Annotated in this window: 203 protein-coding genes and 12 pseudogenes (1 of these 215 only partly in view); 102 read left to right on the top strand and 113 right to left on the bottom strand. The window is 67.1% G+C overall.

Translation table 11 applies throughout. The features are described 5' to 3' along the window. Nucleotides 1–337, top strand: a 337-nt coding sequence (locus HWX36_RS36835; RefSeq protein WP_208457802.1) for a hypothetical protein, incomplete at its 5' end; no start/stop codon positions are given. 100 nt (nt 338–437) lie between these two features. On the opposite strand, the gene HWX36_RS12995 is transcribed toward HWX36_RS36835, so the two are convergent. The 7 genes from HWX36_RS12995 to phnS are packed head-to-tail and all read right to left on the bottom strand — an operon-like array spanning nt 438 to nt 7723. Next, entirely contained in the window at nt 438–989 is a 552-nt protein-coding gene (locus tag HWX36_RS12995; RefSeq protein ID WP_175952500.1) for a phosphonate degradation HD-domain oxygenase, read from the bottom strand. 4 nt (nt 990–993) lie between these two features. After that, nucleotides 994–2448 (bottom strand): phosphonoacetaldehyde dehydrogenase, encoded by a 1455-nt coding sequence (gene phnY / locus HWX36_RS13000; RefSeq protein WP_175952501.1) that lies wholly within the window; start codon nt 2446–2448, stop codon nt 994–996. Next, on the bottom strand, nt 2445–3752 hold the full coding sequence (gene phnA, locus HWX36_RS13005) for a phosphonoacetate hydrolase (protein ID WP_175952502.1): 1308 nt from the start codon (nt 3750–3752) through the stop codon (nt 2445–2447). The genes phnY and phnA overlap by 4 nt, the downstream gene beginning before the upstream one ends. Next, nucleotides 3749–4609: a 2-aminoethylphosphonate ABC transport system, membrane component PhnV gene (gene phnV / locus HWX36_RS13010; protein ID WP_175952503.1), complete on the bottom strand. Its 861-nt coding sequence runs from the start codon at nt 4607–4609 to the stop codon at nt 3749–3751. The genes phnA and phnV overlap by 4 nt, the downstream gene beginning before the upstream one ends. Further along, entirely contained in the window at nt 4599–5519 is a 921-nt protein-coding gene (gene phnU, locus HWX36_RS13015) for a 2-aminoethylphosphonate ABC transporter permease subunit (RefSeq protein WP_175952504.1), read from the bottom strand. Before phnU ends, phnV begins: the two co-directional genes overlap by 11 nt. Next, entirely contained in the window at nt 5497–6600 is a 1104-nt protein-coding gene (phnT, locus tag HWX36_RS13020) for a 2-aminoethylphosphonate ABC transport system ATP-binding subunit PhnT (RefSeq protein WP_175952505.1), read from the bottom strand. Before phnT ends, phnU begins: the two co-directional genes overlap by 23 nt. Nucleotides 6601–6634: 34 nt before the next feature. Further along, nucleotides 6635–7723, bottom strand: coding sequence for a 2-aminoethylphosphonate ABC transporter substrate-binding protein (phnS, locus tag HWX36_RS13025; protein ID WP_175952506.1), 1089 nt, complete (start codon nt 7721–7723; stop codon nt 6635–6637). 259 nt (nt 7724–7982) lie between these two features. Here phnS and HWX36_RS13030 point away from each other — a divergent pair, with 259 nt between their 5' ends. Further along, nucleotides 7983–9092, top strand: coding sequence for a 2-aminoethylphosphonate--pyruvate transaminase (locus tag HWX36_RS13030; RefSeq protein ID WP_175952507.1), 1110 nt, complete (start codon nt 7983–7985; stop codon nt 9090–9092). A gap of 106 nt (nt 9093–9198) precedes the next feature. Here HWX36_RS13030 and HWX36_RS13035 read toward each other — a convergent pair whose 3' ends face one another. The 3 genes from HWX36_RS13035 to aroQ are packed head-to-tail and all read right to left on the bottom strand — an operon-like array spanning nt 9199 to nt 11880. After that, entirely contained in the window at nt 9199–10542 is a 1344-nt protein-coding gene (locus tag HWX36_RS13035) for an MFS transporter (protein WP_175952508.1), read from the bottom strand. Between the two features lie 31 nt (nt 10543–10573). Then, nucleotides 10574–11428: a shikimate dehydrogenase gene (locus tag HWX36_RS13040; RefSeq protein ID WP_175952509.1), complete on the bottom strand. Its 855-nt coding sequence runs from the start codon at nt 11426–11428 to the stop codon at nt 10574–10576. After that, nucleotides 11425–11880 (bottom strand): type II 3-dehydroquinate dehydratase, encoded by a 456-nt coding sequence (gene aroQ, locus HWX36_RS13045; protein WP_175952510.1) that lies wholly within the window; start codon nt 11878–11880, stop codon nt 11425–11427. The genes HWX36_RS13040 and aroQ overlap by 4 nt, the downstream gene beginning before the upstream one ends. A 259-nt stretch (nt 11881–12139) precedes the next feature. Between aroQ and HWX36_RS13050 the strand changes: the two genes are divergently transcribed. Together HWX36_RS13050 and HWX36_RS13055 are read left to right on the top strand one after the other, a co-directional pair. Further along, complete coding sequence (locus HWX36_RS13050) at nt 12140–14032, top strand: sugar phosphate isomerase/epimerase and 4-hydroxyphenylpyruvate domain-containing protein (protein WP_175952511.1); 1893 nt, start codon at nt 12140–12142, stop codon at nt 14030–14032. Between the two features lie 264 nt (nt 14033–14296). Then, complete coding sequence (locus HWX36_RS13055; RefSeq protein ID WP_174933418.1) at nt 14297–14560, top strand: hypothetical protein; 264 nt, start codon at nt 14297–14299, stop codon at nt 14558–14560. 77 nt (nt 14561–14637) lie between these two features. On the opposite strand, the gene HWX36_RS13060 is transcribed toward HWX36_RS13055, so the two are convergent. Further along, nucleotides 14638–15432 (bottom strand): AraC family transcriptional regulator, encoded by a 795-nt coding sequence (locus HWX36_RS13060; protein WP_175952512.1) that lies wholly within the window; start codon nt 15430–15432, stop codon nt 14638–14640. Between the two features lie 665 nt (nt 15433–16097). Between HWX36_RS13060 and HWX36_RS13065 the strand changes: the two genes are divergently transcribed. Then, nucleotides 16098–17234 carry a branched-chain amino acid ABC transporter substrate-binding protein gene (locus tag HWX36_RS13065; protein ID WP_175952513.1) on the top strand — a complete coding sequence of 379 codons (1137 nt, stop codon included), beginning with the start codon at nt 16098–16100 and terminating at the stop codon, nt 17232–17234. Between the two features lie 342 nt (nt 17235–17576). Further along, nucleotides 17577–18887 carry an MFS transporter gene (locus tag HWX36_RS13070; RefSeq protein WP_175952514.1) on the top strand — a complete coding sequence of 437 codons (1311 nt, stop codon included), beginning with the start codon at nt 17577–17579 and terminating at the stop codon, nt 18885–18887. A gap of 105 nt (nt 18888–18992) precedes the next feature. Here the strand turns inward: HWX36_RS13070 and HWX36_RS13075 are convergent, their stop codons facing one another. From HWX36_RS13075 to garD, 4 genes are all read right to left on the bottom strand, one after another. Further along, nucleotides 18993–19430 (bottom strand): DoxX family protein, encoded by a 438-nt coding sequence (locus HWX36_RS13075; RefSeq protein ID WP_006491342.1) that lies wholly within the window; start codon nt 19428–19430, stop codon nt 18993–18995. A 192-nt stretch (nt 19431–19622) separates the two neighbouring features. Next, complete coding sequence (locus HWX36_RS13080) at nt 19623–20078, bottom strand: RbsD/FucU family protein (protein ID WP_175952515.1); 456 nt, start codon at nt 20076–20078, stop codon at nt 19623–19625. Nucleotides 20079–20156: 78 nt separating this feature from the next. Next, nucleotides 20157–20549, bottom strand: a complete 393-nt coding sequence (locus HWX36_RS13085) for a nuclear transport factor 2 family protein (protein WP_175952516.1) — start codon at nt 20547–20549, stop codon at nt 20157–20159. A 227-nt stretch (nt 20550–20776) separates the two neighbouring features. Then, nucleotides 20777–22330: a galactarate dehydratase gene (gene garD / locus HWX36_RS13090; RefSeq protein ID WP_175952517.1), complete on the bottom strand. Its 1554-nt coding sequence runs from the start codon at nt 22328–22330 to the stop codon at nt 20777–20779. Nucleotides 22331–22559: 229 nt separating this feature from the next. On the opposite strand from garD, the gene kdgD reads away from it, so the two are divergent. After that, on the top strand, nt 22560–23474 hold the full coding sequence (kdgD, locus tag HWX36_RS13095; protein WP_175952518.1) for a 5-dehydro-4-deoxyglucarate dehydratase: 915 nt from the start codon (nt 22560–22562) through the stop codon (nt 23472–23474). Between the two features lie 181 nt (nt 23475–23655). Here the strand turns inward: kdgD and HWX36_RS13100 are convergent, their stop codons facing one another. Together HWX36_RS13100 and HWX36_RS13105 are read right to left on the bottom strand one after the other, a co-directional pair. Next, a complete protein-coding gene (locus HWX36_RS13100; protein WP_175952519.1) occupies nt 23656–24207 on the bottom strand; it encodes a hypothetical protein in 552 nt (183 codons plus the stop codon). Nucleotides 24208–24505: 298 nt separating this feature from the next. Continuing rightward, entirely contained in the window at nt 24506–26083 is a 1578-nt protein-coding gene (locus tag HWX36_RS13105; protein ID WP_175952520.1) for an aldehyde dehydrogenase (NADP(+)), read from the bottom strand. A 248-nt stretch (nt 26084–26331) separates the two neighbouring features. Between HWX36_RS13105 and HWX36_RS13110 the strand changes: the two genes are divergently transcribed. Next, complete coding sequence (locus tag HWX36_RS13110; protein ID WP_175952521.1) at nt 26332–27711, top strand: MFS transporter; 1380 nt, start codon at nt 26332–26334, stop codon at nt 27709–27711. A 78-nt stretch (nt 27712–27789) separates the two neighbouring features. On the opposite strand, the gene HWX36_RS13115 is transcribed toward HWX36_RS13110, so the two are convergent. Together HWX36_RS13115 and HWX36_RS13120 are read right to left on the bottom strand one after the other, a co-directional pair. Beyond that, a complete protein-coding gene (locus HWX36_RS13115; RefSeq protein WP_175952522.1) occupies nt 27790–28515 on the bottom strand; it encodes a site-2 protease family protein in 726 nt (241 codons plus the stop codon). Next, complete coding sequence (locus tag HWX36_RS13120) at nt 28512–29465, bottom strand: DUF2167 domain-containing protein (RefSeq protein WP_175952523.1); 954 nt, start codon at nt 29463–29465, stop codon at nt 28512–28514. The genes HWX36_RS13115 and HWX36_RS13120 overlap by 4 nt, the downstream gene beginning before the upstream one ends. Before the next feature lie 196 nt (nt 29466–29661). Here HWX36_RS13120 and HWX36_RS13125 point away from each other — a divergent pair, with 196 nt between their 5' ends. Beyond that, nucleotides 29662–30507 (top strand): helix-turn-helix transcriptional regulator, encoded by an 846-nt coding sequence (locus tag HWX36_RS13125; RefSeq protein WP_175952524.1) that lies wholly within the window; start codon nt 29662–29664, stop codon nt 30505–30507. Nucleotides 30508–30514: 7 nt separating this feature from the next. On the opposite strand, the gene HWX36_RS13130 is transcribed toward HWX36_RS13125, so the two are convergent. Genes HWX36_RS13130 through zigA form a run of 5 tightly spaced genes read right to left on the bottom strand, consistent with a single transcriptional unit; the run spans nt 30515 to nt 35214 of the window. After that, nucleotides 30515–31891: a dihydroorotase gene (locus tag HWX36_RS13130; protein WP_175952525.1), complete on the bottom strand. Its 1377-nt coding sequence runs from the start codon at nt 31889–31891 to the stop codon at nt 30515–30517. Between the two features lie 3 nt (nt 31892–31894). Continuing rightward, nucleotides 31895–32455 carry a carbonate dehydratase gene (locus tag HWX36_RS13135; protein ID WP_175952526.1) on the bottom strand — a complete coding sequence of 187 codons (561 nt, stop codon included), beginning with the start codon at nt 32453–32455 and terminating at the stop codon, nt 31895–31897. Beyond that, entirely contained in the window at nt 32452–33033 is a 582-nt protein-coding gene (locus HWX36_RS13140) for a 6-carboxytetrahydropterin synthase (protein WP_175952527.1), read from the bottom strand. The genes HWX36_RS13135 and HWX36_RS13140 overlap by 4 nt, the downstream gene beginning before the upstream one ends. After that, the gene (gene folE2 / locus HWX36_RS13145) at nt 33027–33947 is read right to left on the bottom strand and encodes a GTP cyclohydrolase FolE2 (protein ID WP_175952528.1); all 921 of its coding nucleotides are present in this window, start codon (nt 33945–33947) and stop codon (nt 33027–33029) included. The genes HWX36_RS13140 and folE2 overlap by 7 nt, the downstream gene beginning before the upstream one ends. Nucleotides 33948–34005: 58 nt before the next feature. Continuing rightward, nucleotides 34006–35214, bottom strand: a complete 1209-nt coding sequence (gene zigA / locus HWX36_RS13150; RefSeq protein WP_175952529.1) for a zinc metallochaperone GTPase ZigA — start codon at nt 35212–35214, stop codon at nt 34006–34008. A 115-nt stretch (nt 35215–35329) separates the two neighbouring features. On the opposite strand from zigA, the pseudogene HWX36_RS13155 reads away from it, so the two are divergent. After that, a pseudogene (locus HWX36_RS13155) lies at nt 35330–35651 on the top strand (hypothetical protein); the annotation flags it as partial. A 16-nt stretch (nt 35652–35667) separates the two neighbouring features. On the opposite strand, the gene HWX36_RS13160 reads toward HWX36_RS13155, so the two are convergent. Genes HWX36_RS13160 through HWX36_RS13185 form a run of 6 tightly spaced genes read right to left on the bottom strand, consistent with a single transcriptional unit; the run spans nt 35668 to nt 41921 of the window. After that, the gene (locus HWX36_RS13160; protein ID WP_175952530.1) at nt 35668–36879 is read right to left on the bottom strand and encodes an acyl-CoA dehydrogenase family protein; all 1212 of its coding nucleotides are present in this window, start codon (nt 36877–36879) and stop codon (nt 35668–35670) included. Next, nucleotides 36876–37718, bottom strand: a complete 843-nt coding sequence (locus HWX36_RS13165) for a hypothetical protein (protein WP_175952531.1) — start codon at nt 37716–37718, stop codon at nt 36876–36878. The genes HWX36_RS13160 and HWX36_RS13165 overlap by 4 nt, the downstream gene beginning before the upstream one ends. 54 nt (nt 37719–37772) lie before the next feature. Next, nucleotides 37773–38429 (bottom strand): methionine ABC transporter permease, encoded by a 657-nt coding sequence (locus HWX36_RS13170; protein ID WP_175952532.1) that lies wholly within the window; start codon nt 38427–38429, stop codon nt 37773–37775. After that, nucleotides 38422–39636: an ATP-binding cassette domain-containing protein gene (locus HWX36_RS13175; protein WP_175952533.1), complete on the bottom strand. Its 1215-nt coding sequence runs from the start codon at nt 39634–39636 to the stop codon at nt 38422–38424. The genes HWX36_RS13170 and HWX36_RS13175 overlap by 8 nt, the downstream gene beginning before the upstream one ends. Before the next feature lie 18 nt (nt 39637–39654). Further along, nucleotides 39655–41079: an LLM class flavin-dependent oxidoreductase gene (locus HWX36_RS13180; protein WP_175952534.1), complete on the bottom strand. Its 1425-nt coding sequence runs from the start codon at nt 41077–41079 to the stop codon at nt 39655–39657. Nucleotides 41080–41090: 11 nt separating this feature from the next. Next, nucleotides 41091–41921, bottom strand: a complete 831-nt coding sequence (locus tag HWX36_RS13185) for a MetQ/NlpA family ABC transporter substrate-binding protein (protein ID WP_175952535.1) — start codon at nt 41919–41921, stop codon at nt 41091–41093. A 410-nt stretch (nt 41922–42331) separates the two neighbouring features. Here HWX36_RS13185 and HWX36_RS13190 point away from each other — a divergent pair, with 410 nt between their 5' ends. The 5 genes from HWX36_RS13190 (at nt 42332) to HWX36_RS13210 (ending at nt 48533) form a co-directional block, all read left to right on the top strand. Continuing rightward, nucleotides 42332–43696 (top strand): 2-hydroxycarboxylate transporter family protein, encoded by a 1365-nt coding sequence (locus HWX36_RS13190; protein ID WP_175952536.1) that lies wholly within the window; start codon nt 42332–42334, stop codon nt 43694–43696. Nucleotides 43697–43823: 127 nt separating this feature from the next. Continuing rightward, entirely contained in the window at nt 43824–45707 is a 1884-nt protein-coding gene (locus HWX36_RS13195) for an ATP-binding protein (protein ID WP_175952537.1), read from the top strand. Beyond that, a complete protein-coding gene (locus HWX36_RS13200; protein ID WP_175952538.1) occupies nt 45697–47058 on the top strand; it encodes a sigma-54 dependent transcriptional regulator in 1362 nt (453 codons plus the stop codon). The genes HWX36_RS13195 and HWX36_RS13200 overlap by 11 nt, the downstream gene beginning before the upstream one ends. A 22-nt stretch (nt 47059–47080) precedes the next feature. Continuing rightward, nucleotides 47081–47410 (top strand): DUF3579 domain-containing protein, encoded by a 330-nt coding sequence (locus HWX36_RS13205; protein WP_175952539.1) that lies wholly within the window; start codon nt 47081–47083, stop codon nt 47408–47410. A 271-nt stretch (nt 47411–47681) separates the two neighbouring features. Then, nucleotides 47682–48533, top strand: a complete 852-nt coding sequence (locus HWX36_RS13210) for an alpha/beta hydrolase (protein ID WP_175952540.1) — start codon at nt 47682–47684, stop codon at nt 48531–48533. Between the two features lie 149 nt (nt 48534–48682). Here the strand turns inward: HWX36_RS13210 and HWX36_RS13215 are convergent, their stop codons facing one another. Next, nucleotides 48683–49096: a PACE efflux transporter gene (locus HWX36_RS13215; RefSeq protein ID WP_175952541.1), complete on the bottom strand. Its 414-nt coding sequence runs from the start codon at nt 49094–49096 to the stop codon at nt 48683–48685. A gap of 99 nt (nt 49097–49195) precedes the next feature. Between HWX36_RS13215 and HWX36_RS13220 the strand changes: the two genes are divergently transcribed. Next, a complete protein-coding gene (locus HWX36_RS13220; RefSeq protein WP_175952542.1) occupies nt 49196–50086 on the top strand; it encodes a LysR family transcriptional regulator in 891 nt (296 codons plus the stop codon). 72 nt (nt 50087–50158) lie between these two features. Here HWX36_RS13220 and HWX36_RS13225 read toward each other — a convergent pair whose 3' ends face one another. Next, complete coding sequence (locus tag HWX36_RS13225; RefSeq protein ID WP_175952543.1) at nt 50159–50590, bottom strand: Tautomerase enzyme; 432 nt, start codon at nt 50588–50590, stop codon at nt 50159–50161. Nucleotides 50591–50715: 125 nt separating this feature from the next. Between HWX36_RS13225 and HWX36_RS13230 the strand changes: the two genes are divergently transcribed. Next, nucleotides 50716–51312, top strand: coding sequence for a TetR/AcrR family transcriptional regulator (locus tag HWX36_RS13230; RefSeq protein WP_175952544.1), 597 nt, complete (start codon nt 50716–50718; stop codon nt 51310–51312). A 93-nt stretch (nt 51313–51405) separates the two neighbouring features. Here HWX36_RS13230 and opcM read toward each other — a convergent pair whose 3' ends face one another. From opcM to HWX36_RS13250, 4 genes are read right to left on the bottom strand one after another with little or no spacing between them, the layout of a single operon-like run. Beyond that, nucleotides 51406–52941 (bottom strand): multidrug efflux transporter outer membrane subunit OpcM, encoded by a 1536-nt coding sequence (gene opcM, locus HWX36_RS13235; protein ID WP_175952545.1) that lies wholly within the window; start codon nt 52939–52941, stop codon nt 51406–51408. Nucleotides 52942–52951: 10 nt separating this feature from the next. Further along, a complete protein-coding gene (gene ceoB, locus HWX36_RS13240; protein WP_175952546.1) occupies nt 52952–56152 on the bottom strand; it encodes a multidrug efflux RND transporter permease subunit CeoB in 3201 nt (1066 codons plus the stop codon). Between the two features lie 45 nt (nt 56153–56197). Further along, complete coding sequence (gene ceoA / locus HWX36_RS13245) at nt 56198–57415, bottom strand: multidrug efflux RND transporter periplasmic adaptor subunit CeoA (protein ID WP_175952547.1); 1218 nt, start codon at nt 57413–57415, stop codon at nt 56198–56200. A gap of 34 nt (nt 57416–57449) precedes the next feature. Continuing rightward, nucleotides 57450–58310: an alpha/beta hydrolase gene (locus HWX36_RS13250; protein WP_175952548.1), complete on the bottom strand. Its 861-nt coding sequence runs from the start codon at nt 58308–58310 to the stop codon at nt 57450–57452. A gap of 174 nt (nt 58311–58484) precedes the next feature. Between HWX36_RS13250 and ceoR the strand changes: the two genes are divergently transcribed. Together ceoR and HWX36_RS13260 are read left to right on the top strand one after the other, a co-directional pair. Then, nucleotides 58485–59489 carry a putative multidrug efflux transcriptional regulator CeoR gene (gene ceoR, locus HWX36_RS13255; protein ID WP_175952549.1) on the top strand — a complete coding sequence of 335 codons (1005 nt, stop codon included), beginning with the start codon at nt 58485–58487 and terminating at the stop codon, nt 59487–59489. 480 nt (nt 59490–59969) lie between these two features. Next, nucleotides 59970–60263 carry a DUF4148 domain-containing protein gene (locus HWX36_RS13260; protein ID WP_027790465.1) on the top strand — a complete coding sequence of 98 codons (294 nt, stop codon included), beginning with the start codon at nt 59970–59972 and terminating at the stop codon, nt 60261–60263. Nucleotides 60264–60483: 220 nt separating this feature from the next. On the opposite strand, the gene HWX36_RS37120 is transcribed toward HWX36_RS13260, so the two are convergent. Further along, nucleotides 60484–60705 carry a purine nucleoside permease gene (locus tag HWX36_RS37120; protein WP_244136413.1) on the bottom strand — a complete coding sequence of 74 codons (222 nt, stop codon included), beginning with the start codon at nt 60703–60705 and terminating at the stop codon, nt 60484–60486. Between the two features lie 292 nt (nt 60706–60997). Between HWX36_RS37120 and HWX36_RS13270 the strand changes: the two genes are divergently transcribed. From HWX36_RS13270 to HWX36_RS13280, 3 genes are all read left to right on the top strand, one after another. After that, nucleotides 60998–61558 (top strand): PAAR domain-containing protein, encoded by a 561-nt coding sequence (locus HWX36_RS13270; protein ID WP_175952550.1) that lies wholly within the window; start codon nt 60998–61000, stop codon nt 61556–61558. 63 nt (nt 61559–61621) lie between these two features. Next, nucleotides 61622–62308 carry a M35 family metallo-endopeptidase gene (locus HWX36_RS13275; RefSeq protein WP_175952551.1) on the top strand — a complete coding sequence of 229 codons (687 nt, stop codon included), beginning with the start codon at nt 61622–61624 and terminating at the stop codon, nt 62306–62308. 13 nt (nt 62309–62321) lie between these two features. Next, on the top strand, nt 62322–63077 hold the full coding sequence (locus HWX36_RS13280; RefSeq protein WP_175952552.1) for a hypothetical protein: 756 nt from the start codon (nt 62322–62324) through the stop codon (nt 63075–63077). Nucleotides 63078–63171: 94 nt separating this feature from the next. Here the strand turns inward: HWX36_RS13280 and HWX36_RS13285 are convergent, their stop codons facing one another. From HWX36_RS13285 to selD, 3 genes are all read right to left on the bottom strand, one after another. Next, a complete protein-coding gene (locus HWX36_RS13285; protein ID WP_175952553.1) occupies nt 63172–64251 on the bottom strand; it encodes a purine nucleoside permease in 1080 nt (359 codons plus the stop codon). A gap of 235 nt (nt 64252–64486) precedes the next feature. Further along, entirely contained in the window at nt 64487–65077 is a 591-nt protein-coding gene (locus HWX36_RS13290) for a LysE family transporter (protein WP_175952554.1), read from the bottom strand. Between the two features lie 72 nt (nt 65078–65149). Continuing rightward, nucleotides 65150–66214 carry a selenide, water dikinase SelD gene (gene selD / locus HWX36_RS13295; RefSeq protein WP_175952555.1) on the bottom strand — a complete coding sequence of 355 codons (1065 nt, stop codon included), beginning with the start codon at nt 66212–66214 and terminating at the stop codon, nt 65150–65152. Nucleotides 66215–66328: 114 nt separating this feature from the next. Here selD and HWX36_RS13300 point away from each other — a divergent pair, with 114 nt between their 5' ends. Then, nucleotides 66329–67165 (top strand): DMT family transporter, encoded by an 837-nt coding sequence (locus HWX36_RS13300; protein WP_175952556.1) that lies wholly within the window; start codon nt 66329–66331, stop codon nt 67163–67165. 34 nt (nt 67166–67199) lie between these two features. On the opposite strand, the gene HWX36_RS13305 is transcribed toward HWX36_RS13300, so the two are convergent. Then, entirely contained in the window at nt 67200–68303 is a 1104-nt protein-coding gene (locus tag HWX36_RS13305; RefSeq protein ID WP_175952557.1) for a porin, read from the bottom strand. A gap of 349 nt (nt 68304–68652) precedes the next feature. Here HWX36_RS13305 and HWX36_RS13310 point away from each other — a divergent pair, with 349 nt between their 5' ends. The 3 genes from HWX36_RS13310 to HWX36_RS13320 are packed head-to-tail and all read left to right on the top strand — an operon-like array spanning nt 68653 to nt 71857. Then, complete coding sequence (locus HWX36_RS13310) at nt 68653–69552, top strand: N-formylglutamate amidohydrolase (RefSeq protein ID WP_175952558.1); 900 nt, start codon at nt 68653–68655, stop codon at nt 69550–69552. Continuing rightward, nucleotides 69549–70322, top strand: a complete 774-nt coding sequence (locus tag HWX36_RS13315; protein ID WP_175952559.1) for an IclR family transcriptional regulator — start codon at nt 69549–69551, stop codon at nt 70320–70322. Before HWX36_RS13310 ends, HWX36_RS13315 begins: the two co-directional genes overlap by 4 nt. Before the next feature lie 29 nt (nt 70323–70351). Next, on the top strand, nt 70352–71857 hold the full coding sequence (locus tag HWX36_RS13320; protein ID WP_175952560.1) for a YfcC family protein: 1506 nt from the start codon (nt 70352–70354) through the stop codon (nt 71855–71857). A 120-nt stretch (nt 71858–71977) separates the two neighbouring features. Here the strand turns inward: HWX36_RS13320 and HWX36_RS13325 are convergent, their stop codons facing one another. Beyond that, a complete protein-coding gene (locus tag HWX36_RS13325; RefSeq protein WP_175952561.1) occupies nt 71978–73489 on the bottom strand; it encodes a PLP-dependent aminotransferase family protein in 1512 nt (503 codons plus the stop codon). A 120-nt stretch (nt 73490–73609) separates the two neighbouring features. Between HWX36_RS13325 and HWX36_RS13330 the strand changes: the two genes are divergently transcribed. The 12 genes from HWX36_RS13330 to HWX36_RS13385 all read left to right on the top strand — a co-directional run bounded on the left by HWX36_RS13330 (nt 73610) and on the right by HWX36_RS13385 (nt 85626). Further along, entirely contained in the window at nt 73610–74899 is a 1290-nt protein-coding gene (locus HWX36_RS13330; RefSeq protein ID WP_175952562.1) for a 4-aminobutyrate--2-oxoglutarate transaminase, read from the top strand. 89 nt (nt 74900–74988) lie between these two features. Beyond that, a complete protein-coding gene (gene gabD, locus HWX36_RS13335; RefSeq protein WP_175952563.1) occupies nt 74989–76458 on the top strand; it encodes an NADP-dependent succinate-semialdehyde dehydrogenase in 1470 nt (489 codons plus the stop codon). Nucleotides 76459–76898: 440 nt separating this feature from the next. Beyond that, nucleotides 76899–78026 (top strand): phosphoribosyltransferase domain-containing protein, encoded by a 1128-nt coding sequence (locus HWX36_RS13340; protein WP_175952564.1) that lies wholly within the window; start codon nt 76899–76901, stop codon nt 78024–78026. After that, a complete protein-coding gene (locus HWX36_RS13345) occupies nt 78016–78774 on the top strand; it encodes a trehalose phosphatase (RefSeq protein ID WP_175952565.1) in 759 nt (252 codons plus the stop codon). The genes HWX36_RS13340 and HWX36_RS13345 overlap by 11 nt, the downstream gene beginning before the upstream one ends. Next, nucleotides 78767–79861 carry a cysteine protease StiP domain-containing protein gene (locus HWX36_RS13350; RefSeq protein WP_175952566.1) on the top strand — a complete coding sequence of 365 codons (1095 nt, stop codon included), beginning with the start codon at nt 78767–78769 and terminating at the stop codon, nt 79859–79861. Before HWX36_RS13345 ends, HWX36_RS13350 begins: the two co-directional genes overlap by 8 nt. Beyond that, the gene (locus tag HWX36_RS13355) at nt 79858–80808 is read left to right on the top strand and encodes an HpcH/HpaI aldolase/citrate lyase family protein (RefSeq protein ID WP_244136414.1); all 951 of its coding nucleotides are present in this window, start codon (nt 79858–79860) and stop codon (nt 80806–80808) included. The genes HWX36_RS13350 and HWX36_RS13355 overlap by 4 nt, the downstream gene beginning before the upstream one ends. A 257-nt stretch (nt 80809–81065) precedes the next feature. Beyond that, complete coding sequence (locus tag HWX36_RS13360; protein WP_175952567.1) at nt 81066–81659, top strand: TerD family protein; 594 nt, start codon at nt 81066–81068, stop codon at nt 81657–81659. Continuing rightward, entirely contained in the window at nt 81656–82870 is a 1215-nt protein-coding gene (locus HWX36_RS13365; RefSeq protein ID WP_175952568.1) for a TerD family protein, read from the top strand. Before HWX36_RS13360 ends, HWX36_RS13365 begins: the two co-directional genes overlap by 4 nt. 48 nt (nt 82871–82918) lie before the next feature. Continuing rightward, nucleotides 82919–83368: a tellurite resistance TerB family protein gene (locus HWX36_RS13370; protein WP_011353886.1), complete on the top strand. Its 450-nt coding sequence runs from the start codon at nt 82919–82921 to the stop codon at nt 83366–83368. An 11-nt stretch (nt 83369–83379) separates the two neighbouring features. Further along, entirely contained in the window at nt 83380–84411 is a 1032-nt protein-coding gene (locus tag HWX36_RS13375) for a TerC/Alx family metal homeostasis membrane protein (RefSeq protein WP_175952569.1), read from the top strand. Between the two features lie 28 nt (nt 84412–84439). Continuing rightward, a complete protein-coding gene (locus HWX36_RS13380) occupies nt 84440–85015 on the top strand; it encodes a TerD family protein (RefSeq protein ID WP_175952570.1) in 576 nt (191 codons plus the stop codon). A gap of 32 nt (nt 85016–85047) precedes the next feature. Beyond that, nucleotides 85048–85626, top strand: coding sequence for a TerD family protein (locus HWX36_RS13385; RefSeq protein ID WP_175952571.1), 579 nt, complete (start codon nt 85048–85050; stop codon nt 85624–85626). Nucleotides 85627–85744: 118 nt separating this feature from the next. On the opposite strand, the gene HWX36_RS13390 is transcribed toward HWX36_RS13385, so the two are convergent. Together HWX36_RS13390 and HWX36_RS13395 are read right to left on the bottom strand one after the other, a co-directional pair. Next, nucleotides 85745–87289 carry a PAS domain-containing methyl-accepting chemotaxis protein gene (locus HWX36_RS13390; protein WP_175952572.1) on the bottom strand — a complete coding sequence of 515 codons (1545 nt, stop codon included), beginning with the start codon at nt 87287–87289 and terminating at the stop codon, nt 85745–85747. A gap of 415 nt (nt 87290–87704) precedes the next feature. After that, the gene (locus HWX36_RS13395) at nt 87705–89249 is read right to left on the bottom strand and encodes a PAS domain-containing methyl-accepting chemotaxis protein (RefSeq protein ID WP_175952573.1); all 1545 of its coding nucleotides are present in this window, start codon (nt 89247–89249) and stop codon (nt 87705–87707) included. Between the two features lie 324 nt (nt 89250–89573). On the opposite strand from HWX36_RS13395, the gene HWX36_RS13400 reads away from it, so the two are divergent. Both HWX36_RS13400 and HWX36_RS13405 read left to right on the top strand, forming a co-directional pair. Beyond that, nucleotides 89574–90431, top strand: a complete 858-nt coding sequence (locus HWX36_RS13400; protein ID WP_175952574.1) for a class I SAM-dependent methyltransferase — start codon at nt 89574–89576, stop codon at nt 90429–90431. Continuing rightward, on the top strand, nt 90428–90988 hold the full coding sequence (locus tag HWX36_RS13405) for an N-acetyltransferase (protein ID WP_175952575.1): 561 nt from the start codon (nt 90428–90430) through the stop codon (nt 90986–90988). Before HWX36_RS13400 ends, HWX36_RS13405 begins: the two co-directional genes overlap by 4 nt. A gap of 197 nt (nt 90989–91185) precedes the next feature. Here the strand turns inward: HWX36_RS13405 and pcaF are convergent, their stop codons facing one another. Next, the gene (pcaF, locus tag HWX36_RS13410; RefSeq protein WP_175952576.1) at nt 91186–92388 is read right to left on the bottom strand and encodes a 3-oxoadipyl-CoA thiolase; all 1203 of its coding nucleotides are present in this window, start codon (nt 92386–92388) and stop codon (nt 91186–91188) included. Between the two features lie 226 nt (nt 92389–92614). Between pcaF and HWX36_RS13415 the strand changes: the two genes are divergently transcribed. Further along, entirely contained in the window at nt 92615–93403 is a 789-nt protein-coding gene (locus tag HWX36_RS13415) for an IclR family transcriptional regulator (protein WP_175952577.1), read from the top strand. Between the two features lie 279 nt (nt 93404–93682). Here HWX36_RS13415 and HWX36_RS13420 read toward each other — a convergent pair whose 3' ends face one another. Further along, entirely contained in the window at nt 93683–94798 is a 1116-nt protein-coding gene (locus HWX36_RS13420; RefSeq protein ID WP_175952578.1) for a succinylglutamate desuccinylase/aspartoacylase family protein, read from the bottom strand. A gap of 60 nt (nt 94799–94858) precedes the next feature. After that, nucleotides 94859–95632, bottom strand: a complete 774-nt coding sequence (locus HWX36_RS13425) for a transporter substrate-binding domain-containing protein (RefSeq protein WP_175952579.1) — start codon at nt 95630–95632, stop codon at nt 94859–94861. A 136-nt stretch (nt 95633–95768) separates the two neighbouring features. Here HWX36_RS13425 and HWX36_RS13430 point away from each other — a divergent pair, with 136 nt between their 5' ends. Further along, a complete protein-coding gene (locus HWX36_RS13430) occupies nt 95769–96689 on the top strand; it encodes a LysR substrate-binding domain-containing protein (protein WP_175952580.1) in 921 nt (306 codons plus the stop codon). 46 nt (nt 96690–96735) lie between these two features. On the opposite strand, the gene HWX36_RS13435 is transcribed toward HWX36_RS13430, so the two are convergent. Then, entirely contained in the window at nt 96736–98067 is a 1332-nt protein-coding gene (locus tag HWX36_RS13435) for an MFS transporter (RefSeq protein WP_175952581.1), read from the bottom strand. Between the two features lie 58 nt (nt 98068–98125). After that, entirely contained in the window at nt 98126–99316 is a 1191-nt protein-coding gene (locus tag HWX36_RS13440) for a M20 aminoacylase family protein (RefSeq protein WP_175952582.1), read from the bottom strand. Between the two features lie 228 nt (nt 99317–99544). Between HWX36_RS13440 and HWX36_RS13445 the strand changes: the two genes are divergently transcribed. From HWX36_RS13445 to HWX36_RS13455, 3 genes are all read left to right on the top strand, one after another. Continuing rightward, nucleotides 99545–100183, top strand: a complete 639-nt coding sequence (locus HWX36_RS13445) for a TetR/AcrR family transcriptional regulator (RefSeq protein WP_175952583.1) — start codon at nt 99545–99547, stop codon at nt 100181–100183. A gap of 45 nt (nt 100184–100228) precedes the next feature. Continuing rightward, a complete protein-coding gene (locus HWX36_RS13450; protein ID WP_175952584.1) occupies nt 100229–101212 on the top strand; it encodes an MDR family oxidoreductase in 984 nt (327 codons plus the stop codon). Nucleotides 101213–101297: 85 nt separating this feature from the next. Then, on the top strand, nt 101298–101876 hold the full coding sequence (locus HWX36_RS13455; protein ID WP_175952585.1) for a peroxidase-related enzyme: 579 nt from the start codon (nt 101298–101300) through the stop codon (nt 101874–101876). 194 nt (nt 101877–102070) lie between these two features. On the opposite strand, the gene HWX36_RS13460 is transcribed toward HWX36_RS13455, so the two are convergent. Continuing rightward, a complete protein-coding gene (locus HWX36_RS13460; RefSeq protein ID WP_175952586.1) occupies nt 102071–102946 on the bottom strand; it encodes an SDR family NAD(P)-dependent oxidoreductase in 876 nt (291 codons plus the stop codon). A gap of 174 nt (nt 102947–103120) precedes the next feature. Further along, nucleotides 103121–103699, bottom strand: coding sequence for a TetR/AcrR family transcriptional regulator (locus HWX36_RS13465; RefSeq protein WP_175952587.1), 579 nt, complete (start codon nt 103697–103699; stop codon nt 103121–103123). 202 nt (nt 103700–103901) lie between these two features. On the opposite strand from HWX36_RS13465, the gene zwf reads away from it, so the two are divergent. Then, nucleotides 103902–105377 carry a glucose-6-phosphate dehydrogenase gene (zwf, locus tag HWX36_RS13470; RefSeq protein ID WP_175952588.1) on the top strand — a complete coding sequence of 492 codons (1476 nt, stop codon included), beginning with the start codon at nt 103902–103904 and terminating at the stop codon, nt 105375–105377. 87 nt (nt 105378–105464) lie between these two features. On the opposite strand, the gene HWX36_RS13475 is transcribed toward zwf, so the two are convergent. Continuing rightward, nucleotides 105465–106406, bottom strand: coding sequence for a LysR family transcriptional regulator (locus HWX36_RS13475; protein WP_175952589.1), 942 nt, complete (start codon nt 106404–106406; stop codon nt 105465–105467). Nucleotides 106407–106517: 111 nt separating this feature from the next. Between HWX36_RS13475 and HWX36_RS13480 the strand changes: the two genes are divergently transcribed. The 7 genes and pseudogenes from HWX36_RS13480 to HWX36_RS13500 all read left to right on the top strand — a co-directional run bounded on the left by HWX36_RS13480 (nt 106518) and on the right by HWX36_RS13500 (nt 111084). After that, nucleotides 106518–107720 (top strand): MFS transporter, encoded by a 1203-nt coding sequence (locus HWX36_RS13480; protein ID WP_175952590.1) that lies wholly within the window; start codon nt 106518–106520, stop codon nt 107718–107720. 29 nt (nt 107721–107749) lie between these two features. Next, a pseudogene (locus HWX36_RS37125) lies at nt 107750–107911 on the top strand (adenylate cyclase); the annotation flags it as partial. Further along, nucleotides 107902–108027: pseudogene (locus tag HWX36_RS37130) on the top strand (LLM class flavin-dependent oxidoreductase); the annotation flags it as partial. The pseudogenes HWX36_RS37125 and HWX36_RS37130, both read left to right, overlap by 10 nt. Nucleotides 108028–108167: 140 nt before the next feature. Continuing rightward, on the top strand, nt 108168–108974 hold the full coding sequence (dkgB, locus tag HWX36_RS13485; RefSeq protein WP_175952591.1) for a 2,5-didehydrogluconate reductase DkgB: 807 nt from the start codon (nt 108168–108170) through the stop codon (nt 108972–108974). A 62-nt stretch (nt 108975–109036) separates the two neighbouring features. Then, nucleotides 109037–110152, top strand: a complete 1116-nt coding sequence (locus HWX36_RS13490; protein WP_175952592.1) for an alkene reductase — start codon at nt 109037–109039, stop codon at nt 110150–110152. 22 nt (nt 110153–110174) lie between these two features. Then, nucleotides 110175–110333 (top strand): annotated as a pseudogene (locus HWX36_RS13495) (aldo/keto reductase); the annotation flags it as partial. A gap of 229 nt (nt 110334–110562) precedes the next feature. After that, entirely contained in the window at nt 110563–111084 is a 522-nt protein-coding gene (locus HWX36_RS13500; RefSeq protein WP_175952593.1) for a DUF3455 domain-containing protein, read from the top strand. A 117-nt stretch (nt 111085–111201) separates the two neighbouring features. Here HWX36_RS13500 and HWX36_RS13505 read toward each other — a convergent pair whose 3' ends face one another. Then, nucleotides 111202–111867, bottom strand: coding sequence for an O-methyltransferase (locus HWX36_RS13505; protein WP_175952594.1), 666 nt, complete (start codon nt 111865–111867; stop codon nt 111202–111204). A 48-nt stretch (nt 111868–111915) separates the two neighbouring features. Here HWX36_RS13505 and HWX36_RS13510 point away from each other — a divergent pair, with 48 nt between their 5' ends. From HWX36_RS13510 to HWX36_RS13520, 3 genes are all read left to right on the top strand, one after another. Then, nucleotides 111916–112593, top strand: coding sequence for a TetR family transcriptional regulator (locus HWX36_RS13510; RefSeq protein ID WP_175952595.1), 678 nt, complete (start codon nt 111916–111918; stop codon nt 112591–112593). 529 nt (nt 112594–113122) lie between these two features. After that, the gene (locus HWX36_RS13515) at nt 113123–114511 is read left to right on the top strand and encodes an NCS2 family permease (RefSeq protein ID WP_175952596.1); all 1389 of its coding nucleotides are present in this window, start codon (nt 113123–113125) and stop codon (nt 114509–114511) included. A 216-nt stretch (nt 114512–114727) separates the two neighbouring features. Continuing rightward, on the top strand, nt 114728–115321 hold the full coding sequence (locus HWX36_RS13520) for a hypothetical protein (RefSeq protein WP_175952597.1): 594 nt from the start codon (nt 114728–114730) through the stop codon (nt 115319–115321). Between the two features lie 41 nt (nt 115322–115362). On the opposite strand, the pseudogene HWX36_RS13525 reads toward HWX36_RS13520, so the two are convergent. Further along, a pseudogene (locus tag HWX36_RS13525) lies at nt 115363–115560 on the bottom strand (hypothetical protein); the annotation flags it as partial. 120 nt (nt 115561–115680) lie between these two features. Here HWX36_RS13525 and HWX36_RS13530 point away from each other — a divergent pair. From HWX36_RS13530 to HWX36_RS13540, 3 genes are all read left to right on the top strand, one after another. After that, nucleotides 115681–116601 (top strand): LysR substrate-binding domain-containing protein, encoded by a 921-nt coding sequence (locus tag HWX36_RS13530; protein ID WP_175952598.1) that lies wholly within the window; start codon nt 115681–115683, stop codon nt 116599–116601. 226 nt (nt 116602–116827) lie between these two features. Further along, on the top strand, nt 116828–117610 hold the full coding sequence (locus tag HWX36_RS13535) for an ABC transporter substrate-binding protein (RefSeq protein ID WP_175952599.1): 783 nt from the start codon (nt 116828–116830) through the stop codon (nt 117608–117610). A gap of 224 nt (nt 117611–117834) precedes the next feature. Further along, nucleotides 117835–118950 (top strand): succinylglutamate desuccinylase/aspartoacylase family protein, encoded by a 1116-nt coding sequence (locus HWX36_RS13540; RefSeq protein WP_175952600.1) that lies wholly within the window; start codon nt 117835–117837, stop codon nt 118948–118950. A gap of 139 nt (nt 118951–119089) precedes the next feature. Here HWX36_RS13540 and HWX36_RS13545 read toward each other — a convergent pair whose 3' ends face one another. After that, complete coding sequence (locus HWX36_RS13545) at nt 119090–119896, bottom strand: MetQ/NlpA family lipoprotein (protein ID WP_175952601.1); 807 nt, start codon at nt 119894–119896, stop codon at nt 119090–119092. A 308-nt stretch (nt 119897–120204) separates the two neighbouring features. On the opposite strand from HWX36_RS13545, the gene HWX36_RS13550 reads away from it, so the two are divergent. From HWX36_RS13550 to HWX36_RS13595, 10 genes are all read left to right on the top strand, one after another. Continuing rightward, nucleotides 120205–121362 (top strand): porin, encoded by a 1158-nt coding sequence (locus HWX36_RS13550; RefSeq protein WP_175952602.1) that lies wholly within the window; start codon nt 120205–120207, stop codon nt 121360–121362. Nucleotides 121363–121569: 207 nt separating this feature from the next. Beyond that, entirely contained in the window at nt 121570–121830 is a 261-nt protein-coding gene (locus HWX36_RS13555; RefSeq protein ID WP_011548992.1) for a DUF2866 domain-containing protein, read from the top strand. Nucleotides 121831–121954: 124 nt separating this feature from the next. Then, a complete protein-coding gene (locus HWX36_RS13560; RefSeq protein ID WP_175952603.1) occupies nt 121955–122338 on the top strand; it encodes a DUF6232 family protein in 384 nt (127 codons plus the stop codon). A 201-nt stretch (nt 122339–122539) separates the two neighbouring features. Continuing rightward, the gene (locus tag HWX36_RS13565) at nt 122540–122767 is read left to right on the top strand and encodes a hypothetical protein (RefSeq protein ID WP_175952604.1); all 228 of its coding nucleotides are present in this window, start codon (nt 122540–122542) and stop codon (nt 122765–122767) included. Between the two features lie 239 nt (nt 122768–123006). Then, on the top strand, nt 123007–125274 hold the full coding sequence (locus HWX36_RS13570; RefSeq protein ID WP_175952605.1) for a TonB-dependent hemoglobin/transferrin/lactoferrin family receptor: 2268 nt from the start codon (nt 123007–123009) through the stop codon (nt 125272–125274). 49 nt (nt 125275–125323) lie between these two features. Further along, on the top strand, nt 125324–126415 hold the full coding sequence (locus HWX36_RS13575; protein WP_175952606.1) for a ChuX/HutX family heme-like substrate-binding protein: 1092 nt from the start codon (nt 125324–125326) through the stop codon (nt 126413–126415). Then, nucleotides 126412–127329: a helical backbone metal receptor gene (locus HWX36_RS13580; protein ID WP_175952607.1), complete on the top strand. Its 918-nt coding sequence runs from the start codon at nt 126412–126414 to the stop codon at nt 127327–127329. Before HWX36_RS13575 ends, HWX36_RS13580 begins: the two co-directional genes overlap by 4 nt. Before the next feature lie 15 nt (nt 127330–127344). Continuing rightward, nucleotides 127345–128433, top strand: a complete 1089-nt coding sequence (locus HWX36_RS13585) for an iron ABC transporter permease (RefSeq protein ID WP_175952608.1) — start codon at nt 127345–127347, stop codon at nt 128431–128433. 19 nt (nt 128434–128452) lie between these two features. Beyond that, a complete protein-coding gene (locus HWX36_RS13590) occupies nt 128453–129274 on the top strand; it encodes a heme ABC transporter ATP-binding protein (RefSeq protein WP_175952609.1) in 822 nt (273 codons plus the stop codon). A 118-nt stretch (nt 129275–129392) separates the two neighbouring features. Further along, complete coding sequence (locus HWX36_RS13595) at nt 129393–129779, top strand: VOC family protein (RefSeq protein WP_175952610.1); 387 nt, start codon at nt 129393–129395, stop codon at nt 129777–129779. Nucleotides 129780–129865: 86 nt separating this feature from the next. On the opposite strand, the gene HWX36_RS13600 is transcribed toward HWX36_RS13595, so the two are convergent. Both HWX36_RS13600 and HWX36_RS13605 read right to left on the bottom strand, forming a co-directional pair. Next, nucleotides 129866–130477 (bottom strand): trimeric intracellular cation channel family protein, encoded by a 612-nt coding sequence (locus HWX36_RS13600; protein WP_175952611.1) that lies wholly within the window; start codon nt 130475–130477, stop codon nt 129866–129868. A gap of 8 nt (nt 130478–130485) precedes the next feature. Then, nucleotides 130486–132603 (bottom strand): PBP1A family penicillin-binding protein, encoded by a 2118-nt coding sequence (locus HWX36_RS13605; protein WP_175952612.1) that lies wholly within the window; start codon nt 132601–132603, stop codon nt 130486–130488. A 238-nt stretch (nt 132604–132841) separates the two neighbouring features. Between HWX36_RS13605 and HWX36_RS13610 the strand changes: the two genes are divergently transcribed. Then, nucleotides 132842–133636, top strand: a complete 795-nt coding sequence (locus tag HWX36_RS13610; RefSeq protein ID WP_175952613.1) for an aminoglycoside phosphotransferase family protein — start codon at nt 132842–132844, stop codon at nt 133634–133636. Nucleotides 133637–133951: 315 nt separating this feature from the next. On the opposite strand, the gene HWX36_RS13615 is transcribed toward HWX36_RS13610, so the two are convergent. After that, the gene (locus HWX36_RS13615; protein ID WP_175952614.1) at nt 133952–134848 is read right to left on the bottom strand and encodes an AraC family transcriptional regulator; all 897 of its coding nucleotides are present in this window, start codon (nt 134846–134848) and stop codon (nt 133952–133954) included. 73 nt (nt 134849–134921) lie between these two features. Here HWX36_RS13615 and HWX36_RS13620 point away from each other — a divergent pair, with 73 nt between their 5' ends. Continuing rightward, on the top strand, nt 134922–135419 hold the full coding sequence (locus HWX36_RS13620; RefSeq protein ID WP_175952615.1) for a hypothetical protein: 498 nt from the start codon (nt 134922–134924) through the stop codon (nt 135417–135419). Nucleotides 135420–135966: 547 nt separating this feature from the next. Here the strand turns inward: HWX36_RS13620 and HWX36_RS13625 are convergent. From HWX36_RS13625 to HWX36_RS13645, 5 genes are all read right to left on the bottom strand, one after another. Then, the gene (locus HWX36_RS13625; protein WP_039349877.1) at nt 135967–136803 is read right to left on the bottom strand and encodes a bifunctional allantoicase/(S)-ureidoglycine aminohydrolase; all 837 of its coding nucleotides are present in this window, start codon (nt 136801–136803) and stop codon (nt 135967–135969) included. An 866-nt stretch (nt 136804–137669) separates the two neighbouring features. After that, on the bottom strand, nt 137670–138107 hold the full coding sequence (locus HWX36_RS13630) for a hypothetical protein (RefSeq protein WP_175952616.1): 438 nt from the start codon (nt 138105–138107) through the stop codon (nt 137670–137672). 374 nt (nt 138108–138481) lie between these two features. Beyond that, nucleotides 138482–139141, bottom strand: coding sequence for an isoprenylcysteine carboxylmethyltransferase family protein (locus tag HWX36_RS13635; protein ID WP_175952617.1), 660 nt, complete (start codon nt 139139–139141; stop codon nt 138482–138484). Between the two features lie 162 nt (nt 139142–139303). Further along, nucleotides 139304–139468 carry a hypothetical protein gene (locus HWX36_RS13640; protein ID WP_011353821.1) on the bottom strand — a complete coding sequence of 55 codons (165 nt, stop codon included), beginning with the start codon at nt 139466–139468 and terminating at the stop codon, nt 139304–139306. 255 nt (nt 139469–139723) lie between these two features. Then, nucleotides 139724–140143 (bottom strand): HIT domain-containing protein, encoded by a 420-nt coding sequence (locus tag HWX36_RS13645; protein ID WP_043181059.1) that lies wholly within the window; start codon nt 140141–140143, stop codon nt 139724–139726. A 262-nt stretch (nt 140144–140405) separates the two neighbouring features. Here HWX36_RS13645 and HWX36_RS13650 point away from each other — a divergent pair, with 262 nt between their 5' ends. Further along, entirely contained in the window at nt 140406–141806 is a 1401-nt protein-coding gene (locus HWX36_RS13650; RefSeq protein WP_175952618.1) for a serine hydrolase, read from the top strand. 89 nt (nt 141807–141895) lie between these two features. Here HWX36_RS13650 and HWX36_RS13655 read toward each other — a convergent pair whose 3' ends face one another. The 6 genes from HWX36_RS13655 to HWX36_RS13680 all read right to left on the bottom strand — a co-directional run bounded on the left by HWX36_RS13655 (nt 141896) and on the right by HWX36_RS13680 (nt 147457). Beyond that, entirely contained in the window at nt 141896–142519 is a 624-nt protein-coding gene (locus tag HWX36_RS13655; protein ID WP_175952619.1) for a glutathione S-transferase, read from the bottom strand. 72 nt (nt 142520–142591) lie between these two features. After that, nucleotides 142592–144091 (bottom strand): TIGR01777 family oxidoreductase, encoded by a 1500-nt coding sequence (locus HWX36_RS13660; RefSeq protein ID WP_175952620.1) that lies wholly within the window; start codon nt 144089–144091, stop codon nt 142592–142594. Next, the gene (locus HWX36_RS13665; protein WP_175952621.1) at nt 144088–144960 is read right to left on the bottom strand and encodes a DUF393 domain-containing protein; all 873 of its coding nucleotides are present in this window, start codon (nt 144958–144960) and stop codon (nt 144088–144090) included. The genes HWX36_RS13660 and HWX36_RS13665 overlap by 4 nt, the downstream gene beginning before the upstream one ends. Before the next feature lie 100 nt (nt 144961–145060). Beyond that, entirely contained in the window at nt 145061–145531 is a 471-nt protein-coding gene (locus HWX36_RS13670; protein WP_174942012.1) for a DUF2269 domain-containing protein, read from the bottom strand. Continuing rightward, a complete protein-coding gene (locus HWX36_RS13675) occupies nt 145528–146835 on the bottom strand; it encodes an SDR family oxidoreductase (protein WP_175952622.1) in 1308 nt (435 codons plus the stop codon). The genes HWX36_RS13670 and HWX36_RS13675 overlap by 4 nt, the downstream gene beginning before the upstream one ends. A gap of 88 nt (nt 146836–146923) precedes the next feature. Next, complete coding sequence (locus HWX36_RS13680) at nt 146924–147457, bottom strand: MarR family transcriptional regulator (protein ID WP_011353812.1); 534 nt, start codon at nt 147455–147457, stop codon at nt 146924–146926. A gap of 164 nt (nt 147458–147621) precedes the next feature. Between HWX36_RS13680 and fabV the strand changes: the two genes are divergently transcribed. Both fabV and HWX36_RS13690 read left to right on the top strand, forming a co-directional pair. Then, nucleotides 147622–148824, top strand: a complete 1203-nt coding sequence (fabV, locus tag HWX36_RS13685) for an enoyl-ACP reductase FabV (protein WP_175952623.1) — start codon at nt 147622–147624, stop codon at nt 148822–148824. Nucleotides 148825–148877: 53 nt separating this feature from the next. Then, nucleotides 148878–149132 (top strand): annotated as a pseudogene (locus HWX36_RS13690) (TetR/AcrR family transcriptional regulator); the annotation flags it as partial. Between the two features lie 55 nt (nt 149133–149187). Here the strand turns inward: HWX36_RS13690 and HWX36_RS13695 are convergent. Next, complete coding sequence (locus HWX36_RS13695; protein ID WP_175952624.1) at nt 149188–149766, bottom strand: hypothetical protein; 579 nt, start codon at nt 149764–149766, stop codon at nt 149188–149190. Between the two features lie 290 nt (nt 149767–150056). Between HWX36_RS13695 and HWX36_RS13700 the strand changes: the two genes are divergently transcribed. After that, the gene (locus HWX36_RS13700; protein ID WP_175952625.1) at nt 150057–150986 is read left to right on the top strand and encodes a DMT family transporter; all 930 of its coding nucleotides are present in this window, start codon (nt 150057–150059) and stop codon (nt 150984–150986) included. Between the two features lie 3 nt (nt 150987–150989). Here the strand turns inward: HWX36_RS13700 and HWX36_RS13705 are convergent, their stop codons facing one another. Both HWX36_RS13705 and HWX36_RS13710 read right to left on the bottom strand, forming a co-directional pair. Beyond that, on the bottom strand, nt 150990–151775 hold the full coding sequence (locus HWX36_RS13705; protein WP_175952626.1) for a YhfC family glutamic-type intramembrane protease: 786 nt from the start codon (nt 151773–151775) through the stop codon (nt 150990–150992). 11 nt (nt 151776–151786) lie between these two features. Next, nucleotides 151787–152317 carry a GNAT family N-acetyltransferase gene (locus tag HWX36_RS13710; protein ID WP_175952627.1) on the bottom strand — a complete coding sequence of 177 codons (531 nt, stop codon included), beginning with the start codon at nt 152315–152317 and terminating at the stop codon, nt 151787–151789. Between the two features lie 173 nt (nt 152318–152490). Here HWX36_RS13710 and HWX36_RS37765 point away from each other — a divergent pair. The 3 genes and pseudogenes from HWX36_RS37765 to HWX36_RS13725 all read left to right on the top strand — a co-directional run. Further along, nucleotides 152491–152604: pseudogene (locus tag HWX36_RS37765) on the top strand (polyketide cyclase); the annotation flags it as partial. A 166-nt stretch (nt 152605–152770) separates the two neighbouring features. After that, entirely contained in the window at nt 152771–153247 is a 477-nt protein-coding gene (locus HWX36_RS13720) for an SRPBCC family protein (RefSeq protein WP_175952629.1), read from the top strand. Between the two features lie 109 nt (nt 153248–153356). Next, nucleotides 153357–153995 (top strand): 2-hydroxychromene-2-carboxylate isomerase, encoded by a 639-nt coding sequence (locus HWX36_RS13725; RefSeq protein WP_175952630.1) that lies wholly within the window; start codon nt 153357–153359, stop codon nt 153993–153995. A 30-nt stretch (nt 153996–154025) separates the two neighbouring features. On the opposite strand, the pseudogene HWX36_RS37135 reads toward HWX36_RS13725, so the two are convergent. Next, nucleotides 154026–154169: pseudogene (locus HWX36_RS37135) on the bottom strand (LysR family transcriptional regulator); the annotation flags it as partial. Here HWX36_RS37135 and HWX36_RS13730 point away from each other — a divergent pair. After that, nucleotides 154159–154599, top strand: a pseudogene (locus HWX36_RS13730) (MFS transporter); the annotation flags it as partial. The pseudogenes HWX36_RS37135 and HWX36_RS13730 overlap by 11 nt on opposite strands. A 497-nt stretch (nt 154600–155096) precedes the next feature. Then, a pseudogene (locus tag HWX36_RS13735) lies at nt 155097–155249 on the top strand (phosphoesterase); the annotation flags it as partial. Nucleotides 155250–155352: 103 nt separating this feature from the next. Here the strand turns inward: HWX36_RS13735 and HWX36_RS13740 are convergent. From HWX36_RS13740 to HWX36_RS13750, 3 genes are all read right to left on the bottom strand, one after another. Then, the gene (locus tag HWX36_RS13740) at nt 155353–156012 is read right to left on the bottom strand and encodes a glutathione S-transferase family protein (RefSeq protein ID WP_175952631.1); all 660 of its coding nucleotides are present in this window, start codon (nt 156010–156012) and stop codon (nt 155353–155355) included. Nucleotides 156013–156138: 126 nt separating this feature from the next. After that, nucleotides 156139–157209, bottom strand: coding sequence for an MBL fold metallo-hydrolase (locus HWX36_RS13745; RefSeq protein ID WP_175952632.1), 1071 nt, complete (start codon nt 157207–157209; stop codon nt 156139–156141). Nucleotides 157210–157371: 162 nt separating this feature from the next. Next, nucleotides 157372–158025, bottom strand: coding sequence for a peroxiredoxin (locus HWX36_RS13750; RefSeq protein ID WP_175952633.1), 654 nt, complete (start codon nt 158023–158025; stop codon nt 157372–157374). Between the two features lie 1334 nt (nt 158026–159359). On the opposite strand from HWX36_RS13750, the gene HWX36_RS13755 reads away from it, so the two are divergent. Next, on the top strand, nt 159360–159827 hold the full coding sequence (locus HWX36_RS13755) for an avidin/streptavidin family protein (protein ID WP_175952634.1): 468 nt from the start codon (nt 159360–159362) through the stop codon (nt 159825–159827). A 344-nt stretch (nt 159828–160171) separates the two neighbouring features. On the opposite strand, the pseudogene HWX36_RS37140 reads toward HWX36_RS13755, so the two are convergent. Beyond that, a pseudogene (locus HWX36_RS37140) lies at nt 160172–160652 on the bottom strand (hypothetical protein); the annotation flags it as partial. A 286-nt stretch (nt 160653–160938) separates the two neighbouring features. On the opposite strand from HWX36_RS37140, the gene HWX36_RS37145 reads away from it, so the two are divergent. The 3 genes from HWX36_RS37145 to HWX36_RS13770 all read left to right on the top strand — a co-directional run bounded on the left by HWX36_RS37145 (nt 160939) and on the right by HWX36_RS13770 (nt 163112). Then, nucleotides 160939–161634, top strand: a complete 696-nt coding sequence (locus HWX36_RS37145; RefSeq protein WP_244136416.1) for a tyrosine-type recombinase/integrase — start codon at nt 160939–160941, stop codon at nt 161632–161634. A 221-nt stretch (nt 161635–161855) separates the two neighbouring features. Continuing rightward, a complete protein-coding gene (locus tag HWX36_RS13765) occupies nt 161856–162761 on the top strand; it encodes an HTH-type transcriptional regulator ArgP (RefSeq protein ID WP_175952635.1) in 906 nt (301 codons plus the stop codon). 138 nt (nt 162762–162899) lie between these two features. Then, a complete protein-coding gene (locus tag HWX36_RS13770; RefSeq protein WP_175952636.1) occupies nt 162900–163112 on the top strand; it encodes a DUF1059 domain-containing protein in 213 nt (70 codons plus the stop codon). A gap of 114 nt (nt 163113–163226) precedes the next feature. Here HWX36_RS13770 and ltaE read toward each other — a convergent pair whose 3' ends face one another. The 3 genes from ltaE to HWX36_RS13785 all read right to left on the bottom strand — a co-directional run bounded on the left by ltaE (nt 163227) and on the right by HWX36_RS13785 (nt 165302). Continuing rightward, nucleotides 163227–164240 carry a low-specificity L-threonine aldolase gene (gene ltaE / locus HWX36_RS13775; protein ID WP_175952637.1) on the bottom strand — a complete coding sequence of 338 codons (1014 nt, stop codon included), beginning with the start codon at nt 164238–164240 and terminating at the stop codon, nt 163227–163229. Nucleotides 164241–164407: 167 nt separating this feature from the next. Continuing rightward, the gene (locus HWX36_RS13780; protein WP_175952638.1) at nt 164408–164962 is read right to left on the bottom strand and encodes a YMGG-like glycine zipper-containing protein; all 555 of its coding nucleotides are present in this window, start codon (nt 164960–164962) and stop codon (nt 164408–164410) included. 13 nt (nt 164963–164975) lie between these two features. Next, nucleotides 164976–165302 (bottom strand): hypothetical protein, encoded by a 327-nt coding sequence (locus tag HWX36_RS13785; RefSeq protein WP_175952639.1) that lies wholly within the window; start codon nt 165300–165302, stop codon nt 164976–164978. 502 nt (nt 165303–165804) lie between these two features. Between HWX36_RS13785 and HWX36_RS13790 the strand changes: the two genes are divergently transcribed. The 3 genes from HWX36_RS13790 to HWX36_RS13800 are packed head-to-tail and all read left to right on the top strand — an operon-like array spanning nt 165805 to nt 168406. Further along, nucleotides 165805–167217 carry a cytochrome ubiquinol oxidase subunit I gene (locus tag HWX36_RS13790; RefSeq protein WP_175952640.1) on the top strand — a complete coding sequence of 471 codons (1413 nt, stop codon included), beginning with the start codon at nt 165805–165807 and terminating at the stop codon, nt 167215–167217. Between the two features lie 30 nt (nt 167218–167247). Then, on the top strand, nt 167248–168255 hold the full coding sequence (gene cydB, locus HWX36_RS13795; RefSeq protein WP_175952641.1) for a cytochrome d ubiquinol oxidase subunit II: 1008 nt from the start codon (nt 167248–167250) through the stop codon (nt 168253–168255). Further along, nucleotides 168227–168406 (top strand): hypothetical protein, encoded by a 180-nt coding sequence (locus HWX36_RS13800; protein ID WP_175952642.1) that lies wholly within the window; start codon nt 168227–168229, stop codon nt 168404–168406. Before cydB ends, HWX36_RS13800 begins: the two co-directional genes overlap by 29 nt. Nucleotides 168407–168502: 96 nt before the next feature. Here the strand turns inward: HWX36_RS13800 and HWX36_RS13805 are convergent, their stop codons facing one another. Beyond that, on the bottom strand, nt 168503–169117 hold the full coding sequence (locus HWX36_RS13805; RefSeq protein ID WP_244136417.1) for a hypothetical protein: 615 nt from the start codon (nt 169115–169117) through the stop codon (nt 168503–168505). A gap of 181 nt (nt 169118–169298) precedes the next feature. Between HWX36_RS13805 and HWX36_RS13810 the strand changes: the two genes are divergently transcribed. After that, nucleotides 169299–170204 carry a LysR substrate-binding domain-containing protein gene (locus HWX36_RS13810; RefSeq protein ID WP_244136418.1) on the top strand — a complete coding sequence of 302 codons (906 nt, stop codon included), beginning with the start codon at nt 169299–169301 and terminating at the stop codon, nt 170202–170204. A 292-nt stretch (nt 170205–170496) separates the two neighbouring features. Here HWX36_RS13810 and HWX36_RS13815 read toward each other — a convergent pair whose 3' ends face one another. Further along, on the bottom strand, nt 170497–170688 hold the full coding sequence (locus tag HWX36_RS13815) for a YqaE/Pmp3 family membrane protein (RefSeq protein WP_175952644.1): 192 nt from the start codon (nt 170686–170688) through the stop codon (nt 170497–170499). A gap of 151 nt (nt 170689–170839) precedes the next feature. Between HWX36_RS13815 and HWX36_RS13820 the strand changes: the two genes are divergently transcribed. After that, nucleotides 170840–171979: a hypothetical protein gene (locus tag HWX36_RS13820; RefSeq protein WP_175952645.1), complete on the top strand. Its 1140-nt coding sequence runs from the start codon at nt 170840–170842 to the stop codon at nt 171977–171979. Nucleotides 171980–172067: 88 nt separating this feature from the next. On the opposite strand, the gene HWX36_RS13825 is transcribed toward HWX36_RS13820, so the two are convergent. Then, on the bottom strand, nt 172068–173747 hold the full coding sequence (locus HWX36_RS13825; protein WP_175952646.1) for an alkaline phosphatase family protein: 1680 nt from the start codon (nt 173745–173747) through the stop codon (nt 172068–172070). Between the two features lie 310 nt (nt 173748–174057). Between HWX36_RS13825 and HWX36_RS13830 the strand changes: the two genes are divergently transcribed. Further along, the gene (locus tag HWX36_RS13830; protein ID WP_027790361.1) at nt 174058–174282 is read left to right on the top strand and encodes a hypothetical protein; all 225 of its coding nucleotides are present in this window, start codon (nt 174058–174060) and stop codon (nt 174280–174282) included. Nucleotides 174283–174341: 59 nt separating this feature from the next. Here HWX36_RS13830 and HWX36_RS13835 read toward each other — a convergent pair whose 3' ends face one another. Then, nucleotides 174342–178133, bottom strand: a complete 3792-nt coding sequence (locus HWX36_RS13835; protein WP_175952647.1) for a DUF748 domain-containing protein — start codon at nt 178131–178133, stop codon at nt 174342–174344. 148 nt (nt 178134–178281) lie between these two features. Continuing rightward, a complete protein-coding gene (locus tag HWX36_RS13840) occupies nt 178282–179718 on the bottom strand; it encodes a DUF1254 domain-containing protein (RefSeq protein ID WP_175952648.1) in 1437 nt (478 codons plus the stop codon). A 716-nt stretch (nt 179719–180434) separates the two neighbouring features. Here HWX36_RS13840 and HWX36_RS13845 point away from each other — a divergent pair. Then, on the top strand, nt 180435–183335 hold the full coding sequence (locus HWX36_RS13845) for a heavy metal translocating P-type ATPase (protein WP_175952649.1): 2901 nt from the start codon (nt 180435–180437) through the stop codon (nt 183333–183335). Between the two features lie 259 nt (nt 183336–183594). Here HWX36_RS13845 and HWX36_RS13850 read toward each other — a convergent pair whose 3' ends face one another. The 4 genes from HWX36_RS13850 to HWX36_RS13865 form a co-directional block, all read right to left on the bottom strand. Further along, nucleotides 183595–184074 (bottom strand): GNAT family N-acetyltransferase, encoded by a 480-nt coding sequence (locus HWX36_RS13850; RefSeq protein ID WP_175952650.1) that lies wholly within the window; start codon nt 184072–184074, stop codon nt 183595–183597. A 205-nt stretch (nt 184075–184279) separates the two neighbouring features. Next, on the bottom strand, nt 184280–184435 hold the full coding sequence (locus HWX36_RS13855) for a hypothetical protein (protein ID WP_006481665.1): 156 nt from the start codon (nt 184433–184435) through the stop codon (nt 184280–184282). 176 nt (nt 184436–184611) lie between these two features. Then, nucleotides 184612–186039: a flagellar hook-length control protein FliK gene (locus tag HWX36_RS13860; RefSeq protein ID WP_175952651.1), complete on the bottom strand. Its 1428-nt coding sequence runs from the start codon at nt 186037–186039 to the stop codon at nt 184612–184614. A 92-nt stretch (nt 186040–186131) separates the two neighbouring features. Further along, on the bottom strand, nt 186132–186830 hold the full coding sequence (locus HWX36_RS13865; protein ID WP_175952652.1) for an MgtC/SapB family protein: 699 nt from the start codon (nt 186828–186830) through the stop codon (nt 186132–186134). Between the two features lie 114 nt (nt 186831–186944). Between HWX36_RS13865 and HWX36_RS13870 the strand changes: the two genes are divergently transcribed. Next, nucleotides 186945–188054: an AGE family epimerase/isomerase gene (locus tag HWX36_RS13870; RefSeq protein WP_175952653.1), complete on the top strand. Its 1110-nt coding sequence runs from the start codon at nt 186945–186947 to the stop codon at nt 188052–188054. Here the strand turns inward: HWX36_RS13870 and HWX36_RS13875 are convergent. Then, on the bottom strand, nt 188027–189646 hold the full coding sequence (locus HWX36_RS13875) for a methyl-accepting chemotaxis protein (RefSeq protein ID WP_175952654.1): 1620 nt from the start codon (nt 189644–189646) through the stop codon (nt 188027–188029). The two genes, HWX36_RS13870 and HWX36_RS13875, sit on opposite strands and share 28 nt — an antisense overlap. A 270-nt stretch (nt 189647–189916) precedes the next feature. Here HWX36_RS13875 and HWX36_RS13880 point away from each other — a divergent pair, with 270 nt between their 5' ends. Beyond that, complete coding sequence (locus HWX36_RS13880) at nt 189917–190360, top strand: PaaI family thioesterase (RefSeq protein ID WP_175952655.1); 444 nt, start codon at nt 189917–189919, stop codon at nt 190358–190360. 117 nt (nt 190361–190477) lie between these two features. Here the strand turns inward: HWX36_RS13880 and HWX36_RS13885 are convergent, their stop codons facing one another. From HWX36_RS13885 to prpB, 7 genes are all read right to left on the bottom strand, one after another. Then, nucleotides 190478–190759, bottom strand: coding sequence for a type II toxin-antitoxin system RelE/ParE family toxin (locus HWX36_RS13885; RefSeq protein WP_175952656.1), 282 nt, complete (start codon nt 190757–190759; stop codon nt 190478–190480). Further along, nucleotides 190749–190997, bottom strand: coding sequence for a type II toxin-antitoxin system Phd/YefM family antitoxin (locus HWX36_RS13890; RefSeq protein ID WP_039349647.1), 249 nt, complete (start codon nt 190995–190997; stop codon nt 190749–190751). The genes HWX36_RS13885 and HWX36_RS13890 overlap by 11 nt, the downstream gene beginning before the upstream one ends. 141 nt (nt 190998–191138) lie before the next feature. Further along, nucleotides 191139–192191, bottom strand: coding sequence for a CaiB/BaiF CoA-transferase family protein (locus HWX36_RS13895; RefSeq protein WP_175952657.1), 1053 nt, complete (start codon nt 192189–192191; stop codon nt 191139–191141). A gap of 274 nt (nt 192192–192465) precedes the next feature. After that, nucleotides 192466–193656 carry a 2-methylaconitate cis-trans isomerase PrpF gene (gene prpF, locus HWX36_RS13900; RefSeq protein WP_175952658.1) on the bottom strand — a complete coding sequence of 397 codons (1191 nt, stop codon included), beginning with the start codon at nt 193654–193656 and terminating at the stop codon, nt 192466–192468. Nucleotides 193657–193680: 24 nt separating this feature from the next. Further along, entirely contained in the window at nt 193681–196275 is a 2595-nt protein-coding gene (gene acnD / locus HWX36_RS13905; protein ID WP_175952659.1) for a Fe/S-dependent 2-methylisocitrate dehydratase AcnD, read from the bottom strand. Between the two features lie 77 nt (nt 196276–196352). After that, complete coding sequence (gene prpC, locus HWX36_RS13910; RefSeq protein WP_175952660.1) at nt 196353–197525, bottom strand: 2-methylcitrate synthase; 1173 nt, start codon at nt 197523–197525, stop codon at nt 196353–196355. 261 nt (nt 197526–197786) lie between these two features. Next, a complete protein-coding gene (prpB, locus tag HWX36_RS13915; RefSeq protein ID WP_175952661.1) occupies nt 197787–198680 on the bottom strand; it encodes a methylisocitrate lyase in 894 nt (297 codons plus the stop codon). A 170-nt stretch (nt 198681–198850) separates the two neighbouring features. Between prpB and prpR the strand changes: the two genes are divergently transcribed. Next, a complete protein-coding gene (gene prpR, locus HWX36_RS13920; protein WP_175952662.1) occupies nt 198851–200833 on the top strand; it encodes a propionate catabolism operon regulatory protein PrpR in 1983 nt (660 codons plus the stop codon). 48 nt (nt 200834–200881) lie between these two features. Here the strand turns inward: prpR and HWX36_RS13925 are convergent, their stop codons facing one another. Continuing rightward, nucleotides 200882–201526 carry an ABATE domain-containing protein gene (locus HWX36_RS13925; RefSeq protein WP_175952825.1) on the bottom strand — a complete coding sequence of 215 codons (645 nt, stop codon included), beginning with the start codon at nt 201524–201526 and terminating at the stop codon, nt 200882–200884. A gap of 254 nt (nt 201527–201780) precedes the next feature. Here HWX36_RS13925 and HWX36_RS13930 point away from each other — a divergent pair, with 254 nt between their 5' ends. Beyond that, entirely contained in the window at nt 201781–202164 is a 384-nt protein-coding gene (locus tag HWX36_RS13930) for a VOC family protein (RefSeq protein WP_175952663.1), read from the top strand. 147 nt (nt 202165–202311) lie between these two features. On the opposite strand, the gene HWX36_RS13935 is transcribed toward HWX36_RS13930, so the two are convergent. Continuing rightward, entirely contained in the window at nt 202312–203160 is an 849-nt protein-coding gene (locus tag HWX36_RS13935) for an ureidoglycolate lyase (protein ID WP_175952664.1), read from the bottom strand. Between the two features lie 663 nt (nt 203161–203823). On the opposite strand from HWX36_RS13935, the gene HWX36_RS13940 reads away from it, so the two are divergent. Then, entirely contained in the window at nt 203824–204645 is an 822-nt protein-coding gene (locus HWX36_RS13940) for an IclR family transcriptional regulator (protein WP_175952665.1), read from the top strand. 173 nt (nt 204646–204818) lie between these two features. Continuing rightward, nucleotides 204819–205370 (top strand): hypothetical protein, encoded by a 552-nt coding sequence (locus tag HWX36_RS13945; protein WP_175952666.1) that lies wholly within the window; start codon nt 204819–204821, stop codon nt 205368–205370. Nucleotides 205371–206034: 664 nt separating this feature from the next. Here the strand turns inward: HWX36_RS13945 and HWX36_RS13950 are convergent. The 5 genes from HWX36_RS13950 to HWX36_RS13970 all read right to left on the bottom strand — a co-directional run bounded on the left by HWX36_RS13950 (nt 206035) and on the right by HWX36_RS13970 (nt 211780). Next, nucleotides 206035–208380 (bottom strand): GNAT family N-acetyltransferase, encoded by a 2346-nt coding sequence (locus HWX36_RS13950; protein ID WP_175952667.1) that lies wholly within the window; start codon nt 208378–208380, stop codon nt 206035–206037. A gap of 603 nt (nt 208381–208983) precedes the next feature. Then, nucleotides 208984–209283 carry an H-NS histone family protein gene (locus HWX36_RS13955; RefSeq protein ID WP_175952668.1) on the bottom strand — a complete coding sequence of 100 codons (300 nt, stop codon included), beginning with the start codon at nt 209281–209283 and terminating at the stop codon, nt 208984–208986. A 103-nt stretch (nt 209284–209386) separates the two neighbouring features. Further along, nucleotides 209387–209659 carry a hypothetical protein gene (locus HWX36_RS13960; RefSeq protein ID WP_175952669.1) on the bottom strand — a complete coding sequence of 91 codons (273 nt, stop codon included), beginning with the start codon at nt 209657–209659 and terminating at the stop codon, nt 209387–209389. Between the two features lie 60 nt (nt 209660–209719). After that, nucleotides 209720–210247 carry a BON domain-containing protein gene (locus HWX36_RS13965; protein ID WP_175952670.1) on the bottom strand — a complete coding sequence of 176 codons (528 nt, stop codon included), beginning with the start codon at nt 210245–210247 and terminating at the stop codon, nt 209720–209722. A gap of 54 nt (nt 210248–210301) precedes the next feature. Next, the gene (locus HWX36_RS13970) at nt 210302–211780 is read right to left on the bottom strand and encodes a sigma 54-interacting transcriptional regulator (protein WP_175952671.1); all 1479 of its coding nucleotides are present in this window, start codon (nt 211778–211780) and stop codon (nt 210302–210304) included. Between the two features lie 317 nt (nt 211781–212097). Between HWX36_RS13970 and HWX36_RS13975 the strand changes: the two genes are divergently transcribed. Together HWX36_RS13975 and HWX36_RS13980 are read left to right on the top strand one after the other, a co-directional pair. Next, nucleotides 212098–213501, top strand: coding sequence for a GntP family permease (locus HWX36_RS13975; RefSeq protein ID WP_175952672.1), 1404 nt, complete (start codon nt 212098–212100; stop codon nt 213499–213501). Between the two features lie 246 nt (nt 213502–213747). Further along, nucleotides 213748–214011 (top strand): DUF4148 domain-containing protein, encoded by a 264-nt coding sequence (locus HWX36_RS13980; RefSeq protein WP_175952673.1) that lies wholly within the window; start codon nt 213748–213750, stop codon nt 214009–214011. A gap of 77 nt (nt 214012–214088) precedes the next feature. On the opposite strand, the gene HWX36_RS13985 is transcribed toward HWX36_RS13980, so the two are convergent. The 3 genes from HWX36_RS13985 to HWX36_RS13995 all read right to left on the bottom strand — a co-directional run bounded on the left by HWX36_RS13985 (nt 214089) and on the right by HWX36_RS13995 (nt 216897). Beyond that, nucleotides 214089–214454 carry a 5-carboxymethyl-2-hydroxymuconate Delta-isomerase gene (locus tag HWX36_RS13985; protein ID WP_175952674.1) on the bottom strand — a complete coding sequence of 122 codons (366 nt, stop codon included), beginning with the start codon at nt 214452–214454 and terminating at the stop codon, nt 214089–214091. Between the two features lie 74 nt (nt 214455–214528). Beyond that, a complete protein-coding gene (locus HWX36_RS13990; protein WP_175952675.1) occupies nt 214529–216124 on the bottom strand; it encodes a thioredoxin family protein in 1596 nt (531 codons plus the stop codon). 272 nt (nt 216125–216396) lie between these two features. Beyond that, on the bottom strand, nt 216397–216897 hold the full coding sequence (locus HWX36_RS13995; protein WP_175952676.1) for a GNAT family N-acetyltransferase: 501 nt from the start codon (nt 216895–216897) through the stop codon (nt 216397–216399). A 327-nt stretch (nt 216898–217224) separates the two neighbouring features. Here HWX36_RS13995 and HWX36_RS14000 point away from each other — a divergent pair. The 3 genes and pseudogenes from HWX36_RS14000 to HWX36_RS14010 all read left to right on the top strand — a co-directional run. Beyond that, nucleotides 217225–217831: pseudogene (locus HWX36_RS14000) on the top strand (phospholipase domain-containing protein); the annotation flags it as partial. Between the two features lie 269 nt (nt 217832–218100). After that, nucleotides 218101–218370, top strand: coding sequence for a hypothetical protein (locus HWX36_RS14005; protein WP_175952677.1), 270 nt, complete (start codon nt 218101–218103; stop codon nt 218368–218370). Nucleotides 218371–218528: 158 nt separating this feature from the next. Continuing rightward, nucleotides 218529–219524: a DedA family protein/thiosulfate sulfurtransferase GlpE gene (locus HWX36_RS14010; protein ID WP_175952678.1), complete on the top strand. Its 996-nt coding sequence runs from the start codon at nt 218529–218531 to the stop codon at nt 219522–219524. 54 nt (nt 219525–219578) lie between these two features. Here HWX36_RS14010 and HWX36_RS14015 read toward each other — a convergent pair whose 3' ends face one another. The 6 genes from HWX36_RS14015 to HWX36_RS14040 all read right to left on the bottom strand — a co-directional run. Next, nucleotides 219579–221039 carry an OprD family porin gene (locus HWX36_RS14015; RefSeq protein WP_175952679.1) on the bottom strand — a complete coding sequence of 487 codons (1461 nt, stop codon included), beginning with the start codon at nt 221037–221039 and terminating at the stop codon, nt 219579–219581. A gap of 165 nt (nt 221040–221204) precedes the next feature. Further along, complete coding sequence (locus HWX36_RS14020) at nt 221205–222224, bottom strand: oligopeptide/dipeptide ABC transporter ATP-binding protein (protein ID WP_175952680.1); 1020 nt, start codon at nt 222222–222224, stop codon at nt 221205–221207. Continuing rightward, complete coding sequence (locus HWX36_RS14025; RefSeq protein WP_175952681.1) at nt 222221–223213, bottom strand: ABC transporter ATP-binding protein; 993 nt, start codon at nt 223211–223213, stop codon at nt 222221–222223. Before HWX36_RS14025 ends, HWX36_RS14020 begins: the two co-directional genes overlap by 4 nt. 1 nt (nt 223214) lies before the next feature. Beyond that, nucleotides 223215–224117 (bottom strand): ABC transporter permease subunit, encoded by a 903-nt coding sequence (locus HWX36_RS14030; RefSeq protein ID WP_175952682.1) that lies wholly within the window; start codon nt 224115–224117, stop codon nt 223215–223217. A gap of 13 nt (nt 224118–224130) precedes the next feature. Then, nucleotides 224131–225069 carry an ABC transporter permease subunit gene (locus HWX36_RS14035; RefSeq protein ID WP_175952683.1) on the bottom strand — a complete coding sequence of 313 codons (939 nt, stop codon included), beginning with the start codon at nt 225067–225069 and terminating at the stop codon, nt 224131–224133. 11 nt (nt 225070–225080) lie between these two features. Next, nucleotides 225081–226170 carry the 3' portion of a peptide ABC transporter substrate-binding protein gene (locus tag HWX36_RS14040; RefSeq protein WP_175952684.1) on the bottom strand. Its footprint extends 521 nt past the window's final position, so only the last 1090 of its 1611 coding nucleotides appear in the window; its start codon lies beyond the right edge, outside the window — the gene reads right to left on this strand; the stop codon is at nt 225081–225083.

Below are 226170 nucleotides of genomic sequence, written 5' to 3' on the forward strand. Positions count from 1 at the left end.
CTTCATAAACCTGACTTACTTTAGTGTGAGACTCTTGATACTTTTGCTATCTGATCCGAGGATCAGCTCGCTTCCATCAAGCGCCCACACTTATCGGCTGTTAATTTTTAAAGAGCATTCTGCGAGGAACTTCGTGGCTCCCGGCAGCACTGCGTTTTCAGCAGCAGAGAAGCGAGATTATGAACCGTGTTTCGCAGCTCGTCAACAACTTTTTAACATCAGCGTTGCGACTGCGGGGCTCAACTTCCAGGCCAGTTGTACGCGCCAGACTGCCGCACACCACCAACCCTGCTTCCCTCTTCCGCGCCGTGTTTCCGTTAGCGCGAAAGAGGCGTGATTGTAGGCACCCTCTTCGATCCGCGCAAGGGATTTCTCAAAAAATATAAGGCTCCGCACGCGGCAGCGTTCGGAGCCTTATATAGAAGCAACGGAATCCGTCAGTCCGCGCGCACCTGGCGCGCCACGATCTCCATATAGTGATCGAGATCCGGCGTGACCTTGCCCTCTTCCTTCGCCGTATCGTCCCAGCGGCGCAGGCGTAGCGCGTCCTCCGCGAACGGGCGCTGCAGAAACGCCGCCGCCTCCTCGTCACTGAAAATGCCGCCTTGCAGCGCGAGGCTGCGCACCGAGTCCGGCGACAGGCTCTCGAAGTAGCCGGCGTCCGTGCGGCACAGGCAGCGCTTCGCGTCGACGTGCAGCCGGATCGGCTCCAACACCGCATCGGAAAACAGCGGCCGCAGGAACGGCAGCACGTAATACTGATGCAGATCGTCGATCCCGCGCGCGCTTGGCGTCTCACCCTGGCGATTCAGCAAATGCCCGAGGTCATGCAGGAACGCAGCCGCGACCAGCGCTTCGTCTGCCCCCGCCTCTTCCGCCAGCCATCCGCTCTGCAATGCATGCTCGAGCTGCGTGACCGGCTCCCCGCTATAGGCCACATGGCCATGTTCGCGATACAGCCCGTGGATATCTTCCACCGTCAATGCCATTGATTCACTCCCAAGGCAGCGAAAACGTCTTCAGGTTCGTGAAGCTCTTCATCGCCTCCTGAACGCCTTCCTTGTAACCGAGCCCCGAATCCTTGATCCCGCCGAACGGCGACAGCTCGATCCGGTATCCGGGCACTTCCCATACGTTTACCGTGCCGACGTTCAGCTCGTTCACGAACCGCACGACCGCGGCCGTGCTGTCCGTACACACGCCCGACGATAGCCCGAACGCCGTCCCGTTGCTGATCCGGATCGCGTCGTCGATCGTGTCGAACGTGATCACCGGCGATACCGGGCCGAAGGTCTCCTCGCGCACGATCGTCATCGACGGATCGACGTTGTCGAGCACGGTCGGCGCGTACAGCGCGCCGCGCCGCACGTTGCCGGTCAGCAGGCGCGCGCCCTGCGCGACCGCCTCCTCCACGCGCGCCTCGAACAGCCGCGCCGCTTCCTCGTCGATCACCGTGCCCATTTCGTTCGCGGGATCGAACGGATCGCCGTACTTCCATGCACGCGTCTTGTCGACGAGCAACTCGGTGAACGCGGGTGCGATCGGGCGATGCACCAGTATCCGCTTGACGGCCGTGCAGCGCTGGCCCGAATTCCGGTACGAACCGAGCACGGCCAGCGACGTCGCGCGTTCGAGATCGGCATCGTCGAGGACGATCAGCGGATCGTTACCGCCCAGTTCCAGCACGATGCGGCGGTAGCCGGCCCGTGCGGCAATCGCCTTGCCGATCGCCACGCCGCCCGTAAAGGTGATCAGCGCCGCATGCGGGTGCGTGACGAGTTCGTCCGCGATCTCGCGCGGATCGCCAGTCAGCACCTGCAGCATCGGCTCCGGCAGTCCGGCCTCGTACAACAGGTCGGCCAGGTAGAACGCCGACAGCGGCACCTTCTCCGACGGCTTCACGATCACGCGGTTGTTGGTCGCGATCGCCGGCGCGATCTTGTGCGCCACCTGGTTCATCGGATGATTGAACGGCGTGATCGCGACGATCACACCGTCGAGCGGCTGCCGCTGCGAGAACACGCGGCGCGCCTTGCCGTGGGGCGTCAGGTCGCACGAGAAACTCTGCGCGTCGTCACGCAGCGCCTCGACCGCCGCAAACTTCAACACGTCGGCAACGCGGCCGATCTCGTAGCGGGAGTCCTGTTTCGACAGCCCCGATTCGAGCGTAATCAGGTCGGACGCTTCCTCGGTGCGCTCACGCAGCAGCGCGGCCGCACGCTCGAGGATCTGCGAACGCTCGTACCGCGTGAGCTTCGGCCGATACGCCATCGCGTAATCGAATGCCGCGCGCACATCGTCGACGCTCGCCAGCGGCGCCGTCCCGACGCGCGTGCCCGTGTAGGGGTCCATCACGTCGAGCGTGCGTTCGCGCGTCGCACGCGTGCCGCACCAGCGCAGCACCTCTGCGCGAAACGCGGGGTGATCGTGTCGGGGATGAGCCATCATGTCGCGACCCGGTTCAGCACGAAATCGAACACGTCGAAGTTGCGCGGGCGACGCGCAGGATCGGCAGGCACGATACGCCGATTGAACAGTAGCGGCACTTCCTGCTCCGACACGCCGCCATGCGAACGCAGCGGCACCGTGAGGCCCGACAGGTCGTGTTCGCGCTCGCGCGTGCCGAGCGTCATGTCGCGGCGGCCAATCACGACGAGATCGCCGATCCGGTCGGCCGGCAGCTCGAAACGGGCGGCGGCTTCCGCGTTGTCGAGCACGAGCTCGACGCCGTCGAGGCCGCCGACGCGCCACATCGCCTCGGCCCGGTCGATGCCCGGCGCCAGGTAGACGGTTGCAAACGAGCCGAGCGCGCCGTGATGCACGACGTACGGATCCGTGATCGGCAGGATCACGCGCGCAGCCTGCGCACCGTACCAGGCGTCGAATGCGTCCTGCAGATAGATGACGTTCGGCCGGCCCGTCGCGGGATCGTGCTTCGCGTTCATCCCGTGATCGGCCGTCAGCCCGATCGCCCAGCCGAGCGCGTCGAGCTGCGCGAGGTAGCCGTCCATCATCGCGTAGAACGCATTCGCACCGGCACTGCCCGGCTCGCACTTGTGCTGCACGTAATCGGTGGTCGACAGGTACATCAGGTCGACCTGGCGCGTCTGCGCGAGCCGAACGCCGGCCGCGAACACGAATTCGGACAACGCCGCGCTGTAGACGTCCGGCGACGGCAGGCCGACCCAGTCGAGCACGTCGACGATCCCGTTTTCCACGAGATTCGCCTGCGCGGCCTTCTCGGCCGAAAAGCAGATGCCGTTCAGCCGCCAGCCGAGCAACCGGCGCAGCTTGTCCTTCGCCGTCACGACCGCGACCCGCGCACCGGCGTCGGACGCCGCGGCGAGCAGCGTGCCGGCCCGCAAGTAGGCCGGGTCGTTCATCATGACTTCGGCGCCGCGCCCGCCGTCGGCGGCCGGATCCCAGAAGTAGTTGCCGCAGATCCCGTGGACCGACGGCGGCACGCCGCAGACGATCGACAGGTTGTTCGGGTTGGTGAAGGTCGGCACGACACAATCGGCGCGCCACGCCGTGCCTTCGGCGATCATCCGGCCGATGAACGGCGCGACGCCCGCTTCCACGGCCCGTTCGAGATAGTCGTACTCGCAGCCGTCGACGCAGACGACGACGGTCGGCTCGACCGGCAGCCGGTAGCGCCGGCCGTTGACGTCGACGGCGCGCCCTGCGAGACCCGTCGATGCGCCGGTTGCCGACGCTTCACCGGGTTGGCGCAATGCGAACGCGGCGTTCATGCTGCCACCCGCTTGCCGCGCGGCACGCGCGCAGCGATCAGCAGCAACGCCGCGAGCGACGCGCCGAGCATCAGCAGCGACAGCGCCGATGCGGGAAGGTAATATCCACGCTCCACCTGGCCGATCACGACGATCGGCACGGTGGCGAAACCGGGCGGATACACCGTCAGCGTCGCGCCGAGCTCGCCGAGCGACAGCGCGAAGCCAAGTGCGAGGCTCGCGCGCAGCGCCGGCACGAGCTGCGGCAGCAGCACGCGGCGCAGCACCATCGCGGGCGGCGCACCGAGGCTCGCCGCCGCTTCGCGCAGCACGGTCAGCTCCGGACGCAGCGCGGCCGCCGCGCAGCGATAGCAGAACGGCAAAATCAGCGCGAGCTGCACCAGCACGACGATCGCCGCCGAACTCGACAGGTCGACCGGCTTCTGGTGATAAGCAATCAGCACCGCGAGCCCGAGCACGACGCTCGGCACACCGTTCGGCACCATCACGAGCGCGTCGACCACCGCGCCTAGGCCGCGCCGGTCGCGCCCTTCGAGCGCCAGCGCGAGCCACAACCCGAGGATCGTGCCGGCCGCAGACACGCCGAAGCCGATTTCCAGGCTCGTCAGCAGCGCGTCGTATTCCGGCGACCCGAGCCGCTCGAACCAGCGCAGGCTGTAGCCGGCCGGCAGCATCGTGCCCGACCACTGCGTCGACACGCTCGACAGCGCGACGACGATGACGGGCAACACGAACAGCCAGAAGCACGCGAACGCGGCCAGCGCGAGCGCCGCGCGCGACGCATGCTTGAGCACCGTGTCACCCCAGCCGATCCGGTGGCGCGGCACGGCTTGCCCGATACGAAATTCAGCGGACATCGTTCCCTCCCGTCGCACGCCGGTTCACCCGGCGATAAACCGCATACAGCGCCAGCGACAGCGCGAGCATCACGACCGCGCCGGCCGACGCGGTCGGCAGGTCGATGTCGACGGTCGCGCTGCTGTAGATCGCAACCGGCAGCGTCACGAGCCGCGCGCTGCCGAGCACGAGCAGAATCCCGAATTCGTTCAGCGTCAGCAGGAAGCACAGCACGGTGCCCGCGGCGATGCCCGGCCACGCGATCGGCAGCACGACGCGACGTGCAAGCATCCAGCCGGACGCACCGAGGCTGCGCGCGGCCTCGACCAGCCGCAGGTCGAGCGTCGCGAACGACGCGAGCGTCGGCCGCACGACGAACGGCGTATAGAACACGGTCTGCGCGAGGATCACGCCGCCGATGCCGAACAGGAAATCGAGCGGCGGATTCTCGAGAAGGAACAGGTGCTGCAGCGCGATGCTGATCGAGCCTTGCGAGCCGTACAGGAAGATCAACGTGAACGCGACGAGGAACGATGGGAACGCGACGTACAGTTCCAGGAAACGCGTGACGAGCGACGCGCCCGGAAACGGCTTGAAGAACAGCAGCGCAGCCAGCAGCACGCCGAGCACCGACGCGGTGCCGGCGCTCGCGAACAGCACGCCGAGCGTCGTCAGCAGCACGCCGCGCGTGTCAGGGTTGCCGAAAAACGTGCGGTACGCGGCGAAACTCATCCCGTGGTCGCCCGACACGCTCAGCAGCACGAGCCGCACCAGCGGATAGACGACGAGCGGGCCCAGCAGGACGATCGCGAGCGCGGCCAGGTGCAGGTCGCCCATGCGCTTGCGGCGCCGCGCGGCGGCGGCGTGCGCGGCGGCCGACGCGAGCACGTGCGGCGGCAGGCCGGCTTCAGGGCTCGATAAGGACGACATCGTCTGCCTCGCAATGCAGGGACACGCGCGCACCGCGCTCGGGAGCCGCACCGCGGCCGCGTTGCATCGTGACGCGCACGGGCTCGTCGGGGGCCGCATCGATCGTGACCGCGATCGACAGGTCCGCGCCCTGCCATTCGACGGACGATACCGTGCCGTGCAGGCCGCCCGCGGCGGGCGGCATCAGGGTCAGGCGCTCGGGGCGCACGCAGGCAACCTTGCCGCGCACCTCGTGGCGCGGATCGCCGAGGGGGAAGATCACGTGCGGCGGCAGCAGGTTTGCCGGGCCGAGATAGCGTGCGACGTAGCCGTCCTGCGGCGCGTCGTACAACTGCTGCGGCGTGCCGAGCTGCGCGATGTGGCCATCGCGCATCAGCAGCGCGCGATCGGACAGCACGAGCGCGTCGTCGCGGTCGTGCGTCACGCAGACAACGGTCAGGTTCGGCAGGCGCTCGTGCAGCGCCTTCAGTTCGCTGCGCACCGACGCGCGCAGGTTGGCGTCGAGCGCCGACAGCGGCTCGTCGAGCAGCAGCACGTCCGGTTCGATCACGAGCGCGCGGGCGAGCGCGACGCGCTGCTGCATCCCGCCCGACAATTGTGCGGGCAGGTGATGACCCGCATCGCCGAGTTGCACGAGCTTCAGCGCATCGGCGACGCGGCGCGTCACTTCCGGCGACGCCATGCCGCGTGCGCGCAGCCCGAATGCCACGTTCTCGAACACCGTCAGGTGCGGGAACAGCGCGTAATTCTGGAACAGCAGACCGAGATTGCGCTTGTGCGGCGGCGCATAGGTCAGGTCGCGTCCGGCAACGGTCAGCGTGCCGGTCAGGCCGTCGGCCTTCACGAACCCGGCGATGAAGCGCAGCAGCGTGGTCTTGCCGCAGCCGCTCTTGCCAAGCACGGTCAGAAATTCACCGGCACCGATCGACAGCGACAGATCTTCCAGCACCGTGCGCGCGCCGTAGCGCACGCTCAGGTGTTCGATCTGCACGCCGCCCGGCGCGCCGGACCGCAGCGTCGCTCGCGGTTCGGCGGCGCCGAATGCGCCGGGATGGGTCAGGGCGGTTTCCACCGGGTTCATCCTCTTGCTCACAAATACAGGCAGCGCGCGCCGATCACTTCGGCTTGACGACGTCGAGCTGCTTGCCCGAGCTGCCGATCACGTCCTTCTTCCAGCGCTCGATCCACACCGGCTTCTTCGCCATCACCTGGGTCCAGTCGACCGGGATCAGCTTCACGCCCGAGATCGCCTTCTTGACCGCTTCGCCGTTCTTGCCGGCCAGCGGCACGTCCGTGCGGCCCGGGATGCCGTACATGTCCGGCACCTTCGACTGCACCTCCGTCGACATCAGGTAGTCGATCAGCTTCTTGCCGGCGTCCTGGTTCGGGCCGCTCTTGATCAGGCCTATGCCGTACGGGAGCTGGAACGTGGTCGGCTGGTCGCCTTCCTTCGCGGCCAGGAAGATCGGCTTGACGGACAGCGCGCCGTGTTCGGCATCGTCGAGGTCCATCTGCAGGTCGCCGTTGGCGACGCTGATTTCGTTACGCGACAGCAGCACGTTCAGGTAGCCCGTGCCCTTCGTGTGGAACTTCACGCTCTGCGACAGCTTCCCGAGGTAGTCGAACGCCTTGTCTTCGCCCATCAGCGACGTCGTCAGGATCAGCACGGCCATTCCGTCGCCGGCCGTGGCCGGGTTCGAGTACGCGACCTTGCCGGCGTAGGCCGGCGACAACAGGTCGGCGAACGTCTTCGGCTGGTTCTTCACGACATCCGGGTTGATCGCGAACGAGAAGTAGTTGTTCACGAACGTCGCCCACGTACCGTCTTCAGCCTTCGCGATGGCCGGCACGTTCTTGTAGTTCACGCTCTGGTACGGCTGCAGCAGGCCCATCTGGCCAGCTTGCTGAATGAACGGCGGCAGCGTGACGATCACGTCGGCCTTCGGGGAATTCTTCTCGATGTTCGCGCGGTTGACGACTTCGCCGCTGCCCGCCGTCACGATGTTGACCTTGACGCCTTCCTTCTTCTCGAAGGCCGGCAGCACATCACGATAGAGGTTCTCGAGACCGTCTGCCGTATACAGCACGACCGCGCTCGCCGCGTGCGCGGGCAGCGCGGCGCCCATCAGACCGGCGACGCTGGCGGCCAGCGCCAGCTTGCGGAACGCGCCGGCAGCGGCGCGCGAGGGTTTCTGCAGTGTCATCTGACTTCTCCGTAGGCGGAACACCAAATGGCCGGGGCACGATCCGGCTCTCCTGTTATCTCCGGGCAGGGCCGATCGACGGCCTGCCTCGCCGCCGCGCTGAGGTTGGTTTCGCACGGCAAGCGAAGGATCACAGCGTTCGATGACAAAGTCGTGACGAATGCCACAATTTCCAAAAAATGACACATTTTGCCAATATCATGCAAGTCCATGAAGAAATGCCGCCCAGCGTTTCTTCCGACCTTTGCAAGGGAAAACCATGTCCGATCCGATTCTTCTCACGCCCGGCCCGCTCACCACGTCCGCCACAACCCGCCACGCAATGCAACACGACTGGGGCTCGTGGGATGCCGCTTTCAATCAACTGACGGCCAGCGTCTGTGCGGACCTCGTCGCGATCGCGCACGGCGGCGCCGAGTACGTGTGCGTCCCGATGCAGGGCAGCGGCACGTTCTCGGTCGAAGCCGCGCTCGGCACGCTGGTGCCGCGCGACGGCGTCGTGCTGGTGCCCGACAACGGCGCGTACTGCGCGCGCATCCTGAAGATCCTCGGCCGGCTCGGGATCGAAGCGATCGCGTTGCCGTTCGGCGAGGACGCCGCCGTCGATCCGGCCGCGATCGAAGCCGCGTTCGCGCGCGAGCCGCGCATCACGCACGTCGCGCAGGTGCACCTGGAGACGAGCGCCGGCATCCTGAACCCGCTCGACGACATCGCCGCCGTGTGCCGGCGCCACGGCAAGCGGCTGATCGTCGACGCGATGAGCTCGTTCGGCGCGCTGCCGATCAGGCTGGCGGGCAGCGGCATCGATGCGTTGATCTCGGCGAGCGGCAAATGCCTCGAAGGCGTGCCGGGGATGGGGTTCGCGATCGTGCGGCGCGACGCGCTCGACACGAGCGAAGGCAATTCGCCGTCGCTCGCGCTCGATCTCCACGATCAGTACGCGTACCTGAGCAAGACGGGCCAGTGGCGCTTCACACCGCCGACGCACGTGATCGCCGCGCTGCGCGCCGCGCTCGACCAGTATCTCGCCGAAGGCGGCCAGCCGGCACGCGGCGCGCGCTATGCGGACAACTGCCGGACGCTGGTCGAATCGATGCACGCGCTCGGCTTCGCGCCATTCCTCGACGCGAGCGTGCAGGCGCCGGTGATCGTCACGTTCCACGCGCCCGACCACCCGGCCTACGATTTCCGCCGCTTCTACGACGCGGTGCGCGACGCGGGCTTCATCCTGTATCCGGGCAAGCTCACCCAGCTCGAGACGTTCCGCGTCGGCTGCATCGGCGCAATCGACTCGAACGATATCCGCCGTGCGGTCGCCGCGATCGCGCGGGCGGTCGAATCGCTCGGCATCGCGGTGCAGCGCGCATAAGCGCTGTACTCCGCCAGCCGGCCCACCCGCCGGCGCGCGCAAGCAAAAAAGCCCGGCGGCCTTGCGGCTGCCGGGCTAACGCACCGGATGTGCGTGGAGTCGGTGCTTACAGTTCGATCCGCTTGATGTCGCCGACGACGAAGATGTAAGACGCCGCACCGATCAGCGCGATCACGCCGATGAACACGAGCGCGCCGACGAACGAACCGGTCGACGCGACGATGAAGCCGACCACGAGCGGCGTGATGATCCCGGCAAGGTTCGCCGCGAAGTTGAAGATGCCGCCGGTGACGCCGAGCAGGCCGTCCGGCGCGATGTCGGACACGAGCGTCCAGCCGAGTGCGGCCATCCCCTGCGCGAAGAACGCGACCGACATGATCGCGATCACGGCCTCGTTGCTCTGCACGTAGTTCGCGAGAATGATCGTCGATGCAAGCAACAGGCCCGCGATGATCGGCAGCTTGCGCGCGAGGTTCGCGGACTTGCCGCGACGCAGCAGCCAGTCGGAGAAGATCCCGCCGAACATCACGCCGACCGATGCGGCGATGAACGGCATCACCGCGAAGAAACCGATCTTCAGCCAGCCCATGTGGCGCTCGGTGGCGAGGTAGGTCGGGAACCAGGTCAGGAAGAACACGAGTGTGGAGTTGCCGGCAAACTGGCCGAGGCAGATGCCCGCGAGCTGGCGCTTCTTCAGCAGCTTTCCGGCCATCGACCAGCTGAATGCCTTGCGCTCGCCCTTGCCGCCTTTGTCGCCGTCCTTGCGCACGCCGTGCACCAGGCCACCGCCCGCCTCGATATAGGTCAGCTCCGCCGAATTCGCGCCCGGATGGTTGCGCGGCTCGTGATAGAACTTCCACCAGACGAGGCCGAACACAATACCGACCGCACCGACGACCCAGAACAGCGAGCGCCAGCCGAACGCCCCCATCAGCGCGAACAGCACCGGGCTGAAGAACGCGAGGCCGATGTACTCGCCGACGGTGTAGGTACCCGTCGCCATCGCGCGCTCGCTCTGCGGGAACCACGTCGCGACGACGCGGCTGTTGGTCGGGAAGCACGGCGCCTCCGTGACGCCGAGGCCGAGACGGCAGGCGAGCAGCGTCGCGACGCCGGGCACGAAACCTTGCAGGAACGTGCACAGCGACCACAACGTCATCGACCAGTAGTAGGTGATCTTGCTGCCGAAGCGGTCGAGGAACAGGCCGCCGGGCACCTGCATCGCGACGTACGTCCACGAGAACGCGGAAAACATGATGCCCATCACGGCCGCGTTGATGCCGAGCTCCTTGGTGAGCTGCGGCGCAGCCACCCCCAGCACGGTACGGTCGAGATAGTTGATCATCGTGCCGATCGCGAGCAGCGCGAGAATCTTGTAGCGCGCCGAGGTGCGCCGGACGGTGCCGGCCGCCTGCGCCGGCGCGGCGCTCGTATGGGTGGTGTGCTGCATGGTCGTCTCCTGGTCTCTCTTTCTTGGGGGGTCAGCGCGCGACGAGCGACTGAAAGTGATCGAACATCCGCTCGGCGTCAGGCGTGCGTCCGGTGAAGATCTCGAACGCGTCGACCGCCTGGTAGACGGCCATCCCGCCGCCCGGCAGCGTGGCGCAGCCGGCCGCGCGCGCGGCGTGGATCAGTTCGGTTTCGAGCGGGAAATACACGATGTCGGCCACCCACATGCCCGCGTGCAGCAGCTCGGCCGGCAGCGGCAGGCCCGGATGCTTGGCCATGCCGGTCGGCGTCGCGTGGATCAGGCCCGTCGCGGCGCGCATCGCGCCCGCGAGATCGCCGCCGGGCGCGACCCGTGCCGCGGGGAAGCGCTGCTGCAGTTCGGCCGCGAGCGCGACGGCGCGCGCGCCGTCGACGTCGAAAATCGTCAGTTCCGCCGCGCCCATCTGCAACGCCGCATGCGCCACGGCCGCGCCCGCGCCGCCCGCGCCGAGCTGGACGACGCGTTCGAGCGACGCGCCGGGCAGCCCGCGGCGAAACGATTTCGCGAAGCCCGACCAGTCGGTGTTGTGACCGATCCGCTTGCCCTCCTTGAACAGCACGGTGTTCACCGCGCCAAGCGCACGCGCATCGTCCGACAGCGCGTCGAGGTGCTCGATCACGCGCTGCTTGCACGGGTGCGTGATGTTCAGGCCGTTGTAGCCCATCCGCTGCGCGGCATCGAGCAATTGCGGCAGTGCGTCGACGGTCACGCCGAGCGCGTCGAGATCGATGCGCCGGTAGACATAGCCGAACCCCTGGCGAAATCCTTCTTCCTCGTGCATCGCGGGCGACAGCGAGCCGCCGATGCCCTGGCCGATCAGGCCGATCAGAAACGACGGGCGGCTCATCGCGCGGCCCCCTGCGCGAACAGCGTCGCAAAACGCTGTAGCGCGAATACGTAGCCTTCGGTGCCGCAGCCGCAGATCACGGCTTCGGCAATCGCCGACACGTAGGAATGGTGCCGGAACGCCTCGCGGCGATGCACGTTCGAGATGTGCACTTCGATCACCGGCCTCGCGATCGCGGAAAGCGCATCGGCCAGCGCCACCGACGTATGCGTATAGGCAGCCGGGTTGATCACGATGCCGTGCGTGTCGTGACGCGCGGCATGCAGCCAGTCGATCAGCTGGTGCTCGGCGTTCGACTGGCGGAAGTCGATTTCCAGCCCGAGCGCCTCTCCCGCCGTGCGGCAGCGCTGCTCGAGGTCGGCGAGCGTTTCCGCGCCGTAGATATGGGGCTCGCGCGTGCCCAGCAGATTCAGGTTCGGGCCGTTCAGCACCAGCACCTTGTGCTTGCTCATGGTGATTCTGCTCCTTAAACAGGGGCAGACCGCGACCGGCACCGCCCCGAAAACTATCGGAAATTGGCGCTAGTGTGCGCCCGCGAATCCGGGCTGTCTTTTCGGGTTTTCGCTAATTTGTACCAACTAGTTAGTTTGTACAATACGCATCACTAGCCCAGTAAATTCGGGATATGGCGTTCGCCGGGAATTCAACGATTGGTTCATTCAGGGCCGGTTCGACCGACGCCACGCCCCGCTCACCCGCAGGATTCGCCCCATGCAGCGCTCGATTGCCACCGTGTCACTGTCCGGCACGCTCGCCGAGAAACTCGCCGCCGTCCAGGCCGCGGGCTTCGACGGCGTCGAAATCTTCGAAAACGACCTCGTCTACTTCGACGGATCGCCGGCCGACGTCCGGCGCATGGCCGCCGATCTCGGCCTCGACATCGTGCTGTTCCAGCCGTTTCGCGACTTCGAGGGCGTGAGCGCGGCCCAGCTCGCCCGCAACCTCGACCGGATCAAGCGCAAGTTCGACGTGATGCATGCGCTCGGCACCGACCGCATCCTGGTCTGCAGCAACGTGTCGGCCGACACGATCGCGGACGACGGGCTGCTCGTCGACCAGCTCGGCGCGCTCGCCGAAGCCGCGCGACAGGCCGGCGTGGTCGCCGCGTACGAAGCGCTCGCGTGGGGCCGCGTGGTGAAACGGTACGGCCATGCGTGGAAACTCGTGAATGCCGTGAACAACCCGCACCTCGGCCTTGCGCTCGACAGCTTCCATACACTGTCGCTCGACGATTCGCCGGACGCGATCGCCGACATCCCCGGCGACCGGATCGCGTTCGTGCAGATCGCCGATGCGCCGAAGCTCGCGATGGACGTGCTCGAATGGAGCCGCCATTACCGCTCGTTCCCGGGCCAGGGCGACTTCGACCTCGCGCGCTTCACCGCGCGCGTGATCGAGTCGGGCTATACGGGGCCGCTGTCGCTCGAGATCTTCAACGACGGCTTCCGCGCGGCGCCGACCGCGATCACGGCCGCCGACGGCCATCGTTCGCTGCTCTATCTGGAAGAGCAGACGCGCGAACGGCTCGCTCGGGACGGCCGCGCGCCGGCTGCCAGCCAGCCGCTGTTCGCGCCGCCGGCGCCGCCCGCGCACGTCGGGTTCCAGTTCATCGAATTCGCGGTCGACGCGCAGGCGGCGGCGACCGTCGGCGAATGGCTCGGCCGGATGCGCTTCCGGCTCGCGGGCCGCCATCGCTCGAAGGACGTGACGCTGTTCCAGCACGGCGCCGCGTCGATCGTGCTGAACGCCGAGCGCGACTCGTTCGCCGATGCGTTCTTCCAGCAGCACGGGTTGTCGCTGTGCGCATCGGCATTCCGCGTCGACGACGCGAAAGTGGCGTTCGAACGCGCGGCCGGCTTCGGCTATGCGCCGTTCTCCGGCCGTGTCGGGCCGAACGAGCGCGTGCTGCCGAGCGTGCAAGCGCCGGACGGCAGCCTCGAGTACTTCGTCGACGAAGCGCCGAACGCGCCGACGCTGTACGAATCGGACTTCGTGCTGACCGACATCGACGGCCCGAGCGAAGTCGGCCCGCTGACCGGTATCGACCACGTGTGCCTCGCGTTGCCGGCCGACGCGCTCGATACGTGGATCCTGTTCTTCAAAACGGCATTCGGCTTCGAGGCCGAACGCAGCTGGCTCGTGCCCGATCCGTACGGGCTGGTGCGCAGCCGCGCGGTGCGCAGCGCCGACGGTTCGGTGCGGATCGCGCTGAACGCGTCGGTCGACCGGCACACGGCGGTTGCCGAATCGCTCGACCGCTACCACGGCACGGGGCTGAACCACGTCGCGTTCCGCACGGACGACATCGTGAAGACGATCGCCGCGTTCGCGGCCGACGGCGTGCCGTTCCTGCGCATTCCGCCGAACTACTACGACGATCTCGCCGCGCGCTACGCGCTGCCGGACGACCTGATCGACACGCTGAGCGCGCACCACCTGCTGTACGACCGCGACGAGCATGGCGGCGAATTCCTGCACGCGTATACGGAACTGGTCGACAACCGCTTCTCGCTCGAGATCGTCGAGCGGCGCGGCGGATACGACGGCTACGGCGCGGCGAACGCGGCCGTGCGGCTCGCCGCCCAGGCACAGCGCAGGAAATAAGGGAAGGAAGCTGACAAGGATTTTGAGGCTGCTTCAAAGGGTCGCATCCCGTGCGCACCATCGTGGCGAATCGAAGGATCGCGCACCCGCCCGCGCGGCTGGCAGTGATCCTGCCGGAAACTGCCTTCCCTGGGGCGTTACATCCGGTAACCCGTACCGCAGCGCAGCATCCCGTCGCCCGCCATCGTTTTAAGAATCGCTTAAGTCTTCGACGGCACCATCCGCAACCAGTACCCGATGGTCATCTCGAAAAGGAGGAAAGCGATGAGCGCCGTAGAAGCACCCGCGGGCCGCCAGGCCGCGCCCCCTGCAAAGAAGACGATGCTGCGCCGCCTGCTCAGCCATCATGAAATCGCGACGCTGCTCGTGCTGCTGCACGCACCGATCGGCGCGAACGCCAAACCCGAACTGCCTGCGCTGCAGGAAGCCGGTCTCGTCGAGATGGTCAAGCTCGACGCCGATACGGCACCCAGCTTCCGGCTGACCGAAGACGGCACCGCCGTCCTGAAAGGGCTCGGCTACCGCTGAGCCGCCGTTCTCCCCCTTTCCCGTTTTCCCGCATCACCCCGATCCCAGCGACTCGCCGGCCCTTTCGGCGTGTCGCGTCACCCTGCCCGCTCCTGCAGCATCAACCGGTATTCCGTCGGCGTCACGCCGACCGTCGCCTTGAACTGGCGCGTGAAGGCGCTGTGATCCGTGTAGCCGCATAGCGCGGCGACGTCGGTCACCTTGTCGTGCGTGACGAGCAGCGCGGTGGCCGCGTCAAGCCGCGCCTTCAGCAGCACCTGACGCGGCGTCAGGTGGAACACCTTGTGGAAGTAGCGCTCGAGCTGCGCGACCGACATCCCGGCCATCTGCGCGAGGTGCTTCAGGTTCAGCGGTTGCACGTAGTGATCCTGGATGTGCTGGACCACGTCGGCGAGCCGGCTGTACGCCGGGTGCGATCCCTCGTGGGCCTTCAGGTCGCGCGAGATGCCCGCGAGGCCGACCACCCTGCCCGCGGCGTCGCGCAGCGGCTCCTTGCAGGTCAGGCACCAGCCCGGCTGGCGCCCCGGATACAGGTGCAGCTCGAGCTGATCCATCAGTTGCTGGCCGGCGTTGATCGTCGCCATGTCCTGCTCGAAATAGCTGCGGCCGAAGCGGCGCGGAAACACTTCGTCGGCCGTCTTGCCGAGCAGGTCGCGCTTGTCCTTGTAGCCGCAGCGCATCGCCAGCGTGCGATTCACGATCGCATAGCGGCCGCTCGCATCCTTCACGAAGAACGCGACGTCCGGCAGCGCATCGAACACCGGTTCGAGCAGGCGAAAGTGCACGAGCATCGCGCCGAAATCGGCGTTGTCGGGCTGGTAGCGCAACGTTTCGGACAGGCTCATGGGCGGTACGGCAAGCAAGGTCGTCATCCCGGCAACCGCGAAGCGAGTGGCAGATGGCGTCGATTATAGGAGCGCCCCTTCGATCGTGTCGCGCCGATCGCAAAGGCGGGCAAGTTGGCGGCAGCCGTCACATCGCGCCGCCGACCGGCCGGCATCGTCACGCGACATGCGATGTTCGTTGCATGCGCAACCACTGTGCCGAGTGTGCGGCGGCCGGCCGAGAATCCGCTTGCGTCAACGTGGCAACCATGCGTGCGCCGGTGCCGACATGCCGCGCGCGTACCGGCGCACGCGCACACCGGCACCGCACGCCCGAACTCGGCAGCATAAAAATGTGGACGTGCAGCGTCTTGGCGCGTTTGCGCATTCGGCATGACGATTTCGGCATATATCAGGGTTATCGACGATATGCCGATATCGTCGCCGGCTGCGCATCGAACGCGCAAGACGCACGCATTTTCGCTATCTAGACTTCGCTTCACGGTCACGAGACGACCTCGCGCCGCAGCAGCAATCGGCATGCATGGCCTGCGGCATCGGCCGTCATGTGCCGATTCCGGCACAGCCCGGGCAGCACGCGGCAAGCACGCACGGCCCTCGCATCGGCCTGCCGACCGAACCGTCTCGCCCGGTTTACCGGCGCCGGCCGCCAGCCGGCGGCGACCCAACCACGCCATCAAGGGGAAGTGAAAGTGAAGCTGAAGGTATCGCACGTCGCGCTGGCCGCTGCCTGCGCACTGTCGGGCGCGCACGCCATTGCCGCCGACGTCGTCAAGATCGGTTTCGCCGCACCGCTGACCGGCCCGCAGTCGAACTACGGCACGGACATGCAGAAGGGCGTGCAGCTCGCGATCGCCGATTTCAACGCGACGCATCCGACGATCGGCGGCAAGCCCGTCACGTTCCAGCTCGATTCGCAGGACGACCAGGCCGACCCGCGCACGGGCACGACCGTCGCGCAGCGGCTGATCGACGACAACGTCCGCGGGATCATCGGCCATTTCAATTCGGGTACGAGCATTCCCGCGTCCGATCTGTACGATCGCGCGGGGCTGCCGCAGATCTCGATGGCCACGTCGCCGCAATACACGGCGCGCGGCTACAAGACGACCTTCCGGCTATTGACGAGCGACGCGCAGGCGGGCCGCATCGTCGGCACGTATGCGGTGAAGACGCTGCACTTCAAGCGCATCGCGATCATCGACGACCGCACGGCCTACGGCCAGGGCATCGCCGACGAATTCGCGAAGGCGGTGCAGGCCTCGGGCGGCACGATCATCAAGCGCGATTTCACGAACGACAAGGCGCTCGATTTCTCCGCAATCCTGACCAACCTCAAGGGGATGAACCCGGACGCGATCTTCTACGGCGGCGGCGACGCACAATCGTCGCCGATGATCCGCAAGATGCGCCAGCTCGGGATGAAGTCGGCGTTCGTGACGGGCGAGATGTCGCGTTCGCCGACGTTCCTGAAGGTCGGCGGCGACGCGGCCGAAGGTGCGATCGTCTACATGGGCGGGCTGCCGAAGGAAAAGATGCCCGGCTTTGCCGGCTACGCGGCACGCTACAAGGCGCGCTTCAACGAAGACGTGATCACCTACTCGCCGTACTCGTATGACGGCACGATCGCGCTGCTCACCGCGATGAAGGACGCGAACTCGACCGATCCGAAGGTGTACACGCCGTATCTCGGCAAGGTGTCGGTCAAGGGCGTGTCGGCCCCCAGCATCGCGTACGACGCGAAGGGCGACCTGAAGGATGCGCCGGTGACGATCTACAAGGTCGAGCACGGTGCGTTCAAGCCGGTCGATACGATCGCCGGCAACTGATACGCGAAACCCTGCCCCGCGCGGCGCGTCAGCGGCTTCACCGGTCGCCCGCGCCGCGCGCGCTTCGGCTTCGGCTTCGGCTTCGGCTTCGGCTTCGCGGTCCGAAGCGTTCCTCGGCGCGCACCCGCGCGCGTGCATTTCGCGCTCCTGTAGAATCCCCCCACCCGCTTTGACGCTTCGTCTGCGCCGCGCCCCATCCCGGTGCGGCGGTGCGTGTTTCGTGCCTCACCCCGGCATGCGGCACGCTTCGACGATGCCAGCCGCGCCTTGTCAGTCCATGCCGATAGCGGGCCCTGGAGACGCTGCACCGACAACAACATTCGAAAACCGATCGTCCTGACCATGCAAGCTTCCGAATTGAGCGGCGTGCCTCGCGCCGCCGAACGCGCGCTCACGCGCAGCGACTACAAGACCCTTGGCCTTGCCGCACTCGGCGGCGCCCTCGAGTTCTACGACTTCATCATCTTCGTGTTCTTCGCGCCGGCGATTGGGCAACTGTTCTTCCCGCACGACATTCCCGACTGGCTGCGCCAGTTGCAGACGTTCGGCATCTTCGCGGCCGGCTATCTCGCGCGCCCGCTCGGCGGCGTGATCATGGCGCACTTCGGCGACCTGTTCGGCCGCAAGCGGATGTTCACGCTGAGCGTGCTGATGATGTCCGTGCCGACCCTGCTGATGGGCCTGCTGCCGACTTACGACACGATCGGCATCCTCGCGCCGGTGTTGCTGCTGCTGTTCCGCGTGCTGCAGGGCGCGGCAGTGGGCGGCGAAGTGCCGGGCGCGTGGGTGTTCGTGTCCGAGCACGTGCCGTCGCGTCACATCGGCTACGCATGCGGCACGCTGACCGCGGGGCTGACCGCCGGCATCCTGCTCGGCTCGCTCGTCGCCGCCGGCATCAACAGCCGTTACTCGACCGCCGAAGTCGGCGCGTTCGCGTGGCGCATCCCGTTCCTGCTCGGCGGCGTGTTCGGCCTGTTCTCCGTGTACCTGCGCCGCTGGCTGCATGAGACGCCGGTGTTCGCCGAGATGAAGGCGAAGAAGGCGCTCGCGGCCGAGATTCCGCTGAAAGCCGTGCTGCGCGATCATGGCCGCGCGGTGATCGTGTCGATGCTGCTCACGTGGATGCTGTCGGCCGCGATCGTCGTCGTGATCCTGATGACGCCCGCGCTGCTGCAGAAGCAGTTCCACCTGACGCCCGCGACGACGCTGTTCGCGAACAGCGTCGCGACGCTGTGCCTGACGGCCGGCTGCATCACCGCGGGTTCGCTCGCGGGCTGGATCGGCGCGAAGCGCGTGCTCGGCATCGGCGGCATCGGGCTGGCCGCGTGCTACTACCTGCTGTTCATGCAGGTCGCGGCCGACGCGTCGACGCTGCCGCTCTACTACGGGATCGCAGGCTTCATGGTCGGTACGATCGGCGCGGTGCCGTTCGTGATGGTCAAGAGCTTCCCGGCCGTCGTGCGCTTCTCGGGCATCTCGTTCTCGTACAACGTCGCGTATGCGATCTTCGGCGGCCTCACGCCGGTGATCGTGTCGCTGATGATGAAGTCGAATCCGCTCGCACCGGTCGTGTATGTCGCGGCGATCTGCGTGCTCGGCGCGATCGCCGTGCAGTTCTCGAAGGATGCGAAGGACGTGAAGGACGCACGCTGAACGTCGGCGCGCACGCGCCGGCCGGATGAACGAAGGGCCGAACCCGCCGCGTGCGGGTTCGGCCCTTTTGCCTGCTTTCAGCGCAACCGCGCGGATCGGCTCAATTCAACGCAGCACGCCGTACGACGAACTCGGCCGGCGCAGCGCGTCGATGCTCGCGCCGCCGGCGCCGGTGACGAACAGCAGCAGGAAACCGCCGGCGATCGCAACGTTTTTCCAGAAATGAATCACCATGTCGTGCTGGACGGCGGCGTTCGTCGCGTCCCAGAAATTGTGCCCGACCATCGCGGTCGCGATCGTGTAGACCGCCATCAGCAACGCGAGCGGCCGTACCTTGTAGCCGACGATCAGCAGCAGGCCGCCCAGCCCTTCGATCGCGACGACGATCGGCGCGACGACCTGTTGATAGGGCACGTTCATCCCGTGCAGATACGCGACGAAGTCGCTGTAGCCGAGCAGCTTCATGATGCCGCCCCACAGGAACAACGCCGCCAGCGCCAGGCGCGCGAAAAAAATGACGCCGGAATCGACGGTACGCGTCATGCCTCTCTCCTCGTATGCAATTCGGCCGGCCGCACGGATCGCGCCCGTGAAGCTCAGGGGCGCGCGGCCCTGCTGGGCCTGCGGCAAATGGGCCAGCATAGAGGGTCTTTCCGCGGTGTCCAAGAAAAAGGTTGTAGCAAATCTTTACACTGCCGCGGCGGCACCGGCAGCCCGGCGCGCTGAAAAACGCGTTTAGCCCGCGTCGCTCAACAACACGCCCTTCTTGAAGATGAAGCAGCCGTAGCCGCGCAGCTCGCCGGTGACGATCACCGCGTAGGCCTGCTGCGCGCGCTCGTAGAACGCGAACCGGTCGACACTCGTAAGCGGCACCGCGCGCCCTTCCGCGCGGTCGATCTCGGCCTGCACCTCGCGCTGCACGGGCGGCACGGCCGCCGCATCGCCGACGACTTCCATCCGCCACGCGGGCGTGTCGACGAACGTGTCGAGCGGCAGCACGGACAGCACCGCGCGCACGACGCGCGCCGAATCGGCGCCGTCGATCCGCAACGCGCGGCCGACCACCGTGTGCTCCGCGACGGATTCCGCCGGGAAATTCGCGTCGCAGATCGCGATTTCGTCACCGTGGCCCATCGCGCGCAGCGTGTGCAGGATGTCGGCGTGCAGCAGCGGGTCGAGATTCTTCAGCATGTCGGCCAGTCTCCGGGATCAGGAACGAATGCGTAACGTTACCCGATCCCGGCGACCGCCGCGCATGCGTCGCTCGCGTCACGACGCCGCGGCCGGCATTTCGTCGATGAAACCGGTGACCGACGCGAGGCGACCCGACGCGTCGACGGTGCCGAAGTCCGAGCCCTTCACGATCGCCGCGCCGTCGGGCGACACGAGCGCCCACGAGAACCGCAGGTGCTGGCCGAACCCGTCGACGTCGGTCGTGCGGCGGAAGCGGAACGCGGGGAAGCGCGCCTGTACGGCCGCGATCATCGCGTCGATGCCGGCGTGGCCGTCACCGGCCATCAGCGGATCGCGATAGGCTGCATCGCTCGCGTAGGTCGCATCGATCAGCGCGCGGCGGCGCGCGACGTCGGGTTCGTTCCAGGCGTCGATGTAGCGGTCGATCAGGTCGGCGTGAACGGACGAAGCGGATTGGGCGGTGTTCATGGCGAAGCTCCTTGTGTCGATGAGAGGACGATGTCGCGAACGTGGCGTGTTCCGTGTTCGCGTGCAGTCATCGTCGCCGGCCTCGCGCAGGCGGTCGATTACGTACGAGGTAAGGAATTCGACACATGAGGCGCGGCGCGTTGCGCTCGATCGCCGTTGCGGCCGCATCGAATTGAAAACTGGCGCCCGAGGGCGCCCGCTCCATCCGGCGGCAACGGCCGCGCGCGTCAGGTCACCGGCGCCGGATTGAACAGCGTCAGCGCATTCGCGAGCTTCCATTGCTCGGCCCACGTGCGGCGCTTGCCGCTCGCGACGTCGAGCATCAGCCGGAACAGTTCCCAGCCGGTCTCCTCGATCGTGGCCGCGCCGGTCGCGATCTGCCCCGCGTCGAGGTCCATCAGGTCGTGCCAGCGGCGCGCGAGGTCGCTGCGCGTCGCGACCTTGATCACCGGCACCTGCGCGAGGCCGTACGGCGTGCCGCGGCCAGTCGTGAAAATGTGCAGGTTCATCCCGGCCGCGAGCTGCAGCGTGCCGCAGATGAAGTCGCTCGCGGGCGTCGCCGCGTACAGCAGCCCCTTCTGCTTCGCGCGATCGCCGGGACGCACGACGCCGGAGATCGGCGCGCTGCCCGACTTCACGATCGAGCCCATCGCCTTCTCGACGATGTTCGACAGGCCGCCCTTCTTGTTGCCGGGCGTCGTGTTCGCGCTGCGGTCGACGCGACCGCGCTGCAGGTAGCGGTCGTACCAGTCCATCTCGCGGATGATCTCGCGCGCAACGTCCTCGTTCGCCGCGCGCGACGTGAGCTGCGCGACGCCGTCGCGCACTTCCGTCACCTCGGAGAACATGATGGTTGCGCCCGCGCGCACCAGCAGGTCGGCCGCGAAGCCGACGGCCGGGTTCGCGGTGAGCCCCGAGAACGCATCGCTGCCGCCGCACTGCACGCCCACGACGAGATCCGACGCAGGGCACGTCTCGCGGCGGCGGCGGTTCAGCCGCTCGAGATGCGATTCGGCCATCTTCATGATCGAGTCGATCATCGAGTTGAAGCCGACGTGCGCGGCGTCCTGCAGGCAAACCACGCCGCCGTTGTCCGCCGCGCCGTCGGCCGCGACCGGAATCGTGCCGGGCGGCAGCAGCCGCTCGGGCTGCAGCTTCTCGCAGCCGAGGCTCACGGTCATCACCTCGCCGCCGAAATTCGGATTCAGGCTGATGTTGCGCAGCGTGCGGATCGGGATGTCGGCGTCGGGCGCGTCGATCGCCACGCCGCAGCCGTACGTGTGCTCGAGCCCGACCACGTCGTCGACGTTCGGGTAGCGCGGCAGCAGCTCGGCCTTGATCCGCTTCACCGCGTGCTCGACCACGCCCGACACGCACTGCACGGTCGTCGTGATCGCGAGGATGTTGCGCGTGCCGACCGAGCCGTCGGCATTGCGAAAGCCCTCGAACGTATAGCCTTCGAGCGGCGGCAGCGGCGGTGCGGCGCGTGTCGCGAGCGGCAGGTCGTCGAGGCCCGGCGGCTCGGGCATGCGCATCGTGCGTTCGTTGACCCAGCTGCCGCGTCGCAGCTCGACCAGCGCGTAGCCGATCACCACGTTGTAGCGGACGATCGGGTCGCCGGCCGCGAGATCGACCAGCGCAACCTTGTGCCCCTGCGGCACGCCCTCGCGCAGCGTCAGCCCGTCGGCGAACGTCGCGCCCTCGGGCAGGCCGCCGTCGTTGACGACGATCGCGACGTTGTCGTCCGGATGCACGCGGATGTAGAGCGGGGAAGCAGTCATCGGAATTCCTGGAGGCTATCGGCCATATTGTTAGTCATCATACGACATTCAACGCTGATCGGCGATGCTGCGTAAACCCTTATCCGGAAAGACCCTACTACTTACCTGCCAGCAAACCGCTTGCGTCACTTCTTTGCGCGTTGTACGATGACATACAACGACATCGCCAATGTGGCCCGTATGCCGTTCCCGACGAACCCAGCACTCGCGCTAGACGGACGACCCAACCATGACCTCACCGCAAGAACTCAAACAGATCATCTCCCACGGCCTGCTGTCGTTTCCGCTGACGGATTTCGACGTCGACGGCAGCTTCCGCCCGTCCACCTATGCCGAGCGCCTGGAATGGCTCGCGCCGTACGGTGCGAGCGCACTGTTCGCGGCCGGCGGCACCGGTGAATTCTTCTCGCTCACGCAGCGCGAGTATTCGGACGTGATCCGCGTCGCGACGGAAACCTGCAAGGGCAAGGTGCCGATCCTCGCCGGCGCGGGCGGCGCGACGCGCGTCGCGATCGAATATGCGCAGGAGGCCGAGCGCCTCGGCGCAAGCGGCGTGCTGCTGATGCCGCATTACCTGACCGAAGCCAGCCAGGAAGGGATCGCCGACCACGTCGAGCAAGTGTGCCGCGCGCTGAAGATCGGCGTCGTGGTGTACAACCGCGCGAATTCGAAGCTGAACGCCGACATGCTCGAGCGCCTCGCCGACCGTTGCCCGAACCTGATCGGCTTCAAGGACGGCGTGGGCGAAATCGAAAGCATGGTGACGATCCGCCGCCGCCTCGGCGACCGCTTCGCGTACCTGGGCGGCCTGCCGACGGCCGAAGTCTATGCCGCCGCATACAAGGCGCTCGGCGTGCCGGTGTATTCGTCGGCCGTGTTCAACTTCATCCCGAAGACGGCGATGGCATTCTACGAAGCGATCGCAAAGGACGACCACGCAACGGTCGGCCGCCTGATCGACGAGTTCTTCCTGCCGTACCTGAAGATCCGCAATCGCCGCGCGGGCTATGCAGTCAGCATCGTGAAGGCGGGCGCGAAGCTCGTCGGCCACGACGCGGGCCCCGTGCGTGCGCCGCTCGTCGACCTCACCGACGAAGAAGTCGCGCAGCTCGACGTGCTGATCAAGAAGATGGGCCCGCAGTAAGCGAGCGTGGCCGGCGCGGCGCCTTCATCGGCGCCGTGGCCGGCTGCTTGTGCGGCGCGCGCCAGGTTGACCCTGTCGCACCGCTTGTATCGGCAACTGCGCACACATCCACTCCGAAGCGTGCCGCCTCCGTCGGGACGCTCCGCCCGACGCCGCCCGCTTCGCGGGCCGGCCCTCCCCGTCACATCTGCGCGATGATCCCGACGATCCGGTAGCGCACGTTCCCCAGCTTGACCCGCGTCGCCTCGATCTGGTCCTGCGCGCCCGTACGCGCACGCGCCTTCGATTCGCCGTCGAGAATCTGCCCGAGCACGTCGCGGTCGACGACCGCATCGAAGAACCGGCCGACCGTGATCGTCGCCGACTGCTTCGCGGTCGCGAGCTGGCTGTTCGCCTGCGTCAGCGCTTCGGCGCGCAGGCCCTGGTCGCGTTCGTCGATGCTGCGCCGGTATTGGAGCGCGAACACCAGCGCTTCCATATCTTGCCGGAAACGTCGGACGGCCTGCCCGAACACGAGCGAATGCGCGTCGGCGCCCGTGACGAGCCGCCCCTGGTTGATCGTCACGTCGAATTCGCTGCCGCCCAGGTCGCGCTGCAATTCGAGCAGCGCGTTGGCCAGCACGCGGCCTTCGCTATATTCCCCGACCTGCGTGCGCACCGATTTCGCGACATCGCCGATCGCTTTCCACAATCCGGCCGCGAACAGGTGGTCGCCACGTTTGCTGATGTTCATGATGCCGTTCCCTCTTGGTCTTGTTCTGGATCTCTCAGGTTTCGCCTGCGAGTCGGTCGACCCGGGCTCCGGTACTGTAGGAGAAATTCGGTCGGCGCGGAAGACGGCGAGATCGCCAGACCGTGTTGGATGCGCTGTGCGACCTGCCCGTCGTTATGTCGGCAGCTGACGACGAAGTCAGCGCATGCAAAAAAGGCGGAAGCGGCTCACCGGCCACTTCCGCCTTTTCGTTTGTCGCGACCGGCAAGCACCCAGGCTCACCGGTCGCAGTGGATCGCCCCTCAGTCGAGGCGCGCCATCACTCCGCCTTCCCGTCCCGCAGCCGCGGAATCGCGAGCGGATTGCGCTCCTGCAACCCTTCCGGCAGCAGATCGTCCGGGAAATCCTGGTAGCACACGGGCCGCAGGAACCGCTCGATCGCCGTCGCGCCCACCGACGTAACGGCCGGGTTCGACGTGGCCGGGAACGGCCCGCCGTGCACCATCGCGTCGCATACCTCGACACCCGTCGGGTAGCCGTTGACCAGCAGGCGGCCCGCCTTGCGTTCGAGGATCGGCAGCAGCCGGCGCGCGAGCGGCTTGTCGTCGGCGTCCATCTGCAGCGTGGCCGTCAGCTGGCCTTCGAGCGCTTCGAGCACGCGCGCGACTTCGTCGAGATCGCGGCAGCGCACGATCAGCGACGCCGGACCGAACACCTCGTGGCTGAACGCCGGCTCTGCCAGGAACGCCGGTGCGCCGACTTCGTACAGCGCGCCGCCGGCCTGGCAGTCGGTCTGCGCCGCCTCGCCCGCGCCGATCTCGCGCACGCCCGGCAGTTCGGCCAGCTTGCCGCGGCCGTTGCGATACGCATCGGCGATGCCGGGCGTGAGCATCACGCCGGCCGGCTTCTTCGCGAGCGCCTGCGCGGCGACCGTTTCGAAGCGGTCGAGATCGGGGCCGTCGATCGCGAGCACGAGGCCCGGGTTGGTACAGAACTGGCCGACGCCGAGCGTCAGCGAATCGACGAAGCCCGTCGCGATCGCGTCGCCGCGCGCGGCGAGCGCCGCCGGGAACAGCACGACGGGGTTGATGCTGCTCATTTCCGCGTAGACGGGAATCGGCTGCGGGCGCGCGTTCGCAAGTTGCACGAGCGCCATGCCGCCCTGCCGCGACCCCGTGAAACCGACCGCCTGGACCGCCGGATGGCTGACGAGCGCCGCGCCGGTCACGCGGCCGGGGCCGACCAGCAGCGAGAACACGCCCGCCGGCATCCCGGTTTTCGCGACGGCTGCGCGAATCGCGCGGCCAACCAGCTCGGACGTGCCGAGGTGCGCCTCGTGCGCCTTCACGATCACCGGGCAGCCGGCCGCGAGCGCCGACGCCGTATCGCCGCCGGCCACCGAGAACGCGAGCGGAAAATTGCTCGCACCGAACACGGCGACGGGCCCGAGCCCGACTTTCTGCAGCCGCAGGTCCGAACGCGGCAGCGGCGTGCGCGCCGGCTGCGCGGGATCGATCGACGCGGCGAGGAAACGCCCGTCGCGCACGACGCGCGCGAACAGCCGGAGCTGGCCGACGGTGCGGCCGCGCTCGCCCTGCAACCGTGCGACGGGCAGGCCAGTTTCGGCGTGCGCGCGCTCGATCAGCGCATCGCCGAGCGCGACGATTTCATCGGCGATCGCCTCGAGAAACGCCGCGCGGGCCGCGAGCGGCTGCGCGCGGTACGTGTCGAACGCATCGCGTGCGAGTTCGCATGCGCGCTCGACGTCGGCCTGCGTCGCGACGCCGAACGTCGGTGCGTCGATCGGCGCGCCCTTCGTCGGGTCGAATGCGTGCAAGGTACCGGCCGAGCCGGCCACCGCGTCGGCGCCGATCAGCATCTCTCCAGTCAGTTGCATGGGGTGTGCTCCGTGGTTCGGGAATAGATGGCTCATTGTAGCTCAACAGATACGATGTCTGCGGACAGCATCGCATCATTCTCGCCGCCTGCGAAGGCGTCAACGATACATTCGACCACCCTTCCCGGCCAGAAAATCACGACACTCCCACACTGTGACGCGATCCGCAAAAGGGAAAACCCGAAGTTTCTCAATCCGCGCATTAACAATAAACTTTCGGCTATGTCATACGACGACGTACGTTTAAAGTGACCAATCAGACCTCCCCTCGCGACCTTCCGCTCGACCTCGCGCGCACCGCTCGCCGGACCGCCGTGCGCTACTGGATCCTGGCGATGCTGTTCGTCGTCACGACGCTCAACTATGCGGACCGCGCGACGCTGTCGATCACCGGCACGCCGATCCGCAAGGCGTTCGGCATCGATCCGGTGACGATGGGCTACATCTTCTCGGCGTTCAGCTGGGCGTACGTGCTCGCGCAACTGCCGAGCGGCTGGCTGCTCGACCGCTTCGGCGCGCGGCGCGTGTATGCGGCCAGCATCTTCCTGTGGTCGGCGTTCACGCTGCTGCAGAGCACGATCGGCCTCGGCGGCAGCGCCGCGTTCGCGGTCGCCGCGCTGTTCGCGATGCGCTTCGCGGTCGGCATCGCCGAAGCGCCCGCGTTTCCGGCGAACGCGAAGGTCGTCGCGAGCTGGTTCCCTACCGCCGAGCGCGGCACGGCGTCGGCGGTGTTCAACTCGGCGCAGTATTTCGCGGCCGTGGTGTTCTCGCCGCTGATGGCGTGGCTCACGCATGCGTACGGCTGGCACCAGGTGTATCTGTGGCTCGGCCTCGCGGGCATCGCGCTCGCGTTCCTGTGGCTGCGGGTCGTGAAGGATCCTGTCGACCACCCGGGCGTGAACCGCGCGGAACTCGAGCACATCGAGCAAGGCGGCGGCCTGGTGCGCACCGCCGCGCGCAGCAGCAGCGGCGCGCGCGCCGAAGGCAGCCGCGTCGCCGGCTGGTACTACGTGCGCCAGCTGCTGTCGAACCGGATGCTGATCGGCGTGTACCTCGGCCAGTACTGCGTGAACGTGCTGACGTACTTCTTCCTCACGTGGTTTCCGATCTACCTCGTGCAGGCGCGCGGGATGTCGCTGCTGAAGGCCGGCTTCATGACGTCGCTGCCCGCGATCTGCGGATTCCTCGGCGGCGTGCTCGGCGGGATGTTGTCGGACGGGCTGATCCGCCGCGGCGTGTCGCTCACGCTCGCGCGCAAGATCCCGATCGTCGGCGGGATGGCGCTGTCGATGGTCATCATCGGCTGCAACTACGTCGACAGCGAAGTGCTGGTGATCGTGCTGATGGCCGTGTCGTTCTTCGGCAAGGGCATCGGCTCGCTCGGCTGGGCCGTCGTCGCGGATACCGCGCCGAAGGAAGCGATCGGCCTGTCGGGCAGCCTGTTCAACATGTTCGGCAACACGGCCGGCATCGTCGCGCCGATCGCGATCGGCTACCTCGTCGGCGCGAGCGGCTCGTTCAACGGCGCGCTCGTGTTCGTCGGGCTGAACGCGCTCGTCACCGTGTTCAGCTATCTCGTGATCGTGAAGGACATCAGGCGCGTCGAACTGCATCATCGCGACGCCTGAAGTTCTGCTTCGATACAAAACAGCGGCGGCCGCGCGAAAACGGCCGCCGTTGTTGCATTCGATCTCAGGTATCCGCTGTCATATCGACGAATGCGCAACGCGCAGCATGTCGTGCACGCCGGATGTCATCAGCGCGAGGAACGCGAGCAGGCCGACGTAGCAGAGCGCATAGGTCACCTTCGTCTCGATCGACGTCGCGTAGTACACGCGGTTCTCCGGCGCGTCGGGATCGTAGCGCCACGCACGCTTCAGCTGCGGCAACGCGAGAATCGCCATCACGATCAGCAACGGGCTCGGACGATAGACGAACAGCGCGATCAGCACGGGCACGCCCGCGAGCCAGATGCGCGGCGACAGCACCGCGGTGATCCGCCCGCCGTCGAACGGCGACAGCGGAATCATGTTGAACAGGTTCAGGAAGAAGCCCGTGTACGACAGCGCGAGCAGCAGGTTGCTGTCGTAGTGGCGCGCGGCCGCGTAGCAGGCCAGCGCACCGAGCGTGCCGACGAGCGGCCCGGCGAGCCCGACATACGCCTCGGTTTCCGCGTCGTGCGGCATCTCCTTCAACTGGATCCACGCGCCGACAAACGGGATGAAGGTCGGCAACCCGACGTCGAGCCCGCGCCGCTGCGCGGCGATGAAGTGGCCCGCCTCGTGCACCAGCAGCAGCGCGACGAAACCGGCCGCGAACCGCCAGCCGTAGAACAGCGCGTAGACCGCGATCGACGCCAGCATGGTGCCCGCCGACACGAGCACCTTGCCGAGCTTGAGGCCGCCGAAGATCAGCAGCAACAGCTTCGTCATTCCTTGCGCTCCGTGCCGGATGCATCGGATGCGTCGGCGACGGCCGGCACCGCGACCGGCTTCGGCTTGCGCCCGAAGAAGCGCTTCACCGCCGCGCCGCCGGCCAGCAGCGCGACCGCGCCGATCTTGAAGAACTTCACCGCGAACGCGCCGATCAGCGCGAGCAGGCCGAGCTTCTTCGCGCCGACGCCGACGATCAGCGCCGCGAGGCCGTACTCGGCGACGTGGTCGGTCGACTTGTTGAAATCGGCGTAGCGCTTGCCGTCGTTGAAGCTGATGTTCGACAGCAGTTCGTTGGCCGACGCCTTGTATTTCGGCAGATCGGCGAGCGTCGACGCCATCGTCAACGACAGGTAGCCGTCACGGCCGAGCACCAGCGTCCGGTAGTTCACGCCGTCGTTCCCGGCGTTCGGGGCCGCGCCTTTGTCGCGGATGATCGCGGACCACACGAGCCGGTGCGTGGCCGCATCGTAGGCGGGCGCCTTCGCCCAGCCGACCACCTCGGTTTCCGGCAGGCCGCGCTCCTTGCGCCCCGGGTTGTCTTCCTCGGTGCCGGCCTGCAGGCTCTTCAGCAGCTCGTCGGGCTTCCAGTCCTTCGCATCGTCGTCGCGGATATAGCCGCTCGGCTCGAACGACACGACCGAGATCCAGTCGGCGTCGGGGTCGTCGGGCAGCACGAGGCCGACCAGCCTGGATTCGTCGATCGAGTTGCCCATCGAGCGCAGGTAGCGGCCGGCTTCGGCGGCCGGCACGAACGATTCGCCGGCTTTCAGCTTCAGCACGGCTTCGTGTTTCACATCGATGTCGGTCGGGCCCTTCACGACCGCGTCGTTGGCGGCCGCGGCGGCGGCCCGCATTTCCACCTGCGCGGCTTCGGTCTGCGCGTGGCTGGCGGTCGCGGCGAATGCAAGCGTCGCCACGCAGGCGAGCCGGACGGCGAGTTTTTTCATTATTGGATTCCCCTGGAATGCCTTGTCGTCAATATGCACGGCGTCGGCCCAGGCGTTTTCAATCGCGGGTCCGGCGTCGTCTCTCAGTTGGCACGGGGGCTATGGTAACGCAGCGCGGCGACACGCCCGGGGAACGGCGCGTTGCTTACGTCCCAGGTAATGCCCAAGGTGCGCGGGATTGCCTATCATCTGCTGCATGAACCCGACCGCCGCCCTCCATTCGCCCTCCCCGTCCGCCGGCCGCGCGCCCGGCATCGGCCCGCTGCTGCGCACCTGGCGGCAGCGCCGGCGCCTGAGCCAGATGGCGCTTGCGCTCGACGCGGAAGTCTCCGCGCGCCACCTGAGTTTCGTCGAATCGGGCCGCGCGCAGCCGAGCCGCGAGATGGTGCTGCATCTCGCGGAGCGTCTCGACGTGCCGCTGCGCGAACGCAATGCGCTGCTCGTCGCGGCCGGCTTCGCGCCGCTGTTTCGCGAACGGCCGTTTTCGGATCCGCAACTGGATGCCGCGCGCCATGCGGTCGAAGCCGTGCTGCGCGGCCACGAACCCTACCCGGCGCTCGCCGTCGACCGCCGCTGGACGCTGCTCGCCGCGAACCGGATGCTCGGCGCGCTGGTCGCGCAGGCCGACCCGGCGCTGCTGCAGCCGCCCGTCAACGTGCTGCGCCTGAGCCTGCATCCGGACGGGCTCGCGTCGCAGATCGTCAACTGGCACGAATGGCGCGCGCACATCCTGCATCGCCTGCAGCGGCAGATCGATGCGAGCGGCGACCGCACGCTGCACACGCTGCGCGACGAACTCGCCGCCTATCCGGCGCCGGCCGGCCAGCCCGACGACACGCATGCGCGCACCGACTTCGCGGATATCGCCGTGCCGCTGCGGCTGCGCACGGCGGCCGGCGAACTGACGTTCTTCAGCACGACGACGGTGTTCGGCACGCCGGTCGACGTGACGCTGTCGGAACTCGCGATCGAGGCGTTCTTTCCGGCGAATCCGGAGACGGTGGACGCGATGCGCGCGCTGGCGGACGCGTTGCCGGCGTAGTGCGCGGCTAACGCGTCGCGTCCAGGAACGCGACGGCCTGCCCCGCCGGCTCCCCGCTCAACCCGCCGTCGCGCACGACGACCTGCCCGCGCACGACCGTGTGCACGGGCCAGCCCGTGACCGCGCACCCGTCGTAAGGCGTCCAGCCGCTCACGCTGGCGATCCATTCGTCGCGGATGATGCGGCGCGCGCGCAAATCGACGATGCTGAAATCGGCGTCGTAGCCCACCGCAATCCGCCCTTTCCCCTCGATGCCGAAAATGCGCGCCGGCCCGGCGCTGGTCAGGTCGACCAGCCGTTCGAGGCTCAGGCGGCCCGCATGCACGTGATCGAGCATCAGCGGCAGCAGCGTCTGCACGCCGGTCATGCCGCTCGGCGACTGCGGATAGGGCCGGCGCTTTTCGTCGCGCGTATGCGGCGCGTGATCGCTGCCGATCACGTCGACCACGCCGTCGCGGACGGCCTGCCACAGTGCATCCTGATGATGCCGCTCGCGCACCGGCGGATTCATCTGCGCGAACGTGCCGAGCCGCTCGTAGCAATCGGGCGCGTGCAAGCTCAGGTGATGCGGCGTGACCTCGACCGTCACGCGATGCCGGTGCCGCGCGAGGAACGCCATTTCCTGTGCGGTGGACACGTGCAGCACATGCAGCCGCCTGCCCGTCTCGGCAGCCAGCCCGACGATGCGCCGCGTCGCGGCCAGCGCGCTCTCCTCGTCGCGCCAGCGAGGATGATCACGCACATCGCCGCTCGCTTCCACGAGCGCCCGGCGCTCGCGCAGCCGCGCTTCGTCCTCCGCATGCACGGCCATGCGCCGCCGCCCGTTGCGCACGATCCGGCGCAGCACGGCTTCGTCGTCGGCCAGCAGATCGCCGAACGAACTGCCCATGAAAACCTTCACGCCCGCGCAGCCCGGCAGGTTCTCGAGCGCCGGCAACCGCTCGGCGTTCGCGGCCGAGCCGCCGATGTAGAACGCGTAATCGCACCATGCACGGCCGCGCGCGAGATCCAGCTTCGCCTGCAGATCCTGCTCGCCCAGCGTCAGCGGATGCGTGTTGGGCATCTCGAAGATTGTCGTGACGCCGCCGAGCACCGCGCCGCGCGTGCCGGCCTCGATGGTTTCCTTGTGCGTGAGGCCCGGCTCGCGGAAATGCACCTGGCTGTCGACGACGCCCGGCAGCACATGCAGGCCGCCCGCATCGAGCAGCAAGTCGGCGCTCCAGGCGCCGTGCAACGCGCCCAGCGCGACGACACGGCCGCCGACGCACGCGACGTCGATCCGCTCGGCGCCGTTGGGCGTCATCACCGTGCCGCCGTGCACGAGCAAGTCGGCGTGGCGACGCTTCGGCCCGTCGCTCCCTTCAGGTCGAGTGTGTTCGCCCATGACTCAGAACTCGTTCTGGATGTGCTTGTAGCCCAGCACCAGCGCATTGTTCGTGCGTGCCACGTCCTCGGAGAAGTCGCTCGCGTCGGCCGTCACCTGCGGCAACGCGGCAAGATCGGTTTCCGGCCCGATGCGCTCGGTCGAACGCACGTAGAAACCCGGCGGCAGGCGGCAGCCGTCGACGACCGCGTTGTAGCGCACCACGCAGCCGTCGTCGATGGTGCAGTTGAACAGCACGCTGTTGAAACCGACGAACACGCCGTTGCCGACCTTGCACGGCCCGTGGACGATCGCACGGTGCGCGATCGACGTGTGCCGGCCGATGGTGACGCTCGCGCCAGACTTCGAATGGATCACCACGCCGTCCTGGATGTTCGAATGCGCGCCGATCACGATCGGCGCGATCCGGCCGTCCGGGTCCGTTTCGTCGGCGCGGATCACCGCGTACGGGCCGATGAACACGTTCTCCTCGACAATCACGAGCCCGCACAGGATGGCGGTCGGATCGACGAACGCGCTCGGGTGGATCTGCGGCAGGTCGCCGCGCGGGTTCTTTCTAATCATGAGGATTCCTGCTGAGAAAGGAGATGGCCGCGCTTGAGCCGCTCGAACAGGCCCGGATCGCGCCATTGCGCGGAGATGGCCGGCGCGAACACGATGTCATCCAGGTCGATACGGCCCATGCGCGGGTTGAACGCATCGTCGCGAAAGCACTGCGCGTAGCCGGTCTCGGTCTCGTGAACGATGACCGAATGCAGCCGCACGTCGGCTTCGCCGTTCACCATGCGGGTGCACGACAGCGCCGCATCGACGAGGCGAAAGAACACGCGCGAGAACTGCTCGGCGCTCGGCGATACGGGCAGCATCACCCAGCGCTCGGAATGCCGGCGCATGCTCTCGAGATAGTCCGGCTCGTCATCCGACCACAGCGTCACCGCATGGTCGAACGCGTCGATCAGGTCGCGCACGTCGCCCTTGAGCAGCCCGAAGTCGTAGATCATCTGCCCGTGATCCAGCGCGTGCGCTTCGAGCAGCAACTCGACGCGATACGAATGGCCGTGGATCGAATGCGAGCAGCGCCGCGTGCTGCAGCCGCGCACGACGTGCGCGTTCTCGAACCGGAACAGCTTGCGGATCAGCATGCGTCGGCGCCTTCGCGAACCGGCGCGGTCCAGGCCACCGCATCGTGCGGATGCAGGCTTTCCAGATGGCGCACGTGCACCCGCGGGTTCCGGTGGTGGCGATCCAGCGCGGCCTGGACCCGGCGCGCGGCATCCTCGACGAACATCAGGTTCTCGCCGTTCAGCACCGCGAACGCCTGCTCGTCCGCGCGCTTGACGGCCGTCTGCACCGGCGTGCCGAGCGCATGCTCGACGCGATCGATCAGGTCGATCAGCCCCAGCGTCGCGCCATCGGCGGGTAACGCCACGCTGACGACAGCTTCGCTGCGCTGACTGTGCGGCGTGGCCGCCGTCGCGTGCCGTTTCAGCCATGCGGCGACTGCCGCCGGTTCCACGCGATCGTCGCGGCCGAACGCCGCCAGGAATGCCTGCTCGACCCAGTGCCGCGACAGCGCGGCCGAGCACGGGCACGTCGACGAATAGACGGCCGTCACCTGCGCGCGCAGTTCGAACCTGAGCCCCGTCAACGTCGCGTCGATCCGGACCGGATAGGCCTTCCACCCGGCCAGCCCGTCGGTCACCAGCGCCGCACGACGCGCCAGCAAGTCGAAGCGCAGCCGCAGCCGCGCACTGCGCGTGTCGCAGTCGCGATGGCTGTCGACCATCGCGTGCAGCACATGCCGAAGGCCGGCCGGCGACAGTGCCGTGCCGTCGCCGAACCCGTCGAGCAGCCGGTACAGCCGCGACATGTGGATGCCCTTCACCTGCGGTGCGGGCAGATCGACCTGCACGTCGGCGCGCGCATGCACGTCGCGCCGGCAGCCGGGCTCGGCCACCGCAACGGGCAGGTCGATGCCCTGCATGCCGACCCATTCGAGCGGGCGGCCGCCCGGCGCGGCATCGGTCAGGGAAATATCGGGAAGGGGTGCATTCATGCTCGGAATCCGGTGGAGCGCCTTCTCCATCCGGATCGATGCAGGAAGCGCGTTCGGGTCAGGGCCAGTCGTGAAACGGGCTGTCCCACGTGGTCCAGTGTTCGGGGCCGGTAGCCATCTCGGCGTCGGTCAGCAGACACGCGTCGAAGCGCGCGCGCAGCGCGGGCTCGTCCATGTCCATGCCGATCAGCACGAGTTCCTGCCGCGCATCGCCGACGTGCTCGTCCCAGCGCGCACGGATCTGCGCGACGGCTTCCGCGTCCTGCGGCCAGCGCTCGGGCGGCACGGCCGCCCACCAGTGACCGGCCGGCCCGTGCCGTGCGACCGCGCCGGCCTGCGACCACGAACCGGCGACGGTCGGATGGGTGGCGAGCCAGAAGAACCCCTTCGAGCGGACGACGCCCGGCCATTCGCTTTCGACGAGATCGAAGAAACGCTGCGGATGGAACGGCCGGCGCGCGCGATAGACGAAACTGCGGATGCCATACTCGTCGGTCTCGGGCGTGTGCGTGCCGCGCATCTCCTGCAGCCAGCCCGGCGCGCGCGACGCGGCTTCGAAATCGAACAGGCCCGTGTCGAGCACGCGCTCGAGCGGCACCTTGCCGAATTCGGCGATCTCGATCCGGGCGCGCGGGTTCAGGCCGCGCAGCAGCGCGACCAGCCGCTCGCGCGCGCTTGCGTCGATCAGGTCGATCTTGTTGATCACGATCACGTCGCAGAACTCGATCTGGTCGATCAGCAGATCGACGACCGTGCGCGCATCCTCGTCGCCCATCGATTCGCCGCGCGACTGCAGGCTGTCGCGCGACGCGTAGTCGCGCAGGAAATTGAACGCATCGACCACCGTCACCATCGTGTCGAGCCGCGCGACTTCGCCGAGGCTGCGGCCGTCCTCGCCTTCGAACGTGAACGTCTCGGCCACCGGCAGCGGCTCCGAGATGCCGGTCGATTCGATCACGAGCTGGTCGAACCGCCCTTCGCGCGCGAGCCGGTCGACCTCGATCAGCAGATCCTCGCGCAGCGTGCAGCAGATGCAGCCGTTGCTCATCTCGACCAGTTTCTCGTCGGTGCGCGACAGCCCCGCGCCGCCGTCGCGCACGAGCGCGGCGTCGATGTTGACCTCGGACATGTCGTTGACGATGACCGCGACGCGCCGGCCCTCGCGATTGTTGAGGATGTGGTTGAGCAGCGTGGTCTTGCCGGCGCCGAGGAAGCCGGACAGGACGGTCACGGGAAGCCGCGTGGACGGATGGAGTGCGGTACTCATCGGGCGATTCCGGAAGAGGACGTTGAGGAGAGAATGATATATTGTATCGCAACGATATAACATATCATTTCGGGCGTCCAGCAGGCCGGTCGCACGGCGGCGATTCGCGCTCCCGCCGGAGCAATCAATCATGTCCGGCGTATCGCGCAACGCGAGCGCGTTCGACGATCGTGATGCAGAGCCGCGACAACGGCACGGCGGACCAGACCGGCAAGACCTACAAGGCGTTCTGGACCGTGCCGGCAGTGGGCCGCTGGGTCAAGTCGGTCGAGGAGTACTACGACGCGAACGGGATGCGCAACGCGCGCTATTCGAACGAACTGCTTTCGTTCAAGCGCGCCGGCGTGGAAAGCGGCGCACCGCTGGCCAGCCAGCCTGCGCTCGCACCCGCCCCCGTGGCCGTGCCGACGGAGGCCCCGCCGCCCGTCGACCAGTAACGGTGCGCGCGCTCACTTACGTATAGAGCGACGCCGGGGGCAATGCCCCGGCCAGTGCGAACCGGCCCACGTCGCGCAGCCGGTAGTCGAGCGGATCGTGCAGCGTATGCGTGCGCGCGTTCCGCCAGAAGCGGTCGAGGCCGAGCGACGCGGCCGTCGCGCGCGCGCCGCATGCGTCGAACAGCGCCTCGCCATTCTCGAGCGCCGCGCGCTGCGCGACGATCTTCGCCTCCGATACCGCGAGCGCCACCTCGGCGCGCTCGTCCGCCGTCAGCGCATCCTGCCGCGCCCACGCGCGCTGCAACGCGGCGGCCGCGCGATCGGCCAGCGCCGCCGCGGCGATCGCACGCACGCGCATGTCGCCGAAGCGCTGCAGCGTGTACGGATCGTCGCTCGCCTGCGCGACATCCGACTGAATCCACGGGCGGCCATGCTTCAGCACGTAGTTGCGCGCTTCCGCCAGCGCACCTTCCGCGAGCCCGACGAACAGGTTCGTCAGCACGAGCTGCGACACGAGCGTGCGCAGCGTCGCGCGCGGTGTCGGCGGTGCCTCGGAACGGTGCAGCACCTCGTCCGCCGCGAGCGTCACGGCGTCGAAGCGCACGCTGCCGCTATCGGTCTGGCGCTGGCCGATCGGATCCCAGTCTTCATTGACCGTGATCCCCGGACGATCGGTCGGCACCACGCCGAACACCGTGCGGCCGGTGTCCGGATCGTGCGCGGACACCGTCAGGCGCTGCGAGCCGCGCGTGCCCGAGCAGAAGCCCTTCACGCCATCGAGCCGGTAGCCGCCGTCGGGCGTCGTCGTGGCCACGAGTCGCGTGTCGAGCGGATTGACCGCATTGCCCCACCACCATCGCTGCTCGACCGTGCCGCGCAGATAGCGCTCGCGCTGCGCGGCGTTGCCCCACACGTCGACGCTCACCACCTGCAGGCACTGGAATCCGACGAGATGCGCGAGCGCGCTGTCGACGCGCGCGATCTGCCGGATCGCGTCGTAGATCCCGGGCCATGCGGCTTCCTGCCCGCCAAACGCACGCGGCACCGCGAGCGTCAGCAGCCCCGCATCGGCGAGCCACTGCTTCTCTTGCGCCGCATGACCGCCCGCGCGGTCGCGCGCGGCGGCAGTGGCGCGCAACGCGTCGATCGCCCGGGCCAACCCGGCGCGGTCGAAGGCGGGTCCATCGGTATCGGGCGCGAAGGTCGCCGGGCCACGGGGATCGTTCATGCGACGGCTTCCTGCGCAACCGCCTCCCCCGACAGCGGCACGAGCGCGTCGAGCTTGCGGCCGGTCAGCCGCGACAGGATCTCGCGCCGCCAGTCGTCGTAGATCGCGCGGTATTCGGCGATATCCGCGCCGAACACGTGCGCGGTGTGCGCGTATTCGTCGTGCAGATAACCGTCGAGCCGCGCCTGCGTTTCCTCGTCGGCCGCGATCACGCGATCGATCAGCGCGTCGCGCTCGGCGGCCGGCAGCGCCTTCAACGTATCGAACCACCACTGCACGATCTGCACGCGATGCCACTCCTCGTCCGGCCGGATCCGGTTCTCGCCATGCTCGCGCATCGCGGAATCGCCGATGCGGCCGGTCTTGCGCTGAATCCACAGCTTCGCGAGGATGTGCAGCTCGTAATGCCATTCGAATGCGAGAAAGCCCGCGACGTCGCGCACCGCGATGTCGCCGATGCGCGCCCAGTGCGCGGCGACGAGCCGGTCGACTTCCGGCAGCGGATCGCGCCCCGTCAGTTCGGTCACGCGCTCGCGGCCGATCACCGCGTGCGCACCGTCATCGCCGAGCTGGCGCGACAGGATCAGCTGGAAATGCGGGTCGTCGCGGAACAGCGTGTCGATCGCCTTCGCGACGACCTGCACGATGAACAGGTCGTGCGACGCCATCTTCGTGTAGTAGTCGGCGACGGCGGCCAGCTCGTCGTCGTTGCGCGGCTCGCGCGGCGGTGTGGCGAGCTTGGCCGGGAAGTCTGGACGATGGCGTCGCGCCACGTCGAGAAACAGCGCCTCCTCGAATTGTCCGTTCCATTCGCGCGGCGCGCCGATGGGCAAGGTCATAGGGTTCTTTCTCTCAGGATCATGAATGAAGCGAGCGGACGCTTGTGGCGCCGCTCAGGTACGCCGGGTCACACGTCGGACCAGGCGGTCGCCGGTGATTTGCACGGCCGAGACGAGCGCGATCAGGATCACGATCACGGTCGCCATGACGGTGGTGTCGAAACGCTGGTAGCCGTAGCGGATCGCGAGATCGCCGAGGCCGCCCGCGCCGACGGCGCCCGCCATCGCGGTCGAGCCGATCAGCGCGACGACGGTGATGGTGAAGCCGCCGAGCATGCCGGGCAGCGCTTCGGGCAGCAGCACGTGCCAGACGATGTGGCGGCGCTTCGCGCCCATCGCGAGCGCGGCCTCGATCAGTCCGCGGTCGACTTCGCGCAGGCTCACCTCGGCGATCCGCGCGAAGAACGGGATCGCGGCGATCGACAGCGGCACGACGGCCGCCCAGACGCCGATCGTCGTGCCGATCAGCACGCGCGTGAACGGCAGCAGCGCGACCAGCAGGATGATGAACGGCGTCGAGCGGAACACGTTGACGAGCGCGCCGAGCACCGCATTCACGCCGCGCCGTTCGTAGATGCCGCCGGGCGCGGTCGTCACGAGGATCACCGCGAGCGGGATGCCGATCAGCGCGGCAATCGCGGCCGACGCGGCGACCATCGACAGCGTGTCGCGGATCGCGTCGAGCAGTTCGGGCCACCAGAGCTCAAACATAGCCGAGCACCTCCGCGTGGTTCGCGTGGCGGCGCGCGCGTTCGAGCAGCGCGGCAACCGCTCCGCCGCGGGCCGGCGATTGGCCGGCGTCATCCGCGCGCGGCGCTGCCGCGATCACGAGCCGCCCCTGTGCATGCCCCTGGATGCGCTCGATCCCGCCGTGCAGGAAACGCACCGAGCCGCCGAGCGCCGCCGCGAGCGCACCGACATCCGGCTCGCCGCCACTCTCGCCCGTATAGCGGACGTCGAGCACGACCTGCGCACCGTCGGGCAGCGCGGCCTGCTCGGGCAGCGGCTGCACGCGCGCGGCCAGTTCGGCCGGCAGGTCGTGCACGAGCGTGCTGAGCAGCGCGCGCGTCGCGCCGTGGCGCGGGTCGCCGAACACGCGCCACACGGGGCCCGTTTCGACGACTTCGCCCTGTTCGATCACCGCAACCGTGTCGCACACCGCGCGGATCACTTCCATCTCGTGCGTGATCAGCACGATCGTCAGCCCGAGGCGGCGGTTGATGTCGGCGAGCAGCGCGAGGATCGACTGCGTCGTCTCCGGATCGAGCGCCGACGTCGCCTCGTCGCACAGCAGCACCTCCGGATCGTGCACGAGCGCGCGGGCAATGCCGACGCGCTGCTTCTGGCCGCCCGACAAGCTGGCCGGATACGCGTCGCGCTTCGCGGCGAGGCCGACGAGCTCAAGCAACGCCTCGACCCTGCGCACGCGCTCGGCTTTCGGCACGCCGGCGATCTTCAGCGGCAGCGCGACGTTCTCGAACACCGTCTTCGCGGACAGCAGGTTGAAATGCTGGAACACCATGCCGGTACGGCGCCGCAGCGCGACGAGCCCGTCCTCGTCGAGCGCGCCGACGTCGACGCCCTGCACGCGCACGCGGCCCGAACTCGGCCGCTCGAGCCCGTTCACGAGCCGCAGCAGCGTCGACTTCCCGGCGCCGCTGCGGCCGATGATCCCGAATACCTCGCCGCGCCGCACGTCGAGCGTCACGTCGCGCAACGCGGCGGCCTGGCCGCGCGGCGTCGCGAACACCTTGCCGACCTGCTCCAGCGACACGGCCGCTGCGCCGGCCAAGTCGGCCAAGTCGGCCAAGTCGGCCAAGTCGGCCAACGCGGCCGCTTCATCATGCGTCGCGGCAGCGGCGCCGGCGCGCGCGGCCGACGTGTCGATGAAACCCAGCGTATCGAACAATTGCGTCATCACTTCGCCCCGTCAGGTTCAGGCATGCGCGGGATGCGCACCGGGATGGGCGGCGTCGCGCGCGCGGGCCGGCCGGTGCTGCGCGCCGGTGTGCCACGCGGGCAGGCGCGGGCCGGCGCCGAACAGCTTCTCGCGCAGCGTCGGCGCGGGATCGTAGTCCTCCTTGTAGACACCGCGGTTCTGCAACTCGGGCACGACCCAGTCGACGAAATCCTCGAACGACTCGGGCATCACGGTGCGCGTCAGGTTGAAGCCGTCGATGCCGGTCTCGTCGATCCACGACTGCAGCTCGTCCGCGACCTGCGACGGCGAGCCGACGATCGGCGCATAGCGGCCGCCGAGCGACATCTGCTCGAGCATCCGTCGCACGGTCCACGTGCCGGTCGTGCTCTTGCGCGAGATCGCGTCGACGGCCGACTGGATCGAATCGGTCTTCACGTAAGAAATCGGCTCGTCGAGGCCGTACTTCGCGAAGTCGATGCCGGTCGAGCTCGCGAAATGCGCGAGCCCGGCTTCGGGGCTCGCGTAGCGCCGGTATTCGTCGAACTTCTCGCGCGCGAGCCGCTCGGTTTCGGCCGTCACGACGCTCACGCCCGCGAAGATCCGGATCGACGCCGGGTCACGCCCCTGCCGTGCAGCGGCCGCGCGAATGTCGAGCGCCGCCGCGCGCGCGGCGGCCTTGCTTTGCCCGTTCACGAACACGCATTCCGCGTGACGGCCGGCGAACTCGACGCCGCGCGCGGACGAACCGGCCTGGTACAGCACCGGCGTGCGCTGCAGCGACGGCTCGCTCAGGTGAATCGCGTCGAGCGAATAGAACGGCCCGTCGTGCTTCACGCGCCGCACCTTGCCCGGCTGCGCGAACACGCGCGCCTGCGCGTCGCGGATCACCGCGTCGTCGTCCCAGCTCTGTTCCCACAGCTTGTAGACAACATCCATGTAGTCGTCCGCGCGCTCGTAACGGTCGTCGTGGCCGATCTGCTGCGCGAGGCCCATCCCGCGCGCGGCGCTGTCGAGATAGCCGGTGACGATGTTCCAGCCCACCCGCCCTTTCGTCAGGTGATCGAGCGTCGACATGCGGCGCGCGAACAGGTACGGCGGCTCGTAGGTCAGGTTCGCGGTCACGCCGAAGCCGAGATGGCGCGTGACCTGCGCCATCGCGGGCACCAGCAGCAGCGGATCGTTGACGGGCACCTGCACCGATTCGCGCAGCGCGGCATCGGGCCCGCCGCCAAACACGTCGTACACGCCGACGATGTCCGCGAGGAAGATCCCGTCGAACTTGCCGCGTTCGAGCGTCTTCGCGAGGTCGGCCCAGTAGTCGAGATCGGTGTAGTGCGCGGAGCGGTCGCGCGGATGCGTCCACAGCCCGTGGTTGATGTGCCCGACGCAGTTCATGTTGAACGCGTTGAGCAGGATCTTCTTGCGGTTCGCCGTCGTCATGCCCGCCTCCGTCACCACGCGATCGCGTACAGCGAGCCGAACGCGTTGTCGAGCGCACGGCGCACGGCCGGCGACTGCTGGTAGATCGCGATGAACTTGCGGATGCGCGGATCGTTCACGCTGTCCGGCCGCACGACCCACTGGATCGCGAAGATCTTGTTCTCGGTGCCGTCGAACAGCAGCGCGCTGTTCGGGTCGGTCGTGCCGGCGAGCTTGATGAAGCTCGGGTAGCCCTGCGCGAGATCGACGTCGTCGAGCGAGCGCGCGAGCTGCGACGCTTCGAGCGGAATGATCTTCAGGTGCTTCGGGTTCGCGACGATGTCGTGCGTCGTCGCGCGGTAGTCGGCGCCCGGCTTCAGCGTGATGAGCCCGGCGCGCTGCAGCAGCAACAGCCCGCGCCCGCCGTTCACCGGATCGTTCGCGATCGCGACCTTCGCGCCGTCCTTCAACTCGCTGAAGCTTTTCACCTTCTTCGAATAGAGGCCGATCTTCATGATCGTGCCGGGCGCGATCGACACGAAGTTGTAGCCGCCCTGCCGGTTCGCGTTCTCGAGGAACGGGATGTGCTGGAAGTAGTTGACGTCGATGTCCTTGTTCGCGAGCGCCGCGTTCGGCGTATTCCAGTCGGTGAATTCGACGATCTTCACGTCGAGCCCCTGCGCCTTCGCCTCCTTCGCGGCGACCTTCAGCGCTTCGATCTGCGGGCTGGTCGAGATGCCGACCTTCAGTGGCGCGGTGTCGGCGTGCGCGCCATCGAGCAGCGCGACGCCCAGCAGGGCGGCGGCCAGCAGACGCGCGACGCGGCCGGCGGAAAAGCGGGCGGAAAAAACGGCATGCAGCATGGAAACCACTCTCCTGTCCAAAGACGGTATCGACGGATGAGCGACGCCGCGGCGAACGCATGGGCGTTCTCCGGACCGGGGTCAAACGCGTCGGAAAAGGATCAGCCGATGATAGAGAGCGGCGCGGGGACGGTCTACGAAGCGATTGTGCGAAGAAAATCGCGCGCGGCGATATGGCGGGCGGCCGCACCGGATCGGGCGCCAGGCCGAAATCTCGGCCTGGGCGCCGGGCGAATTCCGAAATCTCGGCCAGCCGGTCGAGCACCTCATTCCGCAGATGAAATAAACCCCTTGCAAATCAATGCATTAAAAATATTCCGGCCGGCCGGATTTCTGGCACGGAGGTTGCGTAATAGACGGCACACAATGCCGCGAAGCGATGCAGGCATTCCAACATCAGGAGACACGTCTTGCAGACCTCTATCCATACCCCGCCCCATCCGGAGCCGGTTTCCGGCGCCGTCGCCCCCCCGCGCGAGCGCTTCTGGCCGGAAGGCTGGTGGAAACTGATGGAAATCCGCATCGGCATCATTCCGCTGCCCGTCTACTTCATCCTGCTCGCGCTGATCGTCGGCTTCTCGGTGACCGGCAAGGTGCCCGGCGAGATCTCGATGGCGATCGCGGTGCTTGCGTTCTTCGGCTTCACCTGCGCGGAACTGGGCAAGCGCCTGCCGCTGTTGCGCAACATCGGCGCGGCCGCGATCTTCGCGACCTTCGTGCCGTCGGCGCTCACGTACTACCACGTGCTGCCGAAGCCGGTGCTGAACCTCACCGTCGAATTCACGAAGTCGACCAACTTCCTGTACCTGTTCATCGCGTCGATCATCGTCGGCAGCATCCTGAGCATGGATCGCCGCGTGCTGATCCAGGGTTTCCTGAAGATCTTCATCCCGCTCGCGGCCGGCTCGGTCGCGGCGGCGATCGTCGGCACGGCGGTCGGCACCGCGCTCGGCCTCGGCGCGCGCCACACGCTGCTGTACATCGTCGTGCCGATCATGGCGGGCGGCGTCGGCGAAGGCGCGATTCCGCTGTCGATCGGCTATTCGGAACTGATGCACCTGCCGCAAGGCGAGATGTTCGCGATGGTGCTGCCGCCGGTGATGCTCGGCAGCCTGACCGCGATCATCCTGTCGGGCGCGCTCGACATGCTCGGCAAGCGCTTGCCGCACCTGACCGGCAACGGCCGCCTGCAGGTTGGCGAAAGCGGCGACATGACGCCGGAAAACGAAGAGATTCGCGGCCACGTCGACGTGACGCACATCGCGGGCGCCGGCATCACGGCCATCACGCTGTACCTGGTCGGCCTGATGGCGCACAAGCTGTTCGGCCTGCCCGCACCGGTCGCGATGCTGTTCCTCGCGGTGCTCGTGAAGCTCGCGCGCGCGGTGTCGCCGCCGCTGCAGGAAGGCGCGTTCGTCGTCTACAAGTTCTTCTCGACCGCCGTCACGTATCCGCTGCTGTTCGCGATCGGCGTCGCGATGACGCCGTGGGACAAGCTGACCGCCGCGTTCACGATCGTCAACGTCGTCACGATCGTGTCGACCGTCGCGACGCTGATGGGCACCGGTTTCGTGGTCGGCCGCCTGTTGAAGATGTACCCTATCGACACCGCAATCGTGAACGCCTGCCACAGCGGGCAAGGCGGCACCGGCGACGTCGCGATCCTGACCGCCGCGAACCGGATGCAGCTGATGCCGTTCGCGCAGATCGCGACGCGTATCGGCGGCGCGATCGTCGTCACGGTCACGCTGATCCTGGTCGCACACTTCGGATGACGCGCCGCCGCGCGCACCGTCGCGCAGGCCGCTTCGCACGCGCCGCCGCCGGCCCAGCCGGCGCGCGGCGCGCGTCGTTCAGGGCGTCGTGTCGGGCGTCCCGCCGTGCGGACGGTTGCGGGCTTCGATGAGGGCGAACGTGCAGAAGAGCTTCAAGGGAATCCCGTGGTGGGGCTGGGCATCGGCCGGCGTGCTGTACATGTGCGTCGCAGCCGCGGCCGTCGATTTCGCGTGGGAACGCGCGATCGACGCGCTCGAGGAAGCCGGCGCGCACCGGCTTGACCTGTATGCGTCGAGCCTGAAAAGCGAACTCGGCCGCTTCGAGATCCTGCCCGGCCTGGTCGCGCGTCAGGACGGCGTGCGCACGATGCTGAAAACCGCGCCGAACGACGCCCCCGAGCTCGTGCACACGGTCGACACCTACCTCGAAGCCGTGAACCGCGACGCGGGCAGCGGCGCGGTCGACGTGATCGACCTGCAGGGCGACGTGATCGCCGCCAGCAACTGGAACGAGACGCTCAGCTTCGTCGGCACCAACGTGTCGTACCGGCCGTATTTCAAGGACGCGCTCGCGCGCGGCAGCGGCCGCTTCTTCGGCATCGGCACCAACACCGGCGTGCCGGGTGTCTACTTCGCCAGCGCGGTGCGCGACGACGGCGTGCCGATCGGCGTGGCCGCCGTCAAGATCAGCGTCGATCCGCTCGAATCGGCGTGGCGTGCGCCGGGCGTCGCCGCGATGGTCGTCGACAGCAACGGCGTGGTCGTGATCTCGACCGAACCCGCGTGGAAATTCACCGCGCTGCGCCCGATCACCGCGCAGCAGCAGCATGACATCCAGGCGTCACGGCAATACGCGGGCCGCACGGTCGACGCGCTGCCGTACCGCCGCATCGGCGACCGCAGCGCGGCCGCGTGGTTCGGCACCTTTCCCGATACGCGTCACAGCGGCCGCACCACGCGCTATCTCGTGATGTCGCGCCCGGCGCCGCAGGCCGGCGATTCGCTGATGGTGCTGCTCGACATCGCGGGCGCGCGGCGCCAGCAGCAGACGGCCTTCGTGTTCGTCACCGGCGCGTTCCTGATCGCCGCGCTGCTCGCCGGCTACGCGATCCAGCGCCGCCGGGCGATCGTCGCGCGGCTGAACGCGCAGGACGCGCTGCGGCGCGCGAACGACCAGCTCGAGCTGACCGTCGCGCAGCGCACGGCCGCACTGACGGCCGCGAACGAACGGATGCAGCGCGAGATCGTCGAGCGCGAGCGCACCGAGCAGCGGCTGCGCGCGTCGCAGCAGGAAGTCGTGCACGCGGGCAAGCTCGCGGTGCTCGGGCAGATGGCCGCCGGCCTCACGCACGAACTGAACCAGCCGCTCGTCGCGATCCGCACGCTGTGCGACAACGCGCGCACGTTCTTCGAGCGCGGCCAGCCGGCGCCGGCGCTCGCCAATCTCGAGCGAATCGGCAAGCTCGTCGACAGCATGGCCGTGCTCACCGGCGAGCTGAAGACCTTCGCGCGCAAGCCCGACGTCGAACGCGTCGCGGTCTCGCTGAACGAGGCCGTCGCGCATGCACGGCTCATCTACGACGCGCGGATCCGCGACGAAGGCGTGCAGCTCGACGTGAACATCGCGCCCGGTACCGCCGTGTCGGCCGAATCGAGCCAGCTGCAGCAGGTGATCGTCAACCTGCTCGGCAACGCGCTCGACGCGGTACACGACGCGCCCGTGCGCCGCATCGTCATCGAGGCCGCCGGGCCGGACGAAGCCGGCCGCGTGCGCTTCACCGTCGCCGACAGCGGCGCGGGCATCGCGCCCGAGGTGCTGCCGCACCTGTTCGAACCGTTCGTCACGACCAAGCCGCGCGGCCAGGGCCTCGGGCTCGGCCTCGCGATCACGTCGCGCATCGTCGAGGCGTTCGGCGCGAAGATCGCCGCGACGAACCGCGACGAAGGCGGCGCGCAGTTCAGTATCGAATTCGCGGCGGCAACGCTGCAAAGGACAGAGCATGGAAGATGAGATTCGGGTGCTGGTCGTCGAGGACGATGAAAACGTCCGGATCGGCGTCGAGCAGGCGGTCGCGCTTGCCGGCTTCGCGGTCGATGCGTTCGCGTCGGCCGCCGACGCGCTGCATCACGTCGCGCCCGGTGCGCCGGTCGTGATCGTGTCGGACGTGCGGATGCCGGGCATCGACGGGCTGCAGCTGCTCGATCGCGTGATGGCCATCGACGCGCAGATCCCGGTCGTGCTGATCAGCGGCCATGCCGATATCTCGACGGCCGTCGGCGCGATGCAGGTCGGCGCGTACGACTTCATCGAGAAGCCGTTTTCGTCGGACGTGATCGCGGGGCGCGTCGCGCGCGCGGTCGAGAAGCGCCGCCTGACGCTCGAGGTGCAGGGCCTGCGCGCGGCGCTGAACAACTGGCAGGGCATCGAGGCGTTCGTGCTCGGCAAGTCGCCCGCGATGGCCGACGTGCGCAAGAAGATCCTGCGCCTCGCCGATACGTCGGTGTCGGTGCTGATCACCGGCGAAACGGGCACCGGCAAGGAACTGATCGCGCGCAGCCTGCACGACTTCGGCAGCCGGCGCGACGCGCATTTCGTCGCGCTGAACTGCGGCGGCCTGCCCGAGCAGGTGTTCGAGAGCGAACTGTTTGGTCACGAAGCCGGCGCGTTCACCGGCGCGATCAAGAAGCGCATCGGCAAGATCGAATGGGCGGACGGCGGCACGCTGTTCCTCGACGAGATCGAGACGATGCCGATTCCGCTGCAGATCAAGATGCTGCGCGTGCTGCAGGAGCGCGTGGTCGAGCGGCTCGGCGCGAACGAGCTGATTCCGGTCGACTGCCGCGTGGTCACCGCATCGAAGGCCGATCTCGCCGAACTCGCGGCCGACGGCCGCTTTCGCGCGGACTTGCTGTATCGCCTCAACGTCGCGCAGATCGAGCTGCCGCCGCTGCGCGAGCGGCGCGAGGACGTGCCGCTGCTGTTCGAGCATTTCGTGCTCGCGGCCGCGCGGCGCTTCGGGCAGCCGGCGCCGGTCGTCACGGCTGCGCAGGTATCCGAACTGATGACGCACGCGTGGCCCGGCAACGTGCGCGAGCTGCAGAACGTGGCCGACCGCTTCGTGCTCGGGCTGACCGGCGACAGCCTGCTGTCGTCCGGCGGCACGCCGGCCGCGGGCGGCACGCTCGCGGAACAGCTCGCGTATTTCGAGCGGATGCTGATCGAGGACATGCTGCAGCGTCATAACGGCAACGTTGCGGACGCAAGCGTCGCGCTCGGGATGCCGAGGAAAACGCTCTATCACAAGCTGCGCAACCTGCGGATTCCCGCGCGCGGCGACGCGGCAGCCGATGGCGGCGAGTGACGCGAACGAGGACACGCACAGCATGGATCGCATCGAAGTCACCGAACAAGGCCGCATCACCGGCCACCTGATCCGCGGCGTCACGCGCGCGCAGAAAACCTTCCGCCCGAGCGACTGGCCCGAGCGCCTCGCGGGTGTCATCACGCTGTTCGTCGGCGAACGGCGGCCCGGCTATCCGTGCGCGCTGTCGCGGCTCGCGATGCCCGTCGTCGACGGCGGCGTCAAATGCCTGTTCGTGTCGGACGAATTGCGCACCGTGTGCGCGGACGCATTCGACTTCGCGATGCAGTTCGCGGCCGACAACGACCTCCCCGTCGAGCTTCAGAGCGCGCCCGCATTGACAGTGCGCTGACGCGCGGGCCGCTTTCGCGGCTCGCGTGCTTCCCGTTTTCCAAAGGTGCGATGCGCAGGTGCGCAGGCCGCCGCACGCCTTTTTTCGGCCATTCCGGCGCTGCGACCCACCGTTAGACGATTGAAAGCATCGATACCCGTCCCCTTCCGACAAGGGTTTCCGGCCGAGCCATCAATAAAATTGATCGTCACGATGAAAATTATGCGTTTTCCTTGCAGGTCGCCGTGATGCATAGTTGCGTCGTGTTGACGCACCTTTGAGTCTTTCAGTCATGAACATGCGAATCGAGCCGTCCGTGCTCGCGAACCCCGACCTGCAATTTGCGACGCTTTCGTCAGGCATCAGCCTGCCGTATGTCGAGCGGGGCAACGGAGCGCCGATGGTGTTCGTGCACGGCTCGCTGTGCGATTACCGCTACTGGGATCCGCAGCTCGCATCGCTGTCGGCCCACTACCGCTGCATCGCGCCGAGCCTCAGCCATTACTGGCCGGCCGTCGAAGCAGGCATCCAGGACGAGTTCAGCTGGCAGAACCACGTCGACGAGCTCGCCGAATTCATCGATGCGCTCGATCTCGGCCCCGTGCACCTGGTCGGCCACTCGCGCGGCGGCAGCGTCGCGTTCAACGTGGCGCGCCAGCATCCGCACCTCGTCGAGTCGCTGACGCTCGCCGATCCGGGCGGCCCGCTGCAACAGCCGGGCGTGCGCGAAGCCGCGCTGCCGGCCGCCGCGATCGCGCTGCGCACGAAGGCCGTGAACCTGATCGGGCAAGGCGACGTCGAATCGGGCCTCGAGATGTTCGTCGATTCCGTGAGCCTGCCGGGCGCATGGAAGAAGAGCACGTCGCGTTTCCGCACGATGGCGATCGACAACGCGAGCACGCTGCCGAAGCAGTTGCGCGACCCGCTGCCCGCGTATTCGCAGCACACGGCCGGCGACATCGCGTGCCGCACGCTGCTGATCGACGGCCAGCGCAGCCCGAAGATGTTCCGCAACAACGTCGACACGCTGTCGCAGTGGATCGGCAACGCGCAACGGCAGACCGTCGCCGGTGCGTCGCACGGGATGAACGCCGCGAGCCCGGCCGTGTTCAACCGCTTCGTGCACGAGTTCGTCGCCGCGTAAGTTCTCCCGGGCGGCTTCTGCGCCGCCCGTTCTCCTCGCCGTTCAGCGACGATGCGGATACGCGCCGCATCGCCGCTTCATCGACCGCCGTGCGTCACCGGCGCGTCCGTCCCATCGATCTGCCTGCGCCCGCGCCACACTGTCGCTGATCAGACCGCCGGCTCCGCCTTGCGCGTGACCGCATCGGGCAACCCGAACACGCTGTCGAACGCCCAGTTGTACGTGAACGTGAAGATCGGGAAAAACACGATCAACACGGCGTCGTACAGGAACGCCTGCAGCAGCGACACGTCGAGCCACCACGCGATCAGCGGGATCAGGAACGTCACGAGCGCGACCTGGAAGCCGATCGCATGCAGCACGCGGCGACCGACCGTGCGCGTCGTCGCCGCACGCTTGCGCTCCCACGCCTCGAACGCGAGGTTGTACAGGAAATTGACGGTGACGCCCGTCGTCGAGATCATCACCCCCATCACGCCGCTCGTCGCCACGCTCGCGCCGCTCAGCATGCCGAGCACCTCGAACATCACGACGTAGACTATGCGTCTCTTCCACCCTTGCATGACCATCCACCTTCCATCGAACAAGGTGGCGAGACTATCAGCGGGTAGCACGTCCGCAAAAGTCAGGTCCTTTCAATTTTTCTGACAGGAAGCCCTCGCATGCTGACCAGCGACCACATCGACATGCTGCTGACCGTCATCGACAAAGGCTCGTTTTCCGCTGCGGCACGTGCGCTCGGCCGCACGCCGTCGGCAGTCAGCATGGCGATCGCGAACCTCGAGGCCGAACTCGGGCTCGTGCTGTTCGATCGCGGCACGCGCGAACCGACGCCGACCGCCGCGATGGCCGCGCTGCTGCCCGACGCGCGGTCGATCGCCGAGCAGTTGCAGGTGCTGCGCGCGCACGCGCAGCACCTGTCGGAAGGCGTCGAAGACACGCTGCGGCTCGGCATCGCGGCCGAAATCGACCCGGCGCCCGTCGCCCGCGCGCTGACGGCGGTCGCCGCGAAGTATCCGGCGCTCGCGATCAGCGTCGTCACGGCGCCGCAGGACGCGATCGTCGACGCGCTGCATCGCACCGCCATCGATCTGTGCGTGGCGTACTGCGGGCTCGACCTTCATCCGCAGGAGCAGATTCATGCGCTGTGGACCGAGACGCTCATTGCAGTCGCCGCGCCGAGCCATCCGCTGATCGCCGAAGCCGCGCATCCCGAAGCGATCGAGCGGCTGTCGGGCTTTCGGCAGATCGTGATCGCCGATCCGGAGCGGCCGCTGACCGACATTCGGCCGGTGATCGGCAACCGCACATGGAAGGTGACCGACATGGCGACCGCGATCGCGCTGGTGAAGGCCGGTCATGGCTGGGCGAACCTGCCGGCCTCCGTGATCGGCCGATATGTCACCGACGGCGAACTCGCGCCGCTCGTGTTCGCGAACATCCGCAACGGGCTGCCGCTGCCGGTTTACCTGCGCCGGCCGAAACACACGGGGCTCGGCAAGGCGGCCAGCGAACTGGTCCGCGCGCTGCGCGCTGCAGGCGAAGAAAAATGACCGGCGTGGCGGCGAACGCCGCCACGCCGTCGGTCAACGCATGACGGCTTGACCGTTAGTTGCGAGTTGCGATTAATGCGCTGTCACCGCCGCACTCTGGATCGAATCGACGAGCGCCGCGTTGTCGTAGCGTCGTCCGGCAATGCCCCATCCACCGTCGACCGCATGGACGACGTTCACCCAGACTTGCGCAGGCGTCAGCCGCCCGCCCGCACGGCGCAGCACGATCGCGGTCGCCCGTTCGACGAATTGCCGTTGCCGGTCGGGCGCCGCCAGCGCCACCGCGGGCAGCTTCAGTTCGACGAACGCGGCAGGCTCCGCGCGCCCGTGCACGAAGGTCCGGTGCCGCGGCAGCACGTTGAGCGTGCCCACCACGTTCGGCTCCAGGAACGCATTCCCGGTCAACCCCTCGACTTCCAGCAGCGCATCGGTCAACTCGGCAAACACCGGCCCTTCGTCGTCCGGCGTGAAAACCCCTTCGGATACTGTCAGCGTAATCGGCATCGCACTTTCTCCTGGTCAGGTCATCGGTTGGGTGACGTGATATAAATATCAGTCACTCTCTATACAATAGACACTGATCACTCTCTTTGCAAGATAAAGAGCGATCGCTCTGAAGCGAGCCAGTCATGCGTTATACCGTCGAGCACAAGCACGAAACCCGCACGCGCATCCTCGATGCCGCGAGCCGCCTGTTCCGCCAGGAGGGGTATGGCGGTTCCGGCATCGGTCCGCTGACGAAGGCGGCGGGTGTCACCAACGGCGCGTTCTACGGCCATTTCAAAACGAAGGGCGAAGCGTTCCGGCAGGTCGTCCTCGATGGCCTCGACCAGCTCCGGCAGGGCGTCGCGACGCTCAAGGCCGAGCACGGCGCGCGCTGGCGGCGCACGTTCGTATCGTTCTACCTCGGCCCGCGGCGCACGTGCGAACTCGGCGAAAGCTGCGCGCTGCCCAGCCTGTCCCCGGAAGTGATGCGCGCCGACGACGAAACGCGCGACGCATACGCGCACGCATTGCGACAGATCGTCGACGAAGTGTCGTCCGGGATGGACAACCCACCCGACGACGACCGCGCGATCGCGCTCCTTGCGCTGCTGTCGGGCGGGGTCACGCTCGCGCGCGCGGTGCGCGACCCCGAGCTGGCGCAGCGCATCGCCGATGCGGTCGGGCGGTACGCGGTGGTGATCGCCGAACGCACTGACGTGCAGCCGGAGCAACAGGTGTAACCGGCCGCCAACAAAAAACCCCGATCCGCGTCGTCACGGATCGGGGTGCTTCGATCGACCACTTGTTGCAACGGCCCGCCTTGGGCCGGCGCGTCAACGCGCGGCCACCTCCGCCTTGACGGACGCCGCATCGCCGACCGCCGTCGGCGCCGCCCCCCACCCGCCGCCCAACGCGCGGATCAGGTTCACGGTCGACACGGCCTGCGCACCGGTCAACTGGTTCGCCTGCAGTTGCGACTGGAGCACCGAGCGCTCGCTGTCGATCACGTCGAGATAGGCAACCTCGCCTTCCTGATACTGCGTGCGCGACAACGTCGCCGCGCGGCGCGACGCATTGACCGCCGCATCCTGCGCGCGGATCTGGTCGTCGAGCAGGCGCAGGTCGGCGAGATTGTCCTCGACCTCGCGGAACGCAACGAGCACCTGCTGCCGGTAGTTCGCGACCTGCTCGTCGTACTGCGCGCGCGCCTGCTGCACGCCGGCCGCACGGCGTCCGCCGTCGAACAGCGGCAGCGTCAGCGCGGTGCCGGCGAACGGCCCGAGCAGGAACGTGCGGCTCGACCACAGGAACAGGTTGCCGAGCGTCGACGCTTCATACCCGAACGCGCCCGTGATATCGAACTTCGGGAAATACGCGGACTTCGCGAGGCCGATCCGCGCGTTCGCGGCCGCCATCGCACGCTCGGCCGCCGACACGTCCGGGCGGCGTTCGAGCAGCGCGGACGGCAGGCCCGGCGGAATCTTCACCGCGACCGGCACGATCGGCGTCTCCTTGAACCCGAAATCCGCCGGCGCCTTGCCGAGCAGGATCGCGAGCGCATGCTCGGACGCCGCGCGCCGGCGCGCGACGCCGACTGCATCGGCCTGTGCGCTGGCCAGCTCGTTCTTCGCGCGCGACACGTCGAGTTCGCTGATATCGCCTTCGTTGAAGCGGCGCTGCACGAGCTTCAGCGCCTGCTCGCGCAGATCCACGGTGCGGCGGTACAGGTCCTGGTCCGAATCGAGCTGACGCAGTTCGAAGTAGTTCTGCGCGACGTCCGCCTGCAGCGCGAGCTGCACCGAGCGGAACAGCGCTTCGCTCTGCGCCTGGTCGGCTCGCGACGCCTCGACGTTGCGGCCGACTCGGCCGAACAGGTCGGCCTCGTACGACACCGTGCCCTGTGCGCGCCACAGCGTCGCATTGGTCGGGCCCGTGCCCTGCGGCTGGAACTGCGACGCCGACGACAGCCCTTCGCGCGTCGGCCCGAAGCCGGCGCCGACTTGCGGGAACCACTGCGAGCGCGCCGAACGCGTCGCCGCGCGCGCTTCCTCGACACGCGCGGCCGCGGCCTTCAGGTTCTGGTTCGCGGCAAGCGCCTGCGTCTCGAGCGCATCGAGCACCGGGTCGCCGAACACCTTCCACCATTCGCCGCGATGTTCGGCGTCCGACGGCTCGGCCGTCTTCCACGTGCCGGCCTGTTCGCCCGCGGCGAGCGTCGGCGCTTCCTTGAACGCGGCGGGCGTCGGCGCATCCGGGCGCTTGTAGTCGGGGCCCACCGCGCACGCGGCAAGCAGCGTCGCGAGCAGGGTGCTCGCGGCCGCCACCTTCGCGAAGCGCATCAGGCCATTCGTGTTGTGCATGTTGTCCATCGTCTTATCCTCAAGCATCCGAAGCCGGCACGCCCGGGGCCGTCACGCCGTAACCGGCCGAGTCCTTGCCCGCGACGTGAATCTTGCCGCCCGCGAGCGTGCGCAGCACGACGTAGAACACCGGCGTCAGCATCAGCCCGAACAGCGTCACGCCGAGCATCCCGAAGAACACCGCGACACCCATCGCATGGCGCATTTCCGAGCCGGCACCCGTCGACGTGACGAGCGGCACCACGCCCATGATGAAGGCGATCGACGTCATCAGGATCGGGCGCAGCCGCAGCCGGCTGGCCTCGATCGCAGCCTCGAGCGGCGTCCTGCCGTCGTGTTCGAGCTCACGCGCGAATTCGACGATCAGGATCGCGTTCTTCGCCGACAGCCCCACCAGTACCATCAGGCCGATCTGCGTGAAGATGTTGTTGTCGCCCTGCGTGAGCCACACGCCCGTCAGCGCCGACAGAATGCTCATCGGCACGATCAGGATCACCGCGAGCGGCAGCGTCAGGCTTTCATACAACGCGGCGAGCACGAGGAACACGAGCAGCACGCTGATCGGGAACACGTACATCGCCGAATCGCCGGCAAGAATCTGCTGGTACGTGAGGTCGGTCCATTCGAACCGCACGCCGCGCGGCAGCGTCTCGTGCGCGATGCGCTCGATCGCGGCCTGCGCCTGGCCCGACGAGAAGCCCGGTGCCGGGCCGCCGTTGATGTCGGCCGCCGTGTAGCCGTTGTAGCGCACGACCATTTCCGGGCCGAACGTCGGCGTCACCGTGACGAGCGACGACAGCGGCACCATCTCGCCCTTGTCGTTGCGCGTCTTCAGCTGCAGGATGTCGTCCGCGCGCTGGCGGAACGGCGCATCGGCCTGCACGCGCACCTGGTACACGCGCCCGAAGCGGTTGAAGTCGTTCACGTACAGCGAGCCGAGATACACCTGCATCGTGTTGAACACGTCGGTCACGGGCACGCCGAGCTGCTTCGCCTTCACGCGATCGAGATCGACGTTGAGCTGCGGCACGTTGATCTGGTAGCTCGTGAACAGGGGCCCGAGCTCAGGCGCCTGCTGCGCGCGCTTGATGAAGTCGTTGGATGCATCCGCAAGCCGCGCATAACCGACCGCGCCGCGATCCTCGATCTGCATCTTGAAACCGCCGAGCGTACCGAGGCCGAGCACCGGCGGCGGCGGGAACACCGCGACGAACGAGTCCTTGATCGCGCCGTACTGCTGGTTCAGCGCGCCGGCGATCGCACTGGCCGACAGCGCCTTGCCGTGCCGTTCGGAGAACGGCTTCAGCGTGACGAACACGATGCCCGCGCTCGAGCTGTTCGTGAAGCCGTTCACCGACAGCCCCGGGAACGCCACCGCGCTCTCGACACCCGGCTGCTTCAGCGCGATCGAACCCATGTCGCGGATCACCTTCTCGGTGCGGTCGAGCGATGCGCCGTTCGGCAGCTGCGCGAACGCGATCAGGTACTCCTTGTCCTGCGCGGGCACGAAGCCGCCCGGCACGACCTTCGACACCAGCACGGTCGCGCCTACCAGCACGAGGTACACGCCGAGCATCAGCGTCTTGCGCGACAGCACGCCACGCACACCGCGGCCATAGTTCTCCGCACCGCGATGGAACACCTTGTTGAAGCCGCGGAAGAAGCCGCCGAGCACGCGGTTCATCACGCGCGTGAGCCAGTCTTCCTTGTCGCCGTGGCCCTTCAGCAGGATCGCGGACAACGCCGGCGACAGCGTCAGCGAGTTGAACGCCGAGATCACCGTCGAGATCGCGATGGTCATCGCGAACTGCTTGTAGAACTGGCCGGTCAGGCCCGACATGAACGCGAGCGGCACGAACACGGCGACGAGCGTCAGCGCGATCGCGATGATCGGCCCGCTCACTTCCTGCATCGCCTTGTAGGTCGCCTGCCGCGCGTTCATCCCGCTCTCGATGTTGCGCTCGACGTTCTCGACCACCACGATCGCATCGTCGACCACGATCCCGATCGCGAGCACCATCCCGAACAACGACAACGCATTGATCGAATACCCGAACGCGAGCAGCAGCGAGAACGTGCCGATGATCGACACCGGCACCGCGATCAGCGGAATCAGCGACGCGCGCCAGGTCTGCAGGAACACGATCACGACGATCACGACCAGCGCGATCGCTTCCAGCAGCGTGTGCACGACGGCCTTGATCGACGAACGCACGAACTGCGTCGGGTCATAGACGATCTTGTAGTCGATGCCCGCCGGCATGTCCTGCTTCAGCTCGGCCATCGTCTTGCGCACTTCGTCCGAGATCTGCAGCGAGTTCGCGCCCGGCGACTGGTTGATCGCCATCGCGACGGCCGGCTTGTTGTCGAGCAGCGAGCGCAGCCCGTATTCGGACGCGTCGAGCTGGATCCGCGCGATGTCGCGCAGGTGCGTGACGCCGCCGTCCGGCGTCGTCTTCACGACGATGTCGCCGAACTCGTCTTCCGTCTGCAACCGGCCGCGCGCGTTCACCGACAACTGCAGCGGCGTGCCCGGCAGCGACGGCGATGCGCCGATCACGCCGGCCGCGACCTGCACGTTCTGCTCGCGGATCGCCTGCACGACGTCCTCGGCCGAGAGCCCGCGCTGCGCGACCTTCTGCGGATCGAGCCACACGCGCATCGCATAGTCGCCCGAACCCCACAGCTGCACCTGGCCGACGCCCTGGATCCGCGACAGGCGATCCTTCACGTTGATCAGCGCGTAGTTGCGCAGGTAGGTCATGTCGTAGCGGTTGTCCGGCGAGATCAGGTGGACCACCATCGTCAGCGTCGGCGAGCTCTTCACCGTCGTGATGCCGAGCCGCTGCACGTCTTCCGGCAGGCGCGGCAGCGCCTGGTTCACGCGGTTCTGCACGAGCTGCGTGGCCTTGTCCGGATCGGTGCCGAGCTTGAACGTGACGGTGATCGTCATGTTGCCGTCGCTGTTCGCCTGCGACTGCATGTAGAGCATGTCCTCGACGCCGTTGATCTGCTCTTCAAGCGGCGACGCGACCGTCTCGGCGATCACTTTCGGGTTCGCGCCCGGGTACTGCGCCTTCACGATCACCGAAGGCGGCACGACTTCCGGATACTCCGAAATCGGCAGCAGGAACATCGCGATCACCCCGCCGAGCAGGATGATCACCGATAGGACTCCTGCGAAAATCGGTCGGTCGATAAAGAATTTTGAAATGTTCATGTGTGGCTCTGTCTGGTTGAACGCGGATACGAAGCGGCGGGCCGCTTACGAATCCGCCTTCGCCGGTGCGGCCGGCTTCGCGGTGCTCGCGAGCGGCGCGGACGGTGCGTCACCGCCCGTCATCGGGACCATGTGCGGCTTCACCTGTTCACCGGGGCGCACGCGCTGCGTACCGTTCACGACCACGCGATCGCCGGCGGAGAGCCCGCTCACGATCACGCGCTGGTTGCCGTGCTGCATCCCCTGCTGCACTTCGCGGTACGACACGCGGCCCTGCTGGTCGACGACGAACACGAACTTCTTGTCCTGGTCGGTGTTGATCGCCGCGTCGTCGACGAGCAGTGCCTCGTGCGGCGCGCTGCCGCCCACCTTCACACGCGCGTAGAGGCCCGGGACGAGCGCGCCGTCGGCGTTGTCGAAGCGCGCGCGCACGCGGATCGTGCCGGACGACGTATCGAGCCGGTTGTCGACCGAGTCGATCTCGCCGCTGCGCGAGTAGCCCGTTTCGTTCGCGAGACCGAGCTCGACCGGCACCTTGCGGCCACTGCGCGCACCGCTGATGTATTGCAGATAGGTCTGCTCGTCCGCGTCGAACGATGCGTAGATCGGCGACACCGATACCAGCGTCGTCAGCGGCGCGGCCGATGCACCGGCCGACACGACGTTGCCGAGCGTGATTTCCGCACGCGACACGCGGCCCGACACCGGCGCGGTGATCCGCGTATAGCCGAGGTTGATGCGCGCCGTTTCCAGCGCCGCTTCGGCGGCCTTCAGGTTCGCCGCCGCCTCGCGCGCCGCATTCTGCTTCTCGTCGTAGTCGCGTTTCGCGATCGCGTTGTCGCCGATCAGCCGCTGCGCGCGCTGCCAGTCGGTCTGCGCATAGCCGTTGCGCGCCTGCGCGGCCGCGAGCTGCGCAGCCGCACGATCGGTTTCGGCCTGGTACGGGCGCGGGTCGATCACGAACAGCACGTCGCCCTTCTTCACGAGCGCGCCGTCCTTGAAGTTCACCGCGACGATCGTGCCCGACACTTGCGGGCGCACGTCGACTTTCTCGACCGCTTCGAGGCGGCCCGAATAACTCTGCCAGTCGGTCACGGTCTGCGGCACGACGGTCGCGACGTCGACTTCGGGCAGCGGTGCTGCCGCTTTCTCCGGTGCGTTTGCGTTCACGCGCATCGCGCCGAACGTTCCGAGGCCGACGACGGCGAGCGTCACGATCGCCGCTGTCGCGATTCGGGAACGGGAGGTGCGTAGGATGGCCATGTGGATCTCCAGTAAACGTGGATTGGTTTTTTGGTTATTCGGAACGGTTCGGCTGGCGCGCCTGGAAGCGGCACAGGAAGAAGCGCACGGCTTCCTCGAATGCGGCTTCGTGCGTCGCGAGCGCGGCGTGCGTGATGTCCGGATAGCGGATCACCTGCGTGAGCACGCCCGACGAGATCAGGCAGCCCGCATATTTCTCCGCTTCGACGTGCAGCACGTCGTTCTGCGCGGTGACGACGAGCGTCGGCGGCAGCCCCGCGAGGCGCACCGATTCGAGCGGCGCCGCGTACGGGTGCATGCGTTGCGCGGCCTGCGGCAGGTACGCGCGATAACATGCCGCGCATTCACGCGCGGTGATGTCGGATGCGAGGCGCTCGGCGTCGCCGATGCGCGTCATGCTCGGGTCGAGCATCGGCCCGAACAGCGCCTGCGCGGCGATCGACACTTCGCCGCGGTCGCGTGCGATGAATGCGAGGCAGTTCGCGAGCTGGCCGCCCGCGTCGTGACCCGCGACACCGATCTTCTTCGGGTTGCCGCCGAACGCGCGGGCGCGCGTCGCGGCCCACACGGCGGCGCGATACGCATCCTCCGGCGCGGCCGGAAACGGAAAGGCCGGCGCGAGCGAATAATCGACCGACACGACGAGCGCTGGTAAGCGTTCTGCTAAAAAACGCGCGGCGAAATCGGCGTCTTCGAGCGAACCGCGGACGAAGCCGCCGCCGTGGAAATAAAGCACTACCGGCAACCCGGTCTTGTCCGGGCGGCGGTAGAGGCGCAGCACGATGTCCTGCGCGTAGCCGGGAATTTCCACTTCGGCGACCGTCAGCGCCGCGCCCGCCGTGGCTTGCGCGGGCAAAGCGGCTTTCAGGAATTTGCTGAATTCAGAAGCGTCCATGACGATGCAGCATCCATTTCGAGATGGAACGAATTCTGGGTCCGGCAGACATTGGGATAAATGCCTATAATCCGGCAACACAATTCAACGCCCCCGAACAATCCGAGGCTGCGTTTACCCACGAGGTAGCGCAGCCTTGTCGTTCCGGAGGCTCATTAGATTGCGGAGGTTGTGATGGACCGGCTTCAGGCCATGCAGGTGTTTACTCGCGTCGTCGATACAAGCAGCTTCACCAAGGCAGCAGAAACGCTCAGCTTGCCGCGAGCGTCCGTCACGACGATCATCCAGAATCTCGAAGCATTCCTCGGTGTGCGGCTGATGCACCGGACCACCCGCCGGCTGTCGCTCACGCCGGACGGCGCCGCGTACTACGAACGATGCGTGCGGATCCTCGCGGACGTCGAGGAAACCGAGGCGAGCTTCCAGGCGAACAACCGGAAGCCGCACGGAAAGTTGCGTATCGACATGCCGGGTTCGATCGGACGGCTGCTCGTGATTCCGTCGCTGTGCGAATTTCATACGCGCTATCCGGACATCGACCTGCAGCTCGGCCTGTCCGACCGGCCGGTCGACCTGCTGCAGGAAGGGGTCGATTGCGTGATCCGCGTCGGCGCACTGCAGGACTCGTCGCTGGTCGCGCGCCGGGTCGGCCTGTTCGAATGCGTGACGGTCGCGTCGCCCGACTATCTCGAGCGCCACGGCGAGCCGCAAACGATCGACGACCTGAACCAGCACAAGGCCGTCAACTACTTCTCGAGCCGCACCGGCCGCACGATCGACTGGACGTTCCTGATCGAAGGCAAGGAAGTCGAGATGAAGATGGAGGGCATCGTATCGGTGAACGACGCGGATGCATACGTGACCTGCGGGCTCGAAGGCTTCGGGCTGATCCAGCCGCCGCTCTTCATGGTGCTGCCGCATCTGCGCGAAGGCCGGCTCAAGGAAGTGCTGCCCGGCGTCAAGCCGCTGCCGATGCCGATCTCGGTCGTGTATCCGCACAGCCGCCATCTGTCACCGAAAGTGCGCGTGTTTGTCGACTGGGTCGCCGAAGTGTTCGACCGCTGCCCGCTGCTGAGCGGCAAGGGCAGCCTCGACGCAACGTGCAGCAAGCGCACGTTCGAGGAAGCCGAGCGCGCACCGGCGCTCGAAACGCCGGTCATCAACGAGTGGGTCGCGTAACGCCTGAACCGCGCGACTGAATCGCGCATCCGAACTGCACGCGCGGGCGGCGAGGCCCGCGCGTTGCCCCGCCACCGCGCCCCGCCTCCGTGCCCCGTTTCCCGCCCGGCGCACCCGATCCTTCCCGAATCCGCAGCAAACCTTTGTGCCGCGCGACGCAATCGTCCGCGTGCGTCGTCGCGCACCGTCGTCGCTCCCGTGCGAGGCCCGCTGCAAGCGGGTTCGAGCGGTTTCCGCATAACCCTGCAAAGTGTACGGATGTCGATTGTTCCGCTGACGCGACAATTCAATTCGCATCCGCCGCATTTATCGCGACGGAACGGATACCTAGAGTAAACCCTGTCGCGCACCTCGTTGCGCATCGAACGGATCCCGCTTGATGGGACCGGAGTCAGCGTTCTGGCGCCAGCTCCGAAATGCCTTGCATGGGATCCGAGTCAGCGCTGAAGCGCTCACTCACATCGACACAGGAGTTTCGCCATGAACCGCCGCCATCTTCTCTCCGCCCTCGCCCTCACGCTCGCCGTGTCCGCACCGGCATTCGCCGATTCGGGTACGCCGCATGCCGGCGACTACGGCAATACGTCGTGGTACTCGCAGCACTACGGCCCGCGCACGCGCGCCGAAGTCAGCGCGGAAGTCGAGCAAGCACGCAAGGACGGCACGCTCGCGTATCTGCGCAAGGCCAATTCGTATCCGCAAGGGCTCGAACTGGCGCAAGGCCCGTATCGCTCGATGCCGGAAAGCAACCAGCTCGCCGGCGGAGGCCGGTAAACGCGCAACGCCGCGCAACGGGTTGCCCCGTGCGCGGCGTCGCGATTCCCTTGTCGACGACTCGCCGAGTCAGTCAGTTGGATAGTGAGTTGCAGGAGCACATGATGAACGATCAACTTCCTTCGCCGCTCGATCACTGGGACGACACCACGCCGGTGTGGACACCGTTCCGTTCGGCCCCGCGCGCGCACTGATCGCCGGCTGGGTTGTCACCCGGCCTTTACCGGCGCGGCACCCCGTCGCGCCATTCGCCCCAGTGCGTCACGATGTCCTGAACGAGCGGATTGCCCGCGCGATACAGGTTTTCGGTCGCCGGGGCGAAGCCGCCTCCGAGCAGTGCCTGGGGCCCGCGAACGCTTGAGACACACAGCCGCAGCCGCGATCGCTGCGACACAATTTGTGACGTTAAACAAGCGAATTCCAGCGACCTGACCTTGGCCATGCGAGGCGCCTCGATTGACACAGGAAAAGTCGCCTGTTTGATCGCGTTTTACGTATTCGTCGGAGCCCGATCAACCGTTCCGGGCAATACAAAGCCGTTTCGCTCTCGACTTCCGCCAGACTGCATGTTTCGCAAGTAAACGCCTATTGGCTAGAGAAAGCGTGTGTCTTGTCGCGCCTTTATTCACACTTCTCAAGCTTCATCTCTCTCCCCGATTCTTTTCGGCAAGTCCATTGTTCGCCCCGGGTACTTAGCATGAGCACTCCCAATGATGTTCCTATGGAGAGCTTGTATGACTGCGTCATCCCAAAGCGGCGAACGGAACGTCCGAACATACCGGCCGGCCGTTCGAGACGGTGATCGGACGACGACTCGTGGCCGCGTCGTTGCCCACTCTTCCACGATATTCGACCACGGCAAGCATGTCGCGCTCAACGGAGATCGCGCGACATGCGGCAACTGCGAGGGAAACTTCAGCATTTTCGGGACTGGCAAAGGATTGTTCGGGAACGGACGGGATGCCGTCGTCGACGGCGACCTGGTGATGTGCCCATGCGGAAGCAACCGTGTCATGGCCGGGCAGGATTCAAGCATTTTTCTTGCACACGGCCTCGGCTCCAGTCATCTGTCCACTGCCTCCCAGGCAGTTTCCTCCACCGGCGAGGTCTACGACGAACAGTTTCAATTGATCGACCAGATCACCGGGCGCCCGTTAGCAAACGTCCGCTATCGCATTACTTCGGACACCAACCCTCACTCAACCATCCAGGGCACGACCGACGACGCCGGGCTGACGCGACGCGTCATCACCTTTGGCTACGGAAAGCTGCATCTGGACATCCAGACAGGTTGAATCTCTTGCGCCCGGGCATGCCCCGCAACACGCCACACCACCCCGCCTACATCAGGAAAACCGATGCCGCCTAGAAATTCCGATCCCGCGAACGACGAGGAATGGATCCGAGTCGCAACCGTACCGACCAATACGAAAACCGATTCCCGCGCCCCCATCTCGCTATCACTCGACGGACCGCCAATTTGTCCGAACATGACGGATTCAGCGTTCCGGAAGCGGATGCTTGAATTGCGAGACGATGCGGTTGTGATCACCCGGCAGCGCCATTTGGAAATGACGCGATGGTGGCCGTCCACGGAAGCACGCGTGATCGAATGGTTCGGCTCATCACATGTCGATGTTCGACGCAGGCTGGCGTCGGGACTCGACGCGCTTGCCAGCGTGATGGCCGGCCTCGGCCCGGAAAACTTCGTTCGCACCGGCTCCGATGCCGACCGCGCGACAGGATGCCTTCCGAACATGAAGCATCTTGACGCCGAGGTTGCGCATGTTTGCCGTCCGGACACCGCAACTCATACCATTGCCATCAATCTCCCGTTCTGCTCGCTACCCGAGCGATCGGCCGGCAATCTCTCCTCGCAGCAACTGACCATCGTTCACGAATGCGCCCATTTTGCAGACACGTTCGGCGCGGGCGACCATCCAGGGGCATACGGCCGCACTGCCTGTGCCCAGTTCGCGAGACATTATCCGGACAGGGCGATCAGCAACGCAGACAACATCGCCTGGTTCATTCTGGCGCGTTAGATCGGAGCGACTCATGCGACATGCCATTGCCACACTGACTGCCGTCCTGTCACTCCCGATACAAGCCGATGCATGCAAGATCATGTTGACCGACAGCATGCAGTTACCGGTGAATTCGGTGGAAATCGGCAACAGCGACAGACTCTCCGTCGTCAGACACTACCTGACCGCCAAGGAGTGGACGCGCGAGGGCACCTCAGTATCGATTGAGGCGACAGCCTACGATTGGGAAAAACAACCGGTTCACCTCGCACGACAACGCGGCGCACAGATGAAATCATTCCTCGTGCAACTCGGCATGGTGCCCGACGACATCCATGTCGGCGAGCGAATCGTGTCGCGCCGGAACGGCAAGCTCGATCCCGACGACGCAAAGCAGCTTTGGGTCCAGTTCGTTCCCAAGTGCCCGCCCGCAGGGTGCCAGAGCCTCTGCAATTCGCCTGGCACACAGGGCGTCGCCAGTTATGCAGTGACACCCGAGACACCCGGCCCCCCGCCCGGCTCGAACCGCTTTACATGCGATGACGACAGGGAACCCGCGCAGGCACGTTTCGTGACGTCCGAGCGCTGGACCGCTCGAACACGGAACCAAACGTTGTTTTTACTGGATGGCGACAAGAAGCCGCTGGCACGCATCTGCTATCGGATCAGCACCAGTGCAACGCAATACATCGGAATGACGGATGAGCGCGGTCAAACTGCAACCATGCAGCTATTGGGGCCTGAATATACGCGAATCGAACTCAAGCTCGCCCGGCCCACACGGTGATTTCCTGCGTCCGGTCGCTCCGGGCGACACAGCGTCACCCGGAGTTCTGCCACGCACGGACGATCGAGTTGTTTCCACGCGTCGCTCGGTCAACTTACCGGCGCGGCACCCCGTCGCGCCATTCGCCCCAGTGCGTCACGATGTCCTGAACGAGCGGATTGCCCGCGCGATACAGGTTTTCGGTCGCCGGGGCGAAGCCGCCCTGGTCCGCGTAGTTGAGCAGGTTGTCGGCACTCGTCTGCCCCGCATACGGCCGGTCGAAATCCGACCCGGTACGCAGCACCGCGACGCGCGACAGGTCGACCCGCTTCACGCTCGCCGCGCGCTTGAGCGCTTCATACGTCGCGTTGTCTTCCTGCGCGGTCATGCAGTAGGTCCCCTTGCCGTCGGTCAGGATCTTCGTCCACTGGCGCGCACGTTCGCCGATCAGTGTGCCCGAGAACCACGTGTTGCCCGATGACGTGTCGCACTGAATCACCGTCGGCGGCCGGTTCGCCGGCGCGTAGTTGAACTTCGCGCGTGCGGCCTGCGCCTGAGCGCTGTCGGCGAGCACGACGTTGCGCGACAGCGCGACCGCGGCGTCGGTCAGCTGCGGATTCAACTGGAACACTTCGGTGCGATAGTCGAGCGGCGGCTTGTCGTTCGGGCTCTTCGTGTTGATGCCCAGGAAGCCGGTATTCCAGCCGGCCGGAATCTCGCGTGCATCGAGTTCCCACTGCAGGCTGAAATCGACGAGGTACTTCGACCACGCGGCCGAACCGACCGTGCCTTGCGCGGGGTCGACGCCCGCGATGCCTGAGATCAGGAAGTACGTGCGGCGCAGATCGAAGCGCTGCGAGAACGTGAGCGCCATGATCGTCGCCGACGCGTTCGCATAGCCCATGCCGGTCGTGACCACGCACACGTCCTGCTTGTTGCAATGCACGTTCGGGTAGTCGGGCGACAGACCGGGCACGGCAATGTCGCGCCACGGGCCGAGCCGGTCGAGCCAGGCCTGGCCCTCCGGACCGAACATCGTGATGATCATGACCTTGACCGGGCGGCCCTGTGCACCGGTCTCGGACAATGCGTTGTTGCCTGCGTTGTTGCCCTGGTTGTCCTGCGCGACCGACGGCGCGGTTGCGCAGGCTGCGAGCGAGAATGCCGCGGCGGAAAGAATGGAGCGAGTCAGCATCGGCGTTCCTTGTTTCGAGGATGTTGGGTGAGAACGGCTCTCGTAGACTGCGCGACGGAGTATAGAACGCGCGTGCCCGATGCGGAACCCGACTACGAAACGGCGCCGGTGCGTCGGTGCGGGCGTGCTGTGCTCGGACATGCTCTCCGCACCGCGACATACCGTCAGGAATACTATCCGGTTGATCGACACCGGCACGCCAATCGCACCTGCATGCGCATCGCCCGGCGGACCGCTACAACCGCGCCAGCCCCGCCACCCCGTAGCCCAGCACGACCAGCGCCGCGACCACATGGCTCGCCGCGAGGAGCCCCGGCGACTTCACGATCCGGCCGATCACGCTGCCGCCGAATGCGAACACGAGTTGCCCCGCGAGACTGCCCGCAAACACGCACGCGGCACCGAGCAGCCAGTGCCGATGCGCACCGGCGGCAGCCGTTGCATAGCCATAGAACAACAGGATCGTGAGCGGGTTCGCCAGCGTGACGAAGAACATCGATGCGAACGGGCGGCTGCCCGGCGGTCGCGCGTCACCATCGAGCGTGCGGCGACGATCCCGCAGCGCCTGCCACAGCATCCGCGCCCCCATCGCGAGCAGCACGAGCGCACCGGCCAGACGACACAGCGACAGATGCGCGGCGAGCGTGCTCGCGAGCATCGCGCCGAGCGTGAACGCGACGACCGCATAGCAGCCGTCGGCCGTCGCGACACCCACCGCCGCGCGCACGCCGCTCGCGGTGCCGGCGCGCATCCCGTAGTTCGCGATCATCAGCGCAACGGGCCCGACCGACAGCGCGATCATCAGCCCGAACAGGAAGTCGTTCATCGGTCGTCGATGTTTTCTATGAAAGGCATCGATTCCAGCGACCGAAAAATGATCCCGTGCGGCGCTTCGGCGTTACGCGACATCGACGCGCGCAGGCCCGTCCACCATCTCGCCGATCACGCCCGCGCGCTCGAAGCCGTCGGCACGGAAGCACGCGAGCACGTCGTCGACGGCCTCGGGCGCGCACGCGACCAGCAAGCCGCCCGACGTCTGCGGATCGGTCAGCAGCGCCTGCGCGACGGGCGGCAGCGTGGCGGCCAGCTGTACGTCCGCGCCGTACGCGGCCCAGTTGCGACCCGACGCGCCGGTAAACACGCCGTCCGCGACGAACGCCTCGACGCCCGCGAGCCACGGCAGCGACGCATAGTGCACGCGCGCGGTGAGATGCGCGCCGCGCGCCAGTTCGAGCGTATGGCCGAGCAGCCCGAAGCCCGTGACGTCGGTCAGCGCATGCACGCCCGGCAGCGCGGCGAGCTCGGCACCCGGCCGGTTCAGCTTGGTGGTCGTCGCGACCATCTGCGCATAACCCGCGGCATCGAGCTGGTTCTTTTTCAGCGCGGCCGACAGCACGCCGACGCCGAGCGGCTTGCCGAGTACCAGCACGTCGCCCGCGCGCGCCGCCGCATTGCGCTTCACGCGCGACGGATGCACGACGCCGATCGCCGCGAGCCCGTAGATCGGCTCGACCGAATCGATCGAATGGCCGCCGGCGACCGGAATGCCGGCGTCCGCGCACACCGATTCGCCGCCGCGCAGCACGGCCGCGATCGTCTCGTGCGGCAGCACGTTGATCGGCATGCCGACCAATGCGAGCGCGAGGATCGGCTTGCCGCCCATCGCATAGACGTCGGACAGCGCGTTGGTCGCGGCGATGCGGCCGAAGTCGAACGGATCGTCGACGATCGGCATGAAGAAGTCGGTGGTCGCGACGATCGCCTGCTCGTCGTTGAGGCGGTAGACGGCCGCGTCGTCGGACGTCTCGGTGCCGACCAGCAGATCCGGGAACAGCGCGGGCGGCGTCGTGCGCTTCAGCAGCTCGGACAGCACGCCCGGTGCAATCTTGCAGCCGCAGCCGCCGCCATGCGACAGGCTCGTGAGGCGCGGAACGGCAGGCTGGGCTTGAGTGGCTTCGGTCATTATCGGCATCCGGTGAATAACAGCACTCCATTATCGACAATTCCATGCGAGCGCGCCCGATACCCACATAATGACGGCGCGCGTCCGCTCCCGCCCCTGTCCGCACCTTCGTTCATGGACCACCTCTTCATCGGCCTCGTGCTGTGCTCCGCGTTGCTGCACGCCATCTGGAACGCCTTCCTCCACGTCAGCGAAGACCGGCTCGTCCAGCTCGGCACGATGTCCCTGCCGTATTTCGTGTTCGGCGTCGCCGGCGCGGCCCTGCTGCCCGCACCGGCGCCCGCCGCATGGCCGTATATCGCCGGGTCGGCCGCGCTCGAGGTCGCGTACTGCTTCACGCTGGCGCGCGCCTACCGCAGCGGCGAGTTCGGGCAGATCTACCCGATTGCGCGCGGAATCTCGCCGCTGCTCGTGTCGATGCTCGCGCTCGTATTCCTCCACGAACAGCCAACGCCGTTCGGCTTCGCAGGTATCGCGCTCGTGTCGTTCGGCATCATGTCGCTCGCGCTGCGGCGCGGCTTGCGGTTCTCCGGCGAAGGCGTGCCGTTTGCGCTGCTCACGGGCGTGTTCATCGCCGCGTATTCGATCTGCGACGGCATCGGCTCGCGCGTATCCGGCAGCGCGCTCGGCTACATCGCGTGGGTGTACGTGCTGTGGAGCGTGCCGCAGTTCGTGCTGGTCTGCGCCGTGCGAGGCGGCCCGCGCGCGGTGCTCGGCTCGCGCACGGCGCTCTGGCAAGGCGCGGTCGCCGGCACGATCTCGCTCGCGGCGTACGGGATCGTGATCGTCGCGTACCGGTACTTGCCGGTCGGGACGGTGTCGGCGCTGCGCGAAACGAGTTCGATCTTTGCCGTCGCGATCGGCTGGCTCGTGATGCGCGAGCGTCCCGGCGCGCAGCGGCTCGCCGCGTGCGCGCTGGTGGTCGCCGGCGCGGCGCTGATCCGGTTGTAAGCGGAAAGCGCCCCGCCCGCGGCCTGCCGCCGCGTCAGAACTTGTGGCGGATCCCCGTCACCGCGACGATCTGCGTGCGCGTGCTCGACTGATTCGAGATCCCTTCGATCGCGGCCACCGTGTTCGACGACGCACGCTGGTAGAACGCGTTCACGTAGATATCGGTGCGCTTCGACAGGAAATATTGCACACCGGCGCTCGTCTGCAGGTAGTGCGAGCTCGGCTTCGGCCCCTGAGACGCAAGCACCTGCGTATAGGTTTCGCCGAGCGCGAACTGCAGCGCGGGCGTCATCAGGTAGCGCACGCTGCCCTCGTAGTTGTTGAAGCGCATCGCGCCGCCCGTCTGCAGGTTGAACAGCGAGCTCGTGTACAGCAGCCCGAACGTCGCGGCTCCCCATGCGTACGCGCCACCCGCGCCCCAGATCTGCTGGCGCGTCACGCCCTTGACGAACGTGTAGTAGTTGTCGGATGCCGCCGCGCCGGTGGTGTCGAGCGCCGGATGATCGACGCGCACGTAGGCCGCGCCGAGCTGCAGCGGCCCGTTCTCGTAGCTCGTGCCGATACTCCACACGCGGTTTTGCGCGAACGACGTCGAATTCGAGAAGCCGTACAGGCCGACCGCGCGCAGCCCGTACCAGGTGGGCGTCTGGTACTGCACCGAGTTGTTGGTGCGGAACGTGTTGTTCAGGTCGTCGGTGTCGAACGGATGCAGCGCGTACTGCGTGAGCGCAGTGGTCGCGCCGATCTGCAGCGGCTCCAGCACTTCCTGCGCCGCGTTGTACTGGCGGCCCATCGTCAGCGTGCCCCAGCGGTCGTTCTCCAGCCCGACGTATGCCCGGCGACCGAACAGCCGGCCGCCCTGGCTCGCGGCGCCGCTCTCGATGTTGAAGCCGTTCTCGAGCCGGAACACCGCGCGCGTGCCGCCGCCGAGGTCCTCCTTGCCGAGCAGCCCGAAGCGCGTGCCCTGCTCGTTGCCGCCGGTCGCCTGCCACGCGGCATGGCCGTTCTGGTTGTTCGTGTACGTGATCCCCGAATCGACCACGCCGTACAGCGTCACGCTCGACTGTGCGTGCGCGTGCATCGCCCCGGCCGCCGTTGCGATACCCGCCAGCGCAACCACCATCCCTTTTCGCTTCATCTCCGACCCCTTTTATCGGTTGAATATGGAGAGCGATTTATTTCGCTCGAAACGTGTTTTATTGAATAAAACATCGTCTTATTTATTGTTGGATTTTGCGATTTGAAGCGTCAAGTGACGTCAAAAATCGTACGCGGGGGTCGAATTCACCTGAATCGCAAGGCGTTTCAAAGAATGAAACAAGCCCAATAATCACGGGCGTGACAGGCCGATCAAGGCGCGCAATCCCGGTATCGCAAAAAGCCCTTGACCGCGATTTTCAGTCGTTGTGAAATATTGATACGCTGTTTTAATGATTAAAACATTCGAACGAGACGCCTCGATAAACTAGGTAAAGAACCTGATCCCCATGCTGACGTTTAATTGCAACAACGCGACTACCGGCGCATCGCCTGCCTATTTCGTCGCGACGCCGACGGTGCCGGCGCTGCCGATCGTCGTCGACTCGCCGCACAGCGGCATCGCGTATCCGCCGGACTTCGCCACCGTCGCACCCGACGACGCGATCCGCACGACGTGGGACGCGTACATCGACGAACTGTGGGCCGGCGCCCCTGCGCGCGGCGGCACGCTGCTCGGCGCGACGTTTCCGCGCGCGTACATCGATCCGAACCGTGCGGAAACCGATATCGACGCGACGCTGCTCGCCGAGCCGTGGCCCGAGCCGCTGTCGCCGCAGCCGTACACGCAGCGCGGGATGGGGCTGATCCGGCGCGACGCGCTGCCCGGCGTGCCGCTGTACGACCGCAAGCTGTCGCTCGCGGAGGTACGCCATCGGATCGACGCGTACTACCTGCCGTACCGCCGCGCGCTCGCCGGCATCGCCGAGCCGCTGCATGCGGCGCACGGCGCGCTGTGGCACATCGACTGCCATTCGATGAAGTCGCGCGGCAACGCGATGAACGTCGACGCGGGTGCGTTGCGACCGGACGTCGTCGTCAGCGACCGGCGCGGCACGACCGCCGATCCGGCGTTCACCGAGTGGACCGCGCAGTGGTTCGCCGGCGCCGGCTATCGCGTGCAGGTCAACGACCCGTATCAGGGCGGCGACCTGCTGACCGCACTCGCCGATCCCGCACGGCAGCGCCACGGCATCCAGATCGAATTCAACCGCGCGCTGTACATGGACGAGGCCGCATTCGCGAAACATGCAGGCTTCGCCACGCTGAAGCGCTCGGTCGACGCGTACCTCGACGCACTCGCCGATTACGTCCGCGCGCGCATCGCACCGCAGGGAGGCCCCGCATGACGACCTACATCGTCGACGCCGTCGACAGCGCGCTGAAGCTGCTGACCTACGTGGCCGAGCATCCGAACCTCGGCGTGACCGAGCTGGCGTCGCAACTCGGCATCAACAAGTCGCGCACGTACCGGATGCTGTGCACGCTTGAACTGCATCGCTTCGTCGTGCAGGACCCGCGCACGTCCACCTATGCGCTCGGCCCGCAGGCGTTCGTGATCGGCGTGGCCGCGTCGCAGCAGAACGCGCTCGTGCGCGCCGCGCACCGGCACATGCTCGCGCTCAACCAGGCGATCAACGAGACCATCGTGCTGCGCGTGCGCGAAGGGCTCGAATCGGTGTGCGTCGCGCGCTGCGAAACGACGCACGCGGTGCGCACCGTCGGCGCGGTCGGCAATCGCCGGCCGATCCATTTCGGCGCATCGGGCAAGGTGCTGCTCGCATTCGCGCCCGACGCGGTGCGCGACGAATATCTCGCGCAACTGCGCCGGAACGGGCAGGCCGACGACCCGGCGACGCTCGCCGGCGAACTCGACGCGGTCGCGCGCAAGGGCTACGCGGTGAGCAGCGGCGAAGTGACGCCCGGCGCGGTCGGGATCGCCGTGCCGGTGCGCGACCTGACAGGCGCGACGGTCGCCTCCGTCAGCGTGACGGGGCCCGAGGTGCGCGTGAGCCACGCCGACATTCCCGACTATCTCGAACGCCTGCAGGCGTGCAGCCTCGCCATTTCCGCCGAACTCGGCTACGTCCCGGCGCGCGCCGCGCTGCAACCGGCCTGACGGCCCGCTTCTTCTTCGACGAGGATCCGATGTCCGCCCCTTCTCCGAACCCGGCCGGCGCGCACGGCGCCGACACCCCCGCACTCGCGGCTGACGATCCGGCGGCCGGCGCTCCGGCCGCGCCCGCCGGTCACACGCCGCATCCGCACGGCAAGATGCTGCATCCCGTCGTGATGATGCTGTGGGTGCTCGCCGCGGCGATTGCGCTCACGTGGGTCGTCGACTCGGGCCAGTTCGCGCGCGACGGCCGGCTCGTCGTGCCGGGCACCTATCACGTGGTGCCGAAGGCCACCGCCCCCGCGACGCTCGTCGCCCCGGCCGTCAGTCACAGCACCTCCGCTCAAGCGCTGCCGGCAAGCCTCGTCTCGGCGTTCGTCGCGGTGCCGCAAGGGCTGCTGAAGAACGCGCCGCTGATCGTGATGGTGATGTTCGTCGGCGGGATGTTCGGGGTGATGCGCCGCACCGGCGTGGTCGACGCGGGCATCGACCGGCTGCTGCAGCTCACCGGCAACAACGCGTACCTGCTGACACCGATGCTGATGATCCTGATCGGGCTCGGCAGTACGCTGCTCGGCTTCATCTCCGAGTACCTCGTGATCATTCCGATGGTGGTCGTGATCGCGCGGCGCCTGGGTCTCCCGGACCTGTTCGCGGTCGCACTCGTCGCGCTCGCCGCGAAGATCGGCTATATCGCGTCGGTCACGAACCCGCTCGCGCTGGCCGTCGCGCAGCCGCTCGTCGGCGTGCCGCTGTTCAGCGGCGTCGCGCTGCGCGCCGCCGTATTCGTCGTATTCCTGACGATCGGCATCCTGTACCTGCTGCGCTACGTGCGCAACACCGGCTACCGGGCCGGGCAGACCGCCGCGGGCCATGCCGCGCACGCGGCCGCGAAGCTGTCGCTGCGCCACAAGGCGACGCTGGTCGTGTTCGCCGCCGCCGTCGCGATGCTGATCTACGGCACGCGCGAGCTGAAGTGGGGCAACGTCGAGCTGGCGGCGTTCTACACGGCCGTGAGCATCGCGACGGCCATCATCGGCGGGCTCGATTCGCGCAGCGCGGCCGACGCGTTCGTCGACGGAATGAAGAACATGATGCTCGCCGCGCTGCTGATGGGGCTCGCCGCTTCCGTCGAACTGCTGCTGCAGAACAGCCTCGTGCTCGACACGCTGATCAACTTCTTCACGCGGCTCGCGGACGGGCAGTCGCCGGTGTGGGTCGCGAACGGGCTGATGGGCGTGCAGATGGTGCTCGACGTGTTCATTCCGTCGGTGTCGGGCAAGGCCGCGGTCAGCATGCCGATCATCGGGCCGATCGCGCAGCTCTCGGGCGTGAGCGGCCAGACGTCGGTGCTCGCGTTCGTGCTCGGCGGCGGACTGACGAACCTCGTCACGCCGACGTCGGGGATGCTGCTCGCGTATCTGGCCACGGCGCGCGTCGATTTCGGCGCGTGGATCCGCTTCGTGCTGCCGCTGTTCCTGACGCTGCTCGCGCTGTCGTGCGTCGTGCTGACGTTCGCGGTGTGGATCGGGTATTGAGATTCGCGGCAGGTAGTGCAGGACGCGCATGCTCTCCCAGCCGTCGAGCGAGCATGACGCCGCCCGGCCTCGATGGCGGCGGCGAACATCGCAACGCGATGCCGCAACCGCAGGCGCCGTTCAGGCCACCTCGACCGCCTTGCCAAACGCCCGCTCGTCGATCGCCTCGGCGAGCGTCGCGAACGCAGTCGCGATCTCGTCCTCCGGCACGCACGCATAGCCGAGCAGCAACCCCGGTGCCGCGCGATCCCGATCCGCGTAATACCCCGACAACGGCCGCACGACGATATTGCGTTCGAGCGCGGCTTGCGCGACCGCGCGATCGTCGACGCCTTCCGGCAACTGCGTGACCAGATGCAGCCCCGCATCGCTGCCGAGCGCGTGCAGCGTGTCGCCGTAGCGTTGCGCGACCGCGTCGAGCAGCACCTCGCGGCGCTGCCCGTACAGCGTGCGCATCTTGCGGATATGCGACACGAAGTGCCCTTCCGCGATGAATTCGGCCAGCACCGCCTGCTGCAGCAGCTGCCCTTCGCGATACAGTTCGGCGCTCGCGGTCGCGAAACTTTCCGCGAGCGGCTCGGGCGCGACCAGGTAACCGACCCGCAGCCCCGGGAACAGCGTCTTGCCGAAACTGCCCACATAGATCACCTGCCCGGCGGTATCGAGCCCCTGCAGCGACGCGAGCGGCCGGCTGCCGTAGCGGAATTCGCTGTCGTAGTCGTCCTCGATGATCCAGCAGCCGTGCTGGCGCGCGTATTCGAGCAGCATCCGCCGCCGCGCGAGACTCATCACCATCCCGAGCGGATACTGGTGCGACGGCGTGACGAGCATCAGCTTCGGCGGTTCGGCGAGATCGGCGGCGCTCGGCGCGATCCCTTCGTCGTCGACCGGAATCGGCCGCGTCGTCAGCCCCGACACGTTCAGTACGCTGCGCACGCCCCAGTAGCACGGATCCTCGGTCCAGATCGCGTCGCCCGGATCGGTCAGCAGCCGCACCGCCAGGTCGATCGACTGGTGGATGCCGGTCGTGATCACGATCTGCTCGGGCGTGCAGCGCACCGAGCGCGACGTGCGCAGGTAGTCGGCCAGCGCCTCGCGCAGCAGTGCGAGGCCGCCGCCCGGCGCGTAGGTCAGCAGGTCGGGGCGCAGCCGCCGCCAGTATTTGTTGTGCAGCCGCGTCCACACACGCGCCGGAAATCGCGACACATCGGGCACGCCCGGCATGAACGCGCCGCCCTGCCGTTTCGACACGCCGGCCCCTTCGACGAGCCGCGTGCCGCGCGCGGACAGCCGCCGCACGGACGGCTGCACGAACGCCGGGCGCGCGGCGGCCGCGTCGGGCGGCGCGCCGACGATCTCGTCCGGCGCGCTGTCGGCGACGAACGTGCCGCGGCCGGTCGCCGAGTTCACATAGCCTTCGAGCGCAAGCTGTTCGTAAACCTGCGTGACCGTGTTGCGCGCGATCCCGAGCTCGGCGGCCAGCAGCCGCGACGACGGCACGCGCGTGCCGGCCGGCAGTTCGCGCGACAGGATCGCCTGTTGCAGCAGCCGGTGAAGCTGTCGGTAGATCGGCTGCTCGCCGCCGCGCACGAGGCGCTGCGCGAGCCAGTCCGACAACACGCTCGCACGCATGATTGGCTCCTGAATATTTATTGAAATGGCTCTGATTGCCAGAGCCAAATGTGATTATAGTCGCCTCCATGGGCTGTCGAAGCGCCCGATTTTCTACTCACCGGAAAGAACATCAAGGAGATGACCGTGAAGAATGCCGACCTGCAGGCCCGCAAGAACGCCGCCACCCCGCGCGGCGTCGGCGTGATGTGCGATTTCTACGCAGCCCGCGCCGAGAACGCGGAGCTGTGGGACGTCGAAGGCCGCCGCTTCATCGATTTCGCCGCCGGCATCGCGGTGCTGAACACCGGCCACCGCCACCCGAAGATCGTCAAGGCGATCGCGGATCAGCTGAACCACTTCACGCACACCGCTTACCAGATCGTCCCGTACGCGTCGTACGTCGAACTCGCCGAAAAGATCAACGACCGCGCGCCGGGCGATTTCCCGAAGAAGACCGCGTTCTTCACGACCGGCGCCGAAGCCGTCGAGAACGCGATCAAGATCGCGCGCGCCGCCACCGGCCGCCCGGGCGTCATCGCCTTCTCGGGCGGCTTCCACGGCCGCACGATGATGGGCATGGCGCTGACCGGCAAGGTCGCCCCGTACAAGCTGAACTTCGGCCCGTTCCCGGGCGACGTGTTCCACGCGCCGTACCCGAACGCCGTGCACGGCGTGACGACCGCCGATTCGATCAAGGCGATCGAGATGCTGTTCAAGGCCGACATCGATCCGAAGCGCGTCGCCGCGATCATCTTCGAACCGGTCCAGGGCGAAGGCGGCTTCAACCCGGCGCCGGCCGAATTCGTGCGCGCGCTGCGCAAGATCTGTAACGAACACGGCATCCTGCTGATCGCCGACGAAGTGCAGACGGGCTTCGCGCGTACCGGCAAGCTGTTCGCGATGCAGCACTACGACGTGCTGGCCGACCTGATCACGATGGCGAAGAGCCTCGCGGGCGGCATGCCGCTGTCGGGCGTCGTCGGCCGTGCGGACGTGATGGACGCGGCAGCGCCCGGCGGCCTCGGCGGCACGTACGCGGGCAACCCGCTGGCCGTCGCGTCGGCACACGCGGTGCTCGAGATCATCGACGAAGAGAAGCTGTGCGAGCGCGCGACGCAACTCGGCGACGTGCTGAAGGCGAAGCTGAACGCGCTGCAGGCCGACGTGCCGCAGATCGCCGACGTGCGCGGCCCGGGCGCGATGATCGCGGTCGAGTTCCTGAAGCCGGGCTCGGGCGAGCCGGATGCGGAATTCACGAAGCGCGTGCAGGCGCGCGCGCTCGAGCGCGGCCTGCTGCTGCTCGTGTGCGGCGTGTACTCGAACGTCGTGCGCTTCCTGTTCCCGCTGACGATCCCGCAAGCCGTGTTCGACGAAGCGCTCGTGATCCTCGAGGAAGTGCTGAAGGAAACGGTCGGCGTGCCGGCCTGAGTTTCCGTCGACTTCAATTGAATGCGCCGCCGCCGTCTTTACGACGGCGGCGGCCGTTTCATCCGTCCTTTTCGAAGCAGGTGATTCACATGAGCACGGTTCAGGAAACCCTGGCACTTAAAGACCCGTCGCTGTTCCGCCAGCAGGCGTACGTCAACGGCGAATGGCAACGCGCGACGAACGGCGAGACGTTCGAAGTCCGCAACCCGGCGACGGGCGGCCTGCTCGGCACCGTGCCGGCGATGGGCGCGGCCGAGACGCGTCACGCGATCGAAGCCGCGAACGCCGCATGGCCGGCGTGGCGCAAGAAGACCGCGAAGGAACGCGCTGCGATCCTGCGCAAGTGGCACGACCTGATGATGGAAAACGCCGACGACCTCGCGCTGATCCTCACCACCGAGCAGGGCAAGTCGCTGGCCGAGGCGAAAGGCGAGATCGGCTATGCCGCATCGTTCCTCGAGTGGTTCGCGGAAGAAGGCAAGCGCGTGTACGGCGACACGATCCCGACGCCGGCGAGCGACAAGCGCATCGTCGTGACGAAGGAGGCGATCGGCGTGTGCGCGGCGATCACGCCGTGGAACTTCCCGGCGGCGATGATCACGCGCAAGGTCGGCCCGGCGCTCGCCGCAGGCTGCCCGATCGTCGCGAAGCCGGCCGAGGCGACGCCGTTCTCCGCGCTCGCGATGGCTGTGCTGGCCGAGCGCGCGGGCGTGCCGGCCGGCGTGTTCAGCGTCGTCACGGGCGACCCGAAGGCGATCGGCGGCGAACTGACGTCGAACCCGATCGTGCGCAAGCTGTCGTTCACCGGCTCGACGCCGGTTGGCCGCCTGCTGATGTCGCAATGCGCGGCGACGGTCAAGAAGGTGTCGCTGGAGCTCGGCGGCAATGCCCCGTTCATCGTGTTCGACGATGCCGACCTCGACGCGGCCGTGCAGGGTGCGATCGCATCGAAGTACCGCAACAGCGGCCAGACCTGCGTGTGCACGAACCGCTTCTACGTGCATGAAGCCGTGTACGACCAGTTCGCGCAGAAGCTCGCGGCGGCCGTCGGCCAGCTGAAGGTGGGCCGCGGTACGGAGCCGGGCGTCACGCAAGGTCCGCTGATCAACGAAGCGGCCGTGCTGAAGGTCGAGGCGCACATCGAGGACGCGCTCGCGAAGGGTGCGACCGTCGTGACGGGCGGCAAGCGCCACGCGCTCGGCCACGGCTTCTTCGAGCCGACCGTGCTGACGGGTGTCACGCCGGCGATGAAGGTCGCGAAGGAGGAGACGTTCGGGCCGCTCGCGCCGCTGTTCAAGTTCGGCAGCGACGATGAAGTGATCCGCCTCGCGAACGACACCGAGTTCGGCCTCGCCGCATACTTCTACAGCCGCGACGTCGGCCGCGTGTGGAAGGTTGCGGAAGCGCTCGAATACGGGATGGTCGGCGTGAACACCGGCCTGATCTCGAACGAAGTCGCGCCGTTCGGCGGCGTGAAGCAATCGGGCCTCGGCCGCGAAGGCTCGCACTACGGCATCGACGACTACGTCGTGATCAAGTACCTCTGCCTCGCCGTCTGACGTAACGGTTCAGGGCCTGCCGCTTCGGCGACGGGCCCTGACCGCCCGGCCGGAACCGGGCGGTCCGACGCGGGCCGGCGTCCCTCTCCGTCGTGCCCGCGTCATCTCCCCCTCCTCACCTCCCCCTCCTCACCGCTTTCACGGGACTGCGATCACAGCATCGGCTTCGGTCGAACGGCTGACCGTCGTCACCAGGCCACACCAGGCCCGCAAAGCCCATCCTCTCGAACAAAACCGAAAAACAAAAGCCCTCGCGATATCGGTACATGCGGGCACCCAACAATCTTTCAAATTTGATACGATTCAATTTCATTTTGAAAGGTTTCGGGATGCCGGACCGAGGGTGCCGGCGCCCGGCGCGAACCCAGTTCGAACAACTGGGCACCAGGCGTAGGCGGTCGTCGTGGATCTTCGAGCCACGCTAAACGAGGATGCTGTACATGGAAAGCCACGTAGGACCAACGTGCCTGCGCGCCCAACTCAAGCGGGGGCTGCTCGAGATCAAAGTCGACGCTGCCGCCCTGCCCCCTGCGAACCTGTTCGGTTTCGCAGAGCGCCGGAATCCCAAGCGAGCATTCCTCTTCGTTTCCAAGGTCCTTGGCCGTCACATCCCGGCGCGTCCGTCGATCATGGCGGCCAGCTTCGAGCGTCTGGCTGCCGGAATTCCGGCGGGCCTGCCCGGACCGGTGCTGGTGATCGGCATGGCCGAAACCGCAGTGGGTCTCGGTGCCGGCGTGCACCGCGCCTATCGTGCCGGCCGCCCTGACAGCGTGTACCTCACCAGTACTCGTCATCCGCTCGGTACCGACGTCTTCGCTCGATTCGAGGAAGAACACAGCCATGCGAGCGCTCATCTGATCCACTTGCCGGTCGATCCCGAGGTTCGTGACCTGATGCTGAAGGCTCGATCGCTGGTCCTGGTGGATGACGAAGCCTCCACCGGCAAGACCTTCCTGAACCTGCACCGCGCGCTGGTCGAAGCAGGTCTGAGCAACGTCCAGCGAGTGGTCACTTGCGTCCTGACGGACTGGACTGCCGGTACCGTTCGTCAATCCATCGGGGAACCGGTCACCGCAGTATCGCTGCTGACCGGCTCCTACCAGTTCCACGAGGATCGGTCCGCGCCCCTCCCCGAGATGCCGAACGTCGGCGCCGTTTCCATGGGCGAATGGCCTCTCTCTCCCTGCAATGATTGGGGACGTCTGGGCGTTCGGGATGTGAGCGACACGCTCGCGCCGGAAATTCAGGTCCAGCCCGGCGAGAAAGTCATTGTCGTCGGTACCGGCGAGTTCGTCTGGCGTCCTTTTCTGCTGGCGGAACGCCTGGAGCGATCTGGCGCGGATGTCCACTTCAGTTCGACCACCCGGTCCCCCATCGCCTTGGGCCACGCCATCGAGCACGCGCTGTCGTTCCCCGACAACTACGGCCTCTGTATTCCGAACTTCCTCTACAACGTGAAGCCCGGCCAGTTCGACCGGGTCCTGATCTGCACGGAAACCCCCTCTCAGGCACTCCCTGCAGAACTCGTCGAGGCACTGAAAGCCGAGGTGATTGTCGATGAGCGGTAATCGCCCCCTGGCATTCGTCGACCTCGACGACACCCTGTTCCAGACCGCCCGCAAGATGGCGGAAGGCGTCCCGCGAACGACGGCCACGCTGGATGTGCACGGTCAGCCAAACGGCTTCATGGACCCGGTCCAGCACGCGTTCATCACGTGGCTGCTGGCCACCGCCGACGTCGTTCCGGTCACCGCGCGCAGCGTGGAGGCATACGGCCGCGTCATGCTGCCCTTCGCGGAAGGCGCAATCTGCTCGAATGGGGGCGTCATGCTCCGTCCCGACGGATCACCCGATCGAAGCTGGCACGGGCAAATGGTCGAGGTCCTCCGGAGCGTTCAGGACCGACTGCCGGCACTGTGCGAGGCCACTCTGGGGATCGGCAGGGAACTCGGCCACGCTCTCCGCGGCTGGGTGGTGGAAGAAGACGGCTTGCGCCACTACGTGGTGGTCAAGCACAACGAGTCCGACGACTCGGTGCTCGCCGAGGTGCTGGCCGAAGTTCGGTCCCGGCGCATGTTGGACGGCATGCACGTTCACGCGAACGGCAACAACCTCGCCTTCCTGCCAACAGGGCTGGCCAAGCGCCTGGCCGTTCAGGCGTGGTTGCACCGCGATCGTGAGATCCACGGTGAGCGACCGGTTCTGGGCTTCGGCGACAGCATCACCGATCTGGGGTACATGGACCTCTGCCACATGTGGGCGACACCGGCGCGCAGCCAGCTTGCGAATTGGGTGACGGGGACGATCAATGGGTAATCGCCTCGCGAGCCTGAACACCATCGGCAGCGGCAGCTATGCCCCCGAAGACGTGCACTTCGTTCTGCGACACGTGCGGATGAACGTCACCGACGTCGAGGAGAAGGAGCGTCTGATTCAGACGAATCAAAAACACTACTCGGAAATGATCGGCCTCGAGCAGGCTCCCACCGACGTGCACAAGAGTCTTTACGCCCGCGCGCTGGTGCAGAACGGCGCCCGCATGGCTTCGGATGTGCAGTCCCTGGCGATGGCACTGAGCACCGCTTACACCAGGCCGGACATCGCTCTGGTCTCATTTGTTCGCGCCGGCCTGCCGCTTGGCGTGCTGCTGCGCCGGGCACTCGTGGAGATGGGGCGCGATGCCCGCCACTACGGGATCAGCATCATTCGCGATCGCGGGATCGACACGGTTGCTCTGGAAGCCATCGTCCGGTTGCATGGCGCCGAAAACATCGTCTTCGTAGATGGCTGGACCGGCAAAGGTGCTATTTCCGGCGAACTCGCACGGACCCTGGCGGACGACTCGCGCTTCCCTGAAGGTCCGCGCCTCGTGGTGCTGGCAGATCCGTGCGGCCGCGCATGGCTGGCTGCCTCCGCGAAGGACTGGACAATTCCGTCCGGCATTCTCGGCGCAACCGTTTCCGGGCTGGTGTCCCGCACCATCTGGCCGGCTCAAGGCGGCCTGCATGGTTGCGTGGTCTACGAACACCTGCGCGAACACGATGTAACGCGCGAGTTCATCGACAGGATCGACTCCGAACGTCGGGCGCTGGCAGACACTCGTCCTGCCGTTCCGTGGACCAACGACCAGCGATTGACACTCCAGGCGTCCGCGGAAGACGTGGTGTCCGCGTTGGCAACCCGCTTCGACATCGGCAACCTGAATCGCGTGAAACCGGGTATCGCCGAGGCAACCCGAGCGGTCTTGCGCCGTGTGCCGGACCGCGTACTGGTACGTGAGCGCAATGACAGCGACGTTCAGTTGCTGTTGCACCTCACCGAACGCGCGGGTGTGACAGTAGAGGAAGCGGGCGCCGATCTGGGTCCTTACCGCGCGGCAACAATCATTCGGAATGCGAATTGATTAAAACCATTTCTCCGTTCGCCCTCGGGGCGACTCTGTACATGCCGGCCACCCGCAGCGACATTCTGGATGTGGTTTCCGGCACCAGGATCCCGGAGCTGCGCTCGCTGGTGGTCTGCCTGGAAGACGCAGTGGCGGCAATCGACGTCGAAAGCGCGCTGGAGAACCTGCAGGCGCTCCTCATGAATATCGATGCCCGGGGAGGGCGCGTCGAATCCGGCCCCTTGTTGTTCGTTCGGCCTCGTGATGCCTCGATGGCGGCGGTGCTGAACGACTGGCCGCTGATGAAGCACGTCGATGGGTTCGTCGTACCCAAGTTGACCCTGCAATCCCTTTCGTCGTGGGAGAACGCGGTCAGTCATCCTGACCTGTACCTCATGCCTACACTGGAGACGGCCGACGTCTATGACCCGGGCGCAATGGTAGAGCTTGGCTCGGCCCTGAAGGCCAACCTGAACCGACGCATCATCGCGCTGCGAATCGGCGGCAACGACCTGATGGGGTGTCTTGGTCTGCGGCGCAATCCGGCCACCACGATCTACAGCACGCCCATCAGCTACGTCATCCCCATGCTTGCCGGAATCATGGGTGCTCAGGGCTTTGCCCTGACCGCACCCGTATTCGAGCAACTCGCCACGCCCCATCTCCTGAACGAGGAGTTGGAACTGGACATCGCTCATGGCCTGGTAGGGAAGACGGCCATTCACCCGAGCCAGATCCGCATTATTCAGGAGGCGCTGCGCGTGAGCCTCGAGGACTTCAACTGCGCCAGGCTGATCGTCAACGACGCGGCCCCTGCCGTTTTCAAGCACAACGACGCGATGTGTGAGCCGGCAACCCACTACAAGTGGGCGGTCAACATCCTCGAACGCGCCAAGTGGCACGGAGTGAGGCCCACCGCCCCGAGTAGTAGCGAGCACGGCGTCCGACTGGCGGAGGCCGGCTGATGAGCGTGGAAATGCATGAGGCTGCCCCCAAAGGAGCACGGCCTACTGCTCGCCGACTCGATGTCGGCCGAGCGGCAGCGGCGACTTGCGTCCGGACCAAGAGTCGGCAGCTGCCGCGCAAGACGAATCATGGCGACTCTTTTCCCGTGTGGCGGCAATCCCGCTCGCGGTTTAGCAAGGCTGGGGAATGTGACTCCGTCCGATCCCTCACACGAACACTGAACACTGAACACTGAAGATCAACAAGGAGCGTAAAGATGGCACTCACCCTGAGCAAGAATCAGAGCATCTCGCTGGAAAAAACCGCCGGTCGTGGCTTGACCTCGATTAGTCTGGGCCTGGGTTGGGACCCGGTGAAATCCGGTGGCTTCTTCTCCAAGATGCTGGGTGGCGGCAGCAACGATATCGACCTCGATGCTTCCTGCATCCTGCTGGACAGCGACATGAAATCCGTCGATCTGGTCTGGTTCCGACAACTGGAATCCAAGGACGGCGCCATCGAGCACTCCGGCGACAACCTGACGGGCGAAGGTGATGGCGACGATGAAACCATCCACGTCGACCTGCAGCGCCTGCCGGGCACCATCCAGTACCTGGTGTTCACCGTGAACAGCTTCCGTGGTCAGACTTTCGACCAAGTCGAAAACGCCTACTGCCGCATCCTCGACGACTCGAAAAACCAGGAGCTGGCGCGCTTCAACCTGGCGGAGAAAGGTCGCCACACCGGTGTCGTAATGGCTAGCCTCAGCCGTGGCAGCGGCGGCTGGGAATTCAAGGCAATCGGCCAGTCCACCCACGGCCGCACCGCGGACGATCTCGTCAATCTGGCGATTCAGGCGGTGCGAGCATGACGACACTGGTACCTGGCGGAAATGCGCCGGTTGCCACCGGTCAATTGCGTGTGGACATCAGCTACGCTCCGATTCCTGGCGCGGAGATCGATATCTCTGCATTCGCGCTCACCTCGGCCGCGAAAGTCCGAGGCGATGGCGACATGTGCTTCTACGGCCAAACCAGTGTCCTGGGTGGCGCGGTACGGTTGACCAACACGGCGGCCGGCCGGGCAGAGTTCACCGTGGATCTCGGTCGGATAGACCCTGCCGTCGAGAAAGTCGCGCTCACCGCGACCATCCATGAGAACAAGGCGACCTTCGACCGCGTTTCGATGCTGGCAGTGGCCGTTACGGGAGGAATTGAGGCGCGGATCCCGACTGCCGGGATGAACGAGACTGCGCTGATCCTCGGGGAGTTTTACCGCCGTCAGGACGCGTGGAAGTTCCGCTGTGTCGCACAAGGCTTTGCCGGCGGCCTGGAGCCGCTGGCAAAGCACTTCGGCATCGACATTGCCACGCCTTCTGGTAGCCCGGCGCAGAGCCCTCCCGTGCCAACCCCGGCACCCGTACCGGCGCCGGCGCCGACGCTCGCACCGGTACCGCCTGGCGCGCCGACGCCCACGATCCGACTCGGCAAAATCACGCTCGACAAATCGCGCCCCAGCATCAGTCTGGAGAAGACCGCTGCCGGCTTCGGTGAAATCAAGGTGAACCTGAACTGGAACCAGGGAACGAGTGGCCTGCTCGGCGGCTTCTTGGGAAAGCGCGGCGCCATCGACCTGGACCTGGGTTGCCTGTTTGAAATGCAGGACGGACTCAAAGGGGCCGTGCAGGCGCTCGGCAAGCGCTTCGGCAATCTGCGGGAGGAACCCTACATCCAGCTTATGGGGGATGACCGTACGGGCTCGGTTGCCGATGGCGAGTGGCTTCGCATCAACGGGCAACAGTGGAACAAGATCGAACGCATCCTGATTTTCGCGTTCATCTACGACGGCGCTCCGAACTGGAAGGCAACTGACGGCGTTGTAACCATTTTCGTGCCTGGCCAGTCCGAAATCGAAGTTCGCATGAACGAGGAGGGAGGCCGCCACGGCATGTGCGCGATCGCCCTTCTTGAAAACGTGAACGGGGCCGTCAAGGTCTCTCGTCGAGTCGACTTCCACCCCGGACACGAGGAAATGGATCGTGCATACGGCTGGGGGATGCGCTGGAAAGCAGGCTCCAAGTAACCATTGAACCGGCGGGGCCGTCCGGCCCCGCTCACTGAGAGGAAACCCATGCTCGATTGGCTGAAAACCAACGCGGCCAAAGCCCGCGAAACCTTGACCATCGAAGTCGCCAAATTCAAGAACCGAACGTTCATGGAGGCAACCGCCAACGCTTGCGCGCTGATCTCCGCCGCAGATGGCGAGATCAAATCCGAAGAGAAGCTGAAGATGGTCGGTTTCATCAACAACTCTCCTGAATTGAAAGTCTTCAACCTGAACGACGTGATCAAGGTGTTCAGCGACGCCTGCGGCAAGTTCGAATTCGATTTCCAGATCGGCCAGGCCGAGGCGCTCAAGGCCATCGGCAAGATCAAGGGCAAGGACGGCGAAGCACGCTTGCTGGTGCGCGTGGCCTGTGCCATTGGTGCATCCGACGGCCATTTCGACGACAAGGAAAAAGCAGCTTGCCGCCTGATTTGCCTGGAGCTCGGCTTGAACCCGGTTGACTTCGAACTGTAGGAAACCGAAACGTGGAAACGACACACATTGGCTTCCCGCCGTTGACCATGGCGGTATTCATCGGTCTGGCGCTGGCCGCCCTGCTGCTGGACATGGTTACCCACCGCGACGACAAGCCGATCACCCTCGCCCGAGCGTCCATCTGGTCGGTATTCTGGGTGGCCATCTCCCTTGCATTCGCCGGCTTCCTGTATGTGCAGCATGGCGCAGAAGTGGCCAGCCTGTTCCTTACCGGTTATGCACTCGAGAAGGTCCTCTCTGTCGACAACCTGTTCGTGTTCATGGCGATCTTCGCCTGGTTCAAGGTCCCGGACGGCTTGCGTCACCGCATCCTGCACTGGGGGATCATCGGGGCCATCGTGTTCCGTGGGGTCTTTGTCGTCATCGGTACCGGCCTGCTTGCATTCGGACCCTGGGTCGAGATCGTCTTCGCGCTGATCGTCGCGTGGACCGCCGTCATGATGCTCAAGGGTGGTGACGACGATGACGAGGCGAAGGATTACTCGCAGCATCTTGCTTGCCGCTTCGCGAAAAAGCTCTTCCCGGTATGGCCCAGGCTGCACGGCCACAACTTTTTCGTGAGCCGCAAGAAGCTCGAGGCGGAAGTACGGACGGCCGGGAACGACAAGAGCTTGGCGGCGAAAGGCAACCTCTTCGCCACCCCGCTATTCCTCTGCCTGGTGGTGATCGAAGTGTCCGACGTCCTGTTCGCATTCGACTCGGTCCCGGCAGTCATTGCGGTCAGCCGCGAACCCTTGATCGTCTACTCGGCGATGTTGTTCGCAATCCTTGGCCTTCGCACCCTGTATTTCGTCCTGGAAGCGCTGAAGCGCTACGTGGTGCATCTGGAAAAGGCAGTAGTCGTATTGCTGTTCTTCATCGCAGCGAAGCTGGGCTTGAACGCGACCGACCATCTGTTCCACCACGGCATCAGCATCTCCCCGAACACCAGCCTGCTCATCGTACTGATAGTCCTGGCTATCGGAATCCTGGCCAGCGTGATCTTCCCGAAAAAGGAAGACGCGCATGCCGAAAATCAGTAACCCGTCACAACCCAAAGGAGCTGTTTTCATGGCACTGACTCTTCAAAAAGGCGGCAACCTCTCGCTATCCAAAACCGATCCGAGCCTGACCAGGATCCTGGTTGGCCTGGGCTGGGACCCGCGTGCGACCGACGGCACCGAGTTCGATCTGGACGCCAGCGCGTTCTTGCTGGGGGCCAACGGCAAAGTCCGCGGTGAAGCCGACTTCATCTTCTACAACCAATTGCGCAGCCAGGACGGTTCTGTCGAACATACCGGCGACAACCGTACCGGCGCTGGCGACGGCGATGACGAAGTCCTCAAGGTCGACCTGAGTCGCGTTCCGGCCGATATCGACAAGATCGCCTTCACGGTCACCATCCACGACGCCGAAGCGCGCAAGCAGAACTTCGGCCAGGTCAGCAATTCGTTCATCCGCGTCGTGAACGAGACCTCCGGTGCCGAGGTGGTCCGCTACGACCTGGCGGAAGACGCCTCCACCGAAACCGCAATGATCTTCGCGGAGTTGTACCGCAGCAGCGGCGAGTGGAAATTCCGCGCCGTTGGCCAAGGCTACGCCGGCGGCCTGCGTGCCCTGGCCAATGGCTACGGCATGAACTTCTGAACGGTCTCCTCACCTGAACAAGGAATCACACCATGGCTGTAAGTCTGTCCAAAGGCGGTAACGTCTCCCTGTCGAAAGAGGCTCCGGGCCTGAGCGAAATCGTCGTCGGCCTGGGCTGGGACCCGCGAGTCACCGACGGCACCGAGTTCGACCTCGACGCCTCGATCTTCGTCACCGGTGAAAGCGGCAAAGTCCTGAGCGACGCCAGCTTCATCTTCTACAACAACAAGAAGTCCGCCGACGGTTCCGTCGAGCACCTGGGCGACAACCGTTCCGGCCAGGGCGATGGCGACGACGAGCAGGTCAACGTGAAGCTCACTGGCCTGGCGGCAGACGTGAAGAAGCTGGTCTTCGCCGTCACGATTCACGATGCCGAGGCCCGCAAGCAGTCATTCGGTCAAGTCAGCAACGCCTATATCCGCGTCGTCAACAAGGCCGACAGCAAGGAAATCGCCCGCTACGACTTATCCGAAGACGCTTCCAACGAAACCGCCATGATCTTCGGCGAGCTGTATCGCCACAACGACGAATTCAAGTTCAAGGCGATCGGACAAGGTTTCGCCGGCGGCCTGAAGCCTCTGGCGGAAGCCCACGGTGTGAGCATCGGTTAATCCGACCGGCCGGAAAATCTCCAGCCTGGCCGGTCGCGCCGTTCGGTTTGCGACTGAACGGCGCACTCCACGCATGAGGGCGGTCGAAATGCGTGAAGGCCAACGGGGCAAGCCGCGCTCACCGAAACACGTTCACCGCCTCCACCAGCCGCGTCGCCTGCTGCTTCAGGCTCTCCGACGCCGCCGTGCTCTGCTCGACCAGCGCCGCGTTCTGCTGCGTGATGTTGTCCAGATGCACCACCGCCTGGTCGACCTGCGCAACCCCCGTGCTCTGTTCAGCCGTCGACGAACTGATCTCCGCGATCAGGTCCGACACGCGCTTCACCTGCGTGACGATGTCCTCCATCGTCTTGCCCGCGCCGTCGACGATCCGCGCGCCCGATTCGACGCGCTCGACGCTCGCACCGATCAGCGTCTTGATCTCCTTTGCCGCATTCGCGCTGCGCTGCGCGAGCGCCCGCACCTCACCGGCAACCACCGCGAAGCCGCGCCCCTGATCGCCGGCCCGCGCGGCTTCGACCGCCGCGTTCAGCGCAAGGATGTTGGTCTGGAACGCGATGCCGTCGATCACGCCGATGATGTCCGAGATCTTCCGCGAACTGGCGGTGATCTCGTTCATCGTCGCGACCACCTCGCTCACCGCCTCCCCGCCGCGCCCCGCCGCTTCGCTCGCGGACACCGACAACTGGTTCGCCTGCAGCGCCGTCTCCGCATTGCTCGACACGGTCGCCGTCATCTCGGCCATCGACGCCGCCGTCTGCTGCACGCTCGTCGATGCCTGCTCGGTGCGCGCACTCAGGTCGTTGTTGCCCTGCGCGATCTCGTTGCTCGCGCGTTGCACGTTCAGCACCTGTTCACTGACGTCGTCGACGAGCCAGCGGAACATCAGCCCGAGCTGGTTGATCGTGCGCAGCGTCATGCCGATCTCGTCGACCCGATTCATCCGCACGCCGCTACGGCTCTCGCCGGTCGCCACGCGCAACGCCTCGTCGCGCAACTGCATGAGCGGGCGCGCAATCTGCGCATCGAGCCACAGCCCCGCAGCAGCCGCAGCGCCGGCCGTCACCGCCGCGAACGCCCCGAGCCCGCCGCCGGCCAGCCCGCACGCCCACCCGCCGGCCACCACGACCGGCGCGAGCACGCACAGCGACAGATGAAGCCGCGCGCGCACCGACATCGTCTGGAACAGCGACGTGAAACCGGCCACGCCCTTGCGGACGATCAGCCCCTTGTGAAAATGCCGGTTGCCGGCGCGCCCTTCGCGGAATTCCTTGTAGAGCGCCTCCGCAGCCGCGATCTCGTCGCGCGTCGCCTTCGTGCGCACCGACATGTAGCCCTTCGGCTCGCCGTTGCGCATCACCGGAATCGCATTCGCGCGCACCCAGTAGTGATCGCCGTTCTTGCGGCGGTTCTTCACGAGCGCGGTCCACGGCTCGCCGCCCTTGAGCGTCGCCCACATGTCGGCGAACGCCTCCTTCGGCATGTCCGGGTGGCGCACCAAGTTGTGCGGCTGACCTTCGATCTCTTCGGGGGAAAATCCGCTGACCTGGATGAATGCCGCGTTCGCGTAGGTAATGTAGCTGTTCGCGTCGGTGGTCGACATCAGCGTCGCGTCATCGGGAAAATCGAATTCGCGTTGCGTGACGGGCTGGTTGTTGCGCATGGTGTGGAGCTCCGGGTAACGGATCTTGCGTCCGCTTGTCGATTGATTCGCGACCCCGCGCATTTCGGTCTATCCGCATGCGCGTTGGTCTGACACCTGCGCTTTCGGCACATTCCACGAAAACATGATGGTGTATTCGGGAAAATATGCATTAAAAATGCATAATCTTTCTTTTACCAAACAATTCGTTTATGGATGAAACTAAACACCAGGCCAGGAAACGGTTCGACGGCCATTCGTCTGATCATTCAGCGCAATTTACCCAATATCAGGTCGATGCATAAACGCAAAATATTCAATACGAATATTTTGCGTTTAGTGCATTTTTTATTGAATGGTAAAACCTGAACGCATATTGCGCGCGTCAATCACGATGCATGGATCGGGCGCGCACATTGCATGCGCGCCCTGACGATCACCGGAACACGTTCACCGCATCCACGAGACGCGTCGCCTGCTGCTTCAGGCTCTCCGACGCCGCCGTGCTCTGCTCGACCAGTGCCGCGTTCTGCTGCGTGATGTTGTCCAGATGCACCACCGCCTGGTCGACCTGCGACACGCCGGTGCTCTGCTCGGCCGTCGACGAGCTGATCTCCGCGATCAGATCCGACACACGCTTCACTTGCGCGACGATGTCCTCCATCGTCTTGCCCGCCTCGTCCACCCGCCGCGCGCCCGATTCGACGCGCTCGACGCTCGCGCCGATCAGCGTCTTGATCTCCTTCGCCGCATTCGCGCTGCGCTGCGCGAGCGCCCGCACCTCGCCGGCAACCACCGCGAAGCCGCGCCCCTGTTCGCCCGCGCGTGCCGCTTCCACGGCCGCGTTCAGCGCAAGGATGTTGGTCTGGAACGCGATGCCGTCGATCACGCCGATGATGTCGGCGATCTTGCGCGAACTGGCGGTGATGTCGCTCATCGTCGCGACCACCTCGCCCACCGCCTGCCCGCCGCGCCCGGCCGCCTCGCTGGCCGACATCGCGAGCCGGTTCGCCTGCAGCGCGGTCTCCGCGTTGCTGTCGACCGTCGCCGTCATCTCGGCCATCGACGCGGCCGTCTCCTGCACGCTCGACGCCGCCTGCTCGGTGCGCGCACTCAGGTCGTTGTTGCCCTGCGCGATCTCGTTGCTCGCGCGCTGCACGTTCAGCACCTGCTCGCTGACGTCGTCGACGAGCCAGCGGAACATCAGCCCGAGCTGGTTGATCGTGCGCAGCGTCATGCCGATCTCGTCGACGCGGTTCATCCGCACGCCGCGCCGGCTTTCACCGGTCGCGACGTTCAGCGCCTGCTCGTGCAGCCGCTTCAGCGGACGCACGATCTGCGCATCGAGCCACAGGCCGGCCGCCGCCGCCACGCCGACCGTCACGCCGGCAAACGCCGCGAGGCCGCCACCGGCCAGCCCGCACGCCCAGCCCGCGCCGACGACCGCCGGCGCGAGCACGCACAGCGCCGAATGCACGCGCGCGCGCACCGACATCGTCTGCGACAGCGACGCGATACGCAGCAGCCCCGTGCGGATCACCAGCCCCTTGTGGAACCGGCGCTGGCCGGCCTTGCCTTCGCGGAACGCGCGATACAGCGCGTCAGCGGCCTCGGACTCATCGTGCGGCGCCTTCGTGCGTACCGACATGTAGCCCTGCGGCTCGCCGTTGCGCATCACCGGAATCGCGTTAGCTCGAACCCAGTAGTGATCGCCGTTTTTGCGGCGGTTCTTCACGAGCGCGGTCCACGGCTCGCCGCGCCTGAGTGTCGCCCACATGTCGGCAAACGCTTCGCGCGGCATGTCCGGGTGGCGCACCACGTTGTGCGGCTGGCCGACGAGTTCCTCGTTCGTGAAGCCGCTCACCTGCGCGAACGTCGTGTTGGCGTAGGTGATGATGCTGTCTGCGTCGGTCGTCGACATCAACGTGACGTCGTCGGAAAAATCGAATTCCTGTTGGGTAACGGGCTGGTTATTGCGCATGCAAGGCTCCGAAAAGCGGATCTGACGTCCGCGCCGCGCTGACTTCACGCTCAGTAGCCGAAAAACGGTTTATCGCTTTACGACAGTCTTCATCGTACTGTCGGCATATTGGGGAAAAACCTTACCCTTTCTTCGCATAAAATATTCAATTCTGCCGCCGCCATGATTTCGATCAAATAATCCGGCAATAATCGCAGAACGTGCACGTCCGCATGTCACGCCACGCTGCCCGGCCAAACCGCACGACATGCCATTGCCGTCAGCCGTTGCACACGGCGAAACGATTCCGTTTATCCTGCTCCATTCAATCGGCATTCGAATTCGATGAAAAAGGCATTGCACGAACTGAATCGGCTGTCCTGGAATACGGCGACAGTCGCACATAACAGTCACAAGGGCGATCAGGCCGCGTTCTTCCGCGACGGCGGCTCGACGCTCTTTCCGGAGGAACGCGAACTGCTCGGCGACATCGGGGGGCTGCGGCTCCTGCACCTGCAGTGCAACGCGGGGCAGGACACGCTGAGCCTCGTGCGCGAAGGGGCGGATGCGACGGGTGTCGACATCTCCGACGAAGCCATCGCGTTCGCACGGCAACTGTCGGCCGACGCGGGCCTGCCCGCGCGTTTCGAGCGCGCCGACCTGCTCGACTGGATGCCCGAGGCCGCCGCACGCGGCGAGCGCTTCGATCGCGTGTTCACGTCGTACGGCGCGCTCTGCTGGCTGTCCGACCTGAACGCGTGGGCACGCGGGATCGCCGCGCCGCTCGCGCCGGACGGCCGTTTCGCGATGGTCGAGTTCCATCCGTTTGCGCTGGTTTTCGACGAACACTGGAAGCCGCACTACGACTATTTCAACGGCGACGCGACCGAAGAGCCGACAGGTGTCGGCGATTACGTCGCCGCATCCGGCACGGGGCTCGGCGCGCTGCACGACCATCCGGGCGTCGTCGATTTCGCGAACCCGCATCCGAGCTACGAGTTCATGTGGGGTATCGGCGAAGTCGTGAACGCGCTCGTATCGGCCGGGCTCGCGATCGACCGCCTGACCGAATATCCGTATGCGAACGGCTGGAAGGGCTTCGACGGCATGCGCGAGCTGGACGGCCGCCGGATGGCGCCGCCCGACGGCATGCCGCGCCTGCCGCTGATGTATGCGATCGCCGCGCATCGGGAGGCCGCATGACGCGCCGCACCGCCGCCGAACGCGACGCGCTTTCCGCCCGCCTGCTCACGCGCGACGAGGTGCCGCTCGTGTGGACCATCGACCGGCGCGAGATCATCGAACACCTATATGTGCTGCGCGACGGCGCGCTCCATCTCGTTCCCGACTTTTACGACGTCGCGGGCTGGCCCGACGGCGAAGCCGACCACTACACGCCGATCCTGCTCGACTGCCACGATCGCGGCGGCTGGTGCCTCGGCATGTTCGACGGCGCACGGCTCGTCGCGGCGGTCGTCGTCGACAGCGAGCCGCTCGGCCCGCACCGCGACATGCTGCAGTTGAAGTTCCTGCACGTGAGCCGCGACTGGCGCGGCTGCGGGCTCGGCGAGCAGCTCTACCGCGCGGCCCGCGAGCAGGCGCGCGCGATGGGCGCTGCACGCCTGTATGTGTCCGCCACGCCGTCGCAGAACACGATCGACTTCTACCTGCGGCTCGGCTTCACGGTCAGCGCATCGCCCGACCCGGCGCTGTACGCGCTCGAGCCGGAAGACATTCATCTGGAAGGGCCGACCGCCTGACGCACCGGCACGCGGGTGAAGAAGCGTTCGCGGACACCGGGATCGACGCGCGCGATGCGCGCCTCAAGCTGTTGTCGCAGGCCGGTTAACGACGATGCGCGGCACGAGGATTCTCGTGCCGCGCATCGATTCGGAAACTGTGACGCAGCAAAGCAGCGAAGCAGCCCGTATCCGGCCGCTTCGCCACGAGACGCCGGTCAGACGCGTTCGATCGCGATCGCGATGCCCTGGCCGACGCCGATGCACATCGTGCACAGCGCAAAGCGGCCGTTCGTGCGATGCAGCTGATACATCGCGGTCGTCACGAGACGCGCGCCCGACGCGCCGAGCGGATGACCCAGTGCGATCGCGCCGCCGTTCGGGTTCACGCGCGGATCGTCATCGGCCACGCCGAGCATGCGCAGCACCGCGAGACCTTGCGATGCGAACGCCTCGTTCAGTTCGATCACGTCGAACTGGTCGATCGTCATCCCGAGCCGGGCGAGCAGCTTCTGCGTGGCCGGCGCGGGGCCGATGCCCATCACGCGCGGCGCGACGCCGGCCGTCGCGATCCCGAGCACGCGTGCGCGCGGCGTCAGGCCGAAGCGCTTCGCGGTGGCTTCGTTCGCGAGCAGCAACGCGGCGGCGCCGTCGTTGACGCCCGATGCGTTGCCGGCCGTCACCGAGCCGTCCGGGCGCACGACGCCCTTCAGCTTCGCCAGCGTTTCGAGCGACGTCTCGCGCGGATGCTCGTCGCGCGACACCACCACCGGATCGCCCTTCTTCTGCGGAATCGTGACCGCAACGATTTCCTCGGCGAGCGTGCCGTCCTGCTGCGCACGCGCGGCCTTCTGCTGGCTGCGCAGCGCGAACAGATCCTGATCGGCGCGGCTGATGTTGTAGTCGACCGCGACGTTCTCGGCCGTCTCCGGCATCGAATCGACGCCATGCAGCTGTTTCATCAGCGGATTGACGAAGCGCCAGCCGATCGTCGTATCGTAGATGTCGGCCTGGCGCGCGAATGCACTCGCGGCCTTGCCCATCACGAACGGCGCACGCGTCATGCTCTCGACGCCGCCCGCGACCATCAGCGCGGCCTCGCCGGACTTGATCGCACGCGCGGCCACGCCGACCGCATCCATCCCGGAACCGCACAAGCGGTTGATCGTGGAACCCGGCACGCCTTGCGGCAGCCCCGCGAGCAGCGCCGACATGCGCGCGACGTTGCGGTTGTCCTCGCCGGCCTGGTTCGCGCAGCCGTAGATCACGTCGTCGATCGCCGTCCAGTCGACGTCGCGGTTGCGCTCGACGAGCGCCTTGAGCGGCACCGCGCCCAGGTCGTCGGCGCGCACGCCGGACAGTGCACCGCCGTAACGCCCGATCGGCGTACGGATCGCATCACACAGAAAAGCTTCGGTCATCAGTGTCTCCGGTCCCAGGGCAGGCTGGGGAATGAACAGGGCGCGCCCCTTGCATTGCCCGACGGGATGCGCTTAAATGTTCTATATACGAACATAAGATCGTGTATCGAACGTCAACGCATCATAGGGAGTGCGGGGACGACCTGTCAAGCGCCCGCTCCGCCGTGCGGTTGGCGTGTCGGGCCCCATGCGCTATCTTCTCGGCTGCACGATATTCCACCCGCTCATGACAACCGAAGACACCCAGACGAAACCCGGCGATTCCTATGTGCAGTCGTTCGCGCGCGGCCTCGCGGTGATCCGCGCGTTCGACGCGGCACGCCCGGAGCAGACGCTCACCGAGGTCGCATCGGCCACCGGCCTGACGCGTGCGGGCGCGCGCCGGATCCTGCTCACGCTGCAGACGCTCGGCTACGTCGAGGCCGACGGCCGGCTGTTCCGGCTCACGCCGAAGATCCTCGAGCTCGGCTTCGCGTACCTCACGTCGATGCCGTTCTGGAATCTCGCCGATCCCGTGATGGAGCAGTTGTCCGCGCAGATCCACGAGAGTTGCTCGGCGGCCGTGCTCGACCGCACCGAGATCGTCTACGTGCTGCGGGTGCCGACCCGTAAGATCATGACGATCAACCTGTCGATCGGCAGCCGGCTGCCCGCGTACTGCACGTCGATGGGCCGCGTGCTGCTGTCCGCGCTCGACGACGCCACGCTCGACGAAACGCTCGCACAAAGCGGCATCCGCGCGCATACGCCGCGCACGATCACCGACCTCGGCGAACTGAAGGCGGCGATCGCACAGGTGCGCCAGCAGGGCTGGGCCGTGGTCGACCAGGAACTCGAAGTGGGCCTGATGTCGCTGTCCGCGCCGATCCGCAACCGGCGCGGGCAGATCATCGCCGCGATGAACATCAGCGGCAATGCGCAGCGGCATACCGCGAAGCAGATGGTGAAGGAGTTTCTCGGGCCGCTGCAGCAGGCCGCGCAGACGGTATCGGAGCTGGTCGCGCGGCGCGGGTGAGCGAAGGGGCGCGCGCCACGCGAGGTTGGCCGCGCCTGCACGGCGCTTCCCCCGCGAACCCGGCCAACATCCGGCTCGATTGCCGGATCGGCGACACCGCGATTCCCGAAAAAAAGACGGGCGGCACCCGGCCGCCCGCTCAATACTCTGACTCTGTTGCAACGTTCTTCTCACGGAACACGGAGCAAACTCCGCGCGACACAATTTAGTGATGCGCGCAAACCCGGTCAATTTGACAAGAACGAAATTACGTCGCACACCGGTAGGACACCGCGCCCCTCATGCACCGAGCAACATCCCCTTGCGCACCGGCACCGTGCCCGTCACGCGGCCAAGCGGCGCACCCGCCGTCACGAAACGGATCGCGCGGCGCATGTAGAACACGCCGTCGGTGCCGCTCGAGATCGTCGTGATCGCATCCGTCAGCGGATCGACGATGTCGAACAGCGGATCGCCGGCGCGGATCGTCGCGCCGATCGCGGCGCGGTGCACGAGTATCCCGCTCATCGGCGCGTAGAACTGCTCGCTGCCCGCGAGCGGCGTGGCCGGCGCGGCGAGCGGCGGCAGCGGCGCGCGCTCGCCATGCACCGCGCCGCGCCACACGAGATAGTCGACGAGCGCATCGGCATCGCGTTCCGCATGTTCGTACGTCACGTCGCGCTGGCCGCGGCACTCGACCGTCACGGCCACGGCGCCCGCCGCCATCGGCGTGCCTGCCGGCAAGTGCTGCCGCAATTGCGACCACAGCAGGTGATGCGCATCGTCGAACGCGTGCCCGCCCGAATCTTCGGCGAGCAGCGACACCTCCGCGCCGAGATAACGCGCGAGCGGCTCGACTTCCGGCCATGCGGTGCCGCTCGTGTACACGTGCATCACCGCTTCCAGCGAACAATGCAGGTCGATCACCACATCGGCGTCGAGCGACAGTTTCAGCAGCGCCAGCTGCAGCGCATCGAATTCGGTGCGCGGCGCGATCTCGTCGAGCGCCGCGCCCACGCATTCGCGCACGATCGCGCGATTGCGTTCACCGTCGTCGCCGAGGCGGTCGCGCGCACGCGCGGCGATCTCCGCGAGCGGCAGGAAGCCGCGATTGAAGTTGCGGCCGCTCGCGAGATCGAAACGGCCGATGAACTGCCCGAGCAGATGATGATTGAGACCGACCGGGTTCGCGACCGGCACGAGCACGATCTCGGCCGCGAGCCGGCCTTCGGCATCGAGCTGCGCGAGCCGCTGCTTCAGCACGAACGCCGCGAGCATCGCGGGCGTCTCGTCCGCGTGCAGCGCGGCCTGCAGGTAGATCTTGCGGCCGGTGCCGGCCGGCCCGAAATGAAAGCTCGTCAGCGTGCGCTGCGTGCCGAGCGACGGCGACAGGAGCGGCGTGGTGCGAATCTGCATCGATGGTCTCGAACGGATGAAAACGGGGAAGCGGGTGAAGACGGCAGCAGGCTGCGGCGCTCAGTCGCCGTACGGGTTGAAGTCGAAATACTTCTTCGCGATCCGCTCGTACGTGCCGTCCTTCAGCATCGACGCAATCGCGCCGTCGATCGACGCCTTGAGCGCCGTATCCGACTGCCGCATGCCGATGCCGACACCGCGATCGCCCATGTCGAGCGGCGCGCCGACGAACGCGAAGCCCTTGCCCTTCGGCGTGCGCAGGAAACCGTAGTCGGCTTCCACGGTGCCGAGCAACGCCGCGTCGAGGCGGCCGTTGGCGAGATCGGCGAACACGTCGTCCTGGCTCTTGTACGGCACCACGTTGACGCCGGCCGGCGCCCAGTGCGCGAGCGCCCACGATTCGAACTGCGTGCCCGACTGCACGCCGACGTGCTTGCCCGCGAGCGACGCGGTGGTGCTGTCGACGCCGCTGCCGGGCCGTGCGACGAGCCGCGACTTGAAGCGGAACAGCTTCGACGAGAACAGGATCTGCTTCTCGCGCTTCTCGGTGATCGCCATCGACGACAGGATCGCGTCGATCTTGCGCGCCTGCAGCGCGGGAATCATCCCGGAGAATTCGAGCTCGACCCACTGGCAGCGCAACTGCGCGCGGCGGCAGATCTCGTTGCCCAGATCGACGTCGAAGCCCTTCAGGCTGCCGTCGGGCGCCTTCGAATCCATCGGCGGATAGGTCGGATCGATGCCGAGGCGCACCGGGCGCGCATCGAGCGCGTGCGCGGCGCTGGCCGCAAGCGCAAGGCACAGGGAAACGAGCGGAATGAGGGTGCGTTTCATGGTCGACGAAGGGCGGGACGAGGGACAAACGGCGCGAGCCGGACTGTCTGTGATCGTAGTGCGCCCGCGCCCCCGCCGGAATCGCCCGCTGCCTTATCATGATCACATTTCCCGATCACCGGCCTCGCGCTTGCCCATGGCGTTCACGCTCTCCCAGCTCCGCATCTTCCAGGCCGTCGTCGAGCACGGCAGCCTGCGCGCCGCCGCGCGCGCGCTCGATCTCGCGCAAAGCGGCGTCACGCAGCAGCTGCAGAGCCTCGAGGCGACGCTCGGCGCGACGCTGTTCACGCGCACCAATCGCGGGATCGTGCCGACGGCCGTCGGCCAGCGGCTGCTCGCGCGCTCCGGTTCGATCCTCGGCGAATGCGAGCAGGTCGAGCGGGAGATCCGGCAACTGAGCGGCGCGTACGAAGGCACCGTCACGCTCGGCCTCGTGGCCGAGCCGCTGATCGACGCGTTCGCGCCCGTGCTGAGCGCGTTCCGCGCGCGCTTCGACAAGGTCGACGTGCACCTGCGCACCGGCACGTCGCGGATGATGATCGGCTGGCTGCGGGAAAGCGCGGTCGATTTCGCGATCGCGCTCGTCGCGAAGCAGACCGACACGACCGATCTCGCGGTCACGCCGCTGCGGACATCGGCGCCGGTGGTCGTGTGCCGCAACGGGCATCCGGCGATGCATGCGCAGTCCCTCGCCGAACTGGCCGACTACGCGTGGGTGTCGACGCGCTCGCCGAACCTGAGCGCCGACCCCGTCGTCAACCGCCTGCTCGCGTACTTCGACCTGCACGGCCTGCCGCCGCCTAGGATCCTCGCCACCGTCGAAGGGATGTTCGAGACGCTGCAGCTCGTCACGCAGACCGATTGCCTGTCGCTCGAAACCGAAGCCGTGACGCGGCACGGGCCGTTTGCCGGCGCGCTCGCGAAGGTGCCGGTGCGCGAACAGGCCGAATCGCAGGACATCTGTCTGCTGCAGCGCGCGGCCGTGCCGCTCACGCCGGCCGCGCAGGAACTCGCGACGATGCTCGCGTCGTACCTGAGGGTGGTGCGCGGGCGGTAAGCGCGTATCGCCGCTTGCCGCCCGTCGTGCTGCGCGATGCTTTGCGTCAGTCGAGCGAATCCCGCGCCGTCTCGCGCAGCATCGCCACCGCGATCAGCGACAGCACCACGCACGCGGCCACGTAGCCGGCCGGCGCGAGCTTGCTGCCGGTCGTCTTGACGAGCCACGTCGCGATCAGTTGCGCGCTGCCGCCGAAGAGCGTCACCGCGAGCGCATACGCGATCGAGATGCCGGTCGCGCGCACGTGGCGCGGCAGCGACTCGCACATCAGCGCCATTTCCGATGCCGAGCCGAGCGAATAGAACAGCAGCATCAGCGCGGTCAGCGGCAGGATCACCGACAACGTCGGATGATGGTTCATCAGCCAGAACGCCGGGAACAGCAGCGCGACCAGCACGCCGCGGCCGACGAAGATCGGCAGGCGCCGGCTGCCCAGCCGGTCCGACAGCCAGCCGAACAGCGGGCACGTGACCAGCATCACGCAGCCCGACGCGACACCGACGAACATCGACAGCTTCATCGGCAGGCCGAGCGTGTGGATCGCGTAGGTCGGCATGTAGAACGTCAGGATGTAGGTCGACACCGTGCCGCCCATCACCGTGAGCATCAGCAGCAGCACCGTGCGCGTGTGCTTCGAGAACAGCTCGTGCAGCACGCCGCGTTCGATGCCGTGATGGCTGTCGCCGGGCGCATCGTCGGCGAGCCGTCGACGCAGGACCATCCCGACCGGCGCGATCAGCACGCCGACGAGAAACGGCAGCCGCCAGCCCCAGCTTTCGAGCGCATCCTTCGTCATCGTGTTCGACAGCAGCGCCGCGAAGCCCGAGCCCATCAGCGCGGCGCCGCCCTGCGTCGCGAGTTGCCAGCTCGCGCGGAATGCGCGGCGCGACGTGCCGCCCTGTTCGAGCAGCGTCGACGTCGCCGCGCCGAATTCGCCGCCCTGCGAGAAGCCCTGCATCAGCCGCGCGAACACCACCAGCAGCGGCGCGGCCACGCCGACCTGCGCATACGTCGGCGCGATCGCGATCAGGCCCGTGCCGAGCGCCATCAGCATGATCGTCAGGTTCAGCGCGGCCTTGCGCCCCTTGCGGTCCGCGTAGACGCCCAGCACGACGCTACCGAGCGGCCGCGTGAAGAAGCCGGCCGCGAACGTCGCGACCGACAGCAGCAGCGACGTGGTCGGGTCGCTCGACGGGAAGAACAGCTTGCCGATCAGCACCGCGAAGAAGCCGTACACGGTGAAATCGAAAAATTCCAGCCAGTTGCCGATCACGGCCGCGGCGATCGCGCCGCGCCGCGTGACGGCCGGCGCGCCCGGCGTGCTGGTTTCGGCAACCCCCGTCGAAGCGGGGTGCAGCGCGAGATAGTCTTTCTGCATCGTTATCGTCTCCTCTCAATGCGGCCGGCCGCGCCGGCCGCTCGCCTCGCCGCCGGCCTCACCGCCCCAGGTAACGCTCCACGAGACGCGTCCAGAACGCCGCGCCGATCGGCAGGTTGCGGTCGTTGAAGTCGTATTTCGGGTTGTGCACCATGCACCCGTCCTCGCCTTCGCCGTTGCCGAGCCGCACGAACGAACCCGGCCGCTGCTGCAGCATGAACGCGAAATCCTCGCTGCCCATCAGCAGATCGGTCTGCTCGACCACGTGCGCGTCGCCCACCAGCTCGCGCGCCACCTGCGCGGCGAAATCCGTTTCGGCATCCGTATTGACGACGACCGGATAGCCCTCGATGTATTCGACGTTCGCGCTCGCGCCATAGCTCGCGGCCTGCGTTTCGGCCAGCTCGACGATGCGGCGCTTGAGCAGCGCGCGCACGTCGGGGCTGAACGAGCGCACGCTGAGTTCGAGGCGCGCGCCGTTCGGGATCACGTTGTTCGCGGTGCCCGCATGCATCGAGCCGACCGTGACGACCGCCGGCTGCGCGGGGTCGACGTTGCGCGCGACGATCGTCTGCAGCGCCATCACGATGCTCGCCGCGACGACCACCGGATCGACCGTCAGGTGCGGCCGCGCCGCGTGGCCGCCGACGCCTTCGATCGTGATGATCGCCTTGTCGCCGGCCGACATGAACGGGCCGCGCCGCGTGAGGAACACGCCGGGCGCCGCGCCCGGATGGTTGTGCATGCCGAACACGGCGTCGCACGGGAAGCGTTCGAACAGGCCGTCGTCGATCATCTTCTTCGCGCCGCTGTCGACGCCGTGTTCTTCCGCCGGCTGGAAGTACAGGTGCACGGTGCCAGAGAAGTTGCGGGTCTTCGCGAGATGCTGCGCGGCGCCGAGCAGCATCGTCGTGTGGCCGTCGTGGCCGCAGGCGTGCATCTTGCCGTGCGTGCCGCTCGCATAGGGCAGCCCCGTCGCCTCGACGATCGGCAACGCGTCCATGTCGGCGCGGATGCCGATGCTGCGCGTGCCGTCGCCCACGCGCAGCGTGCCGACCACGCCCGTCCTGCCGACCCCGCGCGTCACCTGCCAGCCCCACTGTTCGAGCTTCTCGGCGACGAGCGCGGCCGTGTCGTGCTCTTCGTACGCGAGTTCGGGATGGTGATGGATGTGGTGACGGATCTCGCGCAACCCGCCGGCGGCGGGCATCAGATCCTCGACTTCGGTGAATCGGGTATCGGTGGTCATCAAGGGGCTCCTGCTGTGTGTCTGCGTGTCGGCCGCACGCGGACGGTGCGTGCGGGAAAGCGAGCCACTATAGCGAGCCGATATCGCTTCAATAAGATGCTGAATTTTTCACCGCGATAAGATCTTTTAATCAGGGTTAATACGAGTACGACTTACCGGATCGACGATGCCCGGCACGCTCAATACACGACCCGTTGATTTTTGAGACGAACGGTCTATTATTCGCGAATGGACGTTCAAACCGATCCGCCTCGCCGTCGCGGCAGGCCACCGAAACAGCACGAGGACCTCGTCGCCACGCGGGACATGCTGCTGCGCACCGGGCTGGAAGTGCTCACCGAGAAGGGCTTTTCGGCCAGCGGGCTCGACGAGATCCTCGGTCGCGCCGGCGTGCCCAAGGGCTCCTTCTATCACTACTTCGACAGCAAGGAAGCGTTCGGTCTCGAACTGATCGACCGCTATGCCGACTTCTTCGCGCGCAAGCTGGACCGTCATTTCAGCGACCCGGCACGTTCGCCGCTGCAGCGCGTGCACGCGTTCGTCGACGATGCCCGGGACGCCATGGCCCACTACGCCTACAGCCGCGGCTGCCTGATCGGCAACCTCGGGCAGGAAATGTGCGCGCTGCCCGAAAGTTTCCGCGCACGCCTGCGCACTACGTTCGAGGACTGGCAACGCCGCCTCGCCGAATGCCTGGCCGCCGCGCAGCAAGCCGGCGAACTGGCCGGTTCGGCCGATCCCGCCGAGTTGGCCGCATTCTTCTGGATCGGCTGGGAAGGCGCCGTGCTGCGCGCGAAGCTGGAGCGCAGCGACGGGCCGCTGACGCTGTTCGCGCAGTTTTTCTTCGATGGACTGCCCCGCCGCTGAATTTTTTTGCCATTAACTAGACGATCGGTCTAGAAAGGAGGACACATGTTTCAAGGCATCGTGATCGACAGGCATGAAACCGGCCAGCAAGCCCGGCTCCAGACACTGGACGACGCGCAGTTGCCCGCGGGCAACGTCACGGTACGCGTGGGCTATTCGACGCTGAACTACAAGGACGGGCTGGCGATCACCGGCAAGAGCCCGGTGGTCCGCACGTTCCCGATGGTGCCCGGCATCGATCTCGTTGGCGAAGTCGAAGCGAGCACGCACCCGGACTATCGCCCCGGCGACCGGGTCGTGCTCAACGGCTGGGGCGTCGGCGAAACGCACTGGGGCGGCCTCGCGCAGAAAGCCCGCGTCGATGGCGACTGGCTGGTGCCGCTGCCGTCCGCCTTTTCGCCGCAACAGGCGATGGCCATCGGCACGGCAGGCTACACCGCGATGCTGTGCGTGATGGCGCTGGAGCGGCATGGCGTGCGCCCGGGCGACGGCGAGATCGTGGTGACCGGCGCGGCAGGCGGCGTGGGCAGCGTCGCCACGGCCATTCTCGCCAAGCTCGGATACCGCGTCGTCGCCGTGACGGGCCGCCCCGCCGACGCCGACTACCTGCGGCAGCTCGGCGCGGCGGAGATCCTGGAGCGGTCGCTATTCAGCGAACCCGGCAGGCCGCTGGGCAAGGAACGATGGGCCGGCGCGGTCGACGTAGCAGGTAGCCACGTGCTCGCCAACGTGTGCGCGACCACGCGGTACCGCGGCGTCGTGACGGCTTGCGGCCTGGCCGCCGGCATGGATTTCCCCGCGACCGTCATGCCGTTCATCCTGCGCGGCGTCACGCTCGTCGGCATCGACAGCGTCATGTGCCCGCGCGCCGACCGCCTGGAAGCGTGGCGACGGCTCGCGTCCGACCTCGACGTCGAGAAGCTGGGCGCGATCGGTCACCAGGTCGGCCTGGGCGACGTCATCCCGCTTGCAGGGGAATTGATCGCCGGCAAGGTTCGCGGCCGCATCGTCGTCGACGTCAACGCATGACGCCGCTGACGGCCACCGGCGTTTCTTTTGCAGGCCGGCCGCTCGCGCATCGAGCGCGCCCGCGCCACTTTATCCAGGAGACCTCATGACCGCCCCGAACACCGCACCCATCAGCCGCTTCCCCGTACCCGCGCTCGACGACTTGCCCGAGGACGTTCGCGAACGCATCGCGGCCGTTCAGGAAAAGTCGGGCTTCATCCCGAACGTGTTCCTGACACTCGCGCATCGCCCCGACGAGTTTCGCGCATTCATGGCTTACCACGACGCGCTGATGGACAAACCGGGCAACCTGAGCAAGGCCGAACGCGAGATGATCGTCGTGGCCACCAGCAGCGTGAACCAGTGCCAGTACTGCGTGATCGCGCACGGTGCGATCCTGCGCATTCGCGCGAAGGATCCGCTGATCGCCGACCAGGTCGCCACCAACTACCGCAAGGCCGACATCACCGCCCGGCAAAAGGCGATGCTCGACTTCGCGATGAAGGTGTCGCAGGCCGCGCATCAGGTTGGAGAAGCAGACTTCGACGTGCTCAACGCGCATGGTTTCGTCGAAGAAGACGTGTGGGACATCATGGCGATCTCGGCGTTCTTCGCCATGTCCAACCGCATCGCGAACGTGACGAACATGCGGCCGAATGCGGAGTTCTACGCGCTGGGGCGCTGAGCGCCCTCGCCGTTCGGCCGTTCGGCCGTTCAGCCGCGCGGACGGGACGCGGCGGCTCGTCGCGCCCGCCGATTGACGTCACGGCAGCGCCCGTCGATCGCATCAGCGCGGCCGGGCGATGCCGGCGCGCCGGTGCACGCGCCGGCATCGGCCAGTTGCTCACGCGCACCCGACAGCAGCGCCAATGTCAGCGCTCACTCCAGCCCCTTCAGCACCTCAAGCCCGTCCGGCAGCTTCGCATCCGGAAACTGCGTCGACAGCGACGTGTCGCGCCACCGCGCGGCCTCTTCCGCGCGCTGCTTCTCCGCCTGCTCGCACACGAACAGCGCGTCGCCGCCGAGCAGCAAACGCATCGGCACATCCTCGCGGCGCGACAGCTCGACGATCAGCGCCGCGATCCGCGCCGGATCGCCGACTTCGTGGCCGCCATACGCGCCGAGCAGTTCGAGAATCTTCCCGACCGACGGCCGGTAGTCGGGCAGCAGGCCGTCGATGCCGCGCTTCGCCTGCGCAGCCCAGTCAGTGCGCATCCCGCCCGGCTCGAGCGTGCAGACGCGCACGCCGAACGGCGCGACTTCCTTCGACAGCACGTCGCTGAACCCGCCGACCGCCCACTTCGCGGCCTGATACGCGGACAAGCCGGCCGTCGACGAGCGCCCGCCGACCGACGACACCTGGAAGATGTGTCCCGCGCGCTGCGCGCGCATCGACGGCAGCACCGCACGCGTCAGGTTGATCACGCCGAACAGGTTCGTTTCGATCTGGTCGCGGAAATCGTCGGCGCCCATCTGCTCGAACGGCACCGTGTGGCCGTAGCCCGCGTTGTTCACCAGCACGTCGATGCGGCCGAACGCGTCGCGCGCCGCCGCGACGGCCCGCGCGGCCGCCGCTTCGTCGGTGACGTCGAGCGCGACCGGCAGCAATCGATCGCCATGACGCTCGGCCAGATCGGCCAGCCGCGCGGGATCGCGCGCGCCGGCCACCAGCCGGTCGCCCGCTGCCAGCACGGCTTCCGAAATTGCTCGCCCCAGGCCGCGCGCGGCCCCTGTTACCAGCCAGACTTTCGACATTTTCCACTCCTTGATCGTGGTGAAACCACAAAAATGAATGATTACTCACTCATTAATAACGACGATGCAGCGGTCGTTCATGGCCGCCATCGCCCTGCCTGAAACCCGCCACTCGTCATCGCCGCGGCACGTGAGCGTGAAACCGCACACGCCGCCTCGACGGCAACCGTTGCCTTATACCGCGTGCAACACGGCCCACAACGCGCGAAACCCGGCCTCCCGGTACGCGTCGGCCCGCGCCGGATCGCGCGCGATCGACTCCATCGCCGTTTCCGCGATCGACGTAAACAACGCTGCGCAGAACGCATACGCTTCGTCGGGTTTCAGCGCGCCCGAAGCGGCGACCTGCTCGCGCAGCAGCGCATTGATCCCGCCGAAGCCTTCGGCGCCGGCCGCGCGATGCGCATCGTCGATGCGCCCGCTCACGTTGAGTTGCTGCAGCGCGCGCCGCCCGTCCGGATCCGCGACGCCCCACGACACATAGCCGTTCCACGCATGCCGCACGGCCTGCTCGACCGGCGCGTGTTCCGGAAAACCGGCCATCATCGCTTCGCGCATCCCGGCCTTCAGGCTCAGATACAACGCGTTCAGCAGCGCGTCCTTGGTCTCGAAGTACGTGAACACCGTGCCTTCCGCGACGCCGGCGAGCCGCGCGATGCGCGCGGTCGTCGCGGTGGCGCCGTCCTCGGCGAGCGCGCGTGCGGCCGCGGCGAGAATGGCTTCATGCTTGTCGGGACTGCGCGGACGGGCCACGTTCGATACCTTTAATGAGTGAGCACTCAATCATAATGGCGAGATCCTATGGAGTGCAAGCGCTGTTACATCCGGGAGAACCCATACGCAATCCATCAAAACCGTGCACTATTAGCGTTTTCACGCACGGGTGCGCTCTCGTATCGGCGCCCGGTGCCTCGACGTTCGTTTCATGTTCACCGTTTCAAACCGCGAACCTCCCATGACGAATCAGCCTACCCAGACCGGAGCCGACCGGCCCGTCGACATGATCATCTTCGGCGGCGGCGGCGACCTGGCCGCCCGCAAGCTGTTGCCCGCGCTGTACATGGCGCACCTGCACTGCAACCTTCCGCCCGAGACGCGCATCATCGCGGTCGGCCGCCGCGACTGGGGCATCGACGGCTATCGCAAGTTCATGGACGAGCAGTCGCGCCCGTTCATCGACGAAAAGGCGTTCGACCCACAGGCGTGGAGCCGTTTCCTCGACCTGTTCAAGTACGTGCTAATCGACGTGAACGCGCCGGACGACTACCTGCGGCTCGCGGAAGCGGCGCGCGGCGATGCGATCCGCGTGTTCTACCTGTCGACGTCGCCGGAGTTGTTCACCACCATCTGCGACAACCTGTCGGCCGCGCATCTCGTCGACAAGCATTCGCGCGTCGTCCTCGAAAAGCCGCTCGGCCACGATCTCGCGTCCGCGAAGGCGATCAACGATGCGGTCGGCAAGCACTTCGAGGAATCGCAGATCTATCGGATCGACCACTATCTCGGCAAGGAAACCGTGCAGAACCTGATGGTGCTGCGCTTCGGCAACCCGATCTTCGGGCCGCTGTGGCAGGCGCCGAGCATCCGCAGCGTGCAGATCACGGTGGCGGAGACGGTGGGCGTCGGCAGCCGCGCGGGCTTCTACGACCATACCGGCGCGCTGCGCGACATGGTGCAGAACCACCTGCTGCAGCTGCTGTGCATCGTCGCGATGGAACCGCCGGTGTCGCTCGACCCGGACGCGGTGCGCGACGAGAAGCTGAAAGTGCTGCGCTCGCTGCGGCCGATGGCGGTGGCCGACGTCGCGCGCGACACGGTGCGCGGCCAGTACACGGCCGGCGCGGTCGACGGACAGCCGGTGAAGGGCTATCTCGAGGAAGACAACGTGCCGGCGGACAGCCGCGCGGAAACCTTCGTCGCGCTGCGCGCGCACATCAACAACTGGCGCTGGGCGAACGTGCCGTTCTTCCTGCGCACCGGCAAGCGGCTGCAGCGCCGCCAGTCGGAAATCGTGATCGAGTTCGCCGACATGCCGTTCTCGATCATCCCGACCGGCCCGCGCCACTACAGCAACCGCCTCGTGATCCAGCTCCAGCCGGAAGAGTCGATCCAGCTGCAGATGCTCGCGAAGGAACCGGGCAGCGGCATGAACATGGTGCCCGTGAGCCTGAACCTCGACCTGCAGCAGGCGATTCCGGAACGGCGCGCGGAAGCGTACGAACGGCTGCTGATCGACGTGATCCGCGGCCGCCTCACGCACTTCATGCGCCGCGACGAGCTCGAAGCCGCATGGTCGTGGGTCGAGCCGATCCTCGACGGCTGGAAGCAGCTCGGCGACCGGCCGCGCCTGTACACGGCCGGCACGTTCGGGCCCGCGGCTTCGTCGGCGCTGCTCGCGCGCGACGGGATGTCCTGGTCCGAAGAGGCGTAACCGCCACGCGACGGCGTGCCGGCGTACGGCACGCCGGATCGCGCGTCAGATCGCGCGGGGCATGACCCGCCCCGTCGTTCCCGCCACCTACCGCGGCTCCATCCACGATGCAGCCTTGCGCCGCCCCGGCGCATCGTTGCCGCTGCCGCCCAGCGCCTCGATCAGGTAGTCGACGAACGACGCGATCCGCGACGAGATCGCGGTATTGCGGTAGTACACCGCGTGGATCGGCTGCTCGACCTCGAGCGTCTGGCGCGCGAGCACCTGCACGAGCCGGCCCGCCTCGCGATCCTGCGCCGTCATGAAATCCGACAGGCAGACGACGCCCGCGCCATCGAGCGCGAGCTGCCGCAGCGTCTCGCCGCTCGACGACCGGATGTCCGGCTCGATGCGGCGCGGCTCGCCGTCGGCGCCGAGGATCGGCCACACGTTCAGCGATTCGGGCTGCGTGAAGCCGAGCAGCGTGTGCTTGTCGAGATCCTCCACCTTGCGCGGCTGGCCGTGAGCGGCAACATATCCGGGACTTGCAAGGATGCGTATCCGGCTGGTGCCGACGCGCCGGCTGTGCAGCGTCGAATCCTTCAGCCGGCCGATCCGGAACGCGACGTCGGTGCGCCGCTCCAGCAGGTCGATGATGCCCTCGTTGCTGTTCAGCTCCAGCTCGACTTTCGGGAAGCGTTCGCGGTAGCCGCGCACGAGCGGCACGATCACGTGCAGCATGAACGGCGTCGCCGCATCCACGCGCAGCCGCCCCGACGGCATCTCGCGCCGCGCGAGCATCTGCTCTTCCGCCGTCTCGACCGATTCGATGATCGCGCGCGCGTCCTGCAGGAACGCGCGACCTTCCTCGGTCAGCTCCAACCGGCGCGTGGTCCGGCGCAACAGCGTGGTCTTCAGCTTCTCCTCGAGCCGCCCGAGCGTGCGGCTCGTCGCCGACACCGTGAGGTCGAGCTGCTGCGCGGCCGCCGTGATCGAACCGGAATCGACCACGGCGGCAAAGGCCTGGAGTTCGTCGAGCGTGATCTTCATCGCGTGATTCTTGATTTCAAATCAAAACAATTTGGTTTATAGACGCGTTTTTCAGCAAAAGTAAAGGCGGCACACTGCGCTCCATCCTCACCGGACCCTGGAGCACCCATCATGCCACTCGCCCTGCTTGCGCTGACCATCAGCGCATTCGCCATCGGTACCACCGAATTCGTGATCGTCGGGCTGATCCCGACGATCGGCGCCGATCTCGGCGTCAGCCTGCCGTCCGCCGGCCTGCTCGTCAGTCTTTACGCGCTGAGCGTCGCGATCGGCGCACCGCTCCTCACCGCGCTCACCGGCCGCGTGCCGCGCAAGACACTCCTCGCCGCGCTGATGGCGCTGTTCACCGTCGGCAACCTCGTCGCGTGGCAGGCGCCCGGCTACGAATCGCTGATCGTCGCACGCATCCTCACCGGCCTCGCGCACGGCGTGTTCTTCTCGGTCGGCTCGATCATCGCGACCACGCTCGTGCCGAAGGAAAAGGCCGCCAGCGCGATCGCGACGATGTTCAGCGGGATGACCGTCGCATTCGTCGCCGGCATTCCGCTCGGCACCTTCATCGGCCAGCACTTCGGCTGGCGCGCAACGTTTCTGGTCGTCGCACTGTTCGGCCTCGTCGCGTTCGTCGGCGCGGTCGCGTTCGTGCCGCGCGGGTTGCCGCAAACGGCGCCCGCGCCGCTCGCCCGCCAGTTCCGCGTGCTCGCGCAGCCGCGCCTGCTGCTGGTCTATGCGATGACGGCCGTCGGCTACGGCGGCTCGCTGATCGCGTTCACGTACATGGCGCCGCTGCTCGAGCAGATCGCCGGCTTCACGCCGTCGCAGGTCAGCCTCGTACTCGTCGGCTACGGCGTGTCGGTCGCGTTCGGCAACGTATGGGGCGGCAAGCTCGCGGATAGCGCCGGCCCCGTGAAGGCGCTCAAGCGGATCTTCCTGCTGCTCGCGGTCGTGCTGCTCGCGCTCGCCTTCACGATCCACGTCAAATGGCTCGCCGTGCTGACGATGCTTGCGTGGGGCGCGGTGGCGTTCGGCAACGTGCCGGGCCTGCAGGTGTACGTCGTCAAGCAGGCGCGGCACTTCGCGCCCGACGCCATCGACGTCGCGTCCGGTTTCAACATCGCCGCGTTCAACCTCGGCGTCGCGGGCGGCTCGGCACTCGGTGGCGTGGTCGTCGCGCATGTCGGCCTCGGCCATACGCCGTGGATCGCGGCAGCCGTCACGCTCGGCGCATTCGCGCTCACCGCGCTGAGCGGCCGGCTCGACCGCAGCGCGGGCCTGCCGGCGCGCACGGCCGAACCGGTTCAGCTCGCGCACTGAACGCCACCTGTTTGCAGGCGTTTGCACACATGACCGCATCGCCCTCGCGCCCGCCGTTCGCCGGCAAGACGTTCGACGTGCGCTGCGACGGCCTCACCGCGCTCAACGCGTACGACGATGACGGCCGCCCCATGGGCTACGAGATCACGGAAGGCCCCTGCTCGGATGCGAAGGGCGAAGTCGCCTGCACGACGGCCGCCGCTCCGGCGTACCCGGCCTCGCACACCACGCGACGCTCGCGCAGCGCGCCGACATGCTGGGCTTCCGTGCGCTCCGGGTGCGCGACGTGCCGGTGTACGACCCCGCAGCGTAGAGCCCCAGGTAAACCACTCCGGATACTTGATTTCAGATCAAATATTTTTGACTTTAAACGGCGTTTATCTCACCAATCCAAAACGCCAGAATGACTTCCATATCGAACCCGTTCCACTCTCCCAGGAGCAGATGATGAGCAAGATTCCCGCATTCGGCCTCGGTACGTTCCGCCTGCAAGGCCAGGTTGTCATCGACTCGGTCCGCAACGGCCTCGAAGTCGGCTACCGCGCGATCGACACCGCGCAGATCTATGGCAACGAAGCCGAAGTCGGCGAAGCGATCGCCGCCTCGGGCGTGGCCCGCGAAGACCTGTTCCTCACGACCAAGATCTGGGTCGACAACTACGCGCCGGGCAAGCTCGCGCCGAGCCTCGAGGAAAGCCTGCGCAAGCTGCGCACCGACCACGTCGACCTGACGCTGATCCACTGGCCGGCCCCCGACAACGGCGTCGCGCTCGACACGTTCATGACCGCGCTCGCCGACGCGAAGGCGCAGGGCCTCACGCGCCGCATCGGCATCTCGAACTTCAACATCGCACTGACGAAGCAGGCGATCGCGGCCGTCGGCAAGGATGCGATCGCGACGAACCAGATCGAGCTGAGCCCGTACCTGCAGAACCGCAAGCTCGTCGAGTTCCTGAACGCCGAAGGCATCCACGTGACGTCGTACATGACGCTCGCATACGGCAAGGTGCTCGGCGATCCGGTGATCGGTGCAATCGCGCAGCGTCACGACGCGACGCCCGCGCAGGTCGCGCTCGCGTGGGCCTTGCAGCTCGGCTACTCGGTGATCCCGTCGTCGACGAAGCGCGAAAACCTCGCGAGCAACCTGCTCGCGCAGACGCTGCGCCTGACCGACGAAGACATGGCGCAGATCGCCGCGCTCGAACGCAACGGTCGCGAAGTCGATCCGGCCGGCCTCGCACCGGCGTGGGACTGAATGCGCCACGCCTCCTTTGATCCGCCAAGGCCCACAGGCCGCGGCACCGACAGGACATCCCCATGACCCAGGACCCGCTTTTTCAACCGCTGCGACTCGGCGCGCTGACGCTGCCGAACCGCATCGTGATGCCGCCGATGACGCGCTCGCGCGCCAGCCAGCCCGGCGACGAAGCCAACGAACTGATGGCCGCGTATTACGCGCAGCGCGCGAGCGCCGGCCTGATCGTCAGCGAAGGCACCTATATCGCACCGCTCGGCAAGGGCTACGCATGGACGCCCGGCATTCACACGCCGTCGCAGGTGGCCGGCTGGCGCAAGGTGACGGACGCCGTGCATGCCGCACACGGCCGCATCTTCGCGCAGCTGTGGCACGTCGGCCGGCTGAGCCACACGAGCCTGCTCGGCGGCCAGCAGCCGGTGTCGTCGGCGCCGCTGCAGGCGAAAGGCGTGAACGTGTTCGTGGCCGGCGAAGACGGCAGCACGCCGGGCTTCGTGCAGGCGTCCGAGCCGCGCGCGCTGACGATCGACGAGATCCGCGCGATCGTCGATCAATATCGCGCCGCCGCGCGCCACGCGATCGAGGCCGGCTTCGACGGCGTCGAGCTGCACGGCGCGAACGGCTATCTCGTGAACCAGTTCATCGACTCGAATGCGAACACGCGCACCGACGCGTACGGCGGCTCGCTCGAAAACCGGCTGCGCTTCCTGCGCGAAGTCACGCAGGCGCTGATCGAAGGCACGGGCGACGCGTCGCGCGTCGGCATCCGCCTCGCGCCGCTGACGACGCTGAACGGCTGCGTCGACGACGATCCGGAAACGACCTACCTCGCGGCTGCGACGCTGCTCGGCGAACTCGGCGTCGGCTACCTGCACATCGCGGAAGCCGACTGGGACGACGCGCCGCCGATGCCGGTCGAATTCAAGCAGCAACTGCGCGCCGCGTACCCGGGCGTGCTGATCTACGCCGGCGCGTACACCGCCGAGCGCGCGCGCGACGCGATCGCCGCCGGCTGGGCCGACCTCGTCGCGTTTGGCCGCCCGTTCGTCGCGAACCCCGACCTGCCCGAGCGGCTGCGCACCGGCGCGGCACTCGCGCCGCACGACCGCACCACGCTGTTCGGCGGCGGCGAGCGCGGCCTGACCGACTATCCGACGCTGGCCCAGGCCGCGGCCTGAGCCGGCCTACCCGAGACGGGTCGTGAGAATCACGCTCCCTTCCCGCCCGGGTTTCGGCACCGCGCCGCTGGTCAACATGGACCGGGACATCCCGCACGAAGAGGCGCTGGCCACGGTCGATGCGGCGTGGGAAAGCGGTATCCGCTACTTCGACGCCGCGCCGCTGTACGGCGCCGGCCTCGAACCGTGGGATGTGCTGAAGGCCGGGCACCTGATTGCCGCGCATGCACCGACGCCGGCAGGCGCGTAATGGCGCGCGGTTGCGTCGCAGCATGCGCCCGCGCAACCGCGCGCATTCGCGGCGGCTATCGCCGCGAATGCCATTTCCCGATTGCGGCCTGGACGATCGGCGTCTAGCCTTTACGGAATCGACTCCGCCCCCGTACCCCTGACCTGAAAGGACGCCTGCCATGCCAAGCCGCTCCCCGACACGCGACATGCTGCTGGCCATCGCAGCCGGCGTTTCATTGGCGGCCTGCACGGCGCCAGCGTATGCCGACGCCGGTCTCACGCCGCCCGAACCCGCGACGGCAGTGCTGTCGACCACCGCGACCGGCGTGCAGATCTACGCGTGCGAATACGATCACGACCATCGGCTCGCGTGGACATTCCAGCGCCCGGAGGCGATGCTGTTCGACGCGAGCGGCACGCTCGTCGTCCGGCACGGCGCGGGGCCGTCATGGGAAGCGCTCGACGGCAGCCGCATCACCGGCAAGAAACTCGCGGAAGCGCCGAGCGCGCGCGCCGGCAGCATTGCGCAACTCCTGCTCGCCGCGACGCCGGCCGCAACGGGCGCGACCGGCACGCTCGCCGGCGTGCGCTTCGTACAGCGGCTCGATACCGTGGGCGGCACGCCGCCGGATGCGGGGTGCTCGACCGAGCATGCAGTCGGCCGCTTCCCGTATTTCGCGCGCTACGTGTTCCTGAAATAACGCACGACGGCGCTCGACGCGCCGGGCACCGTCGCGGTAGTGTCCGACATGTGACGGATTGATCAGTCATCCTATCCTTGATGAACGGATGCACCCGGCATTCAGGTCGCGCAGCGCTCAGCCGATCCGCATCGACAGCTCGACATCGCCGCCGAACGGAACCGACAGATAGCCGTTCTCCAGCGAGCGCACGTACGCGAGATAGCCGGGGCTGTATTCGGCATTGTCGGCAACGACGAACGCGCCGGGCCGCAACCGCTGCTCGACGAGTGCAAGAACCTCGGGATACAGCGCCTTCGCGCCGTCGAGCAGCAACAGGTCGACCGAATCCGGTAAATCGGCGGCCAGCGTACGCAGCGCATCGCCCTCGCGAATCTCCACGAGATCGGCAAGCCCTGCCGCACTCAGGTTCGCCCGCGCCCGCACGACCTTCGACGGCTCGAATTCGCTCGTGATCAGCCGGCCCCCGCCGTTGTCGCGCAGCGCGGCCGCGAGATGCAGCGTCGAAATGCCGAACGACGTGCCGAATTCGACGATCGACCGCGCGCCGCCGCTGCGCGCGAGCATGTACAGCAGCACGCCCGTCTCGCGGGACACGGCAAGCGGATAGTCCTTCAGGCGCGCATACAGATCGGTGTAGCCGGTCTTGCTGCGCATCAGCCGCGCTTGCTCGTCGCGCGACAGGCTGGCGAAGTCCGGGCTCGTCGCGGGCGACGAGGCGTCGGCTTCGTCGAACAGGCGTGCCAGCAGCGAAGCCAGCGGGTCGAGCGTCAGGGTGGTCATGCGAATCTCCGGGTTCGGTTTGAGTGTGTCGTTGCACCCGATTAGAATATGACGAAGTATTCAGGTTTTACTATTCGCATTGGCACATCGCTCACGACCGACCGCCCGAACGCCCGGATTGCCACGCGCAAACAGCCTCGGCAGGCTCGCTCCACCCGGCTCGTCGAGGACGTTCTGCAGGCCGCTGTTCAGGTTTTGGCGAGCGAAGGCGCGCAGCGCTTCACGATGGCGCGGGTCGCCGAACGCGCCGGTGTGAGCGTCGGCTCGCTGTACCAGTACTTCCCGAACAAGGCAGCCGTGCTGTTCCGGCTGCAGCACGACGAGTGGCGGCAGACAGCCGAGATGCTGCGCGGGATGCTGGAGGATGTGAACCGGACGCCGCCCGAGCGGCTGCGCACCGCCGTTCACGCGTTCATCCGCTCGGAATGCGACGAGGCGCGCATGCGCATCGCACTCGACGACGCCGCGCCGCTCTATCGCGACGCGCCCGAGGCGCAGGAAGCCAAGGCGGCCGGCAACCGCATCTTCCAGGCGTTCATGCGGGAGGCGCTGCCCGATGCGCCGGCGGCCACCCGCGCGCTCGCATGCGACCTGATCACCACCACGCTCACCACGGCCGGCAAGGCGTTTTCGGAAAGCGAGCGCTCGCCCGACGAAATCGACGCGTATTCGAACGCGATGGCCGACATGTTCTGCGCCTATCTCGACCATCTCGCGCACCATTGAGGCCGGGGCGACGACGAGAACCGCCCGCGCGCGATGGCGATGTCGTCCGAATGCAGGTTGCGCGCGGCGTCGAACGCCGTCGCCAGCCTCCGTTTCCACCAGCCTGCCCGGCCACAACGCAAGACATTTGTAATTTTCGATGCCTCCCCCGCTTCCCCCCAGCCCGTCGATCCCGCGTTCAAATAATCGCCTTAACGGATTCGAACTAGGCGTATACACGCGTGTCGTCACGACGGAGCCCCGTTGCACGCCGATATAAGCGCTGAGACATGCACTGCATGCTCTTCCCCCAATGGGACGCGATGGGCGGTTCGCCTAACCTTCGCTACGGCAAAGCACACGTGACGGGGTCGACACCATAACGCGTCGCACGACGCGACACCCTCGCGATCGTTTCGATTCGCACGTAACGACACGGATCACGCGTCATTCGTCCCCACGACGTTGCCGACAATCCCAACTAGATACGAGACACCCTGACGACGGTTCGCTACGGGCCGTTTCAGCATGCTGATAAAGGAGCAAGCTCATGAGTGATACCCCGGTGCAGCCGACGGTCGGCGTCGGCACGGAAGAAACTGCCTTTGGCACCAAGGGAGTCATCGACCGGTACTTCGGCATTTCGTCGCGCGGCAGCACGCAGCGCCGCGAGATCATTGCCGGCGTCACGACCTTCCTCGCGATGGTCTATTCCGTGTTCGTCGTGCCCGGCATGTTCGGCAAGGCCGGCTTCGACACGAGTGCCGTGTTCGTCGCGGTCTGCCTCACCACCGCGTTCGGTTCGCTGCTGATGGGCCTGTGGGCGAAGCTGCCGATCGCGATCGGCTGCGCGATCTCGCTGACCGCGTTCACCGCGTTCGGCCTCGTGCTCGGCAAGGGGCTGTCGCCGACGGTCGCGCTCGGCGCCGTGTTCCTGATGGGTCTCGTGTTCACCGGCATTTCCGTCACCGGCGTGCGTTCGTGGATCCTGCGCAACCTGCCCGCGGGCGTCGCGCACGGCACCGGGATCGGCATCGGCCTGTTCCTGCTGCTGATCGCATCGAACGACGTCGGCCTCGTGATCAAGAACCCGGGCGCCGGCCTGCCGGTCTCGCTCGGCCAGATCACCGCGTTCCCGGTGATCATGTCGGTCATCGGCCTCGCCGCGATCTTCGGCCTCGAAAGGCGTCGCGTGCCGGGCGGCATCCTGCTCGTCGTGATCGCGATCTCGGTGTTCGGCCTGATCTTCGATCCGAGCGTGAAGTACCACGGCATCTTCGCGCTGCCGTCGCTGAGCGCACCGGGTCATGCGTCGCTGATCGGCGCGATGGACATCAAGGGCGCGCTGTCGATGGCCGTGCTGCCGAGCGTGCTGGCGCTGGTGATGACCGCCGTGTTCGACGCGACCGGCACGATCCGCGCGGTCGCGGGCCAGGCCGGCCAGCTCGACGAGAACGGTCGCATCATCAACGGCGGCCGCGCGCTGACCGCCGATTCGCTCAGCTCGATCTTCTCCGGCTTCCTCGGCGGCGCGCCGGCGGCGGCCTACATCGAGTCGAGCGTCGGCGTGGCCGCCGGCGCGAAGACGGGCCTCGCGGCGGCCGTGGTCGGCCTGCTGTTCCTCGTCGTGATGTTCTTCTCGCCGCTCGCGGGCCTCGTGCCGTCGTACGCCACGGCACCGGCGCTGATGTACGTCGGCCTGCTGATGCTCGGCAGCGTGAGCAAGCTGCACATGGACGACAGGGTCGATGCGATGTCGGGCCTCGTGTGCGCGGTGTTCATCGTGCTGACCGCGAACATCGTGACGGGCATCATGCTCGGCTTCTCGACGCTCGTGATCGGCCGCATCGCCAGCGGCGAATTCCGCAAGCTCAACGTCGGCACCGTGCTCATCGCGGCCGTGCTCGTCACGTTCTACCTCGGCGGCTGGGCGATCTGACCGCGAATCGTGCGCGACGTCGCCGGCAGAAGGACGACGCGCATCGGGACGACATCGGCTCCTCCCCCCTCATCGTTGATGGTCTCCAGGCCTGGGAACGCAAGTTTCCGGGCTTTTTTTGTCGATGCGCCGCCGTGCGCGGGCATCGCGGAAACGGCGCGGCGCGAATCCGCACCCGGTGGTGCTACGATCGCACTTTGCCTTCAGGAGCCCCCAATGAACGCGCTCGGCATCGTCTCCGAATCGGGCACCCGGACTTCGGCGCACAAGCCGCCGTTCATCCCGTCGTTCGGCTTCCACGAAGTGCACGAATCGAAGCCGATCGATGCCGCGCCGGCGCGCATCATCGACACGATCACCACGCTCGACATGCGCACGGATCCGGTGGTCGATGCGCTGCTCAACGTCCGCGAATTCCCGGCAACCGTTGCCGCGTCGCTGCGCCACGGCACCCCGCGAGTCGAACGCGAACGCTTCGGCCTCCACGCATTCACGCTGCTGCATCGCGACGAAACGTCGCTGTCGCTCGGCCTGATCGGCCGCTTCTGGCGCCCCGACCTCGGCGTGCTGAAGATCGCCGACGCGGCGGCGTTCGTGCAGCACGACGACCCGCGCGATGCAAAGCTGGTGCTGTGCTTCGAAGTCGTCGGGCTCGCGTCGGGCGCGCACCTGCTGCGCACCGAAACCTTCGTGCATTGCCCGACCGCCCGCACGCGGCTGCTGTTCATGCCGTACTGGCTCGCGATCCGGATGGCGAGCGGCTGGATTCGGCGCCGCACGCTGACGGCGGTCGAGATGGCGCTGGCGTAGCAACTGCCTCTGCCGATGGCCGATTCGCACCGGCCTGCGCATCAAAGCGACTTGATCACGACCAACCCGACGACGATCGCCGTCGCGACCACGACCGCACCTGCCGCCTGCCCGAGCCAGAGCGCCGGCACGACGACGAGATCGTCGCGTTCCATGCACCGCAGCGTGCCGGCCAGGATCCCGTGCCGCGCCGTCAGCGCGGCGGCCACCGCGAGCTTCACCGACAGCCACACTGCGCCCCGGCTCGCGATACGTCCGCCCGGCGGCGCAAAACCATGCGCACACAACCGTCAGGATCGCTGGAGAATGACACCGTACCCCGCCGCCCGCCACAAAATCGCGCCAACCGGACCCGATCGATGACCCGCATCCGCAACCCCCTGAACATCGCGCAGCTCCAGGCGTTCGTCTCCGCCGCGCATCTCAAGAGCCTGCGCGCCGCCGCGCGCGAACTCGGCGTCACGCAGCCCGCGATCACGCATACGATCCGCGAGCTCGAAACCGCGCTCAACGCGGAACTGCTCGCGCGCAGCGTCCGCGGCGTCGAGCTGACCGCGTGCGGCCATGCGCTGCTGCCGCGCGCCGAGCAATTGCTCGGCGATATCCGCCGCACGGTCGAGGCCGTCGAGCAGGTGAAAGGCGAGATGTCGGGGCGCGTCGCGGTCGGCACGATGCCGTCGATCGCGCTGACGGCGCTGCCGCGCGCGGTGACGGCATTCCGCCAGTCGATGCCGAACGTGAGCCTGCATCTCGTGGAAGTGACGGTGCCCGACGCGCTCGCGCAGTTGCGCAACGGCACGCTCGACATCGCCGCGATGCACCATGTGCCCGCGCTCGACCGCGATTTCACGCAATCGCCGCTGCTGTCGACCGAATTCTCCGTCGTGATGCGCGAAGGCCACCCGCTTGCGCATGCGCGCCGGTTAGAGGAATTGCTCGATGCCGAGTGGATCGTCACCGTCGGCGCCGAGCAGTTTCCGCACAGCGTGATGGTCGGGATGTTCGAGGCGCGCGGGCTGCCGCTGCCGAAGCGCCTGCTGCGATCGCCGATGTCGTTCGCGGTGACGCTCGGGCTGGTCGCGCGCTCGGACGTGATCGGCTGCTTCACGCGCCCGCTCGCCGCGATGGTCGCGCCGCTCGGCATCCGCACGGCCGAACTCGAGGAAAGCATGCCGCGCTTCGACCTGTCGATCATCGCGCGGCGCGACCTGCTGCCCACGCCAGCCGTCACGCAATTCGTCACGTGCCTGCAGCGCGCGGTCAACGAAACGCTCGGCTGAATCGTTCCTGTGTCTGAAACGGCGGCCCACCCGCCCCGCCGCCGCCGGGCCCGGTATCGGGGCTTGTCCTAGGCGCCCTGCCGGTATTTTGTCTTGATAATCTTGCGCACGTCGCACGCCCGCATCGGGCGGGCGAAACGGACCGTCCGACGCGAAGCCGCGCCGGGCCGAAGGCTTACGGCGCGGCACAACCGCGCACCTATCGAACAAAACGAGGAGTCACCGAGTGAAAAAAATTCTTGCGGCTGTGACCGTTGCCCTGCTCGCCGTATCGGCAGGCAGCGCATACGCGAAGGACTGGACGACCGTGCGGTTCGGCGTCGACGCAAGCTACCCGCCTTTCGAATCGAAAGGCGCCGACGGCAAGGTGGTCGGCTTCGACGTCGATCTCGGCAACGAAATCTGCCGCCGCATCCACGCGAAGTGCGTGTGGATCGAAAACGACTTCGACGGGATGATCCCGGCGCTGAAGGCCCGCAAGTTCGACGGCGTGCTGTCGTCGATGTCGATGACGCCGGCACGCGAGGAACAGATCGCGTTCTCCGACAAGCTGTTCAACACGCCGACGCGCCTCGTCACGAAGAAGGGCGCCGGCCTGCTGCCGACGGCCGAATCGCTGAAGGGCAAGTCGATCGGCGTCGAGCAGGGCACGATCCAGGAGACCTACGCGAAGACCTACTGGGCCCCGAAGGGCGTGAACGTCGTGCCTTACCAGAACCAGGACCAGGTCTACGCCGACCTGATCTCGGGCCGCCTGGACGGCGCGCTGCAGGACGCGGTGCAGGCTGAAATCGGCTTCCTGAAGACGCCGCGCGGCGCGAACTTCGATTTCGCCGGCAAGGACATCGACGATCCGAAGACGCTCGGCAACGGCGCCGGCATCGGCCTGCGCAAGGAAGACACCGACCTGAAGGCGAAGATCGACGGCGCGATCGCCGGCATGCGCAAGGACGGCACGTACGACAAGATCGCGAAGAAGTACTTCGATTTCGACGTCTACGGCAAGTAATCCGCCACGCAGGCGCACGCCGCGCCTCATCGCAAACGGGCTCCGCAACGGAGCCCGTTTTTTTCGCGCACGGCACCGGCTGCGTTATTTTTTTCGCACCAACCTGATGATTCTCAAAGAAAATCGACGTGCTCTGGCGCCGGTTTGATGGCGGCGAGGGGGCAACGTACAATCGATCCTCCACGCACACCGGATCATTCGCGGCTGCGCCGCACTCCCCCATCATGCAAACGCAGACCCATCCGCTGATTTCCCCCGCCGTCGGTACCGAACGCCAGATCACGAGCTTTCACTACGGCCCGCGCGGCGGCAAGAAGGTCTATATCCAGTCGTCGCTGCATGCGGACGAACTGCCCGGCATGCTGGTCGCCACGCTGCTGCGCCGCAAGATCGCCGCGCTCGAGACGGCCGGCAAGCTGCGCGGCGAAGTCGTCATCGTGCCCGTGCCGAACCCGATCGGCCTGTCGCAACACGTGTTCGGCGATCACCTCGGCCGCTTCGAGCTCGGCTCGATGCAGAACTTCAACCGCAATTTCTACGATCTCGCGGCGCTCGTGCTGCCGCGCGTCGAAAGCCGCCTCACGCACGACGCGCAGCACAACCTCGTCGCCGTGCGCGCCGCGATGCGCGAAGCGCTCGACGAGCAGAAGCCGCGCACCGAACTCGACTCGCAGCGCCTCGCGCTGCAGAAACTGTCGTTCGACGCCGATATCGTGCTCGACCTGCACTGCGACAGCGACGCGGTGATGCACCTCTACACGAATCCCGATCTGTGGCCGGACGTCGAGCCGCTGTCGCGCTACCTCGACGCGCAGGCGTCGCTGCTCGCGCTGAATTCGGTCGGCAACCCGTTCGACGAGATCCACAGCTTCTGCTGGTCGGACCTGCGCAGCCGCTTCGGCGACCGCTTCCCGATCCCGAACGGCGCGATTTCCGTCACGGTCGAGCTGCGCAGCGAGCGCGACGTGTCGTACGAGTTCGCCGAAAAGGACGCGCAGGCGATCGTCGAATACCTGACCGAGCGCGGTGTCGTCGACGGCACGCCGGCGCCGCTGCCGCCGCTCGCGCATCCGGCCACGCCGCTCGCGGGCACCGATCCGCTCGTCGCGCCCGTGTCGGGCGTGATCGTGTTCCGTACGCCGGTCGGCGTGATGATCGAGGCCGGCCAGGCCGTGGCCGACATCGTCGATCCGCTGACCGATCGCGTCGTCACGCTGAAGAGCAGCGTGTCGGGCGTGCTGTACGCGCGCCAGATCGTGCGCTTCGCGACGGCCGGCATGGAAGTCGCACGGATTGCCGGCGCGACCGCGATCCGCACGGGTTCGCTGCTGTCGGCCTGAGCGGCCGGCCCGCGCGCCGGAGAACGGCACGCATCGCGCTCAGCCGCGCGCACCAACGAAATCGCCCGCTTGCGCGGGCGATTGGCCTTCCGGAATACCCAGGCGATCCAGCCGGCCGGGCGGCGGCACACCTGAGCGCTCAGAACGCCGGCACGATCGCGCCACCGAACTTCCGGTCGATAAACTTGCGCACATCGTCCGACTCATAGGCCGCGACGAGTTTCTTCACCCACGGCTTGTCCTTGTCCTGCGCACGCACCGCGATCAGGTTCGCGTACGGCCCGCGCAGGTCCTCGATCGCGATCGCATCCTTCACCGGCGTGAGCCCGGCCTTCACCGCGTAGTCGGTGTTGATCGACGCGGCATCGAGATCGGGCAGCGCGCGCGGCAGCTGCGCGGCGTCGAGTTCGACGATCTTGATCTTCTTCGGGTTCTCGGCGACGTCGAGCGGCGTCGCGTTCACGCCGTTGGTGCCCGCGCCCGCCTTCAGCTTGATCACGCCGTACTTCTGCAACAGCAGCAGCGCGCGGTTGCCGTTCGACGGATCGTTCTGGATCCCGACCTTCGCGCCCGCCGGCAAGTCCTTCAGCGACTTGAGCTTCTTCGAGTAGAAGCCCATCGGCGCCGTGTACGTGAGCCCGACGTTGACGATCTTGTAGCCGCGCTGCTTGATCTGGCTGTCGAGGAACGGCTGGTGCTGGAAACCGTTCGCGTCCAGATCGCCGGAATCGAGCGCCGCGTTCGGCTGCACGTAGTCGTTGAACTCGATGACCTTGATCGCGAGGCCTTCACGCGCGGCGACCTTCGTCACCTCGGTCCAGATTTGCGCGTCGGGGCCGCTCATCGTGCCGATCTTCAGCGTTTGCGGGTCGGCGTGCACGCCGGGCGCCGCGAATGCCAGCGCCGCGGCGAGTGCGCCGAGGCCGGTCAGGAATGAACGTCGCATGGTGTCCTCTCGTCCCGTGTCGTTTGTTGGAACACGGATCGTGGCATGGGGCCGGAACGCCGCCAACCAAGCTTATTTCATGTGCATATTCCCGCCCCTGATCGATTCTCAGCCGAATTCGGTATAACCCCCGATAGCGCAACCGGGCAGAATTCAGTGTCGCATCGACGCCACACATTCTTCATATGACAGTCGCTGTCATATTCATTACGTGGCCCCTCGATAAAGTTGCCGCCGGTCCGTGAAAGCGCCCAGTGAGAGCGCCGGAACCGCAACTGGACACGCCATTTATTCGCTCGGAGAATCCTTTGAACAAGAAACTGTTGACCATCGCCGCCCTGGCAGCAACGGCCGGCACGGCGCACGCACAAAGCAGCGTGACCCTGTACGGCGTCATCGATGCCGGTATCAGCTACGTGAACCACAGCAAGACCGCCAACGGCGGCACGGGCAAGCTGTTCAAGTACGACGACGGCGTTGCCCAAGGCAGCCGTTGGGGCCTGCGCGGCACCGAAGACCTCGGTGGCGGCCTGAAGGCGATCTTCGTGCTCGAAAACGGCTTCAACAGCGGCAACGGCACGATCGGCCAAGGCGGCGCGATCTTCGGTCGCCAGGCTTATGTCGGCCTGAGCCAGTCGCAATACGGCACGGTCACGTTCGGCCGCCAGTACTCGTTCTCGACCGACGTCCTCGGCTCGAACTACTCGACGGGCGGCAACACGGTCGCGGGTAACTACGCGTACCACGTGAACGACATCGACCAGCTCACGTCGAGCCGCATCAACAACGCCGTGAAGTTCCAGAGCGCGAACTACTCGGGCTTCACGTTCGGCGCGTTGTATGGTTTCTCGAACTCGACCAACTTCGCGGGCGCACCGGCCACGACGTCGGGCACGACGACGACGGCTGGCTCGTCGCGCGCATACAGCTTCGGCCTGAACTACGCGAACGGCCCGCTGTCGGTCGGCGCAGCCTACACGGACATCCGTTTCCCGAGCCAGTCGACGCCGGCCTTCTCGACGACGATCGCGAACCTGAGCACGGGCAACGTCCGCGACCTGCGCACGTATGGCGTCGGCGGCCGCTACGTCTGGGGCCCGGCAACGGCATGGCTGCTGTGGACGCGTACGCAGTTCTCGACCGTTTCGGGCGCGGGCGGCACGTTCTACAACGCGTATGAAGCAGGCGCGAAGTACGCATTCACGCCGGCTCTGTCGGGCGGCCTCGGCTACACGTACACGAACGCGACGCAGAACGGCAACTCGTGGCACTGGAACCAGGTCAACGGTATCGCCGACTACGCACTCAGCAAGCGTACGGACGTGTACGGCCTGGTCGTGTACCAGCAGGCATCGGGCAAGGGCGTGCAGGCGCAGATCGGCTCGAGCACGAGCTACTTCAATACGTCGGGCACGGGTTCGAAGAACCAGATCGCCGCACGTATCGGTATCCGTCACAAGTTCTAAAGCATCCGCTTAACTCGCGGATCACGACGGCAAGAAGCGCCCCGCTCCACGCGGGGCGCTTTTTTATGTGCTTTTAAGTTTCGCTTAATTCTGGGCTGAGAGGATGCTCTCACCCCCCCTGTTGGCCGCCTGAGCATCGGCGGCTTTTTTTTTGAACCGCCGACGGCGCCGCCATCGATTGCCCACAAGACAGGATCGGAGGCCATGATGATCGAAGATACCGTTTTCAGCCATCTGCACGCGATTCTGACGTGCCAACACTCGCTGCCGGTCCAGAGCTGCCGCGTGTCGGTCGAAATGCAGCGCCCGTGGGGCCGGCCGTACCGGCTCGTCGAATGGACGATGCATCTCGACGCGCCCGCGCGGCGCCAGATCGTGCCGGCCGAATCGACCGATGAAGAGATCGCCGAAGTCGTCGCCTCGCACGTGCCGGGCCGGCTTTACGGCGACGGCCGCCTGCAGTTCTGAACGCCTTCGCGTTCCCCCCGCTTCCCGCATGTCGGCCACGCCGCACGAATCGTGCGGCAGTCGGTCTCGTTTGATGCTGCAACGAAACCTGCTACGCTGCGCGTTTTCGTCCACGCAACACACGATGGAAAACGCATTCAACGAACGTGGCGTGATGATCACGCGCAACGGCCTGTCGGCCGCCGGCCAGGTATTCGCACTGCGTGACATTCGCCAGGTCGATGTCGTCAAGATTCCGAAGAACCGCCTCGTGCCGTCGCTGATCTCGCTGATCGGCGTGGCCGCCGCCGTCGCAGGCGGCATCGCCGGATCGAGCGCCGCGCTCGTCGTCGGCGTGATGCTCGCCGTCGTCGGCTATCTGGCGTGGACCACGCAGGACGTCACGTACCGCCTGATGGTGGAGATGCCCGACGGCAAGCGCGAAGCGTTGTCGAGCGTCGACGTCGAGTTCGTTGAACGCGTCGCGCAGGTCGTGCGCGATGCGCAGGCCGCAACGACGGCCGGCTGATTCCGTTCGCCCTCCCCTGCACGCTTCGATGCGCGGTGCCCGGCCGTGCACGGCGCGTTTCGCGTCCCGCAACGGCGCCGTCGATTGCCCGTCGAATCGCGTCCTGCCCACCGCCTCGCCAACACCGCGCCTGCGCTGCGTACGCCGACCGCCTAGTATGGAAAGAGCGGCTCGCCGCCGCATCGTCCGATGGAGGCCAGCATGAACGTCCAGACGCTGTCCGGCACGCTTCGCGCGCAGGAACTGCTGATCGTGTCGATGATCCGCGCGCTTCCCCCTGACACACGCCGTGCGCTCGTCGAGCTCTACACCGAACAGATCGCGTTCGCCGAGCAGGCCGGCCTCGAAGGCCACGGCGATCGCGCGACGCATGACGCGTTCATCACGCATGCGCGCAACCTGCTGATCCGCATCGAAGCGCTGGCCTGACACGCCGGCGCTTTTTTCCGAACTTCCCGTCGCCGAGCGCCCCGATCGCGCAGGTGAGCGCTCACCCACGCGCGCCGCCTTTTCGTCCTTGTATTGATAATAATTCTCATTTACACTCGTAAAGTTATCAGTTTCCTTTCAATTCGCCGCTCGCCGCCTTCCGTGCGCGGGCGGGCCAGCCAGGTGAACGCGTCACCCAGCCAGCCTCCGGGCTTGTCATCGTCAATGGGAGACCACCTGTGCATTGCTATACGCTGGCGCGGCGGCCGATCTGTGCCGCGCTGTTCGGCGCGTTCGGCCTGTCCGCCGCCTCGGCTCACGCCGATTCGACGCCGCAAGGCGCCACCCCGCCTTCCGCCATTCTCGTCGCCGCATCCACGCGCGGCGATGCGGCGCTGCTCGACCCCGTGACCGTCACGGCCAACCGTACCGCCACGGCCGCGAGCCGCACGGCGGCGTCCGTCTCGGTGATCACCGACGAGAACCTGGAAGAACAGCAAGCCACCAACATCAAGGACGCATTGCGCTACGAGCCGGGCATCACCGTGCGCCGCACCGCGTACCGGCCCGGCAGCGCCGCGCTCGGCGGCGGCCGCGACGGCGATTCGAGCATCAACATCCGCGGCCTCGAAGGCAATCGCGTGCTGCTGATGGAAGACGGCATCCGCCTGCCGAACGCGTTTTCGTTCGGGCCGCTCGAAGCCGGGCGCGGCGACTACGCCGATCTCGACACGCTCAAGCGCATCGAGATCCTGCGCGGGCCGGCCTCGGCGCTCTACGGCAGCGACGGCCTGACCGGCGCGGTGAACTTCATCACGAAGGATCCGCGCGACCTGCTGTCGATCTACAACAAGCCCTATTACTTCTCGTTCCGGCCGAGCTACGACTCGGCCGATCGCAGCGTCGGCGCGACCGTATCGGCCGCGGGCGGCAACGATCGCGTGCAGGGGATGATCATCGCCGACGGCCGGCGTGGCCACGAAGTCGACACGCGCGGCAGCAACAATTCGGCGAGCACGTTGCGCACCACGTCGAACCCGCAGGACGTCTATTCGGAATCGCTGCTCGGCAAGCTCGTGCTGACGCCCACCGCGCGCGACACGATCAAGTTCACCGCCGAAACGGTGCAGCGCCGCGTGAGCACCGACGTGCTGTCGGCGATCAGCCCGCCGACCACGCTCGGCCTCACGACCTACGACCGGCTCGAGCGCAACCGCTTCAGCGTCGACTACGACTTCCACGACGATGCGTTCCGCTGGTTCCAGACCGCGCACGTGCAGTTCTACTATCAGGACGCGAAGCAGGACCAGTACGCGTTCGAGACGCGCGGCAGGGCAGCATCGCGTTCGCGCGACAACCAGTACAAGGAGCGCACGTTCGGCGGCTCCGCGTTCGCCGAAAGCGGCTTCGCGACCGGCCCGTTCGCGCACAAGCTGCTGTATGGCGTCGACGGCAGCGTGTCGCGCGTGACGAACCTGCGCGACGGCACGGTGCCGGGCGTCGGCGAAGCGTTCCCGAACAAGGCGTTCCCCGACACCGACTACACGCTGTTCGGCGCGTTCGTCCAGGACCAGATCGGCTACGGCCGCCTGCTCGTCACGCCGGGCCTGCGCTTCGACACGTACCGGCTGAGCCCGACCGGGAACGATCCGCTGTTCACCGGCAAGGCCGTGTCGACGAGCGCGAACGAACTGTCGCCGCGCGTCGCCGTGCTCTACGAGATCACGCCCGCGGTCATTCCGTACGTGCAGTACGCGCACGGCTTCCGCGCACCGACGCCCGACCAGGTGAACAGCAGCTTCTCGAACCCGGTGCACGGCTACACGTCGATCGGCAATCCGAACCTGAAACCCGAGACGAGCGATACGTTCGAAGCCGGCCTGCGCGGCAAGGCCGGCACCGGCTACGGCGTCGTGCGCTACAGCGCCGCCGCGTTCACCGGCCGCTACCGCAACTTCATCTCGCGCACGACGATCGCCGGCAGCGGCCGGCCAACCGATCCGTCCGTGTTCCAGTACGTGAACTTCGCCGACGCGCGCATTCACGGCCTCGAAGGCCGCGCCGAATGGGTGATGCCGAACGGCGTCACGCTGAAGACGGCGATGGCGTTCACGAAGGGCTCGACGCAGAACGACGGCGCGGCCAGCCAGCCGCTCAACACCGTCAACCCGTTCTCGGCCGTGTTCGGCGTGCGCTACGAGCCGACCGAGCGCTGGTACGTGCAGACCGACCTGCTGTTCCAGGCCGCGAAACGCGACAAGGACATCGACAAGTCCGACTGCTCGAACAAGGCGTGCTTCGCGCCGCCGTCGTCGTTCGTCGTCGACCTGCGCGGCGGCTACCGCTTCAACAAGCACGTGAGCGCGACGATCGGCATCCGCAACCTGTTCGACCGCAAATACTGGAACTGGTCGGACGTGCGCGGCATCGCGGCCGATTCGCAGGTGCTCGATGCGTATACGTCGTCCGGACGCACGGTCGCCGTCAGCATGAAAGTGGATTTCTGATGCGCGCCGCCCGCGCTGCCACCCCAACCGTTACTTGAAGGAGTCCGACATGATGCAATCCGCCCTTCCCGGTCAACCGGCCACGCCGGCCCGCGCGGCCGCCGCGCTGCGCGACGCGTTCGTCAAGCTCAAGACCGAGCGCCAGCTGCGCAACCGCGACGTCGCGCAGGCGCTCGGCGTCAGCGAAGGCGAGGCGCTCGCCGCGTTCGTCGGCGAGCACGTCGTGCGGCTCGACGCGCGTTTTCCGGCGATGTTCGAGGAAATGCCGCGCCTCGGCCGCGTGATGGCGCTCACGCGCAACGACACGGCCGTCCACGAAAAGGATGGCGAATATGCGCAGATGAGCCATGACGGCCCCGTCGGCCTCGCGCTCGGCGATATCGACCTGCGCATCTTCTATCGCCACTGGGTGTCGGCGTTCGCCGTGCGCGACGAAACCGCGCACGGCCCGCTGAAGAGCCTGCAGTTCTTCGACGCGCAGGGCCATGCGATCCACAAGGTCTACCTGCGCGCGCACAGCGACCACGCCGCGTACGACGCGTTCGTCGAGCGCTGGCGTGCGCCGTCGCAGGAGCCGGGCCTCGAGGTCGCACCCGCTGCGCCGAAAACACCCGAGCGCGCCGACACCGAGATCGACGTCGCGGGCTTTCGCGCCGCGTGGGACGCGATGACCGACACGCACCAGTTCTTCGGCGTCACGCAGCGCTTCGGCGTGAGCCGCATGCAGGCGCTGCGCCTCGCCGATCCGCAATACGCGTATCCGGTCGAAACCGCGCATGCGCTGCGTCACGTGCTCCGGCACGCGGCGCAGAGCGGCCAGCCGATCATGGTATTCGTCGGCAACGCGGGAATGATCCAGATCCATACCGGCCCCGTCGCGAACGTGCGCGAGGTCGGCGCATGGATCAACGTGCTCGACCCGGGCTTCAACCTGCACGTGCGCGAGGACCTGATCGCCGCCGCGTGGGTCGTGAAGAAGCCGACGAGCGACGGCATCGTCACGTCGCTCGAGCTGTTCGACCGGCAGGGCGACCACGTCGCGCTGCTGTTCGGCGAACGCAAACCCGGCAAGGTGGAACGCGACGACTGGCGCGCGCTCGTCGCGACGCTGCCGGCCGCGGCACGCGGAGGCGCGCGGTGAGCGCGCGACCGTTCGATCCGCGCCGCCGCGCGGTGCTGGCGAGCGCGGCGGCCGGCGCGCTCGCGGGCGCGCTGTCCGGCAGCGTGCTCGCCCAGGGTGCGCAGGCCGCGCCGAAACGCGTGGTCGTGATCGGCGGCGCACTCGCGGAAACCGCGTTCGCGCTCGGCGGCGCCGAGACGCCGCGCTACCGGCTCGTCGGCGCCGACACGACCTGCACGTACCCCGACGCCGCAAAGCGGCTGCCGAAGGTCGGCTACCAGCGCGCGCTGTCGGCCGAGGGGCTGCTGTCGCTGCGGCCCGATCTCGTGCTCGCGTCGGCGGAAGCCGGCCCGCCCACCGCGATCGCGCAGGTGAAAAGCGCCGGCGTCGCGGTGACCACGTTCGACGAACGCCACGACGTCGACTCGGTGCGCGCGAAGATCACGGGCGTCGCGCATGCGCTCGACGTGCGTGGCGCGGGTGCCGCGCTGCTGCAGCGTTTCGACCGCGACTGGCAGGCCGCGCGCGATGCGGTCGCTGCCCGTGCGCCCGGCGGCGCGCAGCCGCCGCGTGTGCTGTTCGTGCTGAACCACACCGGCAACCAGGCGCTCGCCGCCGGCCAGCGTACGGCCGCCGACGCGATGATCCGCTACGCGGGCGCACGCAATGCGATGCAGGGCTTCGAGCACTACAAGCCGCTGACGACCGAGGCGCTGGCAGCCGCCGCGCCCGACGTCGTGCTGATCTCCGACGAAGGGCTCGCGGCCGTCGGCGGCCGCGCCGCGCTGCTCGCGACGCCCGGCTTCGGCGCGACGCCGGCCGGCCGCGCGCAACGCGTGGTATCGCTCGACGCGCTGTTCCTGCTCGGCTTCGGCCCCCGCCTGCCGCTCGCCGTCACGACCCTGCACCGACGCCTGTCGGATGCGCTCGCCTGATTCCGGACTGCCCCGATGCCCGCTCACGCTTCGCCTTTCCCCGCCTCGTCGCCCGTGTCGCGCTCCGGCGCCGCGCACCTCGGCACGTCGCGCCGCTGCGCGCCGTTCGCGCTGGTTGCGCTCGCCTGCCTCGTGTGCGCGATGTCCGTCGTCGCCCTGTGCGTCGGCGCGTATCGCATTCCGCTCGCGCAAGCCTGGGCCGCGCTGACCGGCGATGCGGCCGCGCAGCAGGCGCGCGCGGTGCTGTTCGACATCCGCGCGCCGCGCGTCGCGCTCGCGTTGCTGGTCGGCGGCGGCTTCGGCGCGACCGGCGCCGCGATGCAGGCGCTGTTCCGCAATCCGCTCGCCGATCCGGGGCTCGTCGGCGTGTCGAGCGGCGCCGCGCTCGGCGCAACGACGATGATCGTGCTCGGCCCTGCACTCCTTGCCGCTCACGTGAACGCGGCCGCGTTGCCCGTTGCCGCGTTCGCGGGCGCGCTCGCGGTCGCGGCGCTCGTCTACCGGCTCGCCGCATCGCGCGGCCGGCTCGCGCTGCCGCTGCTGCTGCTCGCCGGCATCGCGATCAACGCGCTGGCCGGCGCGGCGATCGGACTCCTCACGTTCGTCGCCGATGACGCGCAATTGCGCTCGCTGACCTTCTGGAGCCTCGGCAGCCTCGGCGGCGCGCAATGGCCCGCGCTGGCGGCCGTCGCGCCGTGCGTCGCGATCGGCTGCCTGCTGCTCGCGCGCGAACGCGACGCGCTGAACGCATTGCAACTCGGCGAAACCGAGGCGCTGCACCTCGGCGTGCCCGTGCAGCGGCTGAAGCGGCGCGTGCTCGTCGCGGTCGCGCTGGCGGTCGGCGCGCTGGTGTCGTGCGCGGGCATCATCGGCTTCATCGGGCTCGTCGCGCCGCATTGCGTGCGGCTCGCGTGCGGCCCCGACCAACGCATCGTGCTGCCCGGCGCCGCGCTGCTCGGCGCGCTGCTGACGCTCGCCGCCGATCTCGCCGCGCGCACGGTTGCCGCGCCTGCGGAAATTCCGCTTTGCGTGCTGACCGCACTGCTCGGCGCACCGTTCTTTCTGGCGCTGCTGTGGAAGAGCCGCGGCGCGCTCGGCGGCTAACCCTTTTCTCACGACGACCATGCTGAGCGCCCATCACCTCGACGTCGCCCGTCGGCACAACGCGATCCTGCGCGACCTGTCGCTGTCGATCGAACCCGGCCGCGTAACCGCGCTGCTCGGCCGCAACGGCGCGGGCAAGAGTACGCTGCTGAAGACCTTTGCCGGCGAACTCACCGGCGGCGCCGCGCCGAACGGCGTGCGCGTGACCGGTGACATCACGCTGAACGGCGAGTCGCTCGCGCGCATCGACGCGCCGCGACTTGCGTGCCTGCGCGCGGTGCTGCCGCAGGCCGCGCAGCCCGCGTTTCCGTTCAGCGTCGACGAAATCGTGCTGCTCGGCCGTTATCCGCATGCACGGCGCAGCGGTGCAACGTCACGTCGCGATCGCGACATCGCGTGGTACGCGCTCGAACGCGCAGGCGCCGATGCCCTCGTCGGCCGCGATGTCACGACGTTGTCGGGCGGCGAACTCGCGCGCGTGCAGTTCGCCCGTGTGCTCGCGCAGCTGTGGCCGGACGACGAAGCGACGGAAAGCGGCCCGCGCTACCTGCTGCTCGACGAACCGACCGCCGCGCTCGATCTCTCGCATCAGCACCGCCTGCTCGAAACCGTACGCGCCGTTGCACGCGAATGGCAGCTCGGCGTGCTCGCGATCGTGCACGATCCGAACCTCGCCGCGCGGCACGCGGATACGATCGCGATGCTCGCCGACGGCACGATCGTCGCGCACGGCACGCCGCGCGACGTGATGACGCCGGCGCATATCGCGCGGTGCTACGGATTCGCGGTGAAGATGGTGGAGAACGGCGACGGTGCGCCGCCGGTAATGGTGCCCGCGTAGCGCGGGCACGTGTCGCGTGTCGCGTGAGTGTTGCGCCGCGCGATGTCATGCATGATCGACAGCAACGACTTTCACAACACATCATTCGCGCTTCGCGCATCCCTTCAAGGAGACTCACGTGCCGCTTCCGATGACCCGCATCATCCTGTACGTCCAGGACGTCGCGTCGCTCAAGACGTTTTACCAACGATATTTCGATCTGCCCGTCGTCGAGGAAATCGAAAACGAGTGGGTCGTGCTCGACGCAGGGGCCATCGAGCTCGCGCTGCATCTCGCTGGCCCGGCGTTCCGCCACGCGGCACCTGCCGATGCGGAAGCGCGTGCGCAAGCCAGTCACGTGAAGCTGGTGTTCTCGATCGGCCAGGACATCGGCGCGCATCGCGAGCGGCTGGCCGGCAACGGCGTGACGGTGCGCGATCTCAAGCGCTATGACGGATTCGCGTACACGATGTACGACGGCATCGATCCGGAAGGCAACGTCTTCCAGGTAATGCAGGCAGACTGACGTTCGCTCCGGCCTGGGCGTTCACCGCAGCGCCATGGCCGGCTCGATCCATGCCCGCGCGCGGAGCGGGCGGCACGCGCTCCCGCTCAATGCCCGACGTCCGCCGCGCCGAACGTCCGCATCTTCCAGCCGAGCCGCACGGCGAGCATCCGCATCGTGAAGCCCGCCACGAGCGCGACCACCGTCGCGACCCCGGCATCGATGCCAAGGTGCTGCATCCCGACATACAGCGCACCCGTCACGAACGCGACGCTCGCGTACAGCTCCTCGCGCAGGATCAGCGGCATCTCGTTGCACAGCAGATCGCGCAGCATCCCGCCGCACGCGCCGGTGATCGCGCCGGCCAGCACGACGATGATCGGCGCGGTGCCCGTCGACGCGCCGATGTCGCAGCCGATGATCGTGAACGCCGCGAGGCCGATCGCGTCGACGGTGACGAACAGCGTCTTCATTCGCGCGACATGCCGTGCGACCCACGACGCGACGGTCGCCGCGACGAGCGTGATCACCAGGTACTCGGGATGCGCGATCCAGCCGAGCGGATAGTGGCCGAGCAGCACGTCGCGCACGGTGCCGCCGCCGAGCGCCGTCACCGCGCCGACGAGCGCGAGCCCGAAGCGATCCATCCCGCGGCGCATGCCCATCAGCGCCCCCGACATCGCTTCCGCGACGATTGCAATCAGATAAAGCGTATGCATGGTGCGCGTCAGTCATCGGTCCGGAACAGGTCGAGCACACGTTCGCGCTCGGCCGCATCGACCGCGGCAGGCATCGGCTCGGCAGGCTTGCCGTTGTTGCCCGGCGCGTCGGACGTATCGGCCGCCGCCGCCCCGCCGCACGCGAAGCGGCTGCGGATGTACGACGGCACGTCGGCCGTGCACGTGCCGCGCGTGTATTCGGCGTAGACGAAGTCGCCATCGACGAGCGCGACGTCCTGCGGTGGGGTTGCCTCGACCGGCGTACGCCCGTCGACGGCCGTCTTCATGTAGTCGAGCCAGACCGGCAGCGCGAGCGATGCGCCGGTCGCACGCCCCATCGGGCGCGGCGTGTCGTAGCCGAGCCACGCGACCGCGACGATGCCCGACGAGTAGCCGGCGAACCAGACGTCCTTCGAGCCGTTCGACGTGCCCGTCTTGCCTGCCGCGTCGTCGCGGCGCAGCGCCAGCGCGCCGCGCGCGGTGCCCGCCTTCACGACGTCGCGCAGCATGCTGTCCATCACGAACGCGTTGCGCGCCGATACGACGCGCTCGCCTGCCGGCGCCGTCGCCTCGTACATCGCGCCGCCATGACGCTGCTTCACCGACAGGATCAGGCGCGGCTCCATCCGCGTGCCGCCGTTCGCGAACACGCTGTACGCGCTCGCCAGTTCGAGCGGCGTCACGGCGCCCGCGCCAAGCGCGAGCGGCAGCGACGCCGGATTGCGCTGCGCGTCGAAACCGAAGCGCACCGCGTGTTGCTGCACGTAGCGCGCATCGGTGGCCTGCATCAGGCTGACCGCAACGAGGTTCTTCGAGCGCATGAGCCCGCGCCGCACCGGAATGAAGCCCTCGTAGTGGTTGGCGAAATTGCGCGGGCGCCACGGCCGCGCGCCGGTTTCCTCATGCGTGAGCGTGCGCTGCGTATCGTCGACGAGCACGCCCGGGAAGTAGCCCTTTTCCAGCGCCGCCGAATAGACGAACGGCTTGAAGCTCGAGCCCGGCTGGCGATACGCCTGCAGCGCATGGTCGAACACGTTGCGGTTGAAATCCGCGCCGCCGACGAGCGCGAGCATGTCGCCCGTGGCCGCGTCGAGCGACACGAGTGCCCCTTCGAGCCCGTTGCGCGCATCGCGCTTCGGGCGCGGCTGGCGGCTCAGCGTACGCTCGAGCGACGCTTCGGCCGCGCGCTGGTCGCGCATCGAGATCGTCGTCGTCACGTCGAGGCCGAGCGTGTAGGCGTCGTCGTGAAAACGCTCGACCATCATCCGGCGCGCGCGCTCGGCGACGTACGGCGCGGCGATGATCCCCGGCGGCGGCGTGGTCGCCAGCGCGATCGGCGCGTCGACGGCCGCGCGATACGTCGCGTCGTCGAGCTGGCCGAGCGCATGCATGCGGCCGAGCACGTAGTTGCGTCGCGCGGTCGCGCGCGCCGGATTGACGACCGGGTTGAACGCGGACGGCGCCTTCGGCAGCCCCGCGAGCACCGCCGCCTCGCCCGCGCTCAGCGCGTCGAGCGGCTTGCCGAAATACACGTTCGCCGCGGCCGCGAAACCGTACGCACGCTCGCCCAGGTAGATCTCGTTCATGTACAGCTCGAGCAGCTTGTCCTTGCTGTATTCGCGTTCGAGCTTGGCCGCCATCAGGATCTCGGCGAGCTTGCGGCTCAGCACCTTGTCGCGCGTCAGGTAGAAGTTGCGCGCGACCTGCATCGTGATCGTGCTGCCGCCCTGCCCCGGCTGCCCCGTCACGACGTTCGCGAACGTCGCGCGCGCGAGGCCACCGAAATCGACCGCGCCGTGCTGGTAGAACTTCGCGTCCTCGGCCGCGAGCAGCGCCTGCCGCATCAGCGGCGGGATGCGTTCGAGCGGCACGAACTCGCGCCGCTCGACGCCGTATTCGGCCAGCAGGTCGCCGTCGCGCGAAAAGATCCGCAGCGGCAGCGCGGGACGATAGACGGCGAGGTGCTCGACGGACGGCAACTGCGTCCAGATGCGCTGGATCGTCCAGGCGCCGATGCCCGCGCATCCGAGCGTCAGGCCGAGCAGCGCGCCCGCGAGCGTGCGCCACACGCGGCGACGGTGTGGCGGCGGCGCGGGCGGCGGCGGGGATGCGGTGTGGTCGGTCATGCCGGGCTCCTTCTTCGATGCTGTGACGGCCGGTGCGCGAGAGGCAACGACTGGTCACGAAAGGCGCGCATTGTCGAAGGGATGGCGCGAAACCGGAACATTCTTTAGCCAAAGTTTGGCTGGCTAAATTTTATTTAGGAAAGTGCAGCAGGACCGTTCACGTCGCATCTGCGACCGTGTGACACATCGTCAGGCGAACCGCGCTGCGCGCGATCCGGTTCGGCTGTAGCATCGCGTGATGTTCGATCGATACCTTGCCCTGTGGGGCCTCGTTCCCGACGGCGGCCCGATCCTGACCGCGAGCGGCGGCCTGCTGCCTGTCGTCTGGCAGGGCCGGCCCGCGATGCTGAAGGTCGCTACGTGTGATGAAGAACGTCGTGGCAATGCGCTGATGACCTGGTGGAACGGGCAAGGCGCCGCGCAGGTGTGGCGGCACGACGGCGATGCTGTCCTGCTCGAACGGGCGCAGCCGGCGCCCACGCTGGCCGGTTATTCGGCATCGGGGCACGACGATGATGCGATGCGCATTGCGTGTGATGTCGTCGCGCGGCTGCATGCGCATCGTGCATCCGAGCCGCCTTCGGTCATGCCGCTGCACGACGGGTTCCATGCGCTGTTGTCGGACGCTTCAGGCAACGACGTGCTTCGTCGCTCTGCAACGGCCGCACGCCAGTTGCTGGCCGGGCCGCCCATCGACGAAGTTGTCCTGCACGGCGACATCCATCACGGCAACATCCTCCATTTCGGCGAACGCGGCTGGCTCGCGATCGATCCGAAAGGGCTGCGCGGCGAGCGCGTGTTCGACTATGCGAACCTGTTCTGCAATCCCTCGCACGATATTGCGGTCGATCCCGTGCGCTTCGAGCGGCGTATTACGCTCGTGGCCGATGCGGCGGCGTTAGACCGCCGCCGGCTACTGCAGTGGATTCTCGCGTGGTCGGGTTTGTCGGCGGTGTGGTTGATCGAGGACGGGCTGCTACCCGATACGCGGTTGCAGGTCGCTGCGCTCGCGGCGACTGCGCTCGGCCTGTAGCAGGACGCGCCGCCCGTGAAAACAAGTTCGTCGCGAATTTCCGTGGAACGCGGGGGAAGAGCGACGGCGCTCGGCCGGTTTGCGACACTCGACAACGAATCCTGGATGGGTGGCAATCCGCGTATCGGGGATCGGCACTTTCAAGGGGATCAGGACGGAGGATCGAGTAGCGCTACAGCTGGCTGATGAGCCCGTCGTTCCGATCGCCGAGAGTCTCGCAATGACCGTAGCGGCATGAAAATGAGGCGATAGCGAAATCTTTTTGCTGACAGCTCGACGAAGCGAAGCGACCGCATGGCGTCGCGGGCAGCGCCGTCATTCAGCGGGCGCGATGGATGGCTTCGCTTCTCGAGGTGCGTGGCCGAAGTAGGCCTTGTAGGCACGACTGAAAGCGGCCTTCGACTCGTAACCAACCGACCTTCCAACCTCGCCCACGCGTGCGTCACCTTTCGCCAGCATGTCCCGCGCGACGCTCAAGCGCCATTCATTGCGGTAACGCAACGGAGACTTGCCAACAAGCGCATTGAAACGTTCGCAAAAGTTGGAGCGGGACATGCCCGCGACGGCAGCGAGACCATCGATCGTCAAACCACGTGGCGACTGCTCATGGATGGCCTTCAACGCGCGGGCAATACGCTTATCCGCCAATCCGCCTAACCAGTTCGATGCATGACCATGATGAACCCAGGCACGCAACGCACGCACCACCACGAGATCGATCATGCGGGAGACCATCAAGGCGGATCCCGCCTCGTCATTGTCCGCCTCATGCAGAAGAAACTGCATGATGTTCGGCAGCCAGTCGCATGTCTCCGCCTGGCGAAGGTGGATCATGACGGGTAACGTCAGAAGCAGATCCGGCTGGCTCGCCGGATCAAACCAGAAGTGGCAGACGACCACATTCGCCGGTTGGTCCAGGGCGGAAATGCGCAGGCCGTCAGGTCCGCGCGGCAACAAGAGCAGTTCGCCGGACCGAATCTCGGAAGTGTCTGCCTGATTGCCGGAAATTTGCACCACGCCTTCCATGACTGCATACGCGTGCGCCGCCCGCGCCGACATGTCCAATTGCGCGAATGGCTGCAGCATCGACGAAAAGACGCGGTCGCCTGTCATGCGCATACGCGCAAGAACCTGAGACAGGAGATCACCGTTAGCCAGACCAGCAAGCGCCCGATCCGGAAAAATGGTCAAGTTTTTCCCAGGTTCAGTCATGTCAATTCGGGTTTCGTGAGCCTAAAGTAAGCGTCGACCACCAACGAAATCACGCAAGACAAGGATTGAAACCATGTTTGGAATTTCGCCGCTCGGCTGGATACACACTCTCGGCAGTCTACCCGCGATACCCATGGCCGTGTACATGTTCGCGCGCTACGGCAGGATCGTTCCACGGTCAGTTGCCGGGCGGGTGTACTTCGTTACCATGTTGATTGGTTCTCTGACCGTGTTCGCCATAGCGCATCAAGGTGTCAGCTACATCATCGGAGTCGGAGCCGTCGTGCTGTTACTGGCTGGATATGGCGTTGCGTATCTGCCTCTGCCCGGTCGAGCCGGTATCTACGTGGAAACCTTCTGCCTGACGTTGACAACATTCGTGCTGATGGTTCCCACGGTGACCGAAACGCTGAAGCGTGTGCCCGACGGACATCCGCTGATCAGCGATCCGAAGTCACCACTGCTTCTCGGTGCCCAAGCCGCGCTCCTCGTCGCGCTCGTTCTGGGGCTGATCGCTCAAACGCTTTATCTTCGCAGGAAACCGCAGGCTACCCGTTCGGTGAAAATCTAGAGAAGGGGTAAGAAGCGACGCTTCCGTTGCCGTGTGAATACATTAATAGATATGTACTGCGAATTATAGTGGCTTGATATTGATTCGACATCGATGGGCTGATCAAAGCTGACACATCGCGTCGAAAGAAGGTCACACCACCAATTCGGACCCTATGCGCTTCATGGCAAGCCGCATGCACGCGAAGACAGTCGAGGTCACGGCAAGTCACCTCGTGCTCATTTCGCATCCGGTAGAGGCCGTGAACCGGATCCTCGATGCGACCGCCGGCCAGCGCAACGCACGCGCTGGCAGCAAGCTTGCGACGCGTCAAGCCCAGTGTTCGGTCCCGTCAACCGCTCGGTGCCAACGGAGTTTGGATCGGCGTACTTCGCCACGTCGACAGTGGTATTTGTCAGGCGAGCGCACGCTAACCGACCGCTTTGGAGATCGACGCGTGGCCGCTTCGGGCCCGCAAGCAACATCCCCATCCACCCACGAATATTCCAAAAAAAATCCCGCCGGCATCCCCCCGGCGGGCTTTCACATCCAGCTGCCTGCTCGACGCTTAACGCGCCGGGTTCAGCAACAGGTTCATGTGACGGTTTACGTCCTTGTACAGCAGGTAACGGAAGCGCCCAGGCCCACCCGAATAGCACGCCTGCGGGCAGAACGCGCGCAGCCACATGAAGTCACCCGCTTCGACTTCGACCCAGTCCTGGTTCAGTCGATACACGGCCTTGCCTTCGAGCACATACAACCCGTGCTCCATCACATGCGTTTCGGCGAACGGAATCACGCCGCCCGGCTCGAACGTCACGATGTTCACGTGCATGTCGTGGCGCATGTCGCTCATGTCGACGAAGCGCGTCGTCACCCATGCACCGTTGGTGCCCGGCATCGGGATCGGCTCGACGTCCTGCTCGTTGGTCACGAAGGCTTCCGGCAGCGGGATACCGTCGACCGCCTGGTAGTGCTTGCGCACCCAGTGGAAACGCACCGCGGCATCGCTGACGTTGTGCAGCGTCCAGTCCGCACCCGGCGGAATGAACGCGTAGCCGCCCGGCTTCAGCACGTGCTTCGTGCCCTGCAGCGTCAGTTCGGCTTCACCTTCGACGACGAACAGCACGGCTTCGGCGTTCTTGTCCTGCTCGGGCTTGTCGCTGCCGCCGCCCGGGTTCACTTCGACGATGTACTGCGAGAAGGTTTCGGCGAACCCCGACAGCGGGCGGGCGATCACCCACAGGCGCGTGTTCGTCCAGAACGGCAGCCAGCTCGTGACGATGTCGCGCATCACACCCTTCGGGATCACCGCGTACGCCTCGGTGAACATCGCGCGATCGGTCAGCAGATCGGTCTGCGGCGGGTGGCCGCCATGCGGCGCGTAATACGTTGTCTTAGACATAGTGCATCCAGGCAATGGGTTGGTCCGGCCCCGGGCACCAACGACATCGGGCGGCAGGCGCGCGGGGGCACGCATGCGGCGGCGGGACGTCGTTGCCGGGCTGGCTTGAAGGCGCATGCGCCCTCGTTCGGTCGGCCAGGCTTCGCGACGGGTTCGTCCGGTTCTTCGGACGCGGCGGCCCGTGCTTGTGGGGCCGGCGACCGGGCCGTGGCGCTCGCGATCATACGGCGAGGCGCGGCCAGCGGCACGGTGCGATGCCATACGCGAGCATCGCCGACGATAGCGAAGTCGTTCGCGATCGACCAATTAAATGTTGCGATGGATTCCATTCGATTTCCCACTACCCGCCGGCACCCGTGATACGCGGTGAAGAAGCGTGGCGCGACGGCCTGGGTATCGGGGAAATCCTGACGGGCGGGGCAACGCGCACGTTCGCCGGGATGCAAGAGGCGCAGGCGAATGACCGCAGCCATTCCGGTTGCGCACGCGGGTCGCGATACATCTGGTTACGCAGATTGGCGTGCGACGACGTGCGCACGGCAGCACGCTGCACCGCGCCAATCATGTCCCGTCGTCAGGCCGGAGCGGGCCAACGGGCATCGAACGAAACGCGAATGGTATCGACACTGCCCGGACGCATTCAGTCGCGAGAGTCGATGTAGTCGGGAAACGGGGAGACGCAGCGAGGAGGGAAATTTGCCAGCCCGTCGACCGGGTATCAGGCTGCGGCCAAAGCGGCCGGAATGTATTCGCCGGTCTGGCCGGCGATGGCGGCCCGGCAGGCCGCCGGGCCGAATCTCGCGTCGGGTGCCGACGCCGTCGGCGCGCCGGTGCGCCATGCGCGCACCGAGCCGCGCCAGCGGCAATCAGTCCCAGTCGCGGTGGTGACGGTGCTTGCGGTGGCGATAGCCGCGATCGCCGTGGTCGCGTTCGTACGAGCTGCGCGACATGTGGCCGCCGAGCGCCGCGCCGGCGCCGCCGCCGACGGCCGCACCCAGCAGGCCGCCCGTGCGGCCGCCCATCGCGTTGCCCGCCGCGGTACCTGCGCCGCCGCCGAGGGCGCCGCCGATGATCGCGCCGGTGCGCTCGCGACGGTTCGACGTCACCGCGCCACCCGCGCCGCCGCCGATGGCGCCGCCGATCACCGAGCCCGTGCTGCCGCCGAGCGCACCGCCGACCGCTGCGCCGGCTACCCCGCCGAGCGCGCCGCCAAGCGCGTTGTTCATGTCACCTGCCATGGCCGGCAGTGCAGTCGCGCCGGTCAACGCGGCGACGACGAGAGCGGGGGCGATTTTCTTCCACATTCCCGTATTCTTCCTTGTTCGCAATCTGGTTATTGAAGGTCTGCTCGGTACGACGATCTGAATCGATCGACGTCGGGTCAGGCATTGTGCCGAACCGCGGACCAATTCATTTCAATGAGCTTGCGGCGAAGAATAGCACCGGTCCCACATCCTTGCCGCGGACATTCTGGTAACAAGTTGTTTACGAATAGACGACGTTGAACGCACGCACCGGAATGCCCGCAAACCCGCGCCGGCATTGGCTCCGCGGAGGATCCGGCGCGGCTGGACGACAGGCCGTCCATGTGCGGCGTCGCACGTTTGCGACACACGTGGCAACACATCGGGAACGAATCGTGAAGCCCGAAACGACGGCGGGGAAGAAAGGAAGGGAGTCAGTACACGCCGGGCAGCAAACGCCAGGTCCGCGCGCAATACGCGTCGTATTCGGCGCCGAATTGCGCACGCAGCAGCGCCTCCTCGGACCGGATGCGCGCGACGAGCGGCGCCATTGTCAGCACGACGAGCAGCACGCCGACGCCCGAGCGAAACGCCAGCGCCCAGCCGACCGAATTGACGAGCAGGCCGAGATAGCTCGGATTGCGGATGCGGCGGTAGATGCCGTCGGTCACGAGCGTATGGCCCGGCTGGATCGCGACGAGCCCGCTGAAGCGCTTGCCGAGCACGAATACGGGCCAGATGCGCAGCACGCCGCCCGCGACGTACAGCGCGACACCGATCCAGCGCACCGCATCGCCGCCGAAGGTCCAGAAGTCGAGCCGGTCGGTCAGGGCAGGCAGGTACGCCAGCAGTAATCCGCTGATCCCGAACGCCGCGAGCACCCAGCGGTTGTCGCGGTTCTCGCGCTCGCCGCTGCTCAGGTTGCCTTCGGTGAACAGCGCGACGACGGCCATCGCGAGCGTCGCAACGACGACGACGGCCAGCGGCGGATGCGAGAAGAAGGCCGCGAACCCGCCGCTGCCGAGCACCGCGAGCCCGAGATAGACGAGCGTGGAGATGCCCGACAGGGCGGCGACCTTGCGGCTGACTGTCATGGCTGCCTCACCGGAATGCGGAATGCACTTTCCTGTGAAGTATAGGAACCGCGCGCACGCCGTGCAGCGCATCGCCGTCATGCGATACGCGAATCCGCGCGAATCTCCGGCGCCACACGTTGGCGCTGACCGATGCGGCGCGCGCCGACGCCCGGTGCCGGATCAGCGGATGCGGAAGTTGCCGCCGATCCCGACGCTGACGGGCGGCGCGTAATACGCCGGCGCATAGCCGTAGTAGGCGGGCGCGGGCGCGTAGCCGTACGGCGGCGCGACGTAGCAGCCGGACAGGCCGCCGATCAGGGCAAGCGTGATGAGAAGTCTGGTCATGGCTCGATTCCCGGCGCGAAAGACGAATGGCACCTCGCGAAAGCCTGGCCGCCGCGAGGGGCGGCTGCCGGCACGAAGAGGCGATCCGCCCTTCCTGTCGCTCGATGATGCAATGCGCCGAGTCTAGCGCCGGGTTGGCCGGGCCGAGTTTCGCCGGCGGTTACACGTGTTACCTCGCATGACCGCTGAAACAGGCGATGGCGCGGCGGCTGGCCGGTGCGCCAGGCCGCGCCGTCGCCACGTGCAATCGACGCGTTACACGAAGCGCGCGCGAATGCGCTGCGCAAGCGCTTCGAGCGTCGCCGCATCGGCGATCTCGCGCGCATGCATCCGCAGCTCGGCGCCTTCCCAGCGCGGGATCACGTGGAAGTGCACGTGCGGCACCGTCTGGCCGGCTGCCGCGCCGTTGAACTGGCCGATGAACACGCCGTCCGGCTCGAGCGCCGCGCGCACCGCCGCCGCGACGCGCTGCGTCATGCGAATGCCGGCCGCGGCTGCGTCGCCGGACAACTCGAAGATCTGCGCGGCCGGCTCCTTCGGGATCACGAGCACGTGGCCGTCGGCCTGCGGCATCAGATCCATGATCGCGAGGGTCGCGTCGTCTTCCGCGACTTTCACGCACGGCAGTTCGCCGCGCAGGATTTTGGCGAACGGGTTGTTGTTGTCGTAGGACATGGCGTTTTCCGATAACGGTTGGATTGGGAGAGTGGGCAAGCGATGCCGCACGATTATCGGCCGACGGCGGGACCGATGCCAACTCGTTCGCCGTGCGACGGCGGCCGAATCGTTGCGCGGGACGCGGAATGCATGACGCGTCACGCACCGGCCGCCGCACGGTCGCCATCGCGCGTCACGCCGCCGCGATTGCCACGCATCGCCCGAACCTGCGACACTGCCGGATCGCTGCCTGCCGGCATACCACCGAGGACGCTTGCGCATGACGATCTCCTTCAAGAAGCTGATCCTGTGCGGCGTCGCGCTCGCCGCCGTCGCCGCGGTCGGCTACACGGGCATCATGCTGTCCCGGCTCGCGCCGATCGCGACCGGCTATGCGGCGAAGGCGCTGTGTTCCGGCGTCTACGTGTCGGGCCGCCCGGCCGCGTCCGTGATCGACGTCGACATCATGGCCGGCGTGCATCCGCTGCTGAAGCTGGTGCGCCCTTCGATCGATCCCGACCGTCATCGCGCGACGGCGACCTTCGCCGGCTTCGCCGAACGCGAAGCCGACTTTCGGCCCGGGCTCGGCTGCACGCTCGCGATCGGGCCGTCGCCCGGCGCGTTGCCGGCCGCGCTGCCGCCGCTCCCCGATCCGCCGCCCGCGCAGCCGGCACCGGCCACGCCGCCGGCCGGCATCGACGCGCGGAAGCTGCAGGCTGCGCTCGACCGCGCATTCGACGAACCCGATCCGGCGCGGCCGCGACGCACGCGCGCGGTCGTCGTGATGTGGCGCGGCCAGGTGATCGCCGAACGCTATGCGCCCGGCTTCACGGCCGACACGCCGCTGCTCGGCTGGTCGATGACGAAGACCGTGACGGCCGCGCTGGTCGGCGTGCTCGTCGCCCAGCACAAGCTGTCGGCGAACGCGTCGGCCCTGCTGCCCGAATGGCGCGACAGCGGCGATCCGCGCGCGGCCATCACGCTCGACGAGCTGCTGCGGATGACGAGCGGCCTGCAATTCAACGAGAACTACGACGACGCGCTGTCCGACGTCGCGTTGATGCTGTACGAGCAGCCCGATACCGCGCGGTTTGCGTCGGCAAAGCCGCTCGCGGCGACACCCGGCACGCGGTGGTCCTACTCGAGCGGCACGAGCGCGATCATCGCGCGCGTGATGCGCGAAGCATTAGGCGGCAGCGAGGACGACTACCTCGCGTTTCCGCGCCGCGCGCTGTTCGCGCCGCTCGGGATGCGCAGCGCGGTGTTCGAGCCCGATGCATCCGGCACGCTCGTCAGTCCGTCGTACATGTATGCGAGCGCACGCGACTGGGCGCGCTTCGGGCAGTTGCTGCTGCAAGACGGCGTATGGGACGGGCACCGGCTGCTGCCGGAAGGCTGGGTGCGCTACCTGACGCGCGCGACGCCGCAGTCCGAGCGACAGGAGTACGGCGCGCAGCTGTGGGTCAAGGTGCCGGAGCCGTTCAACGATCGCGATCCACATGCGGTCGCGATGCCGGCCGACGCGTTCCATGCGGTCGGCCATGAAGGCCAGTTCGTGAGCGTGGTGCCGAGCCGGCAACTGGTGGTCGTGCGGCTCGGGCTGTCGCGGCCGGAATCCGCGTGGAATCACGAGGCGTTCCTCGCGCGCGTGCTTGACGCGGTGCCGGCGCCCGGCGCATGACAATGGGCCCGCGGGCCTTCGCATGCCGTTCATGACGCGGACGCGGCGGCGATTGCCACGCCGCCGCGCCGCGCACTAGCTGCGAGACATCACGGGTTCGCGCTGCCCGCGTATTTCTGGAAACCTTCGCGCGTCGTGAGACGCTCGATATAGCGCGATACCGCCGGGAAATCCGGGTGCTCGAACGGCGTGCCGAACCAGCGGTTCACCGACAGGCCGATCGGAATGTCCGCGAGCGTGAAGCTGTTGCCGGCCACGTACGCGCCGGTCGCTTCGAGCTGCGCGTTCAGCACCTGCATGTGCTTCGTCCAGCCCGCGATCGACTGCGCGATGCCGGCCGGATCCTGGTGATCGGGCGATTTCCGCACGAGGCCGAGGAACGCGCCCACCCACGAGCGGTTCAGGTCGGCACCCTGCCAGTCGATCCATTGATCGACCCGCGCGCGCGCCTGCGGCTCGGCCGGATACAGCGCGTCGCCGCCATAGCGGTTCGCGAGATAGCGGATGATCGTGTTCGATTCCCAGAGCACGAAATCGTCGTCCTTGATGACGGGCACGAGACCGTTCGGATTCAGCGCGAGATACGCCGGATCGTTGGTCGTGCGAAAGCCCGCGCCCCAGTCTTCCTGTTCGAACGGCAGATTCAGCTCGGTGCACAGCCACAGCACCTTGCGAACGTTGATGGACGGGATCTTGCCGAGGATGTGCAGCATGCAGTCTCCTTGTGAGGTCGGATGCGGAGCGCCCGGGACGCACGACACGTCCCGAACGCGTTCATGCCGAATTTATACACGACCACGCGGCACACGACAGGTCGTACGCGAAAAATCCGCATGCGGCCGATTCGTCAGGTCGCGCAGCGCATGCTCGGCCGTCGGGAACCGGAACATGAATCCGTCCTGATGCAGCCGCGCCGGCATCACGCGCTGCCCGTCCAGCAGCAGTTCGGCCATCTCGCCCATCGCGATGCGCAGCGGCGCGGCCGGCACATGCAGCCAGGCCGGGCGGTGCAGCACCTTCGACACGACCTGCACGAACTCGCGCTGGGTCAACGGCGCGGGCGCGACCGCGTTGTAGACGCCGTGCATGCCCGGGTTCGCCATCGCCCGCGCGATGATCCGCAGCACGTCGTCCCGGTGGATCCAGCTCATCACCTGCGCGCCGTCGCCAAATCGCCCGCCCATCCCGAAGTAATGCGGCAACAGCATCGGGCGCAGCGCGCCGCCGGGGCCGAACACGACGCCCAGTCTCAGCACCACCGAGCGAACGCCGTGGCGCGCGAGCGGCTGCGCGGACTGCTCCCACTGCCGGCACAGTTCGGACATGAAGCCGGTGCCGGCGCTGCTGCCTTCGTCGAGCCGCTCGTCGCCAGGACGCACGCCGTAGTAACCGATCGCCGATGCCTGGATCCACGTGCGCGGCTTGACCTCGGCGGTCTCGACCATGCGCATCAGCGATTCCGTGACGCCAACACGGCTGGCGAGCAGCACCGCCTGCCGGCGCTTGCTCCAGCGTGCCCCGAGCACCGGCGCGCCCGCGAGATTGATGACCGTGTCGAAACGTTCGTGAGGCTGCAGTTGTTCGACGAACGTGACGCTGCGCACGCGGCCGTGAAACAGGTAGGCCGCGCGCAGCGGATCGCGCGCCAGCAACGTAACCGCATGCCCCGCATCGAGCAGCTGGTTCACGAGGGTTTCGCCGATGAAGCCGGTCCCGCCGGTCACGAGCACGTTCCCCGGCGGCTGCCCCGCGAACGGATTGGCGATCGGCGCGGAACGTGCGATCCGGCAGGCCGCCATCCCGTCGCGGATTCCCGATACCGTCACGCCGACGGCGAACAGGCTCAGCACCCAGCCTCGCCAGCCCAGATCGATCGCCTGCAGCGCGGTCGGCTCGTGCGCCCATGCAGCCAGCTGCATTGCGATCATGCCGAACAGCGCGCCGCCGTTGACGGCCAGCAGCGTGTGCAACACGCGCTCGGTTGCCGGCAGCTTGCGGCTCTGGTCCTCGACGACGAAATCCCACAGCGTCAGCACCACCTCGACGACGACGACCGCCGCGATTGCCGCGACCCACGCGCCGTGAAAAGCGACGTTCGCGATCGACGCGAACACGAGGCCGTAGAGCACGGAACGCACCGCGTGAATCGCCAGCTCGAGCCGCGCGCGCGGGGTGTGCGGGAGATCCTGCGTGAGTTCGTGGTGATAGAGCGTATCGAATGCGCCCATCGCGCCCTGCACGATCAGCAGGTTGAGCGCCCAGTCGAAAGCAGGCAAGGTGTTCATTCGGTGTCCCTCCTCCACAGCCAGACGAGCGGCGGCACCATCGCGACGAGTGCCGCCGCATCGATCGCCACGTGGCCCGATACATGGGCCTGCATTGAAAACAGCATGTCCTGCGGCGCCCAGATCGACAGGCCGGCCAGCAGCCATCCCCACACTTCCCGCCGGCGCAGCCGGTTGCCGAGGTGGACGAGCGCCAGCATCCAGACCGACGCGCATTGCACCGTCGCGCCGATCAGCGACATCCACCAGATCTGCTGCGCCCGCGCCGGTGCGGGCGCAGCGCCCGCCCAGAAGTGCAGCTCGATGACGCGGTGATATGCGTCCAGCCATGGCGCGCCGGCAATCCATGGAACGGCCATGCCGACGAGCAGGTGTGCGAGCGCCGCGCCATACATCCAGGTCACCACGATGCGGCGCGCCGCGTCACCCGCCGGACGATGCGCCGCGGGTGACGCGGCACGGCCGCGACCGCTACCGCACGTCGCCCCGTCGCACGGCCCGTCGGCGCGATAGCCGAGCCAGCGCGACACCGCATGCCGGTTGCGCGCGAAGCGGCGATACAGCCGCGCCAGCGCACCGCGCACGGCCGGCACGCGAAGCAGCCTGACGAGCCAGCGGCGCCCGGTCAGCGCATGGGCGGCCAGGATGCTGTCCACGCCGGTCAGCATGCGTCCGTCGGGCAGGCGCGCGTGCAGCTCGCGATTCAGCGCGGGCAGGTCGACGCCCAGCGGCGCGGGATCGAAACCCGGCTCGGCGATATCGACGAAAGCCAGCCGCCGGCGCGCGTCGCGGGCCCCGAGACGCTTGATCTCCGCAATGCATAACGGACATCGTCCGTCGAAGTACAGCACCAGTTCAATTGAGCTCATGATTCGCATTCCTTCTTTTTGTCTGTCGCATGCTTCATGAATCGATCGACTGCTTTCCGTCATGCCGCATCGCCGCTTCCGTGCAGCAGCGGCAGCGCGCTTACATCGGCTTGAGCACCATCAGGAAGTAGACGGTCAGCATCGCGAAGAACGCGGGATAGCCGAGCAGTTCCCAGCGCTTCGCATAGCGCCAGTACCGTTCCGGCAGCGCGGCCGCGCCGTTCGCATGAGCGAGCTTCGCCATCGCAGCCAGTTCGACCTGCAGCCACACGACCGGCAGCCAGCACGCGCCAGCGATCGCATACAGCACGATCGACGCGACGAGCCACGGCGTATGCCACGGCCAGCCGGCCGTGTGCGCGAGCCAGAGCCCCGATGCCGGCTGGAAGATCACGGCCGGCGTCGTGAACCACCAGTCCGCGCGCACCACGAGCCGCGACACGGCCGCGATCGCGGGCACCGAGCGCGTGCGGTTCGCGAAGAACAGGTAGAACGCGGTGCCGAACCCCGTGCCGACCAGCAACACCGAGGACAGGATGTGAAGCGCCTTGATGACGAGATAGGTATTCATGCTTGTTCTTCTTCTGAAAAAAGGATCAACAGGATCGCGAGAATCGGCACGTTCTTGAGCACGGGGCCGAACGGTTCGGCGAGCAGGCCCGGCATCGTGACCGCGATGACCGCCGAATACGCGACGATCAGCGCAGCTTGCGCGCCCCACTGGCGGCGCGACGGCGCGACGACGGTTGCGATGCCGAACGCGAAGTCCAGCGCGCTGGCCGCGTAGAGCGCGATCAACGCCGGCAGCCCGGTCAGGTGCGCAGGCGCGAGCAGCGCGAGGCTCGCGTGCAGCGGATGGATGAACGCGCTGGCGATGGCCGTCCAGATCCACACGATCGCAAGCGCGCCGCGCAACAACGGACGACGCCACATCGCAAGCGCGTCGCGACGCAGCGCGGCCGATTCCGCGCCGATGAAACCGTCGATCCCGCGCGGCGGCCGGCCGAGCATCGCCGTGGCGGCGGCCGGATCGCCCGTGTTCCCGCTGCGCAGCATGGTCCACGTGTCACGCGTGAACATTGCGCCCGGCAGCGTGCCGAGCAGCACGGCCACCGCGCCGGCCAGCGGGCCCGGCAATGCGATGCGGGCGGCCGGCGGAAACCCCAGCGCGGCGCGATAGCGGGCCAGCATCTCGCGGTATTCGATTTCGTCGGCGCCGACCACGTCGATCACCGCGCGGCCGGCCGTCGGCGCATCGACGCATCGCGCGACGACTTCGGCGAGATCGTCGACGTGCACGGGGCGCAGCCTCTGATGGCCACCCGCCGGCAGCACCTGCACCGGCAGGCTCGCGAGCATCCGGAACAGCCGCGCCGACGCGCCGGCCGTGCCATAGACGAGCGCGGGACGCACGATCCGGAAGTCGATCGGCAGCGTCTGCAGGAAGCGGTCGGCTGCGTACTTGCTCGCGAAGTAGCGCGTGTCGCCCCGCTCGACGCCCAGCGCCGAGATCTGGATCACGCGCCGCACGCCGGCGCGGCAGCACGCGGTGAAGAGCGCACACGGCGCGGCACGATGCACAGCGTCGAGCGTCGCGCCGCGCCGATCGGCGAGGATGCCGACCGCATTGATCACCACGTCGACGCCCTCGAGCCGCGCGAGCCACGCGCCCGGGTCGACGTCCTTCGCGAAATCGATCGCGACATCGGACGGACCGAGCGCATGACGCACGCCGCGCAGCACCCGGTGGCCGCCGGCTTCGAGCTGCGCGCACAGCGCCCGCCCGATGAAGCCGTTCGCGCCGCACACGAAGACGGTCATGCTGCGCGCCCCGGTGCGGTCGTGCGGGCGGCTCGACGGCAAGACAGCGTCCATTTTCATCCTCTATTTACAGTTATTTCTGTACAGACAGAAATAACAATCCCGAAAAAAGCGGGCTGGCTGCCCGCACTGTGTGCACCGCTTACTTCGACGGCTTGCGCCGGACCGTCTGGCTGATCTTCGCGCCGATGCCGAGCGCCTTCATCAGCGTATCGGGCTTGAGCCGCAGCATCTCGTCCGACCAGGTCGTGAGCGTCTCGACGAACTGCAGCGTGTCGCGGATGCGCTGCTCGGTCTCGCGGCTCTCGTTCGCGATCTCCGGATTCGTCAGGCAATCGCGCAACACCGTGAGCGTCGGCTCGATCTCGCGCTGCCGCCGCCCTTCGACGATCAGCTTGAAGAGTTCCCAGATGTCGGTCGACGTCTCGAAGTGGTCGCGGCGGTCGCCCAGCACATGCACGACCTTCGCCAGCCGCCACGCCTGCAACTCCTTCAGGCTCGTGCTGACGTTGGAGCGCGCCACGTTGAGCGTCTCCGCGATCTCGTCGGCCGCGATCGGCCGGCCGGCCAGATAGAGCAGCGCGTGGATCTGCGAAACGGTGCGGTTGACGCCCCACCGCGAGCCCATTTCGCCCCAGTGGAGAATGAATCGTTCGGCAATCGGTGTGAGTTCCATGACGTGAAATTTAGGCATTTCAGTTATTTCTGTCAAGAGAGAAATAACCGGACGATCCGCCGGGTTCCGGCCGCGCCCGCCCGCGATCTGCCGCATCCATTACAATGCGCGGGATTTTCCGAATTCAGGCCGTCCCAGCCTTTCTGACTAGAGTAGAGGTTTCCATGATCATCAAACCGCGCGTGCGTGGCTTCATCTGCGTGACGACTCATCCGGTCGGCTGCGAAGCCAACGTCAAGGAACAGATCGACTACGTGACTTCGCACGGCCCGATCGCCAACGGCCCGAAAAAGGTGCTCGTGATCGGCGCGTCGACCGGCTACGGCCTCGCCGCCCGGATTTCGGCCGCCTTCGGTTCGGACGCGGACACGCTCGGCGTGTTCTTCGAGCGTGCCGGCAGCGAGACGAAGCCCGGCACGGCCGGCTGGTACAACAGCGCCGCGTTCGAGAAATTCGCCGCCGAAAAGGGCCTCTATGCACGCAGCATCAACGGCGACGCATTCTCCGACAAGGTCAAGCAAATCACGATCGACACCATCAAGCAGGATCTCGGCAAGGTCGATCTCGTCGTCTACAGCCTCGCGGCACCGCGCCGCACGCATCCGAAGACCGGCGAAACCATCAGCTCGACGCTCAAGCCGATCGGCAAGACGGTCACGTTCCGCGGCCTCGACACCGACAAGGAAGTGATCCGCGACGTCACGCTGGAGCCGGCGACGCAGGAAGAGATCGATGGCACCGTCGCCGTGATGGGCGGCGAGGACTGGCAGATGTGGATCGACGCGCTGGATGAAGCCGGCGTGCTGGCCGACGGCGCGAAGACCACCGCGTTCACGTATCTCGGCGAGCAGATCACGCACGACATCTACTGGAACGGCTCGATCGGCGAAGCGAAGAAGGATCTCGACAAGAAGGTGCTGTCGATCCGCGACAAGCTGGCCGCGCACGGCGGCGACGCGCGCGTGTCGGTGCTGAAGGCCGTCGTCACGCAGGCCAGCTCGGCGATCCCGATGATGCCGCTGTACCTGTCGCTGCTGTTCAAGACGATGAAGGAAAACGGCACGCACGAAGGCTGCATCGAGCAGGTGTACGGCCTGTTCAAGGACAGCCTGTACGGTGCGACGCCGCACGTCGACGAAGAAGGCCGCCTGCGCGCGGACTACAAGGAGCTCGATCCGCAAGTTCAGGCGAAGGTCGTCGCGCAGTGGAACCACGTGACGAACGACAACCTGTACGAGCTGACCGACTTCGCCGGCTACAAGACCGAGTTCCTGCGCCTGTTCGGCTTCGAGATCGCCGGCGTCGACTACGACGCGGACGTGAACCCGGACGTGAAGATCCCGGGCATCATCGACACCACCGTCTGACGGTACGACCCGCCGCCCCCGCTGCACGCGCCGCGGGGGTGACGGGCTCGGATTCCGATGCGTCAGCGCGGCGCCGGTTCCATGCGCACGGCCTCGCCACGTATTTCGACCGGCTAAAACCGATGGTGGCCGTGGAAGGCGCAACGCCAGCACGGACGCGTCGCGACGCGGTCTTCAGCCGGATGGTCGGCGCGCTCGTGCTGTCGCGCGCGATCGCCGGCACCGATCCGGCGCTGGCTGACGAGATCCTCGCCGCAGGGCGGGACACGCTCACCGCCGGGCGCGACGATCCGCTCGCGCCGGCATGACGGACAAGACGACGCGCGGGGCGCCCTTGCCGGGTGTTGCGCAACGCGCAACATGCTATTCAACCGCCCGCGCGGCCTCCCACAGCGGCTGCCCGCCGAGCGCCGCATGCCACGCATCGAAACGCGTGCGCCACGACTCGAACGGCTCCGCCAGCGGGTGGCGCGGATCGTCGCTGAGCGAATACGCCATCCCTTCGATCATCCAGCGCGGCTTGGTCGCGACGGCCAGGTTGCCGAGTACTTCCGCCTGCCGGTGATGGATCAGCTCGTGCGCGAGAAAGTAGGTCTGCCAGCCGCGCGGTGCGACGATCACGCCGAAATTCCCGAGCGTCAGCGCCGCGCGTTGGCCTAGGCCGAACGCATCCGCACACGCCCGCGTCGAGCAGAACACGACGCGCGGCGCCTCCTGGAATGCGCCAACGGCTGCCGCCGCGCGCGCATAGCCGTCGCGATAGAGCTGCCGCGCGTCGCCGAGCCTCGCGGCATCGTCCGTGCAGATATCGGCGCTCGGGCACGACACGCCGGGGACCAGCGCGGGTGCGACGACGCGCAACGGCTTGACGAGCGCATACGCGGCAATCGGCAGCGCAACGAGCAGGCCCGTGAGGGCGAAAGCGACATGGGAGCGTTTCATCGAGGCGGTGGTTCCGGGGCGTTCTGCTGTAGTTTTCCTGCGTGACTATAACGGACTGGCGATATCTCCGACCCTGCTTGATTCCCGGCCAACACCCAAATGCCGGCTTGCGCTCGCCGCAACCCGGGGAGACATTCCGGCGCTTGCCATTGCGATCTGCCGCTTCGCCGGAACAAAGACCTTTTACGACTTAATAGCGCCTGAATAATATATTGGACGCATTAACGGGCGCACCGCATCCTTGCCCTCAACCGGCTCGCAACGGCCGCACGACAGGGACAGGACAGGACATGAACGGAAACGAACGGCTCGCCGGCATCGGCTACGGATTGCTCGCGGCGCTCATCTGGGGCGGCTTTCCGGTCATCACGCGTCTCGGTGTCACGCATTCGGCTCTCGATGCATACGACATCGCGTTCATCCGTTTCGCCGTATCCGGCACGCTGCTGCTGCCCGTCCTGCTGCGCAACGGGCTCGGCACGCTGCGCCCGGCGTCGGTCGCGCCGATGGTGATCGGCGCCGGCGCGCCCTACATCCTGACCGTCGCGGCCGCGTTGAGCCATGCGCCGGTCGGCTACTTCGCGCTGACGCCTGGCAGCATGATCGCGTTCACGGCGATCCTCGGCCGGCAGGTCGCGCACGAGCGGCTGAGCGCCGCGCAGATCGCCGGCATCGTCACGATCCTGGCCGGCATCGCGCTGGCCGCGTCCGATGCGCTGCGCGGCGCGATCGGGTTGCCAGCCCTCGCGCTGTTCATGCTCGGCGGCCTGCTGTGGGCCGTCTACAACGTCACGACGAAACGCGCCGGCTGCGGTGCGCTGCACGCGACGGCCGTCGTGTCGGTCGGCTCCGCGGTGCTCTACTGCCCGCTCTATCTGGCCGTACGCGGTGGCGCCGTGCTGCATGCGCCGGTCGCTGCGATCGCAACGCAGGCGATCTACCAGGGCGTGCTGATGTCGGTACTGGCGCTCTACTGTTTCAGCCAGGCCGTCGTCGCGCTCGGCCCGGCGATCGGTGCGACCTTCGCCGCGCTGATGCCCCTGCTTGCCACGCTCGAGGCCATGCTGCTGCTCGACGAACGGCCGCATGCGGCGGCACTGGCCGGCATCGCAATCGTCACGGCAGGCATGGCCCTGAGCCTCGTCAGCCGGTGGCGCACGGGCCATGCGCCGGCCATCCGGCGGCTGAACCCCGCTGCACATAGCCGAACCGGACCCTGACCATCAGGCGATGCGCCCCGTGCTCGCGTCGCCGGCACCCGTCGGCCGGCGGCTCCAGCGAATGCCCAGCAACAGGAGCGCGACACTGGCTGCGAACAGGATCACCTCGATCAGCACCGTATCGACATGCCAGTACCGCGTCAGCAGCACGGCGGCGAGGTCGAATGCGAAATGGAGCGCAATCGCATACGCCAGCCAGCGTTTGGTCCCGCGCACGAACGTCTGCAACACGATCAGCGACAGCGCGACATGCGCGGCCAGCGCGCTTGTGCGTTCGAGCAGCGCGAGAAACGGCGACGCCAGCGTCATGCCCGCGAACTGCGCCCCGATCAGCGACTGCACGCCCTCGGGCACCACGACACCCGCGTGCGCGAGCAGATAGCCCGTGCCGAGCGCGAGAAACCCGACGCCGACCAGCAGCATCGCCTCCAGCCCGCCGTGCCCGAGCCCGAGCATCACGGCCGCCGGCGCGTCATGCCGCTTCGGCAGCAGATAGCGGAACGCAACCCAGCGCCCGCATTCCTCGAAAAGCCCGGCCGTCAACGCCGCAAACACGAGCATCGGCAGGTGCCAGCGCGGGTCGTGCGCGAGCCAGCGGTACAGCGGAATCTGCCAGGGCATGCGCAATACCGGCTGGAACACGAAGAAGGTCAGCATCCCGTAGAAGAACACGCGCCACGGCACCTGCGTGCGGCGCCGCCACGCGGCCGCGAGCCACGCAGACGCGAGCAGCGCGACGAGACCGGCCGCCAGCGTGAGGCACACAAGCATCGGCGCAACGGAATGCATCGCGCGCCCGGCTACGCGAGTTGCTTGTGGAAATACGTCGTCGCGCAGAGCGTGCCGTCAGGCATCAGCGCGTAGTTCGGCACGACGCCGACGCGCTGCCAGCCGGCCCGCTCGTACAGCCGCTCGGCGTCGCCGCCCGTCACGGTATCGAGCACGAGCACGGTCTTGCCGGCGTCGCGCGCGGCCGTATCGGCCGCCGCCATCAGCCGCGCGGCGATGCCCTGCCGGCGCGCGTGCCGCGACACGAGCATCTTCGAGATATCCGCGCGATGCGGCTGATTCTCGGGCTGCGCGGTCACGACCTGCACGGTGCCGACGATCCGGCCGGCCGCGTCCTCGGCAACGAGCAAAATGCGCTCGCCGCTCGCGACGCCGTCGGCGACCTTCGTCCAGAACGCGACGGCAGTCGTCCGCTCGATCGGCAACATGAAGCTGACGGACGCGCCGCCCTCGACGCAATCGATCAGCACGTCGGCCAGCGCATCGATACAGGTCTTCGCTTCGTCCGCGTCGACACGGCGGACGGTAACGGATTCGGTCATGCCATCTCCGGTAGTCAGGTAGGCCACACGCGCGGGTTCGGCGTGCGTCGGGATCGGAAGGAGCACCGGCCGATCGTCGCGGCTCGCGCAACGGCGGCGGGCTTGCGGCAACGCCGCACCCGGTCGGCGCGTGTTGCCGCCCCATCATCCTACGCGATGAAAATTTCCGTTGCAGCGCCGTTCGGATGGCCGACGACGCTGCCGGCAGCCGCTACGAAGCGGGCGTGATGCATTCGGACGCCCCCACCCGCGAACGTCATGAAGCGCCCGGTTTTTTCGAGGGCTGAAACATCTGCATCACGCAACTCGGCGCCTTCGCGGCCGCGCTGCGCTGGGCGCGGCGGGTGCGCGGCCATTGCATGCCGCGTCGCGCGCGCCTAGGATTCCTGAAGGAAGCATGACGACACGCCGGCCGCTGGCGTGCGCCGTCGTGCGCGCACCGCGGGAGGCAACATGTTGCACGCGCACACGCATTCGACCCGGGTCAGCCGGCACCTGAACGCCCCGCGCGGGCGCGTCTACCGCGCATTGCTCGATCCGCATGCGGTCGAGCAATGGAAGGTGCCTGCCGGCATGACGTGCCGTGTGGATGCCTACGATGCGCGCGAGGGCGGCGCGCTGCGCGTGTCGCTGAGCTACGACGCGCCGTCGGCCGGCGCCGGCAAGACCACCGCGCGCACCGACACCTATCACGGCCGCTTCGTCACGCTCGTGCCCGACGAGCGGATCGTCGAGATCGACGTGTTCGAGACCGACGATCCGATGCTGCGCGGCGCGATGACGATCACGATCACGCTGTCCGACGAAGCGGGCGGCACGCGCGTGGAAGCCGTGCACGACGGGGTGCCGCCCGGCGTGCCGGCCACCGACAACGAAGCCGGCTGGCAAATGGCGCTGGCAAGGCTCGCGGCGCTGGTGGAGGCCACGTAGCGGCCGTCCGCGCCGGCGGCGGGCAGGCGATGCGGCAGCGCAAAACGCCGCCGCGTGCGACACTGGTCCGCACCCGCCCGATCCGGGCCCGTACGAGGAGACTCTCGCGATGAACGCCGCGCGCACCGCCATCTGGTATTTCGATTTCGTTTCCCCGTTCGCCTACCTGCAGCAGGAACAATTCAACCGGTTGCCGGCCGCCGCCGCGTTCGAGCCGCGGCCCATCGTGCTCGGCGCACTGCTCGCACACTGGGGCCAGAAAGCGCCGGCCGAGATCGCGGCGAAACGCGTCTTCACCTATCGCCACGCGCAATATCGCGCGGACAAGCTCGGCATCCCGTTCCGGATGCCGCCCGCGCACCCGTTCAATCCGATCAAGCCGCTGCGCCTCGCGATCGCGATGGGCAATTCCCCCGACGCGATCCGGCGGATCTTCCGGCATATCTGGCGCGACGGCCAGGACGTGTCGACGCCGGAAAGCTTCGCCGCGCTGTGCGAAGCCGTCGGCTTTCCGGAAGGCGTGACCGCCGTCGACGCCCAGCCGGTGAAGGACGCGCTGCGCGCGAACACCGACGATGCGATCGCGCATGGCGTATTCGGCGTGCCGACCTTCGAACTCGACGGCGACCTGTTCTGGGGCGAGGACGCGACCGACATGTTCGCCGACTGCGCGACGTCGCGTGCGTGGCTCGATTCGCCCGAGGTGCGCCGCATCAGCGCGCTGCCCGAAGGCATCCGGCGCGGTTGAAGCCGCCACGGCCGCCCGGCGCATTTCGCGTCGGGTATGCGGGTAGGTCAGGTAGACGGGCAACGGCGCGGCCTGCCACTCGGGCGCGAGGTGCACGAGTTCGCCGCGCGCGAGGTGGTCGGCCAGCATCCATGACGAGCCGACGCACGCGCCCACCGCCAGCAGCGCAGCGGCGGGCGCCTTCGGCCTTGCAGGTGCCGCCGGCGCACTGGCCGCGCCGATCGCCGGGCGGCTGGCCGACCGTCACGGCCCCGAGCGCGTCACGCGCATCGGCATCGGCATCGCAACGGTGTCGTTCGCGTCGATGGCCGCCGCGCCGCTGATGTCGCCGCATGCGCAGCTCGTGCTGCTCGCGGTCGCGACGATCGGCTTCGATCTGGGCGTGCAGGCCACGCTGATCGCGCACCAGGCGATCGTCTACCGGATCGACCCGGCGTCGCGCAGCCGCCTCAATGCGGTGCTGTTCGTCGGCATGTTCATCGGGATGGCGGCCGGCGCCGCGATCGGCAGCATGTTGCTCGCGCAACTGGGCTGGAATGCGGTGACCGCGCTGGCCGTCGTCACCTCGCTGGCCGCGCTCGCCGCGCGGATCTGGCGGCACTGAATTTCCGCATCGCACACACCTGGCGGGCAGGCCCACAGGGCTTGCCCGCCTTTTCTTTTATTTTCGACCGGCGCAGACATGCCGCTGCGCATGCCTGGCAGATTCGTGCGCACTCGGCATGAAAATAGCCCATTCCCCGCAAGATCCGCACCGGTTGGAACGAATGTCCAGTTCAACCCATTATTTTTCCGGCGGCCGTATGCATCGATGCGAAAACGCCGGACGATCCGATGCGCCCCGCCACGCGGCGCTCACCCATCCGGCCCCATCGCACAGCCCCGTTTTATCAGGGGATTCCCGGTATTTTTTCGCATTTTCTTCGAAATAACGGGTGACATACTTGCCCCCCGTTGCGCTCCGGTGCGAGCGCGCTTCCAGATCCTGCCGGCCGCACGTCATGCACAGCGGGCCCGCCGGGGTCGCACGACATGAACCATTTCGACACCACGATCCCGATCTTCGTCACCCGCATCACGTTCGGTCCGCTGAAGAATCACGCGATCCGCTCGCGCTTCGCGCCGCAGGTGCCGGCGACGATCCGGCGCTTTCCCGCGCCGGCCTGTACCCTCGCGTTCCTGCTGTGCTTCGAGCTGATCACGCAGCTCGACGCGTTGCCGACGCTTGCACAGTCGGCCACCCACACGATGTGACGGGGAGACGCCACGATGCTGCCGCTGCTTACGTTCCGCCGTCGCCCCGGCACGCGCTGCCGGCCATGCGCGGCAACCGCGCGCCGTGCGACGGCCGCGCCGATCAGTCGCGATCGGGCGCGCCCAGCGGAAAGAACGATCGAAACGGCCGCGCCTCGTCGACCGCGCGCGCGAACGACGGCCGCGCCAGCAGACGCCGGCGGTACGCAATCACGTTCGCGAACGACGGATCGATCCGGTGCGTCCAGTCGGCGTAGAACAGGAACGGCGCCGCGCCGCAGTCGGCGAGGCTGAAGCGGTCGCCGGCCGCCCATTCGCGATCGGCCATCTTCTTGTCCAGCCACGCATACGACGTCTCCAGCATCGCGCGTGCATCGGCAACACCGCGCGCATCGCGCTCGGCTTCCGGACGCAACGCGTCGTGCACGACCTTCTGCTGCGGCGTCGACACGTAGTTGTCGAAGAAACGATCCATCACCCGCACCTCGAGCGCCGCATGCGGATCGTCGGGCAGCAGGCGCACGGGGCCCGGATGGTTCAGGCCGAGATACTCGATGATGATCGACGCCTCGATCACCGTGCGGCCGGCATCGACGAGCACCGGAAAGCGTTTCAGCGGCCACAGCGCGGCCAGTTCCTGCATCGGCTTCGGATCGTCGTGCGCGAGCGCGCGATACTCGAACGGCGTGCCGTTCTCGTACAGCGCAGTCAGCACCTTCTGGCAGTAGGACGAAAAGGGGTGGGCGTAAAGTGTCGGCATCATCGTGCGGTCTCTCAGCGGTTTCGGCGCCGCGTGATGCGGCGCCACATGATCGGATACCTTCACGACGAACGGCACGCGGCCGTTTCGACAGCAACCCGGAATTTTTTTGTCGTGCGACTCGGGCCGTTACGACCGGCCGTCCGTCACGACGCGCCCTTCGGCACGCCAGCGCAGCATCCCGCCGCCGAGATTCGCGACCGCGTCGAAGCCGGCCTTCCGCAGGATCACGGTCGCCTGTGCGGATCGCCCGCCGGCCCGGCACACGGTCACGACCGGCCGGTCGCGCGCAATCTCGCCGGCGCGTGCGGCCAGTTCGCCGAGCGGGATGGGCGTCGCACCGGGCAGATGGCCGAGCGGGCCCGTGAATTCGTCCGGTTCGCGCACGTCGACGACCTGCACGGCCGGCAGATGATCCTCGAGCCATTGCGGATCGATTTCCCAGAATCCGGCGAACGTATAGACGAGCGGCGCCCAGTCGGCTGCCGCCTGCGCGTCGGGCGCGTGCGCGGCGACGCCGCATTGCAGGTTCGCCGGCACCGCGACGTCGATCTGGCGCGGATGCGCGAGCCCGAGGTTGCGCATGTAGCCCGCGAAATCGTCTTCGCTCAGATCGCCGCCGAGACGCGGATTGAAGCGCCGCTCCTCGCCGACGCTCGTCACCGTGAGCCCGCGATAGTCGTGAGCCGGATACAGCAGGCACGCGGCCGGCAGCGTGAAGAGCCGGCCGTGCACCGCGCGATACAGCGCGCGCGGGTCGCCCTGCTGGAAGTCGGTGCGGCCCGTGCCGCGGATCAGCAGGCAATCGCCGGTGAACGCCATCGATTCGTCGTCGAGCACGAGGCTGATGCAGCCGCTCGTGTGGCCGGGCGTCGCGCGCACGGTGAGGTAGCGCGCGCCGAAGGCGCAGCGGTCGCCGTCGTTCAGATAACGATCGGCGCCCTGCGCGCCGCTCGCGGCCGAGATCGCGATCGTGCTGCCCGTGCGTTGCTTCAGCAGCCATGCGCCCGTCACATGATCGGCATGCACGTGCGTGTCGACGGTCGCGACGAGCCGCAACCCGAGCTCGTCGAGCAGCGCCGCGTCGCGGCGCACCTGCTCGAATACGGGATCGATCAGCACCGCTTCGCGCGACGCGCTGTCGGCGAGCAGGTACGTGTACGTCGACGATTGCGGGTCGAAGAGTTGCCGGAAGATCATCGCGAAGTCGCTCCGTCGCTGGTTGATGCTTGTTTGATGCTTGTTTGATGCGTGCTTGATGCGTGCTTGATACGCATTGCCCGGCCCGCGCCGCTGCTGTCGCTGTCGCGCGGGCCGCCCCGTCGTGGTCCTTCATGGCCGGCATCCGGCCGGCACGGCGCGTCAGCGCGGCTGCGTCACGTAGCGCAGGTACGGCTTCAGCGTCCGGAAGCCTTCCGGATACTTCTGCTTCGCAGCATCGTCCGACACCGACGTCGGAATGATGACATCGTCGCCGGGCTTCCAGTTCACCGGTGTCGCCACCGTATGCTTCGCGTTGAGCTGGAGTGCGTCGAGCAGGCGCAGTACCTCGTCGAAGTTGCGCCCCGCGCTCATCGGATAGACGAGCATCGCCTTGACCTTCTTGTCCGGCCCGATGACGAACACCGAGCGCACGGTCGCGTTGTCGACCGCCGTGCGCGGGCCGCCGCTCGCATTCAGATGAATCATGTCGTACAGTTTCGCGACCTTCAGTTCGTCGTCGCCGATCAGCGGATAGTTGACCGCGTGCCCCTGCGTTTCAGCGATATCCGTCACCCACTTGCGATGATCACTGACCGGATCGATCGACAGCCCGATGATCTTCGTGTTGCGCTTGTCGAATTCCGGCTTGAGCCCGGCCATGTAGCCGAGTTCGGTCGTGCACACCGGCGTGAAATCCTTCGGATGGGAAAACAGGATGGCCCAGTGGTCGCCGATCCATTCATGAAAGCGGATCGTTCCCTCGGTGGTCTCCGCGGTGAAATCGGGCGCGTCCTCGCCTAGTCGAATCGACATGTTCGTCTCCATCAAGTGGGAATCGTCACGACGCCCGCGTCGCGGCTTGCGCGCGACGCGCGATCGTCCGCGTGCGAAGTGCCGGCATGGCACATGCCGGGTTCCGCGCGTTCCTATAGCGTAGGTCAAAATGCACGCGCCACCGGCGTGCGGCTTACCGTGGTCGATTCCGACGACGAATGCGGTGCAACCGGACGTTGCGCCGCACCCGGCCGCTTGTACGCACTGACTTACACGACCGGCGGCTCCCGCCTTGCGTTCACTGGAATTCCACCGACATGTCGATGACGATCGATCATCAAGGCTCGCTGCACCTCAAGAGCGCGGAGCCGTGCTGAGGCCCGGCCGGCACGCTACCCGCCACCGCCGGTTCGACTTTATTTCCACACATAGGTCAATTTCTTGCCTACAGCTGCAGGACCGCGAAGGTTCGGAAACCAATGATGAAACGTTGGTTTTGCAGACACGGTAAAACGCCCATCGCCGACTAGCCGAACCTTATTCATCGGGTTAAACGCCCTGGTTGTGTCAATGAATCAGCGGATCGGCCAGGCACGCGGGCAGAGCCGGGAAGAAGCACTGCTGTATCAAGCATTCGAAGATGGGGCACCATCGACTGCCGTGCTAGCCGTACTGAGTTTGCGCACCCACGCCGTCGTCGCGATCCGCCGAATCACTGCGCAGACCCGATGGGTCGTATCCAGAAACGCGCCCGGTGCTTCGATCTTCATCCCACGTCGACCAGATCTCACGCGGTCCAACGCTCGCCGACTTGCATCGTATTGCTGCGTCTCCAAAGTAAAAAAACGCGAGGCTTTCACCTAGCGGATTTCGTCTTCTATTGGTGCATCTGCCCCACGAGGAGGGACTGCACCTACGTGACATCAATGATCCGGCACATAATCAAAAAAATAATCGACAACAATTTCATTTAATTCACTACCCCCACGACGCCCGAAAAATTCAGCCCCGCATCACCACAAATCCGACATTTATTGAACCGGCAAATTCACCAAAATCAAATTTGCATTCTTGCAAATCCCTCTCGATCAACCTATTCTGAATTTCAAATTAACACCCCAGATAAAAATACACATTGAATTATCAAACATCCAAGACCATTCTCGCTTGATCAATTTTTCCCGCCATTGTTAATGGAAACGATCGCACCAATAAATCACCCACTCGATCAAATCTCTTAAAGGGATGATTGCCGCCACCAGGAATCATCAGTCGAGCTCGCACAATTATGTGTCGGATTGGGGGGTCAGGTTCACCGCAGCGTGGTTGAGCCCATATGCGGGGTCCGCACAATCACACGAAAGGAAGCCAAAATGAAGAAAACGCTCGCGTCGCTCGCTATCCTGGGGACGCTCACATCACCCTCATGGGCCGAAACAGCTCTCTCTCCCCCAACTTGCCAGAACCCGATCGGCTCGTGGCGCAATGAGCTGGGCTCAACCATGAAAATCGGCGCCGTTTCGGGAACGGGTGCCATTCAAGGCACGTATATTTCGCCTTCCGGAACAACAGGGCAGACTTTTGCGCTCTCAGGTTGGTACTATGCCGCGCCGCCTTCAAATAGCGGGCTTGATCAAGTTACGCTGCTTACTTTTTCCGTAAACTGGAACAATAGCTCAGCCAGCTACAACAGCATTACGACGTGGTCAGGACTTTGTCGAGTGACGAACGGCACGCCGACTATCACTGCGCTCTACTACTACGCAAACGCTTTCGCCCAGTTTTCGTGGAAGCACACCAATGTAGGGCAAGATGTTTTCACACCGAGCGGCTCACAGTAAGGAGGCCGCATTCCCTATTCCCGAACCCACCTCACGTGTCAGTGTCAGGACTTGAAACGAAAGCGCCCCGCTGCCGAAGAATCGGCGCGGGGGCGCGGGTTGAGCCGCTCACAAAAGAGCCCTGAGAACTTTCGCGCTCAGGGCTTCGGCATTCATTTCGTCAGGGCGAACGCCCGCCCAACAAATCCCGACAGACAGTTGTCGTTGTTGGTCGCGGCGCTCCCGCGATTCAGTACGCCTGTCGTGCGATTGTTGCGACACGAGTGTGCGGTCGCTCACGTATCCAGTGACGCGGTAAAGGATGCGCGGAATCTACGCGATCCGCTCTTGAAATGGACTCCGTTTCATCCCCGCAATCGCCGACACAATGTGTCGTACACCGATCCATCTACCGTATCCAACAGCGCGAGCATGTCGTGAAAGCGCCACGACCGGTTCCGCCGATACTCGTCGAGCGACATGCCGAGCGCGTGCGCGCCGACCAGCGTCATCGACCTGCCGCTAGCCGGAACCGGGACAGTCGGAACAGTCGGGACAAATGTGCCGCCCCCTCCTATCCGAAGCCGGCGGCGCAGCGATTCTCCCCAACCCGCCGCAGTCGTCGCTTAGTTCGCATTCCAGAAAGACCAACGACCCGTTACGCCCTTCGAAGAACTGGATACGTTTCCGATACACACACCTTTTCGCTGCCCCCACGTACATCGCACACGTGCGTTGACATCGTGACGGGACGCACGCGACGCACGACGCCCGCCCCCCGCACTCGACGCACTGGTCGTTCACCCACTCATCCGGCAACCGGAGCGCGAACCGCTCGGCGATGTCGGGCGGTGTAGCGAATTCGGCCTGAAATTCTGAAATCGAAATCGTCCGGTTACAATGCCGATCGACCGGTGCGGCCGGAAGGAAAGGCGCGTTACCAAGGTCCATCCGAAAGCGCGGCGGCGTCTATTACGTCGATCTTCGTACGCCAGGCGGGGAAAGAATACGCCGCTCTTGCGGGACTTCCGACCGGAAGGAAGCTGAGGCGTACCACGACACGCTGAAAGCGAAACTTTGGCGCGTGCATAAGCTTGGAGAACGGCGGCGCTGCGTCTACGAGGAGGCCGTGGTGAGATACCTCAACGAGCACGCAGCGAAGCGAAATGATGTCCACTTCGTGGGGCACCCAAGACACTTCGGCACGTATTTTCAGGGGTGCCACATCGACTCCCGAACGGTGGCCGAGATCATGGAAGCGCTTCCGGAAAAGTGTGGCCGCTGGCGTCCGGACAAGGCTGCCTCGGTAGCAACACGAAACCGGCATCTTGCAACGATTCGCGGCATGCTCAACGCTGCCGCAAGGTGGGAGTGGATCGATCGAGCACCGATACCGAAGTGCACCAAAGCGTCCAGCAAGCGGATGCGCTGGATCACGAAAGAGGAGGCGCCGTGGCTACTTCGCGAACTCAATCGCGACCGGATGCGTGATGCTGCAGCCTTTGGGTTTGCGACCGGGCTTAGACAAGCCAGCATTCTCGGCCTCGAATGGCCGCAGCTCGATCTGGTTACTCGTCGCGCATGGATTCATCCAGATCAGGCGAAGGCGCGCAAGTCGATCGGCGTTCCTCTGAACAGCAAGGCGATCGGACTCATCCGCAAGCAGATCGGCAAGCATCACCGGTTTGTATTCGTCCGAAACGGCAAGCGGATCACGTCGTGGGATCGAGAGCAATGGCTCGCCGCATGTGCGCGGGCCAGCGTCGAGAATATTCGATTCCACGATGTGCGGCACACCTGGGCTAGCTGCCACCGCTTGAGCGACTGAAGGAGCCGGGTGGATGGTCGAGTTCCGACATGCTTCTCCGGTACGCGCATCCAGCGCCAGACCATCTGGCACGACATGCCGAATCGGTCACAGTTTGGTCCCAAGGTGGGACCGATTTCCATGGCACACTGGATCATCGCGCGTCATGATCGGCCGCAACACCATAACCAACCAGGCTCCATCGTTTTGAGTATCACAATCTGTCTCGGGCTATCTGATCCATGTCTCTGACGATCGATCCGAAGCAGGCCGCCGCGCTGCTGGCCGTCGCCGACACGGGCAGCTTCGAGCAGGCGGCCGTGCGCCTGCACGTGACCGCCTCTGCCGTCACGCAGCGGGTCCGCGCGCTGGAGGCGAGCCTCGGCACGCCGCTCGTGCTGCGCACGCGGCCGTGCCGCCCGACGGTGGCCGGGCAGCGCGTGCTGCAGCACCTGCGCCGCGTCGCGCTGCTGCAGGCCGACCTGCAAAGCACGCTCGCGACCGAGCGCGAATCGCCGATCTCCGTCACGATCGCGCTCAATTCCGACAGCCTCGGCACGTGGTTTCTGCCGGCGCTGACGTCGGTGCTCGCGGGCGAGCGCATCCTGTTCGAGTTGATCGTCGAGGATCAGGACCACACGTTCGCGCTGCTCGAAAGCGGGATGGCGGTCGGCTGCGTGACGACCGAGCCGAAGCCGATGCGCGGCTGCCTCGCGACGCCGCTCGGCACGATGCGCTACCGGCTGCTCGCGGCCGCCGCGTTCGCGGTGCGCTGGTTTCCGCGCGGGCTGAACCGCACGAGCGCGCGCAAGGCGCCCGTCGTCGCGTATTCGCGGCGCGATACGCTGCAGTCGTCGTTCCTGAAGGAGAAGTTCGGGTTGCCCGAGGGCGCGTACCCGTGCCACTACGTGCCGGGCACCCATTCGCACTTCGCGGCGGTGCGCCACGGGCTCGGCTACGCGATGGTGCCGGAGCCGCTGATCGGCAGTGCGCCGCTCGACACGCAGGGGCTCGTCGATCTCGCGCCCGCGCATCCGACCGACGTCACGCTCTACTGGCACGCGTGGACCGTGCAATCGCCGACGATGGCGTCATTGTCCAAGCGGGTCGTCGAAGCGGCGCGCCGGCTGCTCGCGCCGCTGCCGTGACGCGCGTTTGCGCGGCGCGGTACGCCTGACGGCGAGAATCGCCGCCGCGCCGCCTATACTTTTTCCATCGGCCCCGCGAGCGCGCCGCGCGGCCGATCACGCACATCCGGCCATGCCCTTTCCCGCAAGGAGAACATCATGTCTCGCCGCTACATCGATTGCCGCGAGTTTCCCAGCACGATGCATTGCTCGGTCGCGATTTCCGCCGACTCCGACAAGGAACTCCTGGAGGCCGCCGTGCAACATGCGGTGCTGGTGCACCAGCACGCCGACAGCGCCGAACTGCGCACGCAACTGCAGGCGCTGTTCCACGACGGCACACCGCCCGCCGACGCACCCCGCAAAGCATAATCCGCCGGCTCGCCCGATATCGACAGACGGATCGCCCCGTCGCCCCCGTCGCCTCTCCGCCTCCTGCTTCGCGCCACATCGGGCCGGCGCCCCCGCCGGCCGGCGCATTCCACCTTACGCGCGGCGCGGCGCGAAATACGTCCCGACCGCGTCGATAAACGTATCGATATCGGCGCGCGACACGTCGCAGTGCGTGACGAAGCGCGACGCGTACAGCATCTGCGTGAGAATCCCGCGCGCCTTGAGCCACGCCTCGAGCGGCGCGCAATCGGCTTCGGGGAATTGCGCGAACACCATGTTCGTCGCGTGCGACAGCACCTTCACAGAGTCGATGCGTGCGAGGCCTTCGGCGAGATGCGCGGCATTCGCGTGATCGTCCGCGAGCCGCTCGACGTTGTGGTCGAGCGCATACAGGCAGGCCGCCGCGAGAATGCCCGACTGGCGCATCGCGCCGCCGAGCACCTTGCGCCAGCGCTGCGCACGCTCGATCAGCACACGGTTGCCGACCAGCACCGAGCCGACGGGTGCACCGAGCCCTTTCGAGAAGCAGATCGACACGCTGTCGAACGGCGCGCACAGCTCGGCGATCGAACGGCCCGACGCGACGGCCGCGTTGCACACACGCGCGCCGTCGAGGTGGAGGGACAGCCCGCGGCTGCGCGCGAACGCGGCGGCTTCCTGCACATAGCCTTCCGGCAAGACCTGGCCACCGATCGTGTTTTCGAGCGCGAGCAGGCGCGTGCGGGCGAAGTGATTGTCGATCGGCTTGATCGCCGCGGCGATCTTCGCGAGCGGCAGCGTGCCGTCCGGCGCGTTCTCGATCGGCTGCGGCTGGATGCTGCCCAGCACGGCCGCACCGCCGCCTTCGTACTTGTAGGTGTGCGCGAGCTGGCCGACGATGTACTCGTCGCCACGCTCGCAATGGGCCATCAGTGCGGCCAGGTTGCTCTGCGTGCCGCTCGGGAAGAACAGGCCGGCTTCCTTCCCGGCCCGCTCCGCCATCACCGCCTGCAGGCGCAGCACGGTCGGGTCGTCACCCCATACGTCGTCGCCGGTTTCGGCGGCAGTCATCGCGGCCAGCATTGCCTGGCTCGGACGTGTCACGGTATCGCTGCGTAAATCGATCATCGCTGAGTCCTGGGTAAACGCGGACCGGAACCGATGGGCCCGGCCCTGCCGAAACGAGACTCAGAGTGTACGCAATTCATCCGGCGTGTGCGTACCGACGGTCGATGCGCGCACGGCGTACCCGGCGCACCTGCGCGCCATGCCGCACGACACCGCCCGGACCACCATCAGTAACGCGGCGGCGGCGGCTGAACGCCTGCTGGCGGCATCGGCGGCGCCGCACGCGGTGCGCCGTCATATCCGCCACCGCCATACCCGCCACCGCCACCACCGCCGCTCATCCCGCCCGGCACCGGCACGCGGTTGCCGGTCGCGTACATGCATTGCAGGTAGCCGTAGTCGTAACGGCGCTGAATGTCGTAGGCCGAGCCTTGCGCCGCACCGGCGCCGACCACGCTGCCCGCGAGCAGCCCCGCGCCCGCGCCGACGGCCGCACCCGTGCCGCCGTTGAACGCCGCGCCTGCCGCCGCACCCAGTGCCGTGCCGACCGCCGCGCTGCCGACCGCGCTCGCGGTCGACGCCTGGCTCGCGCTCACGCCGCCCGATTGCTGGAACGCGTATTGACGGCAGTTCGCATCGTCGGCGCGGAACTGGTCGAACGACTTGCCGGTGCCGGGCAGCGCCATCACGCTCGGCCCGGTCGGCATGTACGCGCACGCGCCGAGCAGGCCGGCCAGCGCCAGCGCGGCCGGCACGCGCAAAGGTCGAAATACGGATTTCATCGTCGCGTCTCCGTCATTGCGGCCGCGCCGGCACCGATCGCCAGCCCGACTTGCAGGTCTTCACATACGGGTAGTAATGCTTCGACGCGTCGCAGTAGTACCAGACGTTCGCGTCGCCATCGTCCTGCGGCTGCCCCTTCTCGACGTACTCGGGCGGCGGCCCCGGATCGACGGGCACCGCGACGACGGGCGACGGGTAGTAGTAAGGCGCAGGGACGACGGGGTAGTAATACGGGTAGCCGGGGCCGATATAGACCCCGACCCGGGCGGCATGCGCCACGCCGCCCGTCGCGATCGCCACTGCGGCCACCGCGCCCAGTGCGAGCTTCAATCCATTCACGTCACGTTCTCCGGCTGGCGGTTCGTCGATGCGAACCCGATATACCGAACGCTACGCCGCGCGCGATCCGCCATCCATTACAGGCGCACGCGCCAATGTTGCGCGGCGTTACCAATGTGACAGACCCCATCGGCCACGGCCCGCCGGCGCGACCGGGCGTGTTACGCGTTAACGCATTGCAACGGTTCGGCCGTGCACCGGCGCCGCACGGGGCGATGTCACGCGGCGTTTGCATCCGCACCAAACCGTTCCAATGACGCGACGCGCCATATTGACGCACGTGCGTCAGACCGCCACGCCGCGACCGCTCGCGCCGCGAGCAGCCTTCTTGATACGAATCAACGATTTACCCCGAAATCGCGCGCGGCGGGCTGGACATCTGCGACGAGTTGGCGCATTTCGCGGCGCAACATCGCGGCCCATACTCCAGCCAACCCCGACGCCCGTCCGCAGGGGGCCGCCGGCACCCGCCGGCGGGTATCGTCAGCCTCGGTCAACTGGTATGGACACCGCTCTTTCGGCCCTCGATCTGGCCCGCCTGCAATTCGCGTTCACCGTCTCCTTTCACATCGTCTTCCCGGCGCTGAGCATCGGCCTCGCCAGCTTCATCGCCGTGCTCGAATATCGCTGGCTGAAAACCGGCAAGCAGTACTACAAGACCCTCTGCCTGTTCTGGTCGAAGATCTTCGCCGTCGCGTTCGGGATGGGCGTCGTCTCCGGCGTCGTGATGAGCTACCAGTTCGGCACGAACTGGTCGGGCTTCTCGAGCTTCGCCGGCGCGGTCACCGGGCCGCTGCTGATGTACGAGGTCATGACCGCGTTCTTCCTCGAGGCCGGCTTCCTCGGCATCATGCTGTTCGGCTGGAACCGCGTGAGCCCGCGCGCGCACTTCGGCGCGACGCTGATGGTCGCGATCGGCACGCTGATCTCCACGTTCTGGATCCTCGCGTCGAACAGCTGGATGCAGACGCCGCAGGGCTTCGAGATCGTCGACGGCCGCGTCGTGCCGACCGACTGGTTCGCGATCATCTTCAACCCGTCGTTTCCGTATCGCCTGTTCCACATGGCGATCGCCGCGTTCATCGTCGCCGCGCTGGTCGTGGCCGCGACCGGCGCATGGCACCTGCTGAAAGGCCGCCGCGACAAGGGCGTGAAGAAGATGTTCTCGATGGCGCTGTGGCTGCTGCTCGTGCTCGCGCCGCTGCAGGCGGTGATCGGCGACCAGCACGGCATCAACACGCTGAAGCACCAGCCCGCGAAGATCGCCGCGATCGAAGGGCTGTGGGAAACCGAGAAGGGCGGCACGCCGCTCAACCTGTTCGGCATTCCGGACATGAAGGCGGAAACGACCCGCTACGCGGTGAAGGTGCCGCACCTCGGCAGCCTGATCCTCACGCACAGCTGGGACGGCGAGATCCGCGGCCTGAAGGAATTCCCGCCGGAAGACCGCCCGAATTCGACCGTCGTGTTCTGGAGCTTCCGGATCATGGTCGGCCTCGGCTTCGCGATGATCGGCCTCGCCGCGCTCGCGTGGCTCCTGCGCCGCCGCGGCCGCCTGTATGAATCGAAGGGGTTCCAGCGCTTCGCGCTCGTGATGGGCCCGACCGGCTTCGTGTCGCTGCTCGCGGGCTGGGTGACAACCGAAGCGGGCCGCCAGCCGTGGGTCGTGTATGGCGTGATGCGCACCGCGCACGCCGTGTCGCCGCTGTCGGTGCAGCAGGTCAGCCTGTCGATGATGACGTTCGTGATCGTGTATTTCCTCGTGTTCGGCACCGGCGTGTACTACATGCTGAAGCTGATGAAGGCCGGCCCCGCGCTGCCCGACGTGAAGCACGACGACACGCCCGACACGCGCCCCGATCACACCGCGCGCCGCCCGATGTCGGCCGTCGACGAGCCGCTCGAGACCGTCTGAGCCCCACCCTTTCCGCACACGAGAAAACCTATGGACGTCACCGTAATCTGGGCCGCGATCATCGCATTGGGGCTCTTCATGTACGTCGTGCTCGACGGCTTCGACCTCGGCATCGGCATCGTCTTCCCGTTCTTCCCGGACGAGAAGGAACGCGACCTGATGATGAACACGGTCGCGCCCGTGTGGGACGGCAACGAGACGTGGCTCGTGCTCGGCGGCGCCGGGCTGTTCGCGGTGTTCCCGGTCGTCTATTCGACCGTGCTGTCCGCGCTGTACCTGCCGCTGATCTTCATGCTGGTGTGCCTGATCTTCCGCGGCGTGTCGTTCGAGATCCGCGCGAAGGCGCGGCGCACGAAGCAGCTGTGGGATCTCGCGTTCATCGGCGGCTCGGCCGGCGCGACGTTCTTCCAGGGGATCGCGCTCGGCGCGTTCCTGCAGGGCATCAACGTGAAGGACGGCGTGTTCGCGGGCGATGCCTTCGACTGGCTCACGCCGTTCAGCCTGCTGACCGGCCTCGGCCTGATCGTGACCTATGCGCTGCTCGGCTGCTGCTGGCTCGTCGCGAAGACGGAGGGCGACCTCCAGCGGCGCCTGCATCGCGTCGTATGGCCGCTGACGGTCGTGCTGCTCGGCTTCATCGCGGTCGTCAGCCTGTGGACGCCGCTGCAGGATCCGGCGATCGCGCAGCGCTGGTTCGATTCGGGGCTTTTCTGGCGCCTGCTGCCGGTGCCGTTCCTGGTCGCCGGGTGCGCGGTGTGGATGCGCCGCGCGGTGCGCGACCGGCATGACATGACCCCGTTCGTGCTTGCGCTGGCACTCGTGCTGCTCGGCTACGTCGGCCTGCTCGTCACGCTGTTCCCGTATGCGATTCCTCAGACGATGACGATCTGGGAAGCCGCGGCGCCGCGTTCCAGCCAGACCTTCACGCTGGTCGGCGCAGCGGTTATCCTCCCGATCATCATCGCCTACACGACGATGGGTTACTGGGTATTCCGAGGCAAGGTGCGCCATGAAGACCAGCATTACTACCACCACTGATTCCGCCGAACGCCCCGCTGCGGCGCCGCGGTCGCGGATGCGCGGCTGGATGTGGTTCGTCGTCCTGTGGGCGGGCGGCGTGATCGGCGCCGTCACGCTCGGCTATGCGTTCAAGATCTTCATGAACCTGACGCTGTTTGCAATGAAATAGGCCTCACCCGCGTGGCACGCCGGGGCGCATCCCGGCGCTGCCACGCTGCCGGGGTGGTTGCATGCCCCGGCTTTCACATCCCGGTGGGCACGCCGCTCACCGCTCGCACTTCGTCGTGCACATCGCCTTGTCCACTTCCGTGAAGAACGCCTGGTAGTACTCGGGCTCCAGGACGGTCTTGGTTCGCGAATCGCCGGCACTGTCCCACACCGTGCGATCGAATCGTGCACGCACGATCGCCGCGTGCGCGTCCCGCCCCGCCCGAACCGTCACGATCGCGGCCACGCGTTCGTGATCGGGCTTCGTCGGCAGCATTCCGATACGCGCCTTCAGCGCACCACGCAACAGCTGACGCCATTTCGGGATCAGCGTGTCGCTGCGCCCCGCTTCCACCAGCCCCGAATCGCGATCGACCGTCACCGGCGCATAACCCTGCGCACGCAGCACGCCGGCCACCGCGTCGAGCACGCGCGCCTGCGTCGCATCCGCATAGCTGCGGTCGCTGAGCATGCGCAGCGTCTGCTGCTCGCGATCGGTCAGGTCGACCTCGGTCTGGCTGGAGCTGTAGCGCACCAGCGATCCGCCGCTGCCGATCTGGCGTTCGTTGTCCGATTTCGTCGCGCATCCGGTCAGCGCCGCGAACAGTCCGGCACAGGCGAGCGCCAGCGCGCCGCAGCCGCGCACGGGCGGCACTGCGGCCGGGCGGCGCATCGCGCGCCGCGCCGCGCGCCGAAGGCGAAGACGGTGGCGAATTCCGGTTGCTCGGGCATCGGGTGGCGATATGATCGTCATCGGGGCGTTCTCTCCTGTCGGCGCCATCATAGGGAGGCGCCCCAGCCGCCACAAACGACATTTTTTGACCCACTGTGTAGCTTTTCTTCTCGATCTCACGATGCGCCGCTTGCCGCCCCTCAACGCGCTGCGCAGCTTCGAAGCTGCCGGCCGCCTGCAGAGCCTCACCCTCGCCGCCGACGAGCTGAACGTGACCCAGAGCGCCGTCGCGCAGCAGATCCGCGTGCTCGAATCGTTCTTCGGGCAGAAGCTGTTCGAGCGCGACGGGCGCTCGTTGCGGCTCACGCCGCGCGCGCGGCACTACCTCGTCGACGTCGCGAGCTGTCTCGGCCGGCTCGCGCAGGCGACGGGGCAGATGTTCGAACCCGTCGGCGGCCATCCGGTGCGGATCAACGCGTCGGTGTCATTCGCGCACGGATGGTTGCTCACGCAACTGGCTGTGTTCCAGGCCGAGCATCCGGATATCGACGTGCAACTCGTCGCGACGCCCGACAACGAGCGCGACCAGTTCGACGAAACCTGCGACATCGTGGTTCGCCGTTATACGCCGGAGCTGCGCCGCAAGGGATTCGTGTCGCGGCCGCTGCTCGCGACCGTCGCGGTGCCGGTGTGCGCGCCCGGCCACCCGGTGCTCGAACAGGCGCGTACGCCGGCCGACCTGCGCCACGCGCCGCTGCTGCATTACGCGGGCTTGCCGCAGGCGTGGCAATACTGGTTCCACCAGGCGGGCTCGGCCGTCACCGAGACGCTGCGCGGGCCGTTCTATCGCGAGTTCTTCCTGATGACCAAGGCTGCCGCGAGCGGGCTCGGCGTGTGCCTCGCGCCGCGCGCAGTGGTGCGCGACGACCTCGAACACGGGCGGCTCGTCGCACTGTTTCCGGAGGTCCGCCTGGAAGGGCCGCCGTTTCATTGCCTGTATCGCGACGACGACGATCCGTCGCTGCGCACCTTCGTCGACTGGCTGTTTGCGCGGGCGGAGGCGCTGGAGGGGGCGCCGCCGGGATAGCCAGCGAAGGGGGAAAGCGGAATCCGATGAAGCAGCCCGAGGCGGATGCGTTGCCGACGACAGGACGGATGCGCCGTCACGTCCGGCTTGTGATGTGTTCTGCCGCAGGACGCCGGGCTTCAATCCCCGCATGCCGAAGATGCGGTCCATCGTCTGCACCGTCCCGTCGCCCCGACCTTGTTCGAAATCCTGAATCGTCTTCGTCGACATGCCTGCGAGCCTGGCCATTTCCGCGCTCGCGCGCCGCATCGTCTTCTTCAGACGACGCGCGGATTCCCCTTTCCGCGATCTGTCACCGCCCGCGCAGCGCCGCCTCGATCTTCCGGTCGGTCTTGTACTGGCTCAGCGCATACACCGACCAGATCGCGGCCGGCAGCCAGCCGATGATCGTGATTTGCAGGATCAGGCAGATGATCCCGGCGATCGGGCGGCCGATCGTGAAGAACTGGAACCACGGCAGCAGCAGGGCAAGCAGCAGGCGCATGAACAAACCTCCCGGTGCGTCGTTGAACGGGTGATGCGTGGCGAATATGCCGGTGCGGGCGACAGAATTCAAGCCGTCCGTCGCGATGCGTGCCTGCTACACTCGCGCGTCGTCAAACGAAGCCGACCAGAACAACAACGCAGAGAGGGCAATGAACACCCCGTCGTCACACCGCGGCCGCATCCGGCGGCCCGCCATCACGCACCCGAAAAAAACCTGGCATCGCTGCGCCGCGGTCGCGCTCGCCGCCTTCGCCGCCGTCGGTGTCGCGCACGCCGAGACGAAGCCGACAACGCGCTACGCGATCAACCTGACCCGCGACAGCGGCAGCGAAATACCGCTGAGCAACGAGCCCTACAGCTGGACCACGCACGACGGCAAGGCGCTGGCCGAGGGCGTGACCGATGACAAGGGACGCGCCGCCGTCGCACGGCAGGCAGGCGAGACGCACTATGTGCTGGAGACCGTCAACACCCGCTGGATCTACACGGTCGACAACGCGTGCTGGACGCACCGCGACGACGCCTTCGCCCGCTGCGCGAAGCTGACCGACGCCGGCGACCTGGTCGCGCAGCGCATGGCCGACAACGCGCGCGACGAGGAGGCCGCCGCCATCCGGCGCCGCGATGCCGCGCTCGCCCGCTACCGCGCGGCCGCGGCTGCCCATGATGACGAACTCGCGTGGCTGGGCCCGCTGCCGGCCGAATGGTCGAGGGACGACGTCCAGAAACAGCTCGACGACGTGTACGGCAAGATCAAGCACGAACTCGACCATCTCGGTGACGCCGACATCGACGTATCCCGCTTCGTGTGCAGGTCGCCCGACCAGATCGGCCCCGCACCCGACCAGCAGGCCGTGATCGACTACATGCGCAGCCTGCGCGAGCCGGGCTCGACGACGCCCGCGCAGTGGACGGCGCTCGTCGAGGCCGCGCGCCAGGGCAACTGGCTCGCGCGGCTGCAGATCTTCGTCGCGCTCGGCGCGCGCCCGAAAGACGATCTCGTGTCGGTCTACCGGCGCATCCAGCTGATGGCGTGGCTGCAAGCGAACCACGTCGGTGCGCTGTACACCTACTACCTGGGCGAACTCGCCGCAACCGGCTATTTCGAAGGGCCGAGCCCCGGCGCCACGTCGCCGATTCCGTTGTATGCGGCGATGCGCGGCAGCTACGCGGCGATGAAACGCGCGGGCGATTCGCTCATGGCGCAGGACGAGCCGGACGTGCAGGCGATCGGCAAACGCATGCACGATTGCGCGTTGCACATGATGCCGGTGCTGTTCGCGAAGTAGGCGCGGACAGCGCCTCACAGCCCCTCACGCGGCGCACAAGCAGCCCGCCGCGCGGCCGGCGGCGGGCTGTGCGGCGGCGTCGCGTCGCTCAGCGATCGATACCGAGCCCCGGCAGCACCTCCGTGCCCTCGGCCACCACCGCATGCAGCAGGCGCGGGTTCGCACCGAGCAGCCCGAGGATCGTCGGTGCGACCTGCTTCGTGCCGACCGCGTCGGTCACCGTGCGTGCGCGATGCAGGCCCGGATACGACACGAGCAGGCCAAGGTGGCTGTCATCCGGTGCGTTGCCGCCGTGCTCCTCGTCCTTCTTCGTGCTCGACGTGTAGATCACGCCCGGATTCGGCTGGACGACGATGTCCGGCGTGCGACCGTTGGCCGGATCGCCGAAGCGCTCGGCAAGCGCCGCGCCGTACAGGATGTCGGCCTGCGAGCCATCCGCGCAGATCCCCGGCGCGTTGCAGCCCAGGTTCGCCTTCAGCGTCTGCACCACGGCCGTGCGCTGGTTGCGGTCGCGCAGCCAGATCAGGCCGACGTCGTCGGTTTGCACGAAGCCCGTGTCGACCAGGCCGGAGCCATCGTTCAGGTTGCCCGTCTTCGTGTTGTTCTGGCCGAAGTTGCCGTTCGGGTCGATGTAGTTGTTCGTTTCGAGCAGCTTCGTCAGCGTGTCGCCGTTCTTCACGAGCTTCGTGTGATCGGTCGGCGACTGGCCGTGCTTCGACGTGACGATCACGGCCGTCGACGAATACAGGTTCGCCTGCTTCAGCGCCGCGACGACCTGGCCGATCGCGTTGTCGACGTACGTGATCGCGTTCGCGACCTGCCCGTTCGGCGTGAAGTTCGCGTCGAGATAGCCGCCGCCCGTCGCGACCGTCGCCTTCTGCGCGACGCTCAGCGTCTGGAAATCGGCGCCGAACAGCGTCGGCACCGGTGCGCGCTTCGTGCCCGTCGAGTCGCGGCCGTTGATCTGGTTGATCAGCGCCTGCACGTGCAGGTTGTCGAAGCGCGCGGTGTGCGAGTAGACATCCGTGTAGTTCGTGCCCGTGGCCGGATCGATCGAGTTGATCTCGGTGCGCATCAGATCGTCGACGCCGGTGCCCGACGGCCCGTTCAGCCAGTCGTAGCCCCATGCGTGCTTGTCGGCCCACGCGGTGGTCGCGTTCGGGATGCCCGCCTTCACGGCCTCGAACACCGTGTTGGTCTTCACGTAGTTGTGCGGATAGACCGGCACGCACTTGCCGTTGACCTTCGCGTTCGGGATCGCCTGCGGGTTGAACGCGCCGCCGCCGTCCAGGTGGATGAGCGCGCCGCCGTTCTGGGCATCGATGCCGGTCGTCTCGTCGAACACGACGTTCCAGCCCTGCTTGCCCGAGCAGCTCGTGTCGCCCGGCTCGTACAGGTTGCGGTCATACGACACGTCGTAGAACAGGCCGGCCGTCTTCGGCGAGCCGCCCGTCACGAGCGCGGCGAGGCCGGGGAACGAATCCGACAGGCCAGGCGTATAGGCATTCGTGTACGTCACGCCGGTCTTCGCGAGCACCGCGATGTTCGGGCACGTGTTCGCGCCGATGCAGCGCGCGAGATCCTGCTCGTGCAGGCCGTCGACGCTGATCAGCAGCACGTGCTTCACGACGCGGCTCGCGTGGTCGCGGTCCTCGCGCTGGCTGTCGCCGTCCTGCTGCGCCGCGTGCGCACCCGCGCCGGCAAGCGCCAGCGCGCCCGCTACCACCGCCACCCACCTCCGCTGCTTACCAAGGAAAGACATGATCACCCCACCTCATCGATTGACGTTGAACTGCGTGACTTGCCATCAGGCGCGCAAAATATCGCCGGATCGTGCGGCGGTCGCATGAAGCGGGGCTTTCTGTTTTCTATCAAACGTAACGAATCGCAAGTGACATGAAGCGGTCGCAAAGCACGGTGGCCTGGCGCACGCTGCAGCGTGCGCGCTCATCTGCCGGCACTGCGCGGGGGCATCGGTCAAACCTTGCGCAGCGTCACTTGCCGCATGATTTTTTTTCCGGCTTGGCGCGCGACTATTGGCGTGTGATAAAGGGTTTTCCCTGACCCGGAGCACGAGTATGTCGACCCTGGAAGCCCTCCGGTTCGTGCTGGACGATGCACGCACCCCCGAAATCATTCGCCACCACGTCGTCGACGCGTTGCAGTACGCGTTGCGCAACTACGGACAGGTGTTCACGGCGAAGGAAGTCGAATGGCTGGCGCAGTGGGACGACGCGCGTCTGCCGCTGGCCGCGAAGAAGGAACTGGGCAAGCGCGAGGAACCGGCGATCGCCGCACGCTGAAGGAAGCACGCCGCCGCGCCCGAACGGATGGCCGGACGCGGCGGCGGCGGATGGCCTGCTTACTGCAGGCCGAAGTCGACGCGGGTGGTCGCGCCCTTGTCCTCGATGCCCTTCGCATCGAGCTTCGGCGCGACGACGAACACGCGGCTCGAATCGATCTTCCCGTCGAGGTACTGGCGCACGGCCTGTGCGCGCTGCTGCGCGAGCGCGCGCAGCGCGTTGTCGTCTGCCGGCGCATGTTCGGCGAGCGCCTTCTTCATGTCGGCGTCGGGCAGCGTCTTCTGCAGGCCGATCAGGTTGCGCGGCTTCTTGAAGTCGGCGGCCTTGTACGCGCGCGTCAGGTACTTGCTGTACTCGGCCGGCTCGACCTTCACCGACATCGGGTCGATGCTCTCGCCCTGCCCGACCACGTCCTTCAGCTTCTGCTGGCGCACCAGCCGATCGACGTACGCTTCGCCGAGCCCGGACGTGTCCTTCGCCGGATCGACGCGGCCGATCAGATCGAGGCGGATCGACGGCTTCTCGGTCAGCATCTTCACGACGGTGTCGAGCTTCTTCTGCTGCGCGTCGGTCAGCTGGTACGAGCCCGGCGCGAACTCGACGTAGCCGAGATCCTCGCCGCCGCTGCCGCCGAACGCATTCGCGAGCAGCGAGAACGGCGACGTGACGGCCTTCGCGATCAGGTTCAGCACCGCGCGCCAGATCAGTCCGCCAACGCTGAATTCCGGATTCGACAGCGAGCCGGACACCGGCAGGTTCACGTCGATCTGGCCGCGCGTGTTCTTCAGCAGCGAGATCGCGAGCTTCACCGGGAGCTTGGTCGCCGTGTCGTTCTCCACATGGTCGCCGAACGTGAGCTGGTCGATGAAGATGTGGTTGTTCGCCTTCAGCTGGTCGTTCTCGAGCGCGTAATGCAGGTCGACGTTGAGCTTGCCCTTCGTGATCGGATAGCCCGCGTACTTCGCGGAATACGGCGTCAGGTTGGTCAGCTCGATGTCGTGCGCGGTCGCGGTGAGGTCGAGCGCCGGCTTCTCGATCAGCGGATTCACCGAACCCTTGATCGAGATCGGCCCGTTGCCCGCGAGATTCGCGGCGACGTCGACCGGCGCGGACGTCGTCGAATCCGTGCCGAACGCGCCGACCGTGCCCTTGATCGCGACGAGGTTCGCCGTGTAGTTCGGCTTGATGAAGTTGTCGGTATACGTGACGCGGCCGTTCTGCAGCAGCAACTCGCCGAAATGCATCCGCACCGGGTTCTGCGGCGGCTGCGCGGCCTTCACGACGACCGTCGCCGATGCGGCGGCCGGCGCGGACGCCTGTTGCGCGACCGCGGCCGATGCGGCCGGTGCGACGCCCGGCGACAGCGGCACGGGCTCGCCCTTGCTCGCGTCGCGCGTGAGCGATTGCGCGGGGCCCGTCTGCTTCGCGACGACGTCCTTCAGGTTCAGTTTCCCCTGCGCATCGAGCAGCACGCGGCCGTAGAAGTTCGAGAACGTCACGCGCGCGGCATCGACGTCGGTGCCCTTCTCGTCGTAGTTCACCTTCAGGTTCGACAGCGCGAGCGAGCGCCAGCCCGCGAACGGATCGGACGTCGCCTTGTCGAGCATCCGCACGTCGACCAGCGCGGCATCGCCGCGATAGGTCGCGCGCGGCGCGTCCTTCACCTGCGCGAACGTCAGGTTGCCTTGCGCGTTGAGCAGCGCGCTCGCGATGGTCGCGTTCAGCGCGCTGCCGAAGTACGGCTCGAACGCGGCCGCGTCGAGGCGGTTGCCGTTGATCTTCAGGCCGAGCTTCAGCGGCTGCGCGGTCACGTCGCCCGTCACGTTCAGCGAACCCTTGCGGTTCAGCGTCGCCTTCAGCTGCACGGGCAGCGGCTTGGTCAGGTCGTCGCTGATCTTCTGCACCGACAGGTCCAGCGGCTTGAGCGCCAGCTTCACCGGGCGCGGCGTCGTCAGGTCGGTGAAGTTCGCGGACGCATCCTTCACGTTCAGCGCGTCGATCCGGTAATGCCACGACGGCGCGGCGGCCTCGGCCTTGCGTGCGACCGTGCGCTTCGGCACCGACGCCTGCACGGGTTCGGCCAGCGCCGCAAGGTCGATCTTGCCGTCCTTCAGGCGCTGCACGTCGAGCGCGAGCCCGCTGGCGTCGACGCTCGCGATCTCCGCGGTGCGTGTGGCCACGTCGACCTTCGCGATCTTCGCGCTCGCGTCGGGCAGCACGATCGCGGGCGCCTTCGCGTCGGGCGTCGCGATCTTCAGCGACTTCAGGCTGACCGTGCTGTCGGCGACCTGCGCGGCGAGCGGCGTCTTGCCCCAGTCGGCCTTCGCGTTGACGGTCGCGCCGAGCGTGCCGTCGAGCACACGCGCACGGGTCGCTTCGCCGAGGTACGGCTGCAGCGCCGGCAGCGCGAGCGCGGCGACCGTCAGCTTGCTCTCGACCTGCTTCTCCGCGAGATTGAACGTGCCTTCGGCCGTCACGTCTCCGCCACGCGACAGCGACGTCGACAGCGTGTATTTCGCGGGCGTCTTGCCCTGCATCGAGAAGCCGTCGAGCGTCGCGGCGAGCTTCGTGAGCGACAGCGCGGTCGGCGTCGCCGGCACGCGGTCGTCCACGTTGACCGTGCCGCCGTCGATCGCGAAGTGACGGATCGTCAGGTCGAGCGGCGGCGCCTCTTTCGCGCCGGCTTCGGCCTTTGCGCCGCTGGCAGCCGTTTCGGCGGCGGCGGAAGCGGTCGCGGCGCCCGACGCCGCCAGCTTGCCCTCGGCAGCCTTCGGCGCGGCGGCCGGCTGGCCGGCGAGCTTCTCGACGTTCAGCACGCCCTGCTTGTCGCGCGACAGGTCGACCACCGGCTGGTCGATCCGGATCTCGTCGAAGTGCATCGCGTTGCGCAGCGGCTCGAGGCTGGCCGCCGCGACGTGCACGCCGCGCGCGGCGAACAGCGGCGCGGACGCGTGGTCGGTCACCTTCGCGTCGTTCAGGTCGACGGTGCCCGATACGCGCAGCGCGGGCGTCTCGCCGCTCATCACGAAATCGATCTTGAGGTCGCTGCTCAGCAGACCGCTCGTCACGGCCACCGGCAGCTTCGCCGGCACGTAGGAGATCAGCTTCGGCACGTCGAGGCCGTCGAATTTCAGCGCGATCTCCGATTCGCGCGACTGCGCGAACGGCTTGGTCTTGCCGTCGATCGCGATCGGGCTGCCGTCGAAGCGCGCCCGCAGCTTCGGCTCGACGAAGATGTCGGTCTTCGATGCCAGCGTCGCGATGTACGGAATGCCGAGCGTCCAGTTGTCGACGACGTGCTTTTCGTTCAGCAGGCGGTCGTCGAAATCGATCCGGCCGTTGTTGACCTGGATGTTCGACACCGAGAACTGCGTCGGCTTGCTTTCGGGCTTGGGCGACGGCGTCGAGAACTTCTCGATCAGGTCGGTGAAGTTGAAGCGCTGCGCGTCGTAGCGGACGATATGAAAGCGCGGCGAGTCGAGGCGGACTTCATTGACGATCGGCGCGCCGCGGAACAGCGACGACCACGACGGCCGCACGACGAGCTTCGCGATGTCGATGAAGTCGCCCTGCCCGCCTTTGTCGCCGAGATGGATGCCGTCGGCTTCGAGGTTCAGCGTGTACGGGTTCAGCGCGATGCGCTGGATCGTGGCGGGCCGGTCGAGCTGCTTGCTCAACTGCTGCTCGGCGATATGGCGGATCAGCGGCGGCGCCGCGAAGAACCCGAGCAGTCCGAATAAAACGAGGAAGATCAGCAGGCCGATGCCGATGCGCCGGGCCCGGCGCGAGCGTGCAACGCCACCGAGGGCATGGAGGGTCGAGGATACGGTTTCTTTGTCTGCGCTTGCCATGCTTGAATGTCTCGGGATGGGATGCCGGGCCGCACCGGACAACCGGGCGGCCGCGCACGCTATCCTGAAAGTATAGGCTCAGGAGGTGACGGTACGGGGTTCGGGCGCCGTCGCGCCCGCCGGTCGGACAACGCCGCCGGTCATCCGTTCATTTCCGGACGACAACGGGCGGCATCCACGACCCGTCGCTCGCCTGCGGCTTCGGCGCGTACAGGCGCAATGCGAGTGCGAAATCGGCGCGCGGCGCCGGCAGCCAGTTGGCCGCATGTGCGCCGCCCGGCGACGCCGACACGACGATGTCGATCGAGCCGTCGTGGTTGCGGCGCAGGCGGTCGCGATCGCCGAGCGAGCGGCGCGCCGATCCGACGTCGGGCAGCGCACCGTTCGTCGTATAGGGCGTCAGCGTCCAGAACGCGCGCACCGGCGGCAGCGCGCCCGGCGCGAAATGCAGCACATAGCGGTTCGCACCGTTCAGCGCATGACCGTCGCTGTCGACGCGGACGACCGCGAGCGTTTCATCGTCGCGCGTCGCGGTGCCGAACTGCGTGTAGGCCGCGTACGCGCGCAGCGTGTAGTCCTGACCGTACTTGCCGGCCGTATCGCCGATCCAGCTCCAGCCGTTCGCGTTCAGCAGGTTCGACGGCGGGGTCGCGAGCCGCGCGCGCGCCTCGGCGACGCCGGCCGTCGCGGCCGCGAGGCGGTCACCCGTCCACAGCACCGGGTAGCCGGCCGACACGCCGATGTCGCCGAGCAGTTCCAGTGCGTGCGCGTCGTCGCCCGGTGCCGGGTTGTCCTGCAGCGCCTGCGCGAAGCGCGCGAAGAACGCCTTCGGATCGAGCGCCGCCACCTGCTCGGCCGGCGTGCCACCGCCCACCGCCTCGGACGGCGCGCTGCCCGCGTGGACCGCGACCGACGCGCCGCGCGCCACGCCTGTATAGACAGACAGCGGCACCACGCGGATCGCACGCTGCAGTTTCTTCGCGTTCGTCAGGTCGCGCCCGCCGCTCGTCTGCAGCCGGACTTCGAGCCACGCGTTGGCCGACGGGACGTCGATCCGGACCGCGCCCTTCGGCAGCGTGCCCTGCCAGTCCTTCGCGGCGAAGGCAATCGTTTGCGATCGCGCGCCGCCGCGTGCCCCGCGTGCGGCCACGCTCGACGACGACCACAGCACGTTCGTCCACATGTCGAGTGCGCGCGCATCCCAGTAACGGCCGCGGGTGTCGGGCAACGTGACGATCACGGGTTCGGCAGCGACGTCGAGCCAGCCGGTCGAGTCGAGCGTATCAACGCCCGGCAACGGCGGATTGACCGCGCCGACAGGCGGCAGCGCCTGCGCGTGGCGCAGCGTGTTGAGCGGCGCCTGCCCCGGTTGCGCGCCGTCGCCGCCCGTCGCCGCTTCCTTCGCGACGTCCATCAGCACGAGCGGATACGCGTAGACGTAGGAGTCGGCGACTTCCGCGCGCATCCAGCCGGTTTTCCGCTGGATTGCGTCCGGTTGCGACGCGCACCCTGCTAGCAACGCCGCCATGACCAGCGACGCGCACACGCGCCGCAGAGAAACTGATTCCTGCTGGTTTTCAATCATCGATTACTGGCCGAATATCGTTCTTTTCAGTCAACGCCTTGTTCGACTTGCGAATGGCGAAAACAAGGCACCCCAGCCTGCCCGGACAACCGTTTCGCTACGGTTCGTAACGGTGGGCGCTGATGTCAGGCCGGTATCATAGCGCCTCGGGGCAATCCCCAATATGCCGATTAGCTGGCGGCGCGTATTTGGGGGCCGATCAGGTCCGAAATCTTTCGCCGGATCCTCAGGCAAATTGGGGGGCATCGAAGCAGTTTCGGCCGGTTTCGTATCTGTCTCGGCGCCGATCGAGCCGGCGTCCGGAGTGACAAGTGGTGTCACGATTGACGCCATTCCGAACGGCAAGCGATTGGAAGATCCTCGAGCAAATGGGGCGCGAGCCCGCGAATGTGCGGTTCGGCGATCTGTTCAAGGTCTGCGAGGCACACTTCGGATCGGCCCGCCAATCCAGTTCAAGCCGCGCCATTTTCAAGACACCGTGGCAAGGCAACCGTCGAGTGAAAAGGGCGATCGTGTGCAGGCACATGACGCCCGGCTTTCCGCCCGGAAGCCGGGCGTTGGCTTTTTCCAGTCCGTGGCACCCTGTGAACAGTAATGGCCTCGAGCCGATCCGCCCGCCTTGCATCGCATCGCCATGCACCGCTTGACCTTACCATCATGGGAATGTTGATACTGGAACCATTCGCGGCATGCGCCGCGCAATCAGGGAATCCGACATGACTGAACCACTTGCCTCCGCGGCGCTGCATACGATCGAGCTGAGCGTCGACGGCATGCATTGCGGCGGCTGCACGGGCCGCGTGCAGCGGGCGCTGGCCGCGGTGCCGGGCGTCGTCGAAGCGACGGTCGACCTCGACACTCACACGGCGACCGTGACCGCGCACGAAACGGTCGAAGCCGCACAACTCATCGATGTTGTCGGCGCGGCCGGCTATCGCGCCGCCGTGCGTGCCCCGGTGCTCGAAGCCGCCACGGCAGCGCATGCCCATCCTGTCGAAGCGTCGCCCACGCCGATGGCCGCGGCCACTTCGTCGCCCACGCCGATGGCCGCGGCCACTTCGTCGCCCACGCCGATGGCCGCGGCCACTTCCATTGCCAGCCGGCAGCGTCCGGCCGACAGCACCGTCATCGAACTCGATATCGACGGGATGACCTGTGCGTCCTGCGTGTCGCGCGTCGAAAAGGCGCTGGCGAAGGTGCCGGGCGTCACGCGCGCGTCGGTGAACCTCGCGACCGAGCGCGCCACCGTCGACGCCGCCCCCGATGTGACCGCCGCACGGCTCGCCGAAGCCGTGAAACAAGCCGGCTATGCTGCAACGCCGGTTACCGGCGCCGCGATCCCGCCGGTAGCCGCCACCGCCCCCGCCGATCTTGAACTCGACATCGGCGGGATGACCTGCGCGTCCTGCGCCGGCCGCGTCGAAAAGGCGCTGGCCGCCGTGCCGGGCGTTGCCCGCGCGTCCGTCAACCTCGCGATCGAGCGTGCGTCGGTGCACGGCGCCGGCGCGCTCGATGCCGCCGCGCTGATCGCGGCCGTCACCACAGCCGGCTACCGCGCGTCGCTCGCCGCCGCGGCTTCAGACGGTGACGGTGCGACGACCGGCACTGCCGCGCAGCCGGCCAGCTCGCCCCAAGACCCCGACGCCCGCAAGCGCCGCGAAGCGATTCGCGAACGCAACCTCGTGATCGGGTCCGCCGTGCTGAGCGCGCCCCTTGTCGCACCGATGCTCGTCGCGCCGTTCGGCATCGACCTGATGCTGCACGGCTGGCTCCAGCTCGTGCTCGCCTCGATCGTCCAGTTCGGCTTCGGCGCGCGTTTCTATCGCGCAGCCTGGCATGCGGTGAAGGCGCGCACCGGCAACATGGATCTGCTCGTCGCGCTCGGCACGTCGGCCGCGTACGGGCTGAGCCTGTGGATGCTGCTGCGCGCCCCCGCGCATCCCGGCCATCTGTATTTCGAGGCGTCGGCCGTCATCGTCACGCTGGTGCGCTTCGGCAAATGGCTCGAATCGCGCGCGAAGCGCCAGACCACCGACGCGATCCGCGCGCTGAACGCGCTGCGTCCCGACCGGGCGCGCGTCATCGAGCACGGCGTCGAGCGCGACGTGCCGCTGGCGCAGGTGCGCGTCGGCACCCGCGTCAGCATCCGCCCCGGCGAGCGCGTGCCCGTCGACGGCCGGGTCGTGTCGGGCCGCTCGCATATCGACGAATCGCTGATCACCGGCGAAAGCCTGCCCGTGCCGAAGGACGACGGCGACGCCGTCACGGCCGGCTCGATCAACGGCGAAGGCGCGCTCGTCGTCGAAACCACCGCGATCGGCGCGGAAACGACGCTCGCGCGCATCATCCGCCTCGTTGAATCCGCGCAGGCCGAGAAGGCGCCGATCCAGCGGCTCGTCGATCGCGTGAGCGAGGTGTTCGTGCCGACGATCCTCGGCATCGCCTTGCTGACGCTGGTCGGCTGGCTGGTCGCCGGGGCCGGCACGGAAACCGCGATCCTCAACGCGGTCGCGGTGCTCGTCATCGCGTGCCCGTGCGCGCTCGGTCTCGCGACGCCCGCGGCGATCATGGCCGGCACGGGCGTCGCGGCCCGGCACGGCGTGCTGATCAAGGATGCGCAGGCGCTCGAACTCGCGCAGCGCACGACCGTGATCGCGTTCGACAAGACCGGCACGCTGACCGAAGGCAAGCCGTCCGTGACGGCGTTCGAAGCCGTCGGCGTGCCGCATGACGAAGCGCTCGCGCTCGCGGCGGCGGTGCAGCGCCAGAGCGACCATCCGCTCGCGCGCGCCGTCGTCGCCGCGCACGATGCCGGCAGGGCCGCACGCGGCGGTGCGGTGCCGTCGGCCGTCGCCGCCGATGCGCGTGCGGTGGCGGGACGCGGCGTGGAAGCACGCGTCGGCGGCCAGTTGCTCGCGCTCGGCAGCACGCGCTGGCGCGACGAGCTCGGCATCGCGGTGCCGCCCGCGCTCGACGCCCGCGCGGCGGAGCTCGAACGCGCGGGCAACACGATCTCGTGGCTGATGCGCGCCGATGCGCCGCGCGCGTTGCTCGCGCTGATCGCTTTCGGCGACACCGTGAAGCCGGGCGCCCGCGACGCGATCGCGGCGCTGTCGGCGCGCGGCGTCGCGAGCGTGCTCGTGACAGGCGACAACCGCGGCAGCGCGGCCGCCGTCGCGGCGACCCTCGGCATCGGCGAGGTGCATGCGCAGGTGCTGCCCGACGACAAGGCGCGCGTCGTCGCCGAGCTGAAGCGCACGCATGGCGGGATCGTCGCGATGGTCGGCGACGGGATCAACGATGCGCCCGCACTCGCCGCGGCCGATGTCGGCATCGCGATGGCGACCGGCACGGACGTCGCGATGCACACGGCCGGCATCACGCTGATGCGCGGCGACCCGGCGCTCGTCGCCGACGCGATCGACATCTCCCGGCGCACTTACCGGAAGATCCAGCAGAACCTGTTCTGGGCGTTCGTCTACAACCTGGTCGGCGTGCCGCTCGCGGCGCTCGGCTGGCTGAACCCGGTGATCGCGGGCGCGGCGATGGCGTTTTCCAGCGTCAGCGTCGTGACCAACGCGCTGCTGTTGCGGAGATGGAAGGGGCGCGCGCGGTGACGTATGCCGGAGACGTATGCCGGTAACGTATGCCGGTGACGTATGCCGGTGACGTATGCCGGTGACGTATGCCGGTGACGTATGCCGGTGACGTATGCCGGTGACGTATGCCGGTGACGTATGCCGGTGACGTATGCCGAACGGCCGGATGGCCGTTCGGCACTTTCGGCAGGCGGAAGTAGCGAAAGAGTGGGCCGGTGTTGGCCGATCGCGGCGAGTCGAATCGCCAGCGCATGACGATGCGGTGCCGGCGGCGGCTTCAGTCCGAAATGACTGGCTTGATCAAGGTCGTCGTGATCGGCGCGAAGCCGCAAGCGCGATACAGCGCGCGGGCCGCCGTGTTGTGATTGAACACCGACAGCCCGATCTCGGTGACGCCGTACCGGCGTGCCTCGGCATCGAGCGCCTCGAGCGTGCGCGTGGCCCAGCCCTGGCGGCGCCGGGACGGGGCGATGTCGAGGTCGTAGATGAACAGCGTGCGGTTCGGCCCTTCGGGCACGATCGCGTACCAGAGGTCGCCCACCGCGTCGCCGCTGGCGCCGTCGATGAGCACCACGAGGGTCTGGCCGGAGGTACGCAGGCCGTCCGGCAGCAGCGTGTCGAAACAGGCGCGCGCCCGGTCGGCCGCGTCTTCGACAGCATTTTGTCCGGATGAAACGAGATCGTTCGCGTAGCCGTCGATGGCTCGCGTGCGGTACGCGTGGAATTCGCTGGCCGTCATCGGTCGCATCTGCAGCATGGCCCGGTCACCATGAACGGAATTGAGCTTCCAGTGTAGCGGGACGGTCGCACCGGCACGCGATGCGGCGGCGGAAAGCGGGCAGGCAGGTGCGGCGAGCGCCGCGCTGGCAGCGAATCAGCGAATCAGCGAATCAGCGAATCAGCGAATCAGCGAATCAGCGAATCAGCGAATCAGCGAATCAGCGAATCAGCGAATCAGCGAATCAGCGACGGTACAGGACGATCGGCACGAGGTGCGCACGGCGCACGCGCTCGGCTTCGGCACGACGCGCAGCGTACGAGTATTCGGCGTCGAGCGGCAGGTGCGGGGACACGAAAAGGTCGTCGATCTTTTGCAGCAGGGCGAGGATGAAGCTCATGTGAGACTCCTGACAGATGTGGCTAGGGTTTTCCCTTAGATTGACTCCATTCTAAGGGTTTTCCCTGAACTCTGCCAGCGCACCGCATCAGTTTGCCGCATGGACGCGACGGCCGATCACCGATACATAACGGGCGATCCTTACGCCGTCGGGCTCCCATGATAGGGTCGAAACGATTAACGCGTACGACGAGCACGCTTCGCGACGGCCGCCTCGCGATTCGCGTTGCGCTGAAGCCTGTCGACCTGCGACAGAAGCGCTTCGTGATGCTCCTCGAGCGTCATCAACGTTGCCTGCTGCGTCGACAGATCGGCCGCGAGGCGATCGATCCGCTGCTGCTTCGTGGCTGCGTCCTGCTTCAGGTGCGCGATCTGCCGCGTCTGCATCACCAATGCGACGAGCCCGGCCAGCACGACGACGGCCAGCGCCAGCAGCAGGCGGTTAACGCGGCGCATCTCGCGATCGGCCATGCGCGTCAGGCCGTCCACGTCGGCCTGCAGGGCGGCGAGCCGGTCGGTCAGCGGGCGCAGGTGTATATCCGGATCGAAGGCTGGCACGGCCGGTTGCGCGCGCTCCGCCAACGGCTTCGTGACAAAGGAGGCAGCGGAAGCCATCGGCTGCGTGACGGGGGATACGGTGGCGTCGGCACGCGGCGCGGCGTCATGGGTGTTCGCGGTGTTCGCGGTGTTCGCGGTGTTCGCGGTGTTCGCGGTGTTCGCGGTGTTCGCGGTGATTGCCGGCTTGGCCGGCTGCGTCGACATCTGCGGCTCGACCGTCGCCACCGGGTCCGGCGTCGTGCTCGCCCCGGCCGCCTCCGGCGCCGTGTCGACGCTCGCCACGACCGGCGCGGATTGCTCCGCTGTCACGTCGCTTGCACCGGCAGTCGCCCGGCGCTTGCCGCCCGACGACGCACGACGTTCCTTCACGGCGCCATCGGAAGATCGCCGATCGCGGGATTTGACGGCGGCAGCAGCAGCCACGGTCTTCTCGACTTCACCGCCAGCCGCTTGAGATTCGGTCGCCTTCGCCGCAGCATCATCGGTTGCTTGCAGCTGGGTCGCCACCGTGGCGGCGCCATCGTCCGCAGGCACATCGGCGGCCTTCGTCGCAGCGCCATCGGCCACGGAAATATCGACAGCCTTCATCGCAGCGGCGCCAGAAGCCGGCACGACGCCGGCGTCCGCAACGTCCTCGCCTTCAAGCGCCGAAACGCCATGCGCCACCGTCGTGATTTCCCGGATCGCCGCACCGTCTGCTGGTTCCGCCTGTCCTGCCGCGGCCACACCTTCCGGCGCACTGAACCCGTCCAGCGCGGCCTGCCGTCCGGAGGCCACATCGTCCGCGACATCGACGGCCGCGTCGATTTGCGAACCCGCTTCTTCACGCGCCACAGCCGGCGCGCGCTCACCCGGCTCGAGCACCGGATCGCCAAAAAGGTCGAGCGTCCGTTCGTCCCGCGACGCCTCACCGGCCGGGGCACTGCCAGGCCGCGCCGTCGCCCTTGCGGATGTACTGCCCGCGGCGGCAGCCGAACGCTGACGAGAACGGGCCGACGAACGATTGGAACGGAAGCGGGAGCGAGGCGAGGAAACGGATTCGGTCATGGAAATCGGATGGCAGGACCCGCAAGCGCGGACCCGGATGTCGAACGGAATCGGTGATCGTCCATTGTCGCACGCCCCGCAACCGATTCAGCCTATTCGTCGCCCGACAACCCGTTGCCCTCTTCGAAACGCGTCACGCCCTTCAGCGCACGCAGCTTGTCGCAGATCGCCTGGTATTCGAGTTCCGACACCCGCGCGAGCGCGATGCGCACCTCGTCGTGCTCGCCCGTGTCGTCGGCGCGCTGCACGATGAACTGCTTCACACGCGCACTGTCGGGGCCGAGCGCCGCGTGCAGCGAATCGAAGTTCAGCGTGCCGCTCACGACCGTCAGCGCGAGCTGGCGCCGCTGGCGCACCGTGAAGTAGCGCCGCTCCAGCGGCTTGATGCCGGCCAGGATGATCAGGATGATGATCGTCGCCGAAATCGACGCGACGTAGAGCCCGCCGCCCACCGCGAGGCCGATCGCGGCGACCGACCACAGGCTCGCGGCGGTCGTCAGCCCGCGCACGATCTCGCCGCGCAGCAGGATCGAGCCCGCGCCGAGGAAGCCGATGCCCGACACGACCTGCGCGGCGATCCGCGACGGATCGAGCACGATATGCTCGTTGCTGCCGAGCACGTCGGCGAACCCGAACGCCGACACGATCATGATCAGCGTCGAACCGACACAGACGAGCATGTGCGTGCGCAGGCCGGCCGCCCACGCCAGGCGCTCGCGCTCGAAGCCGATGACGCTGCCCAGCGCCGCCGCGAGAACGAGCCGCATCACGAGTTCCAGGTTGCTCAGCATGCGATTTATCTCCTTTTTTGGTGCCGGCCGTGCGGAATGTTTTATCCTTGGCCCCGGCCGCTCCGCTCCTCCGGGCCGCGCCGACACGTTTCGAACCCAGTGCTCAACCCCGTCATGTCCGTTTCCGACTCCGCTTCCGCCCAGGCCGCCCAGCTGCGCCACCACTTCGCGCACGTCGTCTTGCCGATCTGGCGGGGTTCAGGGTTCGACCACACGTTGCAGCTGCCGTTCGAGGCCGTCGATCCGGCCACCCACGCGCCGATGCCTGTCACCCGTTATCGCGCAATGGCCTGCGCGCGGCAACTGTTCGTGTTCGCGCAGGCCGGCGACACCGCGCACGCGGCCGCGCTGTTCGACGCGCTGGGCCGGCACTTTCGCGACCCGCGCCACGGTGGCTGGCACTACAGCGTGGACGCGCAGGGCGCACCGCTCGACACGACCAAGGATCTCTATACGCACGCCTTCATCGTGTTCGCGTGCGCCGCGTGGTATGCGGCGTCGGGCGACGCCGCCGCGCGCCAGGCGGCCGAGGAGACCGCCGCGCTGATTCAGGACCGTTTCGCGCCGCGCCCCGGCGACGCGCTGCTCGATGCGGCGCGCCACGCCGATTTCTCGTCGTCCGGCAGCGGGGCGCTGCAGAATCCGCTGATGCACCTGACCGAAGCCTGGCTCGCGGCGGCCGATGCATTCGGCGACGCGGCGTTCGACGACGCGCTCGCGCACACCGCGCAGGCCGTCGAGCGCACGTTCATCGACACGGCAACCGGCTGCGTGGCCGAGCTGCCGCTCGGCGCGGCCGACAACCGTTTCGAGCCCGGCCATCAGTTCGAGTGGTTCTATCTGGTCGATGCGGCCGGCGCGCGGCTCGCACAGACCGGGCTCCCCGGCGCGCTGGCGCGCGCGTTCGCGTTCGCGGAGCAATACGGCGTCGATGCGCAGACGGGCGGCGTCTGCGCGGCGCTCGACGCGCAAGGCGCGTGTATCGACGGCACACAGCGGATCTGGGCGCAGACCGAGTACCTGCGCGCGCTCGCGACGCACGGCGGCACGCCGGCCTCCGCGCCGCTCGCGCGGCAGATCGAACGCTTCGCCGCGCGCTTCCTGCATCCGCGCGGCTGGTTCGAGTGCAAGACGGCTGACGGGCAGGTGTCGCGCGCCGACATGCCGTCGACGACGCCCTACCACCTCGCGACCGCCTACGCGGCGCTGCCGGCCGGCGCGTAACCTGCGTCGGCGCGCGACGGCGCCGCACGCTCGCCGCGTGCGGCGCGGCCATCGCCCAGTTCGAACACCGACACCGCCTGCATCAGGTGCGCGGTCTGGTCGTTCAGCGACGCGGCCGCCGCCGCGACCTCCTCCACCAGCGCCGCGTTCTGCTGCGTGAGCTGATCCATCTGCGTGACGGCCTGGTTCACCTGCTCGATCCCGACGCTCTGCTCGACCGACGCCGCCGTGATTTCGGACATCGTCTGCACGACGCGCGTGATCGACGCCGACACCGTCCGCATCGCGTCGCCGGCGCGCTCGACAAGTTCCGCGCCGCCGTTGATCTGCGCGACCGAATCCTCGATCAGCGCCTTGATCTCCTTCGCCGACTGCGCGCTGCGCTGCGCGAGCGAGCGCACTTCGCCCGCGACGACCGCGAAGCCGCGCCCCTGTTCGCCTGCGCGTGCGGCTTCCACCGCCGCATTCAGTGCAAGGATGTTGGTCTGGAACGCGATGCCGTCGATCACCGAGATGATCTCCGCGATCCGCCCCGAGCTTTGCGCGATACCGCGCATCCGGTCGATCACGCTGTCGACCACGCCGCCGCCGTGGCTCGTCGCCTCGAGCGCCGCGTCGGCCAGCGCGCTCGCCGCGCGCGCACTGTCGGTGTTCTGCCGGACGGTCGCCGTCAGTTCCTCCATGCTCGCGGCCGTTTCCTCGAGCGACGCGGCCTGGGTGCCCGTGCGCGCCGACAGGTCGGCGTTGCCGCCCGCGATCTCGCCCGCGCCGAGATGGATCGCGTCAGACGCTTGACGCACCGTGCGCACGGTGCCCGCGATGCTCGTCTGCATCGCGGCGAGGCCGCGCAGCATCCGGTCGATCTCGAACACGCCGCCTGCCCGCACGACTTCATCGAGCCGGCCCTGCGCGATCCGCTCGAAATGGCGGCCGGCTTCTTCCAGCGGCGCGACGACCGCGCGCCGCGCGGCCGCGTAAATCGCCGCGCTCGCCGCGAGCATCGCCACCAGCAGCACGATGCCGACCGACTTGAACCAGAGCATGCCACCGTCGATCGTGTCGAGCGCCGTGCGGCTCGATGCGGCGCCATAGTCGGTAAAACGGCGCAGCTCGGCGACGTAGGCGTCCTGGATGCTCTGCGTCGGCTGATCAAGGAATGCCTGGATGTTGTCGGCGTCGAGGAACTGCACGAGTTCGCCCAGCGCGCCGCGCAGCGCGCGATAGCGCTCGGCGAGCGCCGCGACGCGCGCGCGGTTCGTATCGTCGACCGGCTGCGCGGCCGTCAGCGCGGCGAACGCCTTGTCCGCTTCCGCGAGCGAAACACCCGCATGGCGGATGATGTCCTCGGGTTTCGGGCCGCCGCGCACCATCCGCGTGCCGGCGCGCGACAGGTTGATGCGCGCGTCGAGCAGCTGCTGGGTCGCCTGGCTGGCCGCCTCGACCTGCGTGATCGCGACGTTCGACAGATCGTCGACCCCGCTGCGCGTCGATTTGAGCGCCCAGAAACCGAGCGCCTCGATCGCGAACAGGAAAAGGCAGAACACGGTCAACACGCCGAGCAGACCCGACGCGAGCTTGATTTTTCCAAACATGGGGGAGATTCCTGGAAAGCGGACGATGAGGCAATGCCCCGGCATTAGCGGCATTTCTTCGTCGGACTTTAGGTGCGGACGGCGGCGAAGTTCGCGTTGCCCGCGCATTCCCGTCGAATTGCCCGCAAACAGGGAAATCTACGGCATTCGACGCAATAATCGCGTCGCCTCGCGCCGGAAATTGCACGAAATGCGGACGAATTTCCTTGCTTATCCGCATCCCCCTTCCTAGAGTTCAGCGCAAGCGGGCGCTCATTTCGAGGAAAGTCGATGACCGACATCACGGACCACGCGCGCGGCGCATTGCGCGCGCAACCGTTCAGCATGCTGCTGGGCACGGAGCTGATGCACATCGGCGACAACGAAGTGTCGCTGTGCCTGCCCGTGCGTGAGGAACTGCGGCAGCAGCACGGTTTCGTGCACGGCGGCGTCATCAGCTATCTCGCGGACAACGCGCTGACGTTCGCCGGCGCGCTCGTGCTCGGCCCGCGCGTGATCACGGCGGAATACAAGATCAACTATCTGCGGCCGGCCGTGAACGGCACGCTCGTCGCCCGCGCAAAGCTCGTCTATGCGGGCCGGCACCAGGCGACCTGCCAGTGTCATGTGTTCGTCATCGACGGCGATCACGAGCGGCTCGTCGCGATCGCGCAGGGTACGATCAACCGCGTCGGCGACGGCAAGGTGCCGGATGGGCCGGAGGAAACGGCGTGAGCAGTTCTCCGCGCTCGAAGGATCGCCCGTTCATCCAGAAGACGATGAGCGCGTAGTCGAGCCGAGCGGTCAGATATGCGGACAAGCTTGCCGCCTCCGTGCGAGGCACATGTGGTTCTAACGCTTCATCGCGGCAAGATAGACCGCATCGCGCTCGCGTCGACCGACCGCCACGACCAGTACGAGCACTTCCGAATCGCGCACTTCGTAGACAAGCCGGTAACCGACGCTGCGTAGCTTGATCTTGTAGCGATCCGGATGACCCTGCAGCTTTGCAGACGGTATCCGAGGATTCTCGAGCCGTTCGGCTAGCCGGGATTTGAACTGGTCGCGAACGATGCGATCGAGCTTCTTCCACTCTTTCAGAGCAGGTTCGAGAAAGGCAAGCTCAAAGGTCATTCAGCTTGACCTTGACGACCTTCTCCTTGGCGCGCTTGTCGGCAAGCGCGTTGTCTTCGATATCTTCAAGGCGTTCGACCATCGCCTCCCACGTCTTCGCCGGGATGCAATAGAACGCGGGTTCGTTGTGATTCAGGATCGCGACCGGGAAACCCTCTCCCGCCGCGACCGTGCCCATCGGATTCCGCTTCAGTTCCGAAACGCTCGCCGTAACGTTGGCCAGAATGGTATGAGGCATGTCGACTCCTTCTTCAACAGGAAATCGATTGTACTTTATTTGGCACCAAATTTAGATTCTAAATTGGCATCAAACATTCTCGCAGCCTTTCGCTTATGTGCATTTCGCGACTGACTCAACGATCTCGACATGCTGGCGTTCCTACTCTGCCCCGCCCCCCGCCAGCGGCAGAAACCGCGGCGCCACGCGCGCCCGCACGTTGCCGTTCTCATCCGTCCGATAGATCCCGCGCGCCGCGTTGTGCGGATGCACGGCCGCGTCGGCCACGCTCAATACCGGCGCAAAACACGCGTCGGTGCCCTCCAGCAGCGCGCGCCAGTGCGCGGACGGCTGCTGCGCGAACACGTCGGCGAAACGCGCCTTCAGCGCGGGCCAGCGCGCGCGGTCGTACTGCGACGCCGGATCGACGTCGGTGAGCCCGAGCCGTTCGACCAGCAGCGCATAGAACGGCGGTTCGAGCGCGCCGATCGTCACGCATTCGCCGTCCGCGCAGCGATACACGTCGTAGAACGGTGCGTCGTGGAAGAGGCTCGGCTGCGCGCCGTCGAGCTGCCCGTTCGCGCGCGCCCACAGCGCAAGCGAACCGAGCATCGACACGATGTCGACGATCGCGCCGTCGACCACGCGCCCCGGCCCGCCGCCGCGCACATCGAACAGCGCGCAGACGATCCCGAACGCGAGCCCGAGCGCGCCGCCCGCATCGCCGACGACGGTCGGCGGCAACCCCGGCCGGCCGTCGCGCGGCGCGGACAGCGACAGCAGCCCCGTCAACGCGACGTAGTTCAGGTCGTGCCCGGCCGCGGCCGCGAGCGGGCCATGCTGGCCCCAGCCGGTCATCCGCCCGTACACGAGCTTCGGGCTGCGACGCGCGCAATCCTCGGGCCCGAGGCCGAGCCGCTCCATCACGCCGGGCCGCAGCCCCTCGATCAGCGCGTCGGCCTGCGCGATCAGGTCGAGCGCTGCGTCGCGGCCGGCCGTTGATTTCAGGTCGAGTTCGACGATCGTCTTGCCTTCACGCAGCAGGTCGCCGTCGCGGGCCTTCAACGCGTCCGGCGCGCTCGTGCGGCCGGACGGGCGTGCGACCAGCGTGATCCGCGCCCCCATCCCGGCGAGCATCCAGCCCGCGAGCGGGCCGGGGCCGAGGCCTTCGAATTCGACGATGTGGATGCCGGAAAGCGGCGCATCGAGCGGCATGCGATTCTCCTGTCGACCAGCGTTAGCGCTTTAGCGCCTACGCTGATCCCTTGCTTCGCTGTCGACCAGCTTAACGCTTCAGCACCTAGGCTGCCCCTGCTTCGCGGTCGACCAGCGCCCGCGCTTCGGCACGGATTCCGGTCCCGTGCGTGGCGCAACGGATCGCGTCCGTCACGCGCGCGTCAAACGAAAAATCCCTGCGCGGCGGAATTCGCTTTGCAGGGATCGTGGAAACCGGCGCGCAAACCGGTTGGCGCGCCGGAACCGGCAAGCGTCAGAACGCATCCCCCGGCACGCGCACCCAGCCTTCCATCAGCACGCGTGCGCTGCGGCTCATGATCGCCTTGGTGACGGTCCACTCGCCGTTCTCGAGCCGCGCTTCCGCGCCGACGCGCAGCGTCCCCGACGGATGCCCGAAGCGCACCGCGTTGCGTTCGCCACCGCCCGCCGCCAGGTTGACGAGCGTGCCGGGAATCGCCGCGGCCGTACCGATCGCGACCGCCGCCGTGCCCATCATCGCGTGGTGCAGCTTGCCCATCGACATCGCGCGCACCAGCAGGTCGACGTCACCCGCGTTCACGCGCTTGCCGCTCGATGCAACGTAATCGGCCGGCTTCGCGACGAACGCGATCTTCGGCGTGTGCTGTCGCGTCGCGATTTCATCGAGCGTGTCGATCAGGCCCATGCGCAGCGCGCCGTGCGCACGAATCGTCTCGAACTTCTCGAGCGCCTTCGCATCGCCGTTGATCGCGTCCTGCAGCTCGGTGCCCGTATAGCCGATCGCTTCCGCTTCGACGAAGATCGTCGGAATGCCCGCGTTGATCATCGTCGCCTTCAGCGTGCCGACGCCCGGCACCGCGAGATCGTCGACGAGGTTGCCGGTCGGGAACATCGCCCCGCCCGCGCCCTCTTCCTCGGCGGCCGGGTCCATGAATTCGAGCTGCACCTCGGCGGCCGGGAAGGTGACGCCGTCCAGTTCGAAATCACCCGTCTCCTGCACCGCGCCGTTCGTCACCGGCACATGCGCGACGATCGTCTTACCGATGTTCGCCTGCCAGATTCGCACGGTCGCGATGCCGTCGCGCGGCACGCGCGCCGGATCGACGAGCCCGCCGCCGATCGCGAACGGGCCGACTGCCGCCGACAGGTTGCCGCAGTTGCCGGTCCAGTCGACGAACGCCTTGTCGATCGAAACCTGCCCGAACAGGTAGTCGACGTCGTGGCCGGGCCGCGTGCTCTTCGACACGATCACCGTCTTGCTGGTGGACGACGTCGCGCCGCCCATCCCGTCGATCTGCTTGCCGTACGGATCGGGGCTGCCGATCACACGCAGCAGCAGCGCGTCGCGTGCGGCGCCCGGCGCCTGCGCGGCGTCCGGCAGATCCTGCAGCCGGAAGAACACGCCCTTGCTGGTGCCGCCGCGGATATAGGTCGCGGGAATCCTGATTTGAGGAATGTGAGCCATGTCTGTGTTCTCAAGTTGCGCGGGTCACGCCGCCTGCGACGATTCGAGGAAGTCCTGCGCGAAGCGCTGCAGCACGCCGCCCGCTTCGTAGATCGACACTTCCTCGGCCGTATCGAGCCGGCACGTCATCGGCACCTCGACGCGCTCGCCGTTCCTGCGGTGAATCACGAGCGTCAGGTCGGCGCGCGGCGTGCGCTCGCCGATCACGTCGAAGGTTTCGGTGCCGTCGATGCCGAGCGTCGTCCGGTTCGTGCCCGGCTTGAACTCGAGCGGCAGCACGCCCATCCCGATCAGGTTCGTGCGGTGGATCCGCTCGAACCCTTCGGCGGCGATCGCCTCGACGCCCGCGAGCCGCACGCCCTTCGCGGCCCAGTCGCGCGACGAGCCCTGGCCGTAGTCGGCGCCGGCCACGACGATCAGCGGCTGCTTGCGATTCATGTACGTCTCGATCGCTTCCCACATCCGCATGACCTTGCCTTCCGGCTCGACGCGCGCGAGCGAGCCCTTCTTCACCGCGCCGTCGACCACCGCCATCTCGTTGACGAGCGTCGGGTTCGCGAAGGTCGCGCGCTGCGCCGTGAGGTGGTCTCCCCGGTGCGTCGCGTACGAGTTGAAGTCTTCTTCGGGCAGGCCCATCTTCGCGAGGTATTCGCCGGCCGCGCTGTCCAGCAGGATCGCGTTCGACGGCGACAGGTGGTCGGTCGTGATGTTGTCGCCGAGCACCGCGAGCGGGCGCATCCCCTGCAGCGTGCGCTCGCCGGCCAGCGCCCCCTCCCAGTACGGCGGGCGGCGGATGTACGTGCTCTGCGGCCGCCAGTCGTACAGCGGCGCCGCGCGCTCGCCCGCATCGGCGCTGCGCGCGAACATCGGCTCGTAGACCTTGCGGAACTGCTCGGGCTTCACGCTCGACGCGACGATCGCATCGATCTCCTCGTCGGTCGGCCAGATGTCCTTCAGCGTGACGGGCTTGCCGTCCCGGTCGTGGCCGAGCACGTCCTTCTCGATGTCGAAACGGATCGTGCCGGCGATCGCATACGCGACGACGAGCGGCGGCGACGCGAGGAACGCCTGCTTCGCATACGGGTGGATGCGGCCGTCGAAGTTGCGGTTGCCGGACAGCACGGCGGTCGCGTACAGGTCGCGATCGACGATCTCCTGCTGGATCTTCGGGTCGAGCGCACCCGACATCCCGTTGCAGGTCGTGCACGCGAACGCGACGATGCCGAAGCCGAGCTTCTCGAGTTCGGGCAGCAGGTTCGCTTCTTCCAGGTACAGCTCGACCGCCTTCGAGCCGGGCGCGAGCGAGCTCTTCACCCACGGCTTGCGCGTCAGGCCCTTCGCGTTCGCGTTGCGCGCGAGCAGGCCCGCGGCGATCACGTTGCGCGGATTGCTGGTGTTCGTGCAGCTCGTGATCGCGGCGATGATCACCGCGCCGTCGGGCATCTCGCCCGCCTTCTCTTCCCATGCGCCGGCGATCCCGCGCGCGGCGAGGTCGGACGTCGGCAGCCGCTTGTGCGGGTTCGACGGGCCGGCCATGTTGCGCACCACGCTCGACAGGTCGAACGTCAGCGTGCGCTCGTATTGCGCGCGGTCCAGCGTATCGGCCCACAGGCCCGCCGCCTTCGCGTAGGTCTCGACGAGCTTCACCTGCTCGTCGCTGCGGCCGGTGAGGCGCAGGTAGTCGGTCGTCTGGCCGTCGATGAAGAACATCGCGGCCGTCGCGCCGTATTCGGGCGCCATGTTCGAGATCGTCGCGCGATCGCCGAGCGTGAGGCTCGCCGCTCCCGCACCGCGGAATTCGAGGTATGCGCCGACCACCTTCTCCTTGCGCAGGAACTCGGTCAGCGCGAGCACGATGTCGGTCGCGGTGATGCCGGGCTGGCGCTTGCCGGTCAGCTCGACGCCGACGATGTCGGGCAGGCGCATCCACGACGCACGGCCGAGCATCACGTTCTCGGCTTCGAGGCCGCCGACGCCGATCGCGATCACGCCGAGCGCGTCGACGTGCGGCGTATGGCTGTCGGTGCCGACGCAGGTGTCCGGATACGCAACGCCGTCTTGCGCCTGGATCACCGGCGACATTTTCTCGAGGTTGATCTGGTGCATGATGCCGTTGCCCGGCGGGATCACGTCGACGTTCTCGAACGCCTTCTTCGTCCACTCGATGAAGTGGAAGCGATCCTCGTTGCGGCGATCCTCGATCGCGCGGTTCTTCGCGAACGCGTCCGGATCGAAGCCGCCGCATTCGACGGCGAGCGAGTGGTCGACGATCAGTTGCACAGGCACGACCGGGTTCACCTTGGCCGGGTCGCCGCCGCCGTCGGCGATCGCGTCGCGCAGGCCGGCGAGATCGACGAGTGCGGTCTGCCCGAGGATGTCGTGGCACACGACGCGCGCCGGGAACCACGGGAAATCACGGTCGCGCTTGCGCTCGATGATCTGCTTCAGCGAATCGGCAAGGATCGCCGGATCACAGCGGCGCACGAGGTTTTCGGCGAGCACGCGCGACGTGTACGGCAGCGTGTCGTAGGCGCCGGGCGCGATCGCTTCGACCGCGGCACGCGCGTCGAAATAGTCCAGCGACGTGCCGGGCAAGGGTTTGCGGTTGGCGGTATTCATGGTGTGGGGCTCGGGTAAGGCGTCCGACGCACGCCGGCCCCCCGTCACGCGGGAGGCCGGGGTGCACGGTGGGCGTTTCAGCGCTTTTCGATCGGTACGAACTGCAGGTCTTCCGGACCGGTGTAGTTCGCGCTCGGGCGGATGATCTTGTTGTCGATGCGCTGCTCGATGATGTGCGCGCTCCAGCCGGACGTGCGCGAGATCACGAACAGCGGCGTGAACATCGCGGTCGGCACGCCCATCATGTGATACGACACCGCGCTGAACCAGTCGAGGTTCGGAAACATCTTCTTCGCTTCCCACATCACCGATTCGAGGCGCTCGGCGATGTTGTACAGCTTCAGGTCGCCCGCTTCCTTCGACAGCTTGTGCGCGACGCCCTTGATCACCTTGTTGCGCGGATCGGCGATCGTGTAGACCGGGTGGCCGAAGCCGATCACGACTTCCTTGTTCTCGACGCGGCGGCGGATGTCGGCTTCGGCGTCGTCCGGCGAGCTGTAGCGGCTCTGGATTTCATACGCGACCTCGTTCGCGCCGCCGTGCTTCGGCCCGCGCAGCGCGCCGATCGCGCCGGTGATCGCCGAGTAGATGTCCGAGCCCGTGCCCGCGATCACGCGGCCGGTGAACGTCGACGCGTTGAATTCGTGCTCTGCGTACAGGATCAGCGACGTGTGCATCGCCTCGACCCACGACTTCGACGGCGTCTTGCCGTGCAGCAGGTGCAGGAAGTGGCCGCCGATCGAGTCGTCGTCGGTTTCCGTCTCGATGCGCTTGCCGTTGTGCGAGAAGTGATACCAGTACAGCAGCATCGAGCCGAGCGATGCCATCAGGCGGTCGGCGATGTCGCGCGCGCCCGGCAGGTTGTGGTCGTCCTTTTCCGGCAGCACGGTGCCGAGCACCGACACGCCGGTGCGCATCACGTCCATCGGGTGCGCGGACGCCGGGATCTGCTCGAGCGCCGCCTTCAGCGCGTTCGGCAGGCCGCGCAGCGCGCGCAGCTTCGCCTTGTACGCGGCCAGTTCGGTCAGGTTCGGCAGCGTGCCGTGAACGAGCAGGTGCGCGATTTCCTCGAATTCGCACGACTCGGCGACGTCGAGAATGTCGTAGCCGCGATAGTGCAGGTCGTTGCCGGTCTTGCCGACCGTGCACAGCGCGGTGTTGCCGGCCGTCACGCCCGACAGCGCCACCGATTTCTTCGGCTTGAATGCGCCTGCGGCGGCCGGTGCTGCTGCGTCTTTCGTCTCGCTCATGTTTCCGTTCTCCAATGTGTATCGGGGGTATCAGCGGTCGGTTGAACCGGCGCCGCGGCGCCGGGCCCGACCGATGCAAAGCCGTCGGGCGGATTTGGCGCTTCAGCGCCTGGTGCGGCCCCATGCAAAGCTGTCGGCCGGACTTGGCGCTTCAGCGCCTGGTCCCGCCCCATGCAAAGCTGTCGGCCAGACTTGGCGCTTCAGCGCCTGGTGTGGCCCCATGCAAAGCTCTCCGGAATCGTGTCCCGGCGCGCGGGCGCGTTACTTCTTGCCCTGCGCGAACAGCTCGTCGAGCTTGCGCTCGTATTCGTGATAGCCGAGGAAGTCGTACAGCTCGGCGCGGGTCTGCATCGTCGGCACGGCCGCCTTCTGCGTGCCGTCGCGGCGCACCGTCTCGTAGAAATTCAGCGCGGCCTTGTTCATCGCGCGATATGCGCCGCAGCAGTACAGCGCGATGTCGACGTTCGCCTCGCGCAGCTCGTCGGTCGTGAAGAACGGCGTCGAACCGAACTCCGTCAGGTTCGCGAGGATCGGCACCTTCACGGCGGCCTTGAAACGACGATAGTCGTCGAGCGTCTTCATCGCTTCCGGGAAGATCATGTCCGCACCGGCTTCGACATAGGCCACCGCGCGCTCGATCGCCGAGTCGATTCCCTCGGCCGCGGCCGCGTCGGTGCGCGCCATGATCACGAACTGATCGTCGGTGCGCGCGTCGACCGCGGCCTTGACGCGATCGACCATTTCTTCGATCGGCACGACTTCCTTGCCCGGACGGTGGCCGCAGCGCTTCTGGCCGACCTGGTCTTCCATGTGCACGGCCGCGACGCCGGCCTTGATGAACGAGCGGACCGTGCGCGCGATGTTGAATGCGCCGCCCCAGCCCGTGTCGATGTCGACGAGCAGCGGCAGGTCGGTCGCGTTGGTGATCCGGTTCGCGTCGATCAGCACGTCTTCCATCGTGCTGATGCCGAGGTCGGGAATGCCGAGCGAGTTCGCGGCGACGCCGCCGCCCGACAGATACACGGCCTTGAAACCGACGGCCTGCGCCATCTTGGCGGCGTAGGCGGTGATCGCGCCGACCACCTGCAGCGGCTGCTCCGCCGCGACTGCCGCGCGGAATTTCGCGCCGGCGCTCTGAAGATGCGTATTGCTCATGAACGGCCTCCTGAAGGAATGACCATTAACAGCAAGGACCGGGCCAGCTCGCGCAACGGCGCTAACTCACTGATTCTTAAGCACCCGGCACGGGCGAGGCAGCGCCTGATGATTTCAATTTGGCAATTTCATGTTTCAAAAATGAAATCGCGCGCGCATAATCGACCGCCATGGACCTCTCCTCGACCAAGCCCGTCGGCCCGGCCGATCGCGCGGCGCGTCCGCGCATCTGGGCGATGGGCATCAGCCGCCTGCGCGAACTTTTTCGCGAGATCGCCGGCGAATTCGACGAACGCGCCGACGTGCGCATCGTCACGCGCGCCTATGAGGATGCGCTCAGCGCGATCGCCGAGGCCGGCACCGCGCGGCCCGACGTGATCGTCGCGGCCGGCTCGAACGGCGGCTTCCTGAAGACGCGTGCGCAGGTGCCGGTGGTGGTCGTGTCGCCGACCGGCTTCGACGTGATGCAGGCGCTCGCACGCGCACGGCGCGACGCATCGCGGATCGCGCTCGTCAGCGCCGGGGAAACCCCGCCCGAAGTGCGCCGCTTCGTCGCCGCATACGGCCTCGACGTGCAGTTTGCGTCATATCAGTCCGCACAGGAAGCGGAAGCCTGCGTGCACGAGCTACGCGACCGCGGCATCGAGACGATCGTCGGCCCCGGCCTCGTCACCGACCTCGCGGCCAGCGCCGGCATGGGCGCGGTGTTCCTGTATTCGCACGCCTCGGTACGCAAGGCCGTCGATACCGCGCTCGAAGTCGCGTATGCGACGCATGCCGAAGCGTTCCGCCGCCAGCGGCTCGACAACCTGCTCCAGCACCTGCGCGACGGCGTGGTCGCGCTCGACGCGCGCGGCCGCGTCGAAGCGATCAACGAGCGGCTTGCGACGGCGCTCGGGGTCGAACCCGCGGCGGCCGTCGGCCGCGCGCTCGTCGACCTGCGGCCCGAGTTGCGCACGCTGCGCGGCGAGGATGGCGACGCGCTCGCGACCGTGCGCGGCGTGCGCTACGTCGTACATCGCGGGCCGCTCGTCGATCGCGGCGTCACGTCGGGCAGCGTGCTGACGTTCCAGGAATCGCGCGCGGTCGAACGGCTCGATCGTGCGCTTCGTTCGCAGCCCACCACGCAGCAGTTCGCGGCGCGCTACGCGCTCGACGACGTGGTCGGCGCATCGGCGCCGATGGCGCGCGTGCGCGATCTCGTGCGCCGCTACGCGAAATCCGACGCGACCGTGCTCGTGCTCGGCGAAAGCGGCACCGGCAAGGAAATGATCGCGCAAAGCCTGCACGCGCTGTCCGCGCGGCGCAGCTACCCGTTCGTCGCGGTCAACTGCGGCGCGTTTCCGGAAGCGCTGCTCGAAAGCGAGTTGTTCGGCTATGAGGAAGGCGCGTTCACCGGTGCGCGGCGCGGCGGCAAGACCGGCCTGTTCGAAGCCGCCCATCGCGGCACGCTGTTTCTCGATGAAATCGGCGAAATGCCGCCGTCGCTGCAGAGCCGGCTGCTGCGCGCGCTGCAGGAGCGCGAGGTGATCCGCCTCGGCTCGACCGAGCCGATCCGCATCGACGTGCGCGTGATCGCCGCGACGCACCGTCCGCTGCTCGCGGCCGTCGAGGCCGGCACGTTCCGCGCGGATCTGTATTACCGGCTCAACATCCTGAACGTCGGCCTGCCGCCGCTGCGCGAGCGCGCGGCCGACATCCCGGCGCTCGCGGCCACGCTGCTCGTGCAGGCCGCGCGGCGCGAGCCGCGCCTCGCCGAGCGCCTGCGCGACGCCGGCGATGCCGCACGCGTGCTCGGTGCGACGCAGGCAACGCTCGCGCGCTACCGGTGGCCCGGCAACGTGCGCGAACTGCAGAACGTGATCGAGCGGATCGCGGTGGAGCTGGCCGAGGAAGCCGACGAGAACGATGCCGCCGCCGCATGCGCCGCGCTCGCTCCCGACGCGCTGCGGGCGATCGCACCCGAGCTGTTCGCGGCGCCGCCCGACGCGACCGACGGCGACGATGCGCAGACACTGCAGGCGCGCCGCCGTCGCGCGGAAGCCGACGAGATCCGCGCGGTGCTCGACGCATGCGGCGGTGACCGCGACCGTGCGTGCGCGATGCTCGGCATCAGCAAGACGACGCTGTGGCGGAAGTTGTCGGCGAAGTAGGAAGATCCGGGTTCGACGCGCCGGTATGCCCGTGCCCGAACGGGCTCGTCAGTCGGCCTTGTGATAGTGGCGGTACGCCTTCGCGCGATTGCCGCACGACGACATCGAACACCAGCGGCGGCTGCCGTTCTTGCTGTCGTCGATGAACAGCCACTGGCAGGCGTCGTTCGCGCAGCGCTTGACCTTCGCGAGCCGCGCGCCGCCAAGCAGGTCGATCGCCGACCAAAGCACCGGACTCAGCAGCCCCGCGAGCGTTGCGCCCGTCTCCCCGATCCGCCACGCATAGCCTCCGTCGACGCGCGCCAGCGCAACGCGCGGCGACGCTTCCGCCAGGAAGCCGCCGAGCAGCGCGAGATCGTCGGCAAGCGGCTCACGTTGCTCCGCCTGCGCATAAAAGAGCCGATACAGCGCCTCGCGCAATGCGAGCGCACGCGCGAGCATCGCCGGCTCGCCTTCCTCCACGCCGCGCACGCGGCACTTGTCGGCCAGGCCGGCCGGCACGCCGGCCTGCTCGCGGCACCACGCCAGCAGGTCATCCATCGTTCCGAAGGTTTCCGTCGGCGGGTCGCTGCCACGCCAGTACAGCGTGTTCGCGAAATCGATGCTCAGGGTTTCGGGCGGCGCCGGAATCAGGCAGTCCGTCGTGACGGAAGGTTGCATATCGCTCATGCCCGGATCGTATCTAACCACCATGCCGGTTGACAAGCCCGCCGACGCTTTCTAACATAACCTGCATAGCGGTTAAAAAAGATCTGCTGCACTGACGTCCCCCTTCAGTTCAAGGGGCCACAGATGATCGATCGCCTTTCCTGCGGAGTTATCCACAACGACCGAAACCGTGCGTTCTACGACAGCACGCTCGGCGCGCTCCGCGACACGCGGCTGGCATGGTGCTTATAGGCGGGTTTGCCGCACTGACGTCCCCCTTCAGTTCAAGGAGCCAACAGATGATCGATCACCTTTCCTTCGGCGTCGCCCACATCGGCCGCAGCCGCGCGTTCTACGACAGCACGCTCGGCGCGCTCGGCTACAAGCGGCTTTACAGCGACGACGGCTCGATCGGGTACGGCGCGACCGAGCCGCAGCTGTGGTTGCAATATGCGCCTCGCCCCGTCGCCCCTGATCCCGACTCGGGGATGCACCTGTCGTTCAAGGCCGCTTCGCCCGTCGAGGTCGACGCGTTCTACCGCGCCGCGCTCGAGCACGGCGGCCAGGACAACGGCGGGCCCGGCAAGCGCGAGCACTACGGCCCCCGCTACTACGCGGCGTTCGTCGTCGATCCCGACGGGTATCGGCTGGAAGCGCATTGCGAACTCGATAACGTCGTGTGATCGAACCCGCGTACACCACGTACGAACGGCAAGGGCCCGATTCCGCATTACGCGGATTCGGGCCCTTGGTTTTGACGCGTCAGCGTCAGCATCCGGTTTCCGGCGACCGCCTGCAGCGGTCGCTCAACGGGATCGCGGCTCGTTCGGTTACTGTGCGCCGCGCGTGTGCTGCAACTGCTCGCCGAGCCCTTCGACGCCGAGGCGCACGATCTGGCCGGCCTTGAGGAATACCGGCGACGGCTTGACGCCCATGCCGACGCCCGGCGGCGTGCCGGTCGTGATCACGTCGCCCGGCTGCAGCGTCATGCAGCTCGACAGATAGGCGATCAGCTGCGCGACGGTGAACACCATCGTGCGCGTGTTGCCGTGCTGATAACGGTGGCCGTCGATTTCGAGCCACAGTTCGAGACGCTGAGGATCGGGCACCTCGTCGCGCGTGACGAGCCACGGACCGATCGGACCGAACGTGTCGAAGCCCTTGCCCTTGTCCCACTGGCCGCCGCGCTCGATCTGCCATTCGCGCTCGGACACGTCGTTGACGACGCAATAACCCGCGACGTAATCGAGCGCGCTCGCTTCGTCGACGTCCTTGCACCGCGCGCCGATCACGACGCCCAGCTCGACTTCCCAGTCGGTCTTGACCGAGCCCTTCGGGATGTCGATGCCGTCGTTCGGGCCGCAGATCGAACTCGTCCACTTGCCGAACACGACCGGCTCCTTCGGCACCGGCATGCCGGCTTCGGCCGCGTGATCGGCGTAGTTCAGGCCGATGCCGATGAACTTGCCGACGTGCCCGACACACGCGCCGATGCGCGGCTCGCCCGGCACGAGCGGCAGCGTGGCCGGATCGATCGCGCGCAGCCGCGCGAGACCCGCGTCGGACAGCACGTCACCGGACAAGTCCGGCACATGCGCGGACAGGTCGCGAATCCGGCCGTCCGCGTCGAGAATCCCGGGCTTTTCCTGGCCGGACGGTCCATAGCGAAGCAGTTTCATCGTGGTCAACCTCTGTTGTCGAATGGGACAGGATACCGGCCGACGCGGCCCTTCGCGGCCGCGCGCCGGACTGATTGTCGATCGTCGATTGCGCGCGTCGGCGCCGCATCCGGCATGCCGTCGACACGCGAGGGTCGCGCGGGCGCAGCGATCGTGGCGCCGCACCGAAGTATGGCGCACATCGAACGGGCGGCCGCCGGTCTGCGCATCGGCGACGACGGCCCGGCACCCGCGACATGGTCCGGCCCGTACCGGCCGGCTTCACGCGCGGCCGCACCGTCGCTGGCCCGCCAACCTTTGTACCACCGGCCGTGCGCGATGAAATGACGCGCGACGGATACCGACTATTGGTGCGTCCGCGGACGCCGCGGCGCAGCATCGCGAATGGCGCCGCCGCCCGATTTCCTTTCGAATACCTTGAACCGGTGCTACCTGTTACAAATACTGGGTATTTGGGGCTTCCCTGTCATCCTGAAAGCGAACCGATCCGTTCTTATTTGGTAACGATCGGTAAAAAGACGCTGCATTGCACACTAAATGTTTGTTGTTAAGCTCAAATGGCGGACTTCGTTGCCACACGCGGGCTCGACACAAGCGGGTTGCAGAATTGGTCAGCGTGCGTCGCCAACCGACCGACGGCAATCTCCCAACCTCACACCGACAATGCAAACAACCAACGACCTGCTTCCCGGCTGCGACGCTCGGGAATCGATGGGCGCAGTCGACCGCTATCGCGCACCCGCACTCGACAAGGGTCTCGACATTCTCGAACTCCTGTCGGAGCAGAAAGAAGGCCTCACCCGCACCGAAATCACGAAGGAACTCGGCCGCAACGCGAGCGAGATCTACCGAATGCTCGAACGCCTCGTCGCGCGCCGCTACGTGATGCGCTCGACCGGCGGCGACCGCTACACGCTCAGTCTCAAACTGTTCTCGCTCGCGCACCGGCACCCGCCGATGAGCCGGCTCATTGCCGAGGCGTTGCCGCCGATGCAGCGTTTCGCCGACGCCTCCGAACAATCGTGCCACCTGTCCGTCTACGATCGCGGCAACCTGCTCGTGATCGCGCAGGTCGACGGGCCCGGCCCGTGGGGCGTGTCGGTCCGGCTCGGCTCGCGCGTCGGGCTCGCCGATACGGCATCGGGGCGCGTGATGCTGGCGTTCCAGGGCGCCGAGCAGCGCGCGCACATGCTCGTCGAGCACCGCAAGGTCAAGGGCGAAGCGCCGGTGAACGAGCAGGAACTCGCGTACGCGTGCCAGTCCATCCGGCAGGACGGTTACCTGCGCCAGGACAGCCGCCAGGCGTACGGCGTGACCGACCTGACCGCGCCCATCCTCGGGCCGTCCGGCCATGCGATCGCGGTGCTGACGTGCCCCTACATGCGCCGGATCGATACGCACATGGCGCCGTCCGTCGACGCGGTCGTCGAAGGGTTGCGCGACACGGCCGCCCGTTTGTCGATGTGCCGCGACGAGACCTGCTGACACGCAGGCCCGGCGGAGCGCACCGGGTATGGCGCCATTGCGTCGATCCCGATCGCGCATAACACCTGCGCGCGGCGCGACGCACGGCGCCATATCGTGCGCCCACGGCGCTACGCTAAAATAGCGGCCCTCTCAAAAACTACGGCGGCCGGTTGTCGCGGCCGTCGTGTCCGATGGATGTCATGGCCAAACTTCTGAACGATCAAGAATTCCAGCGTTTCTCCGAACTTCAGCAGAAGCAGGCAAGCTTCACGATCACGCCCGAGGAGGCGGACGAACTGCGCGAAATCGTCGCGCGCGCGCAGAAGAAGCGCGACGATCGTGCCACCGCAATGCAGGCGATCGAGAGCTACATCGAGCAGTTCGACATCACGCCCGACGAACTCTTCTCGCCCGAGCAGATCGGCGACGCGGCCCGCACCTACGGGCTCATCACGGCGACCAAGAAGGAACGCACGCTGCCGCCGTCGATCACGTTCAACGGCAAGCCGTACCAGTGGACCAAGACGCTTCCGGACGACGTGCGCGGCGCGCTGTTCGAAGCGTTCACGTCCGGCGAATCGGTCAAGCGCTTCATCGCGATGCCGAAGGACACCGCGCGCTGTGCACTGACGATCGCCCGCCTCGAGCGCGAAACCGGCGCCGTCTATGCCGATCCGCACCTCGAGGAACTCGCGATTTCGCGCGACCAGGTGAACGACGCGGCATCGAAACTCGCTGCCTGAAGGTAGCCGCGGGCACGGTTCATGCGTGCCCGCCCCCTGCGTGACGCCGGCCTTGGCCGGCGCTGCGCCTGCGGGAAGCGTGCGTCCGGGTGCTCCCGAAAATCCTCACCTTGGTGTCCTGCAGGCGCTCACCCAAGCCTCCCGAAAAAGCTCACCCAGACTCCCGGAGACCCTCACCCAAGTCTCCCGGATGTTCTCACCGATACCTCCCGCAGATCCTCACCCATGCGCCCCGGAAAGGCTTCCCGATGCCTCCCGGAGACACTCACCGGCGCTTCCCGGGAAGGCTCACCGAGCGCTCCCGTATCAGCTCACCACCGCCATCCCGGAGAAGCTCACCGGCGGCTCCCGAAAAATCTCACCTTTTGGGCACGTTCGAGTTTTCGACGGTGGAATGCGGCAGTCAATGCGTGCGGACACCTTGCGGAAAGCCGCGACGCGGGACGGATATCGCGGCGAGCGGTACGCGTCTCGCGGTGCCTGATCGGCGCCATTCGTGCGTCGATATTTCCGTTGCGCACAGGCGCCGACACGTTCGCGGTCGCTTCGCTCGCCAGACAGGTTCGAATGCCCTGCATGCCTGTCTGAAAACATCCGCAACATGCCGGGAGGCGGAGACACCGACTGCATGCAACCTCTCCGCGCGTCGCACCGACGACACCCGCTACGGCTGCAACTTCATCCTGAAGCCCACGACGCCAGGCTCCTCCGTCGTCGACACCGCAAACCCGCACGCCTTCGCCAGCGAGATCATCGCCGAGTTCTCGCGCAGCGCCTCGCCGATCATCCATGCGGTTCCGCGCGAGCGCGCGTAGTCGATGATGCGCGTCATCAACAGCCGGCCAAGCCCCTTGCCCTTCTGATCGGGCCGTACCGCGATCGCGAACTCCGCCGTCTCGTTGTCGGGATCGGCCACCGCGCGCACCACCGCGAGCGTGTGGTCGCGCCCCGACACATCGGTGAACGACACGATGAACGCCATCTCACGGTCGTAATCGATCTGCGTCATGCGCGCGACCTGCGAATGATCGAAGCTGCGCACCGCACCGAAGAAACGCATCCGCAGATCGTCCGGTGTCATCGCGCCGAGCAGTTCGTTGTGCGCGGCCTCGTCCTCCGGACGGATCGGGCGGATCGTCACCGTCTCGCCGCGCCACTCGAGCGTCTGCTCGAGGTGACGCGGGTACGGCATGATCGCCAGCCGGCTGCGCCCTGCTGCCAGCGTGATGCGCGGCGCGATCACCTGCGCGCGGTCGGACAGCACGCGCAGCGTGACCGACATCGCAACGACTTCGCGCACGTCGCAGACGACCTGCGACAGCGCCGTCAACGCGTCGAGCGTCGGCTCGATGGGCGTGCTGCGTGCATACGGCGAGCGCTCCATCACCGCGCGGGCGAGCACGGTGTTCAGCGGCGGCAGGCCATAGACGACGAACGGCGCCGATACGCCGTCCGCGGGCGGCACGGCATAGCGAAATACCGGGCCGAAGTTCGAATCGTCGTACATGTCGACGGTGACATCGACGACTTTCCTCCCGGCCGGCTCGCCCTGCAGGCCGAAATGGGACAGCCAGCGCAGCGCGGCTTCGCCCGTCATTTCATGCTGACCGGCTTCGACCATCCGGCGCGCATCTGCCTGCGCGGAGGCAACGCACTCGGCCGGCTGCAGCGGCGTACCCTCCGGCGTTTGCATCAGCAGTTGCCGCCCGAGGTTGTAGTCGACGAGACGCGCATACGCGCGCGCGAGCCGCTTCGGCGTGGTATGCACGGGAATGCCGTTCGCGTGCAGTGCATCGCGCGTCGCCGCGTCGACCGCGCCGAAGAAACACGCAAGGATGCCGCGATGCGCGTACTGCCGTGATTCGATCAGCGTGTGCGCAACCGCATCGGCCGGCGCGCTGTGGGAAGTCGAATGGACGACGAACAGCGTGCCCGTTTGCGGGAACGGCGCGAGCGCCTTGAGCGCCGCGGCAAAATGCTCGGGGCGCGCATCGTCGCCCAGCGCCAGCGGATTGCCGGGTGACGCGAGATGCGGCAGCGCAGCCGACACGGCCGACGTGGCCGCGGGCGACCAGTCGGCCAGCACGTCGCGTACCTCGGCCACCGCATCGACCGCGAGTTTCGCGACACCCGCATCACTCGTCACCAGCGTGGCCGCGCCGCGCGCCGTGACGCGGCCGACGCCGAGCGTCTCGATCTCGTCGAGCAGATCGTCGAGCGCATCCACACGCACCATCCCCGCGCGCTGGAACGCCGCCGTATAGAGTGCGTCGCCGGGATCCGCGCGGCCGGTGCGCAATGCGAGCACCGGCTTGTTGCGTGCGGCCGCGCGCGCGGCCGACATGAACTTGCGCGCGGCGCGCACGGTGTCGAGTTCGAGCAGGATCGCGCGCGTGCCGGGATCGCTCGCGAGATAGTCGAGCACGTCGCCCGCATCGACATCGGACTCGCCGCCGAGTGCGACGACATGCGAAAAGCCGAGGCCCCGTGCATCGGCCCAGCCGAGCACCGCGTTCGTCAGCGCATTCGATTGCGACACCCATGCGACGCCGCCCGATCGCACCGTGTAGGCCGGCGCGCCGAAATGCGCATGCCGCGCAGGCGACAGCACGCCGAGGCTGCCCGGCCCGACGATACGGAGCACGAACGGCTTCGCCGCCTTCAGCGTGCGATCGAGCGCGGCGCGATCGGCGTCGGTGCGCGCCTCGCCGACGATCACCGCGACGCGCGTGCCAAGCTCGCCGAGCTTGCGCACGATGCCGGCCCAGGTCGCGGGCGGCGTGCAGATCACGGCCACCGACGGCGGCGCGGGCAACCGGTCGACATCGGCAACGACCGGATGCCCGTGCAGGTCACGATACTTCGGATTGACGGGCCACACGGGCCCCTCGAAGGCACCGTCGAGCACGCGCGACCACACCATCGCGCCGATACTGCCCGCGCGCGACGACGCGCCGACGACCGCAACGGACTTGGGCTGGAACAACGCGTCGAGATGGCGAACGGTCACATCGGCTCCCTGCGGTAACGAAAGACGGCCCGATCGGCATGCGGCACGCACAGGCCGTACGCCGATCGACGCGAACCACAAGCATAGGCGAAGCGCATGCGGCTGCCTATATGCCGAACGGCCGACTGTTCGACCCACGTCAACGCCCGCACCATGGGCCTGCGACACGAGCACGGAAGCCATCGCCGCGCGCCGGCCGAGCACATTCGCTCGGCGCGCACGGTGCAGGCATGCGGCGCGACGCTGCGTCCGCTTCCTCAAAGGTGAGGATTTACAGGAGCCATGGTGAGTATCTTCGGGAAATGCACGGCGCCACGCGCAAACACGCGAAAGGTGATCGGAATTCGCTGCATGCGTGCACCGCGAGAATGGCGCAGGCCAATGCGCATGTGCTGCGCAATTGCACGGCTGTTTACCGGAATTCGCCGCGATATGCCGTCGAATCGCAGCGAATACGCAAAACGTAATCCGTTAATTGCGCGGCGTCGCCGTTCAATACGCCATCGGGAATCGCGCCGGGAATGCACAAAAACAAAACGGTGCGACGGCCGCATGGCCGTTCGCACCGTCAGTCAGTACGCGAAAGGTGAGGTTTTTCGGGAGTCAGTCCTTGATCAGGAAACGTGCGCGGTTCTTGCCGAGCCACGTCGGCGCGCGCCCGCGGCCACTCCACGTTTCGCCCGTCTTCGGGTTCAGGTATTTCGGCGGCGACGTACGCTTCGGCTTTGCTCTGGCAGCGGCCGCGCCCGCCGGACGAAACCCGAGCTCTTCCGGCGTAATGTCGTATTCCTCGATTTTCGCGCGGATATCGGCAATCGCATCGGCAATCGCCTTTTCGCGTTCCTTGTCGATCTTTTGCTGAAGCCGTTCGAGCTGCGCGGTCAGTTGCCTGTAGGTCGCCATATCGATGGGACTCCGTGAGTGTTATTCGTGAAAAATAGATGACTCTCAGCCAACAGTAAAACGCTTCGCCCGATCGTGATCTCCTCAGCGGGTGATCTCGGGATCAATAACCGCTCTTCTTCCTGCACGCGAAGAGAAGATTTCGCGTGCCGTCGTCACTCGATTGCTGAAGCACGTCGAAATCCCCGTTGCAAATCGCCCGGGCGTTGTCCGTGCAATTGCTCCAGTCGCTACCGGTGCATTGCACCTGGGTAGTCGGACGCCCGTCCGAAGTGAACAGCGGCGCGCTGCCGCCACACCCGCCGAGCCCTGCAACCAGTGCCAACACGATGGCCGCCCGAGGCCGCCGACAGACCGACGCAAGCATGTGTTTCATCGTTGTTCCCGTCAACCTTTTTTGAATGTCGCGAGTATGCCATGCGCAGCCGTTCGGCCGTCAGTTCGGCGTACGGCCGGGTTGCCCGCGCGCCTTGTACGGCAAGCTCTTGCTCGGATCGTCGGTGATGCGGACGAACACCTGCTCGACGTCGGGAAGCGCTTCGAGTTCGCGCTGCAACGCCTGCCGATCGAACGCCGTGTCGGCACATCCTTCGACATAGATGAAACGTCGCTGCACGGTGATCCACAGGCTCGTGCCATGCAGCCGATCGGAGCCGGCGAAGCGCGCCTTCACGGCGTCGGCGATCGGTGCGTCATACATATACGAATTCGGCTTCGTGCAGCGATGCGCGAGCCAGCAGGTGGTGCCGCGTTCGGCGCGGTAATGCGCGTCGTCCGTCATCTCGGCCCGGGTCATCCACGGGCCGAGCGGCAACGGGCATTCGGCCACGTCCCGCGACAGCGCGATGAACGGATCGTTGTACCAGTTGCGCCGCGCCTCGGGCGCGTCGGCGTCGCCGGACTGCGCGAACGCGGAGGTCGCCAGCAATAGGGGCAGCCACCCTGCGATGCCGATCCGTTTCATCGTGATCTCCTGTTCGATGCCCCGCGTCCGAGCGCGCCGGTTTTGCCGATCGGCTTACCGGCCGATGCCCAGCGCCGCCAGTTTCTTGTACAGCGTCGCGCGGCCGATCCCGATGCGCGCCGCCGCTTCCACCACCTTCCCGTCGCAGGCCGCCAGCGCATCGGTCAGGAACTGGCGCTCCCACGCCGCCAATGCGTCGGCATACGAGGCGGCCGGCGCAGCAGGCACCTCGCCCGCGCGCCGTTCGACCGGCGACGCGGCCAGCGGCCGAGCCGGTACGGCACTCTCCATCGATACGCGCACCGGCCCAAGGAACGGCGCGAGCGCACGCGCATCGATCACCGACCGGTCCGACAGCATCAGCGCGCGTTCGAGCGTATTGCGCAACTCGCGCACGTTGCCCGGCCACGGATACGCACACAGCATCCGCAGCGCATCGTCGGTCAGCTCGCAATGGGCGGCGCGCCCGTGCTGCGCGGCCAGCTCCTCGAGCGTCGCGTAGACGAGCGCCGCGATGTCGGACGCGCGCTCGCGCAGCGGCGGCGCGTGGATCGTCAGCACGTTCAGCCGGTAATAGAGATCCGCGCGAAAACGCCCGGCCGCGACTAGCGCCGGCAGGTCGACGCTGGTGGCAGCGATGATCCGGACGTCCGCGCGCACGATCCGGTTCGAGCCGACCGGCTCGAATTCCTTGTCCTGCAGCACGCGCAGCAGCTTGCCCTGCAGCGGCAGCGGCATGTCGCCGATCTCGTCGAGAAACAGCGTGCCGCGATCGGCCAGCTCGAACTTGCCGACGCGCCCCTTGCGATCGGCGCCCGTGTAGGCGCCGGGCGCCGCGCCGAAGAATTCGGTTTCGAGCAGCGTGTCGGGAATCGCGGCGACGTTGACGGTCACGAGCGGCTGGAGCGCACGCGCCGACGCCGCGTGAATCGCATGCGCGAGCAGCTCCTTGCCGGTGCCCGTCTCGCCGAGCAGCAGCACCGGCGAATCGACCTGCGCGGCGCGGCGCGCCTGGCGCTTGGTTTCGAGGCTCGCGGCGCTCGTGCCGACGAAGCTCGCGAACGTGTATTTTGCGCGGCGCGCCTGCGCGAGCGAACGCTGCGTCGCGATCAGTTGCTGCTGAAGCTGTGCGTAGCGGGAGAAGATCGGCGTGAGCGTCTTCAACTGGTCGAACAGCGCGAAGCCGATCGCGCCGACCGTCTCGCCGGCCTCGTTCTTCAGCGGCAGGCGCGTGACGACGAGCGGCTCGCGGCCCGTCTCCATGATGTCGAGCAGGATCGGCTGCCCGGTCGAGACGACCTCGCGCATCAGGCTGTTCGGGATCACGGCCTCGCAGTCGAGGCCGACGGCCTGCTGCGGATCGGCGAAACCGAAGCGCGCCGCGTACCGCTCGTTCATCCACACAACGCGCGCATCGCGATCGACGACCACCGTGCCCGCACTCGAATCCTCGAAGGTCCGGAACAGCGACTCGGCGGCGCGCCGCAGCACGTCTCCGTAGTTGACGGGCAGGCGGGCCCAGTCGTTCATCATCGTGTCTTCGTCTCCGTGTATTTTCGACCGGCCGTCTCCAGAACGAGACGGATTATCTCACTCTGGAGACATGCCGCAAGACGTTGTCCGGGAAAGCCCTGCCCGATTACACGGGCTGGCCGGACGGCCATTTCGTCTCCGGATGGAGACGTTTTATGTAGAATCCTCAGACAACGACCGGCGCGGCCCCTCCGGTCTCCGGCGGACCCACGTCCGGCGGCGCAATCCGGCCGATGGCACGAAACCTGCACGAACCTGAGCCGGTCCGCGACGCGTCGCGCGATCGAACAACTATCAAAGCCATTAGGAGACTCCCCTTGTCTTTCGTGATCGTCCTCGCCGCGCTGGCGTTCCTGATGTACGCCGCGTATCGCGGCTACAGCGTGATCCTGTTCGCGCCGATCGCCGCACTCGGCGCGGTGCTCCTGACCGAACCCGCCGCCGTCGCACCGGTCTTCTCCGGCATCTTCATGGAGAAGATGGTCGGCTTCGTCAAACTGTATTTCCCGGTATTCATGCTCGGCGCCGTGTTCGGCAAGGTGATCGAACTGTCCGGGTTCTCCGAGTCGATCGTTCATGCGGCGATCCGCTACATCGGCCGCTCGCGCGCGAATGCGGTGATCGTCGCGGTGTGCGCGCTGCTCACCTATGGCGGCGTGTCGCTGTTCGTCGTGGTGTTCGCGGTCTATCCGTTCGCGGCCGAACTCTATCGCCAGAGCAACATCCCGAAACGGCTGATGCCCGGCGCGATCGCGCTCGGCGCGTTCTCGTTCACGATGGATTCGCTGCCCGGCACGCCGCAGATCCAGAACATCATCCCGACCACGTTCTTCAAGACGACCGCGTGGGCCGCGCCGGCACTCGGCACGATCGGCTCGCTGTTCATCGTCGTCGTCGGCCTCACGTATCTCGAATGGCGCCGCCGCTCGGCGATGGCGAAGGGCGAAGGCTACGGCACGTCCCTCGTCAACGAGCCGGAGCGCGTCGAGGCGACGTCGCTGCCGCACCCGGCGCTCGCGATCCTGCCGCTGATCCTCGTCGGCGTGTCGAACTTCGCGTTCACGAAGCTGATCCCGCAGTGGTACGGCGCCGCGTCGTACACGGTCGCGCCGGACGTGCTGCCGGGCGTGCACACGCCGGTGACGACGTCGATCAAGACCGTCGTCGCGATCTGGTCGGTCGAGGCCGCGCTGCTGCTCGGCATCGTGCTGGTCGTGCTGACCGCGTTCAATCGCGTCAGCGACCGCTTCGCGGCCGGCTCGAAAGCTGCCGTCGGCGGCGCATTGCTCGCCGCGATGAACACCGCGTCGGAATACGGCTTCGGCGGCGTGATCGCCGCGCTGCCTGGCTTCCTGGTCGTCGGCGATGCGCTGAAAAGCATCCCGAACCCGCTCGTCAACGCGGCCGTGTCGGTCAGCTCGCTCGCCGGTATCACGGGCTCGGCGTCGGGCGGCATGAGCATCGCGCTCGCCGCGATGTCGGACCTGTTCATCAAGGGTGCGCAGGCCGCCAATATCCCGCTCGACGTGCTGCACCGGGTCGTCGCGATGGCGAGCGGCGGCATGGACACGCTGCCGCACAACGGCGCGGTGATCACGCTGCTCGCGGTCACGGGCCTCACGCACCGCGAGTCGTATCGCGACATCTTCGCGGTCACGATCATCAAGACGCTCGCGGTGTTCTTCGTGATCGCCGTGTACTACACGACGGGGCTCGTGTAACACCCGCCCCAGCGGCCCGCCTCCGGGTTGCTGTCCGCCGGCTGCGCAGATGCGGCCGGCGCCTCCTCCGCTCCCCCCTTTTTGCCGGACGCCGTCCAGGCGCTCTCGCCGGCTCACGCATTGTTGTCCGCAGCAGAACACTACGTTGGGCGTAGCGGCATTTTTCGCGAGTCGGGCGAGGCCTACACTGCTTTCGACGGTCGCCGTCTGCGATCGGCGCCGTCGAAAACCTGGAGGTAACCGCTCATGAAACCACTGATCCGCACCATCGCCCTGGTTGCCGCATTCACCGCTCCCCTCGCCGCGCACGCGCAAGCCAACCAGCCGCTCACACGGGCCGAAGTTCATGCTGAAGTGGTTGCATTGAGAAAGGCCGGCTTCCAGCCGAGCGACTGGTTCTACCCGGCCAGCATTCAGGCCGCCGAGGCGAAGATCGCCCGGCAGCAGGGTGCGTCGCGGGCCACGGGCGCCGGTTACGGCACTCGCGGCGCGTACTCCACGGGCCAATAGCCCGGTTTCGAATCCGCCGGCTGCGTGCGCGTCAGCGCCACGCTCCCGGCCCGCGCGGCGCGCACCGCGCCGCCCGCTCAGCGCGGCTCGATGCTCGCTTTCGCGTAGGACTCGCGTTCCAGTTCGAGTATTTCCGCGCACAGCTGCAGGTGCGTGCCGGGCGGCGCGACGACGTGCCGCTTCAGTTCCGCCAGCACCTGCTCCGAAAGGTCGCGCTTGACGTCGGTCGTCCGGCCGCTCAGCACCGCGAGCTTCGCGTGGACGAACGCGCGCGGCGCGGACGACGTTCCGACCGCGAACGTATCGAACCGCAGCGCGCGGCTCTTGATGTCGCGTTCGTCGAAATGGCCGGACGCGGCAAGCGCGGCATTGAGCGCGCGCAGGGTCGCGCCGGCGTCGAACCCGTCGAGGTTCGCGGAATATTCGAGCGTCAGGTGGGGCATGGTGTCGGTGGCCTCGTGGGTATCGGGAAAAGCGCCGGACGGCATCCCGAAAGCCTGCGCGGCGCCGCCGGATGCTATGCCTTGACCGGCTGGATCAGGCGCGCGCAGGCGCTTGCCTGCGGATCGCCGGCGGGCAGTTTCCCACAGATGCCGTCGAACTGCTTCGCGATCGACCTGACCGATGCATCGTGTGCACCGCTGCCGCGCCAGCGGTTCAACTGCGTGACGACCTTGGTCAGCGCGCGCAGGTTCGCGCCGTAGAACGCGTCGCGCGTCTTGTCGGCCTGCGCGAGCACGCTCGCGGCGATCCCTTCGATGCGCGCCGAATCGTCCGGCGCCAGTTCGACCGCATTCGCAAAGTAGGTCGCGCCCCAGCGCAGCTTCGTCGCCGGCCCGCTCGCCGAGTCATATGCCTTGCGGTACCAGTCGAGCGCCGCGGCCTTGTCGCCGCGCGCCTTCGCATTCGCGGCCAGCCCGGACATGAAGTAGTACGGCGTGGACGAGCGCGGCAACTCGGCCTTCAGCAACGCATCCGACTCGTCGTAGAGCCCTGCGTCGGTCAGCGTGTCCGCGCCTTCGCTGACGAGCGCCTGCCGCTCGTACGCATTCGCGGCGCCCTGCACCGACGTGGCGATCTGTTTGCGGGCGGTATCGGCCAGTGCCGGCGCGGCCAGCGGTGCCCCCTTGCGTGCATCGCCGCGCGCGAGCAGTACGCGGCCGTGCAACGCCATCAGCCGGTCGATCGACGACAGCGTCGTGTCGGTCGACAGGCGCGCAAGCGCCGCGTCGTACGCGCCGCGCAATTTCGCGCGCTGCGCGTCGTCCCCGCCGAGGTACGCGACCACGCGCGCGGGCGCCGCAACCAGCACGTCCGAATCGGCGCGCGACAACGCAGGATCCTGCAGCACCGTGCGCAACGAGCCGGCAAGCGCCGCCTTGTCGAGCGCACCGGCCTGCGCCGGATCGTCGGACGCGGCGACCACGGCCGACTTCAGCGCGAAGCGCGCCGATTCGGCCTTCGCACCGGCCGCGCGCGCACGTTGCGCGAGCGACTGCAGCGTCTCGGCGACGCGATCCGCCGCCACCGGCAGCGCGCCATCGGTATCCCACGAATAGTCGGCCAGCAGGCGCCATTCGTCCGGCGTCAGCGACGCGCCATTCTTCAGCGCGGTCGCGAGCGTCTGCCGCACCGGGTGTGCGGCCGTCATCCCGAGCGACAGCGCCTGCATGTAGCGATCGAGATCGGCTTCGCCCGGCAGCCGCGTCACCTCGGTGCCGTCGGGACGGAACAGGATCATCGTCGGGTAACCGTGCACCTTGAAGCGCTCGCCGAGCTTCTGCGCGCTTTCGGTATCGCCGTCGAGATACACGGGCACGAAGAACGACGAGCGGGCCTTGAATGCCTGCTGGCTGAAGATCGTCGACTTCACCTGGTTGCACGACGGGCACCACACCGCGCCCCAGTAGAGCAGCAGCGGCTTGCCGGTGCGCTTCGCCAACGCGAAGGCGGCGTCGACGTCGCCGTGCTGCCACGCGATGCCGGGCGGCAGGTGCGCGCCATCGGACGATGCGCTCGCCACCGGGGCGCCAGTGGGCGTAGCAGCGGCAAACGCCGCACCCGCGGCGGCGAGCAGGCAGGCGGCAGTCAGATTCCGGAGAGCGGTTTTCATCGAAGCGGGTCCGTTGAAAGAGACGGTTGCGGGAAGGTGCGGCGCGCGAAGCAATGGCTGTGAAGCAACAGCCACGAAGCGATGACGATGAAGCCAGCCGGCGTGCAACGCCGCGCAGGATCGTTACGGAAAAGCGCACGCCGGCCGAGGCGACCGGCAAATCGTTCAACGATATGACGGGCACGGCCGGGAGAAAACGAACGAATTCTCGAATGAATATGACGCGCGGCATCGCGGCCGCGCGTGCCGTCGGATACGCGTCGGCCGAGCCTTCACTGTCGCGCCTTGATCCGCGCCATGTGATACACGGACGCATGCACGCCGTCGCGCAATGCATAGCCCGGCGATTCACCCTCGATCCGGAAGCCATGCTTCTCGTAGAGCGCGATCGCCGCGCGGTTGTCGGTGAACACGATCAGCTCGAGACGTGTGATGTTCAGCCAGTTTTCCGCGAGGTCGATCGCGGCCGCGAGCAACCGGCTGCCGACGCCGCGCCCGTGATACGCCGCATCGACCATCATGCCGAGCCCCGCCGCATGGCGCCGGCGCGGATTCTGTTCGGGATGCAGGCCGAGATGGCCGACCACCGCGCCGTCGATTTCGGCGACGAGGCTCACGCCGTGCTCGCGTGCGCCTTCGAGCCGCTTCTGCCATTTCTCGAGCGACGGAAACGGATACTGCAACGTATTCGCGTACACCGCGGGATGCGCGGCGATCTGCCGGATCGCGTCGACGTCGTGCGTCTCGCTGTGCCGAATCGTGATGTCGGTCATGGGTGGGCCGGTTCCGAAAAGTCGCGCCAGTCGCGCGGACTGCGCACGTGCGCAGCAACAGATCGAGCTTATCCGATTTCACGCATTTGAAACACGGGTGTCATGCGATGCCGTTGCACCCGCAACGACACGCGATCACGCCACCGCGAACAGGAACAATCCGACCGATTCCGCACCCTGCAATCGGTAATTCCCGACCCGCTTCCGTCGCGCATCGCTTTCCGATCGATCGTTGCGTACGCAACTTCACGCGCGCGACATGCGATGCCATGTCTTCATCACGCCGACGTCACGCCGCCTCTCTAGACTGGCCGCCGCCCAATCCGGCATGCGCCGGGCTGGCGCGTGCCGATGTGGGGCGTGTCGCCGTGGAGCCGCGGCGGCGAAGTCAACTCGCAGGTGTTCGACCATGCGTCGACGCCGCGCTTCCTCGAAAGACGCTTCGGCATCGCGGAGCCGCGGATCGGCGCGTACCGCAGCGCGGTATGCGGCGACCTGACGAGCGCGTTCACCTTCCGCTCGCCGAACCACGAACCGCTGCCGCCGCTCGCCGGCCATACGACGAAGAGCCAGGTCGACGCGCCGAGCGCCGCGCAACAGGCCGCGCCGAAGAGCGTGCCGCCAGCCGCGCCGTCGCTGCCCGCGCAGTCGACCGGCGTGCGCCCGTCGCGCGCGCTGCCTTACGAACTGCATGCGAGCGCGTACCGATGCCGGCAACAGCCAGGGCCGCGGCCTCGATCACGGCACCGGTACCACGTGGACGGTCACGGTGCGCGCCGGCGACCAGGCCGAGCTGCACTGGCAACTCGACTCAACCGGCCACGGGTACGACTTCATCGTCACCGCGGACAGCGGCACAAGTTTCTCGCGCCGCGTCGAAACCGGCCGCCACTCGGTCAGCGACCCGGCGATGGGGCTTGCCGGCGGCTTCTGATGCCGCCGCGGCGACCCGCGTTGCGCCGCGTGTCGCCGCCCGGGCCGGCCCGGCCGCGAACGGCGACCAGGCGCCGGCCGCGTTTGCGCCCGATCCGGCGCAAACGCCCGCCCCGCGCGGCTCAAACATCATAAGGATCCATGCTTCAGCCCTCATTTCGCCCCACGAAAATGCTCCGAATTGCGGCCCGTTCGCGTTAAACTGCGTCAAGCTGTATTCAACTAAGACATCTTCACCACGACGGCATCCACGATACGAGGATAGGTTCGATGCGCACTACCGGCTCATCCGGGGCAATGACCCTGCTCACCGAACACGACCCGGCCGACGGCCGCGAATTGCGCTCGCTCCGGCTCGAAGCAACCGGCGACGGCAAGAGCGTGCTGCTGATCGAGATCGACGAACGCAAGCCCGGCATCCACCGCGAAGTCCGCTACGAGATCACGCCGGCCGAACTGATCGCGGCGATCCGCTCGCACGGCGCCGAGCTGCCCGGCGAAAGCCATGGCGCAGCGTCGCTCGCCCGCACCTCCTCCTGATTGATTTCGGACGGTGAGCCGCACGCAGGTCGCCGGCTCACCGACATCCCCCTGCCGCCGTCAGGCGCTTTGCGTTATTCCCGCCGCCGACTTGAAAAAGGCCGATAATCGGCCCATCCGCGTGCCTTCCGCACGCGTTTCCTCTTCGGCCAGCCGTCATGCTCCTCCGCGACCTCGTCGCCCAATACGGGCCGCTTCTCGTCTTCGCCAACGTACTCGCGGCGGCCATCGGGCTGCCGGTGCCCGCGATGCCGACGCTCGTGCTGTTCGGCGCGATGTCCGCGATGCATCCGGCGATGATCGACTCGCAGCTGGTCACGGTGGTCGCGCTGTCGGTGCTCGGCGCACTGATCGGCGACACCGTGTGGTATCTCGCCGGCCGGCGCTTCGGCGGCACGACGCTGAAGACGATCTGCCGGCTGTCGCTGTCGCGCGACAGCTGCGTGAAGAAAACCGAACGTTTCTTCGGCCGCTACGGCGTGCGCGTGCTCGCCGTCGCGCGCTTCATTCCGGGGCTGTCGCTCGTGTCGGTGCCGATGGCCGGCGCGTTCGGCACGCGCTATCGCACGTTCGTCGGCTACGATGCGCTCGGCGCCGCGCTGTGGACGATCGTCGGGCTGGTGATCGGGATGATGTTCTATCGCCAGATCGACTGGCTGTTCGCCGGTGCGGGCCAGCTCGGCCGCGTGGCGCTGCTCGCGGCCGTCGCGGTGCTGGCGGTGTACGCGGCGATCCGCTGGATGCGCCGCCGCGCACTGATCCGCCAGCTCGCGAGCGCGCGGATCGGCGTCGACGAGCTCGACGCGATGCTGCGCGATACAGCCGCGCCGGTGGTCCTCGACGTGCGCTCGCCCGAGCACCGCAAGCTCGACCCGTTCACGATTCCCGGCGCGCAGTTCGCGGACGAACGCCAGATCGGCGACATCGTCGCGCGCTATCCGTTCACGCAGAAGTTCGTCGTGTACTGCTCGTGCCCGAACGAGTTCACGGCCGCGTTGATGGCGAAGCGCCTGCTCGACGCCGGCTTCGCCGATGCGCTCGCGCTGCGCGGCGGCCTCGATGCATGGCGCGATACGGGCCGCCAGCTCACGTCGCTCGTGGAAGACATGCCCGCTGCGAACGATCCGGTCGCGGGGCTGCACAAGCCGGCCTGATCGTTTCGATCGAAGGCCGGCCGTGCGAGGCGGGGGCGCATGCGCCCCGTGCGATCAGAACGCGTGCAGCGGCACGTTCACGACCAGGCGGTACTCGGTGTTCGTCGCGTCCGAGTAGTGTGCCGAACCGGCGTGCCACATTGCGATGAACGTGACCTTCGTGTCCTTCAGCTTGCCGCTCTGGAACGTGTACGACGGGATGAAGCCGAACTCGTGGTGACGGCCCTGCACCGGCGCGCCGTTGCTCCAGTAGATGCTCGACTTGGTCGGGTCGTTCGCCGCGCCCGCGCTGCCGTCCGCCCCCCAGCCCGTGACGCCCCAGACCATCGCCTTGAAGCCCGGCAGGCCCGCTTCCTTGCCGTAGAACGTGTAACGCAGCTGCAGCGACTTCTCGTGCGGCGCGTTGTAGTCGACGTCCATCGAGTTGGTCAGGAAGATGCCGTTCGTTTCGTTCAGGTAATCGAAGAACTGGTCGCCGAGCACCTGCTGGAAGCCGAGCAGCAGTTCGTGCGGGCCGTGCTGCGCGGCCAGCGACAGGCTGTACGCGTTGTTGTCGATCTTGCCTTGCAGCGCATCGCCCGTGTCGTGCGTCGAGTAGACGTTGCCGAAGCCCGTCCACTTGATCGTCTGCGGGCTGCCGATGCTGTGCTTCACCGACGCGTAGTACTGGTGCCACACGTCGTCAGCCTGGTTCGCGTACAGCGCGATCTCGCCGTTCGGCGAGTAATCCCACGTGCCGCCGACGTACGACAGGCGGTTGATGCGCGTGCCGCCGTATTGCGTCGTCAGGTTGGTGAGCGTCGTGTGACCGCGCGCGTCGGTCTTCGTGAAGCTGCCGGCCTCGAGCATCACGTTCTTGAATTCGTTGCTGACGACGGTCGCACCGAGGAACGTCGGCGGCAGCGCGCGGTTGTCGTGCTGCTCCATGAACGGGTTGTCGACGGCCTGCAGACCGTACTTGATCACCGTGTTCGAGATGCGCGCCTTCACGTCGTAGATGCCGGGATAGGCCCATGCGAGCTGGTTGCTGCCACCGCCGCCCTTCGCGATGTGCACCATGCTGCCGGCGCCCTGGCCGCCGTCGAGTTTCAGCGCCGCATACAGCGACGCGTCGAAACCGATACCGACCAGGCCCGTCGTATAGCCCGACTCGAAGTTCGCCATCGCGCCCTGGACCCACGCGTGGCGATGCGGCCCGCCCTTGGCGTCGAGCACGTCCGCATAGTTGCGGAACAGGAAGTCGAGATGGCTGTCGGCAATGAAGCCCTTCGACTTCGACTGGGCCGATGGCTCATCGGGCGGCGTAACGGCCTGGCTTGCTTCGGCGTTGACAATGGCGTTCGGGGTCGTTGCCTGCGCAACGGTTGCGCCCGGCGCGGCCTGTGCGACCGTCAGCGGTGCGGGGGCCGCGTCGTCGGCGTGCGCGACGCCCGTCAGCGAGACACCGGCGAGTGCCGGCAACCCCCATGCGAGCAGCATTTTCGATGCCGTCCCGATCGTTTTCTGTTTTTTCATCGTAGTTCTCGTCTTGTGTTGATATCGTCCACGCCGGTTGCGATCCGCTCCCGGCCCCCCGGCGCGCCCGGTTAAGGACGCGCCTGTACCCGCGGCGCGAAGATCGTTCGCGCCGCACCTACCCCTGTTGACCTGCCTTGGTTATGTTTGCTGCGTCACTTCAGCTCACGCCACACCCGCGCGGATGCACGCGACACGCGCGGCCGACCCCTGCCGAACTTCCGGCAGCGGCACGTCCTGCGCGCACGCTTCGATCGCGACCGGGCAGCGCGTGCGGAACGCGCAGCCGGACGGCGGGTTGAGCGGCGAGGGCATCTCGCCCGCCAGCAGCATCGGACGGCGAGCACGCTCGCGCGCCGGCTCCGGCGTCGGCGCCGCATCGAGCAGCGCCTTCGTGTACGGGTGCTGCGGCACGCCGTACACGTCATGCCGCGTGCCGAACTCCATCACGCGGCCGAGATACATCACGAGCACACGCTGGCTGATGGCCTTCACCACCGCCAGATCGTGCGCAACGAACAGATAGGACAACGACAGTTCGCGTTGAAGGTCGCGCAGCAGGTTCACGATCTGCGCCTGGATCGACACGTCGAGCGCCGATACGGGTTCGTCGCAGATCACGAGCTTCGGCTCGCCGATCAGCGCGCGTGCGATGCCGACGCGCTGGCACTGGCCGCCCGAGAATTCGTGCGGATAACGCAGCAGGTGATGCGCGTTCAGGCCGACGCGCTCGAGCATCGCGACCACGCGGCGGCGCACCTCGGTGCGGCCGAGGCCGGCCTGGTGCGTGACGAGCGGCTCGGCGACGACCTGCTCGATCGTCATGCGCGGATCGAGCGACGCGAGCGGATCCTGGAAGATCATCTGCACTTCGCGCCGCATCGCGTTGCCGCGCAGGTGATCGGGCTCGACGGCTTCGCCGCGCCATTTCACGGCGCCGGCCGTCATCGGCACCAGGCCGATCAGCGCGCGCGCGAGCGTCGACTTCCCGCAGCCCGATTCGCCGACGAGCCCGACCGTCTCGCCGCGCTTCACGTCGAACGACACGCCGTCGACGGCGCGCAACGTGCCTTTCGGCGACCACGGATAGCCGCCGAGCGGCACGCGGAAATGCACTTTCAGACCATCGACGGACAGCAGCGTGTCGTCCGTCGCGCCGGATTGGCGGCGTTCATCGACGCTCATCGCAGACCTCCCGTCAGATCGGCCACCGGGCGGTGGCACGCGCGCACCGCGCCCACGGGGCCATAGGTTTCGAGCACAGGGCGCGCGGAGCCGCAGCGTTCTTCCGCATACGTGCAGCGCTTCGCGAACGCGCAGCCGGCCGGCGCGGCGCCGGGCATCGGCGGATTGCCGGGAATCGCGACGAGCGGCGCGTCGTCCGCGTCGGTCAGGCGCGGCAGCGCGTTGAGCAGGCCGATCGTGTACGGATGCGACGGCGCCGCGAAGATCGATTCGGCCGGCGCATATTCGACGGTACGGCCCGCATACATGACCATCACGTCGTCCGCGAGGCCGGCGACCACGCCCATGTCGTGCGTGATCAGCACGATCGCGGTGCCGCGCTCGCGGTTCAGCTCGCGCAGCAGGTCGATGATCTGTGCCTGCACGGTCACGTCGAGCGCGGTGGTCGGCTCGTCGGCAATCAGGATTTCCGGCTCGGACAGCAGCGCCATCGCGATCATCACGCGCTGGCGCATGCCGCCCGAGAACTCGTGCGGATACATGCGGATGCGGCGCGCCGCGTCGGGGATGCGCACCGATTCGAGCACCTCGATCGCGCGCTTCGTGGCTTCCCTGCGCGACAGCTTGCGATGCAGCTGCAGCGTCTCGGTCATCTGCCGCTCGATCGTCAGGAACGGATTGAGCGACGTCATCGGATCCTGGAAGATCATCGCGATCCGGTTGCCGCGCACCTTGTTCAGCGCGCGCGTATCCATCTCGAGCAGGTTGTCGCCGCGATAGTGCGCAGCGCCCGTCGTCGTGCCGTTGCCGGCCAGCAGGCCGAGCAGCGCCATCACGGTCTGGCTCTTGCCCGAGCCTGATTCACCGACGATGCCGAGCGTCTTGCCGGCTTCGAGCGAGAACGACACGCCGCTCACGGCGTCGACCGGCGGCGCGTCCTTGCGCGTGAAGCGCACGCCGAGGTTGTCTACTTCCAGCAGTGCAGCCATTTCAGCGATCCTTCGGGTCGAGCGCGTCACGCAGGCCATCGCCGACGAAGTTCACGCAGTAAAGCGTCACGCACAGCATGACGGCCGGAGCCAGCAGCAGCCACGGCATCGATTCCAGTTTCTGCGCGCCGTCCTGGATCAGCACGCCCCAGCTCGTCATCGGCTCCTGCACGCCAAGGCCGAGGAACGACAGCACCGATTCGGTCAGCACGATGCCCGGCACCGAAACAGTTGCATACACAACGACTACGCCGAGCAGGTTCGGCACGATGTGGCGCAGCACGATCGACGTCGGCGTCACGCCGATCGCGCGCGCCGCATCGACGAACTCGCGGCTGCGCAGCGACAGCGTCTGGCCGCGCACGACACGCGCCATGTCGATCCACGAGAACGCGCTGATGGTCAGCACGACCAGCATGAACGAGCGGCCGAACAAGGTCATCATCAGGATCGCGATCAGCAGGTACGGGATCGCGTACATCATGTCGACGATGCGCATCATCACGGAGTCGACGCGGCCGCCCGCGAAGCCCGCGGTGGCGCCCCAGGCGACGCCGAACAGGCCCGACACGAGCGTGCCGAGCAGGCCGACCTCGATCGACACGCGGCCGCCGATCAGCGTACGCACCAGCAGGTCGCGGCCGAGCTCGTCGGTGCCGAACCAGTGCTGGTTCGCCCAGGTCGGCGGCAGGCTGATCGAGCCCCAGTCGCTCGCGGCGGGATCGGCCGCGAGCAGCCACGGGCCGACAAAGCATGCGAGCGTGATCAGCGCGAGCAGCACGAGGCTGAACACGGCCGCACGGTTGTGAAGGAAGCGCGCCATCGCAAGCGCGAGCGGCGAGCGCGAACGCGGCGGCGAGTCGGTCTGCACGGGCAGGCCGACGACGGGAGTAGTCGGAGTCATCGCTGTGCCTCGCTCAATAACGGATGCGCGGATCGAGCCACGCGTACGCGAGGTCGACCAGCAGGTTGAACAGCACCGCGCAGACGGTGGTCAGCACGACGAGGCCGAGCACCAGCGTGTAGTCGCGGTTGATGGCGCCGTTCACGACGAGCTGCCCGAGCCCCGGCAGCGCGAACACCGATTCGGTGACGACGGCCGCCGTGATCGACGAGATGCAGACCGTGCCGAACAGCGACACGACCGGCATCAGCGCGGGTTTCAGCGCGTGGCGCAGCACGATCGTCGAGCCCGGCAGGCCCTTCGCGCGCGCGGTGCGGATGTAATTGCTCGACAGCGTCTCGATCATCGAGCCGCGCATCACGCGCGCGAGCAGCGACATGTTGATGAAGGTCAGCAGCACGATCGGCAGCAGCCGGTACTGCCAGCCGCCGTCACCCCAGCCGCCCGCCGGCAGCCAGCCGTTGCCGGCCGAGGTTTTCAGCAGGATCGCGAAGATCCACACGAGCACCGGGCCGAGCACGAACGGCGGCACGACGTTGCCGATGTTGCCGATCAGCATCACGACGCGGTCGATGAAGCTGTCGCGGCGCACGGCCGCGACGGTGCCGAGCAGCACGCCGAGCCCGATCGAGATCGGGATCGACACGCCGCCTACGCCGAGACTCACCGGCAGCGCCTTGCGCACGAGATCGTTCACGGACCAGTCGACATAGCGGAACGACGGACCGAGATCGCCGTGCAGCAGCGCGTTCAGGTACATCAGGTACTGCTTCCACAGCGGCTGGTCGAGGTGGTACTTCGCGTTCAGGTTCGCGAGCGTTGCCGCGGAAAGCTGCTTCTCCGTATCGAACGGGCCGCCGGGTGTGAAGTGCAGCAGCAGGTAGCAGACGGTGACGACCGCGAGGATCGTCGGCACCGCCCACAACGTGCGTCTCAGTGCGTAGGCCAGCATGATCGCTCCGCTCAGTGCTTGATCAGGTACATGTCCTGCGAAGCACGCATGTCGATCACGTTCTTCAGCGAGTAGCCGCCCACATACGGCTTCACGAGACGGTCGGCCGAGTACTGGAACAGCGGCACCATCGGCGTGTCGTTCATTGCGAGGTCGTGCGCCTGCGTGAGCAGCGCCGCACGCGCCTTGTCGTCGAGCTTCTGGTTGCCTTCGTCGACAAGTGTGTCGGCCTGCTTGTTGCAGTAGCCGACGGTGTTCTGTGCGCTGCCGCAGCGCAGCAGGTCGAAGAACGTCATCGCATCGTTGTAGTCGGCGAACCAGCCGTCGCGCGCGATCTGCACCTTGCCGTCATGCCGCTCCTTCATCAGCACCTTGAACTCGACGTTCTCGAGCTTGGTGTTGACGCCGAGCTTCGTGCGCCATTCCGACGCGGCGAACAGCGCGACCTTCTTGTGCAGGTCGTTGGTGTTGTAGGTCAGCGTGAACGACAGCGGCTTCGCATCCGAGTAGCCGGCCTGCTTCAGCAGGTTCTTCGCGTAGTCGACCCGCTTGGCCATCGGCCACGACGCCCAGTCCGGCGTGAACGGCTGCACGCCCTTCGTGCCGTTCGGCATCAGCCCGTACATCGGTTTCTCGCCCGCCTGCGTGAGCTTCGAGGTCAGCACGTCGCGATCGAGCACCATCGACAGCGCCTGGCGCACGCGCTTGTCCTTCAGCGCCGGATCGCTGTTGTTCAGGTAGTAGTAGTACGTCGCGAGCTGCAGGCCCTGGCGCAGTTCGCCGCCGAACTGCTTGCTGACCTGCTGGAAGATCCCCGACGGAATCGAGTAGCTGTAGTCGATCTGGCCGGCCTGGTACATGCGCATCGCGGTCTCGTCGCTCTCGATCGGCAGGTACGTGACCTTGTTGATCACGACCTTCGGCGCGTTCCAGTACTTCGCGTCCTTCGAGATCACGATGCGGTTGTTCGGCTGCCAGTCGACCAGCTGGAACGCGCCGTTGCTGACGATGTTCCCCGGGCGCGTCCATGCGTCGCCGAGCTTCGTCACCGTGTCCTTGTTCACCGGCGCGAGCGGCACCATCGCGGTCAGCTCCGGGAAG

This window comes from Burkholderia sp. BCC0405, from assembly GCF_902833075.1.
Classification (GTDB): Bacteria; Pseudomonadota; Gammaproteobacteria; order Burkholderiales; family Burkholderiaceae; genus Burkholderia.

Bases quoted from the DNA above. Each gene is read 5' to 3' on its own strand.
- HWX36_RS14035 (WP_175952683.1), bottom strand. From the start codon at position 225,069: ATGCTGGCCTACGCACTGAGACGCACGTTGTGGGCGGTGCCGACGATC.
- HWX36_RS13925 (WP_175952825.1), bottom strand. From the start codon at position 201,526: ATGGTGGTTAGATACGATCCGGGCATGAGCGATATGCAACCTTCCGTC.
- HWX36_RS14025 (WP_175952681.1), bottom strand. From the start codon at position 223,213: ATGGCTGCACTGCTGGAAGTAGACAACCTCGGCGTGCGCTTCACGCGC.
- HWX36_RS13050 (WP_175952511.1), top strand. From the start codon at position 12,140: ATGCAGCGCTCGATTGCCACCGTGTCACTGTCCGGCACGCTCGCCGAG.
- HWX36_RS13060 (WP_175952512.1), bottom strand. From the start codon at position 15,432: ATGACGACCTTGCTTGCCGTACCGCCCATGAGCCTGTCCGAAACGTTG.
- HWX36_RS14020 (WP_175952680.1), bottom strand. From the start codon at position 222,224: ATGAGCGTCGATGAACGCCGCCAATCCGGCGCGACGGACGACACGCTG.
- HWX36_RS13645 (WP_043181059.1), bottom strand. From the start codon at position 140,143: ATGTCCTACGACAACAACAACCCGTTCGCCAAAATCCTGCGCGGCGAA.
- prpC (WP_175952660.1), bottom strand. From the start codon at position 197,525: ATGAGCGAGACGAAAGACGCAGCAGCACCGGCCGCCGCAGGCGCATTC.
- HWX36_RS13075 (WP_006491342.1), bottom strand. From the start codon at position 19,430: ATGACGCGTACCGTCGATTCCGGCGTCATTTTTTTCGCGCGCCTGGCG.
- HWX36_RS13960 (WP_175952669.1), bottom strand. From the start codon at position 209,659: ATGAAACACATGCTTGCGTCGGTCTGTCGGCGGCCTCGGGCGGCCATC.
- HWX36_RS13475 (WP_175952589.1), bottom strand. From the start codon at position 106,406: ATGAAGATCACGCTCGACGAACTCCAGGCCTTTGCCGCCGTGGTCGAT.
- HWX36_RS13505 (WP_175952594.1), bottom strand. From the start codon at position 111,867: ATGACCACCCTGACGCTCGACCCGCTGGCTTCGCTGCTGGCACGCCTG.
- HWX36_RS13520 (WP_175952597.1), top strand. From the start codon at position 114,728: ATGAACGCGCTCGGCATCGTCTCCGAATCGGGCACCCGGACTTCGGCG.
- HWX36_RS13835 (WP_175952647.1), bottom strand. From the start codon at position 178,133: ATGGCAAGCGCAGACAAAGAAACCGTATCCTCGACCCTCCATGCCCTC.
- HWX36_RS13700 (WP_175952625.1), top strand. From the start codon at position 150,057: ATGAACGGAAACGAACGGCTCGCCGGCATCGGCTACGGATTGCTCGCG.
- phnV (WP_175952503.1), bottom strand. From the start codon at position 4,609: ATGTCCGCTGAATTTCGTATCGGGCAAGCCGTGCCGCGCCACCGGATC.
- HWX36_RS13385 (WP_175952571.1), top strand. From the start codon at position 85,048: ATGGCTGTAAGTCTGTCCAAAGGCGGTAACGTCTCCCTGTCGAAAGAG.
- ceoR (WP_175952549.1), top strand. From the start codon at position 58,485: ATGGACCGGCTTCAGGCCATGCAGGTGTTTACTCGCGTCGTCGATACA.
- HWX36_RS13450 (WP_175952584.1), top strand. From the start codon at position 100,229: ATGTTTCAAGGCATCGTGATCGACAGGCATGAAACCGGCCAGCAAGCC.
- HWX36_RS13800 (WP_175952642.1), top strand. From the start codon at position 168,227: ATGAAGACCAGCATTACTACCACCACTGATTCCGCCGAACGCCCCGCT.
- HWX36_RS13120 (WP_175952523.1), bottom strand. From the start codon at position 29,465: ATGAAAAAACTCGCCGTCCGGCTCGCCTGCGTGGCGACGCTTGCATTC.
- phnY (WP_175952501.1), bottom strand. From the start codon at position 2,448: ATGATGGCTCATCCCCGACACGATCACCCCGCGTTTCGCGCAGAGGTG.
- HWX36_RS13300 (WP_175952556.1), top strand. From the start codon at position 66,329: ATGGACCACCTCTTCATCGGCCTCGTGCTGTGCTCCGCGTTGCTGCAC.
- HWX36_RS13195 (WP_175952537.1), top strand. From the start codon at position 43,824: ATGAGGGCGAACGTGCAGAAGAGCTTCAAGGGAATCCCGTGGTGGGGC.
- HWX36_RS13285 (WP_175952553.1), bottom strand. From the start codon at position 64,251: ATGCTGACTCGCTCCATTCTTTCCGCCGCGGCATTCTCGCTCGCAGCC.
- HWX36_RS13530 (WP_175952598.1), top strand. From the start codon at position 115,681: ATGACCCGCATCCGCAACCCCCTGAACATCGCGCAGCTCCAGGCGTTC.
- HWX36_RS13620 (WP_175952615.1), top strand. From the start codon at position 134,922: ATGTTTGGAATTTCGCCGCTCGGCTGGATACACACTCTCGGCAGTCTA.
- HWX36_RS13225 (WP_175952543.1), bottom strand. From the start codon at position 50,590: ATGCCGATTACGCTGACAGTATCCGAAGGGGTTTTCACGCCGGACGAC.
- ceoB (WP_175952546.1), bottom strand. From the start codon at position 56,152: ATGAACATTTCAAAATTCTTTATCGACCGACCGATTTTCGCAGGAGTC.
- HWX36_RS13805 (WP_244136417.1), bottom strand. From the start codon at position 169,117: ATGCGCCGCCCGGCCGCAGTGCCGCCCGTGCGCGGCTGCGGCGCGCTG.
- prpR (WP_175952662.1), top strand. From the start codon at position 198,851: ATGGACCTCTCCTCGACCAAGCCCGTCGGCCCGGCCGATCGCGCGGCG.
- HWX36_RS13575 (WP_175952606.1), top strand. From the start codon at position 125,324: ATGATGCAATCCGCCCTTCCCGGTCAACCGGCCACGCCGGCCCGCGCG.
- HWX36_RS13865 (WP_175952652.1), bottom strand. From the start codon at position 186,830: ATGCTGAGCAACCTGGAACTCGTGATGCGGCTCGTTCTCGCGGCGGCG.
- phnU (WP_175952504.1), bottom strand. From the start codon at position 5,519: ATGTCGTCCTTATCGAGCCCTGAAGCCGGCCTGCCGCCGCACGTGCTC.
- HWX36_RS13165 (WP_175952531.1), bottom strand. From the start codon at position 37,718: ATGACCTTGCCCATCGGCGCGCCGCGCGAATGGAACGGACAATTCGAG.
- HWX36_RS13935 (WP_175952664.1), bottom strand. From the start codon at position 203,160: ATGAAACTGCTTCGCTATGGACCGTCCGGCCAGGAAAAGCCCGGGATT.
- HWX36_RS13315 (WP_175952559.1), top strand. From the start codon at position 69,549: ATGACGACCTACATCGTCGACGCCGTCGACAGCGCGCTGAAGCTGCTG.
- HWX36_RS13220 (WP_175952542.1), top strand. From the start codon at position 49,196: ATGCTGACCAGCGACCACATCGACATGCTGCTGACCGTCATCGACAAA.
- HWX36_RS13780 (WP_175952638.1), bottom strand. From the start codon at position 164,962: ATGAAATCCGTATTTCGACCTTTGCGCGTGCCGGCCGCGCTGGCGCTG.
- HWX36_RS37120 (WP_244136413.1), bottom strand. From the start codon at position 60,705: ATGGCCAAGGTCAGGTCGCTGGAATTCGCTTGTTTAACGTCACAAATT.
- HWX36_RS13650 (WP_175952618.1), top strand. From the start codon at position 140,406: ATGACGATCTCCTTCAAGAAGCTGATCCTGTGCGGCGTCGCGCTCGCC.
- HWX36_RS13310 (WP_175952558.1), top strand. From the start codon at position 68,653: ATGCTGACGTTTAATTGCAACAACGCGACTACCGGCGCATCGCCTGCC.
- HWX36_RS13845 (WP_175952649.1), top strand. From the start codon at position 180,435: ATGACTGAACCACTTGCCTCCGCGGCGCTGCATACGATCGAGCTGAGC.
- HWX36_RS13585 (WP_175952608.1), top strand. From the start codon at position 127,345: ATGCCCGCTCACGCTTCGCCTTTCCCCGCCTCGTCGCCCGTGTCGCGC.
- HWX36_RS13425 (WP_175952579.1), bottom strand. From the start codon at position 95,632: ATGAAACGCACCCTCATTCCGCTCGTTTCCCTGTGCCTTGCGCTTGCG.
- ltaE (WP_175952637.1), bottom strand. From the start codon at position 164,240: ATGATCGATTTACGCAGCGATACCGTGACACGTCCGAGCCAGGCAATG.
- HWX36_RS13850 (WP_175952650.1), bottom strand. From the start codon at position 184,074: ATGCTGCAGATGCGACCGATGACGGCCAGCGAATTCCACGCGTACCGC.
- HWX36_RS13540 (WP_175952600.1), top strand. From the start codon at position 117,835: ATGCAAACGCAGACCCATCCGCTGATTTCCCCCGCCGTCGGTACCGAA.
- garD (WP_175952517.1), bottom strand. From the start codon at position 22,330: ATGACTGCTTCCCCGCTCTACATCCGCGTGCATCCGGACGACAACGTC.
- HWX36_RS13055 (WP_174933418.1), top strand. From the start codon at position 14,297: ATGAGCGCCGTAGAAGCACCCGCGGGCCGCCAGGCCGCGCCCCCTGCA.
- HWX36_RS13360 (WP_175952567.1), top strand. From the start codon at position 81,066: ATGGCACTCACCCTGAGCAAGAATCAGAGCATCTCGCTGGAAAAAACC.
- HWX36_RS13080 (WP_175952515.1), bottom strand. From the start codon at position 20,078: ATGCTGAAGAATCTCGACCCGCTGCTGCACGCCGACATCCTGCACACG.
- HWX36_RS13630 (WP_175952616.1), bottom strand. From the start codon at position 138,107: ATGTGGAAGAAAATCGCCCCCGCTCTCGTCGTCGCCGCGTTGACCGGC.
- HWX36_RS13745 (WP_175952632.1), bottom strand. From the start codon at position 157,209: ATGATCTTCCGGCAACTCTTCGACCCGCAATCGTCGACGTACACGTAC.
- HWX36_RS13035 (WP_175952508.1), bottom strand. From the start codon at position 10,542: ATGCAGCACACCACCCATACGAGCGCCGCGCCGGCGCAGGCGGCCGGC.
- HWX36_RS13250 (WP_175952548.1), bottom strand. From the start codon at position 58,310: ATGGACGCTTCTGAATTCAGCAAATTCCTGAAAGCCGCTTTGCCCGCG.
- HWX36_RS13940 (WP_175952665.1), top strand. From the start codon at position 203,824: ATGCAAACAACCAACGACCTGCTTCCCGGCTGCGACGCTCGGGAATCG.
- HWX36_RS13135 (WP_175952526.1), bottom strand. From the start codon at position 32,455: ATGATTAGAAAGAACCCGCGCGGCGACCTGCCGCAGATCCACCCGAGC.
- HWX36_RS13380 (WP_175952570.1), top strand. From the start codon at position 84,440: ATGGCACTGACTCTTCAAAAAGGCGGCAACCTCTCGCTATCCAAAACC.
- HWX36_RS13230 (WP_175952544.1), top strand. From the start codon at position 50,716: ATGCGTTATACCGTCGAGCACAAGCACGAAACCCGCACGCGCATCCTC.
- HWX36_RS13945 (WP_175952666.1), top strand. From the start codon at position 204,819: ATGGATGTCATGGCCAAACTTCTGAACGATCAAGAATTCCAGCGTTTC.
- HWX36_RS13640 (WP_011353821.1), bottom strand. From the start codon at position 139,468: ATGACCAGACTTCTCATCACGCTTGCCCTGATCGGCGGCCTGTCCGGC.
- HWX36_RS13040 (WP_175952509.1), bottom strand. From the start codon at position 11,428: ATGAGCCGCCCGTCGTTTCTGATCGGCCTGATCGGCCAGGGCATCGGC.
- HWX36_RS13555 (WP_011548992.1), top strand. From the start codon at position 121,570: ATGATCGAAGATACCGTTTTCAGCCATCTGCACGCGATTCTGACGTGC.
- HWX36_RS13130 (WP_175952525.1), bottom strand. From the start codon at position 31,891: ATGGGCGAACACACTCGACCTGAAGGGAGCGACGGGCCGAAGCGTCGC.
- HWX36_RS13030 (WP_175952507.1), top strand. From the start codon at position 7,983: ATGTCCGATCCGATTCTTCTCACGCCCGGCCCGCTCACCACGTCCGCC.
- HWX36_RS13670 (WP_174942012.1), bottom strand. From the start codon at position 145,531: ATGAATACCTATCTCGTCATCAAGGCGCTTCACATCCTGTCCTCGGTG.
- HWX36_RS13830 (WP_027790361.1), top strand. From the start codon at position 174,058: ATGTCGACCCTGGAAGCCCTCCGGTTCGTGCTGGACGATGCACGCACC.
- HWX36_RS13125 (WP_175952524.1), top strand. From the start codon at position 29,662: ATGAACCCGACCGCCGCCCTCCATTCGCCCTCCCCGTCCGCCGGCCGC.
- HWX36_RS14005 (WP_175952677.1), top strand. From the start codon at position 218,101: ATGCGCACTACCGGCTCATCCGGGGCAATGACCCTGCTCACCGAACAC.
- HWX36_RS13170 (WP_175952532.1), bottom strand. From the start codon at position 38,429: ATGTTTGAGCTCTGGTGGCCCGAACTGCTCGACGCGATCCGCGACACG.
- HWX36_RS13625 (WP_039349877.1), bottom strand. From the start codon at position 136,803: ATGTCTAAGACAACGTATTACGCGCCGCATGGCGGCCACCCGCCGCAG.
- HWX36_RS13365 (WP_175952568.1), top strand. From the start codon at position 81,656: ATGACGACACTGGTACCTGGCGGAAATGCGCCGGTTGCCACCGGTCAA.
- prpB (WP_175952661.1), bottom strand. From the start codon at position 198,680: ATGAGCAATACGCATCTTCAGAGCGCCGGCGCGAAATTCCGCGCGGCA.
- HWX36_RS13160 (WP_175952530.1), bottom strand. From the start codon at position 36,879: ATGAACGATCCCCGTGGCCCGGCGACCTTCGCGCCCGATACCGATGGA.
- HWX36_RS13740 (WP_175952631.1), bottom strand. From the start codon at position 156,012: ATGATGCCGACACTTTACGCCCACCCCTTTTCGTCCTACTGCCAGAAG.
- HWX36_RS13490 (WP_175952592.1), top strand. From the start codon at position 109,037: ATGACCCAGGACCCGCTTTTTCAACCGCTGCGACTCGGCGCGCTGACG.
- kdgD (WP_175952518.1), top strand. From the start codon at position 22,560: ATGACCTCACCGCAAGAACTCAAACAGATCATCTCCCACGGCCTGCTG.
- HWX36_RS13870 (WP_175952653.1), top strand. From the start codon at position 186,945: ATGTCCGTTTCCGACTCCGCTTCCGCCCAGGCCGCCCAGCTGCGCCAC.
- HWX36_RS13210 (WP_175952540.1), top strand. From the start codon at position 47,682: ATGAACATGCGAATCGAGCCGTCCGTGCTCGCGAACCCCGACCTGCAA.
- HWX36_RS13085 (WP_175952516.1), bottom strand. From the start codon at position 20,549: ATGAACACCGCCCAATCCGCTTCGTCCGTTCACGCCGACCTGATCGAC.
- HWX36_RS13695 (WP_175952624.1), bottom strand. From the start codon at position 149,766: ATGAAACGCTCCCATGTCGCTTTCGCCCTCACGGGCCTGCTCGTTGCG.
- HWX36_RS13635 (WP_175952617.1), bottom strand. From the start codon at position 139,141: ATGACAGTCAGCCGCAAGGTCGCCGCCCTGTCGGGCATCTCCACGCTC.
- HWX36_RS13440 (WP_175952582.1), bottom strand. From the start codon at position 99,316: ATGACCACCGATACCCGATTCACCGAAGTCGAGGATCTGATGCCCGCC.
- HWX36_RS13480 (WP_175952590.1), top strand. From the start codon at position 106,518: ATGCCACTCGCCCTGCTTGCGCTGACCATCAGCGCATTCGCCATCGGT.
- HWX36_RS13965 (WP_175952670.1), bottom strand. From the start codon at position 210,247: ATGAAACGGATCGGCATCGCAGGGTGGCTGCCCCTATTGCTGGCGACC.
- HWX36_RS13345 (WP_175952565.1), top strand. From the start codon at position 78,016: ATGAGCGGTAATCGCCCCCTGGCATTCGTCGACCTCGACGACACCCTG.
- HWX36_RS13875 (WP_175952654.1), bottom strand. From the start codon at position 189,646: ATGTTTGGAAAAATCAAGCTCGCGTCGGGTCTGCTCGGCGTGTTGACC.
- HWX36_RS13175 (WP_175952533.1), bottom strand. From the start codon at position 39,636: ATGACGCAATTGTTCGATACGCTGGGTTTCATCGACACGTCGGCCGCG.
- HWX36_RS13560 (WP_175952603.1), top strand. From the start codon at position 121,955: ATGGAAAACGCATTCAACGAACGTGGCGTGATGATCACGCGCAACGGC.
- HWX36_RS13105 (WP_175952520.1), bottom strand. From the start codon at position 26,083: ATGCAACTGACTGGAGAGATGCTGATCGGCGCCGACGCGGTGGCCGGC.
- HWX36_RS13855 (WP_006481665.1), bottom strand. From the start codon at position 184,435: ATGAGCTTCATCCTCGCCCTGCTGCAAAAGATCGACGACCTTTTCGTG.
- HWX36_RS14010 (WP_175952678.1), top strand. From the start codon at position 218,529: ATGCTCCTCCGCGACCTCGTCGCCCAATACGGGCCGCTTCTCGTCTTC.
- HWX36_RS13510 (WP_175952595.1), top strand. From the start codon at position 111,916: ATGACGAAGTATTCAGGTTTTACTATTCGCATTGGCACATCGCTCACG.
- HWX36_RS13755 (WP_175952634.1), top strand. From the start codon at position 159,360: ATGAAGAAAACGCTCGCGTCGCTCGCTATCCTGGGGACGCTCACATCA.
- HWX36_RS14015 (WP_175952679.1), bottom strand. From the start codon at position 221,039: ATGAAAAAACAGAAAACGATCGGGACGGCATCGAAAATGCTGCTCGCA.
- HWX36_RS13280 (WP_175952552.1), top strand. From the start codon at position 62,322: ATGCGACATGCCATTGCCACACTGACTGCCGTCCTGTCACTCCCGATA.
- HWX36_RS13985 (WP_175952674.1), bottom strand. From the start codon at position 214,454: ATGCCCCACCTGACGCTCGAATATTCCGCGAACCTCGACGGGTTCGAC.
- HWX36_RS13880 (WP_175952655.1), top strand. From the start codon at position 189,917: ATGACCGACATCACGGACCACGCGCGCGGCGCATTGCGCGCGCAACCG.
- folE2 (WP_175952528.1), bottom strand. From the start codon at position 33,947: ATGAATGCACCCCTTCCCGATATTTCCCTGACCGATGCCGCGCCGGGC.
- HWX36_RS13325 (WP_175952561.1), bottom strand. From the start codon at position 73,489: ATGCGTGCGAGCGTGTTGTCGGACTGGCTCGCGCAGCGCCTCGTGCGC.
- HWX36_RS13405 (WP_175952575.1), top strand. From the start codon at position 90,428: ATGACGCGCCGCACCGCCGCCGAACGCGACGCGCTTTCCGCCCGCCTG.
- HWX36_RS13180 (WP_175952534.1), bottom strand. From the start codon at position 41,079: ATGACGACGGCGAACCGCAAGAAGATCCTGCTCAACGCGTTCAACATG.
- HWX36_RS13115 (WP_175952522.1), bottom strand. From the start codon at position 28,515: ATGACGAAGCTGTTGCTGCTGATCTTCGGCGGCCTCAAGCTCGGCAAG.
- HWX36_RS13205 (WP_175952539.1), top strand. From the start codon at position 47,081: ATGGATCGCATCGAAGTCACCGAACAAGGCCGCATCACCGGCCACCTG.
- selD (WP_175952555.1), bottom strand. From the start codon at position 66,214: ATGACCGAAGCCACTCAAGCCCAGCCTGCCGTTCCGCGCCTCACGAGC.
- gabD (WP_175952563.1), top strand. From the start codon at position 74,989: ATGAGCACGGTTCAGGAAACCCTGGCACTTAAAGACCCGTCGCTGTTC.
- HWX36_RS13270 (WP_175952550.1), top strand. From the start codon at position 60,998: ATGACTGCGTCATCCCAAAGCGGCGAACGGAACGTCCGAACATACCGG.
- HWX36_RS13860 (WP_175952651.1), bottom strand. From the start codon at position 186,039: ATGACCGAATCCGTTTCCTCGCCTCGCTCCCGCTTCCGTTCCAATCGT.
- HWX36_RS13390 (WP_175952572.1), bottom strand. From the start codon at position 87,289: ATGCGCAACAACCAGCCCGTCACGCAACGCGAATTCGATTTTCCCGAT.
- HWX36_RS13885 (WP_175952656.1), bottom strand. From the start codon at position 190,759: ATGACCTTTGAGCTTGCCTTTCTCGAACCTGCTCTGAAAGAGTGGAAG.
- HWX36_RS13710 (WP_175952627.1), bottom strand. From the start codon at position 152,317: ATGACCGAATCCGTTACCGTCCGCCGTGTCGACGCGGACGAAGCGAAG.
- HWX36_RS13455 (WP_175952585.1), top strand. From the start codon at position 101,298: ATGACCGCCCCGAACACCGCACCCATCAGCCGCTTCCCCGTACCCGCG.
- prpF (WP_175952658.1), bottom strand. From the start codon at position 193,656: ATGGCTCACATTCCTCAAATCAGGATTCCCGCGACCTATATCCGCGGC.
- HWX36_RS13980 (WP_175952673.1), top strand. From the start codon at position 213,748: ATGAAACCACTGATCCGCACCATCGCCCTGGTTGCCGCATTCACCGCT.
- HWX36_RS13675 (WP_175952622.1), bottom strand. From the start codon at position 146,835: ATGGACGCTGTCTTGCCGTCGAGCCGCCCGCACGACCGCACCGGGGCG.
- HWX36_RS13810 (WP_244136418.1), top strand. From the start codon at position 169,299: ATGCGCCGCTTGCCGCCCCTCAACGCGCTGCGCAGCTTCGAAGCTGCC.
- HWX36_RS13790 (WP_175952640.1), top strand. From the start codon at position 165,805: ATGGACACCGCTCTTTCGGCCCTCGATCTGGCCCGCCTGCAATTCGCG.
- HWX36_RS13350 (WP_175952566.1), top strand. From the start codon at position 78,767: ATGGGTAATCGCCTCGCGAGCCTGAACACCATCGGCAGCGGCAGCTAT.
- HWX36_RS13435 (WP_175952581.1), bottom strand. From the start codon at position 98,067: ATGCAGAAAGACTATCTCGCGCTGCACCCCGCTTCGACGGGGGTTGCC.
- HWX36_RS13305 (WP_175952557.1), bottom strand. From the start codon at position 68,303: ATGAAGCGAAAAGGGATGGTGGTTGCGCTGGCGGGTATCGCAACGGCG.
- HWX36_RS12995 (WP_175952500.1), bottom strand. From the start codon at position 989: ATGGCATTGACGGTGGAAGATATCCACGGGCTGTATCGCGAACATGGC.
- HWX36_RS13420 (WP_175952578.1), bottom strand. From the start codon at position 94,798: ATGCAGATTCGCACCACGCCGCTCCTGTCGCCGTCGCTCGGCACGCAG.
- zwf (WP_175952588.1), top strand. From the start codon at position 103,902: ATGACGAATCAGCCTACCCAGACCGGAGCCGACCGGCCCGTCGACATG.
- HWX36_RS13955 (WP_175952668.1), bottom strand. From the start codon at position 209,283: ATGGCGACCTACAGGCAACTGACCGCGCAGCTCGAACGGCTTCAGCAA.
- HWX36_RS13415 (WP_175952577.1), top strand. From the start codon at position 92,615: ATGACAACCGAAGACACCCAGACGAAACCCGGCGATTCCTATGTGCAG.
- HWX36_RS13260 (WP_027790465.1), top strand. From the start codon at position 59,970: ATGAACCGCCGCCATCTTCTCTCCGCCCTCGCCCTCACGCTCGCCGTG.
- cydB (WP_175952641.1), top strand. From the start codon at position 167,248: ATGGACGTCACCGTAATCTGGGCCGCGATCATCGCATTGGGGCTCTTC.
- HWX36_RS13970 (WP_175952671.1), bottom strand. From the start codon at position 211,780: ATGATGAACGACTGGGCCCGCCTGCCCGTCAACTACGGAGACGTGCTG.
- fabV (WP_175952623.1), top strand. From the start codon at position 147,622: ATGATCATCAAACCGCGCGTGCGTGGCTTCATCTGCGTGACGACTCAT.
- HWX36_RS13655 (WP_175952619.1), bottom strand. From the start codon at position 142,519: ATGCTGCACATCCTCGGCAAGATCCCGTCCATCAACGTTCGCAAGGTG.
- HWX36_RS13330 (WP_175952562.1), top strand. From the start codon at position 73,610: ATGACCGTGAAGAATGCCGACCTGCAGGCCCGCAAGAACGCCGCCACC.
- HWX36_RS13765 (WP_175952635.1), top strand. From the start codon at position 161,856: ATGTCTCTGACGATCGATCCGAAGCAGGCCGCCGCGCTGCTGGCCGTC.
- opcM (WP_175952545.1), bottom strand. From the start codon at position 52,941: ATGGACAACATGCACAACACGAATGGCCTGATGCGCTTCGCGAAGGTG.
- HWX36_RS13400 (WP_175952574.1), top strand. From the start codon at position 89,574: ATGAAAAAGGCATTGCACGAACTGAATCGGCTGTCCTGGAATACGGCG.
- HWX36_RS13215 (WP_175952541.1), bottom strand. From the start codon at position 49,096: ATGCAAGGGTGGAAGAGACGCATAGTCTACGTCGTGATGTTCGAGGTG.
- HWX36_RS13395 (WP_175952573.1), bottom strand. From the start codon at position 89,249: ATGCGCAATAACCAGCCCGTTACCCAACAGGAATTCGATTTTTCCGAC.
- HWX36_RS13565 (WP_175952604.1), top strand. From the start codon at position 122,540: ATGAACGTCCAGACGCTGTCCGGCACGCTTCGCGCGCAGGAACTGCTG.
- HWX36_RS13610 (WP_175952613.1), top strand. From the start codon at position 132,842: ATGTTCGATCGATACCTTGCCCTGTGGGGCCTCGTTCCCGACGGCGGC.
- HWX36_RS13370 (WP_011353886.1), top strand. From the start codon at position 82,919: ATGCTCGATTGGCTGAAAACCAACGCGGCCAAAGCCCGCGAAACCTTG.
- HWX36_RS13660 (WP_175952620.1), bottom strand. From the start codon at position 144,091: ATGAACACCTTGCCTGCTTTCGACTGGGCGCTCAACCTGCTGATCGTG.
- HWX36_RS13340 (WP_175952564.1), top strand. From the start codon at position 76,899: ATGGAAAGCCACGTAGGACCAACGTGCCTGCGCGCCCAACTCAAGCGG.
- HWX36_RS13930 (WP_175952663.1), top strand. From the start codon at position 201,781: ATGATCGATCACCTTTCCTTCGGCGTCGCCCACATCGGCCGCAGCCGC.
- acnD (WP_175952659.1), bottom strand. From the start codon at position 196,275: ATGAATACCGCCAACCGCAAACCCTTGCCCGGCACGTCGCTGGACTAT.
- HWX36_RS13750 (WP_175952633.1), bottom strand. From the start codon at position 158,025: ATGTCGATTCGACTAGGCGAGGACGCGCCCGATTTCACCGCGGAGACC.
- phnT (WP_175952505.1), bottom strand. From the start codon at position 6,600: ATGAACCCGGTGGAAACCGCCCTGACCCATCCCGGCGCATTCGGCGCC.
- HWX36_RS13890 (WP_039349647.1), bottom strand. From the start codon at position 190,997: ATGCCTCATACCATTCTGGCCAACGTTACGGCGAGCGTTTCGGAACTG.
- HWX36_RS13725 (WP_175952630.1), top strand. From the start codon at position 153,357: ATGAACGCCGCGCGCACCGCCATCTGGTATTTCGATTTCGTTTCCCCG.
- aroQ (WP_175952510.1), bottom strand. From the start codon at position 11,880: ATGAGCAAGCACAAGGTGCTGGTGCTGAACGGCCCGAACCTGAATCTG.
- ceoA (WP_175952547.1), bottom strand. From the start codon at position 57,415: ATGGCCATCCTACGCACCTCCCGTTCCCGAATCGCGACAGCGGCGATC.
- HWX36_RS13770 (WP_175952636.1), top strand. From the start codon at position 162,900: ATGTCTCGCCGCTACATCGATTGCCGCGAGTTTCCCAGCACGATGCAT.
- HWX36_RS13275 (WP_175952551.1), top strand. From the start codon at position 61,622: ATGCCGCCTAGAAATTCCGATCCCGCGAACGACGAGGAATGGATCCGA.
- HWX36_RS13200 (WP_175952538.1), top strand. From the start codon at position 45,697: ATGGAAGATGAGATTCGGGTGCTGGTCGTCGAGGACGATGAAAACGTC.
- HWX36_RS13615 (WP_175952614.1), bottom strand. From the start codon at position 134,848: ATGACTGAACCTGGGAAAAACTTGACCATTTTTCCGGATCGGGCGCTT.
- HWX36_RS13140 (WP_175952527.1), bottom strand. From the start codon at position 33,033: ATGCTGATCCGCAAGCTGTTCCGGTTCGAGAACGCGCACGTCGTGCGC.
- phnS (WP_175952506.1), bottom strand. From the start codon at position 7,723: ATGACACTGCAGAAACCCTCGCGCGCCGCTGCCGGCGCGTTCCGCAAG.
- HWX36_RS13995 (WP_175952676.1), bottom strand. From the start codon at position 216,897: ATGACCGACATCACGATTCGGCACAGCGAGACGCACGACGTCGACGCG.
- pcaF (WP_175952576.1), bottom strand. From the start codon at position 92,388: ATGACCGAAGCTTTTCTGTGTGATGCGATCCGTACGCCGATCGGGCGT.
- HWX36_RS13720 (WP_175952629.1), top strand. From the start codon at position 152,771: ATGTTGCACGCGCACACGCATTCGACCCGGGTCAGCCGGCACCTGAAC.
- HWX36_RS13320 (WP_175952560.1), top strand. From the start codon at position 70,352: ATGTCCGCCCCTTCTCCGAACCCGGCCGGCGCGCACGGCGCCGACACC.
- HWX36_RS13680 (WP_011353812.1), bottom strand. From the start codon at position 147,457: ATGGAACTCACACCGATTGCCGAACGATTCATTCTCCACTGGGGCGAA.
- HWX36_RS13705 (WP_175952626.1), bottom strand. From the start codon at position 151,775: ATGCATTCCGTTGCGCCGATGCTTGTGTGCCTCACGCTGGCGGCCGGT.
- HWX36_RS13990 (WP_175952675.1), bottom strand. From the start codon at position 216,124: ATGAAAACCGCTCTCCGGAATCTGACTGCCGCCTGCCTGCTCGCCGCC.
- HWX36_RS13290 (WP_175952554.1), bottom strand. From the start codon at position 65,077: ATGAACGACTTCCTGTTCGGGCTGATGATCGCGCTGTCGGTCGGGCCC.
- HWX36_RS13605 (WP_175952612.1), bottom strand. From the start codon at position 132,603: ATGACCGACCACACCGCATCCCCGCCGCCGCCCGCGCCGCCGCCACAC.
- HWX36_RS13070 (WP_175952514.1), top strand. From the start codon at position 17,577: ATGCAAGCTTCCGAATTGAGCGGCGTGCCTCGCGCCGCCGAACGCGCG.
- HWX36_RS13590 (WP_175952609.1), top strand. From the start codon at position 128,453: ATGCTGAGCGCCCATCACCTCGACGTCGCCCGTCGGCACAACGCGATC.
- HWX36_RS13815 (WP_175952644.1), bottom strand. From the start codon at position 170,688: ATGCGCCTGCTGCTTGCCCTGCTGCTGCCGTGGTTCCAGTTCTTCACG.
- HWX36_RS13600 (WP_175952611.1), bottom strand. From the start codon at position 130,477: ATGCATACGCTTTATCTGATTGCAATCGTCGCGGAAGCGATGTCGGGG.
- HWX36_RS14030 (WP_175952682.1), bottom strand. From the start codon at position 224,117: ATGACTCCGACTACTCCCGTCGTCGGCCTGCCCGTGCAGACCGACTCG.
- zigA (WP_175952529.1), bottom strand. From the start codon at position 35,214: ATGAGTACCGCACTCCATCCGTCCACGCGGCTTCCCGTGACCGTCCTG.
- HWX36_RS13100 (WP_175952519.1), bottom strand. From the start codon at position 24,207: ATGAACATCAGCAAACGTGGCGACCACCTGTTCGCGGCCGGATTGTGG.
- dkgB (WP_175952591.1), top strand. From the start codon at position 108,168: ATGAGCAAGATTCCCGCATTCGGCCTCGGTACGTTCCGCCTGCAAGGC.
- phnA (WP_175952502.1), bottom strand. From the start codon at position 3,752: ATGAACGCCGCGTTCGCATTGCGCCAACCCGGTGAAGCGTCGGCAACC.
- HWX36_RS13445 (WP_175952583.1), top strand. From the start codon at position 99,545: ATGGACGTTCAAACCGATCCGCCTCGCCGTCGCGGCAGGCCACCGAAA.
- HWX36_RS13185 (WP_175952535.1), bottom strand. From the start codon at position 41,921: ATGCTGCATGCCGTTTTTTCCGCCCGCTTTTCCGCCGGCCGCGTCGCG.
- HWX36_RS13515 (WP_175952596.1), top strand. From the start codon at position 113,123: ATGAGTGATACCCCGGTGCAGCCGACGGTCGGCGTCGGCACGGAAGAA.
- HWX36_RS13430 (WP_175952580.1), top strand. From the start codon at position 95,769: ATGGCGTTCACGCTCTCCCAGCTCCGCATCTTCCAGGCCGTCGTCGAG.
- HWX36_RS13840 (WP_175952648.1), bottom strand. From the start codon at position 179,718: ATGATTGAAAACCAGCAGGAATCAGTTTCTCTGCGGCGCGTGTGCGCG.
- HWX36_RS13820 (WP_175952645.1), top strand. From the start codon at position 170,840: ATGAACACCCCGTCGTCACACCGCGGCCGCATCCGGCGGCCCGCCATC.
- HWX36_RS13500 (WP_175952593.1), top strand. From the start codon at position 110,563: ATGCCAAGCCGCTCCCCGACACGCGACATGCTGCTGGCCATCGCAGCC.
- HWX36_RS13545 (WP_175952601.1), bottom strand. From the start codon at position 119,896: ATGCGACGTTCATTCCTGACCGGCCTCGGCGCACTCGCCGCGGCGCTG.
- HWX36_RS13665 (WP_175952621.1), bottom strand. From the start codon at position 144,960: ATGAGCTCAATTGAACTGGTGCTGTACTTCGACGGACGATGTCCGTTA.
- HWX36_RS13895 (WP_175952657.1), bottom strand. From the start codon at position 192,191: ATGCCGCTCGATGCGCCGCTTTCCGGCATCCACATCGTCGAATTCGAA.
- HWX36_RS13460 (WP_175952586.1), bottom strand. From the start codon at position 102,946: ATGTCGAAAGTCTGGCTGGTAACAGGGGCCGCGCGCGGCCTGGGGCGA.